The sequence below is a fragment of the Brachybacterium ginsengisoli genome, assembly GCF_002407065.1.
GTDB lineage: Bacteria > Actinomycetota > Actinomycetes > Actinomycetales > Dermabacteraceae > Brachybacterium > Brachybacterium ginsengisoli.
On sequence record NZ_CP023564.1, the window covers coordinates 1881017 to 2108757 of the forward strand.

Annotated in this window: 206 protein-coding genes, 6 tRNA genes, 1 other RNA gene, 1 pseudogene and 1 riboswitch (2 of these 215 running past the window's edge); of the genes and pseudogenes, 111 read left to right on the top strand and 103 right to left on the bottom strand. The window is 71.2% G+C overall.

The window, feature by feature from the left end; genetic code table 11:
- A protein-coding gene (locus CFK41_RS08335) for a response regulator transcription factor (RefSeq protein WP_096799240.1) crosses the window boundary here: on the top strand, positions 1-316 show its 3' end. It extends 341 nt beyond the left edge of the window; 316 of the gene's 657 nt are visible here — the last part of the coding sequence; the start codon falls outside the window, past its left edge; it ends in the stop codon at positions 314-316.
- 129 nt (positions 317-445) lie between these two features.
- Here CFK41_RS08335 and CFK41_RS08340 read toward each other — a convergent pair.
- Both CFK41_RS08340 and CFK41_RS08345 read right to left on the bottom strand, forming a co-directional pair.
- Positions 446-519 (bottom strand) — tRNA-Ile (locus CFK41_RS08340).
- A gap of 94 nt (positions 520-613) precedes the next feature.
- Positions 614-1882 (bottom strand): glycoside hydrolase 5 family protein, encoded by a 1269-nt coding sequence (locus CFK41_RS08345; RefSeq protein WP_096799241.1) that lies wholly within the window; start codon positions 1880-1882, stop codon positions 614-616.
- A gap of 199 nt (positions 1883-2081) precedes the next feature.
- On the opposite strand from CFK41_RS08345, the gene CFK41_RS08350 reads away from it, so the two are divergent.
- The 5 genes from CFK41_RS08350 (at position 2082) to CFK41_RS08370 (ending at position 4975) form a co-directional block, all read left to right on the top strand.
- The gene (locus tag CFK41_RS08350; protein ID WP_096799242.1) at positions 2082-3203 is read left to right on the top strand and encodes a LacI family DNA-binding transcriptional regulator; all 1122 of its coding nucleotides are present in this window, start codon (positions 2082-2084) and stop codon (positions 3201-3203) included.
- Positions 3204-3282: 79 nt separating this feature from the next.
- A tRNA-Asn gene (locus tag CFK41_RS08355) sits at positions 3283-3354 on the top strand.
- 75 nt (positions 3355-3429) lie between these two features.
- The gene (locus CFK41_RS08360; RefSeq protein WP_096799243.1) at positions 3430-3906 is read left to right on the top strand and encodes an OsmC family protein; all 477 of its coding nucleotides are present in this window, start codon (positions 3430-3432) and stop codon (positions 3904-3906) included.
- Positions 3903-4394: a peptide deformylase gene (locus CFK41_RS08365; RefSeq protein WP_096799244.1), complete on the top strand. Its 492-nt coding sequence runs from the start codon at positions 3903-3905 to the stop codon at positions 4392-4394. The genes CFK41_RS08360 and CFK41_RS08365 overlap by 4 nt, the downstream gene beginning before the upstream one ends.
- Before the next feature lie 89 nt (positions 4395-4483).
- The gene (locus tag CFK41_RS08370) at positions 4484-4975 is read left to right on the top strand and encodes a DUF3145 domain-containing protein (protein WP_096799245.1); all 492 of its coding nucleotides are present in this window, start codon (positions 4484-4486) and stop codon (positions 4973-4975) included.
- Between the two features lie 114 nt (positions 4976-5089).
- Here CFK41_RS08370 and CFK41_RS08375 read toward each other — a convergent pair whose 3' ends face one another.
- From CFK41_RS08375 to aceE, 5 genes are all read right to left on the bottom strand, one after another.
- Positions 5090-6331, bottom strand: coding sequence for a beta-ketoacyl-[acyl-carrier-protein] synthase family protein (locus CFK41_RS08375; RefSeq protein ID WP_096799246.1), 1242 nt, complete (start codon positions 6329-6331; stop codon positions 5090-5092).
- A 74-nt stretch (positions 6332-6405) separates the two neighbouring features.
- Positions 6406-6654, bottom strand: coding sequence for an acyl carrier protein (locus CFK41_RS08380; RefSeq protein WP_096799247.1), 249 nt, complete (start codon positions 6652-6654; stop codon positions 6406-6408).
- A 157-nt stretch (positions 6655-6811) separates the two neighbouring features.
- A complete protein-coding gene (locus CFK41_RS08385) occupies positions 6812-7813 on the bottom strand; it encodes a beta-ketoacyl-ACP synthase III (protein ID WP_096799248.1) in 1002 nt (333 codons plus the stop codon).
- Between the two features lies 1 nt (position 7814).
- The gene (locus CFK41_RS08390) at positions 7815-8762 is read right to left on the bottom strand and encodes an ACP S-malonyltransferase (protein ID WP_096799249.1); all 948 of its coding nucleotides are present in this window, start codon (positions 8760-8762) and stop codon (positions 7815-7817) included.
- A 117-nt stretch (positions 8763-8879) separates the two neighbouring features.
- Positions 8880-11624, bottom strand: a complete 2745-nt coding sequence (aceE, locus tag CFK41_RS08395) for a pyruvate dehydrogenase (acetyl-transferring), homodimeric type (RefSeq protein ID WP_096799250.1) — start codon at positions 11622-11624, stop codon at positions 8880-8882.
- A gap of 308 nt (positions 11625-11932) precedes the next feature.
- Here aceE and CFK41_RS08400 point away from each other — a divergent pair, with 308 nt between their 5' ends.
- From CFK41_RS08400 to CFK41_RS08410, 3 genes are all read left to right on the top strand, one after another.
- Positions 11933-12352 carry a DUF3052 domain-containing protein gene (locus CFK41_RS08400; RefSeq protein ID WP_096799251.1) on the top strand — a complete coding sequence of 140 codons (420 nt, stop codon included), beginning with the start codon at positions 11933-11935 and terminating at the stop codon, positions 12350-12352.
- A gap of 37 nt (positions 12353-12389) precedes the next feature.
- A tRNA-Val gene (locus CFK41_RS08405) sits at positions 12390-12463 on the top strand.
- Positions 12464-12733: 270 nt separating this feature from the next.
- The gene (locus CFK41_RS08410) at positions 12734-13852 is read left to right on the top strand and encodes an acyltransferase family protein (RefSeq protein ID WP_169928804.1); all 1119 of its coding nucleotides are present in this window, start codon (positions 12734-12736) and stop codon (positions 13850-13852) included.
- 7 nt (positions 13853-13859) lie between these two features.
- Here the strand turns inward: CFK41_RS08410 and CFK41_RS08415 are convergent, their stop codons facing one another.
- Complete coding sequence (locus CFK41_RS08415; RefSeq protein WP_227873264.1) at positions 13860-14180, bottom strand: hypothetical protein; 321 nt, start codon at positions 14178-14180, stop codon at positions 13860-13862.
- Between the two features lie 120 nt (positions 14181-14300).
- Between CFK41_RS08415 and CFK41_RS08420 the strand changes: the two are divergent.
- The 3 genes and pseudogenes from CFK41_RS08420 (at position 14301) to CFK41_RS08430 (ending at position 16918) form a co-directional block, all read left to right on the top strand.
- Positions 14301-15579: pseudogene (locus tag CFK41_RS08420) on the top strand (aminotransferase class V-fold PLP-dependent enzyme).
- Positions 15576-16034: a Fe-S cluster assembly sulfur transfer protein SufU gene (sufU, locus tag CFK41_RS08425; protein ID WP_096799253.1), complete on the top strand. Its 459-nt coding sequence runs from the start codon at positions 15576-15578 to the stop codon at positions 16032-16034. The pseudogene CFK41_RS08420 and the gene sufU overlap by 4 nt, the downstream one beginning before the upstream one ends.
- A gap of 2 nt (positions 16035-16036) precedes the next feature.
- Positions 16037-16918, top strand: coding sequence for a Nif3-like dinuclear metal center hexameric protein (locus CFK41_RS08430; protein ID WP_096799254.1), 882 nt, complete (start codon positions 16037-16039; stop codon positions 16916-16918).
- A gap of 49 nt (positions 16919-16967) precedes the next feature.
- On the opposite strand, the gene CFK41_RS08435 is transcribed toward CFK41_RS08430, so the two are convergent.
- Positions 16968-17747 (bottom strand): YaaA family protein, encoded by a 780-nt coding sequence (locus CFK41_RS08435; RefSeq protein ID WP_096799255.1) that lies wholly within the window; start codon positions 17745-17747, stop codon positions 16968-16970.
- A 126-nt stretch (positions 17748-17873) separates the two neighbouring features.
- Between CFK41_RS08435 and rnpB the strand changes: the two genes are divergently transcribed.
- Positions 17874-18236, top strand: an RNA gene (gene rnpB / locus CFK41_RS08440) — RNase P RNA component class A.
- A gap of 42 nt (positions 18237-18278) precedes the next feature.
- On the opposite strand, the gene ppgK is transcribed toward rnpB, so the two are convergent.
- Both ppgK and map read right to left on the bottom strand, forming a co-directional pair.
- Positions 18279-19118 carry a polyphosphate--glucose phosphotransferase gene (gene ppgK / locus CFK41_RS08445; protein WP_096799256.1) on the bottom strand — a complete coding sequence of 280 codons (840 nt, stop codon included), beginning with the start codon at positions 19116-19118 and terminating at the stop codon, positions 18279-18281.
- A 127-nt stretch (positions 19119-19245) separates the two neighbouring features.
- Positions 19246-20133 (bottom strand): type I methionyl aminopeptidase, encoded by an 888-nt coding sequence (gene map / locus CFK41_RS08450; protein ID WP_096799257.1) that lies wholly within the window; start codon positions 20131-20133, stop codon positions 19246-19248.
- A 37-nt stretch (positions 20134-20170) separates the two neighbouring features.
- On the opposite strand from map, the gene CFK41_RS08455 reads away from it, so the two are divergent.
- Positions 20171-20380, top strand: coding sequence for a hypothetical protein (locus CFK41_RS08455; RefSeq protein ID WP_096799258.1), 210 nt, complete (start codon positions 20171-20173; stop codon positions 20378-20380).
- Between the two features lie 30 nt (positions 20381-20410).
- Here the strand turns inward: CFK41_RS08455 and panB are convergent, their stop codons facing one another.
- Positions 20411-21238 (bottom strand): 3-methyl-2-oxobutanoate hydroxymethyltransferase, encoded by an 828-nt coding sequence (panB, locus tag CFK41_RS08460; protein ID WP_227873265.1) that lies wholly within the window; start codon positions 21236-21238, stop codon positions 20411-20413.
- 157 nt (positions 21239-21395) lie between these two features.
- Here panB and CFK41_RS08465 point away from each other — a divergent pair, with 157 nt between their 5' ends.
- From CFK41_RS08465 to CFK41_RS08490, 6 genes are all read left to right on the top strand, one after another.
- Entirely contained in the window at positions 21396-21944 is a 549-nt protein-coding gene (locus CFK41_RS08465; protein ID WP_151904713.1) for a hypothetical protein, read from the top strand.
- A gap of 126 nt (positions 21945-22070) precedes the next feature.
- Entirely contained in the window at positions 22071-22754 is a 684-nt protein-coding gene (locus CFK41_RS08470; protein ID WP_096799259.1) for a hypothetical protein, read from the top strand.
- Between the two features lie 120 nt (positions 22755-22874).
- Complete coding sequence (locus tag CFK41_RS08475) at positions 22875-24212, top strand: glutamine synthetase family protein (protein WP_096799260.1); 1338 nt, start codon at positions 22875-22877, stop codon at positions 24210-24212.
- An 11-nt stretch (positions 24213-24223) separates the two neighbouring features.
- Positions 24224-27349 (top strand): bifunctional [glutamine synthetase] adenylyltransferase/[glutamine synthetase]-adenylyl-L-tyrosine phosphorylase, encoded by a 3126-nt coding sequence (locus CFK41_RS08480; protein ID WP_096799261.1) that lies wholly within the window; start codon positions 24224-24226, stop codon positions 27347-27349.
- A 169-nt stretch (positions 27350-27518) separates the two neighbouring features.
- Positions 27519-28436, top strand: a complete 918-nt coding sequence (locus CFK41_RS08485) for a PD-(D/E)XK nuclease family protein (RefSeq protein ID WP_096799262.1) — start codon at positions 27519-27521, stop codon at positions 28434-28436.
- 154 nt (positions 28437-28590) lie between these two features.
- The gene (locus CFK41_RS08490) at positions 28591-28932 is read left to right on the top strand and encodes a YciI family protein (RefSeq protein ID WP_096799263.1); all 342 of its coding nucleotides are present in this window, start codon (positions 28591-28593) and stop codon (positions 28930-28932) included.
- Between the two features lie 89 nt (positions 28933-29021).
- On the opposite strand, the gene glnA is transcribed toward CFK41_RS08490, so the two are convergent.
- On the bottom strand, positions 29022-30452 hold the full coding sequence (gene glnA / locus CFK41_RS08495; RefSeq protein WP_096799264.1) for a type I glutamate--ammonia ligase: 1431 nt from the start codon (positions 30450-30452) through the stop codon (positions 29022-29024).
- A 180-nt stretch (positions 30453-30632) separates the two neighbouring features.
- On the opposite strand from glnA, the gene CFK41_RS08500 reads away from it, so the two are divergent.
- Complete coding sequence (locus tag CFK41_RS08500; protein WP_096799265.1) at positions 30633-31067, top strand: RDD family protein; 435 nt, start codon at positions 30633-30635, stop codon at positions 31065-31067.
- A gap of 232 nt (positions 31068-31299) precedes the next feature.
- Here the strand turns inward: CFK41_RS08500 and CFK41_RS08505 are convergent, their stop codons facing one another.
- The 3 genes from CFK41_RS08505 to lipB form a co-directional block, all read right to left on the bottom strand.
- Complete coding sequence (locus CFK41_RS08505; RefSeq protein WP_096799266.1) at positions 31300-32043, bottom strand: DUF4191 domain-containing protein; 744 nt, start codon at positions 32041-32043, stop codon at positions 31300-31302.
- Positions 32044-32075: 32 nt separating this feature from the next.
- Entirely contained in the window at positions 32076-33098 is a 1023-nt protein-coding gene (lipA, locus tag CFK41_RS08510) for a lipoyl synthase (protein ID WP_096799267.1), read from the bottom strand.
- Positions 33099-33161: 63 nt separating this feature from the next.
- Positions 33162-33860 carry a lipoyl(octanoyl) transferase LipB gene (gene lipB, locus CFK41_RS08515; protein WP_096799268.1) on the bottom strand — a complete coding sequence of 233 codons (699 nt, stop codon included), beginning with the start codon at positions 33858-33860 and terminating at the stop codon, positions 33162-33164.
- Between the two features lie 80 nt (positions 33861-33940).
- Between lipB and CFK41_RS08520 the strand changes: the two genes are divergently transcribed.
- Positions 33941-35419: a hypothetical protein gene (locus tag CFK41_RS08520; RefSeq protein ID WP_151904714.1), complete on the top strand. Its 1479-nt coding sequence runs from the start codon at positions 33941-33943 to the stop codon at positions 35417-35419.
- A 158-nt stretch (positions 35420-35577) separates the two neighbouring features.
- Here CFK41_RS08520 and sucB read toward each other — a convergent pair whose 3' ends face one another.
- From sucB to CFK41_RS08535, 3 genes are all read right to left on the bottom strand, one after another.
- Positions 35578-37401 (bottom strand): 2-oxoglutarate dehydrogenase, E2 component, dihydrolipoamide succinyltransferase, encoded by a 1824-nt coding sequence (gene sucB / locus CFK41_RS08525; RefSeq protein ID WP_096799270.1) that lies wholly within the window; start codon positions 37399-37401, stop codon positions 35578-35580.
- Between the two features lie 29 nt (positions 37402-37430).
- Positions 37431-38834, bottom strand: coding sequence for a dihydrolipoyl dehydrogenase (gene lpdA, locus CFK41_RS08530; protein WP_096799271.1), 1404 nt, complete (start codon positions 38832-38834; stop codon positions 37431-37433).
- Positions 38835-38980: 146 nt separating this feature from the next.
- A complete protein-coding gene (locus CFK41_RS08535; RefSeq protein WP_096799272.1) occupies positions 38981-40459 on the bottom strand; it encodes a leucyl aminopeptidase in 1479 nt (492 codons plus the stop codon).
- 61 nt (positions 40460-40520) lie between these two features.
- Here CFK41_RS08535 and CFK41_RS08540 point away from each other — a divergent pair, with 61 nt between their 5' ends.
- From CFK41_RS08540 to CFK41_RS08600, 13 genes are all read left to right on the top strand, one after another.
- Positions 40521-40883, top strand: a complete 363-nt coding sequence (locus CFK41_RS08540; RefSeq protein WP_096799273.1) for a hypothetical protein — start codon at positions 40521-40523, stop codon at positions 40881-40883.
- Complete coding sequence (locus tag CFK41_RS08545) at positions 40880-41317, top strand: hypothetical protein (protein ID WP_096799274.1); 438 nt, start codon at positions 40880-40882, stop codon at positions 41315-41317. Before CFK41_RS08540 ends, CFK41_RS08545 begins: the two co-directional genes overlap by 4 nt.
- A gap of 33 nt (positions 41318-41350) precedes the next feature.
- Complete coding sequence (locus tag CFK41_RS08550; RefSeq protein ID WP_227873266.1) at positions 41351-42466, top strand: quinone-dependent dihydroorotate dehydrogenase; 1116 nt, start codon at positions 41351-41353, stop codon at positions 42464-42466.
- A 106-nt stretch (positions 42467-42572) separates the two neighbouring features.
- Positions 42573-43976, top strand: coding sequence for a replication-associated recombination protein A (locus CFK41_RS08555; protein ID WP_096799275.1), 1404 nt, complete (start codon positions 42573-42575; stop codon positions 43974-43976).
- 158 nt (positions 43977-44134) lie between these two features.
- Complete coding sequence (gene rpsD / locus CFK41_RS08560) at positions 44135-44761, top strand: 30S ribosomal protein S4 (RefSeq protein WP_096799276.1); 627 nt, start codon at positions 44135-44137, stop codon at positions 44759-44761.
- Between the two features lie 156 nt (positions 44762-44917).
- Positions 44918-47626 carry an alanine--tRNA ligase gene (gene alaS / locus CFK41_RS08565; protein ID WP_096799277.1) on the top strand — a complete coding sequence of 903 codons (2709 nt, stop codon included), beginning with the start codon at positions 44918-44920 and terminating at the stop codon, positions 47624-47626.
- Positions 47623-48174: a Holliday junction resolvase RuvX gene (gene ruvX / locus CFK41_RS08570; protein WP_096799278.1), complete on the top strand. Its 552-nt coding sequence runs from the start codon at positions 47623-47625 to the stop codon at positions 48172-48174. The genes alaS and ruvX overlap by 4 nt, the downstream gene beginning before the upstream one ends.
- Positions 48174-49331 (top strand): endolytic transglycosylase MltG, encoded by a 1158-nt coding sequence (mltG, locus tag CFK41_RS08575; RefSeq protein WP_096799279.1) that lies wholly within the window; start codon positions 48174-48176, stop codon positions 49329-49331. The genes ruvX and mltG overlap by 1 nt, the downstream gene beginning before the upstream one ends.
- On the top strand, positions 49331-50239 hold the full coding sequence (locus tag CFK41_RS08580; protein WP_096799280.1) for a shikimate dehydrogenase: 909 nt from the start codon (positions 49331-49333) through the stop codon (positions 50237-50239). Before mltG ends, CFK41_RS08580 begins: the two co-directional genes overlap by 1 nt.
- A 69-nt stretch (positions 50240-50308) precedes the next feature.
- Positions 50309-50752 carry a hypothetical protein gene (locus tag CFK41_RS08585; protein WP_096799281.1) on the top strand — a complete coding sequence of 148 codons (444 nt, stop codon included), beginning with the start codon at positions 50309-50311 and terminating at the stop codon, positions 50750-50752.
- A 93-nt stretch (positions 50753-50845) separates the two neighbouring features.
- A tRNA-Leu gene (locus tag CFK41_RS08590) sits at positions 50846-50931 on the top strand.
- 126 nt (positions 50932-51057) lie between these two features.
- On the top strand, positions 51058-51525 hold the full coding sequence (locus CFK41_RS08595) for a tRNA (cytidine(34)-2'-O)-methyltransferase (RefSeq protein ID WP_096801010.1): 468 nt from the start codon (positions 51058-51060) through the stop codon (positions 51523-51525).
- Positions 51522-52397 carry a TrmH family RNA methyltransferase gene (locus CFK41_RS08600; protein ID WP_096799282.1) on the top strand — a complete coding sequence of 292 codons (876 nt, stop codon included), beginning with the start codon at positions 51522-51524 and terminating at the stop codon, positions 52395-52397. Before CFK41_RS08595 ends, CFK41_RS08600 begins: the two co-directional genes overlap by 4 nt.
- Before the next feature lie 20 nt (positions 52398-52417).
- Here the strand turns inward: CFK41_RS08600 and CFK41_RS08605 are convergent, their stop codons facing one another.
- On the bottom strand, positions 52418-52921 hold the full coding sequence (locus CFK41_RS08605; protein WP_096801011.1) for a hypothetical protein: 504 nt from the start codon (positions 52919-52921) through the stop codon (positions 52418-52420).
- Between the two features lie 84 nt (positions 52922-53005).
- Positions 53006-53302, bottom strand: coding sequence for a DUF5703 family protein (locus CFK41_RS08610; RefSeq protein ID WP_096799283.1), 297 nt, complete (start codon positions 53300-53302; stop codon positions 53006-53008).
- A 166-nt stretch (positions 53303-53468) separates the two neighbouring features.
- Here CFK41_RS08610 and CFK41_RS18050 point away from each other — a divergent pair, with 166 nt between their 5' ends.
- From CFK41_RS18050 to mshC, 3 genes are all read left to right on the top strand, one after another.
- A complete protein-coding gene (locus CFK41_RS18050) occupies positions 53469-53780 on the top strand; it encodes a DNA primase (RefSeq protein ID WP_096799284.1) in 312 nt (103 codons plus the stop codon).
- A gap of 148 nt (positions 53781-53928) precedes the next feature.
- Positions 53929-54801 (top strand): undecaprenyl-diphosphate phosphatase, encoded by an 873-nt coding sequence (locus tag CFK41_RS08620; protein WP_096799285.1) that lies wholly within the window; start codon positions 53929-53931, stop codon positions 54799-54801.
- Positions 54802-54835: 34 nt separating this feature from the next.
- Positions 54836-56080, top strand: coding sequence for a cysteine--1-D-myo-inosityl 2-amino-2-deoxy-alpha-D-glucopyranoside ligase (gene mshC, locus CFK41_RS08625; RefSeq protein ID WP_096799286.1), 1245 nt, complete (start codon positions 54836-54838; stop codon positions 56078-56080).
- Between the two features lie 48 nt (positions 56081-56128).
- Here mshC and CFK41_RS08630 read toward each other — a convergent pair whose 3' ends face one another.
- The gene (locus CFK41_RS08630) at positions 56129-56938 is read right to left on the bottom strand and encodes a PAC2 family protein (RefSeq protein ID WP_096799287.1); all 810 of its coding nucleotides are present in this window, start codon (positions 56936-56938) and stop codon (positions 56129-56131) included.
- Between the two features lie 80 nt (positions 56939-57018).
- Between CFK41_RS08630 and CFK41_RS08635 the strand changes: the two genes are divergently transcribed.
- The 17 genes from CFK41_RS08635 (at position 57019) to CFK41_RS08715 (ending at position 75858) form a co-directional block, all read left to right on the top strand.
- A complete protein-coding gene (locus CFK41_RS08635) occupies positions 57019-58134 on the top strand; it encodes a site-2 protease family protein (RefSeq protein WP_169928805.1) in 1116 nt (371 codons plus the stop codon).
- A gap of 43 nt (positions 58135-58177) precedes the next feature.
- A complete protein-coding gene (locus CFK41_RS08640; protein ID WP_227873267.1) occupies positions 58178-59245 on the top strand; it encodes a tRNA (adenine-N1)-methyltransferase in 1068 nt (355 codons plus the stop codon).
- Positions 59246-59273: 28 nt separating this feature from the next.
- Positions 59274-60851: a proteasome ATPase gene (arc, locus tag CFK41_RS08645; protein WP_096799290.1), complete on the top strand. Its 1578-nt coding sequence runs from the start codon at positions 59274-59276 to the stop codon at positions 60849-60851.
- Positions 60848-62536 (top strand): depupylase/deamidase Dop, encoded by a 1689-nt coding sequence (gene dop, locus CFK41_RS08650; protein WP_096799291.1) that lies wholly within the window; start codon positions 60848-60850, stop codon positions 62534-62536. The genes arc and dop overlap by 4 nt, the downstream gene beginning before the upstream one ends.
- A gap of 65 nt (positions 62537-62601) precedes the next feature.
- Entirely contained in the window at positions 62602-62790 is a 189-nt protein-coding gene (locus CFK41_RS08655) for a ubiquitin-like protein Pup (protein ID WP_096799292.1), read from the top strand.
- 4 nt (positions 62791-62794) lie between these two features.
- Complete coding sequence (gene pafA / locus CFK41_RS08660; protein WP_096799293.1) at positions 62795-64252, top strand: Pup--protein ligase; 1458 nt, start codon at positions 62795-62797, stop codon at positions 64250-64252.
- 91 nt (positions 64253-64343) lie between these two features.
- Positions 64344-65312 carry an FKBP-type peptidyl-prolyl cis-trans isomerase gene (locus tag CFK41_RS08665; protein WP_151904715.1) on the top strand — a complete coding sequence of 323 codons (969 nt, stop codon included), beginning with the start codon at positions 64344-64346 and terminating at the stop codon, positions 65310-65312.
- Between the two features lie 39 nt (positions 65313-65351).
- Positions 65352-65735, top strand: a complete 384-nt coding sequence (locus CFK41_RS08670; protein WP_096799295.1) for an FKBP-type peptidyl-prolyl cis-trans isomerase — start codon at positions 65352-65354, stop codon at positions 65733-65735.
- A gap of 56 nt (positions 65736-65791) precedes the next feature.
- Positions 65792-67987 carry a primosomal protein N' family DNA-binding protein gene (locus tag CFK41_RS08675; RefSeq protein WP_227873268.1) on the top strand — a complete coding sequence of 732 codons (2196 nt, stop codon included), beginning with the start codon at positions 65792-65794 and terminating at the stop codon, positions 67985-67987.
- 77 nt (positions 67988-68064) lie between these two features.
- Positions 68065-69690, top strand: coding sequence for an SLC13 family permease (locus CFK41_RS08680; protein WP_096799296.1), 1626 nt, complete (start codon positions 68065-68067; stop codon positions 69688-69690).
- A gap of 78 nt (positions 69691-69768) precedes the next feature.
- On the top strand, positions 69769-70734 hold the full coding sequence (gene fmt, locus CFK41_RS08685; protein WP_096799297.1) for a methionyl-tRNA formyltransferase: 966 nt from the start codon (positions 69769-69771) through the stop codon (positions 70732-70734).
- Complete coding sequence (locus CFK41_RS08690) at positions 70731-72380, top strand: RsmB/NOP family class I SAM-dependent RNA methyltransferase (RefSeq protein ID WP_096799298.1); 1650 nt, start codon at positions 70731-70733, stop codon at positions 72378-72380. Before fmt ends, CFK41_RS08690 begins: the two co-directional genes overlap by 4 nt.
- Positions 72377-73063: a ribulose-phosphate 3-epimerase gene (rpe, locus tag CFK41_RS08695; RefSeq protein ID WP_096799299.1), complete on the top strand. Its 687-nt coding sequence runs from the start codon at positions 72377-72379 to the stop codon at positions 73061-73063. Before CFK41_RS08690 ends, rpe begins: the two co-directional genes overlap by 4 nt.
- A gap of 36 nt (positions 73064-73099) precedes the next feature.
- A riboswitch (FMN riboswitch) is annotated at positions 73100-73217 on the top strand.
- Positions 73218-73308: 91 nt separating this feature from the next.
- Positions 73309-74016: a nicotinamide riboside transporter PnuC gene (pnuC, locus tag CFK41_RS08700; protein ID WP_096799300.1), complete on the top strand. Its 708-nt coding sequence runs from the start codon at positions 73309-73311 to the stop codon at positions 74014-74016.
- 108 nt (positions 74017-74124) lie between these two features.
- Positions 74125-74388, top strand: a complete 264-nt coding sequence (locus CFK41_RS08705) for a phosphoribosyl-ATP diphosphatase (RefSeq protein WP_151904716.1) — start codon at positions 74125-74127, stop codon at positions 74386-74388.
- A gap of 106 nt (positions 74389-74494) precedes the next feature.
- The gene (gene hisG, locus CFK41_RS08710) at positions 74495-75352 is read left to right on the top strand and encodes an ATP phosphoribosyltransferase (protein ID WP_096799301.1); all 858 of its coding nucleotides are present in this window, start codon (positions 74495-74497) and stop codon (positions 75350-75352) included.
- A gap of 41 nt (positions 75353-75393) precedes the next feature.
- Complete coding sequence (locus CFK41_RS08715) at positions 75394-75858, top strand: PH domain-containing protein (RefSeq protein WP_096799302.1); 465 nt, start codon at positions 75394-75396, stop codon at positions 75856-75858.
- 26 nt (positions 75859-75884) lie between these two features.
- Here the strand turns inward: CFK41_RS08715 and CFK41_RS08720 are convergent, their stop codons facing one another.
- The gene (locus CFK41_RS08720) at positions 75885-77000 is read right to left on the bottom strand and encodes a DUF3866 family protein (protein WP_096799303.1); all 1116 of its coding nucleotides are present in this window, start codon (positions 76998-77000) and stop codon (positions 75885-75887) included.
- A 79-nt stretch (positions 77001-77079) separates the two neighbouring features.
- Between CFK41_RS08720 and CFK41_RS08725 the strand changes: the two genes are divergently transcribed.
- From CFK41_RS08725 to CFK41_RS08765, 9 genes are all read left to right on the top strand, one after another.
- The gene (locus CFK41_RS08725) at positions 77080-79092 is read left to right on the top strand and encodes a WYL domain-containing transcriptional regulator (RefSeq protein WP_227873269.1); all 2013 of its coding nucleotides are present in this window, start codon (positions 77080-77082) and stop codon (positions 79090-79092) included.
- A 133-nt stretch (positions 79093-79225) separates the two neighbouring features.
- The gene (gene tatA, locus CFK41_RS08730; protein ID WP_096799305.1) at positions 79226-79552 is read left to right on the top strand and encodes a Sec-independent protein translocase subunit TatA; all 327 of its coding nucleotides are present in this window, start codon (positions 79226-79228) and stop codon (positions 79550-79552) included.
- Between the two features lie 83 nt (positions 79553-79635).
- Complete coding sequence (gene tatC / locus CFK41_RS08735; protein WP_227873270.1) at positions 79636-80547, top strand: twin-arginine translocase subunit TatC; 912 nt, start codon at positions 79636-79638, stop codon at positions 80545-80547.
- Positions 80544-81497 (top strand): diacylglycerol/lipid kinase family protein, encoded by a 954-nt coding sequence (locus CFK41_RS08740; RefSeq protein ID WP_096799307.1) that lies wholly within the window; start codon positions 80544-80546, stop codon positions 81495-81497. Before tatC ends, CFK41_RS08740 begins: the two co-directional genes overlap by 4 nt.
- Positions 81494-84406, top strand: a complete 2913-nt coding sequence (locus CFK41_RS08745; protein WP_096799308.1) for a DEAD/DEAH box helicase — start codon at positions 81494-81496, stop codon at positions 84404-84406. Before CFK41_RS08740 ends, CFK41_RS08745 begins: the two co-directional genes overlap by 4 nt.
- Entirely contained in the window at positions 84403-85245 is an 843-nt protein-coding gene (locus CFK41_RS08750; protein WP_227873271.1) for a hypothetical protein, read from the top strand. The genes CFK41_RS08745 and CFK41_RS08750 overlap by 4 nt, the downstream gene beginning before the upstream one ends.
- Positions 85242-86888: an apolipoprotein N-acyltransferase gene (gene lnt / locus CFK41_RS08755; RefSeq protein ID WP_096799309.1), complete on the top strand. Its 1647-nt coding sequence runs from the start codon at positions 85242-85244 to the stop codon at positions 86886-86888. The genes CFK41_RS08750 and lnt overlap by 4 nt, the downstream gene beginning before the upstream one ends.
- A gap of 1 nt (position 86889) precedes the next feature.
- Entirely contained in the window at positions 86890-87645 is a 756-nt protein-coding gene (locus tag CFK41_RS08760) for a polyprenol monophosphomannose synthase (RefSeq protein WP_096799310.1), read from the top strand.
- 105 nt (positions 87646-87750) lie between these two features.
- A complete protein-coding gene (locus CFK41_RS08765) occupies positions 87751-88227 on the top strand; it encodes an FxsA family protein (RefSeq protein WP_227873272.1) in 477 nt (158 codons plus the stop codon).
- Between the two features lie 84 nt (positions 88228-88311).
- Here CFK41_RS08765 and CFK41_RS08770 read toward each other — a convergent pair whose 3' ends face one another.
- The 5 genes from CFK41_RS08770 to CFK41_RS18055 all read right to left on the bottom strand — a co-directional run bounded on the left by CFK41_RS08770 (position 88312) and on the right by CFK41_RS18055 (position 93257).
- Complete coding sequence (locus CFK41_RS08770) at positions 88312-88662, bottom strand: RNA polymerase-binding protein RbpA (RefSeq protein WP_096799312.1); 351 nt, start codon at positions 88660-88662, stop codon at positions 88312-88314.
- Positions 88663-88809: 147 nt separating this feature from the next.
- Positions 88810-89622 carry a glycerophosphodiester phosphodiesterase family protein gene (locus CFK41_RS08775; protein ID WP_096799313.1) on the bottom strand — a complete coding sequence of 271 codons (813 nt, stop codon included), beginning with the start codon at positions 89620-89622 and terminating at the stop codon, positions 88810-88812.
- Positions 89594-90565, bottom strand: a complete 972-nt coding sequence (locus tag CFK41_RS08780; protein ID WP_096799314.1) for an SURF1 family cytochrome oxidase biogenesis protein — start codon at positions 90563-90565, stop codon at positions 89594-89596. The genes CFK41_RS08775 and CFK41_RS08780 overlap by 29 nt, the downstream gene beginning before the upstream one ends.
- Complete coding sequence (locus tag CFK41_RS08785; RefSeq protein WP_096799315.1) at positions 90562-91080, bottom strand: hypothetical protein; 519 nt, start codon at positions 91078-91080, stop codon at positions 90562-90564. The genes CFK41_RS08780 and CFK41_RS08785 overlap by 4 nt, the downstream gene beginning before the upstream one ends.
- Positions 91077-93257 (bottom strand): hypothetical protein, encoded by a 2181-nt coding sequence (locus tag CFK41_RS18055; protein ID WP_174705965.1) that lies wholly within the window; start codon positions 93255-93257, stop codon positions 91077-91079. Before CFK41_RS18055 ends, CFK41_RS08785 begins: the two co-directional genes overlap by 4 nt.
- Before the next feature lie 170 nt (positions 93258-93427).
- On the opposite strand from CFK41_RS18055, the gene CFK41_RS08795 reads away from it, so the two are divergent.
- Together CFK41_RS08795 and CFK41_RS08800 are read left to right on the top strand one after the other, a co-directional pair.
- Positions 93428-94153, top strand: coding sequence for a beta-ketoacyl-ACP reductase (locus CFK41_RS08795; RefSeq protein ID WP_096799316.1), 726 nt, complete (start codon positions 93428-93430; stop codon positions 94151-94153).
- An 81-nt stretch (positions 94154-94234) separates the two neighbouring features.
- Positions 94235-94723, top strand: coding sequence for a SixA phosphatase family protein (locus tag CFK41_RS08800; RefSeq protein ID WP_227873290.1), 489 nt, complete (start codon positions 94235-94237; stop codon positions 94721-94723).
- Positions 94724-94784: 61 nt separating this feature from the next.
- Here CFK41_RS08800 and serB read toward each other — a convergent pair whose 3' ends face one another.
- Both serB and glgC read right to left on the bottom strand, forming a co-directional pair.
- Complete coding sequence (gene serB, locus CFK41_RS08805; RefSeq protein ID WP_096799318.1) at positions 94785-95462, bottom strand: phosphoserine phosphatase SerB; 678 nt, start codon at positions 95460-95462, stop codon at positions 94785-94787.
- Complete coding sequence (gene glgC / locus CFK41_RS08810; RefSeq protein ID WP_096799319.1) at positions 95459-96700, bottom strand: glucose-1-phosphate adenylyltransferase; 1242 nt, start codon at positions 96698-96700, stop codon at positions 95459-95461. Before glgC ends, serB begins: the two co-directional genes overlap by 4 nt.
- A gap of 114 nt (positions 96701-96814) precedes the next feature.
- On the opposite strand from glgC, the gene glgA reads away from it, so the two are divergent.
- Entirely contained in the window at positions 96815-98008 is a 1194-nt protein-coding gene (gene glgA, locus CFK41_RS08815; RefSeq protein ID WP_096799320.1) for a glycogen synthase, read from the top strand.
- An 18-nt stretch (positions 98009-98026) separates the two neighbouring features.
- Here the strand turns inward: glgA and CFK41_RS08820 are convergent, their stop codons facing one another.
- Positions 98027-98812 (bottom strand): hypothetical protein, encoded by a 786-nt coding sequence (locus CFK41_RS08820; RefSeq protein ID WP_096799321.1) that lies wholly within the window; start codon positions 98810-98812, stop codon positions 98027-98029.
- Positions 98809-100305, bottom strand: coding sequence for an RNB domain-containing ribonuclease (locus tag CFK41_RS08825; protein ID WP_096799322.1), 1497 nt, complete (start codon positions 100303-100305; stop codon positions 98809-98811). Before CFK41_RS08825 ends, CFK41_RS08820 begins: the two co-directional genes overlap by 4 nt.
- A gap of 101 nt (positions 100306-100406) precedes the next feature.
- Between CFK41_RS08825 and CFK41_RS08830 the strand changes: the two genes are divergently transcribed.
- The 4 genes from CFK41_RS08830 to CFK41_RS08850 all read left to right on the top strand — a co-directional run bounded on the left by CFK41_RS08830 (position 100407) and on the right by CFK41_RS08850 (position 104249).
- Entirely contained in the window at positions 100407-101201 is a 795-nt protein-coding gene (locus CFK41_RS08830; protein ID WP_096799323.1) for an ABC transporter ATP-binding protein, read from the top strand.
- Positions 101202-101289: 88 nt separating this feature from the next.
- Positions 101290-102048 (top strand): TrmH family RNA methyltransferase, encoded by a 759-nt coding sequence (locus tag CFK41_RS08835; RefSeq protein ID WP_227873291.1) that lies wholly within the window; start codon positions 101290-101292, stop codon positions 102046-102048.
- Positions 102049-102106: 58 nt separating this feature from the next.
- Positions 102107-102484, top strand: coding sequence for a hypothetical protein (locus tag CFK41_RS08840; RefSeq protein ID WP_096799324.1), 378 nt, complete (start codon positions 102107-102109; stop codon positions 102482-102484).
- 187 nt (positions 102485-102671) lie between these two features.
- Positions 102672-104249, top strand: a complete 1578-nt coding sequence (locus CFK41_RS08850) for an ankyrin repeat domain-containing protein (protein WP_151904717.1) — start codon at positions 102672-102674, stop codon at positions 104247-104249.
- Here the strand turns inward: CFK41_RS08850 and CFK41_RS08855 are convergent.
- A complete protein-coding gene (locus CFK41_RS08855) occupies positions 104224-104967 on the bottom strand; it encodes a class I SAM-dependent methyltransferase (protein WP_096799327.1) in 744 nt (247 codons plus the stop codon). The two genes, CFK41_RS08850 and CFK41_RS08855, sit on opposite strands and share 26 nt — an antisense overlap.
- Before the next feature lie 137 nt (positions 104968-105104).
- On the opposite strand from CFK41_RS08855, the gene CFK41_RS08860 reads away from it, so the two are divergent.
- Positions 105105-105575 carry a hemerythrin domain-containing protein gene (locus CFK41_RS08860; protein WP_174705966.1) on the top strand — a complete coding sequence of 157 codons (471 nt, stop codon included), beginning with the start codon at positions 105105-105107 and terminating at the stop codon, positions 105573-105575.
- A gap of 22 nt (positions 105576-105597) precedes the next feature.
- Here the strand turns inward: CFK41_RS08860 and CFK41_RS08865 are convergent, their stop codons facing one another.
- Positions 105598-106629: an NAD(P)-dependent alcohol dehydrogenase gene (locus CFK41_RS08865; protein ID WP_096799328.1), complete on the bottom strand. Its 1032-nt coding sequence runs from the start codon at positions 106627-106629 to the stop codon at positions 105598-105600.
- Between the two features lie 558 nt (positions 106630-107187).
- Between CFK41_RS08865 and CFK41_RS17740 the strand changes: the two genes are divergently transcribed.
- The 4 genes from CFK41_RS17740 (at position 107188) to CFK41_RS08890 (ending at position 114795) form a co-directional block, all read left to right on the top strand.
- Complete coding sequence (locus CFK41_RS17740; RefSeq protein WP_151904718.1) at positions 107188-108669, top strand: HNH endonuclease signature motif containing protein; 1482 nt, start codon at positions 107188-107190, stop codon at positions 108667-108669.
- Positions 108670-108832: 163 nt separating this feature from the next.
- Positions 108833-109636, top strand: a complete 804-nt coding sequence (locus CFK41_RS08880) for a hypothetical protein (RefSeq protein ID WP_096799329.1) — start codon at positions 108833-108835, stop codon at positions 109634-109636.
- A complete protein-coding gene (locus CFK41_RS08885; RefSeq protein WP_096799330.1) occupies positions 109636-111357 on the top strand; it encodes a DNA polymerase Y family protein in 1722 nt (573 codons plus the stop codon). The genes CFK41_RS08880 and CFK41_RS08885 overlap by 1 nt, the downstream gene beginning before the upstream one ends.
- Before the next feature lie 12 nt (positions 111358-111369).
- Complete coding sequence (locus CFK41_RS08890; protein WP_096799331.1) at positions 111370-114795, top strand: error-prone DNA polymerase; 3426 nt, start codon at positions 111370-111372, stop codon at positions 114793-114795.
- Between the two features lie 19 nt (positions 114796-114814).
- On the opposite strand, the gene CFK41_RS08895 is transcribed toward CFK41_RS08890, so the two are convergent.
- On the bottom strand, positions 114815-117526 hold the full coding sequence (locus CFK41_RS08895; protein WP_096799332.1) for a YhgE/Pip domain-containing protein: 2712 nt from the start codon (positions 117524-117526) through the stop codon (positions 114815-114817).
- Positions 117523-120285: an MMPL family transporter gene (locus tag CFK41_RS08900; RefSeq protein ID WP_096799333.1), complete on the bottom strand. Its 2763-nt coding sequence runs from the start codon at positions 120283-120285 to the stop codon at positions 117523-117525. The genes CFK41_RS08895 and CFK41_RS08900 overlap by 4 nt, the downstream gene beginning before the upstream one ends.
- 148 nt (positions 120286-120433) lie before the next feature.
- On the opposite strand from CFK41_RS08900, the gene CFK41_RS08905 reads away from it, so the two are divergent.
- The 4 genes from CFK41_RS08905 (at position 120434) to CFK41_RS08920 (ending at position 124426) form a co-directional block, all read left to right on the top strand.
- Positions 120434-121102, top strand: a complete 669-nt coding sequence (locus CFK41_RS08905) for a TetR/AcrR family transcriptional regulator (protein WP_096799334.1) — start codon at positions 120434-120436, stop codon at positions 121100-121102.
- Between the two features lie 164 nt (positions 121103-121266).
- A complete protein-coding gene (locus CFK41_RS08910) occupies positions 121267-122067 on the top strand; it encodes a GH25 family lysozyme (protein WP_096799335.1) in 801 nt (266 codons plus the stop codon).
- A 78-nt stretch (positions 122068-122145) separates the two neighbouring features.
- Positions 122146-122916: a queuosine precursor transporter gene (locus tag CFK41_RS08915; RefSeq protein WP_096799336.1), complete on the top strand. Its 771-nt coding sequence runs from the start codon at positions 122146-122148 to the stop codon at positions 122914-122916.
- Positions 122917-123019: 103 nt separating this feature from the next.
- Positions 123020-124426, top strand: a complete 1407-nt coding sequence (locus CFK41_RS08920; protein WP_227873015.1) for a multidrug effflux MFS transporter — start codon at positions 123020-123022, stop codon at positions 124424-124426.
- Positions 124427-124435: 9 nt separating this feature from the next.
- Here CFK41_RS08920 and CFK41_RS08925 read toward each other — a convergent pair whose 3' ends face one another.
- From CFK41_RS08925 to CFK41_RS08935, 3 genes are all read right to left on the bottom strand, one after another.
- Positions 124436-125200, bottom strand: a complete 765-nt coding sequence (locus CFK41_RS08925) for a DinB family protein (protein ID WP_096801018.1) — start codon at positions 125198-125200, stop codon at positions 124436-124438.
- A gap of 131 nt (positions 125201-125331) precedes the next feature.
- Complete coding sequence (locus CFK41_RS08930) at positions 125332-125907, bottom strand: maltokinase N-terminal cap-like domain-containing protein (protein WP_096799337.1); 576 nt, start codon at positions 125905-125907, stop codon at positions 125332-125334.
- Positions 125908-125947: 40 nt separating this feature from the next.
- Positions 125948-126862 (bottom strand): transglutaminase domain-containing protein, encoded by a 915-nt coding sequence (locus tag CFK41_RS08935; RefSeq protein ID WP_227873016.1) that lies wholly within the window; start codon positions 126860-126862, stop codon positions 125948-125950.
- Between the two features lie 85 nt (positions 126863-126947).
- Here CFK41_RS08935 and CFK41_RS08940 point away from each other — a divergent pair, with 85 nt between their 5' ends.
- Both CFK41_RS08940 and CFK41_RS08945 read left to right on the top strand, forming a co-directional pair.
- A complete protein-coding gene (locus tag CFK41_RS08940; protein WP_096799338.1) occupies positions 126948-127751 on the top strand; it encodes a TSUP family transporter in 804 nt (267 codons plus the stop codon).
- 98 nt (positions 127752-127849) lie between these two features.
- Positions 127850-128752: a PAC2 family protein gene (locus CFK41_RS08945; RefSeq protein WP_096799339.1), complete on the top strand. Its 903-nt coding sequence runs from the start codon at positions 127850-127852 to the stop codon at positions 128750-128752.
- Between the two features lie 12 nt (positions 128753-128764).
- Here CFK41_RS08945 and CFK41_RS08950 read toward each other — a convergent pair whose 3' ends face one another.
- On the bottom strand, positions 128765-129562 hold the full coding sequence (locus CFK41_RS08950) for a transglutaminase-like domain-containing protein (RefSeq protein WP_227873017.1): 798 nt from the start codon (positions 129560-129562) through the stop codon (positions 128765-128767).
- A 163-nt stretch (positions 129563-129725) separates the two neighbouring features.
- On the opposite strand from CFK41_RS08950, the gene CFK41_RS08955 reads away from it, so the two are divergent.
- Genes CFK41_RS08955 through CFK41_RS08965 form a run of 3 tightly spaced genes read left to right on the top strand, consistent with a single transcriptional unit; the run spans position 129726 to position 132514 of the window.
- Positions 129726-130829 carry a Gfo/Idh/MocA family protein gene (locus CFK41_RS08955; RefSeq protein ID WP_169928886.1) on the top strand — a complete coding sequence of 368 codons (1104 nt, stop codon included), beginning with the start codon at positions 129726-129728 and terminating at the stop codon, positions 130827-130829.
- Positions 130830-130875: 46 nt separating this feature from the next.
- Positions 130876-131877 (top strand): sugar phosphate isomerase/epimerase family protein, encoded by a 1002-nt coding sequence (locus tag CFK41_RS08960; RefSeq protein WP_096799342.1) that lies wholly within the window; start codon positions 130876-130878, stop codon positions 131875-131877.
- A 4-nt stretch (positions 131878-131881) separates the two neighbouring features.
- Positions 131882-132514, top strand: a complete 633-nt coding sequence (locus tag CFK41_RS08965; RefSeq protein WP_096799343.1) for a TIGR03085 family metal-binding protein — start codon at positions 131882-131884, stop codon at positions 132512-132514.
- A gap of 6 nt (positions 132515-132520) precedes the next feature.
- Here CFK41_RS08965 and CFK41_RS08970 read toward each other — a convergent pair whose 3' ends face one another.
- A complete protein-coding gene (locus CFK41_RS08970) occupies positions 132521-133540 on the bottom strand; it encodes a methyltransferase (RefSeq protein WP_096799344.1) in 1020 nt (339 codons plus the stop codon).
- 95 nt (positions 133541-133635) lie between these two features.
- Here CFK41_RS08970 and CFK41_RS08975 point away from each other — a divergent pair, with 95 nt between their 5' ends.
- The gene (locus CFK41_RS08975) at positions 133636-134427 is read left to right on the top strand and encodes a ParA family protein (protein ID WP_096799345.1); all 792 of its coding nucleotides are present in this window, start codon (positions 133636-133638) and stop codon (positions 134425-134427) included.
- Between the two features lie 101 nt (positions 134428-134528).
- Here the strand turns inward: CFK41_RS08975 and CFK41_RS08980 are convergent, their stop codons facing one another.
- From CFK41_RS08980 to CFK41_RS09005, 6 genes are all read right to left on the bottom strand, one after another.
- The gene (locus CFK41_RS08980; RefSeq protein ID WP_096799346.1) at positions 134529-135113 is read right to left on the bottom strand and encodes a MerR family transcriptional regulator; all 585 of its coding nucleotides are present in this window, start codon (positions 135111-135113) and stop codon (positions 134529-134531) included.
- A gap of 129 nt (positions 135114-135242) precedes the next feature.
- Complete coding sequence (gene ftsR / locus CFK41_RS08985) at positions 135243-135935, bottom strand: transcriptional regulator FtsR (protein WP_096799347.1); 693 nt, start codon at positions 135933-135935, stop codon at positions 135243-135245.
- Between the two features lie 4 nt (positions 135936-135939).
- A complete protein-coding gene (locus tag CFK41_RS08990) occupies positions 135940-136383 on the bottom strand; it encodes an FHA domain-containing protein (RefSeq protein WP_096801020.1) in 444 nt (147 codons plus the stop codon).
- 126 nt (positions 136384-136509) lie between these two features.
- Entirely contained in the window at positions 136510-137262 is a 753-nt protein-coding gene (locus CFK41_RS08995; RefSeq protein WP_096799348.1) for a DUF881 domain-containing protein, read from the bottom strand.
- A complete protein-coding gene (locus CFK41_RS09000) occupies positions 137259-137591 on the bottom strand; it encodes a small basic family protein (RefSeq protein WP_096799349.1) in 333 nt (110 codons plus the stop codon). Before CFK41_RS09000 ends, CFK41_RS08995 begins: the two co-directional genes overlap by 4 nt.
- Complete coding sequence (locus CFK41_RS09005; protein ID WP_096799350.1) at positions 137588-138535, bottom strand: DUF881 domain-containing protein; 948 nt, start codon at positions 138533-138535, stop codon at positions 137588-137590. The genes CFK41_RS09000 and CFK41_RS09005 overlap by 4 nt, the downstream gene beginning before the upstream one ends.
- A 219-nt stretch (positions 138536-138754) precedes the next feature.
- Between CFK41_RS09005 and CFK41_RS09010 the strand changes: the two genes are divergently transcribed.
- Positions 138755-138828, top strand: a tRNA-Pro gene (locus CFK41_RS09010).
- A gap of 376 nt (positions 138829-139204) precedes the next feature.
- On the opposite strand, the gene CFK41_RS09015 is transcribed toward CFK41_RS09010, so the two are convergent.
- Entirely contained in the window at positions 139205-140164 is a 960-nt protein-coding gene (locus CFK41_RS09015) for a DMT family transporter (RefSeq protein ID WP_096799351.1), read from the bottom strand.
- Between CFK41_RS09015 and CFK41_RS09020 the strand changes: the two genes are divergently transcribed.
- The gene (locus CFK41_RS09020; protein ID WP_096799352.1) at positions 140163-141572 is read left to right on the top strand and encodes an aminotransferase-like domain-containing protein; all 1410 of its coding nucleotides are present in this window, start codon (positions 140163-140165) and stop codon (positions 141570-141572) included. The two genes, CFK41_RS09015 and CFK41_RS09020, sit on opposite strands and share 2 nt — an antisense overlap.
- A 58-nt stretch (positions 141573-141630) precedes the next feature.
- On the opposite strand, the gene CFK41_RS09025 is transcribed toward CFK41_RS09020, so the two are convergent.
- Entirely contained in the window at positions 141631-142557 is a 927-nt protein-coding gene (locus CFK41_RS09025) for an EamA family transporter (RefSeq protein ID WP_096799353.1), read from the bottom strand.
- A 79-nt stretch (positions 142558-142636) separates the two neighbouring features.
- On the opposite strand from CFK41_RS09025, the gene CFK41_RS09030 reads away from it, so the two are divergent.
- Complete coding sequence (locus CFK41_RS09030) at positions 142637-143527, top strand: LysR family transcriptional regulator (RefSeq protein ID WP_096799354.1); 891 nt, start codon at positions 142637-142639, stop codon at positions 143525-143527.
- A 43-nt stretch (positions 143528-143570) separates the two neighbouring features.
- Here the strand turns inward: CFK41_RS09030 and CFK41_RS09035 are convergent, their stop codons facing one another.
- Positions 143571-144629, bottom strand: coding sequence for a bifunctional NAD(P)H-dependent oxidoreductase/GNAT family N-acetyltransferase (locus CFK41_RS09035; RefSeq protein ID WP_096801021.1), 1059 nt, complete (start codon positions 144627-144629; stop codon positions 143571-143573).
- A 30-nt stretch (positions 144630-144659) separates the two neighbouring features.
- On the opposite strand from CFK41_RS09035, the gene CFK41_RS09040 reads away from it, so the two are divergent.
- Positions 144660-145154: a MarR family winged helix-turn-helix transcriptional regulator gene (locus CFK41_RS09040; RefSeq protein ID WP_096799355.1), complete on the top strand. Its 495-nt coding sequence runs from the start codon at positions 144660-144662 to the stop codon at positions 145152-145154.
- Here CFK41_RS09040 and CFK41_RS09045 read toward each other — a convergent pair.
- Positions 145131-145709: a TetR/AcrR family transcriptional regulator gene (locus CFK41_RS09045; RefSeq protein ID WP_096799356.1), complete on the bottom strand. Its 579-nt coding sequence runs from the start codon at positions 145707-145709 to the stop codon at positions 145131-145133. The two genes, CFK41_RS09040 and CFK41_RS09045, sit on opposite strands and share 24 nt — an antisense overlap.
- 73 nt (positions 145710-145782) lie before the next feature.
- Between CFK41_RS09045 and CFK41_RS09050 the strand changes: the two genes are divergently transcribed.
- Positions 145783-146190: a VOC family protein gene (locus CFK41_RS09050; protein WP_096799357.1), complete on the top strand. Its 408-nt coding sequence runs from the start codon at positions 145783-145785 to the stop codon at positions 146188-146190.
- Between the two features lie 31 nt (positions 146191-146221).
- On the opposite strand, the gene CFK41_RS09055 is transcribed toward CFK41_RS09050, so the two are convergent.
- From CFK41_RS09055 to CFK41_RS09065, 3 genes are read right to left on the bottom strand one after another with little or no spacing between them, the layout of a single operon-like run.
- Positions 146222-147016 (bottom strand): ABC transporter permease, encoded by a 795-nt coding sequence (locus tag CFK41_RS09055; RefSeq protein ID WP_096799358.1) that lies wholly within the window; start codon positions 147014-147016, stop codon positions 146222-146224.
- A complete protein-coding gene (locus CFK41_RS09060; RefSeq protein WP_096799359.1) occupies positions 147013-147729 on the bottom strand; it encodes an ABC transporter ATP-binding protein in 717 nt (238 codons plus the stop codon). Before CFK41_RS09060 ends, CFK41_RS09055 begins: the two co-directional genes overlap by 4 nt.
- Positions 147726-148085, bottom strand: a complete 360-nt coding sequence (locus tag CFK41_RS09065) for a hypothetical protein (RefSeq protein WP_096799360.1) — start codon at positions 148083-148085, stop codon at positions 147726-147728. Before CFK41_RS09065 ends, CFK41_RS09060 begins: the two co-directional genes overlap by 4 nt.
- 72 nt (positions 148086-148157) lie before the next feature.
- Here CFK41_RS09065 and CFK41_RS09070 point away from each other — a divergent pair, with 72 nt between their 5' ends.
- The 3 genes from CFK41_RS09070 (at position 148158) to CFK41_RS09080 (ending at position 150056) form a co-directional block, all read left to right on the top strand.
- Positions 148158-148685 (top strand): helix-turn-helix domain-containing protein, encoded by a 528-nt coding sequence (locus CFK41_RS09070; RefSeq protein ID WP_096799361.1) that lies wholly within the window; start codon positions 148158-148160, stop codon positions 148683-148685.
- A 38-nt stretch (positions 148686-148723) separates the two neighbouring features.
- Positions 148724-149389, top strand: coding sequence for an SGNH/GDSL hydrolase family protein (locus tag CFK41_RS09075; protein WP_096799362.1), 666 nt, complete (start codon positions 148724-148726; stop codon positions 149387-149389).
- A gap of 190 nt (positions 149390-149579) precedes the next feature.
- A complete protein-coding gene (locus CFK41_RS09080; protein ID WP_227873018.1) occupies positions 149580-150056 on the top strand; it encodes an ATP-binding protein in 477 nt (158 codons plus the stop codon).
- Between the two features lie 249 nt (positions 150057-150305).
- Here CFK41_RS09080 and CFK41_RS09085 read toward each other — a convergent pair whose 3' ends face one another.
- From CFK41_RS09085 to CFK41_RS09100, 4 genes are all read right to left on the bottom strand, one after another.
- Positions 150306-151682 carry an NAD-dependent succinate-semialdehyde dehydrogenase gene (locus CFK41_RS09085; protein WP_096799363.1) on the bottom strand — a complete coding sequence of 459 codons (1377 nt, stop codon included), beginning with the start codon at positions 151680-151682 and terminating at the stop codon, positions 150306-150308.
- A gap of 28 nt (positions 151683-151710) precedes the next feature.
- Positions 151711-152919 (bottom strand): ectoine hydrolase, encoded by a 1209-nt coding sequence (doeA, locus tag CFK41_RS09090; protein ID WP_096799364.1) that lies wholly within the window; start codon positions 152917-152919, stop codon positions 151711-151713.
- Positions 152919-154178 carry an aspartate aminotransferase family protein gene (locus CFK41_RS09095; RefSeq protein ID WP_096799365.1) on the bottom strand — a complete coding sequence of 420 codons (1260 nt, stop codon included), beginning with the start codon at positions 154176-154178 and terminating at the stop codon, positions 152919-152921. Before CFK41_RS09095 ends, doeA begins: the two co-directional genes overlap by 1 nt.
- Positions 154179-154398: 220 nt before the next feature.
- Entirely contained in the window at positions 154399-155001 is a 603-nt protein-coding gene (locus CFK41_RS09100; RefSeq protein ID WP_096799366.1) for a MarR family winged helix-turn-helix transcriptional regulator, read from the bottom strand.
- Between the two features lie 100 nt (positions 155002-155101).
- On the opposite strand from CFK41_RS09100, the gene CFK41_RS09105 reads away from it, so the two are divergent.
- Positions 155102-157315, top strand: coding sequence for an MMPL family transporter (locus CFK41_RS09105; RefSeq protein ID WP_096799367.1), 2214 nt, complete (start codon positions 155102-155104; stop codon positions 157313-157315).
- A 56-nt stretch (positions 157316-157371) separates the two neighbouring features.
- A complete protein-coding gene (locus tag CFK41_RS09110) occupies positions 157372-158268 on the top strand; it encodes a formyltetrahydrofolate deformylase (protein ID WP_096799368.1) in 897 nt (298 codons plus the stop codon).
- Between the two features lie 9 nt (positions 158269-158277).
- Here CFK41_RS09110 and CFK41_RS09115 read toward each other — a convergent pair whose 3' ends face one another.
- A complete protein-coding gene (locus CFK41_RS09115; RefSeq protein ID WP_096799369.1) occupies positions 158278-158898 on the bottom strand; it encodes a response regulator in 621 nt (206 codons plus the stop codon).
- A complete protein-coding gene (locus tag CFK41_RS17920) occupies positions 158895-160148 on the bottom strand; it encodes a sensor histidine kinase (RefSeq protein ID WP_169928806.1) in 1254 nt (417 codons plus the stop codon). Before CFK41_RS17920 ends, CFK41_RS09115 begins: the two co-directional genes overlap by 4 nt.
- Before the next feature lie 120 nt (positions 160149-160268).
- On the opposite strand from CFK41_RS17920, the gene CFK41_RS17925 reads away from it, so the two are divergent.
- A complete protein-coding gene (locus CFK41_RS17925; protein WP_169928807.1) occupies positions 160269-161531 on the top strand; it encodes an acyltransferase family protein in 1263 nt (420 codons plus the stop codon).
- Here the strand turns inward: CFK41_RS17925 and CFK41_RS09125 are convergent.
- The 13 genes from CFK41_RS09125 to CFK41_RS09185 form a co-directional block, all read right to left on the bottom strand.
- Positions 161521-162414 (bottom strand): carbohydrate ABC transporter permease, encoded by an 894-nt coding sequence (locus CFK41_RS09125; RefSeq protein WP_096799371.1) that lies wholly within the window; start codon positions 162412-162414, stop codon positions 161521-161523. The genes CFK41_RS17925 and CFK41_RS09125 overlap by 11 nt on opposite strands.
- Complete coding sequence (locus CFK41_RS09130; RefSeq protein WP_096799372.1) at positions 162411-163349, bottom strand: carbohydrate ABC transporter permease; 939 nt, start codon at positions 163347-163349, stop codon at positions 162411-162413. The genes CFK41_RS09125 and CFK41_RS09130 overlap by 4 nt, the downstream gene beginning before the upstream one ends.
- Complete coding sequence (locus CFK41_RS09135) at positions 163346-164737, bottom strand: substrate-binding domain-containing protein (RefSeq protein ID WP_227873019.1); 1392 nt, start codon at positions 164735-164737, stop codon at positions 163346-163348. Before CFK41_RS09135 ends, CFK41_RS09130 begins: the two co-directional genes overlap by 4 nt.
- A 134-nt stretch (positions 164738-164871) precedes the next feature.
- Complete coding sequence (locus tag CFK41_RS09140; RefSeq protein ID WP_096799374.1) at positions 164872-165489, bottom strand: hypothetical protein; 618 nt, start codon at positions 165487-165489, stop codon at positions 164872-164874.
- Positions 165486-165992, bottom strand: coding sequence for an NUDIX hydrolase (locus CFK41_RS09145; protein ID WP_096799375.1), 507 nt, complete (start codon positions 165990-165992; stop codon positions 165486-165488). The genes CFK41_RS09140 and CFK41_RS09145 overlap by 4 nt, the downstream gene beginning before the upstream one ends.
- Positions 165989-166279: a hypothetical protein gene (locus tag CFK41_RS09150; RefSeq protein ID WP_096799376.1), complete on the bottom strand. Its 291-nt coding sequence runs from the start codon at positions 166277-166279 to the stop codon at positions 165989-165991. The genes CFK41_RS09145 and CFK41_RS09150 overlap by 4 nt, the downstream gene beginning before the upstream one ends.
- Positions 166280-166306: 27 nt before the next feature.
- Positions 166307-167089 carry a TM2 domain-containing protein gene (locus CFK41_RS09155; protein WP_096799377.1) on the bottom strand — a complete coding sequence of 261 codons (783 nt, stop codon included), beginning with the start codon at positions 167087-167089 and terminating at the stop codon, positions 166307-166309.
- 65 nt (positions 167090-167154) lie between these two features.
- A complete protein-coding gene (gene der, locus CFK41_RS09160) occupies positions 167155-169383 on the bottom strand; it encodes a bifunctional cytidylate kinase/GTPase Der (protein ID WP_096799378.1) in 2229 nt (742 codons plus the stop codon).
- Positions 169384-169403: 20 nt separating this feature from the next.
- Positions 169404-170513 (bottom strand): prephenate dehydrogenase, encoded by a 1110-nt coding sequence (locus tag CFK41_RS09165; RefSeq protein ID WP_096799379.1) that lies wholly within the window; start codon positions 170511-170513, stop codon positions 169404-169406.
- Positions 170510-171412: a pseudouridine synthase gene (locus CFK41_RS09170; RefSeq protein ID WP_096799380.1), complete on the bottom strand. Its 903-nt coding sequence runs from the start codon at positions 171410-171412 to the stop codon at positions 170510-170512. Before CFK41_RS09170 ends, CFK41_RS09165 begins: the two co-directional genes overlap by 4 nt.
- The gene (locus CFK41_RS09175) at positions 171412-172284 is read right to left on the bottom strand and encodes a ParA family protein (RefSeq protein WP_096799381.1); all 873 of its coding nucleotides are present in this window, start codon (positions 172282-172284) and stop codon (positions 171412-171414) included. Before CFK41_RS09175 ends, CFK41_RS09170 begins: the two co-directional genes overlap by 1 nt.
- 167 nt (positions 172285-172451) lie before the next feature.
- Positions 172452-173450: a site-specific tyrosine recombinase XerD gene (locus CFK41_RS09180; RefSeq protein WP_096799382.1), complete on the bottom strand. Its 999-nt coding sequence runs from the start codon at positions 173448-173450 to the stop codon at positions 172452-172454.
- Entirely contained in the window at positions 173447-174397 is a 951-nt protein-coding gene (locus CFK41_RS09185) for a heme o synthase (protein ID WP_096799383.1), read from the bottom strand. Before CFK41_RS09185 ends, CFK41_RS09180 begins: the two co-directional genes overlap by 4 nt.
- Positions 174398-174725: 328 nt before the next feature.
- Here CFK41_RS09185 and tkt point away from each other — a divergent pair, with 328 nt between their 5' ends.
- The 4 genes from tkt (at position 174726) to pgl (ending at position 181447) form a co-directional block, all read left to right on the top strand.
- Positions 174726-176822 (top strand): transketolase, encoded by a 2097-nt coding sequence (gene tkt, locus CFK41_RS09190; protein ID WP_096799384.1) that lies wholly within the window; start codon positions 174726-174728, stop codon positions 176820-176822.
- Positions 176823-176996: 174 nt separating this feature from the next.
- Entirely contained in the window at positions 176997-178112 is a 1116-nt protein-coding gene (gene tal / locus CFK41_RS09195) for a transaldolase (RefSeq protein ID WP_096799385.1), read from the top strand.
- A 69-nt stretch (positions 178113-178181) separates the two neighbouring features.
- Positions 178182-179735 carry a glucose-6-phosphate dehydrogenase gene (gene zwf / locus CFK41_RS09200; protein ID WP_096799386.1) on the top strand — a complete coding sequence of 518 codons (1554 nt, stop codon included), beginning with the start codon at positions 178182-178184 and terminating at the stop codon, positions 179733-179735.
- Complete coding sequence (gene pgl, locus CFK41_RS09205) at positions 179732-181447, top strand: 6-phosphogluconolactonase (RefSeq protein WP_096799387.1); 1716 nt, start codon at positions 179732-179734, stop codon at positions 181445-181447. The genes zwf and pgl overlap by 4 nt, the downstream gene beginning before the upstream one ends.
- Positions 181448-181523: 76 nt before the next feature.
- On the opposite strand, the gene secG is transcribed toward pgl, so the two are convergent.
- The 9 genes from secG to uvrA form a co-directional block, all read right to left on the bottom strand.
- A complete protein-coding gene (gene secG / locus CFK41_RS09210) occupies positions 181524-181766 on the bottom strand; it encodes a preprotein translocase subunit SecG (protein ID WP_096801022.1) in 243 nt (80 codons plus the stop codon).
- A 113-nt stretch (positions 181767-181879) separates the two neighbouring features.
- Entirely contained in the window at positions 181880-182656 is a 777-nt protein-coding gene (gene tpiA / locus CFK41_RS09215; protein ID WP_096799388.1) for a triose-phosphate isomerase, read from the bottom strand.
- A complete protein-coding gene (locus tag CFK41_RS09220; RefSeq protein WP_096799389.1) occupies positions 182653-183855 on the bottom strand; it encodes a phosphoglycerate kinase in 1203 nt (400 codons plus the stop codon). Before CFK41_RS09220 ends, tpiA begins: the two co-directional genes overlap by 4 nt.
- Before the next feature lie 147 nt (positions 183856-184002).
- Complete coding sequence (gene gap / locus CFK41_RS09225) at positions 184003-185007, bottom strand: type I glyceraldehyde-3-phosphate dehydrogenase (protein ID WP_096799390.1); 1005 nt, start codon at positions 185005-185007, stop codon at positions 184003-184005.
- Positions 185008-185120: 113 nt separating this feature from the next.
- Positions 185121-186119 (bottom strand): DNA-binding protein WhiA, encoded by a 999-nt coding sequence (gene whiA, locus CFK41_RS09230; protein WP_096799391.1) that lies wholly within the window; start codon positions 186117-186119, stop codon positions 185121-185123.
- Positions 186103-187218, bottom strand: a complete 1116-nt coding sequence (locus CFK41_RS09235) for a gluconeogenesis factor YvcK family protein (protein WP_096799392.1) — start codon at positions 187216-187218, stop codon at positions 186103-186105. The genes whiA and CFK41_RS09235 overlap by 17 nt, the downstream gene beginning before the upstream one ends.
- Positions 187215-188111 carry an RNase adapter RapZ gene (gene rapZ / locus CFK41_RS09240; RefSeq protein WP_096799393.1) on the bottom strand — a complete coding sequence of 299 codons (897 nt, stop codon included), beginning with the start codon at positions 188109-188111 and terminating at the stop codon, positions 187215-187217. The genes CFK41_RS09235 and rapZ overlap by 4 nt, the downstream gene beginning before the upstream one ends.
- 68 nt (positions 188112-188179) lie before the next feature.
- Positions 188180-190141, bottom strand: coding sequence for an excinuclease ABC subunit UvrC (gene uvrC, locus CFK41_RS09245; RefSeq protein WP_096799394.1), 1962 nt, complete (start codon positions 190139-190141; stop codon positions 188180-188182).
- A 12-nt stretch (positions 190142-190153) separates the two neighbouring features.
- Complete coding sequence (gene uvrA / locus CFK41_RS09250) at positions 190154-193030, bottom strand: excinuclease ABC subunit UvrA (RefSeq protein WP_096799395.1); 2877 nt, start codon at positions 193028-193030, stop codon at positions 190154-190156.
- A gap of 73 nt (positions 193031-193103) precedes the next feature.
- On the opposite strand from uvrA, the gene CFK41_RS09255 reads away from it, so the two are divergent.
- Together CFK41_RS09255 and CFK41_RS09260 are read left to right on the top strand one after the other, a co-directional pair.
- Positions 193104-193781, top strand: coding sequence for an MBL fold metallo-hydrolase (locus CFK41_RS09255; RefSeq protein WP_096799396.1), 678 nt, complete (start codon positions 193104-193106; stop codon positions 193779-193781).
- Positions 193778-195520 (top strand): bifunctional 3'-5' exonuclease/DNA polymerase, encoded by a 1743-nt coding sequence (locus tag CFK41_RS09260; protein ID WP_227873020.1) that lies wholly within the window; start codon positions 193778-193780, stop codon positions 195518-195520. The genes CFK41_RS09255 and CFK41_RS09260 overlap by 4 nt, the downstream gene beginning before the upstream one ends.
- On the opposite strand, the gene CFK41_RS09265 is transcribed toward CFK41_RS09260, so the two are convergent.
- Positions 195495-195998, bottom strand: coding sequence for a hypothetical protein (locus CFK41_RS09265; RefSeq protein WP_096799398.1), 504 nt, complete (start codon positions 195996-195998; stop codon positions 195495-195497). The two genes, CFK41_RS09260 and CFK41_RS09265, sit on opposite strands and share 26 nt — an antisense overlap.
- 165 nt (positions 195999-196163) lie before the next feature.
- Between CFK41_RS09265 and CFK41_RS09270 the strand changes: the two genes are divergently transcribed.
- Entirely contained in the window at positions 196164-196610 is a 447-nt protein-coding gene (locus CFK41_RS09270) for a pyrimidine dimer DNA glycosylase/endonuclease V (protein WP_096799399.1), read from the top strand.
- A 7-nt stretch (positions 196611-196617) separates the two neighbouring features.
- Here CFK41_RS09270 and CFK41_RS09275 read toward each other — a convergent pair whose 3' ends face one another.
- From CFK41_RS09275 to coaE, 5 genes are all read right to left on the bottom strand, one after another.
- Positions 196618-197172 (bottom strand): AAA family ATPase, encoded by a 555-nt coding sequence (locus CFK41_RS09275; protein ID WP_096799400.1) that lies wholly within the window; start codon positions 197170-197172, stop codon positions 196618-196620.
- Between the two features lie 46 nt (positions 197173-197218).
- Complete coding sequence (locus CFK41_RS09280; protein WP_227873021.1) at positions 197219-197695, bottom strand: NUDIX domain-containing protein; 477 nt, start codon at positions 197693-197695, stop codon at positions 197219-197221.
- A 31-nt stretch (positions 197696-197726) separates the two neighbouring features.
- Positions 197727-198962: a VOC family protein gene (locus CFK41_RS09285; RefSeq protein ID WP_096799401.1), complete on the bottom strand. Its 1236-nt coding sequence runs from the start codon at positions 198960-198962 to the stop codon at positions 197727-197729.
- A gap of 91 nt (positions 198963-199053) precedes the next feature.
- Positions 199054-201159, bottom strand: coding sequence for an excinuclease ABC subunit UvrB (uvrB, locus tag CFK41_RS09290; protein ID WP_096799402.1), 2106 nt, complete (start codon positions 201157-201159; stop codon positions 199054-199056).
- 51 nt (positions 201160-201210) lie between these two features.
- A complete protein-coding gene (gene coaE, locus CFK41_RS09295; RefSeq protein ID WP_096799403.1) occupies positions 201211-201855 on the bottom strand; it encodes a dephospho-CoA kinase in 645 nt (214 codons plus the stop codon).
- A 74-nt stretch (positions 201856-201929) separates the two neighbouring features.
- Between coaE and CFK41_RS09300 the strand changes: the two genes are divergently transcribed.
- On the top strand, positions 201930-202820 hold the full coding sequence (locus CFK41_RS09300) for a trimeric intracellular cation channel family protein (protein WP_151904721.1): 891 nt from the start codon (positions 201930-201932) through the stop codon (positions 202818-202820).
- A 22-nt stretch (positions 202821-202842) separates the two neighbouring features.
- Here the strand turns inward: CFK41_RS09300 and aroD are convergent, their stop codons facing one another.
- The 5 genes from aroD to CFK41_RS17745 all read right to left on the bottom strand — a co-directional run bounded on the left by aroD (position 202843) and on the right by CFK41_RS17745 (position 208448).
- A complete protein-coding gene (gene aroD / locus CFK41_RS09305; protein WP_227873022.1) occupies positions 202843-203745 on the bottom strand; it encodes a type I 3-dehydroquinate dehydratase in 903 nt (300 codons plus the stop codon).
- 7 nt (positions 203746-203752) lie between these two features.
- Positions 203753-204835, bottom strand: coding sequence for a 3-dehydroquinate synthase (aroB, locus tag CFK41_RS09310; RefSeq protein WP_096799405.1), 1083 nt, complete (start codon positions 204833-204835; stop codon positions 203753-203755).
- Positions 204832-205374 carry a shikimate kinase gene (locus tag CFK41_RS09315; protein WP_096799406.1) on the bottom strand — a complete coding sequence of 181 codons (543 nt, stop codon included), beginning with the start codon at positions 205372-205374 and terminating at the stop codon, positions 204832-204834. The genes aroB and CFK41_RS09315 overlap by 4 nt, the downstream gene beginning before the upstream one ends.
- Positions 205371-206627: a chorismate synthase gene (aroC, locus tag CFK41_RS09320; RefSeq protein WP_096799407.1), complete on the bottom strand. Its 1257-nt coding sequence runs from the start codon at positions 206625-206627 to the stop codon at positions 205371-205373. The genes CFK41_RS09315 and aroC overlap by 4 nt, the downstream gene beginning before the upstream one ends.
- Before the next feature lie 69 nt (positions 206628-206696).
- Complete coding sequence (locus CFK41_RS17745; RefSeq protein WP_151904722.1) at positions 206697-208448, bottom strand: type 2 periplasmic-binding domain-containing protein; 1752 nt, start codon at positions 208446-208448, stop codon at positions 206697-206699.
- A gap of 410 nt (positions 208449-208858) precedes the next feature.
- On the opposite strand from CFK41_RS17745, the gene CFK41_RS09330 reads away from it, so the two are divergent.
- Positions 208859-210181: an alpha-L-fucosidase gene (locus tag CFK41_RS09330; protein ID WP_096799408.1), complete on the top strand. Its 1323-nt coding sequence runs from the start codon at positions 208859-208861 to the stop codon at positions 210179-210181.
- Positions 210182-210192: 11 nt separating this feature from the next.
- On the opposite strand, the gene CFK41_RS09335 is transcribed toward CFK41_RS09330, so the two are convergent.
- The 3 genes from CFK41_RS09335 to polA all read right to left on the bottom strand — a co-directional run bounded on the left by CFK41_RS09335 (position 210193) and on the right by polA (position 215587).
- Positions 210193-211023, bottom strand: a complete 831-nt coding sequence (locus CFK41_RS09335; RefSeq protein ID WP_096799409.1) for an HAD-IIA family hydrolase — start codon at positions 211021-211023, stop codon at positions 210193-210195.
- A 127-nt stretch (positions 211024-211150) separates the two neighbouring features.
- Complete coding sequence (gene rpsA, locus CFK41_RS09340; protein WP_096799410.1) at positions 211151-212647, bottom strand: 30S ribosomal protein S1; 1497 nt, start codon at positions 212645-212647, stop codon at positions 211151-211153.
- Positions 212648-212869: 222 nt separating this feature from the next.
- Entirely contained in the window at positions 212870-215587 is a 2718-nt protein-coding gene (gene polA / locus CFK41_RS09345) for a DNA polymerase I (protein WP_096799411.1), read from the bottom strand.
- Positions 215588-215650: 63 nt separating this feature from the next.
- Here polA and CFK41_RS09350 point away from each other — a divergent pair, with 63 nt between their 5' ends.
- A complete protein-coding gene (locus tag CFK41_RS09350) occupies positions 215651-216142 on the top strand; it encodes a hotdog fold thioesterase (RefSeq protein ID WP_096799412.1) in 492 nt (163 codons plus the stop codon).
- 42 nt (positions 216143-216184) lie between these two features.
- On the opposite strand, the gene CFK41_RS09355 is transcribed toward CFK41_RS09350, so the two are convergent.
- Entirely contained in the window at positions 216185-217549 is a 1365-nt protein-coding gene (locus tag CFK41_RS09355) for an ABC transporter substrate-binding protein (protein WP_096799413.1), read from the bottom strand.
- A 70-nt stretch (positions 217550-217619) separates the two neighbouring features.
- Positions 217620-218267 (bottom strand): ANTAR domain-containing response regulator, encoded by a 648-nt coding sequence (locus CFK41_RS09360; protein ID WP_096799414.1) that lies wholly within the window; start codon positions 218265-218267, stop codon positions 217620-217622.
- A gap of 110 nt (positions 218268-218377) precedes the next feature.
- Here CFK41_RS09360 and CFK41_RS09365 point away from each other — a divergent pair.
- Positions 218378-218460: transfer RNA gene (locus CFK41_RS09365), tRNA-Leu, on the top strand.
- 486 nt (positions 218461-218946) lie between these two features.
- Here CFK41_RS09365 and CFK41_RS09370 read toward each other — a convergent pair.
- Both CFK41_RS09370 and CFK41_RS09375 read right to left on the bottom strand, forming a co-directional pair.
- On the bottom strand, positions 218947-219951 hold the full coding sequence (locus CFK41_RS09370) for a cation transporter (RefSeq protein ID WP_096799415.1): 1005 nt from the start codon (positions 219949-219951) through the stop codon (positions 218947-218949).
- Positions 219948-220310, bottom strand: a complete 363-nt coding sequence (locus CFK41_RS09375; RefSeq protein ID WP_227873023.1) for a transporter substrate-binding domain-containing protein — start codon at positions 220308-220310, stop codon at positions 219948-219950. The genes CFK41_RS09370 and CFK41_RS09375 overlap by 4 nt, the downstream gene beginning before the upstream one ends.
- 835 nt (positions 220311-221145) lie before the next feature.
- Between CFK41_RS09375 and CFK41_RS18060 the strand changes: the two genes are divergently transcribed.
- The 3 genes from CFK41_RS18060 to CFK41_RS09390 all read left to right on the top strand — a co-directional run bounded on the left by CFK41_RS18060 (position 221146) and on the right by CFK41_RS09390 (position 224865).
- Positions 221146-221718 (top strand): hypothetical protein, encoded by a 573-nt coding sequence (locus CFK41_RS18060; RefSeq protein WP_174705967.1) that lies wholly within the window; start codon positions 221146-221148, stop codon positions 221716-221718.
- A 157-nt stretch (positions 221719-221875) separates the two neighbouring features.
- Positions 221876-223507, top strand: a complete 1632-nt coding sequence (locus tag CFK41_RS09385) for an NAD-dependent epimerase/dehydratase family protein (RefSeq protein ID WP_096799417.1) — start codon at positions 221876-221878, stop codon at positions 223505-223507.
- Positions 223504-224865 carry an APC family permease gene (locus tag CFK41_RS09390; RefSeq protein WP_096799418.1) on the top strand — a complete coding sequence of 454 codons (1362 nt, stop codon included), beginning with the start codon at positions 223504-223506 and terminating at the stop codon, positions 224863-224865. Before CFK41_RS09385 ends, CFK41_RS09390 begins: the two co-directional genes overlap by 4 nt.
- Positions 224866-225030: 165 nt before the next feature.
- Here CFK41_RS09390 and CFK41_RS09395 read toward each other — a convergent pair whose 3' ends face one another.
- From CFK41_RS09395 to CFK41_RS09405, 3 genes are all read right to left on the bottom strand, one after another.
- On the bottom strand, positions 225031-225927 hold the full coding sequence (locus CFK41_RS09395; protein WP_096799419.1) for an SDR family oxidoreductase: 897 nt from the start codon (positions 225925-225927) through the stop codon (positions 225031-225033).
- Positions 225928-225956: 29 nt separating this feature from the next.
- A complete protein-coding gene (locus CFK41_RS09400; protein ID WP_096799420.1) occupies positions 225957-227141 on the bottom strand; it encodes a zinc-dependent alcohol dehydrogenase in 1185 nt (394 codons plus the stop codon).
- 120 nt (positions 227142-227261) lie between these two features.
- Positions 227262-227741, bottom strand: the final stretch of a protein-coding gene (locus CFK41_RS09405; protein ID WP_227873024.1) for a catalase. Its footprint extends 1740 nt past the window's final position; 480 of the gene's 2220 nt are visible here — the last part of the coding sequence; its start codon lies off the right edge, out of view; the stop codon is at positions 227262-227264.

Consider the following 227741-nt stretch of genomic DNA (forward strand, 5'->3'; position numbering starts at 1 on the left):
GGCACGGGGATTCCTGGTCAAGGACGACCCGGTCGAGGACCTGGCCTCCGCGATCCGGACAGCGGCCTCCGGCGGCACCGTCGTGGATCCAGGACTGGCCGCCCAGGCGCTCGCGGCCGGTCCGAGCCCGCTGACCCCGCGGGAGCGGGAGGTGCTCTCCGCCTCCGACGGCGGGGTGCCGATCTCGGAGATGTCCGCAGCGCTCCACCTCTCCTCGAGCACGGTGCGCAACTACCTCTCCAGCGCGATCGGGAAGACCGGGGCCCGCAACCGGGCGGAGGCGCTGCGCTGCGCGCGCGATCAGGGGTGGCTGTGAGCACCGGACTCCACGCGGCGAGAGCATCTCCCCCTGGCGTCTCCGCACGCGATCATGGTCGCCATGGGCGCTCTTCCCCCACGCTTCCCGTACGGACACGTTCCGAAGAGGGTGGAGATGCAGTCCGGGTAGGCCAGGCGGGGCTTGAACCCGCGACCGACGGATTATGAGTCCGCTGCTCTGACCGGCTGAGCTACTGGCCCGTGCCCTGCGTGCAGGGCGGTCTGAAATCTATCACGGAGAGGGACGCTGACCTGCCCGGACGCAGAACCTCAGGGGAGTGCGCCGGCGATCGTCTCAGCCCGCGACGCGGGTCGCGGCGGCGCCGCCGGTGCGGGTGTCCCCGGCCGTTCCCGAAGCCGTCTCGCGCACCACACGGATGCTGGGTCGGTCCCCGGCGCGGGAGGCCGCCATCCACTGCTCGAAGACCGAGCCGCCCGGTGCCGCCGCGCTGCGCTGGAGCAGCGGCTCCGAGCCCACGGCCAGCTCGATCGCCGGACCGCGCGGAGCGGGAGCCGTCGTCTCGCGGGCGGCGGCGATGGCGTCGCGGAAGGCGGCGCCGGAGCTCTTGAGGCGTCCGCCCTCGTCGAACAGCCCGAGGGTGTGCTCGAGCGGCGGGAAATCGGCGAGCGACCGGGAGACGTCGTGCGAGCACCACCAGGTGATGCCCCACAGCTCGGGGCACTGCAGCGAGTTCTCCACCGTGCTGCGCACGAACCAGGGGACGTCGTCCTCCTCGAGGATGCTGCGGGGCGCGCCCACCTCCTGGAGCCAGAGCGGTCGCTCGGGAGCAGGGGAGAAGGCCCGCGCCAGCTCGAGGTAGTACTCGGTGCGGTGGGCGACCTCGTAGGAGCGGGCGCCGTAGCGCTGGCCGGTGCCGTCGAAGATCCAGGAGTGGACCACCGTCGCGTCCCCCAGCTGCGCGGACTGGTCGGGGGTGAAGGCGTGGTCGTCCATGAACCAGGCGGCGTCGTAGTTCGCGACGGTGTGCATGCCCTGCGGCGCTCCGTCCCGCGCCGCCTGCAGGAGGGTCCGTGTCCAGGTGGCGGCCTGCTCGACGCTCAGCGGGTCGGGATCGGGATGGTTCGAGGCCGAGAACTGGTTGACCTCGTTGCCGAGCGTGAGCCCCAGGAGGTTCGGGGAATCGGCCAGACGGCTCGAGAGCGAGCGGACCAGATCCGCGGCCGCGGCGATCACCTCGGGATCGGTGAACATGTTGCGGCGATGCCAGGTGGCGAGCCAGCTGGGGATGAAGTCGAAGCTCGAGAGGTGGCCCTGCAGCGCATCGACCACGACGTCCAGGCCGAGCTCGGCGGCGACGTCCACCACGGCGCGCACGTCATCCAGAGCCCGCGGGCGGATGAAGGTGCGATTGGGCTGGAGCAGGGGCCACAGCGGGAAGATCCGGATATGGTCGACCCCGAGCGAGGCGACGGCGGCGAGGTCCTCGCCGACGGCGTCGAGGTCCAGGTCGAGCCAGGAGTGGAACCATCCCTGCCGCGGCGTGTAGTTCACGCCGAATCGCGGTCGAGCGTCACCGGCCGGGAGGCGGGGGGAGACTGACATCGTGTCCTTCCATCGGACGGTGGTCGAGGGCGGTGCTCGAAGGCGGTGCTCGAAGGTGGTGTTCGCTGCGGGATGCGGGCGGAGCAGGGGGTCGGAACCTCTCCGTCCAGACCTGCCGGCTCACCCGCTGAAATGTTACTGTAGCGCTTTAGTCATGGCCCGGGGCAGGGCATCTGCCGGCGGCCGGAGAGAGTGGACGATGACCACCAGCAAGCAGGGCCGCCAGCCTGGCAGCGGCCGGGGCCAGCGTGTGACGATCGCGGACATCGCCCGTCGTGCCGGCGTGACTCCGGCGGCCGTCTCCCTCGCCGTCAACGGGCGCCCCGGCGTCTCGGACGCGACCCGGGAGCGGATCATGACGATCGCCGAGGAGCTCCGGTGGGAGCCCTCGCCCTCCGCGCGCGCTCTCGCGGGGGCGCCGGTGCTCACCGTCGGGATGGTGCTGGCGCGTCCGGCGGAGGTGCTGGGCACCGAGGCCTTCTTCGGCGCCTTCGTGGCCGGACTGCAGGAGGTCCTCAGCCGCCGCGACTACTCGCTGCAGATGAAGATCGTCGAGTCCACGGATGCCGAGATCGACACCTTCCGGCGCTGGTTCGCCCAGCGACGGGTCGACGGCGTGGTCGTGGTGGACCTCCGTCAGGACGATCCGCGCATCCCTGCGCTCGAGGACCTCAGGCTTCCCGCCCTCGTCGTCGGCGGGCCGGGGCATCACGGCGCCCTCCCGGCCGTCTACGTCGACGACGCCCATGCCACCCGGCTCCTGGTGGACCACCTGGCCGAGCAGGGCCATCGGCGCCTCGCGCGCGTGGCGGGCGACGGGGAGCTCCTGCACACCCTGCAGCGCGACCGGGCCTTCGAGGAGCGCTGCGCCGAGCTCGGCCTCGCCGGGGTCTCGCAGGTCGCCGGATTCGGGACGCGCGGCGCCGAGATCGCCGCCGCAGAGCTCCTGGCCCGCCCGGAGCCGCCCACCGCGATCATCTTCGACAGCGACGAGATGGCCCTGGCCGGAGCGCATGTCCTCGAGCAGTCCGGGTCCCGCATCCCGCAGGATGTCGCGGTCGCGAGCTTCGAGGACTCAGCGCTCACCCGCACGCACCGTCCTCCGATCACCGCGATCGGCCGTTCGGCGATCGAGTACGGACGGGTCGCGGCGACCCGTCTGCTCGAGGTGATCGAGACGGCAGGGACCCGCCCCAGCACGCCGGAGGCGGCCGCGGAGGAGGCTCGCGCCATCGAGCCCGTCCTCGTGGTGCGAGAGTCCACCCGGGCCGATGCGGTTCGGCCGCCGGCCTCGGGCGATGCCCCTGCGGCGGCAGGGTAACCTTCGTCATAGTGCCCGGTCGAGGCGGGGTTCCGAGATGCGAAGGCCCCCGTATCCCTGCTACTCTCGTCCAGGTCGATCCCGCATAGCTCAACGGCAGAGCACTCGACTGTTAATCGAGCGGTTCTTGGTTCGAATCCAAGTGCGGGAGCCCTTGCAGGAGCACAGCCCCGGATCATTCCGGGGCTGTTGCATTTCCGCCCGGTTCTCCAGAAGGAGCAGGTCGATGACCTCCGTCCCCGATGAGCGTTTCCCGCTGCCGGAAGGCTTCGGTCCCGGCAGCGTCTGGGCTGATCGCACCGGCCACCGCACGCTCGTGGGCCGCACCCAGCGCGGGGTCGAGATCCCGATCGGCCACGGCGAGGGCGAGGTCAACCCCGGCGAGCTGCTGAAGCTTGCGCTGATCGGCTGCGCCGGAATGAGCAGCGACGTGAACCTCTCCCGCCGTCTCGGGGACGACTTCGCCATGCGGCTGTGGGCGCACGGCACCTCCGACGAGGCCGACAACCGCTACCTCTCGATCGCCGAGGAGGTGCAGCTGCCGCTCGAGGGGCTCACCGAGAAGGAGATCGCGACCGTGGTGAAGGTGTTCGGCCGCGCCGTGGCCGCAGGATGCACTGTCGAGCGCAGCGTGGTGCCCGGCATCGAGGTCACCCACCGCGTGCTCGGCGCGGAGACGGATGCCCCGGAGGAGCAGGCATGACCATCCGACCCATCCGCATCGTCGGCGATCCCGTGCTGCGCACGCCCTGCGACCCGATCCGGACCATCACGGACGGCACCCGCACGCTCGTGCAGGACCTCATCGACTCGGTCGACGACGAGGGTCGCGCCGGGGTGGCCGCCAACCAGATCGGCGTGAGCCTGCGCGCCTTCTCGTGGAACCTCGGAGAGGAGGGCGGCCTGGGCTGCATCCTGAACCCGGTCATCGTCGAGCTCTCGGAGGACCTCCAGCACGACGACGAGGGCTGCCTCTCCGTGCCGGGCCTCTTCTTCCCGCGCACCCGCTCCGCCTACGCGCGCTGTGTGGGCACGGACGTCGAGGGCCAGGAGATCGAGCTGGCGGGGGAGGGTCTCGTCGCCCGCCTCATCCAGCACGAGGTGGGCCACCTCGACGGAGCGCTCTACATCGACGGCCTCGAGCGCTCCGTGAAGAAGCGGGCGTTGCGCCAGATCAGGGAGACCCTCTAAGCTCTGCAGTGACAGGCACGCACTGATCACAGAACCCTCCGCAGTACCGATTCGTTGGGGAAGACGCATCGGACACCGGAAGGAACGAGATGACCCAGGGCGTTCTGTACATCCACTCCGCTCCGCGGGCCCTCACGCCGCATATCGACTGGGCCGCCAGCGGAGTTCTCGGCGTACCCGCACGCATCCGCTGGGAGGACCAGCCGGTGGGCCGCGGGCTGCAGCGCGCGGAGATGACCTGGCGCGGCCGGGAGGACACGGGCGCACGCCTGGTGAGCGCCCTGCGCGGCATGCACGAGGTGCGCTTCGAGGTCACCCAGGAGTCCACCGCCACCGTGGACGGCGCCCGCTGGAGCTGCACCCCCGAGCTCGGCATCCATCATGCCGCGACCGATCACGCCGGAAACATCGTCCTGACCGAGGACCATGTGCGCGGCTGCATGGAGCGGGCGGGCGACGATCCCCTCGCGCTGCGCCGTGAGCTCGGCATCGCGCTCGGCGGCCCGTGGGACGAGGATCTGGAGATCTACCGGCACGCCGGCGAGGGCGTGCCGATGCGCTGGCTGCACCGCGTGAGCTGAGGCGTCTCGGGACCTGCTGACCCGCAACAGGACGAGGTCCGGCACATCCTCCATCGGGGAGGGTGTGCCGGACCTCGTCATGGGTGGCGGTGCTGCGCCGTGCGGCGCTGCCGCTCAGGCGCTGGTGAACACCACGGTGACGTCGTGGCCGCCGAAGCCGAAGGCGTTGTTCAGCACGGCGATGTCACCCGCGGGCAGCTCTGCCGTGCGGCCCTGGGCGATGGCCATGGGCGTGGCCGGATCGAGGTTCTCGATGTTGATCGTCGGCGGGACCGTGCGGTGGTACGAGGCGAGCGTCGAGAAGACGGACTCGAGCGCGCCGGCGCCGCCGAGCAGGTGCCCGGTCATCGACTTGGTCGAGGTGACGACGATCTGATCGGTCTCGCCGTCCAGTGCATCGGAGACGGCGTTGAGCTCGCCGATGTCCCCGAGCGGGGTCGAGGTGCCATGGGCGTTGACGTGGACGATGTCCTTGGCGGTCAGATCCGCGTCCTCCACGGCCTCGCGCACCGCGCGGGCCTGGCCCTCGGCCGAGGGCGCGGAGATGTGGTGCGCATCCGAGGCCATGCCGCGGCCTGCGGCGTAGGCGTACACGCGGGCGCCGCGAGCGGCGGCGTGCTCCTCGCTCTCGAGGACCAGGATCGCCGCGCCCTCACCGAGCACGAAGCCGTCGCGGTCCACGTCGTAGGGCCGCGAGGCGTGCTCCGGGTCATCGGTGCGGCTCGAGAGCGCGCGGATGTTCGCGAAGGCGGCGAGCGTCATCGGGTGGATGGACGCCTCGGTGCCGCCCACCACGACCACGTCGGCCCGGCCGTCCCGGATCATGCCCATGCCCAGCGCCACGGCCTCGGAGCCCGACGCGCAGGCGGAGACGGGGGTGTGGGCGCCGGCGCGGGCGCCGAGCTCCATGGAGATCTGGGCGCTCGAGGAGTTCGCCATCAGCATCGGCACGGTGAAGGGGTTCACGCGACGGGCGCCGCGCTCGCGCACGACGTCCCACTGGTCCAGCGTGGTCCAGATGCCGCCGATCCCGGAGCCGACGACGACGCCGAGACGGGTCGGATCGACCTCGGGGGTGCCGGCGTCGGCCCAGGCCTCGCGCGCGGCCACGATCGCGTACTGGCCCGAGGGATCCAGCTTGCGCGTCTCGGGGCGGCTGAGGGAGTCGACCGCACCGGGGACGATCTGGCAGCCGAAGTTCACGGACAGGCCGTAGGTCTCCGTCCAGTCGTTGTCGAAGGTGCGCGCGGCGGAGGTCCCGGCCAGGGCTGCCTCCCAGGTGGAGGTCACGTCACCGCCGAGCGGGTTGACGGTGCCGAGGCCGGTCACGGCGACACGGGAACGGGGAGCGGACATACGGACCTCCGGGTCGGGGCGGCAGACGAAACGGCGACGCCCGGGACGGGATCGTCCCGGGCGTCAGGCGGGGCTCAGTTCTGAGCGCCCTCGATGAACTTGACGGCGTCGCCGACGGTGGCCAGGTTCTTGACCTCTTCGTCGGGGATGCGGACGTCGAACTTCTCCTCGGCGTTGACCACGATGGTCATCATCGAGATGGAGTCGATGTCGAGGTCGTCGGTGAAGGACTTGTCGAGCTTGACGTCCTCGGTGGCGACACCGGTCTCCTCGTTGACGATCTCGGCGAGGCCCGCGAGGATCTCGTTCTCCGTGTGTGCCATGGGTGCTCCTTCAGGTGTGCGGATGAGTGGCGGTCACAGACTACTAGTGCTACTGCACGGTAATCGGTCACCGGGGATTGTGTCCGAGCCGCGGCGTGACGCGGTTGACAATCATGTCGGGATGATCGGGACGACCGGCAGGCGGATCGTGCCCCGGTCAGGGCAGGATCAGCACCTGCCCGGCGTAGGCGAGGCCCGCTCCGAAGCCGAACTGCACGAGCACGTCGCCGCTCGTGGCGGCGCCCTCCTCGATCAGGCGGTGCGTGGCCAGCGGGATCGAGGCGGCAGAGGTGTTGCCGGTCTCGGCGATGTCGCGGGCGATGACGACGCGCTCGGGGAGCTTCAGCTGCTTGGCGAGCTCGTCGACGATGCGCATGTTGGCCTGATGGGGCACGAACACGTCGACGTCGTCGATGGTCAGCCCGGACTTCTCGAGCATCTCCCGGATCTTCTCCGCGGTGTGCCACACGGCCCAGCGGAACACGGTGCGGCCGTCCTGCTCGAGGGTGGGCCACCCGGCCTTCCCGTCGCGGAAGTCGATCAGGGAGTTCGTCATCCGGATGGTGCTCCAGCTGTCGCCGTCGCTGCCCCACACGGTGGGTCCGATCCTCGGCGTGTCGCTGGGGCCGACGACCGCGGCGCCCGCGCCGTCGCCCAGCAGGAAGGAGATCGAGCGATCGGTGGGGGAGACGACGTCGGAGAGCTTCTCCGCCCCGATCACCAGCACGTTGCGGGCGGAGCCGGAACGGATCAGGGAGTCGGCCTGGCCGATCCCGTAGGCGAAGCCGGCGCAGGCTGCGGAGATGTCGTACGCGATGACGTCCGGCCGGCCCAGCTCGCCGGCGAGCAGGGTGGCCAGGGAGGGGGTCTGGTAGGGGAAGGTGATAGTGGAGACGATGATCGCGTCGAGCGTCCCCAGATCGATGCCGGAGCGCTCGACGGCTTCCTTCGCCGCGGTGAGCGCGAGGTCCTTCACGCCCACCTCGGCGCTCGCCCGGGTGCGGGTGACGATCCCGGTGCGCTGCTGGATCCACTCGTCGGAGGAGTCGATCGGCCCGACCAGGTCGTCGTTGGGGACGACGAGGTCGCCGCGCGCCGCGCCGTAGGCGAGGACCTGCGACCCGGCGACGGTGGGCCAGGTGGCGAGGGAGAGGGACATGTCAGTTCTCCTGGTCCGGGGCGGCGGAGCCGGCGTGCTCGCGCACCAGCGCGCGAGCCGCCTCGAGATCGTCGGGCGTGTTGAGGTTCGCCAGCGCGATGCCCTTGAGCTCGCGCTTGGCGAGGCCGGTGAGGGTCCCGGCCGGGGCCACCTCGATCATCGCGGTGACGCCGCGGTCGCGGAGGGCACCCATGCAGGCCTCCCAGTCCACCGGGGACGCGACCTGGGTGACGATCAGGTCGAGGTAGCGGGCACCGGAGGCGACGACCTCGCCGCCCGCGTTCGAGATCAGCGGGACGCTCGGGTCCGCAGGCTGGAGGCCGGGCGCGAAGGCCGCCAGCTCCTCGCGGGCACCGGCCATGTACGGAGTGTGGAAGGCACCGGCGACCTGCAGCGGGATGACCCGCGCCTTGGCGGGGCCGTCCTCGGCCAGGGCCTCGATCTGCTCGCTCGACCCGGCGGCGACCACCTGGGCCGCGGAGTTGATGTTCGCGGCGTGCAGTCCGTGGCGCTCGATGGTCGCGATGACGTCCTCGCGGGAACCGCCGACGACGGCCGCCATCGAGGTCGGCTCGGCGGCCGCGGCACGGGCCATGGCCTGCGAGCGGACGGCGACCAGGCGCATCGCGTCCTCGTCGCCGAGCACCCCGCTCAGCGCCGCGGCGGTGAGCTCGCCGACGCTGTGCCCGGCGATCGCATCGGCCGGAGCCAGGTCCTGACCCTGGTACAGCGAGGAGGCGGCGATGATGCCGGCGGCGACCAGCAGGGGCTGGGCAACCGCCGTGTCACGGATCGTGTCCGCATCGGACTCGGTGCCGTGGCGCAGCAGATCCACGCCACCGGCCTCGGACAGCGACGCCAGGGACTCCTCGACGCCGGGCAGCTCGCGCCACGGGCTCAGGAAACCGGGCTTCTGCGCCCCTTGTCCGGGACAGACGATCGCGAGCACGGGGACCTCCAAAGGGTGGGGACGGGGACGGCCCGCTCGGGTCACGAGTCGGGCCGGTTCAGGGGTGGAGCGCCGCCGGGCCGCCCGTCCCGGAGGAGGGGCGGCCCGACGGGGTGATCAGGACTCGCCGCCGAAGGAGCCGGACTGGCCGGCGTTCACGTTCGTCAGGTCGTACTTGTCGATGGCCTGGCGGACCACCGAGGGATCCACCGTGCCCTCCTTGGCGAGCAGCTGGAGGGTCTTGACGACCATCGAGTGCGCGTCGATCTTCAGGTGGCGGCGGGCGGCCGGACGGGTGTCCGAGAAGCCCCAGCCGTCGGCTCCGAGCACGCCGTAGCGGCCCGGGATCCACTCGCGGATCATGTCCGGGACCATGAAGTCGTAGTCGGAGGTCGCGACGAACGGGCCCTCGACGCCGTCCAGGCGCTGGGTGATCCACGGGGTCCGCTGATCCTCGGGGTTCAGGAGGTTGTGCTTCTCGGCCTCCTGGGCCTCCTTGCGCAGCTCCGTCCACGAGGTCACCGACCACACGTTGGCCTTCACGCCCCAGTCCTCGGCCAGCAGCTCCTGGGCGTGCTTCGCCCACGGGACGCCCACGCCGGAGGCCAGCAGCTGGGCCTCGGGGCCCTCGCCCTCGGGCTTGGGCTCCAGCAGGTACATGCCCTTGAGCAGGCCCTCGACGTCCAGGTCCTCGGGCTCCGCCGGCTGCACCATCGGCTCGTTGTAGACCGTGATGTAGTAGAAGACCTCCTGCAGGCGGTCGTCCTCGCCGTACATGCGCTGGAGACCGTCGCGGATGATGTGGCCCAGCTCGTACCCGTAGGTGGGGTCGTAGATGACCGTCCCGGGGTTCGTGGAGGCCAGGATCGGCGAGTGGCCGTCCATGTGCTGCAGGCCCTCGCCGGCGAGGGTGGTCTTGCCGGCGGTGGCGCCGATGACGAAGCCCTTGGCCATCTGGTCGCCGGCGGCCCAGAAGAAGTCGCCGGTGCGCTGGAACCCGAACATCGAGTAGAAGATGTAGAACGGGATCATCGGGAAGTCATGGGTGGCGTACGAGGTACCGGCCGCGGTGAACGCCGCGGTGGAGGAGATCTCGTTGATGCCCATGTGCTTGATCTGGCCGGAGGTGGACTCCTTGTAGGCCAGCAGCAGATCGCGGTCCACCGACAGGTAGTTCTGACCGTCGGGGTTGTAGATCTTCGCCGTCGGGAACAGCGAGTCCATGCCGAAGGTGCGGGCCTCGTCGGGAACGATCGGCACCCAGCGCTTGCCGGTCTCCTTGTCCCGCATGAGGTCCTTCAGCAGGCGCACCAGCGCCATGGTGGAGGCGATCTCCTGCTTGCCGGAGCCCCGGCGGACGACCTCGTAGGCCTTGTCGCCCGGCAGCTCGAGCGGAGCGTGCTCGGTGCGGCGCGAGGGGACCGGACCGCCGAGGGCCGCGCGGTGCTCCTTGAGGTACGTCATGACCGGCGAATCGGCCTCGGGCAGGTAGAACGGGGCGTCGTAGACGCTGCCGGACTCGAGCTGCTCGTCGCTGACCGGGATGCGCAGGGTGTCGCGCAGCGCCTTGAGGTCCTCGAGGGTGAACTTCTTCATCTGGTGGGTCGCGTTGCGGCCCGCGAAGTTCTTGCCCAGACGGTAGCCCTTGACGGTGTGGGCGAGGATCACGGTGGGCTTGCCGTTGCGCTCGGTGGCCTGCTTGAACGCTGCGTAGATCTTCTTGGTGTCGTGGCCGCCGCGGTTGAGCTTCCACCAGATGTCCTCGTCGGACATGTCCTCGACGAGGGCCTTGGTGCGCGGGTCGCGCCCGAAGAAGTTGTCGCGGATGAAGCCGCCGTTCTCCGCGCGGTAGGTCTGGTAGTCGCCGTCCGGGGTGGCGTTCATCAGGTCGATGAGCGCGCCGTCGGTGGACTGCTCGAGCAGCGGATCCCAGCCCGCGCCCCAGATCACCTTGATGACGTTCCAGCCGGCGCCGCGGAACTGGCTCTCCAGCTCCTGGATGATCTTGCCGTTGCCGCGGACGGGGCCGTCGAGGCGCTGCAGGTTGCAGTTGACGACGAAGGTGAGGTTGTCCAGGTGCTCCTTGGCGGCGATGTGCAGCGCGCCGCGGGACTCGACCTCGTCCATCTCGCCGTCTCCGAGGAACGCCCAGGTGTGCTGCTGGCTGGTGTCCTTGAGGCCGCGGTTGTCGAGGTAGCGGTCGAAGGATGCCTGCTCGATCGCGGCGACCGGGCCGATGCCCATCGAGACCGTCGGGAACTCCCAGAAGTCCTGCATCGCCCGCGGGTGCGGGTACGAGGGCATGCCGTGCTCGCTGGAGACCTCCTGGCGGAAGCCGTCGAGGTCCTCCTGGCCGAGGCGGCCCATCATGAAGGCGCGCGAGTAGATGCCGGGGGAGGCGTGGCCCTGGAAGAAGACGTGGTCACCGCCGCCGGGGTGGTTGCGACCGCGGAAGAAGTGGTTGAAGCCCACCTCGTACATGGTGGCGATCGAGGCGTAGCTCGAGAGGTGGCCGCCGACGGAGACGCCGGGGCGCTGGGAGCGGTGCACGACCATCGCCGCGTTCCAGCGGTTGATGTTGCGCAGCTCCTTCTCGAGCTCGAGGTCGCCGGGGTACTCCGGCTGCTGCTCCGCGGAGATCGTGTTCACGTAATCCGTGGTGAGCGAGTCCGGGAGGTGCAGATCCTCCTCGCGCGCATGCTGGATGAGGCTCTGGACGATCTCGGAGGCGCGGTCGGCGCCGCGCTGCTCGACGAGGCCGTCGAACGAATCCAGCCATTCCCGGGTCTCTTCAGGATCCGGGTCCTGGGCGTGGCTCGGCAGATTGATGCCGATGGGACGAGGAGTCTCGTGCGAAGTCACACTGTCCTTCTCTCTACGGGAGGCGACGGACCGGCCGTGGGAGCTGTGGAACGCCGGTGGGCCCGGCTCCTCGGCCTCGGTGCAGCAAAGCCTACCGTCGCCGTGGCCACGCGGGACCTTCACACTCCCTCCGCATCTGTGACACGCAGGACACTCGCGCCCCCGGCTCCGGCGCCCGGGGCACCCCTCCCGTGATGCACACGAGTGTTGCGTGACATAGACTCATGCGCGCGCCGCCAGGCACCGGACCTCATGTCCTCGTGCTCGCGGCGCGCACTGCAACACCCCCGTTCGTAAGGAGTCCTTTCTTGTCACCGTCGGCCGACGCCCCTTCGTCCAGCTCCCTGTCCGAGGTGCTGAACCTCACCTCGGGTCAGATCGTGCAGGAGATCGGCTACGACGACGACGTCGATCTCGATCTCCGTGAAGCCATCGAGGACCTCATCGACGGCGAGCTCGAGGACGAGGACACCCAGGAGATCGTGGATGCCGTCGTGCTGTGGTGGCGCGAGGGCGACGGTGACCTCACCGACGCCATGGTGGACACCCTGCGCAACATCGACGCCGGAGCCCCGGTGTGGGTGATGACCCCCAAGGCGGGTCGTGACGGCCACGTCATGCCCGGTGAGATCCAGGAGAGCGCCGGCATCGCCGGTCTCCGGGTCATGAGCTCCGTGAGCCTGGCACCGGACTGGACGGGCACCCGCCTGGCCAGCCGCACCAGCTGACCACGGTCACCACGGTCGTGGGGGCGGATCGCCGCCCGGGTCGTTAGCTCAGCTGGTCAGAGCGTCTGGTTTACACCCAGAAGGTCGGGGGTTCGAGCCCCTCACGACCCACCTCGACGAAGGTCCCCGGTCCTCCCGCAGGAGGTCGGGGACCTTCTCGGCTCTGTCCGCAGGGCGCGGCCACGGAGGCGACGCACCGCTGCGCCGACAGACTCTGCATGACCTGCCCCAGCCATGACCTGCCCCTGCATCGTTCCGACGGGGAGCACCCTCAGCGGGCGAAGCTCCTCCTCGTCAGCCGGTGGGGCGGCGCGCGCCCTGTGCCAGCGCGCCGCTCCCGGCTCCCGCGATGCCGCCCGGCTGCGTGCGAAGATGCTCCCCATGTCCGAGACCGGAGCGCCCACCGTCCCCCGTGCAGCCTCGCGCGCACGGGTGGAGATCATCGACTATCTGCGGCTGCTCGCCGCGATCTCGGTGATGGGCTTCCACTACCTCTACAACGGGATCAACAACGGCAAGGTCGGCAGCATCTCGCATGAGCCGATCGCGCGGATCGCCGAGCACGCGCATCTGGGCGTGAACCTCTTCTTCATGATCAGCGGCTTCGTGATCACCGCCTCGGTGCGGGGCAAGACCGCCCGGCAGTTCGCGGTGGGCAGGGCCCTGCGCCTCTACCCGGCGTTCTGGGTGGCCGTGGGGATCACCACCTTCTTCGCCCTGGTCCTCGGCGGGGAGCGGATGGGGGTGACGCCTCAGCAGGTGCTCGTGAACCTCACCATGATCCCCTCGCTGCTCGGTCAGCCCTATGTCGACGGCGTCTACTGGACGCTGCTGTACGAGCTGCAGTTCTACGTCATGGTGTTCGCGCTGGTGCTGTTCGGCCAGGGGAACCGGGTGGCCGCGCTGATGCCCGCCTGGGCGATGCTGATGCTCTACGTGACGATGATGTCCCCGCGCCTGGCGGATGACGTCCCCTACCTCGGCGGCTACTTCGTCTGGTTCGCGGCGGGCGCGATCATCTGCTCCATCGCCGAGAGCGGCTGGAGCGCCTACCGGGCGGCCGGCCTGCTGGCCGCGTACATCCCGATCTCCGATCTCGAGATCACCACCGACTCTTTGCTGAAGACCCTGGTCTTCCTCCTGATGATGACGACGCTGAGCCCGAAGGTGAGGTCCCTGCGACTGCCCGGCTCGGCGACCGCCGGCGGGCTCACCTATCCCATCTACCTGCTGCACGCCCACATCGGCTACATGCTGCTGGACACCTTCGCGACCGAGTCGAACAAGTGGGTGGCGTACGCCGCGGTGGTCGGATTCGTGCTGATCCTCGCCTACGCGCTGCACCGTCTCGTCGAGCGGCACCCGGCCTCCCGCCGGTTCTGGGCGTGGCTGCTCGGCGCGACCCTGGGACGCGCGGTGGATCTGCTGCAGAGCCTGGTGGACCGGATGAGAGCTCTGGAGGCCCGGCGCGACGCCGGGAAGGTCCCCTCGAAGCCCTGACCCGCCCTCAGCGGGTGACGGTGTAGAGCAGGATGAGCACGACGGGCACGGCGATCACTAGACAGCCCCACGTGATCGCGATGCGTCGGTCGCGCTCCTTCTCCTCGGCCGTGCGCGGCACCGGCTCGGGGCGACCGTTCGCCTCCCATTCCTCGCGCTGGGCGCGACGGCGCACGAGCAGGCGGCCGATGAGGACGACCACGGAGATCAGGATCGCTGTGAAGAGGGCGAACAGGATGAGCGTGTCGATGGCGCTGCCTCCGGAGGGTCGGGTGGTCGCCGACGAGCGGGACCGGCGGCCCGCGGGCTGATCCGCGGTGGTGTTCACAGAGTCTCATGCCCGCGTCACGCCGCCTGGACGGTTCCTATACTGGCAGGGCCGTCATGACCGGCCCGCTCCGCATCTCGCGCAGCCGGTCCCGGCCCGAGCGTAGGAGGAATCGCCCTGGTGAGTGCACCCCGCAGAGAGTTCGACGTCGAGGCGATCCGGGCGGACTTCCCGATCCTGTCCCGGATGCTCGATCCGGAGACCCCGATGATCTATCTCGACGGGGGTGCCACCTCGCAGCGTCCGCGTCAGGTCATCGACGCCGAGGTGGACTTCCTGACCCACGCCAACGCCGCCGTGAAGCGCGGCGCCCACCGCATGGCGGGGGAGGCGACCGACGCCTACGAGGGAGCCCGGGAACGCATCGCCGACTTCCTCGGCGCGCCCTCGCCGGACGAGGTGGTCTTCACCCGCAACGCGACCGAGGCGCTGAACCTCGTGGTCCACTCGCTGGGCAGCGGCGACTCCTCGACCCCGGAGCGCCTGCGGGTGCGCGAGGGCGACGAGATCCTCGTGACCGAGATGGAGCACCACGCGAACCTCGTGCCCTGGCAGGAGCTGGCTCGCCGCACCGGGGCCACCCTGCGCTGGATCCCGCTCGCGGAGGATTTCACCCTCGACCTCAGCGGGCTCGACGATCTCATCACGAGCCGCACAAAGGGTCGTCGCCTTCACGCATCAGTCCAACGTGCTCGGCACGATCAATCCCGTGACGACGCTGGTCGAGGCGGCCCGGGCCGTCGGCGCCCTGACCGTCCTGGACGCCGCGCAGTCCGCCCCGCACATGCCCTTCGACGTCGCCGCGCTCGGGGTCGACCTGGTGGCGCTGTCCGGGCACAAGATGCTCGGCCCCACCGGCATCGGAGTGCTGTGGGGCCGCTACGAGCTGCTCGCCGAGATGCCGCCCTTCCTCACCGGCGGCTCCATGATCGAGGTCGTCCACATGGACCACAGCACCTACGCCGAGCCGCCCGCCCGCTTCGAGGCCGGCACCCCGCCGATCTCCCAGGCCGTCGGGCTCGCCGCCGCCTGCGACTACCTCGACACGCTCGGCATGGAGCAGGTCGCCGCGCATGAACAGGCGCTCACCCAGCGCGCCCTGACCGGTCTCGCGGCCCTCAACGGCGTGCGCATCATCGGGCCCGCCGCCGGCCCGGAGCGTGCCGGAGCGGTGGCCTTCGACGTCGCCGGTCGCCACCCGCACGATGTCGGCCAGGTACTGGACTCGCTCGGCCTCGAGGTGCGCGTGGGCCACCACTGCGCCTGGCCCCTGCACCGCCGCTACGGGCTGCACGGCACCACCCGCGCCAGCTTCTCCGTCCACACCACCGCCGACGAGGTCGACGCCCTCGTCGCCGGCGTCGCCCACACCGTCGAGTTCTTCAGGTCCTTCTCATGAGCAGCCCTCTCTCCTCCCTGTACACCGAGCTGGTCATCGAGCATGACAAGCGCCCCCTCCACGCAGGGCTGCGCGAGCCCTTCGGCGCCGAGGTCCATCACGTGAACCCGACCTGCGGTGACGAGATCACCCTGCGTCTCCAGCTCTCCCAGGACGGCACGGAGCGGATCGAGGACGTCTCCTACGACGCGATCGGCTGCGCCATGAGCCGCGCCTCCGCCTCGATCATGGCGGACCTGCTGATCGGGCGGTCCGTCGCCGAGATCGAGCCGGTCCAGTCCCATGTGGACGAGGTGATGCGCTCCCGCGGTCGCCTCGAGGGCGACGAGGAGATCATCGGCGACGGGGTCGCGCTCGTGGGAGCGGCGAAGTTCCCGGCACGCGTGAAGTGCGTGCTGATGCCGTGGAAGGCCTACCAGGCCGCGCTGATCGAGACCCGCGCCCTGGGGGCATGACCATGGCCGACGTACACAGGAGTCCTCAGGATCCCTCCGCCGCCGGGGCGAGCGTCGACTCGGTCCTGGGCGTCCTCGAGGCGGCCTATCCGCTGGACTGGGCCGAGTCCTGGGACCGGGTGGGGCTGGTGCTGGGGGAGCGCGCGGCCGCGGTGAGCCGGGTCCTGCTCGCGGTGGATCCGACCGTGGCCGTGGCCCGTGAGGCGGTCGAGCTCGGGGCGGATCTGCTGATCACCCACCACCCGCTGCTGCTGCGCGGAGCGAACTTCCTGCCCGCCGATGACGGCAAGGGGGCCGTGGTCACCCACCTCCTCCGCCACGGCACCGCGCTGTGGTGCGGCCATACCAATGTGGACCGCTCCACCCGCGGAACCGTCGGCGCGTGGCTCTCGCTGCTGGATCTGCAGGACGCCCGCCCGCTGCTGCCGGGCGAGCCATCGGCCGCGGCCGCCCACGGCTCGGAGCGTTTCGGCCTCGGCGCGGTCGGAACGCTGCCGGAGCCGACGACCGTGGGCGCGCTGACCGCGGCGATCGCCGCGGAGGTGCCCGCCACGGCCCAGGGGATCCTGCACACCGGCGACGCGGCCCGCGAGGTGCGCACGGTGGCCGTCTGTCCCGGAGCCGGGGACTCGTTCCTCGACGCCGCCGTCGACACCGGGGCGGATGTCTACATCACCTCGGACCTGCGCCATCATCCGGCGCTCGAACATCTCGAATCCGCGGCCGATCCGGCGGCCGTGCCGGCGCTGATCGACGTCCCGCACGCCGCGAGCGAGGCGCTCTGGCTCCCGCTCGCGCGGGAGCTGCTCACCTCGGCCGTGCCCGGTCTCGAGGTGCACCTCAGCGCGCACACGACGGACCCCTGGGGCGGCCGGGCGGGCTGAGCTCCGCGTCGGTCGACTCCTGGGTCGTCAGGCGGCTCCGCCGGAGCGTTCAGCCCACGCGGTCGACCACGACCAGGCGATCGCCGTCGAGCTCGACCTGCAGGCCGTCTCCGAGCCCGTCACCGACGATCTCTCTCGCCTCCTGCGCCGTCGCCGGGGACTGGTCCGCCTCCAGCAGCACCTGCGTGACGAGGCCGCGATAGCGCTTGGCGTCGTGGGAGATCACCTTGCGCACCCCGGAGCGCTCCTGCACCGGCGCCACCTCGAGCACGCGCACCCCGTCACCGCTCCGCAGCGACATCATCGAGCGGTACCCGCCGGAGCGGCAGTCGATGACCAGAGGAGAGGCGCCCCGGGCCTGCTCGGCGAGCAGCCCCGGCGCGAGGGGGCGGAGCTGGCGACCCCACCACGATCCCGCCTTCCCCAGACGCGAGAGCGTGGAGCCGGAGGAGAGCCGATACGCGGGGATGCGGTCGTGGAAGGCGTCGACCAGCCCGAACAGCGCGCTCTGGATCCGTACCTGACGGTCCTCGGCTGGGGCGAGATCGCTCGTGAGCTGGTCGTAGAGGACCCCGGAGTACACCGCCAGCGGTGCGGCGGTCGGCTCCTGGTCGAGGTGCAGCATGCGCCCCACCAGCTCCGGAGCGGAGGTGGGGACGCCGAGTCGGTCGGCCGCCTCCGGCCCGGCGGCCGTGCGCTGGGCGGCACGCAGCACGGTGCGACGTGCCTCGCCGAGCTGCGGCAGGGACATCGTCTCCAGATCCAGGGGCGCGCCGTCGACCTCCGTGGGGCGGGTCTTCGTCTCCGAGGGCGGCAGCAGGATGAGCATCCGTCCATTCTGGGCGTTCGGGCCGCACGGGCCGGGATCGGTCCGGGGAGACCTTGCGCACGTCGTCGCTAAGGAGCGGAGGACCGGGGGAGCGCGCACCGCGCGGCGACGTAGGATGCTCCCGGACCAGTCGGCCGGGCAGCCGCGTCCTCGGAGCTCCGGCTCCGGGGCCGAGGAAAGTCCGGGCTCCATCCGGCACGGTGGTGGGTAACGCCCACCCGGAGTGATCCGCGGGACAGTGCCACAGAGAGCAGACCGCCGCCGCACCCCTCGGGGCGCGGCGGTAAGGGTGAAAGGGTGGTGTAAGAGACCACCGCGGCCTCGGTGACGAGGTCGGCACGGTAAACCCCACCGGGAGCAAGGTCAGACAGGGAACGTTCGAGGGCGCCGGCCCGAGTTCCCGGGTGGACCGCTGGAGGTCGTCGGCAACGGCGACCCGAGAAGGATGGCTGCCGATCACAGAACCCGGCTTACAGGCCGGCTGGTCCGCCCCCGCACCCTCCAGGGTGCGGGAGGCGGCGCGCCGACGCCCTACTTCGCGGCGCCGCGCTCGGCCTGCTCCTTCTTGGACGCCTTCTTCTCCGCCTTCTCGGCGGACTTCCTCTCGGCCTTCTGGAGCGCCTTCTCCTCACGATGGGCCATCACGGCAGCGCCCACGATCCCGGCCTCGTTGCGCAGCTTCGCCGGCACGATCTCGGTGTTCAGATCCAGCAGCGGCAGGAACTTCTGATGCTTCTTGGAGACCCCGCCGCCCACGATGATGCGGGTGGGGCTGAAGAGGAAGTCCACGTGGGCGAAGTACTCCTGGAGACGGCCGGCCCAGGTCTCCCAGTCCAGGTCCTCCTTCTCCCGCACGGAGCTGGCCATGTAGTGCTCGGCGTCGTCCCCGTGCAGCAGCAGGTGCCCCAGCTCGGTGTTGGGCACGAGGGTGCCGTCGACGAAGGTCGCGCTGCCCACGCCCGTGCCGAGGGTGATCACCATGACCACGCCGGAGGTGCCGCGGCCGGCGCCGAACTTCATCTCGGCGATCCCGGCGGCGTCGGCGTCGTTGACCACGAAGACGTCGTGCCCGGTGCGCTCGGTGAGCAGCGCGTCCACGTCGGTGCCGATCCAGGACTTGTCGACGTTCGCGGCGGTCAGCGCCACGCCGGCCTGGATCACGGCCGGGAAGGTGACGCCCACGGGAGTGTCCGCGTCGAGGTCGAAGGAGCGGATCAGCTCGGCGACGGTGTCCGCGACCGCGTCGGGGGTGGAGGGCTGGGGGGTGGCGATCCGCACCCGGTCCGCGGCGAGCTCGCCGGTGGACAGATCCACCGGGGCGCCCTTGATGCCGCTCCCGCCGATGTCGATCCCGAAGGCCTTCTTGCTCATCGCATCTCCTGTGTGCCGTGGCGGGCGAGGGATCGCCCTGCAGGTGGGGCACCGACAGCGACGGTGCTCACGGCGGCCCAGGATACCCGCGCCCTCTCGGTCGCGACGCGGTGTTCAGCCTGCGGGCTCAGACCACCGTGAGCAGCTCGGGCCCGTCGGCGGTCATCAGCATGGTGTGCTCGAACTGGGCGGAGAAGGAGCGGTCCTTCGTCACGACGGTCCAGCCGTCGTCCCACTGCTCCCAGGCCTGCGATCCCAGCGTCACCATCGGCTCGATCGTGAAGGTCATGCCCTCCTCGATCATGTCGTCGAACATCGGCGCCGAGTCGTAGTGGGGGATGATCAGGCCGTTGTGGAAGCCCTCGGCGACGCCGTGGCCGGTGTAGTCCTGCACCGACTCCATCCCGTGGCGGGCCACGAACTTCTCGATGACCCGTCCGATCACGTTCACCTCGCGGCCCGGGCGGGCCACCTTCACGCCGCGCATCATCGCGTCGTATGCCTTCTCGACGAGGTCCTGGGCGCGCGGGTGGACGTCGCCCACCAGGAAGGTCGCGTTGCAGTCCCCGTGGACCCCGTGCAGGTATGCGGTGACGTCGACGTTGAGGATGTCGCCGGACTCCATGACGGTGGAGTCGGGGATGCCGTGGCAGATGACCTCGTTCAGGCTCGTGCAGCAGGACTTCTCGAAGCCCAGGTAGCCGAGCGTGGACGGGTAGGCGCCGTTCTGCAGGAGGACGTCGTGGACGACCGCATCGATGTGATCGGTGGTCACGCCGGGCTGCGCGGCCTCGCCGGCGGCCTGGAGCGCCAGCGCGGCGATGCGGGAGGCCTCGCGCACGCGGGCGATGACATCCGCGCTCTGGACGTACGGCCCGGTGTCCGAGACGGCCTCGTCCCTGCCCACGTACTCGGGGCGCTCGATCGCGGCGGGCACGCTGCGTCGGGGGCCGATCGTGCCGGGCACGAGCTCCGCGCGTCCTTCAGGACGGATCCATTCCTGCTCTACAGTCATGCTCACCAGTCTCTCACCGACTACGAAGGAGACCGACGTGACCGAGGGCACGCAGTTCTACTACAACGTCAGCACCGGCGCCGTGGAGGAGGGGCAGCAGTCCTCCGGCACGGAGCTGATGGGTCCGTACGCGACCCGCGAGGAGGCCTCCCGTGCGCTGAGCACCGCGGCCGAGCGCAACAAGTCCTGGGACGAGGAGAACCAGGACTGGGAGGACTACGGCTCCGGCACGACGCCCACGAGCTGAGCGCGCGAGGGCCTGCTCGGACGTGAGTCCTCAGTCGAAGGAGTGCTCGGGTCCGGGGTAGGCGCGCTCGCCCACCTCGGCCCGGTACTCCCGGGCGGCCTGCTCGAGCTGTCCGCGCAGATCCGCGAAGGCCTTGACGAACTTCCCACGGAAGCCGGAGAGGCCCGCCATGTCCTGCCACACCAGCACCTGGCCGTCGCACCGCGGGCCGGCGCCGATGCCGATCGTGGGGACGTCCAGCGCGGCGGTCACCTCGGCGGCGACGGCCGCCGGCACGAGCTCGAGGACGATCGCCGATGCCCCGGCGGCCTGCAGCGCGAGCGCGTCCTCGCGCAGCTTCCGCGCCGAGGCCTCGTCCCGCCCCTGGATCCGGTGACCCGAGAGGGAGTTGACGGACTGCGGCGTGAAGCCCAGATGCCCGAGCACCGGGATCCCGGCATCCACCAGAGCGCGGACCTGTGCGGTGATCTCCGCGCCGCCTTCGAGCTTGACCGCCTCCGCGCCCGCGCGCACGAGCTCCACGCCGTGCCGCAGCGCCTCGGCCGGGCCGCTCTCGTAGGTCCCGAACGCGAGATCTGCGACCACCAGCGGACGGGTCACGCTGCGCGCGACGGCGCCCGTGAAGGTGAGCATGTCCTGATGGGTGGTGGAGGTGGTGGAGGTGTGCCCCAGCACCGTGGTTCCCACCGAGTCGCCCACCAGGAGCACCTCCACGCCGGCGGCCTCGAAGGCCTGCGCGGAGAACTGGTCGTAGGCGGTGAGCATCGAGAACGGGCGCCCCTGCTGCTTCGCCAGCTGCAGGTGACGAAGCCGGATCTTCGCCGGTCCGGCGGTGCCGGGGGTGGACTCAGTGCTCACAGGATGCTCCTGGCGGTGAACGGGACGACGGGGATGCCGACCCAGCCTATCGTCGCCCGCCGACCGGTCGTGGCGCGGGCAGGATGGCCGCCACCAGCGGCGCGGATATGCCACTCTGGTGCCCTGCATCGCACGGCGACCTGTGAGGAGGGCGGTCATGACCACGACGCGCATGGTCCTGCGAGGTGCCGCTTCCGCCCTGGCGGCCGCAGCGCTGCTGGTCGGCGCGACGGCCTGCACCGACGACGAGGGGGACGAGCCGTCGGAGACCGGCACCGCGCAGGAGGCCGATCCGTCGGACAGCGGGAGCACCGACCCGGAGGAGAGCGGCACGGCGAGCGACGGCGGCGGCGACAGCCCCTTCAGCCGCGACGAGCTCGATGCGGCCTCCGCTCGATTCGTGGACATCCTCCAGGTGCTCGACGACGGTGACTGGGAGGCCGCCTGCGGCATGGTCCTGGACCCCACCACCGGAGCCGCCCCGGAGGGTGATCGGCTCCAGGAGTGCGTGGACGGCGTGGAGTCCGAGCTCGGAGGACGCTCCGACCTCGTCGATCCCGGCGCCTTCGACTCGATGGACGCCTCGATGGTCGAGGCCGAGGACACCGGGGACGGAACCGTCGCCCTCAGCGTGCTCGGCAACGACCTGGACATCCCGATGGCACCCGGCGACGACGGCCGGTGGTACCTCGTCATCCCGTTCTGATCCACGGACCTCCAGCTCATGGGGAGAACTCCCCAGTGACGCGGGGCGCGACCTGTGAAAAGGTAAGGACCATCGACAGAGGGTGCGTGTCGATCCGACACCATGACATCAGAGGGAGAACACACGATGACTTCGATCATGCGCAGGACCGTCCGGGGAGCCGCTACGGGGCTGGGGGCCCTGGCGCTCGTCGCCGGCACCGCCGCATGCGGCGGCCTGATCCCCGGCGGCGACGATGAGCAGGACACCGGCGGGACCAGCTCCGAAGAGGACGACAAGGGTGGTGACGACACCGAGTCCGGGAAGGACGAGGAGAGCACCGAGGAGACCGACGCGGAGGAGAGCGAAGCCGAGGACGCCGGCGAGGGCGCCCAGGAGGAGGCCGCGGACGGCGCCGAGGACGAGGGCTCCGCAGCTGGCGAGGGTGCCTCCGACGAGGGCGCCGACGAGGCGGCGTCCTCGGAGCCTCTCTCCGAGGAGGACCTCACCGCCGTGGGCGATGTGTACTACGAGTTCATGCAGGCCGCCGTCGCGAAGGACGGCGAGGCCGCCTGCAGCCTCATCACCAACCCGATGACCAACGAGCCGCTCTCCGGCGCGGCGCTCTCCGGATGCGCCGAGGGCTTCGAAGGCGAGGCCGAGAACGGCGAGATCGATCCCGAGATGGCCGAGATGCTCGACCGCTCGATGATCGAGGGCGTGGACAACGGTGACGGCACCGCCGGCGCGACCCTGATGGGGTCGGACGCCGGGGTCACCATGATCAAGGCCAGCGACGGCAAGTGGTACATCGACGGCAGCAAGGTCTGATCCGACCAGCTCCCGATCCGAGGCCGCCCCGGCATCCACCACGCGGTGGGCACCGGGGCGGCCTCGTGTCCGGGTGCTCGGCGACCCCGGCGGCGCGCTGACCTGAGGCAGACTGTGTCCATGGGACATCTCCACGACGACGTCATCCGCACCGTCTCCGACCGGGACGTGCGGTTCATCCGGCTGTGGTTCAGCGACATCGCGGGCACTCTGAAGTCCATCGCGATCTCCCCCTCGGACCTCGAGGAGGCCTTCACCGAGGGCATCGGCATCGACGGCTCCACGATCGAGGGGCTCACCCGCAGCTTCGAGTCCGACATGCTGCTGCGGCCGGATCCCGCCACCTTCGAGCTGCTGGCCTGGCGCGGGGAGACCAATGCGACCGGCCGCATGATGTGCGACGTGCTGTCGCCGGACGGCGAGCCCGCGGCCGCGGATCCCCGACGCGTGCTGCGCGAGGCGCTGGGCCGTGCGGAGGAGAAGGGGCTGGAGTTCTACACCCATCCCGAGATCGAGTTCTACCTCTTCGAGAAGCCCTATCGACAGGGCGAGCCGCTGGTGCCGATCGACAACGCCGGGTACTTCGACCATGTCCATCGCGGGCAGGGCCAGGACTTCCGGCGCGCCGCGATCCAGCACCTCGAGGCCATGAACATCCAGGTCGAGTTCTCCCACCACGAGAACGGACCGGGGCAGAACGAGATCGACCTGCGCTACGCCGACGCCCTCACCACCGCGGACAACATCCTCACCCTCCGCACGGTGGTCAAGGAGGTCGCGCTGTCGATGGGGCAGGTCGCGAGCTTCATGCCGAAGCCGATGATCGACCAGCCGGGGTCGGGGATGCACACCCACCTCTCGCTCTTCCAGGGCGGCAAGAACGCCTTCCACGCCCCGGGCGCCGAGTACGGGCTCTCGAAGCTGGGGAGGCAGTTCATCGCCGGCCTGCTGCGCCACGCGCCCGAGTACAGCGCCGTGACCAATCAGTGGGTCAACTCCTACAAGCGGATCTGGGGCGCCCAGGAGGCCCCGAGCTACATCTGCTGGGGGCACAACAACCGCTCGGCCCTGGTCCGGGTCCCCTTCCACAAGCCCACCAAGGGCACCAGCTCGCGCGTCGAGTTCCGCGGTCTGGACTCCTCGGCGAACCCCTATCTCGCGTTCTCGGTGCTGCTGGCGGCCGGGATGGCCGGGATCGAGGGGGAGTACGAGCTGCCGGAGGGGTCGGAGGACGCGGTCTGGGACCTCACCGAGCGCGAGCGCCTCGCGATGGGCATCGAGCCGCTTCCCACCGACCTCTTCCGCGCGCTCGAGACCTTCGAGGGCTCGGAGCTGATGGCGAGCACCCTCGGCGAGCAGGTCTTCGAGTTCTTCCTGCGGGACAAGCGGCAGGAGTGGCAGCGCTATCGCGAGCAGGTGACCGATCACGAGCTGCGCTCCACCTTCAGCCGGGTCTGAGGGAGGCTGACGTGAGCACCGAACCGTCCACCTCCACCGGAGCCCTCGCGCGACTGGGCTTCAGCAGCACCGACAGGGTGCGGCGCTTCCTGTCCGAACCTGCCCTGGCCGGGCTCGGTGACGGCGCCGCCGCGGCGCTCGGCGGCACCGCCGACGGCGACGACGCCGTGCTGGGGCTTCTGCGCCTGGCGGAAGCCGCTCAGGAGGCGGGTCAGAGCGCCCTGATGAAGGAGTTCCTCCAGGGGATCGGCGCTCAGGGCACCGCCGGCCGACGACTGATCACGCTGCTGGGCACCTCGGTCGCCCTCGGCGACTTCCTCACCCGCCACCCGGAGCTGCTCTCCCTGCTGCGCGAGGGCGACGACGACCTCGCCCTCTCGGCGGCAGAGGTGCGGCGGGACCTGCTGAAGGCCGTCGGCGCCGATCCCGAGGCCGAGGTGCCCGTGGCCTCCGAGGGCGGCCGCGAGGTGCGGGATGCCCTGCGCGTCGCGTACCACGGGCGGCTGACGCAGATCGCCGCGGCCGATGTGTGCGCCGCGGACCCGACGGATCTCCAGCCCCGGGTCTCCCGCGCCATCAGCGACCTGGCCGATGCGGCGCTCGAGGCCGCCTCCGCGATCGCCCGGGCCTCTGTGGACGGCCATGAGTCGGTGCGCTGGGCGGTCATCGCCCTCGGCAAGACCGGTGCCCGGGAGCTCAACTACATCTCCGACGTCGACGTCATGCACGTCGTCGCTCCGGCCGAGCATCTCGTGGAGGAGGACGGCGAGGTCAGCTCGGAGGTCGAGGAGGAGGTGCTCACCGTCGGCGCCGCCCTCGCCCGGGAGCTCGCACGCGCCTGCTCCGAGCGCACAGGGGAGGGGTCGCTGTGGCAGGTCGATGCGAACCTGCGGCCCGAGGGCAAGGACGGCCCGCTCGTGCGCACGCTGGCCTCCTACCGCCGCTACTACACCGAGTGGGCGAAGTCCTGGGAGTTCCAGGCCCTGCTCAAGGCGCGGGCCGCGGCCGGTGACCGCGAGCTCGGCCCGGGCTTCGAGAGCATGGTCGAGCCGTGGGTGTGGCAGGCCTCCACCCGTGACGGCTTCGTCGAGGAGGCCCGGGCGATGCGCCGCCGCGTGGTCGCCCACATCCCTCGGGCGGAGGTGGAGCGCAACCTCAAGCTCGGCCCGGGCGGGCTGCGGGACGTCGAGTTCACCGTGCAGCTGCTGCAGATGGTCCACGGCCGTGCGGACGAGGGCCTGCAGGGCCGCTCCACCCTGGACTCCCTCGCGCGCCTCGGCGAGGGCGGGTACATCTCGCGCGATCACGTGGCCGAGATGGACGTGGCATACCGCTTCCTGCGCTGCGTCGAGCATCGTCTGCAGCTGCACCGCCTCCGCCGCACCCAGGTGCTGCCCACCGCGGCCTCCGATCTGCGCCGCCTGGCACGCAGCATGCGTCTCACGCCGGACGAGTTCGCGCGCCGCTACCAGGGCACCCGCCGCCGGGTGCGCCAGCTGCACGAGGAGATCTTCTACCGCCCGCTGCTGCTGACCCATTCCCAGCTCAGCGACGGCCAGATCCGCCTGAGCACGGAGGATGCCGCCGCCCGCCTGGCCGCGATCGGCTACCGCGATCCGTCCCGTGCGCTCGGCCACATCACCGCCCTCACCGAGGGCATCTCCCGGCGCGCCAAGATCCAGCGCCAGCTGCTGCCGGCCATGCTGGAATGGTTCGCGGACGGCGTCGATCCCGACCTCGGACTGCTCGCCTTCCGGCGGCTCTCGGACACCATCGGCTCGGCCCACTGGTACCTGGGCCTGTTGCGCGACTCGGGTCTCGCGGCCAAGCGCCTCACCCGAGTGCTCGCCTCCGGCCGTTACGTGGGCGAGCAGCTCGAGCAGATCCCCGAGGGAGTGCGCTGGCTCGCGCGCGACTCCCAGCTGCGCCCCCTCGAACGCGCCGAGCTGGGACGCGAGTTCCTCGCCGTGATCTCGCGGGTGGACGAGGTCGACGTGGCCCGCGATGTGCTGCGCCGCACCCGCAGCCGGGAGCTCCTGCGGATCGCCCTCGCCCATCTCACGGGCGTCGCGAACCCGGCCGAGGTGGCCCGCGCGCTCACCGACCTGGCCGAGGCCGTGCTCGAGGCGGGGCTGCTGGTGGCCTTCCACGTCGTGGCCCGCGAGCGCAAGGTGGTGGGGGAGGGCGCCGAGACCCTCGACAGCGAGCCCGAGGTGGACGTGGAGACGGCGCTGCGGCTGCGGGAGAAGCGCTCGGATCCGGCCCGCGCGCTCGGCATCGAGATGGCGATCATCGCGATGGGCAGCTTCGGCGCCCGTGAGATGGGCTACGCCTCCGACGCCGACGTCCAGTTCGTGGTCGTCGACCACGGCGCCGGGGTGGACTCGGTCGAGATCGCCGGAGCGGTCGCCGCCCAGGTCCAGAAGATCCTCAACGCCCCCACCGCACGGGCCGACATGCGGGTCAGCGCGGATCTGCGCCCCGAGGGCAAGGTCGGTCCGCTCGCACGCAGCCTCGACTCCTGGACCGACTACTACCGACGGGACGCGGAGACCTGGGAGAAGCAGGCCCTCCTGCGAGCCCGCACGGTGGTCGCCTCCGAGGCGCTCTCCGAGACCCTGCGCGCCGAGATGGATCGCCATCGTTATCCCGCCGGCGGTCTCTCGACCGCGGCGCGACGGGAGATCACGCGGATGAAGGCCCGGGTCGAGTCCGAGCGCCTGCCCCGCAACGCGGATCCCTCCCGTCACGTCAAGCTCGGTCGCGGAGGCATGACCGACGTGGAGTGGACCGCCCAGATCCTCGCCCTCGAGAACGGTCACGAGATCGAGGATCTCCGCACGCCGCGCACCCTGGAGCAGCTCGAGGCGGCCGGGCAGGCCGAGCTGCTGCCGGCCCGGGAGGTCCAGGAGCTCGTCGAGGCCTGGACGCTGGCCTGGCAGGTGCGACGCGGACTGTTCCTGTGGAAGGGCAGGGAGGGCGATGTGCTGCCCACCGACCGCTACGACCTGCGGGCGCTGGCCCTGCTCATCGACGGCGACGATGGGTCCGCCTCGGACCTCGAGGAGCGATATCTGCGCGTGACCCGTCGGGCGCGGAGCATCGCCGAGGAGGTCATCTTCGGACCTGCCGACTGAGACGTCCCGGTGCCCGCACCGCGGTGCCCGCCGCCCGTCGGCCGATGTGATCCGCAGGGACGTCCCGGCGCGTCCCGTCGGGTGCCGCCCCGTGAGCCCGCGGTGCGGCGTACCGTGTTCGTCGATCGTCCCGACGCCGACCCGGCGTCGCCAGCCACCGTGAGGACCCATGACCACGCCCTCCCTCAGCGCCGACACACCGCGCGGCCGCATGTACCGTCTCGAGCCGGACGGCCCGCTGATGTATCCCTCGATCACCACCGTGTCCGGGATGCGCGCCAAGGACTTCCTGCAGGGCTGGTACGCCACCATGGCCTCCAAGAGGGCCCTGGAGATGTACTCGTGGCTGGACCGCAACCCGCAGCGCGCCGCCGCCGAGATCTCCCGCGTGACCCGGGACCGCTGGGGCACGCAGAAGCGCATCGCGGCCGCCGCCCCGGAGTACACCCGCTCCGCCGCGGACTTCGGCACCCTGGTGCATGCGGCGTGTGAGGACTGGGGGACCAGCGGCACCCGCCCCGACGCCGAGGCGATCGGCGCGATCGTCGAGCAGATGCGCGCCGAGCAGGGAGCCTTCGCCGAGGAGAAGGACCCCGCGGCGCTCCTGGCGCGCGCGGCGGTGCGCCTGGATGGCTACGCCCGCTTCCTGGACGACTACCAGCCCGAGTTCCTCGAGGTCGAGCAGACGGTCGTGAACCACACCGTCGGCTATGCCGGCACCACCGACGCGATCGTGAAGATCGGCAACACGGTGCTCAGCGCCGACATCAAGACCTCGAAGAAGGTCCGCGGCGACTACGCGCTGCAGGGCGTGGCCGTGTGCCGGGCCGAGCTGCTGCTGGACAACGACGGCACCACCCGCGAGATGCCGGACCTGACCGGGGCGTTCATCATCCACCTGCCCGAGGCGGGCGGCTACCAGGCGGTGCCGCTGCGCACGGGTGATGCCGAGTTCGAGGTGTTCCGCTCGCTGCGGGCCAGCTGGTCCTTCGAGCCCGACGAGTGCGCGCTCGAGCCCGCCGCCGGGCCCAAGGACCTGCTGCTGTCGCTTCTGAAGGCCAAGGGCGGGATGGACGCCCTGGGCTGAGCCGGGTGCGGGGCGCTCCGTCCGGGACGACGGCGGCGACCTGGGCTGGCGGCGGCGACCTGGGCTGGCGGCGGCGACGCTGCGGGAGGAGACTTCGCACCACCACACTGGGCCCCGCGCCGGCACGGCTGCGGGCCGACGAGAGGCGGACCCGATGGCGAAGTACCTGATCTCCTTCCCCAGCAGCGCGATGACCCTGACCGACGCGGACCTCCAGACGGCCTCCGAGGAGTCCCACGCCGTGGTGCGTGAGGCGAAGGCCGCCGGGGTGTGGGTGTTCGGCGGCGGGATCGACGAGAGCATCCCGCCGGTGATGGTGGACGGCGCCGGGACCGTCCTGGAGAGCACCTATGCCCAGACGCGCCGCATCGAGGGCGGCTACTCGGTGCTCGACGTCGCCACGCGCGAGGAGGCGCTGGAGTGGGCCCGACGGTTCGCCGTCGCCTGCCGCTGTGCGCAGGAGGTGCGCGTGTTCATGGAGGACCCGGAGAGCTGACCCGTCGGCCCCGGGACGACGACCGACGGGGACGGCCCCCGACCTGCGGGTGCAGGTCGGGGGCCGTCGTCGACTCGAGCGCTGGTGGCTCAGATGTCGTAGTACAGCTCGAACTCGTGGGGGTGCGGGCGGAAGCGGAACGGATCGATCTCCGTGGTGCGCTTGAGCTCGATCCAGGTCGAGATCAGGTCCTCGGGGAACACGTCGCCCTCGGTGAGGTAGTCGTGGTCGGCCTCGAGGGCGTCCAGAGCGGCTCCGAGCGAGTCGGGCAGCTGCTTGATCTGCTTGTGCTCCTCGGGGGGCAGCTCGTAGAGATCCTTGTCGATCGGCTCGGGCGGCTCGATGCGGTTGCGGATGCCGTCGATGCCGGCCATGAGCTGCGCGGCGAAGGCCAGGTACGGGTTCGCCGAGGGATCGGGTGCGCGGAACTCGATGCGCTTGGCCTTGGGCGAGGAGCCGGTGACCGGGATGCGGATCGCGGCGGAGCGGTTGCGCGCCGAGTAGACCATGTTCACCGGGGCTTCGAAGCCGGGCACGAGGCGCTTGAACGAGTTCACCGTGGGGTTGGTGAACGCGGTCAGCGAGGGGGAGTGCTCGATGATGCCGCCGATGTACCAGCGGGCGATGTCCGAGAGGCCGCCGTAGCCGCGCTCGTCGAAGAACAGCGGCTCGCCGTCCTTCCACAGCGACTGGTGGGTGTGCATGCCCGAGCCGTTATCCCCGAAGAGGGGCTTGGGCATGAAGGTCGCGGTCTTGCCCGCGTCCCACACGGTGTTCTTCACGACGTACTTGAACTTCATGACGTCGTCCGCTGCCTGCTGCAGCGTGTTGAAGCGGTAGTTGATCTCCTGCTGGCCGGCGGTGCCCACCTCGTGGTGAGCGCGCTCGATCTGCAGGCCCGTGTCCTCGAGGACGGAGCAGATCTCGTCGCGGAGGTCAGCCATCTGATCGTTCGGCGGGACGGGGAAGTAGCCGCCCTTGAGACGGGTCTTGTAGCCCTGGTTGCCACCGAACTCGGACTCGTCGCGGTCGGTGTTCCACACGGCCTCGTCGGAGTCGATGCTGTAGAAGCCGGAGTTGACGGTCGTCTTGAAGCGCACGTCGTCGAAGATGTAGAACTCGGCCTCGGCGGCGAACAGCGCGGTGTCCGCGATGCCGGTGCTCTTGAGGTACTCCTCCGCCTTGGACGCCACGGTGCGCGGGTCCCGGGAGTAGGGCTCGTCCGTGAACGGATCCACGATCGAGAAGTTCATGATGAGCGTCTTGCGCTCACGGAACGGGTCCAGGTAGGCGGTCTCCAGATCCGGGACCAGCTTCATGTCCGACTCGTGGATCGCCTGGAACCCGCGGATCGAGGAGCCGTCGAAGAGCTGCCCGGTCGCGATGGCCTCTTCGTCGAAGGTGCCCGCGGGAATGTTGAAGTGCTGCATGACGCCGGGAAGATCGCAGAACCGGATGTCGATGAACTCGACGTCCTCTTCCTCGATGTACTTGACGACCTCGCTGGGACTGTTGAACACGTCTCCTCCATCCGCGCCCTGCGGCGCGTGTAGTGCTGTCTGACCCCGAGGGGCGATCACCTGGCGAGCTCCGTCGACCTGATTCAGGCCCGAACTCGGGTGGGTCCAGCTTAGGCGCTGTGTCGCGCGGCACCCCCAGGAACAGGCAGACGTCCAGGCGCGGGAACTAAGGTTCAGGACGTGATCGATCGCAAGGACCTCGGCTCCTGGATGGAGGGCGCCCCCGCCGCCGAGGGATACGTCAAGGGCTCCTCTCTCGGCCTGCCTCCGGAGGGACCGGGCTCCGTCGCGCCGTTCTGGCGCCGACCCCTCGCGCTGGTCGTCGACTGGGGGCTGTGCCTGGCCATCTCCGCCCTCGTGCTCTCCGGGGACGCACTGGCCAACCTGGTGCTGTTCGCCGTGGTGAACGTGCTGTTCCTGAGCCTTTTCGGGGCGACCCCGGGGCAGTACGTGCTGAGGACGAGGGTGCTGCCGGTCTCCGGTCGCTCGCCGATGGTGCTGCGCGCTGCGGTGCGCACCGTCCTGATGCTCCTGCTGCTGCCGGCCGTGGTCTGGAACCGCGACGCGCAGCCGCTGCACGACGTCGTCGCCGGCACCGCCGTCGTCCGAGCCTGACCCGCTCCCGCGCGGCCCCTCGAGGCCCTCTGCAGGCCCCTCGCGGCGGCACGTCCATGCCACCGGACTTCTCTGATGAACGCCTCTGACCTGCAGTTCCGCATAATGTCACGAAACGGTAACGTAGATAACGGAATGGTAACGACGATGGGCGGCGGCGGCTCCTGCCCACGATGAACGAGGCCCCCTGCCGCCGGAGCGGAAGGGGGCCTCGTGCAGGATCAGGGCCGGATCAGCGGCCGCGCATCGCCTTGCGATTGGGGCGGGCGCGCATCGGGTCGACGCCCTTGGGCACCGACTGCCGCAGCGACCGGCGCAGGGCGCTCAGACGCTTGGTGACCTGAGCGGACTCGTCCTTGGTCAGCTGCTTCTTCATCCGCTGCATGTAGGTGGGGAGCTTGTGCAGCGGGACCTCGCCGTCACCGTCGCCGACCACGATCTGGTGGACCGGGACGTTGTCGTGCTGGAGCACGCGGCGGATGCTGCGGCGCTCCTTCTCCAGGAGCTTCATGGAGACCGCCGAGGAGTCCTCAGCCACCACCGCGATGCCCGCCCGGCCCGAGGCGCGGAAGAGCATCTTCTGGCTGCGGGGATCGATCTGCACCGGCTCCTCGTCGACGTTCCAGCCGCGGCGGATCGACTGCATCGCGGCGAGCGCCGCGCCGGGCTGACCCTTGATGCGGCCGAACGCCGCGCGCTCGGCCTTGCGAGCCAGGATCATCATCGCGATCAGCACACCGATCGCGAGACCCATGAAGACGCCGTACCAGGGGCTGCTGAAGATCAGCAGCGTGAGCAGGACGGCGACGATCACGGAGCCGACCACAGCCGCCAGCATGAGCGGCAGCGTGCTGCTGTCGACCTCCTGGGTGTACTTGTACACCTCGATGATCTGCTTGATGCGGCCAGGCTTCTTGGTGCCGTCGGCGTTCTTCTTCGTGCCCTTCTCGGGCGTGGTCTCGGACTTGCGAGCCATGTGCGGTGGGTCCTCTCGGGGCCGGGCGGGCGTCAGCTCGCGACGGCCTGCTGGGTGCGGGCGACGACGCTCGCAGCTTCCTGACGGGCGGGCTGGTTCGAATCGAGGTGGAGGAGGTTCTCCGGGATCTCCCGGTCGAGCTTCCGCATCGCCTGCGCCCAGAGCTTCCCGGCGCGGTAGGAGGAGCGGACCATCGGACCGGCCATGACCGCGAGGAAGCCCATCTCCTCGGCGGCGCGGGACAGGGCGACGAACTGCTGGGGCTTGACCCAGCGGTCGATCGGGTGATGGAGCTTGGAGGGGCGCATGTACTGCGTGATCGTGATGATGTCGCAGCCGGCGTCGTGCAGGCGCTCGAGCGAATCCAGGATCTCGTCGTCGGTCTCGCCCATGCCCAGGATGAGGTTCGACTTCGTGATCATGCCGGCGGCCTTGCCCATCGAGATCACCTCCAGCGAGCGCTCGTAGCGGAACGCCGGGCGGATCTGCTTGAAGATCCGCGGCACCGTCTCGAGGTTGTGCGCGAACACCTCGGGCTTCGCCTCGAACACCTGCTGGAGGTGGTGGCCGTTGCCCTTGATGTCGTCGATCAGCAGCTCGACCCCGGTGCCGGGGTTCATCGCATGGATCTGCTCGCAGGTGCGGGCGAAGAGCCCGGCCGCGCCGTCCTCGAGATCGTCACGGGCCACGCCCGTGATGGTCGAGTAGCGCAGGCCCATCTCCTTGACGGACTGAGCCACCTTGAAGGGCTCCATCGGGTCCACGGCCATCGGCTTGCCGGTCGCGATGTTGCAGAAGTCGCAGCGCCGGGTGCAGGTGTCCCCACCGATGAGGAAGGTCGCCTCGCGATCCTCCCAGCACTCGAAGATGTTGGGGCAGCCTGCTTCCTCGCAGACCGTGTGCAGGCCCTGGCCGTGCACGCGCTTCTTCATCGCGGTGTATTCGGGACCCATCACGGCGCGGGTCTTGATCCATTCGGGCTTGCGCTCGATCGGGACCTCGGCATTGCGAGCCTCGACGCGCAGCATGCGCCGGCCTTCGGGGGCGAGTGTCACCCTGATGCCTCCTCATCTCGACGTTCCATGGAGTCTATCGACCCAGCCCGGTCGACGGTCGCCTCAGACCGGTCGGGCCGAGGTGCGGTGCGCCACGAGCTCGGTCATCGCCTCGGCGGCGAGGTCGACCACGTCGGCGACCGCGATGCGGCGCCCGGCCTCCTGGCTGAGGCTCGTCACCCCGGCGTCGTCGATGCCGCAGGGGATGACGTTGTGGGCCCAGGACAGGTCGTTCGCGCAGTTCAGGGCGAAGCCGTGCATCGTGGCGCGCTTGGAGACGCGCATCCCGATGGCGCACACCTTGCGCGCCTCCTCGCCCTCCGGGGTCACCCAGACCCCGCTGCGTCCCTCGACGGTCACGGTGGGGACGCCGACGGCATCGCAGACGCCCATGATCGTGCGCTCGAGATCCCTCACGAAGCCGACGACGTCGATCGGGATCGGCAGCTTCACCAGCGGATAGCCGACCAGCTGCTGCGGTCCGTGCCAGGTGATCTTGCCGCCGCGGTCGATGTCGATGACCTCGGCGCCGTCGCGCGGGCGCTCGTGATCGCGCGTGAGCTTCCCGGCCGTGTAGACGCTCCGGTGCTCCAGCAGCAGCAGCGTGTCGGGGCGGTCCCCGGCCACGACCTCGGCATGGAGCTCACGCTGCAGCGCCCAGGCGGCGCGATAGTCGACGGGCCCAGGGGGCAGGCCGAACTCCTCGTGCCGGTCTCCTCCGGGCACGGGTTCGCTGAATCCGAGGCGTATCACGTCGAGCACCGCCCCAGGCTACTCCGCTCTCACCAGGTCGTTGTGGATGACCGCGGGGGTGGGATGCACCGATGGGGTTCACTGCTGCCATGGACGAGGTCGATGACGCGAAGTTCTCCGGGCAGCCGCTGCCCTCGAGCGCTCGGGCGCGCCGCGTGCGCAGGTCCGCGCCGGGCCCCGCCACGGCTCAGGAGCCGACGCGCGAGGGCGACCGCGAGGAGGTGCGCTACGACTCCGCCGACGGTCCCCGCGCGGTGCGCCTGCGCGGACTCACCGACGAGGCGCGGGCAGAGGTCCAGGCGGAGGCGCAGCTCCTGGCGTCGCTCGAGGTCGCGGGGATCACCGCCGCTCCTGCGGTCCTCGAGCTCGAGGAGGAGGGATACCAGCGCGAATCGGTGCCCCTGCTGAAGGTCGGCAGCGGGCGCCGCGCCGCAGGAGTCGACGCGCCGCCGACGGGGGAGCGGCACGCCCTGGCTCGTGCACGGGAGGCGCTCGATGCGCTCGTGGACGCGCTGCACGAACGAGGGTGGGTGCTCGGGGCGAGATCCGGGCAGGGACTCGGAATCCGCCCGGACGGATCCGTCCTGGTGCTCGATCTGCAGGGGCTGCGACGGGGTGACGACGTCACGGCCCGCCAGGACGACCGTGCATGGGTGGACTCCGTCCTCCGGGATCAGGACCGAACGCTGCGTCGGCGCGTGCACCGGACCGAGTCCGGGGTCGAGGACCCGTCCTGGACCCTGGGAGACCTCCCTGCGGCTGGTTCCGCCGAGCGCGCGGAGCAGGCACCCGATCCCGGCCCCGGCGTCCGTCCCCGGCCTCGCCGGGCTCCGGCCACGTCGCCATTGCGGTCCGTGGCCTCTGCGTCGCGACGCTCCGCCGACGGGGGAGCGACGGACCGGACCAGAGCCCGGGGCCGCACCTCCTCTGGCCGGCGCGGCGCGGCGCGACGGGTGGCGCTCCCTATCCGAGAGGTTCTGCATCAGCCTCGTCTGCGCCGTATCGCCCTGCTCAGCGGTGCGTTCGTGCTGCTGTGCGGGAGCGTGGCGGGTCTCGGAGCCTGGTGGGGTCAGGACCGATCGGAACCCGGCCCTGTGGTGGGATCGCCGACAGCCGGCTCGACCATGGAGCCCGCTCCTCTGCCGGCGCCGCAGATCGAGGATCCGCAGATGCTGGTGGCGGAGCTCGCCGGAGCACGGCACGCGTACGTCACCGGTCTGTCCGACGAACCGTCCTCGGCCCCGGGGAGCATCGCACTCGAGGAGGACCGGCGCCTTCGTGACGCCTATGAGGGGACCACGGTGAGCGGAAGCGGACCGGTCGTGCACTCGGCGGAGGTCATCGAACAGGCGGAGGACGGCGAGACTGCGGTGGTGCACGCGGAGACCTCGATGGAGGAGGTCCAGGTGATGCGCTCCGGAGGGGAGGCCACGACCGTGCCGGGCACCGAGGCGGCGGCGGTCGAGCTCGTGCTGCGCTGGGACGGCAGGCGGTGGCTCATCCTCAGCGCGGAGCCGCCGGACGTCGGTGGCCGGGGGGACACCACGGAGGAGGACGTCACCGGCTGAGCTCCTCGACCGCGCGCCCGGTGACTCGGCGCAGAGGAGCATCGCGGGGAGCCCCCGCTGACGGAGAAGGGCCCCGACACCGGTGCAGGTGTCGGGGCCCTTCTCCGTGCATCGCCGCCAGCGCGACGGGCGCGGACCTCGGTCAGGAGGTCACTGGCTCACAGGCCCAGCTCGCCCTCGAAGGCGCCCTCCTCGAGTCGCTTCTTCATGAAGGTGAGGAAGCGGGCGGCGTCGCCGCCGTCGACCATGCGGTGGTCGTAGGAGAGGAACAGGTACATCATCGAACGGATGGCGATGGTGTCATCGCCCTCGGCGTTCTGGATGACGACCGGACGCTTCGTGATCGTGCCGGTGCCGAGGATGCCGACCTGCGGAGCAGGCACGATGGGGGTGTCCCACAGGGCGCCGCCGGAGCCGGTGTTGGTGATGGTGAAGGTCGCACCGGCCAGATCGTCGGGGACGAGCTTGTTGGACTTCGCGCGGCCGCCCAGGTCGCCGATCTGACGGGCGAGGCCCGCCAGGTTCAGGTCGCCGGCGTTCTTGATCACGGGGACCACCAGACCGCGCTCGGTGTCCGCGGCCATGCCGATGTTCTCGGAGCCGTGGTAGACGATCTTGTCGCCGTCGATGGTCGAGTTCAGCTGCGGGTAGGTCTTCAGACCCTCCACCGCGGCCTGCATCAGGAACGGCAGGAAGGTGAGCTTCGCGCCCTCACGAGCGGCGAAGTCGTCCTTGGTCCGGGCGCGCAGCTTGGCGATGCGGGTCAGATCGACCTCGACCGCCGTGGTCAGCTGCGCCATTCCCTGCAGGGACTCCATCATCCGCTGGCCGATGACCTTGCGGATGCGCGGCATCTTCTCCTCGGTGCCGCGCTTCGAGGAGACCTCGACCTTCGGTGCGGCCGGAGCCGCGGCCGGGGAAGCGGCGGCGGCCGGGGCGGCCGCCGCGGACTTCTGCGCCTCGATGGCCTGCTGCACGTCCTGCTTGCGGATCCGACCGCCCAGGCCGGAGCCCTTCACGGAGGACAGGTCCACACCCGCATCGGCGGCCATCTTGCGGACCAGCGGGGTGACGTAGCCGGAGGACTCCGCACCGGAGACGGAGTCGGCCGCCTTCGGAGCAGGTGCTGCCGGTGCCGCGGGGGCCTCGGCCGACTCGGCCTTCTCCGCCTTCGCAGCCTCCGGAGCGGGCTCCGCGGCCGGGGCCTCCTCGACCTTCGGCTCCTCCTTCGCCGGAGCCTCCTCGGCCTTCGGCGCCGGAGCGGCGGGCTCCTCGGACGGAGCCGCAGCGGCATCGCCGGAGCCGACGACGGCAAGCACTGCGCCGACCTCGGCGTCCTCGTCCTCCTGGACCTTGATCTCGAGCAGGGTGCCCGCGACGGGGGAGGGGATCTCGGTGTCGACCTTGTCGGTCGAGACCTCGAGCAACGGCTCGTCGACCTCGACGGTGTCGCCGACGGCCTTGAGCCAGCGGGTGACGGTGCCCTCGGTGACGGACTCGCCGAGCGCCGGCATGGTGACGTCCTCACCGGAGGCGGCGCCGCCGGAGGTGCCGGAATCGGCATCGCCGGAGGCCGCTGCGGGCTTCTCGGACTCGCCGGCCGGGGCCTCTTCGTCGGTGGACGGTGCGACGGTCTCGTCGGAGGCGAGATCCTCGCTCTCGGAGGGAGCCTCCTCGGACGCGGCGGTGGCCTTTTCCTCGGCCTCGGCGCCGGAGCCATCCGACCCGGCAGCGTCGGAGCCGGAACCATCGCCGATGACGACGAGATCGGCGCCGACCTCGGCGTCCTCGTCCTCCTCGACCAGGATCTTCTCGATGGTCCCCGCGACCGGGGAGGGGATCTCGGTGTCGACCTTGTCGGTCGAGACCTCGAGCAGCGGCTCGTCGACCTCGACGGTGTCGCCGACGGCCTTGAGCCAGCGGGTGACGGTGCCCTCGGTGACGGACTCACCGAGCGCCGGCATCTTCACGGTTTCAGACATGGGGGTTCTCTCCTCCTGGGAAGGCGGGCTCAGGCGTGGGCGTGCAGCGGCTTGCCGGCGAGGGCCAGGGCGGCCTCGCCCATCGCCTCGTGCTGCGAGGGGTGGCCGTGGATGAGGGAGGCGACGTCCTCGGGGTAGGCCTCCCAGTTGACGATGAGCAGCGCCTCGCCCATCAGCTCCGAGGTGCGCGAACCGATCATGTGGACGCCGATGATCGGGCCGTTCTTCTCGCGGACCAGCTTGATGAAGCCGGTGGTGCCGAGGATCTGGGACTTGCCGTTGCCGCCGAGGTTGTACTCGTAGGCCTCGACCGCGTCCGCGCCGAGCTGCTCCTTGGCCTGCTTCTCGGTGAGGCCGACGGAGCCGAGCTCGGGCTCGCAGTAGGTGATGCGCTCGATGCCGGACTCGACGATCGGCGCCGGGTTCAGGCCGCCGATGCGCTCGGCGACGTAGATGCCCTGGGCGAAGCCGCGGTGTGCGAGCTGCAGGCCGGGGACGATGTCGCCGACGGCGAAGACGCCGGGGACGTTGGTCTCGAGGGTCTCCTTGTTCGCGAGCACGAAGCCGCGATCCATCTCGATGCCCTGCTCCTCGTAGCCCATGCCGGAGGTGTTCGGGCCACGGCCGACGGCCACCAGCAGGTAGTCGCCCTCGAAGACCTTGCCGTCCACGAGGGTGACCTTCACGCCGGTCTCGGTCTGCTCGGCCTTCTCGGTGAAGACGCCCAGGGAGAAGGTGATGCCGCGCTTCTTGTAGGCGCGCTCGAGCGCCTTGGACAGCGCCTCGTCCTCGTTGGCGACCAGGTGGGGGAGGCCCTCGACGATGGTCACGGACTCGGCGCCCAGCGACTTCCAGATCGAGGCGAACTCGACGCCGATGACGCCGCCGCCCAGGATGATCGGGTTCTTCGGGATCTCGTGCAGCTGGAGGGCGGCCTCGGAGTCCAGGAAGCGGCCGCCCAGATCGATGCCGGGGAGGGTCTTCGAATAGGAGCCGGAGGCGAGGATGATGTTCTTGCCCGTGAGGGTGCGGGTGCCGGACTCGGTCTCCACCGTGACGGTGTTGGGACCGGAGAGCGTGCCGAAGCCCTCGACGTAGTCGATCTTGCGCGACTTCACCAGGCCCTGCAGGCCCTTGTAGAGCCGCCCGATGATCTTGTCCTTGAAGCCCAGCACCTTCGTGGCGTCGATGCCGTTGAGGGTGAGGTCCACGCCGGCCTCGGCGGCCTCGGACGGGGCGTCGGCGAGCTCGCCGACGTGCAGCAGCGCCTTCGTCGGGACGCAGCCGCGGTGCAGGCAGGTGCCTCCGAGCTTGTCCTTCTCCACGAGCGCGATCTTCTGGCCGAGCTGGGCTCCGCGCAGCGCGGCCGCATAGCCGCCGCTGCCACCGCCCAGGATCACGACGTCGAACTGGTCAGTGCTTGTCTCCGCCACCTGTGTGCTCCTCGGTGTCTTCGTTGTCTGCGCGACCCGCTCGGACCCGGATGGCCGACGGCGCCGCCTGCGTACCCATGCTAGGGCACCAGGCGGCGCCGGGAAGACCGCTCCGCCTGTTCAGTGGGCGGTGAACGCGGCGAGCATCACGCCGCGGGGCCGCCGGCGAGGTCCTCGAGGACCTGCAGGACGGTGCGGACGCTCATCCCGGTCGCGCCCTTGCCCATGTAGCCCAGCGGTGCGGAGGCGAATCCGGGGCCCGCGATGTCCAGGTGCGCCCACGGGGTGTCGCCCACGAACTCCGCGAGGAAGATCCCCGCCGAGAGCGCGCCGCCCGGCCGCTCGCCGATGTTGCGCAGATCCGCCACGCGGCCCGTGAGATCCGCGCGCAGCTCGGCGGGGAAGGGCAGCGGCCAGAACGGCTCGCCGGCCGTGGCGGAGGCCGCCATGACGAGCTCGCGGGCGTCCTCGGTGCCCATCACGCCGGCGGTGCGCTTGCCGAGCGCGACCACGGCGGCACCGGTGAGGGTGGCCACATCCATGACCAGATCGGGCTCGTCGGCGACGGCATCGACCAGGGCATCGGCCATGACCATGCGCCCCTCGGCGTCGGTGTTGAGGACCTCGACGGTCTTCCCGTTGCGCATCGTGACCACGTCGCCGGGGCGCTGGGCGCCGCCGCCGGGCATGTTCTCCGCCAGGGCCAGGTAGGTGGTGACCTTCACGTCCAGGCCCAGCGTGGCGGCGCCGACCGTGGCGCCGAGGACCGTCGCGGCACCGGTCATGTCCGAGGTCATGTCGTCCATGCCGGCCGCCGGCTTCAGCGAGATGCCGCCGGTGTCGAAGGTGATGCCCTTGCCGACGAGCGCGACGGAGCGCTTCGCGCCGGCGGGGGCGTACTCGAGGCGGACCAGTCGGGGCGGGCGGGTCGAGCCCTGACCGACGCCGACGATGCCGCCGTAGCCGCCCTCGGCGAGCTGCTTCTCGTCGAGCACGGTGACGGAGATGGGCAGGTCCGCCACGAGCTCCTGGGCGCGCTCCGCGAAGGAGACGGGGTGGAGCAGGTTCGGCGGGGTGTTGACCAGGTCGCGGACCAGGTCGACCACCTCGGAGAGCATCGCGGCGCGGGTCACCGCGGCCTCGGCGACCTCCTCGCCCTTCTCGACGACCAGGCTGACCGAGCCCAGGGCCGCCCGGGGTGCGGAGGGGCCGGTGCCGGACTTGTGGGCGACGAAGGCGTAGGCGCCGAGCGCCGCACCCTCGAGGGCGGCGGCGCGCTGGTCGGCGGTGGCCGTCGGCAGGGCGATGGCGGCGGTGGCGATGCCGCTGAGCGATCGGGTCGCCGCGCCGAAGGCGAGGCGGAGGTCCTCGGCGGAGACCTCGGCGAGATCCTCGTCACCGACACCGACCAGGAGGAGCGAGGTCGCAGAGGCGAGCGAGAAGGACGGGATCCGGTGCAGGTCGCCGCGGGAGGCCGAGGGGGCGAGACCGGCGATGGCCTCGGAGATCTCGGGGAATCCGGGGACGGTGGAGGGGGCGTCGCCGGAGCCGGCGAGGAGGGGGAGGACGAGCACGTCGACCTCGACGGCGCGCGCGGATGCTTCGGTGATGGTGATGGTGGGCATGGCTCTATCGTAGGGGCGGGCCGGACACGGTGTCCCCGCCCCGGAGGAGGATCGAGGACCCATGTCGGTGCTGAGCATCGTGGTGGCCGTGCTGTGCGGCGTGACCGCTCTGCTGGGTCTGTACTACGCGCTGCGTGAGCTCAACGCGGACCTCGTGCTGCTGGGCGCGAGCGCCCTCCTCGCCGTGGCCTGGTTCGTGCTCGGGAGCGCTCTGGCCCTGCGCGATCTCGCCGGCGGTGATCCGCCGGACCGGATCACCCTCTACGGATATCTGCTCACCGCCCTCGTGCTGGTGGTGGGCGGCGGCTGGATGGGCCTGTTCGAGCGCAGCCGCTGGGGCAGCCTGGTCGCCGGACTCGGAGCGCTGGTCAGCGCCGTGCTCCTGATGAGACTCCATCAGATTTGGCCAGGAGGCTTCGCATGAGCGCATCGCGCCCCCGATCCGACCGATCCTCCTCGAGCCGTGGCTTCGAGATCGTGCTGATCGCCGTGTACGGGATCTTCGCGATCTCGGCGACGGCCCGCAGCCTGGTCCAGATGCTGCGGGACTTCTCCTTCGCCCCGGTGGCCTACGGGCTGTCGTTCCTGGCGGCCGTCACCTACATCGCCGTGACCGTCGCACTGGTGCGGTGGGGGCGGCGCTCGACGATCGCCCGGGTGCTGTGCATGATCGAGCTGGCCGGCGTGCTGATCGTCGGCACGCTGACCCTGCTGGATCCCGCCCTGTTCCCCGATGCGACGGTGTGGGGCCACTTCGGCCAGGACTACGGCTTCGTCCCGCTGCTGCTGCCCGTGGTCGCGCTGCTCTACATGCTTCGCGGCAGGGCACAGGGCGTCCAGCCGGGACGCACGGCCTGAGGCGAGCCCCGCCGACCGCGTACCGTAGTGCCCGTGACCCCTGACGTGACCTCCGACGACATTCCGCGCCGCGGCCCGTACGGCCTCCTCTTCCGGCACGTTCTCAGCCGCCTGGATCCCGAGCGGGCGCACCGGCTGACGGTGCGGGCGCTGCAGGTCGCTCACTCCGTGCCCTGCGGCCCGACGCTGCTGCGCACCGCCTTCGGCATCCCCGACCCGATGCGCGATGGTCGCCCCGCCCGGACCGTGCTCGGCGTCGAGCACCGCAGCCCGCTGGGCCTGGCCGCAGGGTTCGACAAGGACGGCGAGGTGCCTCTCGCGCTGCTGGACCTCGGCTTCGGCCACGTCGAGGTGGGCACGGTGACGGCGAAGGCCCAGCCGGGCAATCCGCGGCCGCGCTCCTTCCGGCTGGTCGCCGATCGCTCGCTGATCAACCGCATGGGCTTCAACAACCACGGGGCCCAGGCCCTCGCCAAGCGGCTCGCCCGAGCTCGCCGCACCGAGCGGGGCCAGCGCGCGGTGATCGGGGTCAACATCGGCAAGTCCAAGGTCACCGCTCTCGAGGACGCCGCAGAGGACTACCGCTTCTCGGCCCGGCTGCTCGCCCCCTACGCGGACTACCTCGCCATCAACGTCTCCAGCCCCAACACCCCCGGCCTCCGGGATCTGCAGAGCGTGGAGATGCTGCGCCCGATCCTCGAGGCCGTGGTGCAGGAGGCGGAGCGCACCCGTACCCGCCTGCGCCGCGAGGTGCCGGTGCTGGTGAAGATCGCCCCCGACCTGCACGACGAGGACGTCGAGGCGGTGGCGCGCCTGGCCGCCGAGGTGGGTCTGGCCGGTGTGATCGCGACGAACACCACCATCGCGCGTCCCGAGTCGCTGCGGACCGACCGGGCCCGCATCGAGCGGATCGGCGCGGGCGGGCTCTCCGGGCCCGTGCTCGACGTCCGCTCGCGGGAGGTGCTGCACCTGCTGCGCGCCGTCCTCCCCGAGGACGCCGTGATCATCAGCTGCGGCGGAGTGAGCTCCGCCGAGGACGTGCAGGAACGTCTCGAGGCCGGGGCGGACCTGGTCCAGGGATACACCGCGATGATCTACGAGGGCCCGTCCTGGCCCGGCACGATCGCGCGGGAGCTGCTCGCGGACTGACCGCGGTCCGACGTCGGGCCGGTTCCGGACCGGATCCGGACCTCCCGCCGCACCCGGCCGGACCTCGACGGCGCGACCCGTCACCGTTCCGGCCTACCCTGGAGGGATGGACGAGGACCTCTTCTCCCTCAGCGGGGACGCGCCGGCACCGCGCACCCTCTCGGATCGCAACCGGGATCACCGCGCCCCGCTCGCGGTGCGGATGCGGCCGCGCTCCCTCGACGAGGTCGTGGGCCAGCACGCCGCCCTGGAGCAGGGCAGCCCGCTGCGCCGACTGGTCTCCTCCGACGACACCCGCACCGCCCCCGCCTCGGTGATCCTGTGGGGGCCTCCCGGCACCGGGAAGACCACTCTCGCCTACGTCGTCGCGCAGTCCGGCGACCGTGAGTTCGTCGAGGTCTCGGCCGTGCTGGCGGGGGTCAAGGACATCCGCGAGGTCGTCGACCAGGCCCGTTCGCGGCTGCGGACCGTCGGCCGCGAGACCGTCCTCTTCGTCGACGAGGTGCACCGCTTCTCGAAGTCCCAGCAGGACGCCCTGCTGCCGAGCGTCGAGAACCGCTGGGTCACGCTGATCGCCGCCACCACGGAGAACCCCTACTTCTCGGTGATCTCCCCGCTGCTGTCGCGATCGATCGTGCTGACCCTCGAGTCGCTGGAGCGGGAGGACCTCGACCACCTCGTGGATCGGGCGCTGAAGGACGAGCGCGGCCTCGCCGGGTCCGTCACCCTCACCGACGACGCACGGGAGGCGCTGCTGCGGCTCGGCGGCGGGGACGCGCGCAAGATCCTCACCTCGCTCGAGGCCGCCGCCGCGGCGGCGCTGATGAAGGAGTCCGCGGAGATCGACGCGGCCACGCTCTCCCAGGCCGTCAACCGCGCCGCGGTGCGCTACGACCGCGCCGGTGATCAGCACTATGACGTCACCAGCGCCTTCATCAAGTCGATGCGTGGCAGCGATGTCGACGCCGCCCTGCACTACCTGGCCCGGATGATCGAGGCGGGGGAGGACCCGCGCTTCATCGCGCGGCGGGTGGTGATCGCGGCCGGCGAGGAGGTCGGCATGGCCGACCCCTCCGCGCTCCAGGTCGCGGTCGCGGCGATGCAGGCCGTGCAGATGCTCGGCATGCCGGAGGGTCGCATCCCGCTCGCGCAGGCCGTGGTGCACATCGCCACCGCCCCGAAGTCCAACGCCTCCTACACGGCGCTGGACGCGGCGATCGCCGACGTCCGGGCGGGGCGGGGCCAGGGCGTGCCCGCCCATCTCCGCGATGCTCACTACTCGGGGGCGAAGAAGCTCGGCCACGGCACCGAGTACCTCTACGCGCACGATGCGCCGCACGGCGTGGTCGCCCAGCAGTACGCGCCCGATGATCTGGTGGGCGTGGACTACTACCGGCCCACCGGGCACGGCCATGAGGAGCGCACGGGCAGACGGGTCGAGGCGCTGCGGCGGATCCTGCGGCCGGGCCGCGGCGCAGGGGGCACGGGCGACGGCGGTGCCGGGCGCTGAGGCGCCCGCATCGACCTCCCGCGTGAGCGACCCCACAGGAGGTTCCGTGTGACCAGCGCCGTCGGTCGTGGACCGCGCGGGTCGGCTGCGGTAAAGTGAGCGGCTGAATCCGCGGCTGCAAGACTGGATTCACCACACGCGAACAAGAGGTATACCTCGTGACCAACGTCACCCGTGCGCGCCGCCAGGCGCGTCTCTCCCGAGCCCTCGGGCTCCCGCTGACCCCGAAGTCCGTCAAGTACTTCGAGAAGCGCCCCTACCCCCCGGGCGAGCACGGCCGCGCCCGTCGCCGCACCGAGTCCGACTACGCCGTGCGTCTCAAGGAGAAGCAGCGTCTTCGTGCCCAGTACGGCCTGCGCGAGAAGCAGATGCACCGCGCCTACCTGGACGCCAAGAAGGAGCCGGGTCTGACCGGTGAGAGCATGGTCGAGCTGCTGGAGATGCGCCTGGATGCGCTCGTCCTCCGCTCCGGCTTCGCCCGCACCACCCTGCAGGCTCGTCAGGCCGTCGTGCACCGTCACGTCCTGGTCGACGGCAAGCTGGTGGACCGTCCCTCCTTCCGCGTGAAGCCGGGTCAGACCATCCAGATCAAGCCCAAGTCGCAGGCGATGGAGCCCTTCCAGATCGCCGCCGAGGGTGGCAACTCGGACGTCCTCGCGGCCGTCCCCTCGTACCTCTCGGTCGAGCTCTCCGAGCTGAAGGCCCAGCTCGTCGCTCGCCCGAAGCGCGCTGAGGTCCCCGTGACCGTCGACGTCCAGATGGTCGTCGAGTACTACGCGCGCTGACCTCGTAGAAACGCGGCGCTGAAGGCCCCGGCGGGTGTACTCCGGTACCCTGACCGGGGCCTTCGTGTCCGCACTGACGGCTCCCCAGATCCCCGTCCCTCTCGCACTCCGCCGCTGCCGCCCCTGAGGGCAGCCCCAGGAAGGACACCTCTCCCCATGCGCACCTCCGAGATCCATCGCCGCTGGCTCGACTTCTTCGCGAAGAAGGACCACGAGATCGTGCCCAGCGCCTCGCTGGTGTCCTCCGATCCCTCGATCCTGTTCACGATCGCCGGGATGGTGCCCTTCATCCCGTACATCGTCGGCACCGAGGCGGCCCCGTACCCGCGGGCGGCGAGCGTGCAGAAGTGCATCCGCACCAACGACATCGAGAACGTCGGCCGCACCACGCGCCACGGCACCTTCTTCCAGATGGCCGGGAACTTCTCCTTCGGGGACTACTTCAAGACCGGTGCGATCGACTACTCCTGGGAGTTCCTCACCACCTCGCAGGACGAGGGGGGCCTGGGCTTCGAGCCGGATCGCCTCTGGTTCACCGTGTGGGAGGAGGACGAGGAGTCCTACCGCCACGTCATCGACGTCATCGGTCTGGACCCCCTGCACGTGGTTCGCCTGCCCCGCGAGGAGATCTTCTGGGACACCGGCCAGCCCGGCCCGGCGGGCCCCTGCGGCGAGTGGCACTACGACCGCGGCCCGGAGCACGGCCCCGATGCCGTGACCGGAACCGTCCCCGAGTGGCCCGGGGACGAGAAGGGCGAGGACCGCTACATCGAGATCTGGAACCTGGTCTTCGACCAGTACCTGCGCGGTGAGGGCTCGGGCAAGGACTACCCGCTGCTCGGCGAGCTCGACCAGAAGTCGATCGACACCGGCCTCGGGGTGGAGCGCGTCGCGTACCTGCTCCAGGGCAAGCAGAACATGTACGAGATCGATCAGATCTTCCCGGTCATCGAGAAGGCCCAGGAGCTCACCGGGCGCGTCTACGGCGCCGACGGCGAGGACGACGTCCACCTGCGCATCATCGGCGACCATGTGCGCAGCGCGCTCATGCTGGTCTCCGACGGGGTGCGCCCCGGCAACGAGGGCCGCGGCTACGTGCTGCGGCGGCTGATCCGCCGCGCCGTGCGGTCGATGCGCCTGCTGGGCTACACCGAGCGCTCCATGCCCGAGCTGCTGCCGGTCTCGATGTCGCTCATGGCCGAGTCCTACCCCGAGCTGGAGACGGACTTCGCGCGCATCAGCGACGTGGTCCTCTCCGAGGAGGACGCCTTCCGTCGCACCCTCGAGACCGGCACCACCATCTTCGACGGCTTCGTCGGCGCCGTGAAGAAGGAGGGCGGCCGCGTGCTGCCCGGCCAGGACGCCTTCCGCCTCCACGACACCTACGGCTTCCCGATCGACCTCACCATGGAGATGGCGGGCGAGGTCGGGCTCCAGGTGGACGCCGACGCGTTCCGCACCGCCATGCAGGAGCAGCGCGAGCGAGCCCGGGCGGATGCCGCCTCGAAGAAGGCCGGCCACACCGACACCGCGATCTACAACCGACTGCTCAGCCAGCGCGGCGGCGAGGTCCCCTTCCTCGGCTACACCGAGGACACCGTCGCCACCACCGTCGAGTCGGTGCTGGTGGACGGGAAGCTGGTCGACTCCGTCCAGGCCCCGGCGCAGGTGGAGGTCGTCCTCGCCTCGACCCCGTTCTACGCGGAGTCCGGCGGCCAGCTCGCCGACCAGGGCCAGATCTCGCTCACCGGCGGCGGCCTGCTCGAGGTCGACGACGTCCAGAAGCCCGTGCGCGGGCTGATCGTGCACCGCGGCCGGCTCGTCGAGGGCGAGCTCGCCCAGGGCGCGTCCGCCATCGCGTCGATCGACACGGCGCGCCGCGGCGCGATCGCGCGCGCCCACACCGCGACGCACATGGTCCACGAGTCGCTGCGCGAGGAGCTCGGCGAGGGCGCCACCCAGGCGGGCTCGGAGAACTCGCCCGGTCGGATGCGCTTCGACTTCCGCTACGGCCAGGCGATCCCGAAGTCGGTCCTCGAGCAGATCGAGGGCCGGGTGAACACCCTCCTGCAGGACGAGCTGACCGTCACCGACCAGCAGATGTCGCTCGACGAGGCGAAGGCGCTCGGCGCCCAGGCCCTGTTCGGCGAGAAGTACGGCGAGGTCGTCCGTGTGGTCTCGATCGGCGGGGACTGGTCGCGCGAGCTGTGCGGCGGCACCCATGTGGCCAGCACCGGTGCGATCGGCACCGTGCAGCTGATGGGCGAGGCGTCCATCGGCAGCGGGGTGCGTCGCGTGGACGCGCTGGTGGGCCTGTCCGCCTACCGGCACCAGGCCACCTCCCACGCCCTGGTCTCCCAGCTGACCGAGATGCTGAAGGTCGGAGCCGCCGAGGAGCTCCCCGAGCGGATCCGATCCCTCACCCAGCGCATGAAGGACATGGAGAAGCAGCTCGCCGCCCTGCGCGGCCAGCAGCTCCAGGCCGAGGCCGGCAAGCTCGTGGAGACCGCGGCCGAGGTCTCCGGGGTGCGCCTGCTCGCGCATGACGCCGGAGAGGGCGTCGCCGCCGGCGACCTGCGCAGCCTCGCCCTCGATCTCCGCACCCGCCTCGGCGAGGACGCGCCGGTCGCCGTCGCGGTCGCCGGTCACGAGGACGGCCGCGCCGCGCTGGTGATCGCCACCAACGCCGCGGCCCGCGAGAAGGGGCTGTCCGCCGGCTCGCTCCTGCGCGTCGCAGCGGAGGCGATGGGCGGTCGCGGCGGCGGCAAGCCGGACATGGCGCAGGGCGGCGGCGGCGAGCCCGCATGCATCCCCGCCGCGCTCACCGCGGTGCGCGAGGCGATCCAGGCGGCAGTGGCTGCATGACCCTGCACCACGGGGACCCTGCCGAGGGCGATGAGCGCCTTCCCCGGGGCGTCCGGCTGGGTGTTGACGTGGGCGACGTCCGCGTCGGCCTCGCGCGCAGCGATCTGGACGGGATGATCGCGACCCCGGTCGAGACGCTCGAGCGCGACACGGCCGTGGCTCGTGTCGTCGCCGAGGCGCGGGAGGCGGAGGCGCGTGTCATCATGGTCGGGCTCCCGCGGTCCCTGAGCGGAGCGGAGGGCCCCGCCGCCCAGAAGGCGCGGGACTTCTCCGCAGAGCTCGCAGGGGCACTGCGCGAGGACACCCCGACCACCCAGGTCAGGCTCATCGATGAACGACTGACCACCGTCTCCGCGCACAAGGCGCTGCACAGCTCCGGCCGCAAGGGTCGCAAGCACCGCCAGGTCGTGGATCAGGTCGCCGCGGTGATGATCCTCCAGCAGGCGCTGGACACCGAGCGCACCACCGGTGCCCGCGCCGGAGAGCAGGTCGAGGCTCCGCAGACCGGATCCGCGACCGCCCAGGACCCGACCCAGGAGGACGCCTGATGAACGACGAGGACCTCTCCTTCGACGAGCTCGCGGAGTCGCAGCCCGCCCGACGCGACCACCACGGGCGTCGACGCGCCGGCAAGCCCCGCGGCGGCTTCCTGCGCCGGACCCTGCCGTTCCTGCTGGTCCTGCTGGTCGTGGGAGGCATCGCCTTCGGCGGCTTCCAGGGCTATCGATGGATCACCTCGAACGTCAGCGTCGAGAAGGAGGCCCCCGACTTCGCGGGCCCGGGCCACGGCGAGACCACGGTCCAGGTCTCCGAGGGCGACACCGGGACGGACATCGCGTACTCCTTGGTGAAGCAGGGAGTCATCAAGACGAGCGGTCCGTTCGTGAGCCTCTTCAGCAACACCCCGGAGGCCTCGAAGATCGAGCCCGGGATCTATGCGGTCAAGCTCGAGATGACCTCGGTGGACGCCCTGAACGCGCTCCTGGACCCCTCGAACCTCACCGGGCATCGGGTGATCATCCCCGAGGGCAAGCGGCTCAGCGAGGTCTGGAAGATCCTCTCCGCCGAGACGGACATCCCCGTGAAGGACTTCGAGGCCGCCGCGAAGGACTACACCTCCTACGGGATCCCCGAGAACGCCGCCGGCACCATGGAGGGGTACCTCTGGCCCGGCCGCTACGACATCTACGAGGACCAGGACGCCGAGGACATCATCGCGATGATGTGGGGCCAGATGGAGGACCAGCTCACCGCGCGCAAGATCCCCCAGGAGAAGTGGCACGAGACCCTCACCATCGCCTCCCTCGCGGAGATGGAGGTGCGCCGCCCCGAGGACTACGGCAAGGTCGCGCGCACGATCCACAACCGGCTCGAGGGGACCGGCGAGGCGAAGGGGAAGCCGATGAAGCTCCAGTTCGACTCCACCGTGCACTACGCGGCCGGCAAGTCGGGCAGCGTCGCGACGACCGACGAGGAGCGCGCCTCGGACAACCCGTACAACACCTACCGCTTCGAGGGACTGCCGCCGGGCCCCATCGCGGCGCCCGGTGCGGGCGCCCTCGACGCCGCGGTGGACCCGCCCGAAGGGGACTGGCTCTACTTCGTGAGCGTCAACGGCGACACCGGCGAGACGAAGTTCACCGCCAACTGGTCAGAGCACGAGAAGAACGTCAAGGAGTGGCAGGCCTGGGAGGACTCCCACTGATGGCACCACGTCGCTTCGCGGTGGTCGGCTCTCCCGTCGGCCATTCCCTCTCTCCCGTGCTGCACCGCGCCGCCTATGCCGCGCTCGGCGTGGCGGATGCTGAGTACGCGCGGCATGACGTGTCCGCCGGCGCCCTCGGGAGCTTCCTGACCGACGGGCCCGGCCGCGAGCTCGCCGGCCTCAGCGTGACCATGCCCTGCAAGCCCGAGGCGTTCGCGCTGGCCGCCGAGGTCGATGACACCTCGCGGATGCTCGGCATCTCCAACACCCTGCTGCGACGGGAGGACGGGACCTGGCGCGCGGAGAACCACGACGTCCACGGCATCGTCGCGACCCTGCGCGATCACGGAGCGGAGGCTCCGCGCACCGGCGGGGTGCTCGGATCCGGGGCGACCGCCCTCAGCGCGGTCGCCGCACTGCTCGAGCTCGGCGCCTCGATGATCCTGCTCTCGGCGCGCTCGGCGGAGAAGCTGGTCCCGCTCGAGGAGCTCGCCGCACGTCAGGGTGCGCGTACCCGGCGCATCCCGTGGGAGGACCAGCACGAGGTGCTCGCCGCCGATGCGGTCGTGAGCGCCCTCGCGGTCGAAGGAGCACGGTCCGTGGCCGCCCGCTGGGCGAGTCATGCGGAGCTCCCACTGCCCGGCGTGCTGCTCGACGTCCTCTACGACCCCTGGCCCGCACCGCTGGCCGCCGTGGTCGCGGATGCCGGGGGAGCGGTTGCCGACGGGCTCGAGATGCTCGCCCACCAGGCCGACATGCAGCTGCGTTCCATGCTGGGGATCGCAGAGGCCCCGGTGCCGCTGATGCTCGCGGCCGCTCGGCGCGAGCTGGGCCACGCGAACCCGGAGGAGCCGACGGTCCGAGACGTCGGCGATCGCCCACGTCGGGGACCTTGTTCCTCACGGTAAAGACCAGGTAAAGTGATCTGAGTCTCCCGGGCTCCGGGGGAGCTCGATCACGAACACTGGAGGTCACCGATGGAGCTGGCGCGCGGGGAGCAGCAAGCATCCGTGGCACCGCTGCTCGCGGGGACCGGCTCCGGGGACGAGCGGACCGTCGACGTCGACCGGTCGGTCGTCGACCCTCGCGATCCGGACGACGTCACCCTGGCCCTCCGTCGCTGCACGGCTCTGGCCGCGCGGGCTCGCGTCGATCTGCTCTCGCCGAGCCGGCCCGGTGCCGCCTCCGAGCTGGCCGCGCTGCTCGCGGGGATGCAGGAGTGGGAGGTCGACGCCGTCACGGTGCCCGACCCGATCATGACGGTGCTCGCGGCCGCTGCGCTGCAGGACCTGGCCGAGCGGCTGCGCGCCGCCGACCAGACCCTCCCGGCGGGCTCCGCCGCACTCGCCACCAGCGCCGATGCGGTGCTCGAGGTGCTGCGCGCGCTCATGGCGGAGGGTCGCGTCAACGTCCTGGCGTGATTGTCTTCACGTTTCCGCTGGCAGGGGCTCTTTCGGTGTCAGAGCACCCTCAGGACCGTGCTAATCTTCTTCTCGTCGCTCCGGCGATCACCCGTCCGGGTGGCGGAATTGGTAGACGCGCTAGCTTGAGGTGCTAGTGCCCGTATTAGGGCGTGGGGGTTCAAGTCCCCCCTCGGACACCGTGCAGAGAACCCCGATCCAGTCCTGGATCGGGGTTCTCTTCGTTCCCCGTGCCGTCGACCTCCGCTGCGGGGGCCGAGGAGGACCGGCCTCGGATGCCGGAGGGCGCATGGGAGAATCGCGGCATGGTCCACGTCTTCCTCCATGAGCCGGCGATCGCCGGGAACACCGGCAATGCGATCCGGCTCTCCGCCGTCACCGGGGCGCGCCTCCACCTCATCGAGCCGCTCGGCTTCGACCTCGAGGATGCGAAGCTGCGCCGGGCCGGTCTGGACTACCACGACCTCGCCGACGTCAGCATCCATCCGGACATCGAGCAGGCCTTCGCCGCCGTCCCGGACGCACGCGTCTTCGCCTTCTCCGCTCGCACCGACGTGTCCCTCGGCGACATCGAGTACACCCGCGATGACGTGCTCCTCTTCGGCACCGAGCCCACGGGACTTCCCGAGGAGGTGATGGCGCACCCCCGCATCACCTCCCGTGTGCGGATCCCGATGCTGCCGGCACGACGCTCCCTCAACCTCGCCAACGCCGTCTCGATCGCGGTCTACGAGGCCTGGCGCCAGCTGGGCTACGACGGGGCAGGGGCATGAGCCGGCGACGCCCGCCGGAGCGGGAGCGCCGGGCAGGAGCTCCCGGTCTGCCGGCGCGCCTGGAGCGCCGCAACGCCCTGTTCCAGCAGTGGCAGTCCCTGCTCACGAACCGCACCAAGCGCACCCGCACCGGGGAGATGCTCATCCAGGGGGTCCGCCCGATCACGCAGGCGATCGCCCGGGGCGTCGAGATCCGGGCACTGCTGAGCGACGGACGTCCGGAGCCCTCCCGGTGGGCGCGCGAGCTCCTGGACGCGCCTCCGGCCCCCGTGGTGGAGCTCGCTCCGGAGCTGATGGCAGAGCTGGGGGAGCGGGAGGACGGAGCGCCCGAGCTGCTCGCCCTGGCCGCGGTGCCCTCCGACGACCTCGCGCGGCTCGAGCCCACCTCCACCGCGGTCGTCGTGGTCTTCGACCGGCCCTCGGGCCCCGGCAACATCGGCTCCCTGGCCCGATCCGTCGACGCCCTCGGCGCGGAGGCGCTGCTGATCACCGGACGCAGCGCGGATCCCTGGGACCCCGCGGCGCTCCGAGCCAGCACCGGTTCGCTCTTCGCCGTGCCCGTCCTGCGCCAGCCCTCCCACCGGGAGGTGCTGGAGTGGCTCGAGGGCCGCCGAGCGCAGGGTGAGCCGTGGCGGATCGTCGGGCTCGACGAGGCGGGGGGCCACGAGCTCTCCGCCGAGGACCTCAGCGGCCCGACCCTGGTGGTCGTGGGGAACGAGACGATCGGGATGAGCGCCGGATGGCGCGAGGCCTGCGACGTGGTCGCGGAGATCCCGATGGGCGGCACCGCCTCATCGCTGAACGCCTCGGTGGCCGGTTCGATCGCGCTCTACGAGATCCAGCGCCAGCGGCGCGGCGCCCTGCGCGGCTGAGCGCTCCAGGACACCTCGGCTCAAGCTCCGCCGAGCGCCGCCCGGACCAGCGGAGCCCCGAGCAGACCCAGGAACGGCCCGGACAGCAGGACCGGGCCGAGGGCGAAGCGCGCCCCGGCCCGCCGGGACACGGCCATCACGACCATCCCCAGCCCACCGCCGAGCAGGGCGATCCCCAGCAGCGCGGCGATCAGCACCTCACCGCCGAGCGCCGTCGACATCAGCACCACCACCGGCACCGTCTTCGCATCGCCCATCCCGAGCAGCGACGGCGCGGCAAGCGCCACCACGATCGCCCCCAGGCCCAGCACCAGGGCGAGGATCGCCGCAATGCGCAGGTCCGCGCGCAGCGACGGAGCCAGCAGAGCGGACAGGAGCATCCCTGCGGACACCGCGCCCGTCAGCACCGCCACCCACCGGTTCGGCAGCCGGTGCTCGGAGGCGTCGATCCACGACAGCACGGCCGCGGGCGGCAGATAGACCACCAGCAGCACGGCGATCAGGGCGGGCGAGACGTCAGGCACCACGCCATTGCACCAGAGTCGGCGCGACGGCGGGGCCGTCGGCGGCGGACTGTGGACGAACGGGACCGCGATCGCGGGGGAGGACTACTCCTGATCCTCGGGCTGGAGGGTGGAGCGCACGCGGATGATCCGTCGGCGCATCCACACCTTCCTGCCCCCGCCGATGTATAGGCGGGTGCGGGCGTGCTCCCAGCGGCCGTACTCCGCCTGCTCGGCGAGCTCCGCCCGGACCTGGCCGATCGAGGTCCCGCGGGGCACCGTGAGGATCTGGAACTCGTAGTCCTCCGCGCGGCGACCTCGCTCGACGGGGAGGTCGCGCCAGCGGCGCGGATCGCTGATGTGCTGGACACCGGCGACGAGTGCTGTGCGGGGTCGGATCAACCTGTCCTCCTGTGCTCGATGACCTGCTGTGTCGGCCGACGACGGCGGAGCGTCCGCTGCCGGGACGCGCCGTCGACGGGACGACTCCGTCACGGCGAGCGTATTCCCGGATCCGGGTGCCCGCAGCCACTGTCCATTGTGCCGTCCGACGATGTACGGTCCAAGCATGAACTCGGATCCTCGCTCCGCTCTTGCTGCGCTGATCGCTGCCTTCGAACGTCACTACGAGGCGGCCGCCGCCTCGCGCGGTGACGACGACCCCGCCCTCGATGCCGCCACCGAGCAGCTCGCCACGGCGTTCGACGCCTACGACGACGCCCTCTTCGACGCCTACGAGATCGCCACCCCGCTGATCGTCTTCGACGACGACGATGAGGACGATGACGAGGACGACGACTTCGAGGATCTCGACGACTTCGACGAGGACGACGAGGACGGCGACTTCGAGGACGACGACGACGACGACTCCGGCCGCTGAGCCCCGCTTCTCGGACCTCCACGTACTCTTCACCACTGCTCCATCACGCGGTGCCGGGACCTGCTCCCGGCACCGCGTACTGTGTGCGGGGTCCGACGTCTCCGCACGGTGACGCGGGCGCCGCCGCTGCGTCGATCGAGGAGTGTCCATGTCGTTCATCGAGGCTGTCATCCTGGGCCTCGTCCAGGGGCTGACCGAGTTCCTCCCGATCTCCTCGAGCGCGCACGTGCGCGTGATCGGCGAGCTGATGAATCCCGGGCAGGACCCCGGCGCGGCGTTCACCGCCATCATCCAGCTCGGCACGGAGACGGCGGTGCTGATCTACTTCTGGAACGACATCAGCCGCATCATCGGTAAGTGGTTCCGCGCCCTGGCCGGGAAGGTCCCGCACTCCGATCCGGACGTGCGGATGGGCTGGCTCGTGATCCTCGGTTCGCTCCCGATCGGCGTGCTCGGACTGCTCTTCGAGGACCAGATCGATCACAGCCTCCGGAACCTCTACATCACCTCGGCGATGCTGATCCTCTTCGGCCTCCTGCTGGGTCTCGCCGACCGGATCGCCCCCCAGCGCAAGGAGCTCGAGCAGCTCTCCGTGCGCGATGGCATCCTCTTCGGCCTCGCCCAGGCCCTGGCGCTGATCCCCGGTGTCTCCCGCTCCGGCGGCACCATCACCGCGGGACTCCTCATGGGCTACAAGCGCGAGGCCGCCGCCCGCTACGCCTTCCTCCTGGCCGTCCCGGCGGTCTTCGCCTCCGGTCTCTACAAGGCCGCCAAGGAGGTTCCCGTCCTCCTGACGGCGGACGGCCGCGCCGCGGCGGCGGCGACGGGGGAGCCCTCGCTGATGGCGATCGTCGTCGCGACCGTGGTCGCCTTCGGCGTCGGCTATGCCGTCATCGTCTGGTTCATGCGGCTGATCGAGAACCACTCGTACCTGATGTTCGTCATCTACCGCATCGCGGCGGGCCTGGCGCTGCTGGGTCTGCTCTGGTTCGGTGTGGTGGATCCCCTGGGCGGCGCGTGAGCCCTGGCCTCGCCCCGGCTCGTATGATCGACGGGTGCACTCCTGGACCTCCCCTGCTCTTGACCCGCTTCCCGCCTCCAGCCGTCCGCTGAGGCTGTTCGACACCCGGACCGGGAGGATCGCGCCGATCACGCCGCTGACACCCGGCACGGCCCGCCTGTACGTCTGCGGGATCACCCCGTACGACTCCACGCATCTCGGCCACGCCGCGACCTATCACGCCGCGGATCTCATGCGGCGCGCCCTGCACGACACCGGCCTGGACGTCGAGATGGCGCAGAACGTCACCGACGTCGACGACCCGCTGCTCGAGCGGGCCGATCGGGACGGGGTGGACTGGCGCGAGCTCGCCGCCTCCCAGGTCGAGCTGTTCTCCGAGGACATGCAGGCGCTGCGGATCATCGCCCCGGAGACCTACCGCTCCGTGAGCGAGGCGATGGACTCGATCATCGCCGTGGTCCTCGCGCTCCATGAGCGCGGCCGGGCCTACACGGTGGAGGCGGAGGACGCCTCCGGCCCCGACTGGTACCTCGACCTCTCGGTCGACGGCGCGCTCGGGGACGTCTCGGGCTGGTCCGAGGAGCAGATGCTCGAGGTCTTCGCAGAGCGCGGCGGGGATCCCGACCGCCCGGGCAAGAGGGGCCGCTTCGACCCCCTGCTGTGGCGCGCCGAGCGCGAGGGCGAGCCCGCCTGGGAGGCGGGGCTCCTCGGCCGCGGCCGTCCCGGATGGCACGTCGAGTGCGTGTGCATCGCGGAGGACGGCATCGGCCTGCCCTTCGACGTGCAGGCCGGCGGCAGCGACCTGATCTTCCCCCACCACGATCTCAGCGCCGCGCACTCGGTTGCTCTCGGCCGCCCCTTCGCCGCCGCCTACGCGCACAGCGGCATGGTGGCCCATGAGGGCGAGAAGATGAGCAAGTCGCTGGGCAACCTGGTGTTCGTGCACCGGCTCGTGCGCGACGGGGTCGATCCGATGGCCATCCGCCTGGTCCTCATGGCCCACCACTACCGCAGCGACTGGGAGTGGTCCGAGCAGGAGCTCGAGCTGGCCACCTCCCGCCTGGCGAGCTACCGCCGGGCCGCCCGTCGCGGAGGCCACCATCCGCAGACGGTCGAGGAGGTCCGCTCCGCCCTGCGCGATGATCTCGACACCGCCCGCGCCCTGGCCGCCCTGGATGCCTGGGCGGGAGACGCCCCGTCCGAGGACGAGCAGACGTCCGGGCCCGGCGACGTCCCCGCCGCGGTCGACGCCCTGTTCGGGATCTCCCTCGAGGGCTGACCCCCGACTCTGCGGAGGCGGCCGCAGCCCGGCCGCCCCGCCGGGGGATCACTCGGTGTCGCGGCGTCGGCGCAGGAAGCGCTCGAACTCCTTCGCGATCGCGTCACCGCTGGCCTCCGGGAGCCCGGCCGCGTCCTGGGCGCGCTCCAGGCGCCGCACGTAGTCGGCCACGTCCTCATCGGTGCGGGCGAGCTCGTCGACCCCTCGCTCCCACGCCTCGGCGTCCTCGACCAGCTCCTCGATCGGGATCGGGGCGCTGACGAGATCCTGCACCTCGCGCATCAGCCCCAGCACCGCCTTCGGCGACGAGTTCTGGGAGACGTAATGGGGGACCTGCACCCAGATGCTCGTGGTGCGCAGCCCGGCCGCCGCGGTGCGGCGCGCGAGGATCGTGGGCACGCCGACGGGCCCTGTGTACAGCTCGGAGCCGGTCACCGGCTGCGCCGGCACGGGTTCCACCTGAGCAGAGACCGGCAGCGGCCGGGAGTGCGGCGAGTCTGCGAGCAGAGCGCCCAGGGAGATCACGACGCTGACATCGAGGGCCTGCAGCTGCTCGAGCACCTCGTCGCAGAAGCGCTTCCAGCGCAGCGAGGGCTCAGGGCCCATGACGGTCACGATCTCGGGACCGCGCGGCGGGGTCACCAGGTCCAGGCGGGTGTCGGGCCAGTCGATGACCCGCAGCCCCTCCTCGGTGGTGCCGATCTCGGGGCGGTTGACCTGGAAGTCGATGTACTCCTCGGCATCGACCGCACCCACCGGGCGAGCGGGCCAGACCTCGTGCAGATGCTCGATCACCCCGGTGGCCGCCTCGCCGGCATCGTTCCATCCGCTGAAAGCCGTGATGGCGATTCGACTCATCACCCCATCATAGGCTCAGGTTCCGCGGCTATCCTCGCCGTGCTGCGGGGACCCCGGCCCGCCGGCGGAGGAGACCGATCATGACGACCCCCACGGTGCGCCTCGGGCCCCTGCCGCCGCTGCGCGTCAGCCCCGGCACGCTGATCACCGTGCTGCTGTTCGCAGTGCTGATGTACCCCGGCCTCTCCCGCGGGGGCGTCGCCCCGAGCACCGCCGTGCTGCTGGCGGTCGGCATCGGCCTGTTCATGATCGTCTCGGTGCTCGTGCACGAGGCGGCGCACGCCCTGGTGGCCCGGGCCTTCGGCGCCGACGTCGATCACATCGCCCTGACCCTCTGGGGAGGGCACACCCAGTACCGCTCGCGCCGGATGTCCACCCTCGGCTCCCTCCTGGTCTCGCTCTCCGGGCCGCTGGCGAACCTCCTGCTCGCCGCGCTGTCCCACGGAGTCGTCCAGCTCACCGAGGTCGGGTCCGCCGGGGCCGTCTTCTTCTCGGTCAGCTCCTGGCTGAACCTCGTCCTGGCCCTCTTCAACCTCCTGCCCGGTCTGCCGATGGACGGAGGCCGCGCGCTGGAGACCCTGCTCGGAGCGGCGCTGCGGAATCCGGGCCTCGGCACCCGGATCACGGCCTGGCTGGGCCGCGCGATCGCCGTGGCCGTGGTCGCCTACCCCCTGTGGAGGATCTTGCGGGACGGCGGTGCGGGCGGGTTCTCCCTGCTGAGCCTCGTCTGGGCGATGCTGATCGCCGGGATGCTCTGGCAGGGCGCCTCGCAGGCGCTGCGCGGTGCGACCCTGCAGGACCGCGTCACCACCCTGGATGCCTCCGCTCTGGCCTCTCCCGTGCGGGTCGTCCCCCTGGGCACGCCGCTGGGACACCTCGATCCCGCCGAGGACCTCTCGCAGGTCCTGGTCCTGGACCGCACGACGGCCCGGCAGGGAACCGTCGGCCGCGTGCTGAGGATCGACCCCGCCGCCGCGGGATCGGTCCCCGCCGATCAGCGCGCGAGCACCCCGGTCGAGGCCGTCTCCGGGGCGATGGGCGATCTCGGTGCGCTGCCGGCCGCTCTGCGGGGCGACGACCTCCTCCAGGCGATGCTCGAGCATCCGGCCCCCGCCTACCTCGTCCTGGCCGAGGACGGCACGGCCAGCGGTGTGATCATGAGCGCGGACGTCAACGCCCTCCTGCGCGGACGGTGAACAGCGTGGTGGGCGGCGCTGTGCGGGCCATATGCTGGAAGGCATGACTGATCAGCCGCAGCCCACCGCCCATGACGGGGCGCAGGGACCCGCGCCCCGCGCGCCCCGACGCGGTCTGGATCGCACCGGGCCCTTCGACCTCGGCGACAAGGTGCAGCTCGCCGACGCCAAGAACCGCCTGCACACCATCACCCTCAAGCCCGGGGGCGAGTTCCACTCGCACCGCGGAGTGCTCCGGCACGATCAGCTGATCGGCGCCGAGGACGGCGTGGTGGTCGAGAACAGCCACGGCACCCGGTACCAGGCGCTGCGACCGCTGTACGCCGACTACATGCTCTCGATGCCGCGCGGCGCCGCGATCATCTACCCCAAGGACTCCGCCCAGATCCTCATGTGGGGCGACATCTTCCCCGGGGCCCGCGTGCTCGAGGCCGGCGTCGGCTCCGGCGGGCTGACCACCGCGCTGCTGCGCGCCGTCGGCCCCGAGGGCTCCGTGCACTCGATCGAGCGTCGTGAGGACTTCGCCGAGGTGGCCCGCGAGAACGTCGAGACCTTCTTCGGCGGGCCGCATCCCGCGTGGGAGCTGTCCGTCGGCGACTTCCAGGACCTCGCCCCGACCCTCTCGCCGGGCGAGCCGGCCGTGGACCGCGTGGTCCTGGACATGCTCGCCCCGTGGGAGTGCGTGGACGCGGCCGCCGAGGTGCTGGTCTCCGGCGGCGTGTACCTGGCGTACGTCGCGACCGTCACGCAGCTCTCGCGCACCGCGGAGGCGCTGCGCGAACATGGCGAGTTCACCGAGCCCTACGCCTGGGAGTCCTTCGTGCGCCCCTGGCACCTCGAGGGGCTCGCGGTGCGTCCCGAGCACCGCATGAACGCGCACACCGGGTTCCTGCTCACCGCACGGCGCACGGCGCACGGCACCGAGGCGCTGCGGCGCACCACCCGCCCCGCGCCGGGATCCCGCCTCGAGGAGGAGCTGAACCACCCCGACAACGAGGGCTTCGGCGGGTCCGAGGGCGAGTGGACCCCTCAGGACGTGGGCGAGCGCGGCGTCGCGCCGCGCAAGCTCAAGCGCGCTCTGCGCGATCTGCGGCAGGGCCGCGACCGCTGACCGACACCGGGAAGGAGAGGGCACGAGCATGAAGACCTATGCCGAGATGACCGCCGAGCTCGAGAAGCTCGCGGACCACAACGGTCGCCTCACCGCAGGGCTGCGCGCCGCGCGCGAGCAGATCGTCGAGCTCAAGAACGATCTCGAGCGGGTGGGCGACCCGCCGAACTCGTACGCGACCTTCCTGCGCCGCTGCGAGGGCACCACCATCGACGTCCTGCACAACGGTCGTCGCCTGCGGGTCTCGACCTCCGCCGCGCTGGACCTCGACGCGCTCAGCCCGGGCGCCGAGCTGCGGCTGAACGAGGCCCTGGCCGCCGTGGAGGCCGTCGCCCCCAGCGACTCGGGCAACGTGGTGCCGGTGGTCGAGGCCCTGGCCGATTCCCGCCTGCTGGTGGCCGTCGCGCCCGACGACACCCGCGTGCTGCGTCGCGCCGGCACCCTCACCGAGGAGCAGCTGCATCCCGGGGACCACGTGCTGGTGGACCTCAAGTCGCAGCTGGTGCTCGAGCGCATCGACCGCGCGGAGATCACGGACCTCGTGCTCGAGCAGGTCCCGGAGGTCTCCTTCCACCAGATCGGCGGCCTCGGGGAGCAGATCGAGGCGATCCGCGACGCGGTCGAGCTGCCCTTCCTGCAGCAGGACCTCTACCGGACCTACGGCCTGCGCCCGCCGCAGGGCGTGCTGCTCTACGGTCCCCCCGGCTGCGGCAAGACGATGATCGCCAAGGCGGTCGCCCACGAGCTGGTGCTGCGCAGCGCCGAGGTGCGCGGTGTCAGCGTCGCCGAGGCGCTCGAGAACTCCGCGTTCCTCAACGTCAAGGGCCCCGAGCTGCTGAACAAGTACGTCGGCGAGACCGAGCGGTCGATCCGCCTGGTCTTCGAGCGCGCCCGCGAGAAGGCCGCCGCCGATCACCCCGTCGTCATCTTCTTCGACGAGATGGAGGCGCTGTTCCGCACCCGCGGAACCGGCATGTCCAGCGACGTCGAGACCACGATCGTGCCGCAGCTGCTCGCCGAGATCGACGGCGTCGAGGGGCTGGACAACGTGATCGTCATCGGCGCCTCCAACCGGGAGGACATGATCGATCCCGCGATCCTGCGCCCGGGGCGGCTCGACGTGAAGATCCGGGTGCGCCGCCCCAACGAGCGCTCCGGCCGGGAGATCCTCGCGCTGTACCTCGACGACTCCGTGCCCGTGCGCGAGGACCGCGAGGCGCTGCTGGATCTCGCCGCCCGCGAGATCTACGACGACGGTCCGGCGTCCGCCTTCGTGCGGATCGAGTACTCCGACGGCGGGGAGGACACCCTCCACTTCCGCGACTTCGTCTCGGGAGCCACCCTGCGCAACATCGTGGACCGTGCGAAGAAGATGGCCGTCAAGGACCAGCTCGCCACCGGAGAGGTCGGTCTGACCTCCCAGCACCTGCACGAGGCGATCACCGCCGAGTTCGTGGAGAACGAGGACATGCCCTCGGCCGCCCATCCCGAGGACTGGGCGCGCGTCTCCGGGCTGCCCGGGGGAGGGCGTCGGCGCGTCGAGGCGATCGTGCCGCTCCAGGGCCGCACCCGCAGCGTCGCCGGCGACGAGGAGTCCACGGCATGACCGCCCCGGTCCCCGGCGTCTCCGGCCACGGCCTCACCACCGAGCGGGTGATGGGCATCGAGACCGAGTTCGGCGTGGTGCATGCCGATCTCGAGGACCGTGCCCGCTCCGGTGCGGGCAGTTCGATCCTGCTCTCCCACCTCGTGGTGGGCGCGTACGCGCTGCTCGACCCGGCGGAGGGCGAGCGCGGCCGACGCGTGCGCTGGGACTACGGCGACGAGACGCCGCTGCGCGATGCCCGCGGCTTCGAGCTGCAGCGTGCCGCCGCGCATCCGAGCCAGCTCACCGACGAGGTGCGCGACGCCCATGTGCCGAGCGTGGAGCTGGACGCACCGCTGGCCGGGCCGGAGGTCGCCCCCGACGGGGACGACGCGGAGGTGCTCGCCTGGTCGACCCAGCGGTCGATCGGCAACGCGGTGCTCCGCAACGGCGCGCGGTGGTACGTCGACCACGCGCACCCGGAGTACTCCGCCCCCGAGGTGATGCGCGCCCGGGAGGCGGTGGTCAGCGATCGCGCCGGGGAGGAGATCGCCCGCCGTGCGATGGCGATCCTCGCCGCCGCCGACGGCATCCCCGAGGTCGCCCTGTACAAGAACAACACCGACGGCAAGGGTGCGTCCTACGGGACCCACGAGAACTACCTCGTGGACCGTGAGGTGCCCTTCGAGCGCCTGGTCGCGGCGCTGCTGCCGTTCCTCGCCACCCGCCAGGCCCTGGTGGGCGCCGGTCGGGTGGGCCTCGGGACGCGCGGGGAGCGACCCGGCTTCCAGCTCTCCTCCCGCGCGGACTTCATGGAGGCCGAGGTGGGCCTCGAGACCACCCTGAACCGGCCGATCGTGAACACCCGCGACGAACCCCATGCGGACCCGGCCCGCTTCCGCCGGCTGCACGTGATCATCGGCGACGCCAACCTGCTCGAGGAGTCCACCTTCCTCAAGCTCGGCACCACCTCGCTGCTGCTCGCCGCGCTCGAGGCCGAGCACCGCACCGGCACCGCGATCCTCCCGGACCTGCGCCTGGTCGATCCGGTCGCCGCCGTCCGCACCATCAGCCATGACCCGAGCCTGCGCGCCACCGTGCCGCTGGAGGACGGCCGCGAGCTCACGGCGCTCGAGATCCAGCGCGCCCTGCTCGACGCGCTCCACGCCGCGGCCGACGCCGAGGACGAGGAGACGGGCGAGGTGCTGCGGCGCTGGCGGGAGATCCTGGACCTGCTCGAGCAGGATCCGATGCTCGCCGCCGACCGTGTGGAGTGGGTCGCCAAGCTGCGCCTCCTCGAGCGGTACCGCGGCCGCCACGGCCTCCAGTGGGGCGATCCGCGACTGCAGATGGTCGATCTCCAGTACTCCGACCTGCGACCCGGTCGCGGCCTGTTCGCCAAGCTGCGCGCCGCCGGCGCGGTGCCCGCCCTGGTGGACCAGGCCGAGGTCGACGACGCCGTCCTCACCGCCCCCACCAGCACCCGCGCGCACCTGCGCGGCGGGCTGATCGCCGCCCATCGCGGACGCGTCCCCTCCGCCGGATGGGACGCGATCACCCTCGCCGGTCCTGCCGGCGGCCACCGGCTGCGGCTCGCCGATCCTCGCTTGGGCTCCGCGGACTGGTGCGCCCGGCACGGCGTCGACCCCGCAGCGGACCCCGAGACGATCCTGGACGCGTTGCGCCGAGCCGTCGAGCAGAGCTGACCAAGACCGCACCGACCAGCAGATCATCACCGCTCGCAGAGAATCACCGATCGAGGAGGAACCCCATGTCCCAGCAGTCACTGAACGCCCCCGGCTCCGGACCCGACGAGGAGCAGGGCGCCGACGCCGTCACCGGCGGGCAGACCTTCGCCTCGGCCCAGGCGGCCGACGACCTGCTCGACGAGATCGACTCGGTGCTCGAGTCCAACGCCGAGACCTTCGTGCGCTCCTTCGTGCAGAAGGGCGGCCAGTGACCTCATGAAGCGTCGCGTGGGAGGTCTGGAGACCGAGTACGGGCTGGTGTGCGTGCGGGCCGACGGCTCGCGGGCCCTCGAGCCGGAGGCCGCCGCCCGGGAGCTGTTCCGCCCGGTGGTCGCGATGGGCCGTTCCTCGAACGTGTTCCTGCGCAACGCCGCGCGGCTCTACCTCGACGTCGGCTCCCACCCGGAGTACGCCACCGCAGAGTGCGACGACTGGTGGGAGCTGGTCGCGCAGGACCGCGCCGGGGACCGGATCTTCGCCGACCTCGCGGCGCAGGCCAACGCCTGCCTCGCCGAGGACGGCCAGGACGCGCGCATCCATCTGCTGAAGAACAACGTCGACTCCGCCGGCAACGCCTTCGGATCCCACGAGAACTACCTCGTGGATCGACGCGGTGAGTTCACCCGCCTGCCCCGCTATCTGCTGCCCTTCCTGGTCACCCGGCAGATCATCACCGGCGCCGGGGGAGTGGTGCGCTCCGCACCGGAGGACGGCACCGCGTCCCACCGCGCCGCCGCCGCGACTGCCGACGGGACCGCCCGAGAGGCCGATGGCGCCCGGTTCGTGTTCTCCCGTCGCAGCGACCACATGTGGGAGGCGGTCTCCTCGGCGACCACCCGCACCCGGCCGATCATCAACACCCGCGACGAGCCCCACGGCGACCCGACCCGGTTCCGCCGCCTGCACGTCATCGTCGGCGACTCGACCATGAGCGCGGTCTCCACCCACCTCCGCTTCGCCACCACCGATCTGGTGCTTCGGGCGATCGAGTCCGGCCGGGCCCTGCCCGAGCTCGCCCTGCACGACGACATCGCGGCGATCCGGGCCGTCTCGCGCGACCTCGCCGGGACCACGCCGATCCCGCTGGCCGACGGCGGCACCACCACGGCGGTCGAGGTGCAGCAGCGCTGGCTCGACCATGTCTCCGATCTCGCCGACGAGTCCGAGCAGCAGACCCTCCAGGACTGGCAGCGCGCGATCGACGCGGTCCGCACGGGTGATCGCTCCTGGGCCGCCGAGAACCTCGACTGGGCCATCAAGGAGCGCCTGTTCGCCCAGGTGGCCGAGCGCCGCGGCGTGGGGCTCGAGGACCCGGCGATCGAGCGCCTGGACCTCGCCTACCACGACATCGAGCCGGCTCAGGGCGTCTTCCACGCGCTGCGCCGCCGGGGACTGGCCCCGCAGGGCCCCGCCGACGAGCGGATCGAGGCGGCACGGACCACCGCGCCCACCACCACCCGGGCCCACCTGCGCGGCCAGGTCGTCACGGCCGCCCAGGAGCACGGGGTGGATCACGTGGTGGACTGGACCACGCTGCGCCTGACCCGGCCCGGAGCCATGCCGGTGCAGGTCCTGGACCCCTTCACCACCGAGCTGCCGGCGGTCGACGCGCTGCTCGAGGAGATCCGCTCCCACGGGTCCGGCAGCCCACGATCCTCGATGCCCTTCGCCTGAGCTCTCGACCGCGCTCGGGGAACCCCCACCCTCCGCCCCGTACTCTGGTGCCGTGCCCTGCCCCGGGCCCACTGATCCGAAAGGTCCTCCCTTGATCCGCCGTCGCAAGCTGCTGACCACCGCCCTCGCCGCCACCGCCGCCATCGGCCTCGCCGCCTGCTCCGATGACGAGAACGGCGCCGCGTCCGACGCCGGCGGCGCCTCGGACGCGGGCGGCGCCTCCGATGGCGGCGGCGACGTGCTCGCCGCGGTCACCGTCAGCGAGGATCTCGGCGCGGAGCCGACGCTCGAGTTCACCTCCCCGCTCGAGGTCACCGCGGCCGACGCGGAGGTGGTGGTGCCCGGAGACGGCGCCACCATCAAGGACGGCGACGTCCTCATCTGGCGCCACGTCTACGTCGACGCCTCGACGGGGGAGACCCTGCAGTCCTGGTGGAAGGGCGGGCCCGCCGGCGGTGTGCAGGTGACCGTGGACACCATCGGCCAGGCGGCCTTCGACGTCTTCACCACCATGACCGTCGGCTCGCGCTTCGTGATGGCCGGCTGGCAGCAGGGCAGCGACGGCCAGGCCTACTCCCTGCTCCAGGTCGGAGACGTGGACCGAGTGGTCTCGCCGCTGCGGGCGAAGGGCGAGCCGGGGAGCCCCTCCGGGGACTACCCGGAGGTCACGCTCGGCGACGACGGCGCCCCGGCACTGGCCGGCCCCCTCGAGGGCGAGGGCCCCTCGAAGACCGAGCGGGAGCTCCTCATCGAGGGCGGCGGCGACACCACCCGCGCCGGCGACTACCTCACCATGCAGTACACCGGCTGGAAGGCCTCCGACGGCTCCGAGTTCGACTCCTCCTGGAAGCGCGGCGCACCCTTCTCCTTCGTGCAGGGCGGCGGCAGCGTGATCACGGGCTGGGAGGAGAACCTCCTGGACCTCAAGGTCGGCTCCCAGGTGATGCTGGTGATCCCGCCCGCCGAGGCATATGGCGAGGATCCGAAGGCGCACGAGCTCGGCGGGGAGACACTGATCTTCGTCGTCGACGTCCTCGACGCCGCGCACACCCAGTCGTGACACCCTGATCCCACCCCCATCCATCCATAGGAGGACCGCATGACCGATCGCACCAAGCCCGAGGTCGACTTCCCCGAGGGCGACGCCCCCACCGAGCTGCTGAGCACCGATGAGATCCTCGGCGACGGCGAGGAGGCAGGTCGCGGCGACGTCGTCGACGTGCACTACGTAGGCGTCTCCCACTCCACCGGCGAGCAGTTCGACGCCTCGTGGGACCGCGGCGAGCCGCTGCGCTTCCAGCTCGGCGTGGGCCAGGTCATCGCCGGCTGGGACCAGGGCGTCCAGGGCATGAAGGTCGGCGGCCGCCGTCGCCTCGACATCCCCGCCTCGCTCGGCTACGGCGCCCAGGGCGCCCCGCCGGTGATCGCGCCGAACGAGTCGCTCATCTTCGTGTGCGACCTGGTGGCGGTGCACAAGCGCTGAGCAGGTCCGCCGAGGGGACGGCGGGGGAGCACGCGGGAGGACCGGCCGACGGCCAGGTGCCCCTCTTCGCGGCCCCCGCCGTTCCTGTTCCCGATCCCTCCCCGTCGGCCGCCGCGCCGAGAGACCCGGGGCGCCCCGCGGCGTCCCGGGATTCCGGCCTGCGCACCACCGCGGGCTTCGAGGTGGTCGAGGAGCTGCCGGTCGCGAGCGTGCGCCTGGTGGGCGTGCTCCCGCACCTGGACCGCCCCTTCGAATATGCGGTCACGCCCGAGACGGCCGCCGCCGAGGCGGGCATGCGCGTGCGGGTGCGGTTCTCCGGCAAGGACACCGAGGGGATCGTGCTGGGCCGGCACGCGGAGCCGACGACGGATCGCGCGCTCGCCCCGCTGCACCGACTCGTTTCCGAGGACGTGGTGGTCCCGCCGGCGATGATGCGCGTGTGCGAAGAGGTCGCCGCTCGCAGCGCCGGCACCGTCGGCGACGTGCTCCGTCTCGCCCTCCCCCCGCGCCACGCCCGCGCCGAGAAGGCGGACCGCGCCGCCGTCGAGAAGGCGGCGCAGGAGGCGGAGGAGCAGAGCGTGAGCCCGGAGGAGAAGGGCGAGGGCTCCGAGGATCAGACGGTCGAGCAGCCGTCGGAGGAGCACGCGGCCGTCGAGGAGACCTCCGACTCCGACCTGCCGGATGCCGCCCCCGCCCCGCGGCCCGGTGACCGGTACCCCGGGCTGGCCGCCCTGCTCTCCCGCGCCGGCAGCGCGGAGGGACCGGTCCCGCGCGCGAGCCTGACGCTCGACGCCGCCGACACCTGGACCGACGTCGCCGCGGACGCGATCGCGGATCTGGACCCCGCCCGTGGCGCCCTCGTGATCGCCCCGGACCAGAGGGATGTCGCCCGCCTCTCGAGGGTGCTGGACGAGCGGGGCATCGAGCACGAGATCTTCGCCGGCACCGAGGGACCCGAGAAGCGCTATCGCACCTTCCGGCGCATCCTGCGCGGCGCCACCCGCGTGGTGCTCGGCAACCGCTCGGCGGCCTTCGCCCCGGTGCAGGACCTGGCCCTGGTGATCTGCTGGGACGAGGCCGACGACCTCCTCGAGGAGCCCCGGGCTCCGTACCCCCACACCCGCACCGTGCTGCAGTGCCGTTCCGCCGAGGAGCGCTGTGCGCTGCTGTTCCTGTCCGCGAGCGACTCGGTCACCCTGCGGGCGCTGGCCGACCGCGGCTACCTGGCTCGCCTCGAGCCCGTCCCCGCCCCGGTCACCGCGGTGCGCCCCCGGATCGTGGCGATGGACGAGTACCTGCGCGAGAGGGAGGGTCCCTCCGGGCGCTCCCGCCTCCCGCAGGAGGCCATGCGGGTGATCCGGCGCGGACTCGAGCGCGGCCCCGTGCTGGTGCAGGTGCCGCGCTCCGGGTACGTCCCCGCGATCGCCTGCACCTTCTGCCGCACACGGGCGCTGTGCCCGCACTGCTCGGCCCCGCTGTCGCTGAGCGGGCGCCACGGGCCGCTGCGCTGCCGCGTCTGCGGCCGTCGGGAGGACGGCTACCGCTGTCCCGAATGCGATCGCACCGAGGTGCGGGCGATGGTCGTCGGCTCCGCCCGGACCGCCGAGGAGCTGCACCGGGCCTTCCCGGATGCTCCGCTGAAGGTCGCCGGCGGCGCGCACGGTCCGCTCGAGGACGACGCCGTGCCGGAGACGGCGATCATCGTCGCCACTCCGGGCGCCGAGCCCGCGCCGAGGGAGCGCTATGCCGCCTGCCTGCTCCTGGACGCCGACGCGCTGCTGGGGCGGGCCGCCTTCGACGCGGACGTCGAGGCGGTGCGGCGCTGGCGGGGAGCGATCTCCCTGGTGCGCAGCGCCCAGGACGGAGGAGAGGTGCTCGTCGTGGGCACCTCCACCCTGCCGGCGATCCGCGATCTGGTGGCCCATCGCTCGTCCTTCTTCCTGGACCGGGTGCTCGACGACCGGCACGAGCTGGACCTGCCGCCGTTCTCCCGGGTCGCCGAGATCGTCGGGGACCGGGAGGCCTGTCGAGCCTTCCTCGATGCCGTCGAGCTTCCGGACGGCACGGACGTCTTCGGCCCTGTGGATCTCGAGGGCCCGGACTCCGCGGGACGTGCCCGCGCCGTGGTCCGCCTCGAACCGGCCCGCTCCCGCCAGCTCGCCGACGCCCTGCGCGCCGGCATCGCCGCGCGCAGCGCCCGCAAGGCGAAGGGCTCGCTGAGGGTGCGCCTGGATCCGCCGGACGTCTTCTGAGCAGTTCACCCGAGGGCCGGCGCCCGCTCCCGTAGGGTGAGAGGAGTCACCGCAACGCCGCGAGGGAAGGACTCCCCATGACCTCCGACGCCGATGGGCGCACCACCACCACCGCTGTCGAGGAGGAGCGTCCCGACCTCTCCGAGGGGGAGCGCGCCCCCGGCGAGAGCCGTCGCAGCGTGCGCGTGCGACGCATCGGACTGGCGGCCGGTCTCGCCGTCGCCCTCCTGCTCTACCTCGTCATGCCGGCCGAGGTGCCCCACGCCGCGAAGCTCACCGCGGCCACCGCCGTGCTCATGGCGGTGTGGTGGATGACCGAGGCGCTGCCCATCCCCGCCACCGCCCTGGTGCCGCTGGTGGTGTTCCCCGTGCTGAACGCCGAGGTCGGGTTCGACGACGTCGGCGCCTCCTACGGGAACAACGTGATCTTCCTGTTCATGGGCGGCTTCATGCTCGCGCTCGCGATGCAGAGATGGAACCTGCACAAGCGCATCGCACTGGCGATCGTCGGCGCGGTCGGCACCAGCCCGTCGATGCTGGTGCTCGGGTTCATGGTCGCCACCGGCTTCCTCTCGATGTGGGTCTCCAACACCGCGACCGCGGTGATGATGCTGCCGATCGGGCTGTCCGTGCTCCTGCTGGTCAACAGGCTCCGCCTCGAGGACGCGGCGGCCGCGGGCGAGGACTCCGGCGACGGGGTGGACCCCGACCCGGAGCGCACCGCCCGCGAGGGCGGCGCGCCGGTGAGCTCGAAGTTCGGCACGGCGATGATGCTCGGCATCGCCTACGCCGCCTCCATCGGGTCCCTCGCGACCCTCATCGGCACGCCCCCGAACGCCCTCCTCGCCGCCCACATGAGCCAGGAGTTCGGGGTGACGATCGGCTTCGGCCGCTGGATGCTGGTGGGCGGACCGATCGCCGTGGTCTTCCTGCTCATCGCCTGGCTGCTGCTGACGAAGGTCCTGTACAAGCCGGGGATCAGAGAGATCCCGGGAGGTGCGGAGCTGATCCGCACCGAGCGGGCGAAGCTCGGGTCCATCTCCTCCGGGGAGACTCGGGTGCTGGCGATCTTCGTGCTCGCGGCGCTGTCCTGGGTCGCGATCCCGCTGGTCTCGGACGCCCTCGGGCGCGAGTCCCCGTGGATCTCGGACGCGGGCATCGCGATGGTGGTGGGGCTGCTCCTGTTCCTGCTGCCCGCCGGTGCGGCGCGCGGCGTGCGGCTGCTGGACTGGGACGCCGCCGTCAAGCTCCCGTGGGGCGTGCTGCTGCTGTTCGGCGGCGGGCTGGCGCTGTCCGCACAGTTCAGCTCCTCGGGGCTGACCGACTGGATCGGAGAGGTCACCGTGGGAATCGGCGGACTGCCGGTGGTGCTGATCGTCGCGATCGTCGCCGCGGGCATCCTCTTCCTCACCGAGCTGACCTCGAACACGGCCACCGCCGCGACCTTCCTTCCTGTGGCGACCGCGGTGGCCGTGGGCATCGGCATCGATCCGATGCTGCTCGCGATCCCCGTCGCGATCGCCGCCACCTGCGCCTTCATGCTCCCCGTCGCGACGCCTCCCAACGCGATCGCCTACGGCTCGGGCTTCGTCACGATCCCGCAGATGGCCAAGGCCGGCCTGTGGCTGAACCTGATCGGCATCGTGCTGGTCACCGCCACGACGATGACGCTGGCCGTGGGAGTGTTCCGCCTCGTCCACTGAGGTCCGACGATGCCTCTGGTCACGGGAAGGGCCTGGCGGCGGCGGGTGGATGGTGAGCGCCCGTAGACTCGGGGCATCATGCGACTGCTCTTCGCCGGCACCCCCGAGGCCGCCCTGCCCTCCCTGCGCACGCTGCTCGACTCGCACCACGACGTCGTCGGTGTGCTCACCCGCGCCGACGCCCCGTCCGGGCGCGGCCGGAAGCTCCGCCCGAGCCCTGTCAGAGCGCTCGCCCTCGACGCCGGGCTGCCGGTGCTGACCCCCGCCACGCTGCGCGACGAGGCCGTGCAGCAGGAGCTGCGCGAGCTCGCCCCCGATGCGGCGCCGGTCGTGGCCTACGGGAACCTCGTCCCTCCGGCCGCGCTGGCGATCCCGCAGCACGGCTGGCTGAACCTGCACTTCTCCCTCCTCCCCGCGTGGCGCGGGGCGGCCCCTGCCCAGCGCGCGGTGCTCGCCGGGCAGCGCGAGAGCGGCCTGAGCGTGTTCCGGCTCGAGAAGGGCCTGGACACCGGGGATCTCCTCGCGACCGCCCGCACCGAGATCGGGGAGTTCGAGACCTCGGGGCAGCTGCTCGAGAAGATGGCTGTCCAGGGCGCATCGGTGCTGCTCGAGGCGCTCGACACCCTCGAGGCGGGCACGGCCGTGCTCACGCCCCAGGACCACTCGCAGGCGACCCACGCCGCGAAGCTCTCCACCGCTGAGGCGCAGATCGACTGGACCCTCCCGGCCGACCGGGTCAGCGCGCACATCCGCGGGATGAGCCCCCAGCCGGGCGCCTGGACGCTGCTGGACGGGGCGCGCACCAAGATCCTCGGCCTCGAGGCGGCGCCCGAGCACGAGCCGCTGCCGCCGGGGCGGATCGAGGCGGGCAGGCACCAGGTGCTCGTGGGCACGGGCACCGAGGTGCTCGCGATCGCGGAGCTCGCCCCGGCGGGCAAGCGCCCCATGCGGGCGGCGGACTGGGCCCGCGGAGCAGGACTGCCGGAGGACGCCGCCTTCGACGCCGCCGACCACGACGACCAGCAGGACGGAGAGCACGCATGAGCGGGGACCGACGGGACGACCGGGGACGCGACAGCCGACGCGGCGGGCGCGATGATCGGCGCGACGACCGACGGGATGACCGACGGGGCGAGCGCCAGGACGGCCCTCGCGACGGCCGCTCCCGTGACGAGCGCGGTCGCACCCGCTCCGGCTCCCGCGGACAGGGAGGACCTCGCCGCGGCTACTCCGAGTCCCGCCCCTCGGAGCGTTCGCGCCGTTCGACGCCGTCCCGGCAGGTCGCCCTCGAGGGCCTGCGCCTGGTGCGCGAGGAGGACTCCTACGCGAACCTGGTCCTGCCCCGACTGCTGCGCAGCCATCGCGTCTCCGGCCGGGACGCCGCGTTCACCACCGAGCTGTTCTACGGCTCCCTGCGGGCCCAGGGTCGCCTCGACGCGATCCTCGCCGCCTGCATCGACCGGCCGCTCGACCAGGTCGACCCCGCGCTGCTGGACGTGCTTCGGCTCGGGGCCTACCAGCTGCTGGACATGACCGTCGCCCCGCACGCCGCGACCTCCGAGACCGTGGCGCTGGCCCGGTCCCAGGTGGGCGCCGGTGCGGCGAGCTTCGCCAACGCGATCCTGCGCCGCGTGGGGGAGAAGGACCTCGAGACCTGGATCGACGAGGTCGCCCCGGACCGCGAGAAGGATCCCACCGGTCATCTCGCCGTGGTGCACTCCCACCCGCGCTGGGTGGTGCGCGCCCTCGGCGACGCCCTGGCGGGCCATGGTCGCTCCCGCGACGAGATCGACGAGCTCCTGGCCGCGCAGAACGCCGCCCCGGCGGTCTCGCTCGTGATGCGTCCCGGGCTCACCGACCTCGACGAGCTCATCGACAACGGCGCGAGCCAGGGTCGTCTCTCCGTCTTCGCCGCCTCCTGGCCCTCCGGTGATCCCGGCGGCATGGACCCGGTCAAGGAGGGCCGCGTCGCCGTGCAGGACGAGGGCAGCCAGCTCGCCGCCCTCGCGCTCGCCCTCGGCGCCGACGACCTGGTCCTCGCCGAGGACCACCACTGGCTCGACCTCTGCGCCGGTCCCGGCGGCAAGGCCGCGCTGCTCGGCGGGCTCACCGTCGACCACGACGCGGATCTCCTCGCCGTCGAGATGCAGGAGCACCGCACCGAGCTGGTGGACCGCGCCGTCGCCACCCTGCGCGAGGCCGGCTGCGAGATCACGACCCGCACGGCGGACGGCACCACCATCGGCGCCGAGCTCCCGAACCGCTTCTCGCGCGTGCTCGCCGACGTGCCCTGCTCCGGGCTCGGCGCGCTGCGTCGACGCCCCGAGGCACGCTGGCGCCGCACCCCGGCGGACATCGGCCGGCTGGGCACCATCCAGCGCGCGCTGCTGACCTCCGCCCTGGACGCCGCCGCGCCCGGGGGAGTGGTGGCCTACGTGACCTGCTCCCCGCACCTGGCGGAGACCCGGCTGATCGTCGCGGACGTCCTCCAGACGCGGACCGACGTCGAGCAGCTCGACGCCCGCGAGGCCGTGCGCGCAGGGGTCCTGCCCTCCGCCCGCGGCGACATCGAGCTGGGCGAGGGGCCCGCCGTGCAGCTGTGGCCCCACGTCCACGGCACCGATGCCATGTACATCAGCCTGCTGCGCAGGCTGCCCGAACCCACCGACGAAGGGACCGAGGCGGCATGAACACCCCGTACTCCACCGACGGCCACTACATCCACCCCAGCATCCTCAACGCCGACTTCATGAGCATCGGCAGCGAGCTGGACAAGATCTCGACCGCGGACAGCGTGCACGTGGACGTGATGGACAACCACTTCGTGCCGAACCTGACCTTCGGCCCGTCGATGGTCGAGCAGATCGTGGAGCGCAGCGCGATCCCGGTCGACGCCCACCTGATGATCGATGACGCGGACACCCAGGCCCCGGCCTTCGCCGAGGCAGGCGCCGCCTCGGTGACCTTCCATCTCGAGGCCGCACGGGCCCCCGTGAAGCTCGCCCGCGACCTGCGGCGCAAGAACGCCCAGGCCGGGGTCGCGCTCCGCCCGGCCACCGCCGTCGAGCCGCTCCTGGACATCATCGGCGAGTTCGACATGCTCCTGATCATGACCGTCGAGCCCGGCTTCGGCGGCCAGAGCTTCCTCGAGACGATGCTCCCCAAGATCCGTCGCGCGCGCTCGGCGATCAGCGCGTCGAACCTGGAGGTCTCCATCCAGGTCGACGGCGGGGTCAGCCGGGAGACCATCGAGCGCTGCGCGGAGGCGGGTGCGAACGTCTTCGTCGCAGGCTCTGCGATCTATCGCGCCCAGGACGCCGCCGAGGAGATCTCCGCCCTGCGCGAACTGGCCCGGACGCACGGCTCCCACTGATCCCGGCGGGAGTATCCTGACGCGGTCACGACCAGTGACGTGCTCCGGGGTCGGTGAAATTCCGAGCCGGCGGTGACAGTCCGCGACCCGCTCCGGCGGTGGAGCCGGTGGAATTCCGGCGCCGACAGTACAGCCTGGATGAGAGGCGCACGTCCCGCAGGTCCTCGGCGTGCTCTCCGCGCGTCCTGGACCCGCAGGATCCCGTCCTCCCCGGAACTGCTGCTTCCGGTGGAAAGAGGACCGAGATGGACCTGCTGCAGTGGCTCTTCGACGCGAAGATCGAGTTCGCGGGCGGCCAGTTCCTGCTCCTGCGAGAGGTGCTGGGCAACGTCTTCGGACTGCTGAGCGCGCTCGGCGGCATGCGCCGGAAGGTGTGGGCCTGGCCCATCGGCATCGTCGGCAACCTGCTGCTGCTGACCGTCTTCCTCGGCACCGTGTTCGGCAGCCCGAACTCCGTGGACCTCTACGGCCAGGCCGGCCGCCAGGTGATGTTCATCGCCACCGCCGTCTACGGCTGGGTCCGCTGGCGCCGGGCCCGGGACGAGGACGGCACCGCGATCGAGCCCCGCTGGGCCTCGTGGGGCACCCGGGCGCTGCTGCTCGTCGCCCTCGTCGGCGGCACCGCCGCCCTGACCCCGGTGTTCCGGGCGCTGGGCTCCTACGAGCCGGTGTGGGCCGACGCCTGGATCTTCATGGGCAGCCTGCTGGCCACCTTCGGCATGGCCAAGGGCTGGGTCGAGTTCTGGCTGATCTGGGTGGCCGTGGACATCGTAGGGGTCCCGCTGCTGCTCAGCGCCGGCTATTACGCCAGCGCCTTCATGTATCTCTTCTACGGCGCGTTCACCCTGGTGGGCTTCTTCGTCTGGTGGGGAGTGCGCAACCGCACCGACGTCGAGCAGGAGAGGGTCAGGGTGGAGACCGCCCACCTCGACCCCACCGTCCGGCGGGACTGAGCTGACCGGACCGACCTGGCGGGGTCGATCGGGCGCGTGCCGATCGCGCGGGTGTCCGCCGGGCGGGCGGCGGCGCGGGCCCCGGCCCCGGACGCGTACCCTGGGGGCGTGAAGGATTTCGAGGCGCTGTTCGCCGAACTGACCGACAAGGCCCGCACCCGACCCGAGGGGTCGGGCACCGTCCGCGAGCTCGACGGCGGTGTCCATCAGATCGGCAAGAAGATCGTCGAGGAGGCCGCCGAGGTGTGGATGGCCTGCGAGCACGAGTCCAAGGACGATGCCGCGATGGAGATCAGCCAGCTGCTGTACCACCTGCAGGTGATGATGATCGCCAAGGACATCTCCCTCGAGGACGTCTACCGACAGCTCTGAGCCGTCGGGCGCCCTGAGGCGCCGACCGCCGGGGCGGTGCTCCGCCCCACCCCGCACCTCTCGAACCGAACCGTCTGATGGCCGCCGCGTCGGCCGAGGAGGACCTGTGCTCCGCATCGCCGTACCCAACAAGGGCGCTCTTTCCGAGCCCGCCGCCGACCTGCTGCACGAGGCCGGGTACCGGCGTCGCGGCTCGGCGAAGGAGCTCGTCGTGGTCGACGAGGACAACGGGGTCGAGCTGTTCCATCTGCGCCCACGGGACATCGCGGTGTACGTCGGATCGGGCACGGTGGACGTCGGCATCACCGGCCAGGACATGCTGCTGGACTCCCGCACCCCGGCGGACGAGATCCTGCCGCTCGGCTTCGCGGGCTCGACCTTCCGCTTCGCCGCCCCGGCCGGCACCCGCAGCGATGTCTCCGAGCTCCAGGGCGCCCGCATCGCCACCAGCTACGAGAATCTCGTCGAGGACTACCTCTCCGAGCGCGGCATCACGGCCGAGGTCGTCCACCTCGACGGGGCGGTCGAGTCCTCGATCCGGCTCGGGGTCGCCGATGTGATCGCCGATGTCGTCGAGACCGGGACCACGCTGCGCCAGGCCGGGCTCGAGCCCTTCGGCGAGGCGATCATGACCAGCCAGGCCGTGCTCTTCTCCCGCCCGGGCATGGAGCTCGAGGCAGAGGCTGCCCACGCGCTCGAGGTGCTCGAGCGCCGCATCCGCGGCGTGCTCGTGGCCCGCGAGTACGTGATGCTGGACTACGACATCCCCACCGAGCTGCTCGAGCGGGCCGTGGAGATCACCCCCGGGCTGCAGTCCCCGACGGTGTCCCCGCTGCACGGCGGCGAGTGGTCCGCGGTGCGCGCGATGGTCGACAGCCGCTCCGCCCACCGCATGATGGACGAGCTCTACGACGCCGGGGCGCGGGCCATCCTCGTCACGGCGATCCAGGCCTGCCGCATCTGAGCCTGCGCTTCTGAGCCTGCCGTGTCCCGCCCGAGGTCGTCATGAGCGCCTCCGCCCCTGATCCCGGGAGCGAGGGGCGGGAGGCCTCGATCGTGATCCGTCCCCGTGCGGTGCGGGTCGCCGCCTACGTCAGCGCGGCCATCGTGATGGCCGGGATGATCGGCGGCGCGGTGATGATCACGAGCTTCCACTGGGGCGGCAGCATCGGCCTGCTCATGGTGGGAGTGCTGGTGGCGCTGTTCTGTCACCTCGAGGCCTCGGTGACGGTGACCGCCCGTCCCGATGCGCTGGAGGTGCGCAACCTGATGCGCACCCGCTCCCTGGAGTGGCCCGAGGTGCTCGGCATCAGCTTCCCCATGGGGGACCCCTGGGCGCATCTGGACCTGGCCGACGGCACCACCCACCCGCTGCACGCCCTCCAGCGCTACGACGGACAGCGGGCCATCGCCGCCGCGCATCAGCTGCAGGCCCTGATCCGGGAGCGGGGAGAGGCCCACCTCGACTGACCCCGGTCCCGCGCGGAGCTCGGAGCTCAGTCCCGGGGTGCGAGCTTCGCGGCGCAGCGGCCCGCGAGCGCCGCGTACAGGAAGGGGGAGGGGTCCTCGGCCAGGGTCCGGCCCATCGTGGTCATCCGCACCGGCATGTCCTCGAGCGCGTCGCGCAGGCCCTTGCCGTCGATCTCGGTGAGCTGGTGCAGCACACCCCGCTTCTTCGCCGGTTTCAATATCGACGTTTTCACCTGTTTGCGCACTGACTCATGGAATCCGTTGTATCGCGAGTCGTGACGGGCGAGCACGGGGAGCTGGACCTCGGTGAGCAGCGCGCGGCCGTAGACGGTCGCGGAGTGGTGGGACAGCCCGCGATGGCGCTCCCGCTCGTCGGCGTCGGAGACCCGCAGCGTGGCGATCCCCTGACCGTCGAGCACCGAGGCGGCATGCAGGGCCTCGGCCGCCTGGACCCCCGAGAAGCCCCAGCCGGTCCCGGTGCCGAGGTTGCCCGGCCCCTGGATCACGATGGCGACATCGGCCCCCACCACGTGCTTCGCCCCCAGGAGCGCCGAGTGCACGGTGACCGCCTCGAGGTCGCCGCCGAAGGACTGCCCCGCGCTGATCACCGCGGAGAGGAGATCCGCCTCCCGCAGCCGCGCCGCGCTGCGGGAATAGGCCGCGGGCAGCGCGGCGGCGTCGGAGTGGACGTAGGCGATGCGCAGGGAGCGGCGCTGGGCACGGATCCCGGCGATGATCGCGGGCAGCGAGGAGTGCAGGTCCGCGACGATCACCGGCATGCCCTCGATGCTCCGGGCGTCGCGGAGGGTCTCGTAGTGCTCTCCGGCAGGATCGTCGATCGCGTCGACCATGGTCTGCATGGGCGTGTAGCGGGCCTTGACCATGTGTCCGACGATCTCGTCCGCGGCCTGCAGCGAGTCGGGCCGTGCGACCACCATCGCGTCGCCGCCCGTGCCCAGATCCCGACGCACGGCGTTCGTGTTCAGCAGCACGGTCTCGCCGGTCCGCGGGGTGCCGGTCAGCTCGCGGTAGGCGATCGCGGTGAGCGTCTCCTCGCCGCCCTCGAGCTCGATCTCGAGCCGATCCACCCCGGGCCAGGACCCCAGAGCGCTCTTCACGGTTCCCCGTTCCCATCGCAGCATGCCCCCCAGCCTAGGGCCGCCCGCGCAGAGGTTCGTGCCAACGTGCGCCCGGACCCCGCCGGGGCGATACTCTGGCCAGGTGGCATCGAAGAGTGTGGAGAGACTGCTCAACGTCATCATGACGATCGGCTCGCGCCGTCGGATAGACCGCGCGAAGCTGTTCGCCGTCATCCCCGATTACGCCGAGGCGGTCTCCGCCCAGGCCGCGGAGCGGATGTTCGAGCGTGACAAGGCCTCGATCATCGAGCTCGGCCTCCCGCTGGTGACCGAGCGCGACGTGCTGGACGAGAACACCGTCCACTACCGCCTCGACACCGCGCGCTCCGGAGCGGTGCTCGATCTCACCACCGAGGAGTACACGGTCCTGCTCGCGGCGAGCCGCGCCTGGGACACCGCCGCGGCCGGGGGAGCGGCGCGCCGTGTCCGCGCGAAGCTGCTGAGCCTCGGCCACGACGCGGATCCCGATCTGCTCCGTCGCACGCCGCGCGGCGCCGTGGAGTCGCTGCCGGTCCTGACCCCGCTGCTCCAGGCCGTGGTCACCGGGCATGCGGTCCGTTTCTCGTACCGCGGCGCCCAGGGGGTCCCGGCCGAGCGCCAGGTCGAGCCCTGGGTGGTCGGCGTCCACGACGGGCACTGGTACGTCCACGGCTGGGACCGGGACCGGTCCGCGCCCCGCGTGTTCCGCGCCTCCCGCATCGAATCCTTCCCCGCCGAGGCGGGCCTCGCCGCGGAGCCCCGACCGGAGCACATGGATCTCGCCGACGTGCTCGATCGGATGCTCGACAGCGACGACCGGGAGTCGGCCGTGCTCCGCGCCGCGCCGTACAAGGCCCTCTCCCTGCGTGACCGAGCCGGGGCATCGATGGAGGCGGAGAGCCTCCGCCTGCCCGTCCTTCCCCGCCCCGCCGCCCGCCGCCTGCTCCTCTCGGACATCCGCTGGGTCCAGCTCGAGGAGCCGGCCTCATGGCGCGAGGAGCTCGCCGAGGTGCTCACCACCATCGCCGAGCAGCACGAGGGCGAGGCGGACCTCGAGGCTCCCGCGCGGGCGACCACCCGTCCCGCGGCGCGGATCCGCGTCTCGCCACAGAGCGGGGACCACCTCTCGCGCCTGATCTCCGTCGCCTCCTACGTGATGTCCCGCGAGGAGGTGCAGCTCGCCGAGCTCGCCGACGCCCTGGGGATCACCGAGAAGCAGCTCGTCACCGACCTGCAGGTGCTCTTCGTGTGCGGGGACATGGGCGCCGGCTGGGAGGATCTCATCGAGGCGGAGTGGGAGCACGGCACCGTGCGCGTGCGCAACGCGGAGCCCCTGCGTCGCGCCCTGGATCTCAGCGCCGTCGAGGCCACGGCTCTGCTCGCCGGCCTCGCGGCGCTCGAACCCGCCGCCGGCCAGACCGCTGAGGTCGTCGAGTCCGCCCGCGAGAAGCTGCAGGCGGTGGTCGCCGGGTCCGCGGCGCAGGCCGCGACGCCCGTCGTCCCCACCCGCACCGAGATCTCCGAGGCGACCACGGCGGACGAGATCGCCGCGCGCACGGCCGACCGCGCCGACCAGGTGCTCTCCGCCGTCCACGCCGCGCTGCGCGCCGACCCGGAGGCGGAGGAGTCGCACCTGACCATCCGCTACTCGTCGGCGGATCGTCCGGGCACCAGCGTCCGCAGGATCCGGCCGCTGCGCATCGAGACCGTCGGGGCCCGCTCGTACCTGCTCGCGCACTGCGACCTGGCAGAGGGGGAGCGCCGCTTCCGCTTGGACCGGATCGTCGAGCTCCTGCCGCCCGGCACCTCGATGAGCCGTCCCGAGCCCGGGGTCGAGCCGGTGCTCGCCGGCCGGGTCGACGGGGAGGTCTGGCTGCGTCTGGCACCGGCCGGGCACTGGATCGCCGAGTCCTTCGACGCCGTCGAGCTGCGCGATGCGGCCGAGGACGGCGACGGGGCCGGAGCCACCTACGCACGCCTGGAGGAACCGCTGCTGGCCCCGCTGGTGGACGCGGTCCTGGAGTCCGCCGGCGCCGCCGAGGTGCTCAGCCCCTCGGAGCTGAGAGACACGATCGTGACCGTGGCGCGCGGCGGGGCTGTCCGTCACTCCCAGTGACTGCCGTTACCCTTGGACCCACCCGCCGTGCGGTGGGCCGAGTCGCCACCCGGGCGACCCGTTCGGCGCCCTGTCCGCTGTGGGATAATAGGTGTGCCCGCGCTGTGTCAAAGCGCTGTTGAAAGGTACTTTCATGAACTTCTTCCGCAATCCCTGGGCGATCGTCCTGCTGATCGTGCTCGTCATCCTGCTGTTCGGGGCCAACAAGCTCCCGGGGCTCGCTCGCAACATGGGCAAGTCGATGCGCATCTTCAAGAGCGAGGTCGAGGAGCTCCGCGGCGACGAGCGGCGCGATCAGGGCGAGGACGACGAGGACGACGACCGTCCGGCGCGCTCCACCCGTCCCCGCGAGGACCGTCCGGCCCGCAGCGAGCGCGAGTACGACCCCCGCTCCGACGCCGATTCCGAGCGCGAGCCCGTCCGCGCCCGTGACGAGGACGACTCCTACCGTCGCGACTGAGCATCCCGACGCGTCGCGCGTCGTCGACATCGGGTCCGGGCGAGTGATCGCCCGGACCCGGAACGCTGGGAGGAAGCAGATCCGTGGCGAGTGATACGCAGGGCCGCAGGCCCGCCGAGGCGAAGAGCAGCAAGAGGTCGCGCCGCGACCCCGAGGGACGCATGTCCCTCGGCGAGCACCTGGTGGAGCTCCGCAACAGGCTGCTGATCAGCGCGATCACGGTGCTGCTGCTCTCGATCGTCGGCTGGTTCCTGTTCCCCTGGGTCTTCGATGCCGTCAAGGCGCCGATCGAGGCGGCCAGCGAGGGCAACGACCTCCAGACGATGATCAACTTCCAGGGCGTGGGCCAGGGCCTGAACGTCAAGCTGCAGATGGCCGCATACATCGGACTGATCCTGTCCTCGCCGATGCTGATCCTGCAGATCTGGCTGTTCGTCATGCCCGGGCTGCACCGCAACGAGCGCAAGTACGCCATCGGGTTCTTCGGGTCCGCGATCCCGCTGTTCTTCGTCGGCTGCATCGCCGGGTACTGGGCCGTGAGCCAGCTGGTCCCGGTGCTGATGAGCTTCACCCCGACCGAGGGATCGGTCTCCCAGATCCTCCCGTACGACCAGTACCTCGCCCTGCTGATCAAGACCATGCTCGCCTTCGGCATCGCCTTCGTCATCCCGGTGGTGATGGTGCTGATGAACTTCATGGGGCTGATCAGCGGCCGGACGATGCTCAAGGGATGGCGCTGGATCATCTTCCTCAGCTTCGGCTTCACGGCGGTGATGGTGCCGACCCCCGAGCCGATCACGCTGATCGCGATGTCCGCAGCGATCGCGAGCCTCTTCTTCGGGGCGATCGTCATCTCCCTGATCCACGACCGTCGGGCCGGCAGGCGCTCGGAGGACGACGACCTCGCCGACGACGAGGCCAGCCGCATCGACGACGATGTGGAGTCCATCGACCGTCCCTCGCGTCTGGACGACGCCGACGAGGACGGGCGGTGAGCAGGCTCCGCGTGGGCCTGCTCGCGAATCCGTCGGCCGCTCAGGGCACCGCCCACCGCATCGGCCGGCAGGTGGGGCAGCTGCTCCGCCTGGCCGGCATCTCGGTGGTCGATCTCTCGGGCCCGTCGGCCTCGGTGGCCAGGGCCCGTGCGGAGGAGATCCGTGACTCGCTGACGGCCCTGGTGGTGGTGGGCGGGGACGGCACCGTCTCGCTCGGCGCCGAGATCGTGGCGGGCAGCCCGGTGCGGCTCGGCATCGTCCCGGCCGGCAGCGGGAACGACTTCGCCCGCGCCCTCGGCCTCGCGGTCAACGATCCCGAGGCCTCCACCCGGGCCCTCCTGCACGCGCTGTCCCGTCCCGTGGTGACGGTGGACGCCATCGAGATCACCTCGGCCGGCGAGAGCACACCCCGGCATCGCTCGATCGCGCTGGGCAACGTGAACCTCGGCTTCGACGCCCTGGTCAACGCCCGCGCCAACCGCGCCCGCAACGGGGGAGCGGTGCGGTACACCGCGGCCATGCTGCGCGAGCTGCGCTCCTTCAAGGAGCTGCCGTTCTGGCTCGAGATCGACGGCGGCGAGCGTCTCGAGGTCGATGCCGCCGTGCTGACGCTGTGCAGCTCGGGCGTCTTCGGCCGGGGCATGCGGATCGCTCCCGACGCGCGCGTCGACGACGGGATGCTCGAGCTCGTGACCGTCTCCGGCCTCTCCCGTCCCCAGCTGCTGCGCCTGTTCCCGCGCGTCTTCGCCGGGACCCACACCTCCCTCGACGCCGTGGACATCCGCCCCGTCGAGCGGGTCACCGTGGGCCTGCGCGACGGGCGCGCGCTGAGGGCCTACGCCGATGGCGAGTCCAGCTCCCTGCTCCCGCTGAGCGCCCGCGTGCTCCCCGGCGCCGTCCGGCTGCTCGCCGAGCCCTCGTCCGCGATCGGCAGCGAGGTCGCGCAGTGACCTCTCCCTCCGAGCGCTACGCCGAGTGGGCCCGTTCCTCCCGTGCGGAGAGGACTCCCTCGGAGCTGACAGCCTTCACCGGCCGCTACCCCTTCGCGCTGGACGACTTCCAGCTCGCCGCCGCCCGGGCCCTCGAGGGCGGCAGCTCGGTGCTGGTCGCGGCACCCACCGGAGCCGGCAAGACCGTGGTGGGCGAGTTCGCCGTGCACCTGGCCCTGGCCCGCGGCCACAAGGTCTTCTACACCGCGCCGATCAAGGCGCTGTCGAACCAGAAGTTCGGCGAGCTGGTCGACTGGCTCGGCGCGGAGCGAGTGGGCCTGCTGACCGGCGACACCTCCATCCGGCCCGACGCCGAGGTGGTCGTGATGACCACCGAGGTGCTGCGCAACATGCTGTACGCGGAGTCCGATCTGCTGGACGGCCTGGGCTTCGTGGTGATGGACGAGGTGCACTATCTCGCCGACCGGCTGCGCGGTCCGGTCTGGGAGGAGGTCATCCTCCATCTCCATGACTCGGTGCGGCTGGTCTCGCTCTCCGCGACCGTCTCGAACGCCGAGGAGTTCGGCGCCTGGCTGCAGGAGGTGCGCGGCAGCACGGAGATCATCGTCTCCGAGACCCGGCCGGTCCCGCTGTGGCAGCACGTGGTGGTCGGGGACGAGCTGCTGGACCTCTTCGTCGACGCCGAGGGCGAGGCGGTGGTCTCCCATGGCCCCGGCGCCCGCAGCGACCGCCTCGTCAATCCCGAGATCGAGCGCATCACGTCCTTCTCCCTGCCGGTCGACGAGCGCAGCGGCGGGCCCCGGGGGAAGGGCTATCGCGGGCGCAAGGGCACCAGCGGCCGGCATCGCCCGCGCGGCTCCGGCCAGCATCGACCGCCGCACCTGCGCAAGGGCCGCGGTCCCGGTGGGGACGGCGGATCCCGACGCCCGGAGGACCACCGGTCCTCGTCCCTGCGCCCGCCGCGCCGACCGGAGGTCGTCGCGCTGCTGGACGACGCCGCGCTCCTGCCGGCGATCATGTTCATCTTCTCGCGCGCGGGCTGCGACGGGGCCGTCCAGCAGTGCGCCCGTGCGCGGCTGCGCCTGACCGACGACCAGGAGCGCCGGGAGATCCGGGCCCTGCTCGACGAGCAGCTGGCGGAGATCGGCGTCGAGGACGAGGAGGTGCTCTCCCTGGACGCCTTCCGTCGAGCGGCCCTCGACGGATTCGCCGCGCACCACGCCGGGATGATCCCGCTCCTCAAGAGCGTGGTCGAGCAGCTTTTCGCCCGTGGGCTCATCAAGGTCGTCTTCGCGACCGAGACCCTCGCGCTCGGCATCAACATGCCGGCCCGCTCGGTGGTGCTCGAGAAGCTCGTGAAGTTCAACGGCGTCGAGCACGCGGACCTGACGCCGGGGGAGTTCACGCAGCTCACCGGGCGCGCGGGACGTCGCGGCATCGACACCGAGGGCCATGCGGTGGTGCTCGCGGGTCCCCGCTTCGACGCCCCGGCCGTCGCCTCCCTCGCCTCGAGGCGGACCTACCCGCTGCGCTCCGCCTTCCGCCCCACGCCGAACATGACGGTGAACTTGCTGGACCGCTTCGACCTCTCCCGCGCCCGTGAGACCCTCGAGACCAGCTTCGCGCAGTTCCAGGCGGATCGCTCCGTGGTGGGCCTGGCCCGGCGGGCCCGCGAGCTGGAGGACACGGTCGCCGACTACCGCGAGGCGATCACCTGCGATCGCGGAGATCTGCTGGCCTACGCGGAGATCCAGGCGGCGATCTCCGAACGCGAGAAGACCCTGTCCCGGGCACGGGCCGAAGCGGACCGCGATCGGACCCGCAGCGTGCTCGGCGACCTGCGCCGCGGCGAGGTGATCGCCCTTCCCGGCGGCAGGCGCCGCGGGTACGCGGTGGTGCTGGGCGTGGACAGCGCCGTGCTCGGCGGCCCGCAGGTGGACCTGCTGGACACCGAGGGACGCCGGCGCAGCCTCCGCCCGGGCGACGTGCCCTCGCCGCCCGCAGTGATCGACACGCTGCGCCTCCCGCGCCAGGAGTCCCTGGGCAGCGGCAAGGTGCGCAAGGACACCGCCGCCGCCCTGCGTCAGCGCCTGGCAGGACAGGACGACGATGCCCGTCGGGAGGTCCGCAGCCGCGCCGGCCGCACCCCGTCGACCGCCGCGACCGACGAGCGCCTGCTCGCCCTGCGCGCCGAGCTCGGCGAGCATCCCTGCGCCGCCTGCCCCGACCTCGACTCGCACCTGCGCTGGGTGGGCCGCTGGCGGAAGTCCCGCGGGGAGCTCGACGGCGTCCAGCGGCGGATCCGCAGCCGCACCAGCTCCCTCGCCCGACAGTTCGACCACCTCACGGACCTGCTCCTCGAGCTCGGCTATCTCGAGCACGTCGACGCCGGCACCGAGGGGGAGGAGCTCCGCCCCACCCCCAGCGGGCTCCGGCTGCGCCGCCTGTTCAGCGATCGTGACCTGCTCATCGCGCAGTGCCTCGAGCACGGCGCCTGGTCCGGGCTCGACCCCGCCGGACTCGCCGCCGTGGTCTCCGCCGCGGTCCACGAGAGCCGTCGGGACGACCGCGCCCCGGAGCAGATCCCCGATGCCGCGGTCGACGCGGCCCTCGCGGCATCGACCCGGCTGGCCGCCGCGCTGCAGGCCGCCGAGACCCGCCACTCCATCGCCCCCACGACGCCTCCGGACCCGGCTGTCGCCGCGATCGTGCACCGCTGGGCGCGCGGCGCCTCGCTCTCGGCGGCGCTGGAGGGCAATGACATGCCGCCCGGCGACTTCGTGCGCCATTGCCGACAGGTGGTCGACCTGCTCGACCAGCTCACGGCCGACGAGGAGCTCGGCCAGGTGGCACGGGCGTCCATCCGCGGCGTGCGCCGCGGACTGGTCGCCCAGGAGATCGATCGATGAGCGTTCTCCCAGGAGGACGCGAGAGGCTGGAGACCGTGAGCCCGAACGCTGCTTCCGAGACCCCCGACGCGACCGCCGATGCGGCCGCTCCCGCACCTGCGACGCTCTACACGGGCATCGTTCTCTACAGCGCCAAGGACCCCGAGGCGTCCGCGATGCTCGTCGCCGACGGGCTGATCGCCTGGACCGGCCGCGAGGACACCGGACGCCTGCTGCACGGTGACGCCGAGATCGTGGACGCCACCGGCTGCCTGGTCACCCCAGGGTTCGTCGACGCCGCCGCCACCGCGGACGGCTCCGAACCGGCCACCGACGACGAGGCGGCCGCCGCGGCCCGCGGCATCGTGCTGCGCCTGCCCGGCCCGACGGGGGAGCGCGAGGGCGTGCGGATCGTCGCCCCCGTCACCGAGAGCGCCGAGTATCTCGACCTAGTCTCCGCCGGGACGCCGCTCGCGTTCGGCTCCGGCGGGGCGTCCGAGGCCGCGGACCCCTGGGACTGGGTGCGCGGTGCCGCCCGCACCAGCCCGGCGGATCAGCGGATCAGCGATCGCGCCGCCTTCCTCGCCGCCACCCGGGGCGGTCAGCGCGTGGCCGGCAGCCGTCATCCCGGCAGCCTGCAGACCGGTCTGCCGGCGACCTTCGTCGTCTGGGAGCCCTGGGACCTCACGGTGCAGTCCCGCGCCGAGCGCGTGGACAGCTGGTCGACCGACCCGCGCTCGCGCACCCCGCTGCTGCCGGACCTCGACCAGGGGACCCCTCGCGTGCTGCGCACCGTCGTCGACGGCAGGATCCTGCACGACCAGCTCGGTGACGAGCCCCGCGGGCAGGCCGGCACGTGACCGCGACCGCTGCGGCGGCCGGGAGCCGTCGCCGCGCTCCCCGGCCCCGGGACGAGTTCGATCCCACCCCGTGGCCGCTCGCCCTGCTCTGCGGCGCGGCCGGCGGCGGCTGCGCGCTGCTCGCCTTCCCGCCGTATGACCTGTGGATGCTGCTCCCGGTGGGGATCGCCCTGCTCGGCGCCGGCCTGCTGGTGCGCTCCGCGCTGCTGGCGATGCTGGTCTCGCTGCTGTGGGGACTGGCCCTGTTCATCCCTCTGACGCAGTGGGCCAGCACCTACGCCGGCGCCGCGCCGTGGATCGCGCTGGGCGTCTTCGAGGCGCTGTACATCGTGGTCTTCGGGCTGCTGGCCCGCACGGTCATGGTCCGCCGCGGGCTGTGCCTCTCCAGCGCGATCGTCGTGTCCGCACTGTGGGTGGGGATCGAGACCCTGCGCAGCAGCATCCCCTGGGGCGGGCTGCCCTGGGGGGCGAGCGCCTTCGCGCTCGCGGAGTCCCCGCTGCTGAACCTGGGTCCCTGGATCGGACTGGCCGGGCTCGCCTTCGTCGTCGCGCTGCTGGGACAGCTGCTCCTGTTCGGGGCCCTGGCCCTGCTGGGTCGGCGTCGCCGAGGCTTCACCGGTTTCTCCGGCGTGTGGCCGTTCGCGATCGCCGTCGCCGCGGTGCTGGCCACCGTCGTGGCGCCCCACCCCATGAACCGAGCTCCGTCGGACCGCCCCTCGATGACGATCGCGGCGATCCAGGGATCGATGGGCGCGATCGACCCCGTCTCGTACACGATGCCGGAGGACGTCTTCCCCAACCACCTGGAGGTCACCGAGGATGCCATCACCCGGGCTCAGCAGGACGGCACCGCGCTGGACCTGATCGTGTGGCCCGAGGACTCCACGGGCTGGGATCCCCGCCAGGATCCGCAGCTGGCCCAGCAGCTGACGTCCGCCGCCCAGGAGGCCCACGCACCGCTGCTGATCGGCACCCAGGTGCGGGTGGGGGAGAACGAACGGCTGAACCAGTCGGTCCTGTTCACCCCCGAGCAGACCACGCCGTACGCCTACTCCAAGCGGCACCCGGTCCCCTTCGGCGAGTACATCCCGCTGCGGGGCTTCTTCAGCCAGCTCACCGACAAGGTCGACCTCGTCTCCGTGGACATGGTGCCCGGGCAGGAGCCCGGGGTGATGGATCTCGGTGCTCTCGGCCAGGGCCAGGGCAAGGTGGGCATCCTCATCTGCTTCGAGGTCGCCTATGAACCGCTCGTCCATGACGTGGTCGACGGGGGCGCCGAGGTGATCGTGGTCCAGTCCAACAACGCGCTGTTCGGCGACTCGGACGAGGCCATCCAGCAGCTCGCCCAGGCGAAGGTCATGGCCGTGACCTCCGGCCGCAGCGTCGTCCACATCTCCACCGTCGGCCAGTCCGCGATCTTCAGCCCCGAGGGCCGCCAGATCGACTTCGTGGGCCACTGGGAGCAGGGTGCGCTCGTGGCCGACGTCCCGCTGCGCGCCGGCATCACGCCTGCGGTCGCCGCAGGCCCCTGGGTCGCGATCGGCCTCGGCGCCGTCGGTGCCGTCGGCTGGATCGCCGCGCTGACGGGGGACCGCAGAGCCCTCGCCCGCCCCACCCCACGTCGTCGACGTCGAGGAGACTGACATGCACCCGTCGAACGCCCCGCTGCCGCCGACCCTCGTCGTGATCCCCACGTACGACGAGCGCGAGACCCTGCCCGGCACGCTCGCACGCCTGCGCACCGCCGTGCCGGAGGTCGACGTGCTCGTGGTCGACGACTCCTCGCCGGACGGCACCGGGGACTGGGCGGAGACCGTCGCCGCGGAGGACCCGGCCGTGCACGTGCTGCACCGCGCCGGCAAGCAGGGGCTGGGTCCCGCCTATCTCGCCGGCTTCGCCTGGGGCCTGGAGCACGGATACCAGCAGCTGGTCGAGATGGACGCCGATGCCTCGCACCGGCCGGAGCAGCTGCCCGGGCTGTTGGAGGCGGTGCGGCGGGGCGCCGATCTCGCGATCGGCTCCCGCTGGATCCCGCGCGGCGCGGTCCACGACTGGCCCGTGCACCGTCTGCTCCTCTCCCGCGGCGCGAACCTGTACGTGCAGCTGCTGCTGGGCCTCGGCGTCGCCGATGCGACCGCCGGGTACCGCGTCTTCCGCGCCGAGCTGCTCGAGGACCTGATCGCGACCGACATCGCGTCCCAGGGCTACTGCTTCCAGATCGACATGACCCGTCGGGCACGTGACCTCGGCGCCGTGATCACGGAGGTGCCGATCGACTTCGACGAGCGCACGGCGGGCGCGTCCAAGATGTCCTCGAGCATCGTGCGCGAGGCGCTGCTGAAGGTGACGTCCTGGGGTCTCTCACGGCGCACCCAGGGCCTTCGCAAGGCTCTGGGCTAGTCTGATCGGACCCGACGCCGAAGGAAGGGAGCCCTCGTGGACGCACAGCATCCCCGCAGTCAGGGTGCCTCCGCACGCCCCCGCAGCTCGCGATGGGGATCCCTGGTGCCCGTCCTGATCGTGGTGCTGGGGCTGCTCGAGCTGACCATCCTCGTGCTCATCGGCATCAACTCGAGCCTGTGGTGGGCCGTGCTGATCGTCGCGATCGGCTGGGTGATCGGCATCGCGCTGCTGGTCGCCGCGGGCCAGCAGTCGTTCGTGCGCCTTCGCTCGCTGCTGCGTGCCGTGCGGGGGAGCGGCGACGTCCAGGACCACCTCTCGCGGCCCGGGTTCACGCTGCTGTCCGCCCTGTTCTTCTTCTTCCCGGGCGTCCTCACCGACCTCATCGGCCTGGTGCTGCTGCTGACCCCCGTCCAGCGCCGTTCGGTGCGGGCTATGGGTCTGGGCAGCGGCGCCGAGAGCGCCCGCACCGTGCTCTACCGGCGCTCCGGCACCGGCGTGATCGACGGAGAGATCATCCTCGAGAACCGCTCCCGGGACCGGGGCGCGGACGGCACCCCGCCCACGCTGATCCAGGACTGACCGCCCGGCCCGTCGGCCGAAGACAGCGCCCCCGCCCCGCCGAGATGGCGGGAACGGGGGCGATGTCGTGCTGGGGGCGTGCGATCAGAGGTTGCGACGCTGATGCAGCTTGCCGGCGCGCAGGAGCGCGAGGCGCTGGTCGAGGAGCACCTGGAGCTCCTCCTCGCTGCGACGCTCGAGCAGCATGTCCCAGTGCGTGCGCACGGGCTTGCCCGGCTTCTCCTCGGGACGCTCGTGGTCGCGCAGCAGCGCGGAGGCGCCGCAGCGGCACTCCCACACGGCGGGGACGTCGGCCTCGACCGAGAACGGGAGGACGATGGTGTGGCCGTTGGGGCAGTCGTAGACGGCCTCCTGGCGCGGTGCGGCGAGGACGCCCTCGTCGGTCTCCATGGAGAGGGAGCCCAGTCGGGTGCCTCGCAGGCTGCGGCTGCTCATGCGGTTCTCGCTTCCTGCCGGGGATGGGGTCGGACGGCGGACCGCCCGGTGAGGTCTGTGGGTCGTGACGCGCGTGATGGCGACGCCCGGTGATGCCAACGCCCGCGGGGCCGGGTCTGTTCCCGGGGTCAGCCGGGCCCTCGCTGTTCAGGCGCTGTCGAGCAGCTCGGAGAGCAGATCGACACGATTGCTGATGATACCATCCACGCCCTTGACCAGCAGATCCCGCATGGTCGTCGGATCGTCGACGGTCCACACATGCACCTCGCATCCCGCCCGATGAGCGGCGGCGATGTTGGCCTCCGTGACGATCGCCACCCCTCGGTGGTGCTCGGGGACCTGGAGCGCGCCGTAGGGGGCGAGGATCCGCGAGATCACGGCGTCCGGGGCCTCCACGGCGCGAGCGGCGAGGAAGCGGCCGATCGTCCCCCGGGCCGGGCTGCGCACGGCGGTGATGCCGGTGGCCGCGTGGAGAGTCGCGAGGGTCTTCCTCACCACCGCGCCGTCGAACCCGGCCAGGCACACCCGGTCCGCGCTGCGGGTGCGGCTGATCGCCGCGACCGCAGGACCGATCGCCGAGGGCGACTTGATGTCGATGTTGATCGGCACGTCCCGGAAGGTCCCCAGCACGTCCTCGAGCATGGCGAGCGGCTCGTCGCCGGCCAGGCGCACGGCACCGGCCTCGTGGGCGCCGAGCTCGTCGATGCGGCGGGGATCTCCGGCGATGCGCAGCAGGTCCTCGTCGTGCACGGCCAGCGCGAGTGCGTCGCGGGTGGCGCGGGTGTCGGTCTCGAGCATGTCGGCGCCGGCCCGCAGCGCCGTCTCGAAGGCGCGCAGGGTGTTCTCCGCGCCGTCCAGCGCGAGTCCCCGGTGGGCGATGCGCCGCGGGCGGGGGCCGGGCAGGAACCGCGAGACCGGACGTGCGGGGTGGTCAGGGCGTCCGATGGTCGATGAGTGCATCCTCTTCCTCCTCGTCCTGTCCTCGACGGCGGGCGCGGACCGCGCGGCGGGGACGATGGTGGTCTGCGGGGCGCTGCGCCGGTCGGCTCGCGGCGGCGGGTGCGCCCTGGTCATGCGGTGCGGGTGCGTCCGCCGGAGTGGACGGCGCCTCGCCGGCCTCCTGCTCCTCCGCGGCGGCGTCCTGGAGCAGACGGCGGGTGCGGTGGACGAGCGCTGCGGGGAAGAACAGCGCGAAGATCCACCACTGGAAGGAGTAGGACAGGTGCGGGCCGAGCGAGGTGTCGGGGGAGGGGAGCGCAGCGGGTCGCTCCGGCGCCGCACCGCCGTCGCGCGGCGTCTCCGCGACCAGTTCGCCGTAGGCCCGGGTGACGAGATCGGGGGAGTCCTGCCCCATGAGCTCCGCCGACTGCGGGGGGTTCACCGAGTGGGTCTGACCCGGCGGCGTTTCGCGGTCGAGCACCACCTCGGCGGGACGCAGGCGGGCGGTGACGGTCATCTCGCCCTCCGGAACCGCCGGGGGATCGTGCGGCTGGGAGTCGGACGCGTCGGTGGGCACCCAGCCGCGCACCACCAGCAGGGTCGTGCCGTCATCGGCATGGAAGGGCACCAGCTGCCAGAAGCCCACGGTGCTCGAGAGCTGCCTGTTGCGCACGTAGAGCACGCAGTCCTCGGTGGTGCAGTAGCTGCCCTGTACAGAGACCGGGGTCCAGTCGTCCGCCGCAGGCAGAGCCGCCTCCGGGTCGTTCAGCACCTGGTCGAGCGCGACGGGGGCGGCGTCGTAGTTGGAGTGGACCACGGCCGCCTGGTCACGACGGTTCTCGTAGCGGCCGTACTGCCACATGCCGAGGGCGATGCAGACTGCGGAGAGCACCAGCACGGCGACCAGTCCCAGCAGGGTGTCGCGGCTGAGCAGGATCCGACGACGGGTGGAGCGAGATGTCATCCGTGAACCGGCGTGCTCGCTGTGTCCTCGGCGCCGAGGTCGGCCTGCCCGAGGCTGCCCGCCGCCTCTGAGAGCACACGGGTGAGGTCGTTGATCCCGAAGTCGACGAGCTGGACGAACAGGATCGCGGTGGCCGCGGCCACAATGAAGCCCAGCGCCGTGACGCCGATGGTCATGCCGAGGCGAAGGCGGGGGCGGTCCGTGCGCGCGGGAGCGGGCGGAAAGCCGTAGTCCTCGCCCTGCAGGTGGTTCTCGGCCCACATGCCGGGGTTCAGGACCGCGACGGGGTACTGCTCGACGCGCCGACGGGGGCGGGCTCCGCTGGCAGGGACGTCCTCGGACGCCTGCAGCGGAGCCGTGCCCCGGTCGGTGCTGCCTCCGGGGAGCCAGAGCCTCCACCCGGCCGGGACCGGGCCCCAGGCATGCCCGGGGCTGAAGTCCGCCGGCGGGGTCCACCCGTCATGCGGGGGCTCCGGCCAGTTCGGCGGCGGGTTGAAGCGCTGGCCCTGTGTCACGCAGGGACGTCCCAGTTGTAGGTGTCCTGGTAGGTGTCGAACTCGAGGACGTTGCCGCCCGCGCGCTTCACATCGAACAGGATCTGCACGGTGTACTCATCCCCGGCCTTGAACTGGTAGGGCGCTCCGCCGCCCACGCCGGAGCCGACGAGGCTGTAGGTCTTGTCGGACGGCTCGACCGCGCCGCCGTAGGGCGTCTTCACAGAGAACTGGAAGGGGTTGAACTCGTAGGTCCCCTCGGTGACCGTGAACTTGGCGGTGACCACGAGGTATTCGCCCTGCTCGGCGTCGTCGACGGTGCCGCCGTATGAGTTCTTGAGATCCGCGCCCTTGGCGTACTTCATGTCCACGGCCATGGTGCCGGTGCCATCCGTGCCCACGAAGTTGATGGCCTTCGCCGCGGGATCGATCGTGGCGAGATCCGTCGGGGTGACGGCTTCCTCGGTCTCCTCCTCGGTGGTCGCCTCCTCCGTCGGGTCCTCCTCGGTGGTCTCCTCGCCGTCGGTGGTCTGCTCCTCGGTGGCGGTGGTCCCGCCGCCGCCGCCGGCCTCCTCATCACCGCCGCGGTTGAACAGCCAGATGCCGCCCGCGATGAGGACGATCAGTGCCAGGAGCAGGATGAGGAGGCAGCCCAGCCACCAGAAGCGTGCCAGGAAGCCCTTCTTGGGCGGCTCGCCCGCCCCGGTGGAGGCGGTCCAGCCGGAGCCGGTGTCCATCCCCGGGGATCCCTGGCCGAAGCCCTGCGCCGGGTAGTCCGAGGCGGATCCCTGACCGGGGTACTCCGGTGCGGAACCCTGGCCATAGCCCTGATTCGGGGACGCCTGGCCGTAGCCCGGGGTCGGGGAGGCCTGGCCGTAGCCCGGGGCCGGGGAGGCCTGGCCGTAGCCCTGCCCCGCGGGCTCCTGGCCGTAGCCCTGCGCGGGCGAACCCTGGCCATAGCCCTGATTCGGGGACGCCTGGCCGTAGCCCGGGGTCGGGGAGGCCTGGCCGTAGCCCGGGGCCGAGGAGGCCTGGCCGTAGCCCTGACCTGCCGCCTCCTGGCCGTAGCCCTGCCCCGCCGACTCCTGGCCATGGACCGGCGCGGAGGACGCCTGCGCGGGATCACCGGCTGCCGAGGAGTCCCCGGTGCCGTGAGCCGCTGCAGCACCTGCGGCGACGCCTCCGACAGCGGCCCCGCCGGCGACCGCTGCAGCACCGTGACCGGCGCCGTCCTGGGTCTGATCCGCCTGCGAGCCTGCAGTCTCAGCACCCTCGGCCGGGACAGCGGACTCGTACGGAGCCGGCTGGGCGAGCCCGGCCTCGAGATCCGGTCCCTGGTACTCGGCCGTGTCCGGCGCGCTCGACGAGTTGTCGGGAGCCTCCGACGGAGCGTCGTCGGCAGGGGCGCTCTCGGCAGGGGCGCCTGCGGCAGGAGCGGTCTCAGCCGCCGGGTCGTCCGACGCGCTCGCGCCAGCAGCACCGGCTGCCGCGCCACCGGCCACAGCACCACCGGCCACCGCACCACCGGCCGCTGCCGGGGCGATGCCCTGCTGGGGCGACTCCTCGACGGCGGATCGCCGACCGGAGCCCGCGACATGGGTGGCCACGTCGTCCGAGGACTCGGACGCCGGGGCGGGCGCCGAGGCCGGTGCGCCCTCATCCGTGGGAGCTCCGGCGTGACGGCCGTGGCCGGCACCTGTTGCCGCGGAGTCGTCCTGAGATGCCGGGGAGCCGTAGGGGTTCATCGAGCCGTACTGCCCGACCGGCTGAGGAGCGGAGGTCGACGCCTGATCCTGCGCGACGTCCTCCTGACCGGAGATCTCCTGACCGTTCGGCTGGTCCGCCGTCACAGGCTGCCCACCCTGCGCGTCACCGCGCGGGCCGGTGGAGACCAGACGGGTTGCGTCGTCCTCGGCGGGCTCGGAGGCCGGAGCCTGCTCACCGGTCGAGGCGACATGCGTCGCGTCCGCGTCCGCGTCGGCGGCGGGCATCTGATCCGCGGTCGAGGCGACATGGGTGGCGTCGTCGGCGGGAGCCGAGGCCGCGGCCGGAGCGGCGGGGGCCTGGTCGTCGGCGACCCAGAAGTTCCAGCCGTCCGGGGCAGGGCCCCACGACGGATCCGGCTGCCAGCCGGGAGGCGGGCTCCAGGTGGTGTCCTCGATGGGCCAGTTCGGCGGCGGGTTGAAGCGGTAAGCCATCGGGCAGCACCTTCCGGAGCGATCGGATGGTCGGGCTCCCCCTCGGATCCCGACACTCTCTGGACACGTATCGTAGAGCACAGGGATGCGCACAGGCGTCAGCCGCCCGCGGCACGCAGGTCGCCCGTCCAGCCAGAACGACCATCCAGACCATTCACCCAGGAGTTCGCATGACCGACGCCACCACCGACCCCCGCAGCGTCCTGATCACCGGAGGGAACCGGGGCATCGGGCGCTCGATCGCCGAGGAGTTCCTCCGCCGCGGGGACAAGGTGGCGGTCACCAGCCGATCCGGCGAGGGCGGCCCCGAGGGCGCGCTCACCGTCGCGGCGGACGTCACCGACGGCACCAGCCTCGATGCGGCCATCAAGACCGTCGAGGAGGCGCACGGCCCGGTCGAGGTGCTGGTCGCCAACGCCGGCATCACCGACGACCAGCTGCTGCTGCGCATGGGCGACGACTCCTTCGAGAAGGTGCTCGACACCAACCTCACCGGCTCGTTCCGCACGGTCAAGCGGGTCATCAAGTCGATGATGCGCAAGAAGAAGGGCCGCATCGTGCTGATCAGCTCCGTGGTGGGCCTCTACGGCTCGCCCGGCCAGGTCAACTACGCCGCCTCGAAGTCCGGACTGATCGGGATCGCCCGCGCGCTCACCCGCGAGCTCGGCTCCCGCGGCATCACCGCCAACGTGGTCGCCCCGGGCTACATCGACACCGAGATGACCCAGTCCCTCGGCGAGGATCTGCAGGAGTCGTACCGCAAGGCGATCCCCGCCGGCCGCTTTGCCGATCCCGCCGAGGTCGCCAAGGTCGTCGCCTTCCTCGCGAGCGACGACGCGGCCTACATCTCCGGTGCGGTGATCCCCGTCGACGGCGGTCTCGGCATGGGACACTGAACCCGTCCTTCCACCACCGACGTAAGGCGTGAAAGCACCCCCATGTCATCCTCCGACCCCGACAGTCGTCTGCTGCTCCTCATGCGTCATGGCAAGGCGGAGAGCGGGTCCGGCCGTCCGGACCACGACCGTGCACTGGCAGACCGAGGGGTGACACAGGCACAGCTGGTCGGGGAGTACCTCGCCGCGCAGAACGTGCAGGTCTCCCGGGTGCTGGTCTCGGACTCCGCCCGCACCGTCCAGACCTGGGAGGCCACGGCCTCGTCGATGCCGGACTTCGACGGCACGGTCACCTTCCACGAGGAGATCTACACCGGCGGCGCGGCGGAGGTGCTGTCCCTCCTGCACGACGTGGATGCGAGCCATCCGGTGGTGATGGTGGTGGGCCATGAGCCGACGATCTCCACCCTCACGTCGCTGCTCGCCGACGACGACTCGGAGGCCGCCGCGGCCGCCCAGGCCCGGATCGGGATGCCGACGGGGGCCATGGCGGTCCTCTCCGGATCCGCGGACGGGTGGGGGAGGCTCGAGGAGGAGTCGCTGACGCTGCACACCATCGTGCGCCCCTGACCCCTGTGACATGAGGACGGCCCGGGCATCTGGTGCCCGGGCCGTCCGTCGTCCGGATCGCTCAGCGCGACGCGGCGCTCTCGAGGTGCTGCCACGCCTCCAGCAGCGATTCGCCGTCGATCGTGACGTCCGCGACCTCCCGCAGGGCGGGCTTGGCGCGGAAGGCGATCCCGGTGCCTGCGGCGAGGAGCATCTCGCGGTCGTTGGCCCCGTCGCCCATGGCCACGATCCGCTGCGCCGGGACGCCATGGCGCTCGGCGAGCTCCTCGAGGGTCCGACGCTTCGCGGTCCCGTCGATGATCGGTCCCCGGACCGCTCCGGTGAAGCGGCCGTCGACGATCTCGAAGCGGTTGGCGCGGACATGATCGATCCCCGCCTCGGCGGCGAGATCATCGATCACCTCGTGGAAGCCTCCGGAGACGAGCGCGACCACCCAGCCGGCGTCCTTCGCCCGACGCACCAGCTCCAGGGCGCCCGGAGTGGGCACCAGCGCGGCCCTCACCTCGGCGAGGACCGACTCCTCCAGACCCTCGAGCAGCGCCACCCGGGCACGGAGCGACTGGGAGAAGTCCAGCTCCCCGCGCATCGCCGCGGTGGTGATCTCCTCGACCCGGTCGCGCACGCCGGCGTGCTCGGCGACGAGCTCGATGACCTCCTGGGTGAGGAAGGTCGAGTCGACGTCCGAGACCAGCAGCCCGGTGGCGACGGCCGAGGCGTTCGGTGCAGTCCCCGCCGTCACGGGGTGATGACCGTGCCCTTGCCGATCACGGTGATGCCGGACTCCGTGACCACCCAGCCGCGGGCGCGGTCCTTGTCCGCGTCCAGTCCGATCTGGGTGCGCGGCGGCACCACCACCGACTTGTCGATGATCGCGCGGTGGATCTGGCAGTGACGTCCCACGATCACATCGTCCATCAGCACCGAGTCCGAGACGCTCGACCAGGAGTTGATGCGGACGCCCGGAGAGAGCACCGAGCTGGAGACCTGAGCGCCGGAGACCACCACACCGGGGGAGATGACCGAGTCCACCGCGGAGCCGACACGTCCGGGGCCGGCGTGGACGAACTTCGCCGGGGGAGTGTTGCGGTGCCCGGTGAAGGTGGGCCACTCGTCGTTGTACAGGTTGAAGACGGGGTGGATCGAGATGAGATCCATGTGCGCGTCGTAGAACGCGTCCAGGGTGCCGACGTCCCGCCAGTAGTCCCGATCGCGGTCGGTCGACCCGGGCACGTCGTTGCGGATGAAGTCGTAGACCGCCGCGTCGCCCTCCGCGACGAAGGAGGGCACGATGTCCCCGCCCATGTCGTGCTTGGAGGAGTCGTCCTCCGCATCGCGGGTGACGGCCTCGACCAGGGCGTCGGCGTTGAAGATGTAGTTGCCCATCGAGGCGAGGATGGAGCCGGGGTCGTCGGCCAGTCCCTCGGTCGTGGTCGGCTTCTCGACGAAGGCCTTGATGGTGGTGGGGTCCGAGGGGTCCGTCTCGATGACACCGAACTGATCGGACATCTCGATCGGCTGGCGGATCGCCGCGACGGTGCAGGACTTCCCCGACTCGACATGGGCGGCCAGCATCTGCGAGAAGTCCATGCGGTAGATGTTGTCCGCACCGACCACGACGACGTGGTCGGGCTTCTCGTCGGCGATCAGGTTCAGCGACTGCGCGATCGCATCGGCGCTGCCGCGGAACCAGTGCTTGCCCATGCGCTGCTGCGCGGGGACCGGTGCGACGTAGTTGCCCAGGAGCGAGCTCATGCGCCACGTCTGGGCGATGTGCTTGTCCAGCGAGTGCGACTTGTACTGGGTCAGGACGACCACCCGGAGGTAGCCGGAGTTCACGATGTTCGACAGCGCGAAATCGATGAGGCGGTAGATGCCGCCGAACGGCACTGCGGGCTTTGCCCGATCGAGGGTCAGCGGCATCAGCCGCTTTCCCTCGCCGCCGGCGAGGACGATGGCGAGGACCTTTTTGGACGACATGGTGCGAGGATAGTGCAGACGTGGCACTCGTCACGCACCATCGCTCCCGAGTGGGACGATGTGAGGATCAGGGACGCTGGGACACAGCCGCTGCAGAAGGAGGAGGAGCCGGACATGCGTGTCGATCTGCTCACCAAGGAGTACCCGCCGGAGATCTACGGCGGTGCCGGGGTCCATGTCGCCGAGCTGACCAAGGTGCTGCGACCGCACGCGGAGGTGCGGGTGCGCGCCTTCGGAGCGGACCGCGAGGAGGAGGGGACCTTCTCCTACTCCACGCCCGTCGAGCTCGAGGGCGCCAACGCGGCGCTGTCCACCCTGGGCACGGACCTGCTGATCGCCGCCGACTGCGCCGGCGCGGACCTGATCCACTCCCACACCTGGTACGCGAACTTCGCCGGGCACATGGCCTCGCTGCTGCACGGAGCGCCCCACGTGCTCTCGGCCCACTCGCTGGAGCCGCTGCGTCCGTGGAAGGCGGAGCAGCTCGGCGGCGGCTACGCGGTCAGCTCCTTCGCCGAGCGCACCGCCTACGAGGGCGCCGCAGGCATCATCGCGGTCTCCGCCGGGATGCGCGAGGACATCCTGCGGGCCTACCCCTCGGTCGATCCGGCGAAGGTCCACGTGGTGCACAACGGCATCGACATCGAGCAGTGGTCGCCGAACCCGGAGACCTCGGCCCTGACCTCCCGGGGCATCGATCCCGAGGCACCCACGATCGCGTTCGTCGGCCGCATCACCCGCCAGAAGGGGCTGCCGTACTTCCTGCGCGCGGTGCGCGACCTGCCCGCCGACATCCAAGTGGTGCTGTGCGCCGGCGCCCCCGACACCCCGGAGATCGCCCAGGAGGTGAACTCGCTGGTCGAGGAACTCGCCACGACCCGCGGCAACGTGCACCTGATCACCGAGATGCTGCCGCGCCATGAGCTCACCCAGATCCTCACCCACGCCACCGCGTTCGCCTGCCCCAGCATCTACGAGCCGCTCGGCATCGTAAACCTCGAGGCGATGGCCTGCGGCACCCCCGTGGTCGCTTCGGCCACCGGTGGGATCCCGGAGGTCGTGGCCGACGGGGAGACCGGCTACCTGGTCCCCCTCGAGCAGCTCACCGACGGCACCGGCACCCCGGTGGACCCGGAGAAGTTCATCGCCGACACCCGCGACGCGCTGGTGCGGATGGTCTCGGACCCGGAGCGGGCACGGCAGATGGGGGAGGCCTCCCGACGCCGTGCGGCGGAGCACTTCTCCTGGACCTCCATCGCCGAGCGCACCCTCGAGGTCTACCGCACGGTGATCGCCCAGCACTCCTGAGCGGGCACCGCGCGGGCCTCAGCCGGCCTCGTCCGCGACGATCCGCTCGATCGTCTCGACCAGAGCGCTGCGGGCCGCGTCGTGCAGCTCGTCGAGCAGACCCCGGCGCGTCAGCGCCTCGGACAGATGCACGGTGTGGCCGTGGCCCTCGGCGATCTCGGCCCGGGTGAGCAGCAGGGTGCGCGAGGCGAGCACCAGGAGGTGGGCCTCCGAGGCCTCCAGATGGCGGGGCAGCGCGGTCGAGATCCAGGAGTCCGGGATGCGCGCCGGTTCGACGGGCTCCTCCGGCACCAGATCGAGGTCGACGCTGCCCCCGGCCGTGCGGCGCAGGGCGTGCAGCAGCTCCTCCCGGGCGCTGCCCGAGCTCGCCGCCGGCGGGACCTGCGCCCCGACCGGGGCGGGGACCTTCAGCCAGGTGACCGCGCTGACCGGACGCTGCTCATGCTGGACCGGCGTGATCAAGGGGATCAGGGTGTGGTCCGCGAGCCCGGCGGCGGTGACCACGATCGCCTGCTCCGCCTCGAGCGCCGGACCGATCGCCGCGGGCGGACCCACGAGGCCGGCGAGTCGCCCGGGCACGGGGAGCACCAGGCGCAGCTGGGCGAGGGGGAGGCGCCGCAGCCCGGTCATCCAGGTGAACAGGTCCTCGCCCTCGCCGCTCGGCCCGGTGCGGCCCACCCCGTAGCTCATCTGCGCGGCGTCGTCGGGTCCGAGGTCCCCACGCTGGTAGGCGGCGGTCCACAGCATCAGCACCGCAGCGCGGGGGAGCGCGACGAGATCGCGACCGGAGGCGGCTTCGGTCATGCCCCGTCCTCGTCGGCCGCGACGAACTCCACCCGTCGGGCGGCGGGATCGACCGAGGCCAGCCGCACGCGCACCATCTCACCGACGGCTGCGTCCAACGGCACCCAGGCGGTGACCGGCGGATCGGTGAGCTGCACCTCGACACGGGTGGGGGCGCCGTCCCCGTTCTCCGAGCGGCTCGCCTCCCGCCGTTCGATGACAGAGGCCTCGAAGACCTGGCCCTCCCAGGCGCTGAGCGCCATGGCCTCCACCAGCTCGAGGGCGGCCCGCTCGAGGTTCCCGGAGCGTGCGCCGGCGGCCTGCATCGCCTCCGGGATCTCCGTGAGCACCGCCAGCAGCTCGGGGGCCGGGGCCTCGCCCCTGGTGTGCGCGTGGCAGACGAGCAGCACGAAGCGGTCCACCAGGCGGCGCAGAGGCGCCGTGGTGTGGGCGTAGGGCGCGGCGATCGCGGACTGCGCGTGCTCGGCGGGGACCTCCGCCTCGCTCGTGAACGCGGCATAGGACGCGCCGCGGAAGAGCGAGGTGGCCTGGTTCAGCAGCGCCAGGTGCACCGGGTCGTGCCAGTCCAAGGAGCGCAGGAAGTCGCCGTAGCTCTGCTCAGCCGGCCAGGGATTGCCCAGCGCCTCGGTCTGGCGGCGGAAGCGGTCCACCGCGGACTGCTCCGCCGGCGGCATCGTGCGCAGGATCCCGGCGCCGTGCTCGAGCATCAGGCGCGCGGCGGCCATCCCGGTCATCAGGGAGATCTGGGCGTTGGCGTCCTCGATCGGATGGGGCCGGCGCCACTGCAGGTGCACGAGGCCGTCCTCCGCCACCACCTCCTGCTCGGGGACGTTCAGGCTCGCCCCGCCGCGCTCCGCCTCGAGAGCGGTGCGCAGCTCCCCGATCTCCTGGAGCAGCACCATCATGGGGTGCCCCTGGCCCCTGTCGAGGTCCTCCTGGACCTGGTCGTAGGCGAGCTTGCTGACCGACCGGATCCGTGTCCGCTCCAGGTCGATGCCCTGCACCTCTCCGGTCGCGTCGAGCTCGAGCACCCACACGAAGGCTGGGGTGGTCTGCTCCGGCAGCAGGGAGGCGACGCCCTCCGAGAGCACCTCGGGGTGCAGCGGGATCCGCCGGTCGGGCAGGTAGAGGGTCTCGCCGCGACGACGCGCCTCGTGGTCGATCGGCCCGTCGAGGTCGACGAAGAGCGGCACGTCCGCGATCGCGTACAGCACCCGGTACCCGCCGTCGGTGCGCTCGAGGTGCATCGCCTGGTCGAGGTCGGTGGAGCTCGCGGGGTCCAGCGTGACGAAGGGGACCTCGGTGCGATCCGCACCTTCCGGCGACGTGCTCGCCCGGGAGACGGCGCTCTCCGCGGCGGCGAGGACCTCGGGCGGGAACTCCAGCGGCTCCTCCCCGGCCTGGTCCGCGAGCAGGGCGTCGATGCCCGCGCGGAGCTCGTCGGCCGCGACCGAGCCTCGCGGGGCATGCAGGGAGACGGGACGATGCGGCACGGGGACCTCCTGGAGGCGGTGGTTCGGGCCCGGTCAGTCTATGGGCGAGGCCATGGGCGAGTGGGCCTGATCGGGGCACCGGAACCGATAGGCTCGGGGCCATGTCCGTCGCAGCAGCAGCCCTGAACGATGTCACCGTCCGCCGCAGCGGGACCCCGATCCTCGATGCGGTGTCGCTCGAGGTGGGGGAGGGGGAGCGCTGGGCGGTCCTCGGCCCCAACGGCGCCGGCAAGTCCACCCTGGTGCGCCTCCTCTCGGCCCGCCTGCACCCCACGGCGGGCACCGTCCACATCCTCGGCGAGCAGCTCGGCAAGGTCGACATCTTCGAGCTGCGGCCCCTGATCGGCCTGGCCAGCCAGGAGCTCGCCGACACCATCCCGGTCGAGGAGACCGCGGAGAACGTTGTGGTCACCGCCGGGTACGGCGTCGTCGGCCGCTGGCGCGAGGAGTACGACGACCTCGACCTCGACCGCGCCCGCACCCTGCTGGCCGCCTTCGGCGTGGGAGATCTCGCCCAGCGCATGTTCGGCACCCTCTCCACCGGCGAGCGCAAGCGCGTCCTCGCCGCCCGCGCCCTGATGACCGATCCCGAGCTGCTGCTGCTCGACGAGCCGGCCGCCGGCCTGGACCTGGGCGGGCGCGAGTCCCTCGTGCGCACCCTGGGCCGGCTCGCGAAGGATCCCGCGACCCCCGTGACCGTTCTGGTCACCCACCACGTCGAGGAGATCCCGCCGGGCTACACCCACGTGGCGCTGCTGCGCGATGGGCACGTGATGGCCGCCGGGCCGATCGGCGAGACCCTCACCTCCCAGAACCTCACCCGCACCTTCGGGCTGCCGCTGGTGGTCGAGCAGCGCGGGGAGCGCTTCACCGCCCGCTCGCTCTCGCTGAGCTGACCGCGCGGTGAGCACGGACGCCGCGAGCGGCTCCCAGCTGCAGCGGATCACCGACCTCGCCGATCCGGCGCTGGACGACTACCTGCGGATGACCGACGTGAAGCTGCGCTCGCGCGTCGAGGTGGAGCGCGGCCTGTTCATGGCCGAGAGCTACGAGGTGATCTCCCGCGCGATGGATGCCGGGATGGCACCGCGCTCCTTCCTCATGAGCGAGAAGTGGCTGGCGAAGTTCGCGCCGCTGTACGAGCGGTTCCCCGAGGTGCCGGTCTTCGTCGGCGCCGAGGCGCTGATCGAGCAGCTCACCGGCTTCCACCTGCATCGCGGCGCACTCGCGGCGATGCAGCGCCCGGAGCTGCCCGCAGTCGCCGATCTGCTGGGCGGGGCGCGCACCGTTGCGGTGCTCGAGGACATCGTGGACCACACCAACGTGGGCGCCATGTTCCGCTCCGCGGCGGCGCTGGGCGTCGACGCGGTGCTGGTGACCCCGCAGTGCGCGGATCCGCTGTACCGCCGCTCCATCCGGGTCTCGATGGGCACCGTCTTCCAGGTGCCGTGGACGAGGATCCCGGCCTGGCCCGGCGAGGGCATCGAGCTGCTGCACGAGGCGGGCTTCGACGTGCTCGCGCTCGCGCTCTCCGACGGCGCCTCGCCGCTGGACCAGGTGGACCTCGGCCCCGAGCGCAAGGTCGCGCTCGTCCTCGGCGCCGAAGGTCATGGGCTGAAGCCGGCGACCCTGCGCACCGTCGACGAGCACGTGGTGATCCCGATGGCCGGGGGAGTGGACTCCCTCAACGTCGCCGCCGCGAGCGCCGTCGTGTTCTGGCAGCGCCGCGCGATGCTCGGCTGACCCGTCGTCCTCGAGCCGGATATCCTCATCCCGACCCTGTCCCCGTCGGAGAGCTCTCATGCGACGCACCCTGATCCCCGTCCTCGGCGCGACCGCCGCGCTGCTCGCCCTCACCTCCTGCAGCGGAGGTGCGGACGCGTACTGCACCACGCTCACCGATGACTCCGCCACTGCCGCGGTCGTCTACACCACCCTCATCCCCGGGATGAACACCGTCGAGGAGGCGCAGGCCCGCCTCGACCTGGTCATCGCCGCGGAGGAGGACGTCCCCGAGGAGCTCGCCGAGGACCTCTCCACCTGGAAGGGCTACCTCGAGGGTGCTGTCCAGGACCTGGATGCCGACCCGAATGCCGTGTTCGAGGAGGGGAACTCCGACGACGTCTCCTCCGCGGGCGATGCCCTCTTCCAGCACTACACCGGCACCTGCATGAGCTGATCGGCGACCGCCCCGGATCAGCGTCCCTTGCCCGTCCGCGCTCCCGGCGCTAGCGTCGGGGGTGCTGGTCAGGCAGCACCCGGTCCGCGGGAAGGGCTCAGCCCACCTGGAACGGACCCGGAGCGTGCCATGACCGCCTCCTTTCGCCCGTCGCTGCGGACATCGGGCTCCTCGAGAGGAGGTCGGCATGCCGACCCGTGAACTGCCCGATCGCCCCCACCGCGACCATCTCAGGCGCCAGGCCCGCGCTCTCCAGCGTGAGGTGCGCGCAGGGCTCCCCGAGGCCGCCGTTCGTGTGAGTGAGCATCACCCCGGCCGCCCCGACGCCGATCCGTCGGATCTCCCGCTCCATGAGGCGCAGCTCGTGATCGCTCGCGAGCACGGCTTCCCCAGCTGGCCGCGCCTGATGCATCACCTCGCCGACCGCGAGGAGCACCTGTGGGATCCCGCGCGACCGCCCCAGGGCCGCGTCGAGGAGTTCTGCCGTCTCGCCTGTCTCACCTACTCGGCCGACGACGATCCCTCGCGCCGCGCCCGCGCCCGGCAGATGCTCGCCGCAGAGCCAGGACTGGTCACAGGGAGCATCACCGCCGCCGCGGCCGCCGCCGATCTCACCGAGGTGAGCCGGCTGCTGCAGGAGGATCCCGCACGGGCCACGGAGCGCTCCGGATCGTCGGCCTGGGGCCCGCTGTTCGTGCTCGCCTACTCCCGGCTCGATCCCGACGTCGCCGAAGCACCTGTGCTGGGCATCGCCGAGGCGCTGCTCGAAGCCGGCGCCGATCCGGACGAGGGCTACCTCTGGAACGGCGGGCCCTCTGTCTTCACGGTGCTCACCGGAGTGTTCGGCGGCGGTGAGCTGGGGCCCCGACGACAGCCGGCGCACCCGCACTCCACCGCCCTGGCACGCCTGCTGCTGGAGGCGGGCGCCGACCCCGTGGACCACCAGGCGCTCTACAACCGCCAGTTCCTCCCGGCCGACGACCACCTCGAGGTGCTGCTCGAGCACGGCCTGGCCACCGGTGCGCGTCCGGGCCCGTGGCGACAGCGCCGGAGCCCGGGGCACCCGGACCACGTCAGGGCGCTGCGCATCCAGCTGCGCTGGGCGATCGAGCACGGCTTCGCGCACCGGGTCGGTCTGCTCGCCGCTCACGGGGCCGACGTGGAGTCTCCGTTCGAGGACGGCCGCACACCGGCGGAGATCGCCCGGATGTACGGCGAGGACGACGTCACCGCGGTCCTCCAGGAGGTCGGCACGCGGCACCGCCCTGCGACCGTGGCCGCTCCATCGGTCGACGATCTCGTCGCCGCGATCTTCCGCGCCGACCGCGACGCCGTCGACGCCCTGGTCCAGGAGCACCCTCGGCTCCTGGAGATGCTGCGGGAGCAGGGGGCGAACCTCGTCCCGTGGGCCGCAGCCCGGGAGGGCCGCAGGGACAGCGTGCGCCTGCTGGTCGAGCTCGGCCTGACCGTCGACGCGCTGGGCCGCTCCGACGTCCCGGTCGACGGGGGATGGGTCCAGGAGGCCGGCTGGGGGAGGAGCGACGGGGAGCTCCGGGGGCACTCCGCCCTGCACGTCGCCGCACATCGCGGCGATGCGGACCTGGTGCGGACCCTGCTCGATCTGGGAGCCGACCCCGAGCTGCTGGACACCGACCACCACGCGACGGCGCGGGGATGGGCCGAGCATGCCGCGGCCGACGGGGAGGACCGCAGTGCGGTCCTGGAGCTGCTGGGAGGGTTCAGCGCCGACGAGCCAGCAGGCTGAGCGCGTTCGGGAGCCGGCCGTCCCAGGCCGCCGCGGGCGCCTCCCCGTCCGGCTGCCAGAACGGATCGGGATGCTCCGCCAGGTGGAGCAGCTCGAATCCGGCTCCCTGGACGGTCATCACCAGCTCGGCCAGGGTGCGCTGGTGCTCGGCCGCGCCGCTCGCGGGGAAGGTGTCGTTGATGTGGCCGGCGGCGAAGTAGCTGCGGTCCTCGCGCACCCGGGCCTCGTCGGCGTCCCACGCCCACAGCGGCACCAGCGGATGTGCCTCGTAGACGAAGAGGTGCCCTCCCGGGCAGAGCAGGCGGTGCATCTCCTCCGCCCAGGCCGCGAGGTCCTCGATCCAGATCAGCGCTCCCTTGCCGGTGTAGACGAGGTCCGTCATGCCCGAGGGGAGGTCGGTGCGGGGGAGTTCGGCGACCTGGTAGCGGCAGGGGACGGCGAGCTCGTCGGCACGGCGCTGCGCGGCCTCCGCCGCCGTCGGGCTGTAGTCGATGCCCAGCACGCTGCGGGCTCCGAGCCGCACCAGCGCGTGGTCGTCGAGTCCGTGGCCGCTCTGCGGATGCAGCACCTCCGCGCCCCGCAGCAGCGGCCCCAGCAGCTGCTCCTCGATCGGCAGCAGCCGTGCGGTGCGCGCCAGCTCGAGATGCTCGGCGTACTCCCGCACATGCTTCTGCGAGGCGTCCTCCCAGGCGCGGCGGGTGTGCTCGTGGGTGCTCATCGCGTGAGGCTAACCGGCGTCGTCCTCTCTCCGATACTCTTTTCCCAGCGTCGCGTGCCGGTGGCAGACCGTGTCAGGCATGGAGGCGCCGAACCGAAGGAGACCGACGATGAGCTCGTCGCACCCTTCGTCCGCGCGTGACTGAGCGCGAGACGACCAGGCTCATCGCCTGGAGCCACGAGATGCGCCGTGTGCACGGCCGGCTGCGCGAGGCCCTGACCATCACCCGTGACGCCGTGGAGCGCGGCGATCCCGCCGAGGATCCGGCCCGGGAGCTGCTGCTGTTCTGCCATGGGTTCTGCAGCGCGCTGGACGCCCATCACCGCGGTGAGGACCGCACCCTGTTCCCGGCGATAGCGGCCGCCCACCCCGATCTCGCCCCGGTGCTGAGGGCGCTCGAGCAGGACCATTCGATGATCGGGCACCTGCTGGGCGGACTGCAGGCAGCGGTGGAGTCCCGCTCCGGACCGGAGGTCCTCGCCCGACACCTCGAGGGGGTCGCCGCGATCATGGAGAGCCACTTCCGCTACGAGGAGCGGCAGCTCCTGACGGTCCTCGACGGGCTGGAGCTGTCCGCCGATCCGGGGGAGGCGCTGGGGTCGCTGTGACACGCGACCTCAGCGCCCGCCCTCACAGCGCGATCTGGATCTTCACGTCCGTCGGCCGACCCTCGAGGAAGCGCTCGAAGGCCTGCACCGAGTCGTCGAAGGCGAAGGTCTCGGAGACGAAGCGGGAGAGGTCCACGGCGTCGCTCGCGGCGAGGTCGATCGCCTTCTGGTGCACGTTCGCGTAGCGGAACACCGTCTCCAGCGAGACGCCGCGGCTCTGCGCGGTGGCGATGTCGAAGGGCACCGGATCCACCGGCATGCCCACCAGCACGATCCGGCCGCCGGGAGCGGGCAGGGACCACAGGTTCTTGTACGCCGGGGCGGCGCCGGTGGCCTCGAACACCACCTGCGGGCCCCAGCCGCCGGTCTCGGCGCGCACCCGCTCGCCGAGGTCCTCCGTCGTGGCGTCCACGGTGACGATGCCCTCGAGCCCGTCGAGCAGGGCGAGCTTCTCGGTCAGCACGTCGGAGATGTAGACGGTGCTGGCGCCGCCGGCGCGGGCGGCGAGCGCGGTCATGATCCCGATGGTGCCGGCGCCCACCACGGCGGCGACGTCGCCGGGGGAGATCTCCGCCTTGGTGGCGGCGTACATGCCCACGGAGAACGGCTCGATGAGCGCGCCCTCGGCGAAGCTCATGCTGTCCGGCAGCTTGTAGGTGTACGCGGCGGAGTGGATCACCTCGTCGGCGAGGCAGCCGTGCACGGGCGGGGTGGCCCAGAACTGCACGCCGGGATCCACGTTGTAGTTGCCCTCCTTGACGGCGCGGGAGGTGGGGTCGGGGACCCCGGGCTCCATCGCGACGCGGTCGCCGACGGCCAGGTGCGTCACCCCCTCGCCGACCTCGACGACGGTGCCGGCGCCCTCGTGCCCGAGGATCATCGGCGCCTCGACCACGAAGGGGCCGATCTTGCCGTCGGTCCAGTAGTGCACGTCCGAGGCGCAGATGCCGACGGTGTGCATCGTGATCCGCACCTGGCCGGGGCCGGGGGAGCCGACGGGCTCGACCTCCTCGATGGACATCCGGTTCTTCTCGTGCAGCATCAGCGCCCGCATGGGTCTCCTTCGATCGGCGAGGACGGACAGGTGTCATGACCGTTCCGCCGACTCTGCCACATCGCCGCGCGTCGGTCTCCGTCTGGTCACCTGTCGGCGGGATCGGCCCCGCGGACTGACGGTCTGGGCTCTCGCTCTGCGGTGGTGGCGCGAGGAGCCCACAGCATTCTGCGGAATTGTCCGGAAGAGCCATCCAGCACGCATCGGGGTATTCCGCTCGGCGATTCCCGGCGACCGCACGACCTGCGAATATCTGATTCTTTGCGTATGCCGGATGAAACGGCTATGCAACGGCAGCCCCGCGATCCCTCCCGCCCCTCGACGACGCTCCACGCTTGACCTTTCCTCCACAGAACCCCCTTGTCCACACTCTGCGGAGCGACCGTTCCTCCCCACTCCTCACTTATCCACATTTTCCACAGATTCACCGTCGCCCCTTGTGCCTCGATCCGGCGACGATAAACTGGTGGGACGATCGTTCGACGGAATGCCCAGAATTCATGAGCACTCCTTCGCGCGCAGTGCAGGGGTATGGGATCACGAGGGGGCGAGGCGGCGATGGGCGATCTTCGTGGGAGCACGGGGGCACCGTTCGGCGAGGAGGGACCCGGGCGGGGTCCGGCCCGCCGGAACCCGCCCGAGCCCGGCTCGGCCGCGTCCGCATCGCCCACCCCTGCCGCTCCCCGCCTGCCCGCGCACCTGCGAGCGGTCCATGCCGCCTCCCTCGAGGAGAGCCGTCGCCTCGCCGCGCACTTCACCGCCCTCGCCCCGTCCTTCCACGACACGGAGGGTCCGGACTTCGACGAGGACGCCGCCGAGGCCGAGCTGCTCTCGGTGGCGCTCGCGCTGCGCTGCACCCGCGCCGTCGCCCGCCGCATCCTCCACGACGCCCACGTGGCCGTCACCCAGCTCCCGCTCACACTGCTCCGGCTGCACAGTGGAGAGTTCCCCGCCGGGTGGTTCGACCGCATCCTGCGCCGCACCCGCCACCTCACCCCGCGCCAGCTGTCCGCGGTGGATGCCGCCGCCTCGCGCTGGCCCACCACCGTGACCACGGAGCAGTTCCATCACCGGCTCTCCCGGCTGCTGGGCCGCCTGGAGTCCCAGCAGGAGATCCCGGCACACCTGACCCCCGAGGGCCGGCGGCGGGTGGAGGTGCTGCCCGCACGGGACGACGGCATCGGCTGCCTGCGCGTGATCGGCCCGGTCCCGGAGATCCTGGCCCTCGCGCAGCGGCTCGACGCCGCCGCCCGTGCCGTCCAGGCGGCCCAGCGCCGCGCCTTCGAGACGGGGGAGGTGCCGCCGGTGGATCCGCGCGGGACCGTCGCCGAGACGGGGATCCCGGCCTCCCTCGCACTCATCCAGTACGACCTGCTCGGCGGCGCAGCCCTGGACACCGACGGGGTGCGGGTGCCGCAGCCCCGCTTCCGCCTGAACATCACCGTCCCCGTCATGACCCTGCTCGGCGGCTCCCAGGAGCCCGGCACGCTCGAGGGGACGATCCCGATCCCGGCCTCGATGGCCCGTGAGCTCGCCGGGCAGAGCGAGACCTGGCACCGCGTGCTCACCGACCCGTGCAGCGGCGCCTTCCTGCCCCTGCCCGCGACGACCTACGCCCCGACCCGCGCCATGCTCGAGCACCTGCGCCTGCGCAACTCCACCTGCGCGGTGCCCGACTGCACCCGCTCCACCTCCTGGGCCTCCGAGGCCGACCACATCGAGGAATACCAGCACGGGGACCCGGAGCACGGCGGCCTCACCGAGATCGAGAACCTGCACCTGCTGTGCTGGCAGCACCACCGGGCGAAGACCCACGGACTGCTGGACCCCGCCCGCCTGCCGAGCACCCCCGGCCTGCCGGGCCGGACCACCTGGTCGATCGGGGACCGGGTGAGCGTGATCGTCCGGGACAACGAGGATCTCGCCACCCCGCACACGACCGCGGCGCTGATGGACTCCTGGGCCCGCCACCAGGCACGGCTCGAGGCGCGACGACGCGCGCTCGAGCGGCGGAGGAACCCACCGCCACCCCCGTTCTGATCGCCCGCCGACCCGTCTGTCACACCCCTCCCCGAAGCTTCGTATGTACGTTCGAAGTCACGACCTGACCACCTTGAGGGCGCCCCGTCCGAGGCGTACAGTTCGAACACCTATTCGAACGCATGTGCGAAGAGCGCTGCGCGGGCCGGGAGGAGGAAGCACGATGGGCACAGCCCTGCAGATCGAGGACCGCGAGCAGCGCCTGTCCCGTGCCCGCGCCGCGCTGGGCGCGGCCGAGCGCTCCGCCGCCCGCTGGGGAGGGCGGATCGACCGCACCGCGCTGCGGTCCTCGCCGCAGTCCGTCGACGAGTCCGCCGACGACGGGCTCGGCACCCGCCTGCCGGTGCCGGGACCGCTCTCGAGCCTGTTCCCGCGCGGCAGCCTGCGCGCCGGCAGCTCCGTGGCGATCGAGGGCGCCGCGACCACCTCGCTGCTGCTGTCCCTCGCGGTCGCCGCGGCGGGGGAGGACTCCTGGTGCGCGATCGCCGGGATGCCGGATCTCGGACTGCGCTCCGCGATGGACGCCGGCCTGGACCCCTGCCGTCTCGCCCTCACCCCGGCCGAGGGGGACCAGCGGCCCCAGGTGCTCTCCGCCCTGGCCGACGGGGTGGGAGTGCTCGTGCTCGGCCCCGACCTGGAGCTGGCGCCCGCGCTCTGGCGCAGCCTGCTGGGACGGGCTCGCACCGCCGACACCCTGATCCTCGCCGCGGTCCCGCCCGGCCGCGCCGACCTCACCCTGCGCGCCGCCACCCAGGGCTGGACCGGGCTCGGGAAGGGCTCCGGGCGCCTGCGTCGGCGCCGCCTCGAGATCACCGCCGCGGGGCGGGGGATCGCCGGGCATCGCACCACCGAGGTCGTGCTCCCGCAGGTCAGCGGCATGATCGCGGACGTTCCTCAGAGCGTCGCAGCACCTCGCCCCGAGGAACGACCGATGCGCCTGCTGCAGCCGGTGCGGAGGGCGAGCTGATGAGCACGATCGCCGCCGCGCCCCGCACCGCCACCCGCACCGTCGCCGTCACCGTCCCGGACTGGCCGCTGCTCGCGGCGCTGGACCGCCACCAGCGCCGCGAGGAGAAGGAGAACGGTGAACCGGCACCCGCCCTCGACCTCGCCGCCGACCCCGTGGTCCTGCTCGAGCAGCACCGCGTCACCCACGCCGGGGTCGCGGCCCGCGAGGCCGGGGTCCTGCCCGGGATGAAGCGGCGCGCCGCCCGCGCCGCCTGCCCCGAGGCGCTCGTGCTGGAGGCGGACCGCGAGCACGAGTCCGCGCTGTTCGAGCTGGTCGCCGCCGCGGTGGACACGATCGCCGCCGGGGTCGACGTGCTGCGCCCCGGGGTGCTGCTGATGTCGGCCCGCGGGCCGGCCCGCCACCAGGGCGGAGAGGGGCCCCTCGCCGAGCGGATCCTCGATGCGGTCGCCGAGCTCACCGGCTGGGACTGCGCCGTCGGCATCGCCGACGGTCCCTTCGCCGCGCTGCTCGCCTCCCCGCCGGGACGGATCGTGCGCGAGGGCCGCAGCGCCGAGTACCTCGCCCCGCACCCGATCGACGCACTGCGCCACGCGCCCGTCGGCCCTGGCTGGGGGCACCGCGGGCAGCCCTCGGCCACCCGCCCCGAGCGGAGGCTGGACCTGGGGGAGACCGTCGACCTGCTGCAGCGCCTGGGCATCACCACCCTCGGGGACCTCGCCGCCCTGCCGTCGGCCGCGGTCGCCGACCGCTTCGGGCCGGATGTGGCGACCCTGCACCTGCTGGCCTGCGGCCAGGAGCCCACGCCGCCCGCAGCCCACCATCCCACCCAGCCGATCCTCGCCGAGACCACGCTGGAGACCCCGCTGGTGCGCACCGACCAGGCGGCCTTCATCGCCCGACCGCTGGCCGAGCAGCTGCACGACCGGCTCGTCGAGCACGGTCTGGTCTGCACCCGGCTGCGGATCGTGGCCCGCACCGAGGGCGGCGAGGAGATGGAGCGCACCTGGCGGCACGACGGGGCGCTGACCGTCGCCGACGTCGTGGACCGCATCCGCTGGCAATGCGACGGCTGGATCACCCGAGCCCGCCTCGGCGGCCCCGCGACCGGTGCGATCACCCGGATCGGCCTGCACCCGCTGCAGCTCGCCCCGGCGGGGGAGAACGCCCCCGCCCTGTGGGGCAGCGCGGGGGAGGCGGCCCAGCGCGCGGCCCGCGCCCTCGCCCGTGCCCAGGGCCTGGCGGGAGAGGACGCCGTGCAGGTGCCGATCCTCGCCGGCGGGCGGCTGCTGGCCGAGGAGGTGACCGCGGTGCCCTGGCGCAGCGAGAAGCCTGCGCGTCGAGAGGGGCCCTGGCCGGGATCCCTGCCGCGTCCGGTGCCGGCCACCGTGTTCCGCCGGCCGCCCGAGGTGCGGCTCGAGGACGCCGAGGGACAGCCCGTGGTGGTCACCGCTCGGGGCCTGCTGAGCGCTCCGCCCGCGCGTCTGCTCATCGCCGCGCCGGGACTCCCTGCCCTGCAGCGGGCGGGGCTCCGCGCCGGCTCCGGTTACCCGGTGATCGGCCACGGCGCCCCCGTCGTGATCGACGAGCGCTGGTGGGCCCGGGACGGCCACCGCGCCGCGCGCCTGCAGCTGGTGGTGCGCGGCGCGAGCGCCGAGGAGACCGCGGTGCTCGCCCTGTCCCGCACGGGGGAGTGGTCGCTGGAGGGGCTCTATGACTGAGGTGGACGTCTGATGCCCCGCTGGTTCCTGGGCCCGCCCGCGTGGAAGGACCTCGAGGCGATCCTCTCGGACCGTCCCGCCGAGCTGGTCGTCCCGCCGATCGTCGTCGAGCACACCGGCAGGAGCACCGAGGACGCCTACCGGCCCGCGAGCGCCGTCGACTACGCCGAGCTGCACGCCCACTCGCACTTCAGCTTCCTCGACGGCGCCTCGAGCCCCGAGGACATGGCCGTGCAGGCCTCCCGGCTGGGGCTCGGCGCGATCACCCTGATCGACCACGACGGGCTGCCCGGCGCCGTGCGCTTCGCGAAGGCCGCGGGGGAGGCGGGGATCGCGACCGTGTTCGGGGCGGAGCTGACCCTCGGGCTCGAGCCCGGGGCGGCCCTCGCCAGCAGCACCCCCGTCATCTCCGCGCCCCGCACCGGCGTGCCGGACCCGGACGGCGAGCACCTGCTGGTGCTGGTCCGCGACACGCACGGCTACCGGCAGCTCTCGGCCGCGATCGCCCGCGCCCATCTCGACAGCGGGCAGAAGGCGGCGCCGCGGTACCGCCTGGCGGAGCTGGGGCGCCTGGCGAGGGAGGGACGCTGGCTGATCCTCACCGGCTGCCGCAAGGGCGCGGTCACCCGTGCTGCGGCCGAGCATCTGGCGGTCGGGGACCTCGAGGCGGCCGCGCACGCCGCCGCCGGAGCGATCGCGCGCCTGGTGGAGCTGTTCGGGCCCGGCAACGTCGCGGTGGAGCTGGTCGCGGGCGGCGGGGGAGAGGCGGATGAGCTCCACGACGCGCTCGCCCAGGGCGCTCGCCTGGTGCGCGAGGAGTCCGGGCTCGATGAGATCTCGCTGCCGCTGGTGGCGACCACCAACGCCCACTACGCGCGGCCCGCGGACAAGCGCCTCGCCGACACCCATGCCGCCCTGCGCGCCGGGGTCTCGCTCGCCCAGGCCGATCCCCACCTCTCCTCCCGCCCCGCGCATCTGCGCAGCGGGGAGGAGATGGCCCAGCTGCTGCCCCGCTATCCCGGGGCGATCGCGCAGGCGGCGCGGCTGGGCCGGGACTGCGCCATGGACCTGCGCCTGCTCGCCCCGGACCTGCCGCCCTTCCCCGTCCCCTCCGGGCACGACGAGGCGAGCTGGCTGGTGGAGCTGGTGGAGATCGAGGGGCGCGAGCGCTACGGGCCGCGGCCCGCGCCGGGCCGACCCGAGCGGATCCCCGGGGCGTGGGCGCAGATCGACCACGAGCTGGAGGTCATCATCGACCTGCACTTCCCCGGCTACTTCCTCATCGTCCACGAGATCGTGGACTTCTGCGCCGGGGAGGGGATCCTCGCCCAGGGCCGCGGCTCGGCGGCGAACAGCGCCGTCTGCTACGCGCTGGGGATCACGGCGGTCGAGCCCGTCGGCCACCATCTGCTGTTCGAGCGCTTCCTCGCCCCGGAGCGGGACGGCCCGCCGGACATCGACATCGACATCGCCTCGGACCGCCGCGAGGAGGTGATCCAGCACGTCTACGAGCGCTACGGCCGGGAGAACGCCGCCCAGGTCGCCAACGTCATCACCTACCGGGCGAAGCTCGCGGTGCGCGACGCCGCGCGGGCGCTCGGCTACGACCCCGGTGCGCAGGACGCCTTCTCGAAGCGGATCGAGCGCTCCTTCTCCTCGCTCGCGGACGCCGACGTGCCGGAGGACGTCATCGCCCTCGCCCAGCAGCTGCGCGACGCCCCGCGGCACCTCGGCATCCACTCCGGCGGGATGGTGCTGTGCGACCGGCCCGTGATCGAGGTGTGCCCGGTGCAGTGGGCGGCGATGGCGGACCGCTCCGTGCTGCAGTGGGACAAGGAGGACTGCGCCGATGCGGGCCTGGTGAAGTTCGACCTGCTGGGGCTCGGGATGCTCACCGCGCTCGACCACGCGCTGAGGATCATCGCCGAGCACCACGGCCAGCACTTCGAGCTGCGCACCCTGCCGCAGGAGGACCCGGCCGTCTACGACATGCTCTGCACCGGCGACAGCGTGGGCGTGTTCCAGGTCGAGTCCCGCGCCCAGATCTCCACCCTGCCCCGGCTGAAGCCGCGCGAGTTCTACGACCTGGTGGTGGAGGTGGCGCTGATCCGGCCCGGCCCCATCCAGGGCGGCTCCGTGCACCCCTACATCCGCCGCCGCAACAAGGAGGAGGCGGTCACCTTCCTGCACCCGAAGCTCGAGAAGTCGCTGGGCCGCACGCTCGGGATCCCGCTGTTCCAGGAGCAGCTGATGCAGATGGTGGTGGACGTCGCGGACTTCACGCCCGCCCAGGCCGACCAGCTGCGCCGGGCGATGGGCTCCAAGCGCTCCACCCAGAAGATGCTCGAGCTCTCCGACGCCCTGTTCGAGGGGATGGCGAAGCACGGCATCGTGGGGGAGGACGCCGACGGGATCCACCGCAAGCTGCTCGCCTTCGCCAACTACGGCTTCCCCGAATCCCACGCCTACTCCTTCGCCTACCTGGTGTACGCGAGCTCGTACCTGAAGTGCCACTACCCGGCCGCGTTCACCGCCGCGCTGCTGCGCTCCCAGCCGATGGGCTTCTACTCCCCGCAGTCCCTGGTCGCCGATGCGCGCCGCCACGGCGTGCTCACCCTCGGCCCCGATGTGCTCGCCAGCCGCGCCCGCACCGACCTGGAGACCGATGGCGAGCATCTGGGCTACCGGATCGACCCGCCGCGGGAGCAGGTCCAGGGGGAGCGCGCGGCACAGGGTCCGGCGATCCGGCTGGGGCTGGACCAGGTGCGCGGGATCAGCACCGAGACCGCCGAGCAGATCGTCGCCGAGCGGGAGCGGGGCGGGGACTTCGCCTCGGTGCCGGATCTGGCGCGGCGGGTGCGGCTGACCGCGCGGCAGCTCGAGGCGCTGGCGACCGCCGGGGCGCTGGATGCCCTGGCGAGCTCCCGTCGGCAGGCGCTGTGGGCCGCAGGAGCCGCCGCCCAGGAGTCCCCGGGCACCCTCCCGCACCTCGCCGTCGGTGCGCAGGCGCCGATGCTGCCGGGGATGAGCGACGTCGAGCTCGCCACCGCCGACGCCTGGGCCACCGGCATCACCCTGGCCGACCACCCCATGGCGCTGGTCCGCGAGGAGCTCACGGCCGACGGCGTGCTCTCGATCGCGGGGACGAGGGACGCGGAGGACTCCTCCCGGATCCGGGTGGCCGGGGTGATCACCCACCGTCAGCGCCCGGCGACCGCCGGGAACGTCACCTTCCTCAGCCTCGAGGACGAGACCGGGATCCTCAACGTGATCTGCTCCCAGGGGTTCTGGGTGCGCCACCGGGCCCTGCTGCGAACCGCCCGGGCGGTGGTGCTGCGCGGCATCGTCGAGAACCGCACCGGGGTCGTGAACCTGGCCGCCGACGACGTGGCGCCCCTGGGCCTGGCCGCGGCCGGGAGGTCCAGGGACTTCCAGTGAGCCCCGAGGAGGGGAGCGCTCAGGCCATCGCCGGGACCGGCCGGGCGCCCACGTGCTCGGAGCGGCCCACCAGCCGTGCCCGGCGCGAGGCCACCAGGGTCAGCAGCAGCGAGAGCAGCGCCCAGGCCAGGATCGCCAGCAGCGTGCTGCCGGTGCTGACCAGCGTGCCGCCGAGCGCGGCGTGCACGAGGCCCTGGGTGAGGATCGACAGCGGCATCAGGGAGCTCACGGACTGCAGCAGTCCGGGGGCGGTCTCCACCGGCAGGATCCCCACCAGCGTCACCACCTGCAGCACCATCAGGACCACCGAGGCGATCCGCCCGATCCGGGCTCCGAGCACGGTGAGCAGCCCCTGGTGCAGGGCCGCGAACATGAGCGCGCCGGCGAGGGTCACCACCCCCACCGTGAGCGGCGAGACCGGGGCGATGCCGATGCCCGTGAGCACCGCCAGCACCGCGACGGACTGCACCACCGCGATCAGCAGCGCCGGGGCGAGGGAGCGCACCACCACCTGCCACATCGGCAGCGCCCGGTCCAGCAGCCGCCGCCGCAGCGCCGGCAGCAGCAGGAAGGTGCCGAAGGCGCCCAGCCACAGCGCGAGCGCGGTGATGAACGGGAAGGTGGCGGTGTCCGCGCCGTCGGCCTCGTTCCACCGCTGGGCATCGGTGCCGACGGGGGCGGCGGCCATCTCGCCCATCCGGTCGCGCTCGGCCTCGGTGTAGGTGGGCACGCCATCGGCACCCTCGCGCAGACCCTCGGCCAGCTCGTCGCTGCCCTCGGAGAGCTGACCCGTGCCCTCGGCCAGCTCCCCGGTCCCGTCGGCCAGGTCCGAGGTGCCCTCGGCGAGCTCCTCGCTGCCGTCGGCCAGCTGGTCCGCGCCGGTGCCGAGCTGGTCGGCGCCCGCGGCGAGCTCCCCGGTGCCGTCGGCGAGGTCCCCGGCGCCCTCCGCGCTCGCGCGGGCGCCCGTGGCGAGCTGATCGGCGCCCTCGGCGAGCTGGTCCACGCCGTCGGCATAGAGCACCAGGCCGTCGCGCAGGCCCGTCACCCCGGTCACGAGCTGTCCGGCGCCGTCGGCGCTGCTGCGGGCACCGGTGGCGAGCTGCTCGGCGGAGGCGGTCAGGCCCGGGTTCTGTGCGGTGCCGTCGCCGGTGAAGGCGCCCTCGATGCCCTGGGAGTAGGTGACCAGGCCCTGGGTGCCCTGCACGAGGCCGGGCTGGGAGTCGGTGCCGTTGATCCCGTCGGCGATCTGCTGGACGCCGTCCGAGGCCGTGCGTGCGCCCTCGCCGAGCCCCTGCGCGGTGGCGGTCAGGCCCGGGTTCTGCGCCGTGCCGTCACCGCTGACGATCGTGTCCAGGCCCGAGGCGTAGCCGTCCACCCCGGCGACGTACTCGGTCATCCCGCCGGCCTGCGCGCACAGCGCCTGCGCCTGCTGGTCATCGGGGTAGCGCTCGGCGAGCGCGCACGCGGACTCCTGCATCGAGCCGGACATCGCGCTCATGCCGGGGTTCTCGGCGGTCCCGTCGCCGTCCACGAGGCCGTCCAGGCCGGAGGCGACCTCGCCGGCGGAGGTGCTGTAGGCGATCACGCCGTCCGCGCCCTGGGCGAGGCCGGGCTGATCAGGCGTGCCGGCCAGTCCGTCGGCCGCCTCCTGGGCGCCCTGGCCGAGCGCGGCGGTGCCCTCGGCGACGCTCTGCGCGGTGGGGACGAGGCCGGGGTTGTCGGCGGTGCCGTCCCCGGAGATCGCGGTGCCGGTCTGCGAGACGCCGCCGGAGAACTGCTCCAGGCCGGTGGCGAGCTGGTCGGCCCCGGCGGCCAGGCCCGGGTTCGCGGCGGTGCCGTCGCCCTCGACCCCGGCGGCGAGCTGCTGGGCGCCGTCGACCAGGCCGGGCTCGGCGGAGGTGCCGTTCATGCCCTGCTGGAGCCCGGTCGCTCCGTCGGCGAGGTCCTGGGTGCCGGTGGCCAGGTCGTCGAGCCCGTCGGCGAGGGTGCGGGAGCCGTCGGCGAGCTGCCAGGTGCCGTCGGCGAAGGTCCACACGCCGCCGGAGAACTGGCGGGCGCCCTCGGCGGCCTGGCCGGTGCCCTCGGCGAGGGTGTCGGTGCCGTCGGCGAGCTCCTGCGCGCCGTCGTCGAGATCGGAGGTGCCCTCGGCCAGTTCATCGGCGCCGTCCGCGGCGTCGGAGAAGCCGTCGTGGAGATCGTTGAAGCCGAGGTAGATGCCGTCGAGGTACTGCTCGGCCATCTGGCCGCCGGTGGTCGCCGCGGAGGCGTCGGCGACCGCGGTGCCCACCAGGGCGTTGATCTGCCCGCTGGCGTCGTTGGTGGTGACCTCGAGGACCGCCTGCGATGCCTCGGGGGTGCCGATGCTGGCGAGGTGGTCGGAGAAGTCCTTCGGGATCACCACGATGGCGGAGTAGGAGCCGTCCTGCAGACCCTGCTCGGCGTCCTCGAGGGTGGTGAGGTTCCAGTCGAATCCGGTGGTCGACGGGGCGTCCTGGCCCTCGACGGTGCCGGGCTGGGTGAGGGCTCCGGCGAGCATCCGACCGAAGGGCACCTGCTGCACCTCGCCGTCGGCGTCGGTGATCTCGGCTCCCTGGTCGAGGTTGACGACGGCGGCGGGCACGGTGTCGAGCCGGTCCACGCGACCGCTGAGGGCCCACATGCCCAGTCCCACCACCAGCAGCGGCAGCACCAGGACCACGATCAGGGTGCGGGGATGCGTCAGGCGGTTCATGCGTGGGCTCCTTCGAGGATCGAGGCGGGGGAGCGGTGGACGGCCAGGGCGAGCAGCCGATCGGGGGAGCGCAGGTGCGCGTGGAGATGCCGCTCGGCATCCACGGGCTGCTCGCTGCGGGAGCCGACGATCACCGTGGTCCCGGCGGCGAGCAGGGCGTCGAGCCGCTCGACGAGGGTGTCGTCGAGCGCGGCCGCATGCGCGAGGTCGCCGATCTGCTCGATCACCACCACGGCGCGGTCCAGGCCGCGGTCGCCGATCCGTGCGAGGCGGTCGGCGACCTGCTCGCCGGCGCCGATCCAGTGGGCCCGGCCCTGGATCGCCGCGAGGTCGTCCGGGGCGAGGCGGTCGTGGACGGCGAGGATCCCGGAGCTCGGGCGATGACGACCGGCGGCGAGCGCGAGGAAGGTGCTGCGCGCGGCGTCGTCCGGGGCCCGCACCACCAGGAGGGTGCCGGGGACGACGGAGCCGGTGAGCGGTCCCAGGGTGCCGCGGGCGTCGAGCAGGGGAGCGACGACCTCCTCGAGGCGGAGCGCGTGCTCCCCGTGCTCCTCGGTCCAGCGGCGGTGCTCGAGCACCGCGGCCAGGCCCTCGCCCTCGACGTCGACCGTGGGCAGGGCGCGGGACAGCCAGCCCGGCAGCCACCAGGCGTGCCGTCCCAGCAGGGCGAGCACGGCGGGCACGAAGGTCATCCGCACCACGAAGGCGTCCACCAGCACGCCGACGGCGAGGGCGACGGCGATCGGCTGCAGCATGAACCAGCCGGAGGTCACGAAGCCGGCGAACACGGCGACCATGATCAGCGCGGCCGCGGTGACCACCGGGGCGTTCGCGGCGAAGCCCCGCTCGATGGCGCCGCGGGCGTCGCCGGAGTGCACGAACTCCTCGCGCATCCGCGAGACGAGGAACACCTCGTAGTCCATGGCCAGCCCGAAGAGCACGCCCATCACCATGATCGGCATGAAGGAGACGACAGGGCCGTTGACGTGGACGAACAGCAGGTCGTTGAACCAGCCGTACTCGAACACCATCGCGGTCACGCCGAAGGCCGCGGCGACGGAGAAGAGATAGCCGACCGAGGCCTTCAACGGCACCCAGATCGAACGGAACACGAGGGCCAGCAGGATCAGCGAGAGCCCGACGACGAACAGCGCGAAGGGCAGCAGCGCGGAGGAGAGCTTGTCGGTGACGTCGATGCCGACGGCGGTGGCGCCGGTGACGGTGACGTCGGAGATCGACAGGTCGCGCTCCCAGCCGGCGGCGTCGCCGCGCAGGGCGGTGACGAGATCCTTGGTGGACTGGTCGGTGGGGCCGCCCTCGGGGATCACGACCACCACGGCCATGTCCGCGCCGCGGTTCGGGGTCGCGATCTGGATCTCCTTGACGTGGTCGAGATCGGCGATGTCCGCCTCGAGCTCGTCGACCACACCGAGCGGATCGGTGGTGTTGATGATGTCCGCGGTGACCAGGAGCGGCCCGTTGTAGCCGGGGCCGAACTCCTCGGCCACCACGTCATAGGTGTCGCGGGCGTCGGTTCCCTGCGGCTCCGTGCCGAGGTCGGGCAGCGCGAGCTCGAGGTCCTTGATCGGCAGGGCGAGCGCTCCGACGCCGAGGATCACCACGAGGATGGTCAGCGCAGGCACGCGGGTCACCAGGCGCACCCAGGTGCGGCCGAGGCTGCGGCGGGGCCGGGCGTGCGGATCGGGCTCGGGGAGCACGCCGCCGTGCTCCGCCATGAGGCGCCGGATGCGGCGGGGGCGCAGCCGTTCACCGAGGATGCCCATGATCGCCGGGAGCATCGTCAGCGCGACGACCACGGACAGCGCCACGGTCGCGGCGGCGGCGACGCCCATGACGGTCAGGAAGGGGATGCCGGTGATGAACAGGCCCACCAGGGCCACGATCACCGTCATGCCGGCGAAGATGACCGCGCTGCCGGAGGTGGCCAGCGACTTGCCGATGGACTCGTGGACGTCGTCCCCATTGCTGAGCTGGTCGCGATGGCGCGAGAGGATGAACAGCGCGTAGTCGATGCCGACGGCGAGGCCGAGCATCGCTCCGAGCGCGGTGGTCACCGAGGGGATGTCGATCCCGGCGGAGAGGGCGACCAGGGCGAGCATCGAGACCCCCACGCCGACGACGGCGGTGATGATCGGGATGACCGCGGGCAGCAGCGAGCGGAAGACGATCGCGAGGATCAGCAGGGCGACGACCACCCCCACGATCTCGCCGGCGCCGAAGGGCACCTCGGAGCTCTGCAGGACCTGGCCGCCGAGGTGCGCCTCGAGCGCATCGGTGTCCGCCCCGTCGACGAGACGGCCGATCTCCTCGACGGAGTCGGCGGGGTAGACGCCGGTGGGGAAGTCCATCTGGAACTGGGCGATGACGGCGGTGCCGTCCTCGGAGCGGGTGCCGGGGGAGAGGTCGTCGAAGGGGGAGGGCGCGACCGAGACGTTCTCGACGTCGCCGATCTCGCGCATCAGCGCGTCGATCTCCTCCTGATGCTGGTCCACGGTGGAGCCGTCCGTGGTCACGAGCACCACCTGGCCGGAGGTGCCGCCCATCTCCGGGAAGCGGGTGGCCAGGGCGTCGATGCCCCGCTGGCCCTCCGTGCCGGGGATCTCGATGTCTGAGGCGAAGGTGCCGCCGAGGCCCACGGCCAGGCCGCCGATGATCACGAGCAGGGCGATCCATCCGCCGACGATCCGCCAGCGCAACGAGGCCATCAGACGGCCGAGTCGATACAGGGACGAGGACACGAGACCTCCAGGACGGAACGAGCGGGGGAGACGTCGGATCGTCCGCTCGAGACGCCCACGAATTCGATACACGGATGTATCGGTGCGATACTATCGGGTCATCTGCCTGGCGACAATGCGCGCCCGACCTGCACCACCTCGAGGAGCCATGACCGAACTGTTCGAGCCGCTGCCCGAGTCCTCGGGCACCCGGCGCCGGGAGAACACCCGCACCAAGCTCGTGCGCGCCTCGCTCGAGGTCTTCGTCGAGAAGGGCATCGACGGGGTGACGGTCGACGACCTCGTGAGCGCGGCCGGCTTCACCCGCGGCGCCTTCTACTCGAACTTCTCGAGCAAGGAGGAGGTCTTCACCGAGCTCTTCGACGAGGTGACCGCCGAGCTCATCGCGATCGCGAACAGCTCGGTGGAGAGCGCCGTGACCGCCGCCGAGGCCTCGGGGAGCGGCCGCATCACAGACATCGACGACGCGGCCACGATGCTCGCGGTGTTCGAGGGCATCCGCCCCTTCGGACGGCAGTGGTACCTGCTGTACACGGACGCGATCGCCCGCTCGCTGCGTGACGAGCAGATGCGCGCCGCGCTCGCGGTGCAGCGTGAGCGGCTGCGCGACGAGATCGGCACGCTGCTCACCATCCGTCTCGAGGCCTCCGGCGCACGGTCGCTGCTCGCCCCGGAGGACCTGGCCCAGCTGCTGATGGGCATCTTCATCGACCTGATGCTGCGCGAGCAGATGGAGGACCGGGACGTGACGGAGCTGGCGGCGACGACGATCCTGGGCACGCTGCAGGCCTTCATAGCGCCCAGCGAGGACCGCTAGACGGCCGACTGTCCGATTCGTCGCGACACGCCGCGTTCGATCCCTGGAATGGGCGCGGGGGAGCGCCGGCACGTACGGTGAACGCGGTGTGATGACCGTCGCACCGTGTGTCCCCGCATGATCATCGTCCGTTTCCCGTTCCCCTGCTTCCCCCAGGAGACGCCATGTCGTCGTATCGTCCCCGCCATCTCACCCCTCCTCCCACCGCACCCGAGGCCGCCGGCACCTCACGCCGTTCCCTGCTCCGAGGAGGCGTGCTCGGCGCGGCCGCCCTCGGCACCGGCACCGCCGCCCTCGGAGTCCCCGCCGCCCAGGCCGCCGGCATCTACGGCCAGGACGTCTCCGGCTGGCAGGGCGAGGTCGACTGGTCCGCCCAGGCCGCCCTCGGCTCCCGCTTCGCCTACGTCAAGGCCACCGAGGGCCGCTCGTACCGCAGCCCCGCCTTCGACCATCAGTACCGGGGTGCCGGGAACGCGGGCCTCGCCCGCGGCGGCTATCACTTCGCCCGGCCGGACTCCGGAGGCCCGGAGGAGCAGCTGGAGTTCTTCCTGAACAACGGGGGAGGCTGGAGCTCGGACGGCATCACGCTGCCGGGCATGGTCGACTTCGAGGCCTACTCCGGCCTCCCGATCGACTACGGCCTCTCCCAGCAGGAGATGCGCGAGTGGATCATCGGCTTCTCGAACGGCTACCGCGAGCAGACCGGGCGCCGTCCCGTGATCTACACGAACCTGCACTGGTGGAACGACGTGGTGGGCGACTGGACCCCGGTCAACTCGCCGCTGTTCCTGGCGGCCTACCGCTCCGACCGTCCCACCACCCTGCCGGGACGCTGGTGGGGCTGGGAGCTGTGGCAGTACTCGGACTCCGGCCCCTTCGCCGGGGACTCGAACCTCTGGTACGGCGGCGAGTCGGACTTCGAGCGCTTCGTCGGCGAGGTCGACTACGGCGCCGCAGGCATCTGAGCGCGACCTCCGGCACAGCGCGCCGAGCCACGACCTCTCCGTCGCGGTCCGGCGCGCTGCGCTGTGTAGCCTTCCCCGGTGACCACTGAGAAACGCACCAGTCCCACCGTCCCGCACTCTGGAAGCCCCGCCGGCGCCGTCTACGCCGACCGGGGCAGTTCGCACTTCGACATCCTCCTCGCCGCCATGGTCACCGTGGTCGTGCTCTCCGGGATCGGCGCCGCCAAGGGCGTCAGCTTCGGCACCCTCCCGGGGACCGGATTCGAGATCATCACCGACGGCGGCTTCTTCCTCTTCCCGCTCGCCTATGTGCTGGGCGACATCATCACCGAGCTCTACGGCCCGCGCAGCGCCCGGCGCGCCATCCTCGTCTCCTTCGCCGTGAGCATCCTCGCCTCGGTCAGCTACCAGGTGATCATCGCGCTGCCGCCGTTCCCCGACGAGTACGGGCTGGCCAAGCAGGAGGCCCTCGAGATCGCGCTCGGTCCCGTCTGGATCGTGGTGCTCGCCGGCCTCGCCGGGTTCCTCGCCGGTCAGAGCCTGAACTCCTTCGTCGTCTCCCGCATGAAGCGCCGCACCGGGGAACGGGGGCTCATCGCCCGCCTGTTCACCTCGAGCGGCCTCGGCGAGCTCGTGGACACGATCATCTTCTGCTCGATCGCCTCCGTCGCGATCGGCATCACCACCTTCCAGCAGTGGGCCGAGTACACGATCCTCGGTGTGCTCTACAAGGTGATCGTCCAGTACGCCATGATCCCGGTGACCTCAGCCGTCATCCGGTGGATGAAGCGGACCGATCCGAGCTACCAGGAGCGCCTGGCCGCTGCGACCGGCAAGTCCTCCTCCTGATCGGTTGAACAGGGCGCAAGCGCTTGCCTAGGATGGACGGATCGAGCCGGGCGGGATCCCAGTGATCCTCCCGGCTCGATGTCTGCACCCTGAAAGGACCCCTGTGGCACCCGCCGCCGACGACTTCCCCCGCGAGGACCCTCGCGACCATTCCTCCGACGAACCGCTCACCTCCACCGGCTCCGTCCCCGCCATCACCGGTGCGATCCCCACGATCACCGGGGCGATCCCCGTCCTCGAGGATCCGGCGGACCACGAGCTCGCCCATCTGCCCGACCAGGACGAGCTGCGTCGCTCGCGCGGAAAGGTGACCGCGATGGTGATCATCGTGCTCACCACGCTCAGCGCGATCGGCCCGCTGGCGACCGACATGTACATCCCGGCGTTCCCCGACGTCGCCGCGGAGCTCGGCACCACCGCCTCCCGCATGCAGCTGACGATCACCGCGTTCTTCCTGGGGACGGCGAGCGGCCAGGTCGTCGCCGGTCCGCTCTCGGACCGGATGGGCCGACGGGTGCCGCTGCTGATCGGCATCACGCTGTGCCTGCTGGCCTCGATCGGCTGCGCGGTCGCGCCGAACGTCGACGCGCTGCTCGTGCTGCGTGTGCTGCAGGGGATCGGCGGCGGGTTCGGCATGGTGCTGGGCCGTGCCGTGCTCATCGACATGACCGACGGCCCCGAGCTGTTCCGCATCATGAACATCATGCAGGGCGTGGGCGGAGTCGCCCCGATCGTCGCCCCGCTGATGGGCGGGATCATCCTGCTCTTCGGCCAGTGGCGGGAGGTCTTCGTGGTGATCTCGGTGATGTCGCTGGTCTCGCTGCTGGGCGTGCTGTTCCTGATCCCGGAGTCCCTGCCCGTCTCACGGCGTCACTCCGGCGGGTTCCGCACCTTCCTGCGCAACTGCCGCACACTGCTGCGTCGGCGGATCTTCGTCGCGTACATGCTGGTCAACGCCTTCTCCGCCTTCGCGCTGATGGCCTACGTCTCCGCCTCGTCGTTCGTGGTCCAGGAGATGCTCGGCTTCACGTCCACGGAGTACTCGGTGAGCTTCGCGATCAACTCGATGGGCATGATGGCGCTGTCGCTGCTCTCGGCTCGGCTGACCCGCACCATCCACCCGCGCAAGCTCATCCGGGTGGGCCTGATCGTGGTGTCGCTGGCGAGCTTCTCGCTGCTGATCGGGAGCCTGTTCCTGGACACCCCGGCGTGGATCGTGCTGCCGGCGTTCTTCTTCACCGTCGCGCCGCAGGGCATGATCTTCGGCAACGGCGGAGCGCTCGCCTCGGATCAGGCGCGCGAGTTCGCCGGCACCGGCTCGGCGATGCTCGGGCTGGGCTTCTCGTTCTCCGCCTCGATCGCCGCACCGCTGGTGGGCATCGCGGGCACGCACTCCTCGCTGCCGATGGCGATCACGATGGTGGTGGGCTGCCTCATCTCGGCGACCTTCTTCGTGCTCGCGGGCCGGGGGAGCGGCGGCGACACCTCGCGCCTGCCCGGCGCGGCCTGACCTGTCCCCTCAGACCGCGGCGAGGTCGCGCAGGGTGTAGCGCAGGTGCTCGGCCTCCTCGGTGAGCAGCACCCGCAGGCAGCGGCGCACCCGATACTCCCGGACCGGATATCCCGGCCCGGGGGTTCCGGCGCATCGGCGGTCGAGCTCCTGCTCGTCGAGGCCCTGGAGGAGCTCCTCGACGGCGGCTCGGCGCTCGTCGCGCATCTCGAGCACCTGGTCGAGGTCCGGCGTCGCGTCGAGGTCGAGGCCCAGGGCGCTCACCACCTCCTCGGTGGTGCCGTCGGCCGGCAGCCCCCAGGGATGGTGCGGTGCGGACTCCTCGAGCACGGCCGTGCCGATCCAGGCGTCGGCGGCGAACCGCAGGTGACGGAGCGTCTGGACGACCGACCATTCGCCTCTGACCTGCAGGTTCGCAATATCTGTGGGGGAGTCGCGCACCGCGGTGAGCACGCTGTCCCAGCGATCCTGGAGAGCCGCCCAGGTGGCTCGGATCTCGTCCGGCGTCGAGGCCTCACGGGCCATCCGTCGTTCCGGCAGTCGCTCGTCGAGCACGGCACGCACATGGTCGGTGACGTCGACGTCGTCGACGATCACGCGGCCCAGCGCGCCGCTGACGGAGACCTCGTCGCCGATACTGTCGGCGATGCGCAGTCCGTCGACCTGGCTGTCACGGATCTCCAGGCCGCGCAGATCGCGGCCGCGCAGCAGCGCGCCGCGCAGGTCGATCGCGGCGAGATCGACGTCCGGGCGGGAGTTCTCATCAGGTTCCATGAGCGCAGTGTGCCGCACGGTGCCGACGGATCAGCGTCGAACGCCGCTCTCCAGGCACGTCACGCACCGCCGATAATGCACGTTATGTAAAGTGACGTGAGCGGGGCGCTGACCGACCGCTTCCCCGGCGATCAGAGCGCCGCGACCACTCCCTCGCCGCCGTCCCAGCTCGCCACGAGACGCACCGCGCCGTCGAGATCACCGAGCGTCCGCGCCACGATGAACGTGACGTCCTCGTCGGCGCTGTCGAGCGCATCCTCGACCTCGGACGCCTCGACGTCGACCTCACGTCGCAGGATCACGCTCTGCGGACGGATCTCCACCACGGCGCCCTCCGCGTCGACGATCTGGAGCTCCGCCTGCTCCTGCTCGCCCTCGAGCGCCCGGCGGAAGCAGTCCAGCGCGAGCTCGTCACCGAGACCGTCATAGATGTGGCGCTCCCCCAGCACCGAATGCTGCATCGTGCCCACCAGCGACTCCTCGGCCCCTTCGAGCGGCGTGCCGCGGTAGGTCAGCGGCAGGTGGTAGATCGTCTCGCCCACGCGCACCACGTGGCACTCGATGCCGACCTCGCCCTCGGGGTCGTCGAAGCGGTACGCGCCGATGACCTCGAGCTCACCGGATTCTCCCCAGGACCGCGAGGACAGCAGCTCCTGCAGGATCTCGGGCTTGGACGGGCTGAGCTCGGCACGGTGGATGATCGCCATGGCTCCACGGTAGTCCCCCGCGGCGTCCCGCGGCGCGGGCTCACCGGCGCAGATCCACCTCGGCCATGCCGTCCCCGACGGGCGAGAAGCTCCGCACCGTCTCTCCCGGGTGCAGCCGGTCATCGGAGGTGTAGAGGGAGTGCAGCCTCGTCTCGGCGTCGGTGTCCCCCGCGTCGGCCGCGATCAGGAGTGCGGCGACCTCGTCGAGAAGCGCGAGCAGCGCGGCGTCCATCTCCTCCTCGGGCCCGGGGATCGCGCCCCAGTCGTCCCACAGCAGCAGCTCGTCCCCATAGCGGTGGGCGAGCTCCCAGAAGAGCTCGGCGAGCACGAACCCCTCGCCGTGCAGGGGATGGCCCGGCGCGACGCCGAAGCTCTCGGGGTCCAGCTCCCCCGCCCGCACCGCCCGGAAGGCCTCGGCCGCGGTGAGGAACGGCGAATCCGGGCCCGCCGGGATGTCCAGGGGATCCGGGAGCATCCCGCTGTCGGGGGCGACCTCGGGGTCGACGCGCCGCCACCGGTCCCCGTCGTGCAGCTCGACGATCACATGGTCGTGGTGCCAGCCCGGGACGAAATAGCTCGCGAAGCCGACCCGGCTGCGCGCCGGAAAACCGTGCTGGCGCAGGATCGAGACGGCCAGCAGGGTGTGGTCGCGGCAGCATCCCTGCAGGCGGGAGGCGAGCGGGCGAGGGTCCGTCAGAGCCGCGGCGCCGTGCCGGTCCTGGTCGCGGCCCAGCATCTCCGCGACCCAGCGCAGGTTCACCTCGTCCTGGGTCTGCGGCGAGAGCTGATCCGCTTCGGCCCGGTAGTGGCCGATGAGGTTGCGCACCACGGCGCCGGTCCCCCGGTCCGTCGGCTCCAGCACGTCCAGCAGCGCTGCCTGCGATCCGGGATCGCTGTACGGGGTGTGCCGCGCCCAGTCGGCAGGGACGGGCGGCATCGAGAGCATCATCGCCATGGGCTCAGTGTGCCCCTGTGTCCTCCGGCCCAACAGAGGGCGGACGGATTTCCTGCCCGTGCGCGGCGGGGTGTTGACTGCAGGTGTGCCCCTGTTCGACGAGCTCCTGCAGCTCTCCGCCCTCACCCTCGTGCTGCTCATCGGCGCGGCCTTCCTCGCGGGGTGGGTGGATGCCGTGGTGGGCGGCGGCGGTCTGATCCAGCTGCCGGCGCTGCTGACGGCCCTGCCCTCGGACGCCCCCACCGGCACGGTGCTCGGGACCAACAAGCTCGCCTCCGTGGCGGGGACGGCGGTCTCCTCCTGGACCTACCTGCGCAGGATCCTGCCGGTGGGCGCGACGGTGGTGCCGCTCGTGGTGTGCGCCCTGATCGGCAGCGCCCTCGGCGCCGCCCTGGCCGGCTCCGTGCCCAAGGCCTGGCTCTCCCCCATCGTGCTGGTGGCGCTGCTCGCCGTGGGGACGTACACCCTCCTGAAGCCCTCGATGGGCCTCGAGCACGCGCCGCGGCACAGCGGCCGCGCCCAGGTGCTGCGCGCGGGGGCGATCGGCGGCGCGATCGGTGTGTACGACGGACTCCTCGGCCCCGGCACCGGCAGCTTCTTCATCATCGCCATGGTGGCCGTGCTGGGGTACGGGTTCCTCGAGGCGAGCGTGCATGCCAAGCTCGCGAACCTCACCACCAACATCGGTGCGCTGCTGGTGTTCGGGATGCAGGGCGACGTGTGGTGGGTCCTCGGGGCGCTGATGGCGGTGGCGAACGTGATCGGCGGCTACCTCGGGGCGCGGCTCGCCCTGAGGTTCGGCTCGAGATTCGTCCGCGTGGTCTTCCTCGTCGTCACCGGCGCGCTCGCGGTGCGCCTCGCCATCGACTCGGTGGCGCTGCTCACGTGAACGACGCCTCCGCGCGGGGAATACCCCCGCTCGACCGCTCGTTGCACCGGAGGTCACCCCATCCGCCGTGACGGCGGACTGTCGCCCTGGAGGTCAGCATGGATCCGACGACCCTGTTCAGCTACGAGCGCCATGTCGACTCGCGCTCCCTGCAGGGCCGGACCCTGCTCGTCACCCTCGGCGCGTACAGCGACGCGGGCGAGTCCCAGCAGCTCATCGACGACCAGCTCCTGAACTCGCTCTCGAGCCGCGTCGTCGGCCGCCTGGACATGGACCAGGTCTATGACTACGCCGGGCACCGCCCCGAGGTCACCCTCCAGCTCGACCACTTCTCCGACTACGAGCGTCCCGAGATCCTCCTGCACGAGGTCACGGCGCTGGACGGCGAGACCTTCTTCCTGCTCAGCGGTCCTGAGCCCTCCTTCCAGTGGGAGCGGGTCGCCGGCGCCCTCCAGATCGTGGTCGAGCAGCTCGGGATCGAGCGGACCCTGCTGCTGCAGAGCTTCCCGGCGCCGGTCCCCCACACTCGCGAGCTGCCCGTGACCCGCTTCGCCGGGGACCCGGAGTCGATCGTCGTGCGCCGCACGATGCCGGGGACGTTCCGCCTGCGTGCACCGTTCACGGCGCTGCTCACCCTGCGGCTCGCCGAGGCCGGGCACGACGTCGTGGGCCTGACCGTGCACGTCCCCCAGTACCTGCACGAGATGTCCTACCCCGATGCCGCGATCGCCCTGCTCGGCGCGATCACCGAGGAACAGGGCCCGCAGCTGCCCACCGACTCGCTCGAGGCCCAGGCAGGGCCCGTGCGCGAGGCGGTCGCCGCCCAGATCGACGCCCAGCCGGCGCTCCAGGAGATGGTCAGCGGGCTCGAGACGCGCTTCGACCGCATGATCACCTCCGGGGCCGGGGCCGAGGTGCCCACCGCCGAGGCGATCGCCGCCGAGGTCGAGCAGTACCTCGCGAGCTTCGACCAGGAGGATGGAGAGGGCCCGGCCGCCTGACCGCTGCCCGACTCAGCGCAGCGCGATGCGCTCGCGGTGCACCTCGCGCGGCAGCACCGGGTTCACCACGGCGGTGACCTGGATGCCGGTGAGGGTCACATTCCCGGCGAGCGTGGTCATGAAGGCGGTGTCGGCCGCATCCTGTCCGGTCGCGATCCGCATCATCGAGGCGCGCGGCGCGAGGTGGGTCGCATCGACCGCCAGCCAGCTGCCGTCGATCAGCGCCTCCACCACCAGGTGGAAGTCCATCGGGCTGAGCCCCGGGGCGTAGACCGAGGAGCAGCGCGCCGGGATCCCGCCGGCGCGCAGGAGCGTCGCCGTGAGATGGGCGTAATCCCGGCACACCCCCTGACGCGAGACGTAGGTGGAGCGCGCCGAGTCGGTGATCGTGCTCGAGCCCGGCACGTACTCGAGGTGCTCGTGCACCCAGTCGACGACGGCGTCGAGCGCCGCGGTGCCCTCTCGCCCGCAGATCACCTCGGCGGCGATCCTCTCGAACTCGTCGACCTCGCAGTAGCGCGAGGGTCGCAGGTGCAGCACCGCATCGGCCTCATCGCTCACGAGCACCGGCGCGGCGGTCGCACCGCGCGCCTCGTAGGCGATCTCGACCGTTCCCTCGGGCAGGCCCTGCAGCAGGTGCAGGCGGCTGCCGAACCGATCCCGGGTCTCCGTGACGGGATGCTCGGCGCCGTCGGCCCGGACCACCAGGTGCTCCTCGGCGATCGGTGCGTCGGAGGCGGCGATGAGCAGAGCCACGTCGGTCCCTGCCGTCACCTCTGCCTTGATCCAGGCGTGCGCATGTCTGTCCACCTGTCCAGTGTCCAGCATCCGCGCCCCCTCGCGAGACCCCCGTGGGCTCGTTGCCGCCTCGTGATCGTTCACATAGGGTTGTGACGCAGTCAACGTCGATCGTCCGTCCCGCCAGGAGGAGCCCTCCGTGCCCCAGCCGTCCCGCCGCCCGCTCGGAGTCGCCATGATCGGCTACTCCTTCATGGGCCGAGCCCACTCCCAGGCCTGGCGCACCGTCAGCAGCGCCTTCGACGTCCCCGCCGTGGCTCGCCGCGTGATCGTCGGTCGGGACGAGACCGCGGTCGCCGAGGCCTCCGGCCGCCTGGGGTGGGAGGAGCATGCCACCGACTGGCGCGCCGTCCTCGACCGCGACGACATCGACATCATCGACATCTGCACCCCGGGCTCGCTCCATGCGGAGATCGCCATCGCCGCGCTCGAGGCCGGCAAGCACGTGCTGTGCGAGAAGCCGCTCGCCAACGACACCGCCGAGGCCGAGGCGATGACCGAGGCCGCCACCGCTGCGGCCGCCCGCGGCCAGATCGCCGCCCTCGGCTTCACCTATCGGCGGGTGCCGGCGCTGGCGCTCGCCCGCCAGCTGGTCGAGTCCGGCCGGCTCGGCACGATCCGCCAGGCGAAGGCGGCGTACCTCCAGGACTGGCTCGCCGATCCGGAGTCCCCGATGAGCTGGCGGCTGCGGAAGGAGACGGCCGGGTCCGGCGCACTCGGCGACATCGCCTCGCACGCCATCGACCAGATCCAGCATCTCACCGGGCAGCGGGCCACCGCGGTGCGGGGGCGCCTGGCGACATTGGTGCCGCAGCGCCCCGGGCCCGACGGCCCCGAGGCGGTCACCGTCGACGACGCCGCCTGGGCCACGCTCGAGCTCGACGGCGGCGCGATCGCCTCGGTCGAGGTCTCGCGGATGGCCACCGGGGCGAAGAACCGACTCACCGTGGAGCTCTACGGGACCGACGGCGCCCTGCGCTTCGACCTCGAGAACCCCAATGAGCTCTGGTTCCTGGACGCGACGCTCCCCATCGCCGAGCAGGGGTTCTCACGCGTGCTGGTCACCGAGCCCGAGCACCCCTACCTCGAGGCCTGGTGGCCGCAGGGCCATGTCCTGGGCTGGGAGAACGCCTTCAGCAATCAGGCACGGGACCTCCTGCTCGCGATCGACGGCACCGCCGAGTACTCCCCCGGCTTCGCCGACGGCCTCGCGCTGCAGAAGGTGCTCGACGCGATCATCGCCTCCGACGCCGCCGATGGCAGAACCATCACCCTCTGACCCGACCCACCGCACGCCGCACCACATCGCGAAGGAGCATGTCCCCATGGCACATCCGCACACCCTGTTCACCGGTCAGTGGGCCGACCTCACCCTGGACGAGGTCGCCGAGCTCGCGGCCGGCTGGGGCTACGACGGCCTCGAGATCGCCGTCGCCGGCGAGCACCTGGACGCCTCGCGGTGGGACGACGAGGAGTACATCGCCGAACGCCTGAGCATCCTGGAGAAGCACGGCCTGAAGTGCTGGGCCATCTCCAACCACCTCAAGGGACAGGCCATCTGCGACGACCCGATCGACTTCCGCCACGAGGCGATCGTCGGCCCGGCCGTCTGGGGCGACGGCGACGCCGAGGGAGTGCGCCGGCGCGCCGCGGAGGACATGAAGAACACCGCCCGTCTCGCCCAGAAGCTGGGCGTCGAGACGGTCATCGGCTTCACCGGATCGAAGATCTGGAAGTACGTGGCGATGTTCCCGCCGGTGCCCCAGGAGGTCATCGACGAGGGATACCAGGATTTCGCCGACCGCTGGAACCCGATCCTCGACGTCTTCGACGAGTGCGGCGTGCGCTTCGCCCACGAGGTCCACCCCTCGGAGATCGCCTACGACTACTGGACCACCGAGCGCACCCTCGAGGCGATCGGTCACCGCGAGTCCTTCGGCCTGAACTGGGACCCCTCGCACTTCATGTGGCAGGAGATCGACCCGGTCTCCTTCATCACCGACTTCGCCGACCGGATCTACCACGTGGACTGCAAGGACATCCGGGTGCGGATCACCGGCCGCAACACGCGCCTGGGCTCGCACCTGGCCTGGGGCGACCCGCGCCGCGGCTGGGACTTCGTCTCCTTCGGCCGTGGGGACGTGCCGTGGGACGCCGCCTTCCGCGCGCTGCGCTCGATCGGCTACGAGGGGCCCATCTCCATCGAGTGGGAGGACGCCGGGATGGACCGGCTCCACGGGGCGAAGGAGGCCATCGAGCTGCTGCGCACCCTGGACTACCCGGCCTCCGAGGTCTCCTTCGACGCCGCGTTCAGCAACCAGGGCTGAGACGGTGGCACCGAGCACCGGGCACGACGAGCGAGCCGAGCTCGCCGACACCTTCCTCGCCCTCGGGCCGCAGGCCGAGACGATCCTGCCGGGCTGGGACGCGGCGGACCTGCTGGACCACCTGCTGGTCCGCGAGGGACATCCCCATCTGGTGGCGGGGTCCTCGCTGCCGGGCCCGATCGGGCGGCGCGCCGCCCGGGCACGCCAGGCCCTGCGGGACCGGCCCTGGGAGCAGCAGGTGGACGCGCTCCGGGCCGGGCCGGGCCGCCTCTCCCCCGCCGGGACCGCGGACCGCCTGAGCGGCCAGGGCGAGCTGCTGATCCACCACGAGGATCTGCGGCGCGCTCAGGACGGCTGGGAGCCGCGCCGTCTGAGCGTGGAGGCGACGGCCGACGCGTGGAGGTCGCTCGGCCTCATGGCGCCCCTGGTGGTGCGTGTGCAAGCCGACGTCACGCTGATCTCCCCGCTCGGCGGCCGACGCCTCCGCTCCCGCCGCGGCGCCGGCAGCCTGCGGATCCATGGTGAGCCGCTCGAGCTGCTGCTGTGGGCGAGCGGCCGGGATCGCGTGGCGCGCGTACGGGTGCACGGCGACGAGGGCGGGATGCGGGCGCTCGGGGAGAGCCGACGGGGGCTCTGAGCGTCCTCAGTCCCGCGCGAGCAGGAACAGGCGGGGGTGGTGGCCCTTCTGGAAGAAGCGATGCTCCCCCGTCGGCCGCCAGCCGGAGGGAGCGGTCTCGAGCACCCGCTGCATGCGGGTGATCTCATGGGTGAGGACACCGAGACGAGCCCCGGGCGCCGCCAGCTCGGCCGCACGGGCCAGCAGATCCGCGAGCAGCTCCTCGTTGGTCTCGTGCTCGCCGAGGAGAGTGCCCCAGGGCGGATTGGTCACGATCCTCGAGAAGCCGGGCTCGAGCTCCGCCGTACGGACATCTCCCTCGAGCCAGTCGATGCGTCCCTTGCGCCGTGCCGCGCGCTGATGCGCGCGGGCCGCGTCCAGCGCGGACGGATCGAGGTCCACGCCGACGGCGCGGGCGGGGACCGCGCTGTGCAGCTGCTCGACCAGGAAGGTTCCCGAGCCGCAGGTCATGTCCAGCAGCGAGTCCTCCTCCCCCACCTGCAGCAGGTCCAGCACCGTCGCGGCGATGGTGGCGTTGACCGCTCCGGGATAGTTCACGGTGCGCCAGGCCCGGGTGGCCAGCGGGCGCGGTGTGGTGCGCAGCAGCACCTGCCAGGTCACCGGTGCGGCGCCCCGGCGCACCCGCACCACCAGGTCGCCCTCCTCGGAGACCGGCAGGTCCGCGAGCTCGCCGAGGGCCTCGGCGAGACGGCGCATGTCCGGGGTGTCGGAGCCGGCGGCCTCGAGGCGCAGCCCGTGGAAGCGCTGACGGGGCCGCTGGCGTCGGATCTCCTCGAGCAGCTCCGCGAGCCGCTGCTGGACCGAGGTCTCCAGCAGCTCCCGGGGTCGACGGGCCGGGACCGTCAGGGCCGTCGAGGCCGCGACCACGCGACGCAGCGAGCGCACCCCGTCGAGGTCACCGCTGCGCAGAGCGAGCTCGGTGGGGCCGATCCGGCGCACGGCACCGAGCTCCCGGGCCTCCTCCAGAGCGCTCTGCCCGCAGCCGTCGAGCACCTCGAGCACGAGATCATGCGTGATCTGCGACATCCGACCTCCCCGGTCATCGTATTCCTGACGATCCACGCAGGCTACCCGCACGTCGCGGTGCCGGGGCGCGGGCTGGGGTCGGTAGACTGCGAAGCGTGTTCATCGTCAGTGTGTGTTCCCTCAAGGGCGGCGTCGGCAAGACGTCCGTGACCCTCGGCCTGGCCTCCGCGGCCCTGCACCAGGGGGTGAACACGCTCGTGATCGACTTCGATCCTCAGGGCGACTCCACCCTCGGGCTGCTCGGCGAACCGGCCAGCTCCCTGGACATCGCCGAGGTGATCACCTCCCCCCGGACCGAGACCATCGACCGCGCGATCATCCCGACCCCGTGGGCCGCCGATGCGGCCTCGCATCTGGACATCATCCCGGGATCGAACCGCTCCGCCGTGATGGACGCCCCCGCGCAGAGCCCCAAGGACGTGCGCCGGCTGCATCTGGCCCTGGAGAAGCGCAGCCATCAGTACGACCTCGTGCTCATCGACTGTCCGCCCTCGCTGAACGGGCTCACCCAGATGGCGCTGGCCGCCTCGGACCGCGCCCTGGTGGTCGCCGAGCCCGGCTTCTTCGCCGTCACCGCGGCGGACCGCGCGCTCAAGCTCGCCGCCGAGATGCACGAGGACGGCATCGCCCCGCGCCTGCAGCCCCTGGGCCTGGCCGTGAACCGCTACCGGCCCCGTTCCGTCGAGCACCAGTACCGCCTGGCCGAGCTGCGGGAGCTCTTCGGCGATGCGGTGCTCGAGCCCGTCATCGAGGAGCGCGTGGGTCTGCAGCAGGCCCAGGGCGGCGCCGTGCCGCTGCACAAGTACGAGGGCGCCTCCGGAAAGAGGCTCACCGAGGACTTCGATGCGCTGCTGCGCACCGTGATGGATTCGCGCCAGAACTCCTGACCTCTCCCCCGCGCCCCGGCGCGACGAGAACGGCGAGCCCCTTCCCGGGGCTCGCCGTTCTGCTGTGCGAGGGACCGCCTGCGCGGTCGTGGAGCGGTGGCTCAGCCCGCCTGGCGTGAACGACGGCGCTCGGCCAGCTCGTCCTGCAGGGCGAGGGCGGCATCGTCGGCCGGGTTGACGCCGGGCAGGACGGCGAGATCGTTCTCGACCTCGCGCCAGACGCGGCCCACGGCGATGCCGAACACGCCCTGGCCGCCCTGGACCAGGTCGAAGACGTCCTCGGCGGAGGTGCACTCGTACACCGAGGCGCCGTCGCTCATGAGGGTGATGCCGGCGAGGTCGTCGATGCCGCGCTCGCGGAGCGCGCTGACGGCCACACGGATCTGCTGGAGAGAGACCCCGGTGTCCAGGAGGCGCTTGACGACCTTCAGCACGAGGATGTCGCGGAAGCCGTAGAGGCGCTGGCTGCCGGAGCCGTGCGCGGCGCGGACGCCGGGCTCGACGAGGCCGGTGCGCGCCCAGTAGTCGAGCTGGCGATAGGTGATCCCGGCGGCCTTGCAGGCGGCCGGGCCTCGGTAGCCGAGCTCGCCCGGGGTGTCCACCACGTCGTCGAACAGCACGCCCTGCGCGGGCTCTGCGGGGACGGTGGACTGTTCAGTGCGATCATCGCCTCGAGTGGCGTTCACGGCTACCTCCGGGTTCCGGCTCTCCGAGGGGGAAGGGTGAGAGCACCTGATCAGGGTAGCGCGAAGAACCCGTCGACCGACAGCAACTCGCCGGTCGAAGGTCACGGACGGGTGACGGCCGCTGGGGCCTCAGCCCTCCCGGAGCTTGGTCCGCAACATGGCCCCGTGCAGGGAGATCATGGATTCCCCCAGGTCACGGGCGAAGTCTTCCGCCTCACCACGGGCTGCCGAGTCCCCGGAGCGGGACCGGGGCCGGGCCACGGAGCGGATCATGTGCGCCTCCCGCTCGGCAGCCGTGCGGAGCATCACCAGGTGGCGGGGATGCAGACCTTCGTCGGCGAGGTCACGGGCGGCGGTGACGATCTCGAGCTCGGTGGCCCCGTAGAAGAGGTCCCCCTCGGGCAGCATCCCGAACTGCTCCAGCTCGGCGAGGAACTCCTCCTCGACGCCGGCCTCCCGGGCCAGCCCCCGACGGTCCAGCCGGACGGCCTGCAGCGTCGCCGAGGGTCCGGGACGCGAGGCGATCGAGGTGACCTCGGAGTCGACGCCGTGCTCGAGCAGGTGCTCCTTGATGACCTTGAGCGGCCAGAAGCGGTCGCGCTGGGCGCGCAGCACGAAGCGGAGCCGATCCACATCGTCCCGGCTGTACTTGCGATAGCCCGACGGCGTCCGCTCCGGCGTGATCAGCCCCTCGGACTCGAGGTAGTGCAGCTTGGAGTGCGCGAGATCCGGGAACTCGTCCCGCAGGATCTCGAGCACCTGGCCGATGCTCAGCCGGGAGGTCGCGGGAGAGCTCGGTCTGCGCGAGGCAGAAGCCGGCATCGAGTCAGGCCGTCCCGTCGACGACGTAGTACGTCAGGCGGTACTTCCCGATCTGCACGTCCTGTCCGGACTGCAGGCGCGCCTCGTCCACGCGGTCCTTGCCGACATAGGTGCCGTTGAGCGACCCCAGGTCGCGCACCAGGAAGCCCTCGCCGTCGCGGACGAAGGCCGCGTGCTGGCGGGAGACGGTCACGTCGTCGAGGAAGATCTCGCTCTTGGGATGACGGCCCGCGACCGTGGTCTCGGAGTCCAGCAGGAATCGCGCACCGAGGTTGGGGCCCTTGCGCACGATGAGCAGCGCGCTGCTCGGGGGCAGGTTCTCGATCGCCCGACGATCCTGGGACGAGAGACCGGGGTCGGCGTCGTCCACGGGGTCATTGGGCGAGATCGCGCTCAACTTCGACGTGTGATCGAGATTGTCGTCGTTCCACTCGGTGTTCGCTGACACCACGCACCCCTTCCTGGCCTGCTGCGGATCCGGTGCGATGAGCGCACGGGATTCCGCACGCTCATCCTCGCATGCCGCGAGAGGTGGGCGGGGCCTTCTCGACCACGTCAGGGCAAGACTTGACGATCATTTGACCACTCGGGAATGCTCCGGTGCGCTCAGCTGCACCGTCGCATCGATCCGCACGTCGTCGTCCGCGATCGCCGCGAGGCTCCCGCCGTCGCCGGCGACGGAGTCCGCCGCGCCGCCCGGGATCCGCAGCGCCGGCTCCATCACGGCGGGGTCCCCGATCGCCCGGATCTCGTACGGCGACCCGATCGCGGTGCCGTCGACCAGCAGTCCCCCGCCGGGGGCGGTGGTGATCGAGGTCGACGCCACCACGCGCACGTCGCCGATCTGGATCACCTCGGCCCCGGCGTTGCGGAGCTCCTGGACCACACCCAGCAGCGTCGAGGCGCGCACGCCCTGCTCGGGATCCGCGATCGTGATGACCGCGCCCCGGCCCGTCGCCGGCACCGTCCCGGCGAGGATCTCCAGGTCGGACAGCCGCTCCTCGGCGGCGTTCTGGGCCGCGACGTCGTCCTCCCGGCCGGAGCGCAAGGTCTCCAGGGTCCGCTCGAGCTCGGCGTTCTCGACCTCGAGATCGGAGGAGTGACGACCGGACTCGTCCAGCAGGCGCACCAGCTCCTGCTGGCTGGCGCCCTCGAGAGAGTCCTCCCCCTGGCGCACCTGGGCGGCGATCGAGAGGCCCAGCAGCAGGCACAGCAGGCCGACGATCACCTGGGCGGTCGTGGCCTGCGGGCGCAGCGAGTCGCCCAGGCGCCGCCAGACCAGCCGCTGCTGGTCCGGCGACTCCGGGGTGCGGGTGCCGTCGGTCATGACCGGAAGAGCAGGCGCCGGATGGCGGCCGCGTTGGAGAAGATGCGGATCCCGAGGACCACGATGACCGCGGTAGAGAGCTGGGAGCCCACCCCGAGCTGATCACCGAGGAACACCAGGAAGGCCGCGATCCCGACGTTGAACAGGAACGAGGTGATGAAGACATGGGAGTCGAAGGCGCCGTCGAGGCTGGCTCGCAGGCCTCCGGCCAGGGTGTCCAGCGCGGCGACCACGGCGATGGGCAGATAGGGCTGGAGCAGGACGGGAACGTCCGGCTGCACGACCAGGCCCAGCACGATGCCGAGCACCAGTCCGACGATGGCGATCACGGGGAATCCTCCTCGGTGCCGCCCTCGGCGGCGGTCGATGCGGTGCCCGGCTCCTCGGCCGGGAGCGTCTCGGACGCGGGCTCGGAGTCCTCCTCGAGGACCGAGGCCTCACGGAGGGTCCCGCTGGGGAGGGCAGGGACCGAGAGCTCCTCGGACTCCTCCCAGGAGCGACGGATCCCGAAACGGGAGGAGACCCCCTGGAGGTACTCCCCCGTCTCCGACTCGTCGACCGTGGTGCGCAGCTGCTCGGCGTCGCCGAGCGCCGTGATGCGGTACGGCGGCGACAGGGGGTGGAAGTCGACGAGCACGGCGGAGCCGGCCGTGCGGATCGCCGTGGAGGGCCCGACCCGCTGTCCGTTGACCGAGATCGCCTCCGCGCCCGCGGCCCACAGCCCGTTGACGGCGATCTGCAGGTCTCCGTCGGTCACACGGTTGACGGTCCCGGCCCCCGCCCCCGGGCTGGAGGGGAGCGGGGCGGAGTCGTCCAGCTCCAGCACGACGCCCGGTCCGCTCAGGACCGTGCCCGTGCCCGCCGTCTCGAAGGCGCCGAGACGCTCCGCGGCGCCGGCCTCGCCCTGCTCGAGCACCTCGGCCTGGGCGTCGGCGACCTGGGACTCGAGGTCTGCCCGGCGCTCCTCGAGCTGCGACGCCTCGGTGCGGGTCTCCCGCACCTCCGCCTCGAGCAGGGCGCGGGGGCTGTCCTCCGCGGCGGCCTCATGCCGGAGGTCGAGGACGGAGACGGCGACCGCGAAGCCGAGCACGAGCGCGAGGAGCAGCGTGATGGTGCGCGTGTACCGGTTGTCCGGCGGCGCGGCCTCCGCGGCCGGGTGCTCGTGCGGACGCAGCGGGGCGACGCTGTACGGGTTCGCGGTCAGGGCGCGCAGCAGCGAGGTCGGCGAGTACGGGGTCTCACCGTGGGGAGTCTCGTGCTCGGCCGGGCGCATGCCTGCAGTGTAGGAGCGGGCCGCAGGCGGATCCCGCAGACCCGCTGGGCGAGCCGCCGAGCGAGCTCCCGGCACCGCTCCCCCACTACCCCACGGCGCGCCCTCCGACTCGCCACGGCACAGGTGCCGCAGGTCACGCCCTTCCCGATTCGCTCTTCCGGGCAGTGTCGGGGTACTGTATTCCTCGGTCCTCCGGTGACGGAGAACCACGAAGGATCTCGGGCTGTGGCGCAGCTTGGTAGCGCACCTGACTGGGGGTCAGGGGGTCGCAGGTTCAAATCCTGTCAGCCCGACAAAAAAGCCCAGGTGAGAGCATGTTTCTCACCTGGGCTTCGTCGTTTTCCTGGGTGGTCACTTGCTGGTCCACTCGCTAGATCTGCTCGATCCGGGCACCGTCGAAGTGGACCAGTCCCGTTAGGCGTCGTAGCCCGCGGAGTGCACCAGAAGGTGCCCGTGAAGTTCAGTCCGGAGTTGCGATACCGCACCGTGCGCATGGTTCACGACAGTCAGGCCCGAGAGGGTGGCCCCGCTCGCAGTCGATTCGTGAGCTCACCCCGCGGTTCGGGGTCGGCGATGATGAGACGCTGCGGATCTGGTGCACTCCCTGCGGGCACCACCGAGCCTGCGGGTTGCCACGGATCAGCCGCTTAACCTCTGCGAGATCGGTCATCAGTTAGCGCGGAGTGTGTTTCGTACGCCTGCCTGCTTCCCTCGGTTGCGGGCGCGAACTGCGAGCAGTGCGCAGCCGATCACGGCGATGCCGCCGGTCACGGTCTGCCAGCCGATGTGCTCGCCCAACAGCATGGCCGCCCAGAGGATGTTCATCACGGGTTGAGTGAGCTGCACCTGGCTGACCTGCGACATTGGGCCGATGGCGAGGCCGCGATACCAGGCGAAGAACCCGAGGAACATGCTCACCGCCGCGAGGTACGCGAACGCGCCCCACTCCACGACGGTGCCCAGGGGAGGCTGCTGCACCACGGCGATGCTGGTCAGCAGAATCATCAGCGGCGAGGCGAGCACGAGCGCCCACGAGATCGTCTGCCACGACCCCATGCTGCGGGAGAGCAATCCGCCTTCCGCGTAGCCGACCGCGCAGACGACGACGGCGGCGAACAGCAGCAGGTCGGAGACATGCAGCCCGCCGAAACCGCCACCCTGGATCACGGCGAATACCACCGCAGCGACCGCGCCGAACGCGGCGGCGACCCAGAACGAGCGTGCGGGTCGTTCCCCCGTGCGCAGGACGGCGATCACCGCGGTCGCTGCGGGCAGCAGCGCGATCACTACGGCCCCGTGGCTCGCGGACGCGGTCGTGAGGGCGAACGAGGTCAGCAGCGGGAACCCGACCACCGCGCCGCCAGCGACCACCGAGACCTGTATCCATTGCCTCCGGCGCGGGAGTCTCTGCCGCGTCAACCCGAGGGCGAGCGCGGCGAGCGCGGCCGCGATCACCGCGCGGCCCGACCCGACGAACAGAGCCGACATGTGCCCGTTCTCTACCGCGACCCTGGTAAAGGGCACGGTGAAAGAGAACGCGGTCACGCCGAGCAGCCCCCACCACAGGCCGGCATGAGATACCGGTAGCAGTTTCGCAGAAGATAGAGTAGCGGTATCCTTGTTTCTCATGACCTATAGTAGCAGTGACCGCATTGTGTCCGCTCTCGGTGAGTGGATTGCGGCCGCTCCTGCGGGTGCACAGCTTCCGACGACGCGGCAGCTCGTCGCACGGTTCGAGGCCAGCCCGGTCACGGTGCAGAAGGCACTACGCACCCTCGTCGGCCAGGGTGTAATCGAGTCGCGCCCGGGCATCGGCACGTTCGTGCGCGGGATCCGGGCGGTCCGTCCGAACGACTACGGCTGGCAGACGGCAGCGCTCGGCTCCCCGCAGCATCGCGTTCCGGCCTCGTCGGCGGCGCTGCGTACCACGCCGAACGATGTGATCGCCCTGCACTCTGGCTACCCCGACAGGGAGCTGCTGCCCGAACGTCTGGTGCGGGCCGCGTTCGCTCGCGCTGCACGGAGCGAGGCGGCGGTGAGTCGCTCGCCCGCTACAGGCCTGCCCGAGCTGCAATCCTGGTTCGCCGCTGAACTCGGCGCGATCACTCCCACGGGCCTGACTGCCCCGGCCGCAAGGGATGTGGTGATCCTGCCGGGTAGTCAGAGTGGCCTCGGCACTCTCTTCCGCGCTCTTGTCGGAGCGGGGCGACCTCTGCTGATCGAGTCACCGAGCTATTGGGGGGCGATGCTCGCCGCCGCGCAGGTCGGCGTGCAACTCGTCCCTATCCCGTCCGGGCCGCGCGGCCCGAATCCCGACGACCTCGACCGCGCCTTCGCGCAGACCGGGGCACGCGCGTTCTACGCGCAACCGAACTTCGCCAACCCCACCGGCGGCCAGTGGTCGGCGGAACTGGGGGACGCCGTACTCGGGATCGTGCGCGAGCACGGCGCGTTCCTCATCGAGGACGACTGGGCGCACGACTTCGGCATCACCTCCGATTCCGTCCCCGTCGCCGCCCGTGACGACAGCGGCCATGTCGTCTACATCCGCTCACTCACCAAGAGCGTCTCCCCGTCCGTCCGGGTCGCGGGCGTGATCGCGCGCGGCCCTGCCCGTGATCGTATCCTCGCGGACACGCAGGCTCAGGAGATGTACGTCAGCTCCGCGCTACAAGCCGTCGCGGTCGATGTGGTCACGCAACCGGCCTGGCGCACGCACCTGCGCTCGCTCAGACAACAGCTCACGAGCCGCCGCGATCTCCTCGTCGACGCGCTCCGCGAGCACGCTCCGACGGCGCGCCTGGATGCTGTGCCGTGCGGCGGTCTGAACCTCTGGCTGCGGCTGCCCGACGACACGAACCTGCTCCAGCTCGCCCGAGAATGCGAAGCTCGCGGGGTCATCATCGCAGCAGGTGACGATTGGTTCCCCGCCGAGCCAACCGGCCGCTATCTCCGTCTGAACTACTCCGGCCCCAACCCCAGCGCGTTCTCCGAAGCTGCGCGGATCATCGGACAAGCTCTCACGAACAGACAGTGAACGGCTTCGGTGTCGATAGCGCTCCTGACCATGCCGATCGCGCCGAATGCAGCGGCTCTCATGATCGGACATGGTCTTTGTTTCTCGGTGGCGGGAGTTGACCGGCGACCATCGCGATGAGTGCTGCGGCGAAGCCGAGAAGTTGGAGTGGGGCCAGGGCTTCACCTGCGATCGCGGCGCCGAGCACCGCCGCCACGAGCGGAGAGAGCAGGCCGAGCAGGGCGGTTGCCGTCACAGGCAGACGCCGAATGCCGGCGAACCAGATGGTGTAGGTCAGCAATGCCCCGATCAGCCCCAGCCAGGCGTACCCCAGCACGGCCTTGCCGTCGATACCGGGCGGAATGCCGTCGATGAGCAGAGCCGGTAGCAGCAGGACAAGACCGGCCGCGGTGAGTTGCCACCCGGCCAGACCGACTGCTGATACCCCTTCGGGGCGCCCCCACTTCTTCGTCAGCACCACGCCGATGCCCATCGACACGGCACCGCCCAAGCCCGCGAGGATACCAAGAGGCGACATCGCAGCGTTCGGGCCGAGGACGACGAGCGCAACGCCGATCATGCCGAGCACGCCCCAGGTGACTCGCCAGAGCGAGAGCTTCTCGTGCAGGATCGCCACGGCGAGGAACGCGATAACGATGGGCTGTGCCGCACCCAGCGTGGCTGCTACTCCGCCTGGCAGCTGCTGGGCTGCGAGGAAGAGCAACGGGAAGAATGCGGCCATGTTCAAGGTGCCGAGCACGAGGCTCTTCCACCACCACGAACCGTGCGGCAACTGCCTCGCGATCAGGAGCGCGATCAGACCTGCGGGAAGCGAGCGCATCATCGCTGCGAAGAGAGGATGCCCCTCGGGCAGCAGGTGCGTTGTCACGATGTAGGTGGTGCCCCAGGCCATCGGGGTCAGCGCAGTCAGTATCGTCCAACCCACTCGGCGCGTGGATCTTGCGTGCACGCTTCGAGGCGTGCGCGGTGAGGTCGTGATGCTCATGGTTACATCGTCGGGTCCGACATGCTGATGAGTCCAGAACATTGTTGTCATATCAGTAATGAACAGGAATAATTGAAGTGTGGAGTTTCAGCAGATGCGGTATGTGGTCGCGGTGGCCGAGGAACGCAGTTTCACTCGCGCGGCGGAGCGGTGTCTCGTGGTGCAGTCCGCTCTGAGCCACCAGATCAAGGCGCTCGAACGCGAACTCGGGGTGAGGTTATTCGCGCGCACCAGCCGTAGGGTTGAGATCACCGCCGCCGGAGAGGCATTCCTGGCACGAGCACGAGAGAGTCTCGATGCGGCTGAACGGGCGGTCTCCGAGGCGGCGGAGGCGGACGGGCAGATTCGAGGCAGTCTCATCATTGGTGTGATTCCGACGGTGACCGCCATCGATATACCCGCTGCGCTCGGGCACTTCCATCGCGCCCACCCTGCGGTGCGGATCAAGCTCCGAGGCGGCGGTAGCGATGAGTTCGTCACCGCGATCAGCGAGGGCCGTATGGACGTGGCAGTGCTCGGGCTGCCCGACAGTGCACCCCCGAAAGGCGTGAACGCGCGCGTTCTTGCCAGGGAACGGCTCATCGTCGTCGTCTCCGCCGAGCATTCACTGGCTCGGCGTCGCAGACTGCGGTTGCAAGACTTGGCCGATGAAGTGTTCGTGGACTTTCCCGAAGGAACACCCGGACGGCTTCCCTCCGACCTCGCGTTCCAGGCCGCCGGCATCCATCGTGAGGTCGCCTTCGAAGCGATGAGCGCCGACCTCATCCTCGACCTGGTCAGGCAGGGCCTCGTGATCGCCCTGCTCTCACCAGCTGTCATTCCCGCCGGCAGCAACGGTCTTCGAATGATCCCGGTGACCGCTGGCCCCACCCGTATCGAGTACCTCGCGTGGAGCAGCTTCAATCCCGCCCCCGCGGCAAGAGCATTCCTCGAAAGCGTGCCGATTCCTCAATCGGGCGACGACAAGTAGGTGCACGGGCAGGGGACCGGATGTCAGTCCGTCGGGCCTCGCTTCAAGAACGCTTGACGAGTTCGACTGTTCCTTCGGGGTTCTCGGTGTGCTGGACGAATCCTTCGCTCGTGTACAGATGGATGTTCTTCGTGCTCTGCGATCCGGTGCTGAGCTCTATCCGGTCGCAGGAGCTGGCGAGAGCATCCGTCGCGTGCCGGAGGAGCCAGCGCCCGATTCCCCGCCCGTAGAGATCGGGAACGACGGCGAGTCTGCCGATGTGCCCTGTTCGCGATGCGCGTCGAGCGCGAACCATTCCGATGAGACGACCGTGGAGCCAGAGTCCGACGCTCTCCCAGTCGGTGAGCCAGGCCTGCACGTCTTCGAGGGTCTCGGTGAACGGAGCGAGGTCCAGCGTTTCGTTGCTCAACGCCTCGTCGACCCAGCAGCATCGCTGCAGAACCAGTACATGAGGGGCGTCGTTGGGAATCAATGGGCGTGTATAGCTACCGGGCAACGGCCCGACTTCGATACCGGGTCGTGCAGCCTCCCGCATGGGCTTGAGTGCGTGAGCTAGTCTGACCAGCTCCTCCAGCAAGCCGTTCGCCGACGCGGTCAGCTGTACGCTCGGACGCACCCCGGTCGAATCGATCGTGTCCTTCAGGCGCAGGGCGACGGTCGAGCCGAGGGGGACGAGACGAAGCGTCGTGATCACCTGCTTCGCGTGCTGCACGGATCGGGTGCCCGCCGACGTGTTGCCGTAGCTCACGAACCCCATGGGCTTCCATGCCCATTCATGGCTCAGGTAGTCGAGGGCGTTCTTGAGCGTTGCGGGCATGCCGTAGTTGTATTCAGGCGTGACCGCGATGAAGCCATCCGCCTCGTCGACGATCTTGCTCCACGCTTTGGTGTGCGGGTTTCGATAGGCGCCGAGCGCCGGATGTTCCTCCTCGTCGAAGAACGGGAGATCGAGATCGCGCAACGACACATGCTGAAGCTCGACGTCGAGTGCGTCAGCGTGGAGGGTGAGAGTGTGCAGGAGCCAGTCTGCAACCGCCGGGCCTATCGCTCCGGGTCTGGTGCTGCACGTGAGGATCACGACTCTAGGAGATTTCGTTGACATGTAAACGAGCATAGATCGTAGAATGATTACATGTCAACGAAAAGGGTGGGGTCGGCGGCGCCTTGGTTGAGCGAGGATGAGGAAGTCGCCTGGCGCGCGTTCCGTCGCATGATGGTCGCCGTGCAGGCCGGTGTGGTGCACGACCTTGCAGCATCGGGCCTCTCGGAGCCCGACTACGAAGTGCTCAGCACCCTTGTTGAAGCGCCGGAGATGATGAGCACACTGCATGCCCAGGCGCAGAAGATGGGGTGGTCGCGGAGCAGGCTGTCGCGTCACGCCGGCAGGATGGAAGCGCGAGAGCTGATTCGCCGTGACCCCGACCCGGCAGATGGCCGCGGATGTCTGCTCGTGCTCGCCCCCCTCGGGCTCGACGCCCTTCGCGAAGCGACTGCCGTGCACCTGGAATCCGTGCGCCGTCGCTTCGCCGATCGGCTCGACGCGCGCGACCTCCTCGACATCGTGCGAATCTCTGGAAAGCTCGCCCACGCCCCAGAACCGGGTCTACGAGACGGAGGCCGTGAGTAGTCTGTCGAGAACCCTGTGGGACTGCCGGCGAGCCAGATCGGTGTCATCGTGTTGGGCCGTCCAGAGGGCTGCCTCGTTCATCGCGCCGGAGAGCTGCGCGGTCGATGCATCGAGGATCTCTTCTGCAACTCCTGCCTCACGTAGTGCCTCTCGCAGATGCGTCGCCGAATTCTCCGCGTCGAGTCGGCGCCACTCCTGCCAGCCGGTCACCGCAGGTGCATCGATGAGCAGGATGCGCATGGCGGCCCCGTTCGTGATCGCATCGAGGAACGCGTGCGACCCGGCCCTGAGCTGTTCGAGAGGCTGCGGGTCTGCATTCTCTGCTGCCGCGACGACGGCTCGTGCGACGTCGGCTTGAAGGCGGGCGACGACGTCGGCGAACAATGCGACCTTGTTCCGGTAGTGGTGATAGACCGCTCCTCGCGTGACCCCGGCGTCCCGGGCGACGTCGTCGACGGAGACTTCACTGAAGCCTCGTACCGAGAAGAGCTCCTTCGCCGAATCGAGGATGCGTTGGGCTGTCTGGGCGGCGTCGGCTGCGGAGGCGCGGGGCATGGTCCTCTTCCTTTACGTACAGTCTGTATGTATGCTGGCTTCGTTACATTCATATCGTACGTAAAGGAGTGCAATGTCCGTCACCAGCCTCTATCCCGTGCTCATGTCTCGCGATGTCGACGCCGCTGCGTCCTTCTACCGCGACGTCATCGGTTTCGAGACGACCTTTGAATCGGACTGGTATGTCAGCTTGCGCTTAGGCGCGTTCGAGCTGGCGATCTTGGCTTACGATCACTCCACGGTGCCGGCCGGATACCGTGAGCTCCCCCGAGGAGTGATCGTCAACCTCGAAGTCGGCGACGTCGATGCCGTCCACAAGCAGTTGGCCGGCAGAACAGGGATGAACGTGGTGTTGCCGCTTCGCGATGAGGACTTCGGCCAGCGGCACTTCATCGTTGCTGCCCCCGACGGTGTCCTGCTCGATATCATCCAGCCCGTGGCCCCCAGTGAGGACTACGCGAGCGCGTATGCGCAGCCATAGCGGCTCCCGTTCGGCGAGACCCTGGGTCCGGTCACCTCAGGTCTCGCCGAAGGGGAACGAAGACGGCGAGAATCGCCGCGATGACCGCGTATGCCACGAGAATCGCAGCGCCGAGCACAGGTGAGACCATCGTCGCAGGCGTCAGCGCTGTCTGGCTCGCGATCGCGCCGGTGAGGAAGTCGAAACTCGTCAGCGATGCCGTCGCGCCGCCCGGTAGGAACGGGTAGATCGCGTTGACGCCGGGAACCAGCATCAGGATGTACTCGACGAACAGGAAGTAGCCGAGCACGACGCCGATCGCGACGAAGGGTGAACGCGCCAACGCGCCGATCCCTACTCCAAGCAGCATGTAGGCCGCAGCGGCCAGGCTGAGCTGTATGAGTGCCGGTACCAGATCCACCACATCGACGCCCAGCGGTACACCGCGCATCCATGTTGCGACGATCAGGGCGAGCAAGGCCGACAGAGATGCGACCATTCCGTAGACGATGCCCAGCACCGTGTACACGGCGAGCTTGGCTGTGAGTACTCGACCTCGTCTAGGAACGACGAGGAACGTCGTGCCGATCGTGCGGTGTCGATACTCGCTTGTGATCGCGATGGTCCCGATCAGCGCGGGGACGAACAGAAGCACGGTTCCGATGCCGAGCACGAATCCCACGCCTTCGGGGGTGTCGATGTCCGGCATGGGAGGCTGGGCGTTCTGCGGCCCGGTGAGCGCAAGGAGAAGCGTCAATCCGCCACCACACGCGAGCGCAACCACTGCCGACCACAGTGCTACTCCGGTGGCGCGCAGTCGCACGACCTCTCCGTAGACGGCATTCATGAGAGAGGTCCTTTCTGCGTGAGGCGCAGGAATGCTTCCTCGAGAGGAGCATCTTGCGCCACGAGTCGTTCGAGTGCGCCCGTCCAGACGGTGCGGCCCTGGTCGATGAGGAAGACGTCGTCGATCGTGTGCTCGATCTCATGAAGCACATGGCTGGAGAGCAGTACGGCGCCGCCAGCATCGGCGAACTCGCGCAGGAATGTGCGGAGCCAGGCGATTCCGCTTGGGTCCAGACCGTTCGACGGCTCATCGAGCACGAGGATGTCCGGGTCGCCGAGCATCGCGGTGGCCAGCGCGAGGCGCTGCCGCATCCCGGTGGAGAAGGTGCCGATCCGACGATCGGCGTACGACTGCGCTCCCACGAGGGATAACACGGTGTCGACCCGCGACCGGTCCATTCCTCCGAGTGCCGCGCACGTGTGAAGGTGAGCGCGTGCCGTCACGCGCGGATGCGCCGACGCAATGTCCAGGACCGCGCCCACGGCCATTGCGGGCGCAGGCAGGTGGGCATAGGGCAGCCCGGCGATGTACGCCTCACCACTGTCTGAGCGGACCAGGCCGAGTAGCGCGCGCATCAGCGTCGATTTCCCCGCCCCATTGGGCCCGAGGAAACCGACGACGCGCCCGTACTCGACCTTCAAGCTCACGTCTTCGAGCGCAACGACTGTCCCGAACCGTTTTGAGAGCGCCTGTACCTCGATCGCAGCGTTCAAGAGTGCACATCCGATCGAAGGTCTGCCGCGATCGACTCCGCAGCATCGGTGCTCAGGAGGATCTCGTCGAACCCGACGGCGGCCCGGTCGACGGTGATCCGCAGCAGCGGGTGTCCGCGCTTCATCGAGACCAGGCGCCGCACTCCCGAAGGGTGCCTGAACGTGCCCAGTTTGCGGTAGCCAGAGATGACAAGACCGGACTTCATCCCGAGGATTTCGGAAGTCCATCCCTGCTCGCTCGCGACGCCACGGATCGCCGACCTTGGAATCAACAGCTTCGGCAGGCCCGTCATCGTCGCCTCCCAACCGGGAAACTGCACGTGCACTCCGGTTCGGTCGTATGTGATGTTCGTCATCGTGCTCTCCTCGATAGCTAGGATGGAATCGTATTGAGAACATTATCATCGTGATAACAGTGAGGAGTCAAGGTGCCGGACAAGACTGCTCTGGCAGAAGTCGTGCTGCACCCGGTGCGATTACGGATCATCCAGCAGCTGGGCGGTCGCAACCGCACGACGGCCCAGTTGCGCGAGGCGCTCCCGGATATCCCGCAGGCCACGCTCTACCGACACGTGGCTGCCCTCCTCGATGCCAAGGTTGTCGCCGTGGTCGATGAGCGCAGATCTCGTGGCGCGATCGAGCGAACCTTGGCGCTGGGCGACCGGATGGCAGCCATTGACCACGCTGAGCTTTCTGCGATGAGCAGCGCGCAGCTGAGCACTGCCTTCCTGGCTTTCCTGGGAGACGTCACGGGTGACTTCGACCGCTTCCTCAGCGCGGATTCTCCCGAAGCCCGTGAGTTGGTCGGATTCGCCCGAACGCCCTTGTACGTGAGCAGGGAGGATCTCGCCACGATTCAGGCAAGCCTCGCTGAGCTACTGACTCCTTACCTGGCGGAACGGGAGGACGGTCAGCAACGCGTCAACCTCGCCACGATCCTCCTTCCGGACCCGTGAACGCATAAAGAGAACGACGGCAACGCAAAGGAGCCAAGATGCCAACGACGAAGCACATCCTTGTGTACTCGGACTCGCTGACCTGGGGCATAGTCCCGACGACTCGGCAGCGACTTCCCTTCGAAGAGCGCTGGCCCGGAGTCCTGCACGCCGCGCTCAACGCGGGAAGGGACGGTCGCATCCGGCTGACGGAGGACTGTCTCAACGGGCGTCGCACCGCCTTCGACGACCCATACAAACCTGGGCGGAACGCCCTCAGCGGCATCCAACAGGTCATAGAAGCGCAATCCCCGCTCGACCTCGTGATTCTCCTACTCGGCACGAACGACTTCCAATCCATGCACCAGCACAAACCCTGGCACTCCTCGATGGGCATCGCCGCGCTCATCAACGCGATCAGGACAGCGCCGATCGAGCCCGGGATGCCTACCCCGCCGATTCTCGTCATCGCGCCCCCGCAGCTTGACAACCCTCGAGGAGCGATCGGCCCGAAGTTCGCGGGCGGGGATATCGCCGCACAGGGTCTCGCGCAGGCGATTCGACAGATCAGCGAAGACACCGGCTGCGTCTTTTTCGACTCGAACACGATCACCACCAGCAGCAAGCACGACGGCGTGCATCTCGACGCCGACCAGCACCACGCCCTGGGTGTCGCACTCGCACCGGTCGTCGCGCACCTGATGGCAGACCGCGATGCTGGCTGAAGCTCCACTGTCCAGCAACGAGGGTCTTCCGGCCCCTTATGGGACGGTCAGAGCGTGGTTCCATTCGTGGTCACAGGCGGGGTCCGTTGCTGATGCCCTTCCTCGTGGGGGTCTTGGCGAGGAACTGGTTGGCCTGCCTCGCGGCTTCTACGAGATCCACTTCTGGACCGATGAGTACGTACGAACCCCTGTGACCTTCGTCTGCGACGAGGCACACCTCTACCTCCCCGCGTCGGTCGCAGACCCGGCGGAACAGAGGGCGCTCGAATCCTTCGAACGAATCGCGAAAGAAGGACGCAAGCACGGAATCTCCCTCCTCGTCGTGAGCCAACGCCCATCTGACGTCAGCCGGACAGTTCTGTCGCAGTGCAACAACTTTGTTGTGCTTCGTCTTACTAACGATCAAGATCAAGCTGTAGTGAAACGCCTGATGCCAGACAGCATGGACGGAATCGCCGCTGCGTTGCCGCTTCTCGATGTTGGTGAAGCCTTGCTTCTGGGAGACGCGATCATTCTCCCGACCAGAATCCGCCTTGACCCACCCAAGGTGAAGCCGGCCAGTGCAACTCGCAACTTCTGGACGGAGTGGAACGAGACGAGCGTCGAGGACTCAGATCTTGTTGCCGCCGTCGAGGCGATGAGGGCACAAACGCGAACCAAGGCATAGCGCGTGCGATGAAGTGGACCAATTAGGTGACCAACAGCCTGCAAACCCTGCAAAACGTGACGCGCTTAGAGCAGGCTCCTGAAACACAAAACCCCTGGTCAGGTGGGTTATGAGGCTTGTTCCTGCCACCTGGGGGTCAGGGGGTCGCAGGTTCAAATCCTGTCAGCCCGACCGAGAGAGAACACCCTCCCACCTGCTGGTGGGAGGGTGTTCTGCTGTCCGGGCCCAGCTCGTCACGACCCGGCGGCGTCAGTCCTTGACGGGTCCGACCCACACCTGCTGGGCGTTGGTGAACTCGCGGATGCCGTGCGGGCCGAGCTCACGGCCGTAGCCGGACCGCTTGATGCCGCCCGAGGGAAGGCGCGGATCCGACTTCACGATCCCGTTCACCGAGACCTGCCCCGCCTCGATCCGTCGGGCCATCGCGACCCCCCGCTCGGTCTCGGTCCAGATCGCGGCGCCGAGCCCGTAGGGGGTGTCGTTCGCCAGGGCGAGGGCGTGCTCGGCGTCATCGGCGGCGATCACCACCGCGATCGGGCCGAAGGTCTCCTCGGTGCAGGCGCTCATGCCGGGCTCCACATCAGTCAGCAGAGTCACCGGGTAGAAGAACCCGTCGCCGTCGGGCATCTCCCCGCCCATCACGAGCGTGGCTCCTGCGTCGACGCTGGCGGTGACCTGGCGATGGAGGTTCTCCCGCAGCTCGGCCCGGGCGATCGGACCCACCTTCGTGGACTCCTCCCGAGGATCGCCCACCTCGAGGTCCCGCAGCTGCGCGGCGAGCAGCTCGACGAACTCGTCGTGCACCGAGCGCTCCACGATCACCCGCTTCGCGGCGATGCAGGACTGGCCGGCGTTGATGATCCGCGAGAGGGCGGAGACCTGCGCCGCCTTCTCGAGGTCCGCGTCGGCGAGCACGATGCAGGGGTCCGAGCCGCCGAGCTCCAGCACCGCCGGCTTGATCTCGCTCGCGGCGATCGAGGCGACCTTCGCCCCGGCCCGGTCCGAGCCGGTGAACGAGACGGCGGTGATGCGGGGATCGCGGATCGCCTGCTCGACGTCCTCCGTCGCCGCCAGCAGGGACTGGAAGACTCCCTCGGGCGCCCCTGCGTCGCGGAACACCTGCTCGAGCGCGGCCGCACAGCCCGGCACGTGCGGGTCGTGCTTCATCACGCAGGTGTTCCCGGCCATCAGCGCCGGGGCGCAGAAGCGGAAGGCCACCCAGAACGGGGCGTTCCAGGGCAGGATCCCGAGGACGGGGCCGAGTGGCAGATGCTGGACATAGGAGCTGGTCGCGTCGGAGTCGAGGTGCTCGTCGGCGAGGTAGCGCGCCCCGTGCTCGGCGTAGTGCTCGGCGGCCCAGGCCGATTTGACGACCTCCCCGCGAGCCTCCCCGATCGGCTTGCCCATCTCCTCGGTCATCACCGGGGCGAGCTCCTCGGCGTGCTCGCGCAGGTGGGCGGCGACCCGGCGCAGCACCTCTGCGCGCTCCTCGAACGATGTCTCCTTCCAGGTGGTGTAGGCCGTGTTCGCGCGGTCGATGATCTCGGTGATCTGCGCCGGTGTCGCAGCGGGCACCTCGCGCGCGACGGCACCGGTGGTGGGGTCGATGGCGGTCAGCGTGGTCATGGGCTGCTCCTCTCAGTAGCTCGATGGCTCAGTAGCGCGGCGCGAGGGCGGCACCGGCCGACAGGGACCGGGCGGAGCTCTCGTGGACCGTGAAGTCCTCGGGAAGGGTGAAGAACGACTCGCAGCCGTCCTCGGTGATGCGGACCGTGTCCGAGATGCCGACGGTCTTGTCCCCGTCCACGCCCCACATCCACGGCAGCAGGTGGAAGGTCATGCCCTCCTCGAGCTGTCGCTCGTCCCCCTCCAGCAGGGAGACGATGTAGCCCTCGTCCCAGGAGGGCGGGAAGGCGATGCCGATCGAGTAGCCGGCGCGGGTGACCAGCTGGGCACCCACCTCGTTGCTCTCGATCCGCTCCCGGGTGAGCCGGGCGACCTCCGAGACGCTCACCCCCGGCTTCATGAGCGCGCGGAGGTCCGCGAGGGTCTGCTTCATGAGCTCCTGCGCGGCATGCATGGAGTTCGAGAGCGCACCGTTGACCACCGTGCGCATCATGGCGGTGTGGTAGCGCCGGTAGCACCCGCCCACCTCGAGGAAGACATGCTCCCCCGGCCTGATCATGCGGCCCTCCCAGGTGGAGTGGCCGATCATCGAGCGTGGCCCGGAGGCGACGTAGGGCACCACCGCCGGGAACTCGCCGCCCGCGCGGAACATCGAGGACGTGATGGCGGCGGCCACCTCGTTCTCCGTGGCTCCGGACATCGCCGCGTGCAGCCCGGCCGCCATCCCGGACTCGCCGGCGTAGGCGGCCAGCTGCATCACCGCGATCTCGGCCGGGGACTTGCGGACCCGGCCCTCCTCGACGATCCCGAAGCAATCCACCAGCCCCTCTCCGAAGGCGTCGTGGAAGCGGTCCTGCTGGTAGGCGGGGAAGTAGTAGCTGTTGCGCTCGTATCCCACCGTGGCGTCGCCCAGCCGCAGATCGCGCAGGGTGCTGACCAGCTCGAGAATCGCGTCGCCGCCGTCCGGATAGGGCCGGGAGTGCTCCAGCCAGGTCCGCGCGACCACGTTGGACTCCTCGAGCGCACGGGTGATCATCACCGAGTCCGCCTCCAGCGGCACCACCAGCGCCTGGAAGAAGGAGTATCCGGTGGTCTGGTAGTCCGTCAGGTACATGAGGTTCTCGGGATCGGTGATGATCACCGCGTCCAGCTCCCGCTCCGCCATCCGCTCCCGCAGCTCCGAGAGACGTCGCTCGTACTCCTCGGGGGCGAAGGTCATGTCCGACCGGCGACGCATCAAAGGGCCTTCGCCGCGGCGTCGATCGCCTGGGCCAGCAGGTCCAGGCCCTCGGTGAGGTCCTCTGCAGGGATGGTCAGGGGCGGGATCAGCTTGATCACACGGCCTCCGCTGCCGCAGGGGCCGATCAGCAGACCGCGCTCGAAGCACTCCTGCTGGACCTGCTTGGCGAAGGCTCCGTCCCCGGTGTCCAGGGCCTGCATCATGCCCTTGCCGCGCACCTCCCAGTCCCGGTCCGGATGGGCCGCCGCGATGGCCTCGAGCGCTTCGCGCATCTGCTCCCCGTGGGAGAGCACGCTCGCGAGGAAGGCCTCGTCGGTGAAGTGGTCCAGCGCCACGGTGCCTGCGACGAAGGACAGCCCCTGCCCGCGGAAGGTCCCGGTGTGCGCGCCCGGCGACCAGTGAGCGTCGACCTCGGGCTTGTTGAGGTTCATCGCGATCGGGGTGCCGAAGCCGCCGAGCCCCTTGGCCAGGGTGATGATGTCCGGATCCAGGTCCATGCCGTCGAAGGAGAAGTAGCCTCCGGTGCGGCCCACGCCGGCCTGGATGTCGTCGATGATGAACAGGGCGCCGACCTCGCGGGCGAGGTCCTGGATCTCGTGGAGCCACTCGCGGCTCGCGACGTTGACGCCGCCCTCGGCCTGCACCGGCTCCACCAGGAAGGCCGCCGGAGGGGTCACGCCGCTGGAGGGGTCACGCAGCGCGGCGGCGAAGTCCGCGATGCCGGTGCGCCCGCCCGGTGCGGTCTCGAAGGGGAGGCGTACCACATCGGTCAGCGGCACCCCCGCCCACTGCCGGAAGGCGTGGTTCGCCGTCGCGGCGAGGGAGCCGAGGGTCATCCCGTGGAAGCCGTGGCTGAAGGCGACGATCTCCCGACGCCCGGTCGCGAGGCGGGCGAGCTTCAGGGCGGCCTCCACCGCATTGGACCCGGTCGGCCCCATGAACTGCATCTTGTGGTCCATGCCGCGGGGCGCCAGGACCACCTCGTGGAAGCGGGCGATGAAGTCCCGCTTGGTGGTGGTGTAGGTGTCCAGGCTGTGGGCGACCCCGTCGGCCTGGAGGAAGTCGATCATCGCCTCCTTCATGCGGGGGTTGTTGTGCCCGAAGTTGAGCACTCCCGCCCCGGCGAAGAAGTCGATGTAGCTGGTGCCCTCCTCGTCGACCTGGCGGGCGTTCGAGGCGGACGCGAACACGGTCGGGTAGGCGCGGCAGTACCCGCGGATCTCGGACTCGTGCTGTTCGAAGGTGGTGGTGTCCATGGAAACCTCCCGTCGAGGTGCGGAGCGACGCTGCTCATCACGACCGGCAGCCCGCGACGCCGCTCCGTCCGGTTGGGTCCTGCCGGTGAGCAGACCCTCACCCGGGGGTGATCACCCCGTCAAGCCACCACGACAGCTCTCGGCACAGGCGTGCGCCCTCGCAGGTCCTGGCCCCGACCACGCGGTCGGCCGGGAGTCTTCGCGAGGGCGGTCGGGAGGATCAGCCGCGCGATCCGGCGGGCGGCGGTCCCCAGTCCAGACCGTCGAGGGAGAGCTGCGCGGTCATGTCCTCGAGGAAGCCGATCACGACCTCCCGCTCCTCGGTGTCCAGGTGACGGGCGGCGCGGACCCGGCCTGCCTGTTGCCTTCCGACGGTGCGCACCGCGGCCTCCCGGGTGGCCGGATCGATCGCGACGACGAGCGCACGTCGGTCCGTGGGATGCGGGGTCCGACGGATGTGACCTGCTCTCTCGAGGCGGTCCAGGAGGGTGGTCGTGGAGGCGCTCGAGATGCCGAGCCCGTGGGCGATCGCTCCGGCGGTGGCGAGGGTCCCGGTGTTCTCGCAGACGATCAGGAGATGCAGGGCGCGCATGTCCGTCTCCCCCAGGCGCATGAAACGCCGGGAGGCCTCGGAGAGCGACCGCTCGGCGGCACGCAGCGCCGAGATCGCGGCCATGAGGCGGTCTATCTGCACGACGTCCTCCTCGTCGAGGCCCTCACGATCCACGAGCTCGCCGCGCGCATCGCTCGAGGCGAGGCTGAACAGACGGGATGGGGACGTTCCCGAGGAGGGATCATCGCCGTGCGGACGGTTCGAGCTCATGTCCGCATCGTAATCGAGCACTCTTCGACACATAGGTATCTAGGCTAACGAGATATATGCGAGACTGAACGCGCTCTGCCGCTCCCTTCGAAGGAACACCATGGTCTCTCGGACTCCCGCACCCGTAGACGGCGGTCGCCCCCGGGGCGGCGACGCCCCGCGTGCATCCCGCACCCCGCGCGTCCTGCGCATCGTGATCCCCGCGCTGCTGATCCTCGGATGGCTCGTGGCAGCCGGGATCGGCGGTCCCTACTTCGGGCGCGTGGACGAGGTCTCCTCCAACGACCGCACCGCGTATCTGCCGGACTCCGCCGACGCCACCGAGGTCGCCCATCGCGCCGAGGACTTCACCGGCTCCGAGGCGATCCCCGCGATCCTCGTGATCACCGCGCCCGAGACGCTCGACGAGCAGGAGCTGGCCGCCATCTCGGATGCCGCCGGAGCGCTCGATGGCCTCGACGCGGTCACCGGAGAGGTCTCCCCGCCCCTGACCTCCGAGGACGGGAAGGCCGTCCAGATCTTCGTGCCGCTGGATCCCGACGCGGACCTCGGCGCCGCGACCGAGCAGATCGATGTCGAGCTCGCCGCCGACCTCCCGGCGGGTCTCACCGCACATGTCACCGGCCCGGCCGGGTTCTCCGCCGATCTCGGCGCGGCCTTCGCAGGCATCGACGGCCTGCTCCTCGGTGTGGCGCTCGCCGCCGTGCTGGTGATCCTGCTGATCGTCTACCGTTCCCTGCTGCTGCCTCTGATCGTCCTCGCCACGAGCATGTTCGCGCTGTGCACGGCGCTGCTGACCATCTGGCACCTGGCCGCGGCGGATGTCCTGCTGCTGTCGGGCCAGACCCAGGGGATCCTGTTCATCCTGGTCATCGGCGCCGCAACCGACTATTCGCTGCTGTACGTGGCCCGCTACCGCGACGAGCTGCGGCACACCCGGGACCGCTGGCCCGCCACCGTGAAGGCGCTGCGCGGCACCCTCGAGCCGGTGCTCGCCTCGGGCGGCACCGTCATCGCCGGGCTGCTGTGCCTGCTGCTGTCGGACCTGAAGTCCAACAGCACGCTGGGTCCGGTCGCCGCGATCGGCATCCTCTTCGCGATGGCCGCGGCGCTGACCTTCCTCCCCGCCGTCCTGCTGCTCACCGGGCGCTCGGCCTTCTGGCCCCGTCGGCCGCGATTCGCTCCCGACGCCGAGGACGCCGGATCCGCGCCCTCGGCGCACGGGATCTGGGGACGCATCGCGCTGGCGGTGCGACGCCGCCCCCGACCGATCTGGATCCTCACCGCCGTGGTGCTCGCGCTCGGCTGCCTCGGTGCGCTCCGGCTCGACGCCAGCGGTGTGCCGCAGTCCGACCTCGTGCTCACCGAGTCCTCGGCCCGGGACGGTCAGGTCGCGCTCGGCGAGCACTTCCCCGGCGGCTCCGGCTCCCCGGCACAGGTGATCGTGGCCGAGGGCTCACTCCAGGACACCGCCGACCTCCTGCTGGCGCAGGACGGCATCGATGCGGTGACGGTCAGCGCCGAGGACTCCCCCAGCGGGGCCGCGCCGGTGACCGCCGACGGCCTGCAGGCCCAGGGTCCTCCGGGGACCCCCGTCCCCCAGCCGACGGTGGTGGACGGAGACGTGCTGCTGCAGGCCACGCTCTCTGACGCCCCGGACTCCGCCGCCGCCGAGCGGACCGTGCGCGAGGTCCGCGCCCGGATCGCCTCTGAGGGGCTAGACGCCCAGGTGGGCGGGGTCACCGCGACCTCTGTCGACACCAACGACGCCTCCGCCCATGACCGGGCGCTGATCATCCCGGTGGTGCTCGCGGTGATCCTGCTGATCCTCATGCTGCTGCTACGCTCGGTGCTCGCCCCGGTGCTGCTGATCCTCACCACGGTCCTCTCCTTCGGGACCGCGATGGGCGTCTCCGCCCTGGTGTTCGAGCACATCCTGCGCTTCCCTGGCGCCGACCCGGCCGTGCCGCTGTTCGGGTTCGTCTTCCTCGTCGCGCTCGGCATCGACTACAACATCTTCCTCATGACCCGGGTGCGCGAGGAGTCGCTCGCCCACGGCACCCGGGAGGGAGTGGTGCGGGGACTCTCCGTCACCGGCGGCGTGATCACCTCGGCCGGGCTCGTGCTCGCCGCGACCTTCGCGGCGCTCGGGGTGATCCCGATCCTGTTCCTGGCGCAGATCGCGTTCATCGTCGCCTTCGGGGTGCTCCTGGACACCTTCGTGGTGCGCACCCTGCTGGTGCCCGCACTCGCCCTGGACCTCGGGCGGGTGATCTGGTGGCCATCGGCCCTGTGGCGCCGCGACCACCGGTGACGCACATCGCCGCGGACGATCCCCTGGCCCGCGGCGAGTGTTCCTAGACTGGCCGCATGAGCAGTGCGACCCCTCTCCCCCAGGCCACCTCCGACTCCGCGGCGGCACAGACCGAGTACGTCCTCACGGTGGTCTGCGCCGACGCGCCCGGCATCGTCCACGCGGTCACCGGTGCGATCGTCGAGATCGGGGGCAACATCACCGAGTCCCGTCAGTTCGAGAGCGGCACCACCCGCCGCTTCTACCTGCGGCTGCAGGTGCTCACGGCGGCCTCTCGGGAGGAGTTCGAGCAGGTGCTGGCCCCTGTGGTGGAGCGCTTCTCGCTCGAGCATCGCCTCGACGTCGTGGGCCGCCCGGTGCGCACCCTGATCCTCGGCTCGACGGCCAAGCACTGCGTGAACGATCTGCTGTTCCAGATGGACTCCGGGCATCTCCCCATCGAGGTCCCCCTGATCCTGGCGAACCACCCCACCCTCGAGCGTCTGGCCACCTTCTACGAGGTGCCCTTCGAGCACCTCCCCACCTCCGAGGAGGGCGGCAAGGCCGCCTTCGAGGACCGGGTGCGCGCGGCGATCGAGGAGCACGACATCGAGCTGGTCGTCCTCGCCCGCTACATGCAGATCCTCTCCCCCGAGCTGTGCGCCGAGCTCGCGGGCCGCTGCATCAACATCCACCACTCGTTCCTGCCCGGCTTCAAGGGCGCGAACCCCTACCGCCAGGCGCATGCCCGCGGTGTGAAGCAGATCGGCGCCACCGCCCACTTCGTCACGAGCGATCTCGACGAGGGGCCGATCATCGAGCAGGAGGTGCTGCGCGTGGACCACACCCGCACGCCCAAGGAGCTCATGGCCATCGGGCAGGACGGCGAGGCGCGCACCCTGCGCCAGGCGGTCACTTGGTTCGCGCAGTCGCGCGTGCTGCTGGACGGGACCCGCACGGTCATCTTCCGCTGAGCGGAGGGCTCAGACGAGCCCCAGCTCCCAGGCGGTGCGCACCGCCGAGGCCCGATCCCCCACGCCCAGCTTCTCGTAGACGTGCATCAGGTGCGTCTTCACCGTCGCCTCGCCGATCCCGAGCCGGGAGGCGACCGCCCGGTTGGTGCATCCCTCGGCGACGAGGCGCAGCACCTGCGCCTCCCGGGTGCTGAGCGCCGGCCGCCCGCCTCCCGACCCGGCCAGCGCCGCCAGAGCGGCCGGGGCGAGCACCGCACGCCCGGCGGCGAGGTCATACACCGCGCGGATCACGTCCTCCCGTCGGGCGTCCTTCAGCAGGAACCCATCGGCGCCCGCTTCGAGAGCACCGCGGATGTCCCTGTCGGTGTCATAGGTGGTCAGCACCAGGATCCGAGGCGCGCTGCGGCCACCGGCCCGGAGCGCACGGATCGCCTCGACCCCGCTGGTGCCCGGCATCCGCAGGTCCATCAGCACCACCTCGGGCTCGGACCGGGCGATGACCTCCAGCGCCTCGGCGCCGTCGCCCGCGGTCCCGACCACCTCGAGGCCGTCGGCCCCCGCGAGCATCGCGACCAGGCCGTCGCGCACCACCGGGTGGTCGTCGACGACCACGGTCCGCACCGGGCTCATCGCAGCACGCTCGCTGCGACCGTGGTCCCCCGGCCGGGGGCGGACGTCACCTCGAGGTGGCCGCCCACCTCTCCCAGGCGCTCCCGCATGATCTCCAGCCCGTGCCCCGCGGCCACGTCCGTCCGGTCGAATCCGCGGCCGTCGTCGGTGATGCGGAGCCGCTGCTGCTCGTCGTCGCCCTCGAGAGCGACGATCACCGAGCGCGCCTCGGCATGGCGAGCGGTGTTCGCGAGCGCCTCCTGAGCGATCCGCAGCAGCACGTCCCCGTGACGACCGTCCGGCGGCGCGTCGTCGGCGTCGAGGGTGGCCACCACGCGGTGCGTGCGCGTCCACCGCGCAACGAGCCCGGAGAGCGCCTCGGTGAGGTCGTGGTCATGGAGCTGGTGCGGGCCGAGCGCCTCGACCGCCCGACGCGCCTCGAGCAGGCAGTCCCGCGCGGCCTCCTCGGCGACGGCGACCCGATGCCGCACCGCCGGATCGAGATCCGTCCCGATCGCCTCGAGCTGACGGATCACCCCCACCAGCCCCTGGGCCACGGTGTCGTGGATCTCCCGGGAGAGCCGCGTGCGCTCCTCCTCGATCCCGGTGCGGCGGGCGCCGGCGAGCAGCTGCTCGTGCAGTCGGTCGTTCTCCCGCTGGACGCGGAGGGTCTCTGCGAGCGCCTCCTCCCGAGCGACCAGCACCCGCTCGCGCTCCTCCGCCAGGCGCATCATCCCGAGGGCGATGAGCAGGTTCACCGCGGCGAGTCCGAGGAAGAACCAGGGCTCGGTCCGCAGCGACTGGACGCCTCCCACCTGGCCGACGGCGCACAGCAGCGCCGTGGACACCACGACTGCGCGGCCGCGGGCGCCGCGCAGGAAGCGCGCGGAGTCGATATAACCGCAGAAGGCATAGATGCAGGTCATGGGGTTCAGGACCAGGGCCACGGCGGTCAGGCCGATGTGCACGACGTACAGAACCCTGAGCGCCGTCGAGTCCGGCCCGGTGCGGGACAGGGTGCGTTCGAGGAGGGCGCGCAGCACCAGCAGCGCCGCAGTGGGGACGAGGGCCCAGAGGATCAGCCCTCCGGTCATCCAGGTGATCGACGCGATCCGTCCCACGGCCCAGGAGACCACCAGCAGCAGCGGCGGCAGCCACCGCTCGAAGGTCTCGCCGAGAGCTCCCGGAGATGTGCTGTGCGAGCCGCCGGTCGCCTCACGGCCCCGAGGCGGGGCGGTCTGCGCGAGCGCAGGAATGGAGAAGGGCGCCATGGTCCCAGTCTTCCGCGGGCGGAGCCGCAGCACCAGGGCATCGCCCTCCCCCGATCGGTGGAGGGGGTGCTCACCGATCAGGGGAAGCGCCCGCCGCAGGCGATCCCTAGCGTCGACCTCATGAGATCCTCCACCCTGCCCGACCGCTCCTCCGACGTCCCTCCCTCCGCGGTCCCTCCTGCCGCGCGGGGCACCTCGCCGCGTGTGCACCACCTCGATGCGCTGCGCGGCGGCGCCCTGCTGCTGGGGGTCCTGCTGCACGCGCTGATGCCCTACATGCCCGGCAGCCTGTGGCTGGTCAGCGACACCTCCGACTCCTGGGGCGCCGTCGCCGCGGTGGGCGTGATCCATCTGTTCCGCATGATGCTGTTCATGATGCTCGCGGGGTATCTCGGGCATCTGGTGATCCACCGCCGCGGCGCGAAGGCATACCTGCGCGACCGTCTGCTGCGGGTCGGTCTGCCGATCGTGACGCTCGGGCCCGTGCTGTTCGCGATGATGATCGCGGCGATCGTGGCGAACACGATGGTCGGCGCGATGCCGATGCCGGAGCAGGGACCGGAGCAGGCAGCGGCCGGGTCCTTCGGCCCGCTGGCCGTGCCGACGATGCACCTGTGGTTCCTGCTGCTGCTCCTGGAGATCGTGGTGGTCGTCGTGGTGGCGCGCGCGATCCTGCGGCGCGTCCTCGGCGCGGATCGCAGCGCGCGCCTGGCAGGACGGATCGGCGATGTGCTGGCGAGCCCCTGGGGGCTGCCGCTGATCGCCGCTCCCTATGCCCTCGGCCTGCTGGCCCAGCCCGGGAACGTCACCGGGCTGACCGAGCCGTACACGCTCCAGCCCGTGGCGGGGGCGAGCATCGGATACGGCGCAGCGTTCCTGACCGGATGGTTCCTGCGGGCGCGGGACGGCGGCATGGCACGCGTCGAGGCGCGCTGGGCGATCCATCTGGGCCTCGCCGTCGTGCTCAGCCCGCTCGCCCTGACCTCGCCGATGTTCGCGCCGCCGCTGCTCGGCGCCGCGTTCACCGCGCTCGCCGGGTGGGCCTGGGTGCTGGGTCTGACCGGGCTGTGCGCGCGGCTCGTGCGGCGCGAGATCGGCTGGATCCGCTATCTCGCAGACGCCTCCTACTGGGTCTACCTGATGCACTTCCCGCTGCTGCTCGTCGTGGCAGTGCCGCTGTCCCTGGTGGAGCTCCCGATCGTGGTGGAGCTCGCGCTCGGCCTCGCGGTGACGCTGGGGCTGCTCCTGCTGAGCTATGACCTGTGCGTGCGCTCCACCTGGATCGGCGCGTGGCTGAACGGGCACCGCAGGCCCCGGGCCCTGCGGCCCGGGAACCTGCGGCGTCGTCGCACCGTGACGCCCGGGGCCGGTCTCAGCCCTTGACGCCGCCCGCGGCGGCGAAGCCCTGGCCGAGGGTGCGGCCCAGGAACAGGTACAGCACCACCACCGGCAGCGAGTAGAAGATGCTGAAGGCCGCGAGCTGGCCGTAGGCGACCTGTCCGTACTGGGAGGAGAAGGTGTACAGGGTCACCGCGGCCGGCAGGTTCTCCGGGCTGAGCAGCAGCATGAAGGGGACGAAGAAGTTTCCCCACATGCTCACGAAGGTGAAGATCGTGGCGACCGCGAGGCCGGAGCGCATCAGCGGCAGCACCACCGAGAACAGGGCCCGCAGCACGCCGGCGCCCTCGGTCCACGCGGACTCCTCGATCTCCACCGGCACCCCGTCCATGAACCCCTTGGTGAGGAAGATGGCGTAGGGCAGGGAGCTGGCGCCGAGGAACAGGATCGCCCCGAACATCGAGTCGATCAGGTTCACCTGCACGAAGAGCGAGTACACCGGGATCATGATCGCGGTGATCGGCAGGCCGGTGGAGAAGATGATCGTCAGCAGCAGCGGTCGCTTGGCCTTGAAGCGGTAGCGGGACATCGGATAGGCGCACAGCACCGCGGCGACCATCGTCACGACGGTCGCGCCCCCGCACAGGATCAGCGAGTTGGCCAGGGGCCGGAAGGTGGTCTCCATGGTCCAGATCGCCTGGAAGTTGCCCAGGCTCCAGCTCGAGGGCCAGGCCACCGAGAGCGACGCGCCGGTGTCGAAGGACGCCAGCACCACCCACAGCAGGGGAACCAGGAATGCCAGGCCGATCACGAGCATCACGGTGCTGCTGGCGAACGACGCCCGACGGGCCCTGCCGCCCCGGGAGCCGGCGACCGCGGGGCTCGAGGCGGGGGACGTGGTGGAGGGGGTGTTCGTGGTCGTGCTCATCGCTTGTCCTCCTCGGGCAGCAGGCGCAGGTACGCCAGCGAGGCTGCGGCACCGATCAGGAGCAGCAGGAGCGCCACGGCGGTGCCGTAGCCGAGCTGACCGTAGGAGAAGGCCTGCTCGTACATGTACAGGGGAAGGGTCTGGCTCTGCCGGGCGGGTCCGCCGCCGGTCATGATGAAGATCAGGCCGAAGACCGACAGGGTCTGCAGCGTGGTGAGCATTAGGTTGGTCGCGATCGCGGGCCGCAGCAGCGGCAGCGTGATCGAGCGGAAGCGGCGCACCGGCCCCGCGCCGTCCAGCGCGGCCGATTCGTAGACGTCGCCCGGCACGGAGCTGAGCGCCGCGGAGTACACCAGCATCGAGAAGGCGGTGCCGCGCCAGATGTTCGCGAAGGAGACCGCGATGATCGGGGCCGAGAACAGCAGGTCCTGCGTGGGCAGTCCGAGCCCGGCGAGGATGGTGTTCAGGCTGCCCTCGTCGGCGAAGAAGGTGTACAGCAGGTAGCCGGCCACCACCTCCGGCAGGATCCATGCCGCGATCACCAGCGAGGTCACCGCGAAGCTGAGCACGCGATGGGCGCGCTCCATGAGCAGGGCCAGCAGCATGCCCATCACGTTCTGCCCGATCACCGCGGAGATGATCGTGAAGACCAGGGTGAGGACCACCGAGTTCCAGAAGTCGCCGTCGGTGAAGGCGTCGGTGAAGTTGCTCAGGCCCACGAAGCTGGTGTCGGACGCCCCGGAGCCGCGGATCGCACTGTCGGTGAATCCGAGGTACAGCGAATAGATGATCGGCCCCAGCATGAAGGCGAGCAGGAGCAGGCCCGCCGGGAGCATCGGGAGCGCTCGGGCCGGCGTCAGCCGGTCCCCGAGCCGGGTCCGGCGGGTGCCGGAGGGCGCCCGTCGCGGCGCCTCGGTGCGGACGTCGGTGCTCATGCGGTCGCCTCCTGCACGTTCTCGGGGCCGACGATGTCGGTGACGTCGGCGTCATAGGCCGCGGCCGCATCCTTCGGCGAGGTGCCGGTCATGACCGCCTCCATCGCCTCCTGCAGCGCGGAGGACACCTCCGGGTAGGCGGGCAGCGCCGGCCGGTAGTAGGAGGTCTCCAGCAGATCGGTGAAGTACTCGACCGCCGGCGAGTAGGAGAGGTACTCCTCCTTCTCGGCCACGTCGGCGCGGACGGTGATGTGGTTGTCGGAGATCGCGTACTTCACGAGCGTCTGGGTGGAGACGAGCTTCTCGAGGAAGCGGAAGGCCACCTCGCGGTCGCTGACGTGCTTCGGGATCGACAGGCCCCAGCCACCGGCCAGGGTGATGGTGCCGTCGCCCCCGCCGTCCTGGGTGGGCATGTCCGCGAGGCCCACCACGTCCGGCCACTCCGGCCAGTGCCGGGCCGCGGTCTCGGTCCAGTTCTGCGAGATCCAGGATCCGTCGATGAGGATCCCGAGCTTCGCGTCCGGCAGCAGCGAGGTGTAGATGGTCTCGGAGATGTTGGGGTCCAGATGCTGGCCCAGCGACGCGGTGAGATCCTCGTCGAACAGGGTCTTGAGGAAGGTCAGGGCATCGATGAACCCCTGGCTCCCCAGCACCCATTTCTCGGCGTCGCGGTCGTAGAGCCCGGTGCCGTCGCCGGTGCCGTAGAGCAGCATCTCGAAGCCCTGCATCGAGGCCTTCTCACCCTGCGGGGTGCCGGCGAACATGAAGAAGGGGATCGCCTCGCTGTCCGAGTCGCGGATCGCCCGCGCGGCGTCGAGGATGTCCTCCCAGCTGCCGGGCTGCCAGTCCTTCGGCAGCCCCGCCTCGGCGAAGACCTCGCGCTGGAACCAGAGCGCACGGGTGTCAGTGGTGATCGGGATCCCGTACACCTCGCCGTCCTCGCCGGTGACCGCCTCCTTGGAGGCCTCGGCGATGTCGTCCCAGTGCTCGAAGCCCTCCACCAGATCGGTGATCGGCTGCAGGTATCCCGCACCCACGTCCGAGAGCAGGATGAACGAGTCCTCGTAGACGAGGTCGGGGCTGGTGCGCGGCGAGCTCATGATGAGCTCGTTCTTGGTGAAGTAGTCGTTCTCGGAGGCGACGATCGGGACCAGCTCGACCGTGAGCTCGGGATTCTCCTGCGAGAACTCCTTCGCCGCGGCGGAGATCCATTCCTGCTTGATCGTCCCCGAGCCGAACTGCTGGAACGCGATCCGGATGGTGCTGGGATCGCGCGACCCGCCGGCGGCGCAGCCGGCGAGAGCGCTGAGCGGGAGCACGGCGGCCGCCCCGGCGGTGAACCGCAGGAAGCTGCGCCGCTCGAGCTGACCGGACATACGTGGGGGCACGTCGACCTCCTCGTCGAGAAACAGGGGCCACCGACCCTAGTACGCGGAATGCGATGTCCGTGGCATGCGCCACTCCTCGGCACGGCGTCCCGGGCCGCGACGGCGCGTGAGCGTCCGCTGCGACGTTCCCGTCGTCAGGCGCGCTGGCGGGCGCGGCCCACTCCCTGCAGCCGTTCGGCATCGGCGTAGCGCAGGCCCGACGGGACCTGTGCCAGCTCGAACCAGGACGCGGCGCGCGGCATCATCCGCACGTCCTGCCAGGGGATCTCGAACGTCGGATCACGCCACAGGGTCAGCGCGATCTCGTCGCGACGACCGGCCGCCACCAGCGCCAGTCGCCGCAGCCGGGACAGCGGATGCGGGCCCGCCCGGCCGCTGTCCGGGATCGCGACCACTCCTCCGAGGTCGAGCGGCCACACCGTCTCGCCCCAGCACAGCACCGCGTCCTCGGGAGTGCCCACGATGACCGCGGGCGGGCGCAGATCGGCCGCGGTCACCGGCGTGGGGGCGACGGGGGTCCCCCGCTCGAGCACCTCCCGCTCGACCCAGGCGCCGGGCAGCAGCATCCGGTTCCCGAGCGAGACATCCACCAGCAGGGCATCCGCGAAGGGCGCGAGGGCCGGGCTCAGGCGGCCTCCGCGCGCCATGTCCCGGCGCGGAGCGGCGATCACCCGCACCACGGCCTGGTCGCCCGGACGATCGGTCAGGGCGATCCGGACCCGGGTGCCGGGGAGCGGTTCCTGCCCGCTCATCGTCGGAACCTGGTCTCGGCGTCGTCCTCGAGCGCCATCGCGAGCTGGCGCATGAAGCGCTCGTTCATCGGCGGCGGTTCGTCGACGGGGAACCAGCGGGCCTCGGAGTTCTCCCCGTCGGCCGGGAACGGGACGGCGTCCTCGTCGGCCTCGCAGAGGAAGCAGAGGTCCAGGTACTGTGCCCGGTCGCCGTTGGGATAGGTGATCGGGGGCAGCGTGCGCACGTCGAGCAGTCGCAGCGCCCGACAGGCGATCCCGGCCTCCTCGGCGACCTCGCGCACACCCGCGACCGCCGGCTCCTCCCCCGGGTCGATGATCCCCGTGACGGGGGTCCAGGCACCGTCGTCGGTACGGCGGACGGCGAGCATGCGGGTACGGGATCGATCGAGCACGAGCGCGGTGACGCCCGGCATCCACAGCAGCTCGTGTCCGATGTGCTCGCGCAGGGCGAGGACGAACTCCGGGGTGGCGATGGTGCTTCCTCCTGGTCCTGCGGCGGTCATCCGCCCATCAGGGGGATGAACATGGCGAGCCCGACGAAGAGTCCGGTGAAGACCAGATAGGCGACGATCGACAGGACGATGATGCCCAGCATCACCCAGAACAGGATCCAGCCCACCTTGTTCATCTTCTGAGCGGTGTAGGGATCGGTGTCCATCTGCACGAGGGCGATGATGCCGAAGATCGCCGGGATCGTGCCGCCGCAGACGAATCCGAGCACGATGAGGATGATCGCGCTGTTCTGGAGCGCGCTGCGATCCGGGAGCGGGCGCTGGGGCGGATAGGTCATCGCGGAGCCGTCCTGGTCGTCGTGGGGTCAGTCGGTCAGCGGGCGCCCGTGGGCGTCGCGCTCGAAGGACGGCGACTTCGCGAGCACCATGATGCCCTCGACGAGGCCCCACAAGGAGCCGAAGCCGCAGGTGACGACGGTGACGACGATCTGGATGATGCCGATCGTGGTGTACCCCATGAGGAAGCGGTGCACACCGAAGCCGCCGAGGAAGATGCCGAGCAGACCCACCAGGAGACGGCTCTGCGCCTGGCCGTAGGGATCGGAGGCCGACGCGCCCGGTCCCGCCGCCGACCAGCTCTGCTGGCCCTGGCCCGCGCCGGGCTGGCCGTAGGGGTCCGAGGCCGAGGCGCCGGAGGCATGGCCGTAGGGGTCCGACGCCGACGCGCCGGAGGGCTGGCCGTAGGGGTTCTGACCGGCGCCGGGCTGGCCGTAGGGGTCCGAGGCCGAGGCACCGGAGGCCTGGCCATAGGGATCCGCCGCGGAGCCCCCGGACGGCTGGCCGTAGGGATCCTGACCGGCGGGCGGCTGCGCCCACGGATCCAGACCGGGCTGCGCGGACGCATCCTGCGCGAACGGGTCCTGGCCCGTGCCCTGCTGGCCGTAGGGGTCCGACGCCGACGCGCCGGAGGCCTGACCGTAGGGATCCGCCGCGGAGCCCGCGGAGGGCTGGGCGTAGGGGTCCTGACCGGCGGGCGGCTGCGCCCACGGATCCTGCGCGGGCTGCGCGGAGGCGTCGTGGCCGCCGTTCTGGGCGTTGAAGTCGTTCCCCTGAGGAGTCCAGGAGCCGTTGTCACCGGTGTTGCTCATGGTGCCCACGATACGTGGTCACGGCGCCGGGGCGCACCTCCGGCTCCCGGCGCCGGACCGCGGCCTCAGCGGCGTCGCTTCTCGCGGATCCGCACGCCGATGACGATCGGGGAGCCGGGGAACGAGAAGTCCTCGCGCAGACGGCGCTCGATGAAGCGGCGGTAGCCGTGCTCCAGGAAGCCGCTGGCGAAGATGACGAAGCGCGGCGGCCGGGTGCGTGCCTGGGTCGCGAACAGGATGCGGGACTGCTTGCCGCCGCGCAGCGGGTGCGGATGCGCCGCGACCAGCTGCCCGAGGAAGGCGTTGAGCCGTCCGGTCGGGATGCGGCGGTCCCAGGACTCCAGCGCGGTCTCGATCGCGGGGACGAGCTTCTCCGCGTGGCGACCGGTCTGGGCGGAGATGTTCACGCGCGGCGCCCACGCCACATGGGCCAGGTCCCGCTCGATCTCGCGCTCGAGCGCCTTGTGGCGCTCCTCGTCCAGCAGGTCCCACTTGTTGAAGGCCAGGACCAGGGCGCGGCCGGACTCGAGGACCATGTCGATGATCTTCAGATCCTGGGTGGAGACCGGCTCGGACGCCTCGAGCAGCACCACGGCCACCTCGGCGCGGTCCAGGGCGGCCCGGGTGCGCAGCGAGGCGTAGTAGTCGGCCCCCTGGGACTGCAGGACCCGCCGCCGGATGCCGGCGGTGTCCACGAAGGTCCACTCCTTGCCGCCGAGGGTGATCTTCTCGTCGACCGGATCCCGGGTGGTGCCGGCGATCTCGTCGACCACCACGCGCTGCTCCTTGGCGAGGCGGTTCAGCAGCGAGGACTTGCCGACGTTCGGGCGGCCCACGAGCGCGACACGCCGGGGACCGTGGTCCGCGGGTGCGCCGCGGCCCTCCTCGGGCATGGCCGCCACGACGGCGTCGAGCAGATCGCCGGAGCCGCGCCCGTGCAGCGCGGAGACCGCGTACGGCTCCCCCAGCCCGAGGTTCCACAGCGCCGCGGCCTCGAGCTCGCCGCGCTGGTCGTCGACCTTGTTGGCGACCAGCACGATCGGCACCTTCGCCTTGCGCAGCACCTTGAGCAGCTGCTCGTCGGTGCTCGTGATGCCCACGTTGGCGTCGACGATGAACATCACCACGTCCGCGAGGGACACGGCGACCTCTGCCTGCTCGGCGACGCGGTAGGCGATGCCCTGGACCCTGTCCTCCCAGCCGCCGGTGTCCACCAGCCAGAAGTCCGTCCCGGTCCACTCCGCCTCGTAGAACACGCGGTCACGGGTCACCCCGGGACGGTCCTCGACGACCGCCTCGCGGCGGCCGAGGATGCGGTTGACGAGTGTGGACTTGCCGACGTTGGGGCGGCCGACGACGGCCACGACGGGAAGGTTCCGCTGGACCGAGGGCCGCGGGCCCTCGTCCTCTCCCCCGGTGAGCAGGGCCAGGTCCTCGTCGTCGAGCTCGTACTCGGACAGGCCGGCGCGCAGGGCGGACTCGATCTCGGCGTCGGTGGGTCCGCCGGTGCGGACCTCGTCGCCCGTGGCGGCCGCGCGGGGTGCGGGAAACGGCTCGGCGGCGCCGTGGAGCGCCTCCTCCTGCTCGGACTCCGCCGCGGCGACCAGCATCAGGATCTTCTCGACGACGTCCTCGATGCCGAGGCCGGTGGTGTCCACGGTCTCGACGCCGTCGGCGGCGGTGTGGAAGTCGGAGACGGTGGCGTCATCGCGGTCGCGGCGCAGCACCTGGTCGGCCATCCGCGCGCGGGTGTCCTCGGAGTCCTCGAGATCGAGCTCGGCGGCGCGGCGGCGCATGCGCTCCTCGTCGGAGGCGGTCAGCAGCACCCGCACGTGAGCATCGGGGGCGACCACGGTGGTGATGTCGCGGCCCTCGGCGACGCAGAAGCCGCGCTCGGCGGCCGCGGAGAAGAACAGCTCGCGCTGGCGGCGCTGCAGGATCGCGCGCACCAGGGTGTTGGTGGCGACGGTGCTGACCTGCTGGGAGATGCGCTCGGTGCGGATCTCGGAGGTGATGTCGGTGCCGGCGACCTCGACGGTCGCACCGGCTGGGTCCGTGCCCTGCACGAGGTCGATCTCCTCGGCGGCGCGGGCCACGGCCTCGCGGTCGCCCAGGTCGATGCCCTGGTCCAGGCACCACCAGGTGACGGAGCGGTACATCGCCCCGGTGTCGAGGATGCCGCCGTCGAGGGCGTCGGCCACCAGTCGGGAGACGGTGGACTTGCCGGAGCCGGCCGGTCCGTCGATCGCGATGGTGATGCCCTCGGAGGGGTCGTGCGGCGCGCTGGTGTGCATCCCGCAAGGATACGGGGCGCTCAGGCGTCCGCGACCCTCCACCCACGATCGGTGAGCTCTCGCGTGAGCAGGTCCTCACGGGCGGCGTCGATCGCGATGTGCGCGAGGCCCACCTCACGGCCCAGCTCGTGCTCCAGACGGAGGTCCTCGAGGTTCACGCCGATCTGGCCGACCTCGGTGAGGAGCCGGGCGAGCTCGCCGGGCCGGTCCGGGACCAGCACCACGACGGTGGCGAAGGCGTCGGTGGCGCCGCCGTGCTTGCCGGGGATGCGCCGCACCCCGCGGTTGCCGGCGGCGACGAGATCCGCGAGGGCCCGACGGGAGCCCGTGCCGGGATCCGGGTCGCCGCGCAGGGTCTCCAGGGCCGTCATCACCTCGTCGAGATGCCGGCGGACCCCGCCGAGCACCTCGCCGACGGCCCCGGCGTTCGCGCCGAGGATCTCGACCCACAGCCGCGGGTCGGAGTCGGCGATGCGGGTGGTGTCGCGCAGCCCCTGACCGGCCAGTCCCAGCGCAGCCTCGCCGGGCGCGAGCAGCGTGGCGGCCAGCAGGCTCGACATGACCTGCGGGACGTGGGACACGTGGGCAACGGCGGTGTCGTGCGCGGCGGCGTCCATCGTGGTCGGCACCGAGCCGATCTCGGTCGCCAGGGCGCGCAGCAGGGTCACCGCTCGCGGCTCGGTGCGCTCGTGCGGGACGATCACGAACGGTCGCCCGAGGAACAGGTCGGCCCGTGCCGCGATCACGCCCGAGACCTCGCGTCCGGCCATGGGGTGAGCGCCGATGTAGCGCGGGAGGTCCTCGGCGCGGCCGCGGGAGCGCAGTCCCTCCAGCACGGTGGTCTTCACACTGGCGACGTCGGCGACGATCGCCTGCGGCCAGGTGCGCAGCGCACGGTCCACGAGCGCCGAGGCGACGTCCGGCGGCGCGGCGACCAGGACCAGCACCGGATCGGGGGCGTCCGCGGCAGGCAGCTCCCCCACCCCGAGCTCGACCGCCAGCGCCGCGGTGCCCGGCGAGGCGTCCTCGACCTGCACCTCGACCCCGGCGCGGCGCAGGGCCAGTCCGAGCGAGCCGCCGATCAGCCCCGTGCCGACGATCCGGACCGGTGAGGGCACCAGGGCCGTCACAGCCCCACCTCGGCCATCAGGGTGCCGAGCTCGCGCCCGGTGAGCTCGCGGGTGGCGCCGGTGGGGAGGTCCCCGAGCAGCACCGGCCCGATGCGGGTGCGCATCAGGGCGGTCAGCTCGAAGCCCTGGGAGGCGAACATGCGTCGGACGATCCGGTTGCGGCCCTCGTGGAGCGTCACCTCGACCACGGCCTCCCGGCCGTCCTGGGCCAGCACCCGGGCACGATCGGCGCGGGCGAGGCCGTCCTCGAGCTCCACGCCCTCGCGCAGAGCCTTGACCAGGCCGCGCGGCGCGCCGCCGGGTGCGTCGAAGCGGCACACGTAGGTCTTGTCGACCTCGAAGCTGGGGTGGGTGAGCCGGTGGGCGAGCTCACCGTCGTTGGTCAGCAGCAGCAGGCCCTCGGTCTCGTAGTCCAGCCGTCCCACGTGGTAGAGCCGCTGGGAGTGCTCCGCGGTGAACTCGCTGAGGTCGCGACGTCCCTCGGGATCGCTCATCGCGGAGACGACGCCGCGGGGCTTGTTCAGCACCAGGGTCAGCTTGGTCTCGTCCAGCTGGAGACGGCGCCCGTCGACGTGGATCACCTGCGAGGCCGGATCGACCCGGACTCCCTGCTCGTGCACGATCTCGCCGTCGACCCGCACGCGGCCGCCGGAGATCAGCGCCTCGCAGGCCCGCCGGGAGCCGAAGCCGGCACGGGCCAGCACCTTCTGCAGGCGCTCCCCGTCCTCACGATGCGGCTCGGCGGCCTCGCCCGAGGTGGAGGCAGGGGCCAGCGGCGTGCCCTCCCCGTCGCGGAGCCGGACCTTCTTCGGCGGGGTGAAGGCGCTGCGTCGGCGGGGCGGACGGCCGCCGGAGCGACCGCCGCCGTCACGAGGGGCGCCGGAGCGGGGCGCGGCCATCAGGCCGCGGCGCCGCGGGAGATGAGCTCCCGGGCGAGCTGGCGATAGGCCGCGGCGCCCTTGTTCGAGGTCGCGAAGGAGATGATCGGCTCCGCGGCCACGGAGGCGTCGGGGAACTTCACCGTGCGGTTGATGGTCGTGTGGAAGACCTGGTCCGGGAACGCCTCCACCACTCGCTGGCACACCTCGCGGGCGTGCAGAGTGCGCGGGTCGAACATCGTGATGAGGATGCCGTCGAGCTCGAGACGCGGGTTGATCCGGTCCTGCACCTTCTCGATGGTCTCCACCAGCAGCGCCACGCCGCGCAGCGCGAAGTACTCGGCCTCCAGCGGGATGATCACGCCGTGGCTGGCGGCCAGGGCGTTGACGGTCAGCAGGCCCAGGGACGGCTGGCAGTCGATGATGATGACGTCGTAGTCGTCCGCGACCGGGCGCAGCACCCGGGCCAGCGCCATCTCGCGCGCGACCTCGTTGACCAGGGTCACCTCGGCGGCGGAGAGGTCGATGTTGGCCGGGAGCACGTCGAGGTTCTCGGTCTCGGTCTCCTGGATCACGGACTTCACGTCATGGCCGCGCTCCATGAGCAGGTTGTAGACGGTGATGTCCAGCTCGTAGGGGTTCACGCCGGTGCCGGCGCTGAGGGCACCCTGCGGATCGAGGTCCACCAGGAGCACCTTGCGGCCGAGCTCGGCCAGGGCCGCGCCGAGGTTGATGACGCTGGTCGTCTTCCCGACCCCGCCCTTCTGGTTGACCATCGAGATGATCCGGGCCGGGCCATGGCCCTCGAGCGGGGCCGGCTCCGGGAGCTCCGGCATCGGCCGACCGGTCGGGCCGAGGTCGATGTCGAGCTGCTGGGAGGAGGTCGGGCTCACGTCGGTGTCCTGTCGTCGGCGTCGTGGTCTGGAGAGGTCGCGCGGCGCTCCGCGATGGGGCCGGAGGATGTCCGGTCCCAGTCCGGGAAGCGGGAGCTGCCTGTCGTCGTCTCGTGCAGGGCGCCCGTGGTCGGCGGGGCCGGGCCGGGGCGCCGTGCCGCACAAGTCTAAGCCCCCCGCCGGGCGCGGGGGTGGGCACCGGCATGGGTCTCCCGCAGCGAGTCCACCGTGACCTGGGTGTACAGCTGCGTCGTGGTGACCGATGCGTGGCCCAGCAGCTCCTGGACGGACCGCACATCCGCCCCGCCGTGCAGCAGATGCGTGGCATAGGAATGGCGCAGCGTGTGGGGGCTGATCGGCTCGGGCAGGTCGTCCAGCCCGGCGGCCTCCGCTGCGCGCTGGACCACCTGCCAGGCGGCCTGGCGGGTCAGGCGGGTCCCGCGGGATCCGAGGAACACCGCAGGAGTGCCGCGCCCCCGTGCCGCCAGGGCGGGCCGGCCGCGGGTGAGATAGGCCTCCAGCGCCTCCAGCGCGAAGCGGCCGACCGGCACCACGCGGTGCTTGTCCCCCTTGCCGCGCAGCACCGCCGAGCGCTCCCGCACGGCGACGTCGTCGACGTCCAGGCCGGTCGCCTCCGAGATCCGCGCGCCGAGTCCGTAGAGCACCTCGAGCAGGGCCCGGTCCCTCAGCGCACGCTCCGTGGAGTCCCGGCCCGTGCCCGGGCGGCCGGCGGCCTCGATCAGCGCCTCGACCTGGTCGATGCCCAGCGGGTGCGGGAGGCGCCGCGGCAGCGCCGGTGCGGGCACGAGGCGGGACGGGTCACCGGTGGTGGAGACCCGTTCGGCGTCGAGGAAGGAGTGCAGTCCGCGCACGGCGGCCAGGGAGCGGGCGGCGGAGGCGGCGGAGAGGACGCTGCCGCCGTCGGCCCCGGTGCGCAGGGACTGCAGCCAGGCGCCCAGCTGCTGGGGATCGACCGACGCGGGATCGGCGCCCTGCCGGGCCAGGTCGGTGAGATACCGGCGCAGGTCGCGCTCGTAGGCCGCGAGCGTGTTGGCGGAGAGGCCACGCTCGATGCGCAGGTGGCTCAGGTACTGCTCGAGGATCCGGCGGTCGGCGGGGCGCAGCGCTCCCTCGGCGGGCAGCTCCTCCGCGCCGGCCGGGGTCACAGGGTGACGAAGGGATCGATCGCGAGGGCGACGAACAGGACGGTGAGGTAGGTGATCGACCCGTGGAAGACCACCATGGGGCCGAGGGCCTTGCCGGTCATGCCGCGGCGGACCCGCAGCGCGTAGCGGATCACCAGGAAGCCGAACCAGACGCCGGCCAGGACGGCGCCGACGCCGTACACCCAGCCCGTCGCGCCCAGCGGGATGATCGCGAGGCTCGCACCGATCATGAGCGCGGTGTGCATGATCATCTGGCGCGCCACGCTCATCCGCGAGGCGACCACCGGGAGCATCGGCACCCCGGCCTCGGCGTAGTCCTTGGAGAACTTCTCGGCCAGCGGCCAGTAGTGCGGGGGCGTCCAGAAGAAGATCACCAGGAACAGCAGCACGGCGGTCCAGGAGACGGTCCCGGTCACGGCGGACCAGCCGATCAGCACCGGCATGCAGCCGGCGACCCCGCCCCAGACGATGTTCTGGCTGGTGCGGCGCTTGAGGATCATCGTGTAGAAGACGACGTAGAGCAGGATCGCGCCGACGGCGAGGGCGGCGGAGGCCCAGTTCACCAGCAGTCCCAGCCACAGCGCCGAGACTATCGACAGCGCGATGCCGAAGATCAGGCCGGCCCGCGGGGAGATCTCGCCGGTGACCAGCGGGCGGTTCCGGGTGCGCTTCATCTTCGCGTCGATGTCGCGATCGAGGTACATGTTCAGCGCGTTCGCGCCGCCGGCGGCGAGGTAGCCGCCGATCATCGTGGCCAGGATCAGCCACAGGGAGGGGAACCCTCCCGCGGCGAGGAACATGGTGGGGATGGTGGTGATCAGCAGCAGCTCGATGATGCGGGGCTTGGTCAGCGCCACATAGCCGCGGAGCACCGAGCGCGCGGAGTGCGGAGCCCGATCACCGTCCTGGCCCGAGTTCCGTACCGACGCTCCCTGGGTGGCGGTCACCGCCCACCGTCCTTCCTCCTGAGCACGACACAGACGTCGTGAGATCCCCGCCAGTCTAGGGGGCCAGCGCCCGCGGCGGGACCCGGACACGGGGTGACTCCCCGCACCGTGCTGCGCCTGCAGTGTCTGTCTGCACACGGCGCACGCCTCCGCCAGGCGGCAACCGGCTGGACCGGCGCGCAGTTCCCCCGACGCGCCGACTAAGGTGGTGCCCGTCGCCTCGCGCAGGATCCCGCGCGCCGAACAGTCGTGCCTGGGATCCGTCGGCCGAGGCCTGTCGAACCGAGCGGCCGCAGCGGCCGCGTCCCGGCGAAAGGAAGCACCCGACATGACGGAGAACTTCAAGGCCCCCGAGGGCTGGACCGAGCTCGACAAGCGTGCGGTGGACACCGTGCGCGTGCTGGCCGCCGACGCGGTCGAGAAGGTCGGCAACGGCCACCCGGGCACCGCGGTGAGCCTCGCTCCCGCCGCCTACCTCCTGTACCAGGACGTGATGCGCCACGATCCGACCGATCCCACCTGGATCGGCCGCGACCGCTTCGTGCTCTCCGCCGGTCACTCGAGCCTCACCCAGTACATCCAGCTCTTCCTCGGCGGCTTCGGCCTCGAGAAGAAGGACATCGAGGAGCTGCGCACCTGGGGCTCCCAGACCCCGGGCCACCCCGAGAACTTCCTGACCAAGGGCGTGGAGATCACCACCGGCCCGCTCGGCCAGGGCATCTCCTCGGCGGTCGGCTTCGCCATGGCCCAGCGCCGCGAGCGCGGTCTGCTCGACCCCTCCGCGGCGGCCGGCACCAGCCCCTTCGACCACTTCACCTACGTGATCGCCTCCGACGGCGACCTCCAGGAGGGTGTCAGCAGCGAGGCGAGCTCGATCGCCGGCACGCAGGAGCTGGGCAACCTCATCGTCCTGTGGGACGACAACCAGATCTCCATCGAGGGCGACACCTCCATCGCCTTCACCGAGGACACCGCCGCGCGCTACGAGGCCTACGGCTGGGACGTGCGCACCGTGGACTGGACCCAGGGCGGGACCGAGTACGTCGAGGACGTCGCCGCGCTGAAGCAGGCCATCGTCGAGGGCCAGAAGGTCACCGACAAGCCCACCTTCATCCGCCTGCGCACCGTCATCGGCTGGCCGATCCCCGAGCTGGCCGGCAGCCACTCCGTGCACGGCGCGAAGCTCGGCACCGAGGGCGTCGCCGGTCTGAAGAAGGCCGTCGGCTTCGATCCGGAGCAGCAGTTCCAGGTCGACGAGGACGTGCTGGCGCACACCCGTGGCCTCGCCGAGCGCGCCGCCGCCGAGAAGGCGGAGTGGGACAAGGGCTACCAGGCATGGCGCTCCGCCAACGCCGACGCCGCCACCCTGCTCGACCGGCTCCAGGCCCGCGAGCTCCCCGAGGGCTTCGCCGAGGCGTTCCCGACCTTCGAGGCCGACGAGAAGGGCGTCGCCACCCGCGCCGCCTCCGGCACCGTGCTCAACGCCCTCGCCCCCGTCATGCCGGAACTGTGGGGCGGCTCCGCCGACCTCGCCGGCTCGAACAACACCACCATGAAGGGCGAGCCCTCCTTCCTCCCCAAGGACCGTAGCTCCTCCGAGTTCTCCGGTGACGAGTTCGGCCGCACGCTGCACTTCGGCATCCGCGAGCACGGCATGGGCTCGATCCTCTCGGGCATCTCCCTGCACGGGCTCACCCGCCCCTACGGCGGCACCTTCTTCCAGTTCGCCGACTACATGCGCGGTGCGGTGCGCCTCGCCTCGCTGATGAAGGTCCCGGCCACCTACGTGTGGACCCATGACTCCATCGGACTGGGCGAGGACGGCCCCACGCACCAGCCGGTCGAGCACCTGGCCGCCTACCGTGCGATCCCCAACCTGTCGGTCGTCCGCCCCGCGGATGCCAACGAGACCGCCCAGGCGTGGAAGGTCCTGCTGGAGCGCGACAACGGCCCCGTCGGCCTGATCCTCTCCCGCCAGGCGCTGCCCACCTTCGACCGCACCGAGTACGCGGGTGCCGAGAACCTGGCCAAGGGCGGCTACATCATGAAGGAGGCCTCGGCGGAGCCGAAGGTCATCCTCATCGCCACCGGTTCTGAGGTGCAGTACGCCGCCGAGGCGCAGAAGCAGCTCGAGGCCGAGGGCACCCCGACCCGTCTGGTCTCGATGCCGTCCGTCGAGTGGTTCGACGAGCAGGACGAGGCGTACCGCGAGTCCGTCCTCCCCGCCGGGGTCACCGCGCGCGTGAGCGTCGAGGCCGGGATCGCGATGCCGTGGCACCGCTTCCTGGGAACCCACGGCCGGGCCGTCTCGCTCGAGCACTACGGCGCCTCCGCCGATGCGAAGACCCTCTTCCGCGAGTTCGGCTTCACCGCCGAGTCCGTGGTCGAGGCCGCGAAGGCATCGCTCGCCGCAGCGGGCGCCTGAGCGCACGGGCGGGGCAGGGCCTTCGGGCCCTGCCCCGCCCGCTCTCCCGCCGCTCCTGCCTCCGACTGCGGAGAGGTTCCGCAGGCCACACAGTGGAAGCATCGGGAATTCCTCGACGTTGACCAGACGACACCAGTTCGATGCAGGGCGCTCCCGGCGCCCGGAAGGAACGACATGGCTCAGAACACCAACACCCAGGCCCTCTCCGACGCAGGAGTCTCGATCTGGCTCGACGACCTCTCGCGCGAGCGGATGGACTCCGGCAGCCTCCAGGAGCTCATCGACACCCGCAACGTCGTCGGCGTGACCACGAACCCCTCGATCTTCCAGGCCGCGATCTCGGGCCGCTCCGAGTACGACGCGGACATCGCGCGCCTCGCCGGCGAGGGCAAGGACGTCGACGGCATCGTCGAAGTCCTCACCACGGACGACGTGCGCCGTGCCTCCGATCTCTTCTCCGGCGTCCACGCCGCCTCGCACGGCTTCGACGGCCGCGTCAGCATCGAGGTCGATCCCCGCCTCGCGCACGAGACCGAGAAGACCATCGAGCAGGCCGAGCACCTCTACGAGGTCGTGGGTCGCGACAACGTCATGATCAAGATCCCCGCGACGGAGGCCGGTCTCCCGGCCATCACCGCGGTGATCGGCGCGGGCATCAGCGTCAACGTCACGCTGATCTTCTCCGTCGAGCGCTACCAGGCGGTCATCGACGCCTACCTCGCCGGTCTCGAACAGGCCGCGAAGGCCGGCCGCGACCTCTCCACCATCCACTCGGTGGCCTCGTTCTTCGTCTCCCGCGTGGACTCCGAGATCGACGCCCGTCTGGAGGCGCTGGGCACCGAGGAGGCGACCGCTCTGCGCGGCCAGGCCGGCGTGGCCAACGCCCAGGCGGCCTTCGGCGAGTACCTCGACGCCTTCGGCGGCTCGCGCTTCGAGGCCCTCAAGGCCCAGGGCGCCAACGTCCAGCGGGCGCTGTGGGCCTCGACCGGCGTGAAGAACACCGAGTACTCCGACACCATGTACGTGGACAACCTGGTCGCCGATCCGACGGTCAACACCATGCCGGAGAAGACCCTCGAGGCCGCCGCCGACCACGGCCGCGCCGCCGAGGCGCTCAACGCGGAGATCGCGGCCTCCGCCGTGGCGCTCCTCGAGCGAGTCGCCGCCGTCGGCGTGGACCTCGCCGACGTCTTCGCCGTCCTCGAGAGCGAGGGCGTGGAGAAGTTCGAGAAGGCCTGGAACGAGCTGCTCGAGACCGTCTCCTCCTCCGTCGAGTCCACCCGCGCCTGACCCCGCGCCGAGCACGGCCCCGCCCCGCGGCGGGCCGTGCTCGGCGACCCTGTCCGAGAAAGGACGATCGTGACCGACTCCCCCAGCCTCCCTACCGGGGCGGACGCGCCGAACCCGCTGCGCGACCCCCGGGATCGCCGGCTCCCCCTCATCGCGGGCCCCGGCTCGATGGTGATGTTCGGTGTCACCGGTGACCTGGCGCGCAAGAAGCTCCTGCCCGCCATCTACGACCTGACCCACCGCGGTCTGCTCCCGCCCAGCTTCGGCCTCGTGGGCTACGGCCGACGCGACTGGTCCGACGACGACTTCGCCGACTACGTGCGCAAGAGCGTCTCGGAGCACTCCCGCACCGGCTTCGACGAGAGCGTCTTCGAGCAGCTGCGCGGCGGCCTCCGCTTCGTCACCGGCACCTTCGACGACACCGCCGCCTTCGAGCGCCTCACCGAGGTGGTCGGCGAGCTGGACCGCACCCGCGGCACCGGCGGCAACCACGCCTTCTACCTCTCCATCCCGCCGGACGCCTTCCCGCAGGTGCTCACCCAGCTGGCCAACTCCGGGCTGAACACCCCCCGGGACGGCTCCTGGCGGCGTGCGGTGATCGAGAAGCCCTTCGGGCACGACCTCGCCTCCGCCCGCGAGCTCAACGATGTCGTCGAGAAGGCGTTCCGCCCCGAGGACGTCTTCCGCATCGACCACTACCTGGGCAAGGAGACGGTGCAGAACATCCTGGCGCTGCGCTTCTCCAACCAGCTGTTCGAGCCGATCTGGAACGCGAGCTTCGTCGACCACGTCCAGATCACCATGGCCGAGGACATCGGCATCGGCTCCCGCGCGGGCTACTACGACGGCATCGGCACCGCCCGTGACGTCATCCAGAACCACCTGCTGCAGCTCGTCGCCCTCACCGCGATGGAGGAGCCCGTCAGCTTCCGCGCCTCGGACCTGCGCGCCGAGAAGGAGAAGGTGCTCTCCGCCGTCGAGCTGCCCGAGGACCTCGCGCTCCACACCGCGCGCGGCCAGTACGTGGGCGGCTGGCAGGGCGGCGAGGAGGTGCGTCCCTACCTCGAGGAGGACGGCATCCCCGCCGACTCCACCACCGAGACCTTCGCCGCGATGCGGCTCGACATCGCCACCCGGCGCTGGGCCGGCGTGCCCTTCTACCTGCGCGCCGGCAAGCGTCTGGGACGACGGGTCACCGAGATCGCGGTCGTCTTCAAGCGCGCCCCGTTCCTGCCCTTCCGGTCCACGGACACCGCGGACCTCGGCCAGAACGCGATCGTCATCCGCGTCCAGCCCGACGAGGGCGTGACCATGCGCTTCGGCTCCAAGGTCCCCGGCACCCAGATGGAGGTGCGCGATGTGACCATGGACTTCGCCTACGGCATGAACTTCACCGAGGAGTCGCCCGAGGCCTACGAGCGCCTGATCCTCGACATGCTGCTCGGGGACCCGCCGCTGTTCCCCCGCCAGAAGGAGGTCGAGCTCTCCTGGAAGATCCTCGACCCCATCACCGAGTTCTGGGCCAAGCACCTGGACCCGGCCCCGTACCGCCCCGGCACCTGGGGCCCCGACACCGCTCACGAGATGCTCGCCCGTGACGGCCGTTCCTGGAGGCGACCGTGATCACCACCCTGACCGACACCACCGCATCGGCGATCGACAAGCAGATGATCGAGATGCGGGAGACCTTCGGCGAGAACACCATCGGCCGGGTCCTGACCCTCATCATCATCGCCACCGGCGACATCGAGGAGCCCCTCGAGGCGGCCGTCGCCGCCAGCCACGAGCATCCCGCTCGCGTGATCGTGGTCGACGCGGAGCCCGAGGCGGAGAACTCCGGGCTGGACGCCGAGATCCGCGTGGGCCGTGACGCCGGCGCCGGCGAGATCGTGATACTCCGCGCCCGCGGCGACGTGCTGTGGTCACTGGACACGCTCGTGATGGCGCTGCTGCTGCCGGACGCACCGATCGTGACCTGGTGGCCGGAGAACGCGCCGTCCTCCCCCGTCCACGATGTGCTGGGCTCCATGTCCCAGCGCCGCATCACGGACTCCGCCGCCTGCTCGGACCCGCTGGGAACGCTCAAGCGGCTGCGTCGCGGCTACGCCAGCGGTGACTCCGACTTCGCCTGGGCCCGTCTGACCCGGTGGCGCGGGCTGGTCGCGAGCGCCTACGAGGTGCCGCCGATCTCGACCCCGACCAAGGTGCAGGTCAGCGGCAGCGCCGAGAACCCCTCGGTCGCGCTGATGGCCGGATGGCTCGAGCATTCGCTCGGCGTCGAGGCCGAGGTGCTGCCGCCGCTGGAGCACGATGCCGACTTCGCCGGGGTGCACAGCGTGCGCCTGGTGCGCGAGGACGGCACCATCGAGCTCACCCGCGTCGACGACGACTCGATCGTCATGAAGCTTCCCGGTGACGACACCGGCCAGCACGTGACGATGCCGCGTCGCACGCTGCCTGAGCTGATCACCGAGGAGCTGCGCCGTCTGGATCCGGACGAGGTGTACGGCGAGGTCCTCGCCAGCACCTACAGCAGCATCGAGGATGCGGCGACCTTCGCGACCGGCAAGCCGGAGCCGCGCGACGTGGTGGAGCCCGACGCGGAGGCCGTCGCGGCCGCCGCGGCCTCCGCCACCGCTGCTCAGCTCGCCGCCGCGCAGTCCGAGCGCACGCTGGCCCACCTGGTGCTCACCGGGGGGACCGTCGGCACCCTGACTGCGGCAGCCCTGCCCGAGGCGCTGGTCGCCGCGGGCGTGGACTGCAGCCGTCTGCACCTGTGGTGGGGCGATGAGCGCTACGTGGACGCCGACTCCTCCGATCGCAACGAGGTGGGCGTGCGCGACGCGCTGCTCGCCCCGCTGCGGGAGACCGCGGACCTGCCGGCGCGCAACATCCACGTGATGCCCTCCCCCGCCGACGGGATGTCGCTGGACGACGCCGCCGCCTGGTACGGGCAGCAGCTGGATCAGATGGGCGGGGACGAGCCGTTCCGCACCCGGGGCCGCGCGTTCTTCGACGTGGTGCTGCTGGGCGTGGGTCCCGACGGCCATGTCGCCTCGCTCTTCCCGGAGCATCCCGGACAGCGTCTGGTCAGCACCAGCGCGATCGGCGTCACGGAGTCGCCCAAGCCGCCGGCCGAGCGCATCTCCCTGACCTGGCCGGTGCTGAACTCCTCGCGCCACGTGGCCCTGCTGGTCGCGGGCGCCGAGAAGGCCGACGCCGTCCGCGCCGGCCACGGTGAGATCGACCCCTGGGCCGTCCCGGCCTCGGCCGTCCGCGGCCTGGAGTCGACCACCTGGTACCTCGACGAGACGGCGGCGCAGCCGAAGGGCTGAGTCACCCGCCCATGCAGGAAGGGCCGGTCACCGTGAGGTGACCGGCCCTTCCGCGATTCTCGGGAGGCTCAGCGCGTCAGAGCAGCTTCTCGATGATGCCGAGGCCGACGGCGCAGAGGCCCCAGGCCACCGCGATCGTCACCGTCAGGCGGTTCAGGTTCCGCTCGGCGACGCCGGAGGCGCTCGCGGAGGAGGAGACGCCGCCGCCGAACATGTCGGAGAGTCCACCGCCGCGGCCCTTGTGCAGCAGGACCAGCATGATGGTCAGCAGGCCGAAGACGGCGAGCAGGATCTGAAGGATGAGCTTCAGCAGGGGCAGATCCACGAGGACGGGCACCTTCCAGGAAGACGACGGACCGATCCAGCATACGCCACGGGCCGGGCCCTCGAAGGACCCGGCCCGTGTGCCACGGCTTACGCCAGGGGCTGGTCTCAGCCCTGATACCCGGCGATCTTGGCGAACTCGTCCGCCTTCAGGGAGGCGCCGCCGACGAGGGCGCCGTCGACGTCGGCCTTGCCCATCAGCTCGACCACGTTGGAGGACTTCACGCTGCCGCCGTACAGGACGCGGACCGCGTCGGCGACGACGTCCCCGTGCTGCTCGCGCAGCGACTCGCGGATGGCCTGGCAGACCTCCTGCGCGTCGTCGGCGCTGGCGACCTCACCGGTGCCGATGGCCCAGACGGGCTCGTAGGCGATGACGATCTGCGCCGCCTGCTCGGCGGTGATGCCCTCGATGCCGCCGGTGAGCTGGGCGAGGGTGAAGGGGACGTGGTTGCCCGCCTGGCGCTCCTCGAGCGGCTCGCCGACGCACAGGATCGGGGTCAGGCCCGCCGCGAAGGCCGCACGGACCTTCGCGCTGGTGACCTTCTCGTCCTCGCCGTGGTACTGGCGACGCTCGGAGTGGCCCACGGCCACGTAGGTCGCGCCCAGAGCCGTCAGCATCGAGCCCGAGACCTCGCCGGTGTACGCACCGGACTCGTGCTCGGAGATGTCCTGGGCGCCGTAGGCGATCGGCAGCTTGTTCGCGTCGACGGCGACCTGGACGGTGCGGAGGTCGACGAACGGCGGCAGGACCACGGTCTCGACCTTGTCGGTGTCGAACCCCTTGAGCTGGTCGCCCAGCTCCTCGACGAGGGCCAGGCCCTGCTTCCAGTCGAGGTTCATCTTCCAGTTGCCCGCCATGAGCGGGGTACGGGTGGTGGTCATGCGTTGTCCTCCTCGAGGATGGAGATGCCCGGCAGGTCCTTGCCCTCGATGAGCTCGAGGCTCGCGCCGCCGCCGGTGGAGATGTGTGAGAAGAGGGATTCGTCGAATCCGAGGGTGCGCACCGCAGCGGCGGAGTCGCCGCCGCCGACCACGGTGTAGCCCGACGCCTTCGAGAGCGTCTCGGCGACGGAGATCGTGCCCTTGGCGAAGTTCTCGAACTCGAACACGCCCATGGGGCCGTTCCAGAACACGGTGGCCGCGTCGGAGATCTTCTGCCCGAACAGCTCGGCCGTCTTCGGGCCGATGTCCATGCCCTCCTGATCGGCGGGGATCTCTTCGACGGAGACCACGGTGGGGGTCGCGTCGGCGGAGAACTCCGCGGCGACGACGGTGTCGACGGGGAGCACCAGCTCGACGCCGTCGCGCTCGGCGCGCTCCATGTACTCGCGGACCACGTCGATCTTGCTCTCGTCGAGCAGCGACTGGCCGACCTCGTAGCCCTTCGCCTTCTGGAAGGTGTAGGCCATGCCGCCGCCGATGAGGATGCGGTCGGCCTTGCCCAGGAGGCTGTCGATCACACCGAGCTTGTCGGCGATCTTCGCGCCGCCGAGCACCACCACGAAGGGACGCTCGGGCTCGTCGGTGACCTTGCGCAGCGACTCGACCTCGCTGACCACCAGCTCGCCCGCCGCGGCGGGGAGCAGGGTGGCGAGCTCATAGACCGAGGCCTGCTTACGGTGGACGACGCCGAAGCCGTCGGAGACGAAGGCGTCGCCGAGGGCGGCGAGCTCGGTCGCGAAGGCCAGACGCTCGGCGTCGTCCTTCGCGGTCTCGCCCGCGTTGAAGCGCAGGTTCTCCAGGACGGCGACGCGGCCGTCCTCCAGAGCGGACACGACGTCCTGGGCGGAGGCGCCGACGGTGTCGGTCGCGAAGGCGACGTCCTGGCCGAGCAGCTCGCCGAGGCGGCCGACGACCGGCTGCAGGGAGTACTTCTCCTCCGGGGCGCCCTGGGGCCGGCCCAGGTGGGAGATCACGACGACGCGCGCACCGGCCTCGACCAGACGGGTCAGCGTGGGCAGCGCGGCGCGGATGCGGCCGTCGTCGGTGATGGTGGTCCCGTCCAGCGGGACGTTGAGATCGGCACGGACGAGCACGCGCTTGCCGCGCAGCTCTCCGAGCGAGTCGATGGTCTTCAGCACGAAGGTGCTCCTTCAGGGTCTCGCCGTCGCGTCGCGCGACGGCACGAGGGCTCGTGGGACGAGCGGAGCCCGCCGGACACCGACCCTGCGGGGCGGCGACCGGCGGGCTCCGGGATGATCCACGTCGTCAGTGCGACGACGCTCGGATCAGAGGGACTTGCCGACGAGCTGCGAGAGCTCGACGAGGCGGTTGGAGAAGCCCCACTCGTTGTCGTACCAGGAGAAGATCTTGACCTGGTTGCCGATCACCTTGGTGAGCTGCGCGTCGAAGATCGAGGAGTGCGAGTCGCCCTCGATGTCCTTCGAGACGATGGGATCCTCGGTGTAGCGCAGGACGCCCTTGAGCGGACCCTCGGCGGCCTTTTTGATCGCCGCGTTGATCTCCTCGGCGGTGACCTCGCGGGACGCCTCGAAGGTGAGGTCCGTGATCGAGCCGGTGGGGACCGGCACGCGCAGCGAGTAGCCGTCCAGCTTGCCCTTGAGCTCCGGGAGCACCAGCGCCACGGCCTTGGCCGCACCGGTGGTGGTCGGGATGATGTTCAGCGCGGCGGCGCGGGCACGACGCGGGTCCTTGTGCGGGCCGTCCTGGAGGGACTGGTCCGAGGTGTACGCGTGGATCGTCGTCATCAGGCCCTTGACGATGCCGAACTCCTCGTTCAGCACCTTCGCCACCGGCGCGAGGCTGTTGGTGGTGCAGGAGGCGTTGGAGACGATGTGGTGCTTCGCGGGGTCGTAGTCGCCCTCGTTGACACCGATCACGAACGTCGCATCCTCGTTGCTCGCGGGAGCGGAGATGATGACCTTCTTGGCGCCGGCCTCGATGTGGGCCTTGGCCTTCTCGGCGTCGGTGAAGATACCGGTGGACTCGATGACGACGTCCGCGCCGATCTCGCCCCAGGGGATGTTCTTCGGATCGCGCTCGGCGAACGCCTTGAAGGTGTTCTCGCCGACGGTGATCGAGGTCTCATCGAAGGTGACCTCGTAGGGCAGGACTCCGCCGATGGAGTCGTACTTGATGAGGTTCGCGAGCGTGGCGTTGTCGGTGAGGTCGTTCACACCGACGATCTGGATGTCTGCCTTCTGCTCGAGAGCGGCGCGCAGGAAGTTACGGCCGATGCGGCCGAATCCGTTGATTCCAACCTTGATGGTCAAGGGTTCCTCCTAGATTCGCAGTGGACCTGCGAAATACGGGTACTGATCATGGCGCGCACGCCGTCGTACGCTCGGACGGGCGCCGGATCGCACCGACGGCCGTGACGATCTTATCAACGACCGGCTTCGGGTGACGCAGGCAACCGCTCCTCGTCCACTCCGTGGTCGGTCCCGGGCATCCCGAGCTCCTCCGCGCGCTTGTCGGCGGTGGCCAGGAGACGACGGATCCGACCGGCGACCGCATCCTTCGTGAGCGGCGGATCCGCGAGGCGGCCCAGCTCCTCGAGGCTCGCCTGACGATGCTCGAGACGGAGCTGGCCTGCGGCCTGGAGGTGCTCGGGCACCTCGTCGCCGAGGATCTCCAGAGCGCGCTGGACGCGCTGGCCGGCGGCGACCGCGGCCCGTGCGGAGCGGCGCAGGTTCGCGTCGTCGAAGTTGGCCAGCCGGTGCGCGGTGGCCTTGACCTCGCGCTTGGTGCGGCGCTCCTCCCAGACCTTCACGGTCTCCGGAGCGCCCATGCGGGACAGCAGCAGCGAGATCGCCTCGCCGTCACGCAGCACCACCCGGTCGGAGCCGCGGGCCTCGCGGGCCTTGGAGGAGACGCCGAGGCGGCGAGCCGCCCCCACCATCGCCAGCGCGACCTCGGGTCCCGGGCAGGACAGCTCGAGCGCCGAGGAGCGGCCGGGCTCGGTGAGCGTGCCGCGGGCGAGGAAGGCTCCCCGCCAGGCGGCCTCGGCGTCCACGGCCGCACCGCCGACGACGAACGGGGGCATCCCCCGCACGGGTCGGCCGCGTGCGTCGAGCAGTCCGGTCTGACGGGCGAGCATCCCGCCCTCCCGCTCGACCCGGACGATGTAGCGCGTGGTGCGTCGGATCCCGGACGGCGCGAGGACCGCGAGATCGGCGCGATGGCCGTACATGTCGGCGATGATCTCGTGCAGCCGGCGGGCGACGGCGGCGGAGTCCAGCTCCGCCTCGACCACCACGCGTCCCGCGACCAGATGCAGACCGCCGGCGAAGCGGAGCATCGCCGCCGCCTCGGCCTTGCGCGCCGAGGGGCGGCTCACCTCGAGTCGGCTCAGCTCCTCCTTCGCCTCACCCGTCAGAGCCATGTGCGTCCTCCTCGATGGTCGGCGATGCGGTGCCCGCGATGCGGGGCGCGTCGTCGTCGTGCTCGGGCTCGACGTCGCCGTAGGCGTCGTCGAAGAGATCACGGTACGCGGCGGCGAGGCGCACCGGGTCGTGGTGGGGCGTGCCATCCCCCACGCTCACCTGGCGCAGGAGCGTGCGGATCCCGCGGGAACGGGCGTCCTCGGCGAGCTCGAGGGCGTCCTCGAGCGTGGTCGGATCGGCCAGCAGCGCGTCGAAGTGGCATCCCTCGGCGGTCCGCATCAGCACCGCGAGCATGTCCCGGCTGGTCATCCCCTCGGCCTCCTGCGAGCCCACGGAGAGGTTGGTGGTGATGCAGCGTCGAGCGGGGCTGGTGCGGATCGCCTCGGCGATCTCGGGGATCATCAGGTGCGGGAGCACGGAGGTGTACCAGGAGCCGGGACCGACGATGATCCAGTCGGCGCGCCCCAGGGCGTCCAGGACCTCCTGGGAGACCCGCGGCCGCTCGGGGATCAGCCGCACGTCCTCCACCTGTCCTTCGGCGGTCGCGACCTGCCACTGCCCGGAGACCGTGCGCAGCGTGCCGTCCGCGGCGCGGACCCGGGCCTCGATGTCCAGCGGATCCAGCGCCATGGGCAGCACGCGACCCCGGGCGCCGAGCAGCTCGGCCATCTGGTCGAGGCCCTCGATGGGGTCGTCGAGGATCTGCCACAAGGCGACGATCAGCAGGTTCCCGAGGGCGTGGCCGTCCAGCTCGCCCTCGGTCGAGAAGCGGTGCTGGATGACGTCGCCCCAGATGGATCCCCAGTCGGAGTCCTCGCAGAGGGCGGCCAGCGCCATCCGCAGGTCGCCGGGCGGGAGCACCGGCATCTCGGTGCGGATGCGGCCGGAGGAGCCGCCGTTGTCCGCGACGGTCACCACGGCCGTGATGTCATCGGCCAGCAGGCGCAGGGCCCGGAGGTTCGCCGCGAGGCCGTGGCCGCCGCCGAGGGCGACCACGCGCAGCGGACGCTGGGGATCGCTGCGTCGGCCGCGGCGGGCGCTCGTGGAGCGATCCGCGCTGCGCAGGCGGTGGCCGCGGGAGCGGGGTGCGATGCTCATTCGCGCCCCAGGTCTCGGTGGCGGATGCGCACGGGGTGACCGGCGCCGCGCAGCTGGTCCCCGATCCTCTCGGCGACGGCCACGCTGCGGTGCTTGCCGCCGGTGCAGCCGATCGCGAGAGTCGTGAAGTGCTTGTTCTCGACGCTGTAACCGCGCAGCACGGGGGTGATCATCTCCAGGTAGCGCTCGACGAACTCGGCGCCGTTCGCATCCCCCAGCACGAAGTCCGCGACCTCGGGATCGGTGCCCCGCTTGGGCCGCAGCTCGGGGACCCAGTACGGGTTCGGGATGAAGCGCACGTCGCTGACGTGGTCGGCCTCGAGCGGGATGCCGTACTTGAACCCGAAGGAGAGCATGGTCACCGTGAGCTGCTGCTCGGCGCTCGTGCCGAAGGTGGCGCGCATCTTCATCGTCAGCTGATGCACGTTCAGCGGCGCGGTGTCGATGACGAGGTCCGCCATGCGTCGGTACGGGGCGAGCATCTCCCGCTCGCGCCGGATCCCCTCCAGCACCCCCTCCTCGCCCTGCAGCGGATGCGGGCGGCGCACGGAGTCGAAGCGGCGCACCAGCGTCGACTCGTCCGCGGTGAGGAAGAGCAGGCGCAGGCGCAGATCCGCCTTGCGCAGATCGGCGACGACGTCGGAGAGCTCGTTGAAGAACGGACCGGAGCGGGGATCGACCACCACTGCGAAGCGGTTCTCCCGGCCGACGGCCGAGGCGCGCAGCTCGTACAGCTGACCGATCAGCTGCGGGGCGATGTTGTAGACGACGTACCAGCCCATGTCCTCCAGAGCATGGGCGGCCGTCTCCCGGCCGGCACCGGCGAGGCCGGTGATGATCACGACGTCGCCGCGGGTGTCGGTGCTCGGTCCGGGCGCGTGGTCCTCGCTCACAGGGCTCCTTCCAGGACGGGTCAGCGGGCTCGGGGGCGGTCTGCGATCGGCGGATCGGCGATCGCCGGTCAGCGCTCGATGATCTCGCCGGTCGCCGTGTCCACGGCGACGCCGAGCGCCGCGTCCTCGATGACGGTGTCCGCTTCCGCGTCCTCGTCCGGCTCCGCCGCGCTCCCCTCCTCGGATCGTAGCGCGAGCGCGATCTGCGCGGCCAACGCGGGCCCGATCCCGTCGACCTCGACCAGCTCCTCCTCGCTCGCCGCCCGGATCGCGGAGACCGTCACGAAGCGGTCCAGCAGGGCGCGCCGACGGGCCGGGCCGAGGCCCGCGATGCCGTCGAGGGCGCTGGCCTGCATCGCCCGACCGCGCTTGGAGCGGTGGTAGGTGATCGCGAAGCGGTGGGCCTCGTCCCGCAGCCGCTGGACGAGGAACAGCGCCTCGCTGGTGCGGGGCAGGATCACGGGGTACTCGTCGCCGGGCAGCCAGATCTCCTCGAGCCGCTTGGCGATCCCCGCCAGGGCGATGTCCGTGATGCCGAGGTCGTCGAAGGCCTGCTGCGCGGCCGCGACCTGCGGCGGGCCGCCGTCGACGAGGATGAGGGAGGGCGGGTAGGCGAAGCGCCGGTAGCGGCCCTGCTCCTCCTCGGCGGGCTCGGACGGGTCGAGGTGGTGCTTCAGGCGCCGGCTGATCACGTCGTACATCGAGGCGGTGTCGTCCCGGGCCGCTGCTCCGGTCACGGCGTAGCGGCGGTACTCGCTCTTCTTGGGCAGGCCGTCCTCGAAGACCACCTGCGAGCCCACCACGTTGGTGCCGTGGGAGTGGGAGATGTCGAAGCATTCGATGCGCAGCGGCGGCTCGGACAGCTCGAGCGCCTCCCCCAGGTCCTCGAGGGCCTTGGTGCGGGCGGTGATGTCGCCGGTGCGCTTGAGGCGGTGCAGGCGCAGCGCCTCGGTCGCGTTCTCGCCGACGGTGAGCAGCAGGTCCTTCTTCTCGCCCCGCTGCGGGACCCGCAGATCCACCCGCGACCCCATCATCTCGAGCACCTGCTCGCGGTTGCGGGGCATGATCGGGACCAGCACCTCCTTAGGCGCCGGGCTCTCGGCGTACAGGGTGGTCAGCGCGCGCTCGATGAGGTCGGGACCGGTGGATTCGTCGAGGATCTCCGCGGTCCAGCCGCGCTGGCCGCGGATGCGCCCGCCCCGCACGTGGAAGACCTGCACCGAGGCCTCGAGCTGGTCCTGCGCGAGGGCGACCAGATCCGCATCGGTGGCGTCGGAGAGGACCACGGAGTTCTTCTCCATGACCTTCTCGAGTGCCTTGAGGTCATCGCGCAGGCTCGCGGCGGTCTCGTAGTCCATCGCCGCGGCGGCGCCCTTCATCTGCTGCTCGATGCGGCGGGTGTACTTCGAGGTGTTGCCGGCCATGAAGTCCGCGAACTGCTCGGCCAGCTTCCGGTGCTCGTCCTCGGAGATGTCGCCGACGCACGGCGCGGAGCACTTGCCGATGAAGCCGAGCAGGCAGGGCCGTCCCGAGCGCTCGGCCCGTCGGTACACCCCCGAGGTGCAGGAGCGGATCGGGAACACGCGCAGCATCAGGTCGAGGGTCTCGCGGATCGCACCCACCTGCGGGTAGGGGCCGAAGATCCGGTCGCCCTTCGCCCGCGGCCGACGGGTGATGTGCACCCGAGGCACCTTCTCCCCCATCGTGATCGCGAGGTACGGATAGGACTTGTCGTCGCGGAACTTGACGTTGAACCGCGGGTCGAACTCCTTGATCCACGTGTACTCGAGCGTGAGCGCCTCGACCTCCGTGCCCACCACGGTCCACTCCACGCTCGCGGCGGTGGTGACCATGCGCCGCGTGCGCTCGTGGAGCACCGAGAGGTCCTGGAAGTAGTTGACCAGGCGCTGTCGGAGGTTCTTCGCCTTGCCGACGTAGATGACACGCCCGTGCTCGTCCCGGAAGCGGTAGACCCCCGGCCGGGTGGGGATCGTGCCCGTGGCAGGACGGTAGGTCGCCGGATCGGCCACTACGAGGTCACCTCACCTCTCCGTGCTTCTCGGCGGCAGGCCGGAGCGTCCGGTGCTCAGCATCGGGGCGAGGAAGTGCCCGGTGTAGGAGCCGGGGGTCTTCGCCACCTGCTCAGGGGTGCCGGTCGCGACGATCCGCCCGCCGCCCGAGCCGCCCTCGGGGCCGAGGTCGATGACGTGGTCGGCGGTCTTGATGACATCGAGGTTGTGCTCGATGACGATCACCGAGTTCCCCTTGTCGACCAGATCGCTGAGCACCTCGAGCAGCTTGCGGACATCCTCGAAGTGCAGGCCCGTGGTGGGCTCGTCGAGCACGTAGATGGTGCGGCCGTTGGAGCGCTTGTGCAGCTCGGAGGAGAGCTTCACGCGCTGCGCCTCGCCGCCGGAGAGCGTGGTGGCGGACTGACCGAGCTTGACGTATCCGAGCCCCACGTCGACCAGGGTCTGCATCTGGCGGCGGATCGCCGGGACCGCGTCGAAGAACTCCAGCGCCTCCGAGATGGACATGCCGAGCACCTCGGCGACGTTCTTGTCCTTGAACTTCACCTCGAGGGTCTCGCGGTTGTAGCGCTGCCCGTGGCAGACCTCGCACTGGACGTACACGTCCGGCAGGAAGTTCATCTCGATCTTCAGCGTGCCGTCGCCGGAGCACGCCTCGCAGCGCCCGCCCTTGACGTTGAAGGAGAAGCGCCCGGCGGTGTAGCCGCGGATCTTCGCCTCGTTGGTCTGCGCGAACAGGGTGCGCACCCGGTCCCACACCCCGGTGTAGGTGGCGGGGTTCGAGCGCGGGGTGCGGCCGATGGGTGACTGGTCCACGTGCACCACCTTGTCGAGGTGCTCGAGACCGGTGACGCGCTTATGCCGCCCGGGCACGATGCGTGCGCGGTTGAGCTCCTTGGCCAGCACCGAGTACAGGATGTCGTTGACCAGGGAGGACTTCCCCGAGCCGGAGACGCCGGTGACGGCGGTCAGCACGCCGAGCGGGAAGGAGGCGTCCTGCCCGACGAGGTTGTTCGCGCGGGGCGCGACCACCTTGAGCATCCGCTCCTTGTCGATCTTCCGGCGCTTCTCGGGCAGCGGGATCTCCAGCTCGCCGGAGAGGTAGCGGCCGGTGAGGCTCTCGGGGTTGCGCTTGAGCTCCTCGACGCTCCCGGAGTGGACCACGCGGCCGCCGTGCTCGCCGGCCAGCGGACCGATGTCCACGACCCAGTCCGCGGCGTTGAGGGTGTCCTCGTCGTGCTCGACCACGATGAGGGTGTTGCCGAGGTCGCGCAGCCGCTCGAGGGTGACGATGAGCCGCTCGTTGTCCCGCTGGTGCAGGCCGATGGAGGGCTCGTCGAGCACGTAGAGCACGCCCACCAGGCCGGAGCCGATCTGGGTGGCCAGGCGGATGCGCTGGGCCTCGCCGCCGGAGAGCGTGCCGGCGGCGCGGGCGAGGGTCAGGTAGTCCAGGCCCACGTCGAGCAGGAACCCGAGCCGGGAGCGGATCTCGCGCAGCACCTCGTCGGCGATCGCGGCCTCGCGCACCCCGAGCTCGAGGTTCTCGTGGAAGTCGTGCGCCTCCCGGATGGACATGTCGGTGACCTCGGCGATGGAGCGGCCGCCCACGGTCACGGCGAGCACCTCGGGGCGCAGCCGCGCGCCCTTGCAGGTGGGGCACGGGACCTCGCGCATGAACTGCTCGTAGCGGTCCTTGGCCCAGTCCGACTCGGTGTCCGAGTGGCGGCGCTCGAGGAAGTGCATGACGCCCTCGAAGCCGGTCGAGTAGGTGCGCTCGCGACCGAAGCGGTTGCGGTACTTCACGTGCACCTTGTGGTCCTTGCCGTGCAGCAGCGCCTCCTTGGCGCGCTCGGGCAGGGCGCGCCAGGGGGTGTCCATGGAGAAGCTGAGGTCCTCGGCGAGGCCGGCCATCACCTCGACGTGGCGGTCCGAGGAGCCCATGGTCCAGGGCGCGATCGCCCCGTCGGCGAGGGAGAGGTCCTCGTCGGGGACCACCAGCTCCGGATCCACCTCGAGGCGCTGGCCGAGGCCGGTGCACTCGGGGCAGGCGCCGTAGGGGGCGTTGAAGGAGAAGGTGCGCGGCTCGATGTCGTCGATCGCGAGGGGGTGGTCGTTGGGGCAGGCGCGCTTCTCGGAGAAACGTCGGGTGCGCTCCGGATCGTCCTCGGGGAGGTCCACGAGGTCCACCACCAGGATGCCCTCGGCGAGGCGCAGCGCGGTCTCGACGGAGTCGGTGAGGCGGCGGCGGGAGTCCGGCTTCGCGGCGAGACGGTCGACGACCACCTCGATGGTGTGCTTGAACTTCTTGTCGAGGGCGATCTCCTCGTCGAGCCGACGGTTCTCCCCGTCGACCCGGGCGCGGGCGTAGCCCTGGGAGCGCAGCGAGCTCAGCAGGTCCGCGTGCTCGCCCTTGCGGCCCTGGACCACCGGGGCGAGGAGCTGGAAGCGGGTGCCGGGCTCCTGGGCGAGCAGGGTGTCGACGATCTGCTCCGCCGAGGAGGAGCTGACCTTCTCCCCGCAGATCGGGCAGTGCTGCTCGCCGGTGCGGGAGAACAGCAGGCGCAGGTAGTCGTAGATCTCGGTGATCGTGCCGACGGTCGAGCGCGGGTTGCGGTTGGTCGACTTCTGATCGATGGACACCGCCGGCGAGAGACCCTCGATGAGATCCACGGAGGGCTTGTCCATCTGGCCCAGGAACTGCCGGGCATAGGCCGAGAGCGACTCGACATAGCGGCGCTGCCCTTCGGCGAAGATGGTGTCGAAGGCCAGGGAGCTCTTGCCCGAGCCGGACAGCCCGGAGAACACCACCAGCCTGTCGCGGGGGATGTCGATGTCGATGTTCTTGAGGTTGTGCTCGCGCGCACCACGGACGACCAGAGATTCAGTCACGCCGACATACTAGGCGCGTTCCCCGACCTTCGAACAGTTGTTCGGAGGGAGAGGAAGGCGACATACTGTCCCCATGGCTGATCACGACTACACCGGACACGTCGACCCCGGGGGCGAGCCGATGGTGCGCGACCTCCGCCACCTGCAGATCCGCAAGCTCTCCGTGGGGCCCATGGACAACAACGCCTACCTGCTGACCTGTCGGTCGACCGGTGCCCAGCTGCTGATCGATGCCGCCGCGGACACCGACGCGCTGCGCCGCATGGTCGCCGCGGGCGGCGAGCACAACGCGCTGGACCTGATCGTCACCACCCACTCCCATCACGATCACGTGGGCTCGCTCGCGGACATGATGGCCGCGACCGGCGCCCGCACCGCCGCCGGGGAGGCCGATGCGAAGGAGATCGTCGAGCGCATCGATCTGCCCCTCGCGCACGGCGACGTGCTCGAGTTCGGGGAGCAGAGCGTGGAGATCATCCAGCTGCGCGGGCACACGCCCGGCTCCGTCGCGGTGCTGTGGCGCGGCGGCGACGAGGGCGATCACCTCTTCACCGGGGACTCGCTCTTCCCGGGCGGGGTCGGGAACACGAATCATGACCCCGAGCGGTTCGCACAGCTGCTGGACGATGTCCAGGAGCGGATCTTCGATCGTCTCGGCGACGACACCTGGGTGTACCCGGGCCACGGGGACGACACCACGCTCGGGGTCGAGCGGCCGTCCCTGCCGCAGTGGCGCGAGCGGGGCTGGTGACCTCTCCCCCGTCGCCGGCGTGGTGCGTGCTCGGCCGCGGAGGCGGCGGTCGCACCGTGCTGGTCCTGCTGCCCGCCGAGGGCGAGGAGCTCTCGCACCGCGACTGCGCCCCGGAGGAGCTGGCCGAGGCTGTGGCGCGGATCGAGGCGGAGCACTCCCCGCGCTGGGTGTGGAGCGACGCCGCGGCCTGGTATCCGCGGCTGCTGGCGGCGGGGGTGACCCTCGAACGGTGCCACGACCTGCGACTCGTGCATCGGATCCTCCGGCACTCGGAGCTGGTCCGGGAGGCCGACGGGCTCCGGGCCGCCGACGAGTGGGACACCCCGCTGGACCCGTACGAGCCGCCCCGCGAGACGGGGGCGACGCTCTTCGACATCGACGCCGGCTCCTCCCGCTCCGGCGCTGTGCCGGGGGAGATCGAGGAGACCCTCGCCGAGCTCACCCGCCAGCGCGAGGCGATCGACGGCTCCCGCGAGGCGCCTCGGCTGCGGCTGCTGATCGCTGCTGAGTCGGCAGGGGCGCTGATCGCCGCGGAGCTGCAGGCGGCGGGAATCCCGTGGGACGTGGTCGAGCACGACCGGATCCTCACCGAGGCGCTCGGGCCGCGGCCCTCTCCCGGGGCCGCCCCGGAGCGCATGGTCTCGGCCGCCGCCGAGGTACGCACCGCCCTCGGCGATCCGCTCGTCTCCCTGGACTCCCCGCCGAAGCTGCTGCGCGCCCTGCACCGCGCCGGGATCGACGTCTCCTCCACCTCCCAGTGGGAGCTGCAGGGGCACGAGCACCCGGCCGTCGAGCCTCTGCTGCGGTACAAGAAGATGTCCCGTCTTCTCACCGCGAACGGCTGGGCCTGGCTGGACGAGTGGGTCCATGAGGACCGCTACCGGCCCGTGTACGTCCCCGGCGGCGTGGTCACCGGGCGCTGGGCCTCGAGCGGCGGCGGGGCGCTGCAGATCCCGCGACGGCTGCGGCCCGCGCTGTGCGCCGCCCCGGGCTGGCTCCTGGTCAGCGCCGACGTCTCCCAGCTGGAGCCGCGCGTGCTGGCAGCGATGTCGGCGGACCGCCAGATGATCGCTGCCGGCGCCGGGAAGGACCTCTACTCCGGGATCGTCGAGGCGGGGATCGTCACCACCCGCCAGGAGGCCAAGGTCGGCGTGCTCGGGGCGCTGTACGGCGGCACCACCGGGGACAGCGGACGGGTGGTGCCCCGGCTGCGCCGCACCTTCCCCGAGGCGATGGCCCTGGTGGACGGCGCCGCCGCGACCGGTGAGCGCGGGGGCACGGTGACCACCTGGCTGGGCCGCTCCTCCCCTGCTCCCGAGGAGTCCTGGACCCTGGCTCAGCGCACCGCGAACCAGCCCGATGCTCCCGCCGGCGAGCAGGAGCGGTCGCGCCGTTCGGAGCGGGACCGGGGGCGCTTCACCCGGAACTTCGTGGTGCAGGGCACCGCTGCCGAATGGGCGCTGTCCTGGATGGCGGCGCTGCGGCTCCGCCTGGCCCGGTTCCCGGAGGTCGCCGAGGACGAGCGCGCGAGCGCCTCGGGCCCGGTGTTCTCCCGCCGCGCGCATCTGGCGTTCTTCCTCCACGACGAGGTGATCGTGCACGCCCCGGCCGAGCAGGCCGAGGCCGCGGCGACGGCGATCCGCGAGTCCGCCGATGCGGCGGGCAGGCTCCTGTTCCCGGGCAGCCCGATCGACTTCCCGCTGGATCTGCAGATCACGGAGCGATCGGCGGAGAAGTAGGCTCCACCCCCTCCTCGGCGGGGGCGTCGTCCTCGCTGTGCTGGGTCAGCAGATCGACCCCGAGCGACAGCGCGCCGGAGACCAGGCCCATCATCAGCCGAGGGGCGGGGATGTCGCGGCGGCGGAGCGCGTTCTCGACGGCGCGGTCCACCACGATGCTCCCGGCGCCGGCACCCGCGGTCAGCCCGCCGACCACGAGCGGGAGCGCCGCTGTCGCGATCCGGCGGCGCACGGCCCGCCGGGAGGCGTCGGGCCCCGCCTCCGCCTGCGGCTCCGTGCGCGCCTCCGTCTGAGTCGTGCCGGACGAGATCCTGTGCAGCGCGGCGAGCACGACCCCGCCGGCGACCGCGGCGGGCAGCACGACGTAGGCGGCCCGCACCGGCTGCGGCAGGCGGTGGAGCGGGATCATCCCGACCGCCATCGAGACGGCGGCGCTTCCGACGAGCGGGATCATCCGGGACTGCGGAGTGCGGGCCACGTGGTTCCTCCAGGGGGGGCTGGTGCGGGACGGTCCGGTGCGGGCGTCGTCCGTGGCCGACGCTATCGAGCAGGGCCACCCTCGGTGCACCGACGATGGTCGTGCGCGGGGGTGACCTTCGCCGGGAGAGCGCCGAGGACTGCTCCGCGGTGCGACCATGGGCGGATGCGCCTGTGGTCACTGCATCCCCGCCACCTCGATCGCCAGGGCCTCACCGGCTGCTGGCGGGAGTCCCTGCTGGCTCAGGCCGTGCTCGCCGGGCGCACGCAGGGCTACCGGGCACATCCCCAGCTCGAGCGCTTCCGCGCGCAGGACGCTCCGCTGGCAGCCGTCGGCGCCTACCTCGAAGCCCTCGCCGAGGAGGCCACGGCGCGCGGTTACCGTTTCGATCGCACTCGGATCGACGAGGCGCCGGGCCACGGGCCGAGACCGGCCCTGATCCCCGTCCCTGACGGCCAGCTCGCGCTGGAATGGGAGCACCTGCTCGCGAAGCTCGAGCAGCGTGATCCGGAGCGCTGGCAGCGTGAGCGCCTCCTCGCAGCGCCCGAGCCCCATCCCCTGTTCACCGTGGTGCCCGGGCCCGTCGCCTCGTGGGAGCGCGCGACCCGCTGAGCCCGCCTCAGATCTCGGTCGCGGCCGTCTGCTGGGCGCCCGCGCCGAGCGCGGCCAGGTCGCCGAGCACCTGAGCGACCATCTCGTCGGCGGAGAGCTCCTCCCCCAGCACCTGTTCCCCGGGGGCCCCGAGCACGTCGTGCACCCGGTACCAGGAGCTGACCTCCTCCGCCGGGACCTCGTCGGCGATGGACTTGCCCGCATGGCGCCTCAGGGTCTCCGGGAGGCTCACGTCGAGGTAGTAGACGAGGGCGGGGCCGGGTGCCTCGCGCAGGAGCCGGTCGAACATGGCGTGGTAGCGCTCGGAGCCGAAGATCCCCTCGAGGATCGTGATCCGCCCGATCCCGAGGCAGTGCCGCACCATCGACTCGAGCAGGCCCACGGTGTCACCCTGGCCGGTGTCGTGCTCCCAGAGCAGCTCGCGCCGCACGTGGTCCTGGCCGATGACGGCGACGCGTCCTCGGGGCAGGGCGCGCTGGACGCAGCGGGCGACGGTGGACTTCCCGGAGGCGGAGTTGCCGCGCAGCACGAGGAAGGGTGCGGGGTCTCGCTGGGGCTCCATGGGGTCATCCTGCCAGGGGATGCACGCAGGTTCCGGGAGGCCCGGCTCAGTCGGTCCGGTGCGCGAGGGCCAGGCGGAGCCATCGCGAGACGGGGTCCCCCTCGGGCAGGTCGCTCAGGTCGTCCCGGACCCACCGCGCCTCACGCAGCTCGATCGAGGTCCTCATCTCGGCGGTCGCCGAGGTGCCGGTGAGCAGGGTGAGCTCATCGCGCTTGCCCTCGCTCCGTGTCTCGACCGTGGTGAGGAGGTCCAGGTCCCCGGAGATGGGCAGGGCGAGCTCCTCGTGGACCTCGCGCCGGGCCGCGGCGGCGGCGCCCTCGCGGTGCGGGTGGTACCTGCCGCCGGGCAGGGCCCACCGCTGCTGGTCCACGTAGGAGTGGCGCACGGCGAGGACCAGATGCGGCTGCTCGGGATGACGCAGGAGCACCTTCACCCCGTAGGTGCGCGGCCGGCGCACCCGCCACCAGAGCCTGCGGGCCCGGTGCCCGGCCGTGAGCAGGGCACCGATCGGTGATCGCGTCACCGCGGGTCACCGGCTCTGCAGCTCGTGTCCGTCATCCGAGGGCGGCCTCGTCCGAGGAGACGGGAGCGAGACGGCGAAGCTCGAGCTGGTTCCCCTCCGGGTCCTCGAGGATCCGGACGCCCGGTTCCGCCTCGCGGACCGCTGCCCCCTGGAGGCCCGGCGCCTCGAGGATCTTGTCGAGGACCGTCGGCGGGGCGTCGAGGAGCAGATGGAACGGGTCCCCGGCCAGCGGGGCGAGCGGCTCGTCGACGTCCTGGAAGCCGAGGACGGGTCCGAGGCGGAGCGGATCCACGAGGTCCAGCACCCCGTCCCGGGAGTCCTCCTCGTAGCCGAGCGCCGCAGCCCAGAACCCGCGGATCCGCTCGGCGGAATCGGCGGAGAGGAACGCCTGGACGACGCCGAGCCCGGTGCCGTCCTCGGTCAGCCCGGCGGAATGTGCTTGAGCCTGCACGGCAGCGGCCAGGTCGGCGAAGCCCGGATGGGTCTCCCACAAGTCCTTGCCGGAGTCGGCCACCACCAGGGCCCTTCGGCGGTCGATCGCGAGCGGGCAGGACGCACCATCCGCGAGCTCCGCGATCGACTCGGCGAAGGCTGCGGCCGCCGGGACGGAGGGTGCATGCCACGCCGCCTGGGCGGAGAACCCTCCGTGCCAGGCGGAGACCGCGGGGTCCTCGGCGCTCGGTCCCCACGGGAGGAGGTCCGCGATGGTGCCCTCCGGATCGGCGGCGCGGACGCCGTACGGACCGCCGGGGAAGGCACCTCCGAGAGCCGGAGCGCCGTCGGCCTCCGGTCCGTCGGGACGGGTGGAGTCCAGGTGCAGACGCCCTCGCGGGGCGGGCGCGCCGCTGACCGTCCGCAGGATCAGGGCAGGACGCCGCCCCAGCGGGTCCACCAGGGCATCCTGCTCGCGCCGGTACCCGAGGACGGCCTGCCAGAAGGACGCGGCCGCCCCCGGGACGGCGGTCTCCAGGACGACGGACAGCAGGCGGACGGACTGCGGGGATGACGGGGCTCCGGCCTCCCGCGCCAGAGCATCGATCGCCTCGGTGCGCTGCAGCGGCTCGGCGCCACCGAGCACTCGGACCCGCACCGTGCACTCACGGACGTCGACGTGCGCGTCGGGGTCCAGCTCCGCGATCCGGCTCCCCAGGCGGGCGCCCTGGAGATGGTCGGTCGTGGCGAAGGCCGCGACGAGATCTCCTCGGTGCCGGAACCAGGCGCCGGGCCCGGAGGATGCCGTGCCGTCGGCCGGTGCGATGGGGGTCATGGACCTCTCCTCGTCGAGCGGTGGGACGGTCGGACGGCCGCACCTCGCCGGTTCCTCGACCCTATCCCCGTCCCGCCCGACACGCACGGGGTCAGCTCGAGCGCTGCACCGCCTTCAGCTCCTTCTTCAGCTCCTGCACCTCGTCGCGGATCCGGGCGGCGACCTCGAAGTTCAGCGACTCGGCCGCCTGGTGCATCTGGGCGGTCATCTCGTCGATCATGCCGGTGAGCGCGCCCACCGGATCCTCGCCGAGATCCACCTTGCGGCCCTGGACGGAGTCGACCGCATTGGCCCGCGCCCGGTCCCTGGCCACCCGCTCCTTGCCCGAGCGGTACTCGGTGGCCATCAGGGTGTCGGTGTCGATGTCCTCGCGGGCCAGCATGTCCGTGACATCCGCGATGCGCTTGCGCAGCGGGGTCGGGTCGATGCCGTTCTCGGTGTTGTAGGCGATCTGCTTCTCGCGGCGACGGTTGGTCTCGTCGATCGCGGACTGCATCGAGTCGGTGATCCGGTCGGCGTACATGTGCACCTGGCCGGAGACGTTGCGCGCCGCACGGCCGATGGTCTGGATCAGCGAGGTGCGCGAGCGCAGGAAGCCCTCCTTGTCCGCATCGAGGATCGCCACCAGCGACACCTCGGGGAGGTCCAGTCCCTCGCGCAGGAGGTTGATGCCCACCAGCACGTCGAACTCCCCCATCCGCAGCGAGCGCAGCAGCTCGATGCGGCGCAGGGTGTCGACGTCCGAGTGCAGGTACTGCACCCGCACGCCGTTCTCGAGCAGGAAGTCCGTGAGGTCCTCCGCCATGCGCTTCGTGAGCGTGGTGACCAGGACCCGCTCGTCGCGCTGGACGCGCTTCTCGATCTCCTCGCGCAGATCGTCGATCTGCCCCTTGATGGGCTTGACCACGACCTCCGGATCCACGAGGCCGGTGGGGCGGATGATCTGCTCGACGTGGCCGTCGGACCGGCCCAGCTCGTACTCCGCCGGGGTGGCCGAGAGGTAGACCGTCTGGCCCGTGCGCTCGGTGAACTCCGAGAAGGTCAGGGGTCGGTTGTCGAGCGCGGAGGGAAGGCGGAACCCGAAGTCCACCAGGGTGCGCTTGCGGGAGCGGTCCCCCTCGTACATCGCGCCGATCTGCGGGACGGTCACATGGGACTCGTCGATGACCAGCAGGAAGTCCTCGGGGAAGTAGTCCATGAGGGTGTTCGGCGCGGTGCCGGGAGCGCGCCCGTCGAGATGGCGGGAGTAGTTCTCCACGCCGTTGGTGGAGCCCATCTGGCGCAGCATCTCGAGGTCGTGGGTGGTGCGCATGCGCAGTCGCTGCGCCTCGAGCAGCTTGTTCTGGGACTCGAGCTCCTCGAGCCGCTCGGCGAGCTCGACCTCGATGGTGCCGATCGCCCGGGTGAGCCGCTCGGGACCGGCGACGTAGTGCGAGGCGGGGAAGATGTGGATGTGCTCCTCCTGACGGATCACCTCCCCCGTCAGCGGGTGCAGGGTGTAGAGCGCGTCGATCTCGTCGCCGAAGAACTCGATGCGGATCGCGAGCTCCTCGTACATCGGGATGATCTCGACGGTGTCGCCGCGCACCCGGAAGGTGCCGCGCTCGAAGGAGACGTCGTTGCGGTCGTACTGCATGTCCACGAAGCGGGTCAGCAGCTCGTCCCGGTCCAGGTCCTGGCCGACGCTGAGCTGGACCATCCGGTCCACGTACTCCTGCGGGGTGCCCAGGCCGTAGATGCAGGAGACCGAGGAGACGACCACCACGTCGCGCCGGGTGAGCAGCGAGTTGGTGGCGCTGTGCCGCAGCCGCTCCACCTCGGCGTTGATCGAGGAGTCCTTCTCGATGTAGGTGTCCGACTGCGGGACGTACGCCTCGGGCTGGTAGTAGTCGTAATAGGAGACGAAGTACTCCACCGCGTTGTGCGGCAGCAGGTCCCGGAACTCGCTCGCGAGCTGGGCCGCGAGGGTCTTGTTGTGCGCCATGATCAGCGTGGGACGCTGCACCTGCTCGATGAGCCAGGCCGTGGTGGCGGACTTGCCGGTGCCCGTGGCGCCCAGCAGCACCACGTCCTGCTCGCCGTCGTTGATCCGCCGGGTGAGATCGGCGATCGCGGACGGCTGATCGCCCGAGGGCTTGTACTCGGAGACGACCTCGAAGGGATGCTCGGCGCGGACCAGATCGGTGACAGGACGCATGCGACGAGCCTACGGCCCGGGGCCGACGGACGAAACGGTCGCCGCCCTCCGTCAGCGCAGGGCGGAATCCTCCAGCGCCCCCAGCGCCCCCAGCGCCGCCGCGAGGGCGTGGAGCGATCGGCGCTCGAGGGCGTCGCGGCCAGCGGTGTTCAGGATCAGTCGGTCGGCGCGGCGGATCCGCTCGAGATCGGTCACCTGCGCGGCCATGATCGACTCGACGTAGCCACGGTCCCTGCCACGGTCGCGCACCACCCGCTCGATGCGGTCCTCGCGTCGGGCGAGCACGACGACGACCGCCGCGTACTCCGCCTCCCGACCCTTCTCGAGCAGCAGGGGGCTGTCGTGGACCACGAGGGGCTCCCCCGCCGATGCCGCGGCGACCTCCTCCTCCGCGACCGCCGTGTCGACGCGGGTCAGGACGATCCTCTCGAGGTCCCCCCGGGCGGCGGGGTCGGCGAAGACGAGCCGGGCCATGGCCGCCCGGTCGATGGTCCCGCCCGACCCGCGGAACTCCTCGCCGAAGCGGGCGACGGCCGCCTCGACGCCGTCGCCGGGCACGTCCAGCACCCGCCGCGAATGGGCGTCCAGATCGATCACCCGGTGCCCGGCACGGCGCCAGATCTCGGCCACGGTGGACTTGCCGGAGCCGATCCCGCCGGTGAGGCCCAGGCGCAGCGGTGAGGTGGAGGGAGGCATGGCCCGATCGTACGGGCGTCATGGCCGTCACGTGACGGTTCCCGCAGGTGGTGCTGTGGCCGTACGGTTCTGGGGTGGACCCACTCGAGCTGCTGATCACCAACGACGTGCTGCGCGTCATGGATCTGCTGGGCGTGTTCGTGATGGGCGTCGCCGCCGGGGCGCTCGCCTCGCGGCTGAACTTCGACGCGGTCGGTTTCGCGGTCATCGGCATCACCGCCGCCCTCGGCGGCGGCATCGTGCGCGACCTCGTGCTCGACTACGGCGTCCCCGCCGCGTTCGCCGGTCCCTGGTACCTGACCTGCGCCCTGGCCGGGGCCGGGTTCTCCTACGTCGTCGCCGCGGAGGGCGCCTGGTGGCGTCACGTGGTCTCCGTCCTGGACATCACCGCGATGAGCCTGTGGGCCGCGACCGGCACCGCGAAGTCCCTCGCCTACGGTCTGGACGTCCTCCCCGCGATCCTGCTGGGCATCACCAGCGCGGTCGGAGGCGGCGTGATCCGCGACGTGCTCGTCGGCCGGATCCCCGCCATCTTCGGAGGCAGCCCGCTCTACGCGACCGGTGCCCTGCTCACCGCGGTGCTCACCTGGGTGGTGGTGGCCCTGGGCCTGCCCTCTCCCCTGGTGCTGATCGCGGTCGCCGTCGGATCGCTCCTCGCGGGCATCGCGGCATGGCGCCGTTGGACGCTGCCCGGCCACAACGAGTGGCAGGTGACGATGTCCGCCGCGCAGCTGAAGCGTCTGGTGCGCCGCACCCGCAAGGACGAGCGCGAGCGGGTGGCGCGCGCGACCGGCACGATCCCGGTGGTCGATGCGAGCGCCGACGAGCTCGCCGCCGATGCCGCCGCCGACGACGTCGACGCGGCCGGCTACGAGGGGCGCATCTTCCCCGGGCCCCCTGCTGAGGAGCTCCCCGGCACCGTCGAGCACGAGCGGCGGGACGAGAGCGGCCCGCGACAGGCCTGAGCCGGGCCGGGCGAGCGCCGGATCAGGGCCGCAGCAGCTCCAGCATTCCCGCAACGTCCTCCGCGCGGAGCTGACCGGGGGCGGAGCCCTCCCCGACCGACGCGAAGGTCGCGGCGCTGCCGAAGGTCTCGGCGGCGACCCGGCTGCTCGCCCCCAGGGGCCCCATGCTGATCGCGATGTGCGGCCCCGAGAGATCCTCCGCCGCGGTGAGGCTCGCCGAGAGCAGGGTGAGCACGTCGCGCGGGCTGCGCGGGGTCACCGCGATCTTGGGGACGTCCGCGCCGAGCAGCCGCTGGGAGCGCAGGATCTCGACCAGCTCCGACTCGGGCGGCGTCGTATCCATGTCGTGGAAGGAGCCCACCACCACGGTGCCGTGACGATGCGCGGCGGCGATCACGCGAGCGACCACCCGCTCGTCGCGGGAGGTCTCGATGTCGATCAGGTCGACGGCGGACTGGGTGCCGGCGCGGCGCCCCGTGATCAGAGCCTCCAGCAGGCTCCCCAGGTCGCGGTCGGCGATCGGACGGGCGCCGCCCTCGGCCGCAGTGCGGAAGGTGGCCAGCAGCGCCCGGTCCGGTCCCAGCTGCCCACGCAGTGCCGGGAGGGCCGCGAGCACCGCCTCCCGGTGCTCGCCGACGTCCTCGAGATCCGGCCGGAACCGGTCCAGTCGCCACTCCAGGATCCTGGCCCGGGTGCCGCCGGCCGCCTCGGCCTGGGCGAGGAGGTCCTCCTCGTCAGCGCCCACCAGCGGGACGATCACCTCAGGGCGGGCCCGTCCCAGCTCGATGCCGCGCACGGTCGCCGTGCGCCGGCGCACGTCCGTCTCCGGCACCGTCTCGTCGGGGACGCTCGCATCAGGGACGCTCGCGTCAGGGGCGGTCGTGTCAGGGGAGGTCGTGTCGTGGACGGGATGCTCGTCGGTCATGGCTGGCTCACTCCTCGGTGATCGCGGCGTAGGCGGACAGCAGCAGGGCAGGATCGGGACCCTCGATCCGGGTCACCTTCCCGACCCGGTCCAGGACCACGAAGCGCAGCAGCCCGGCACGGGTCTTCTTGTCCCGCTTCATGGCGTCCTCGAGCTTCGGCCACTGGCGGTCGCGGTAGGTGGTGGGCAGCCCCAGCGAGGTGAGGACTGCACGGTGGCGGTCCACGTCGGCCTCCGAGAGCTTGCCGGCGAGGTGCGAGAGCTCGGCGGCGAACATCATGCCGACGCTCACGGCCGCGCCGTGGCGCCACTGGAAGCGCTCGTTGCGCTCGATGGCGTGGGCGAGGGTGTGCCCGTAGTTGAGGATCTCGCGCCGTCCCTGCTCGGTGAGGTCCTCGGAGACGACCTCGGCCTTGACGCGGATCTTCCGCTCGACGACCTCGCGGAACGCCTCGCTGGTCACGTCGAGCACTGCGGAGGGGTCCTCCTCGATGATCTCGAGGATGCGCTCATCGGCGATGAAGCCGCCCTTGACGACCTCGGCGAGGCCGGCCGCGACGTCGTTCTTCCCGAGACCCCCGAGCACGTCGAGATCGGCGACCACGGCGATCGGCGGATGGAAGGCACCGACGAGGTTCTTGCCCTCGGAGGTGTTGATGCCGGTCTTCCCGCCGACGGCGGCGTCGACCATGGCGGCGACCGTGGTGGGCACCTGCAGGACGTCGATGCCGCGCAGCCAGGACGCGGCGACGAAGCCGGCCAGATCGGTCGCGGCGCCGCCGCCGAGGCCGATCACCAGGTCGTTCCGTCCGATCTCCGCCTGTCCGCACACTCCCCAGAGGAAGCCCGCGACCTGGGCGGTCTTCGCCTCCTCGCCGTCCGGGATCTCGGCGACGAAGGCCTGCCGGCCGGCGTCGGAGAGTGCGGCGCGCACCGTCTCCGCCACCTCGCGCAGGCTGGGCTGGTGCACGATGACGACCCGGCGCACGCGCTCGGGCACGAGGGCCGGCAGGTCGCCGAGCAGCCCGCGGCCCACGTGCACCTCGTAGCCGCCGGTCGGGGTGGTCACGGGGATGACCGTGGTGCTCATGGGGTCTCCTTCTGAAGCGGGGTGGTGAGTTCGCCCTGCAGGGCGGTGACGATCGCGCGGGCGACCCGCGACGGGGAGCCGTGGCCGGAGTCGATCCGCAGTGCTGCGAGCTCGCGGTAGACGGGACCGCGCTCGACGGTGAGCTCGCGCCAGCGGGCCATCGGATCCTGGCCCTGCAGCATGGGGCGGCCTGTGCCGTGCGAGATCCGCCGCGCCGCGACTCTCTCGTCGACGTCCAGGAAGATCACCGGCGCACCGCGCAGCCGCTCGCGGGAGGCGGGATGCAGCGGGGCCCCGCCGCCCAGGGACAGCACACCGGGATGCTCCGCGAGGGCGCGGGCGAGGGCCTCGGCCTCGATCTCGCGGAAGCGGGCCTCGCCCTCGGCGGCGAAGATGGCCGGGATGCTGCGCCCCTCGGCCTCGACGATCAGCGCGTCGAGATCCGCGAAGGGCACCTCGAGCCGGGAGGCGAGGGCGCGCCCCACGCTGGTCTTGCCCGCCGCCATCGGGCCGATGAGGATCGCGAGCGGACCCGTCACGGGGCGGTGTCCGGACGGCGGTCGGTCAGCGCCGACTGCAGATCCCTGGTCCCCTCCAGGTGGGCACGGATCTCGGCCACGGAGTCGCCTCCGGTCTTCTCCAGCAGCGCATCGGCCAGGGTGAGAGCCACCACGGCCTCGGCGATGACGGCGGCCGGGGCGACGGCGCAGGTGTCGGAGCGCTGGTGGTTGGCGGTGGTCTGCTCGCCGGTGGAGACGTCGACGGTGCGCAGCGCGCGCGGGACCGTGGAGATCGGCTTCAGGGCGCCGCGCACGCGGATGACCTGTCCGTTGGTCATGCCGCCCTCGACGCCGCCGGCGCGGTTGGTCACGCGCGGGTAGGTTCCCGAGCCGTCGGCCCCGGCTCCCTGGGCGGCGAGGATCTCGTCATGCGCCGCGGAGCCGCGGCGGGCGGCCGTCGCGAAGCCGTCGCCGATCTCCACGCCCTTCATGGCCTGGATGGACATGATCGCCTGGGCGAGCCGGCCGTCGAGCCGACGGTCCCACTGGATGTGGGAGCCGAGGCCCACGGGGGACCCGTAGGCGAGCACCTCGACCACTCCGCCGAGGGTGTCGCCGTCGGACTTGGCGGCGTCGACCTCGGCGACCATCGCGGCGGAGGTCGCCGGGTGGAAGCAGCGCAGCGGATCGGCGTCGAGCGCCGCGGAGTCCTCCGGCGTGGGCAGCGCGGCGTCCTCGGGCACGCGCACCGTGCCGACCTGCAGGGTGTGGGAGACGAGGCGGATGCCGGCGGCCTGCTCGAGCAGCGCCGCGGCCACCTGGCCGGCCACCACACGGGCGGCCGTCTCCCGGGCGCTCGCACGCTCGAGGATCGGCCGGGCCTCGTCGAAGCCGTACTTCAGCATCCCCGAGAGGTCCGCGTGACCGGGACGGGGGCGCGACAGCGGGCGGTTGCGGGCGATCTCGCGCTCGTCGCCGGTGCCGGCGTCGACCAGCAGGTCCTCGCGCGGCACGGGGTCCGCGCTCATGACCTTCTCCCATTTGGGCCACTCCGAGTTCGCGACCTCGATCGCGAGCGGCGAGCCGAGGGTGCGGCCGTGGCGGAGGCCGCCGTGGACGGTCAGCACGTCCTGCTCGAACTTCTGCCGGCTGCCGCGGCCGTGGCCCAGGCGTCGACGCGCGAGCGCCGCCTTCAGATCGTCACTGGTCAGCTCGATGCCGGCCGGGACGCCGTCGAGCAGGGAGATGAGGGAGGGGCCGTGGGATTCCCCGGCCGTGAGCCAGCGCAACATGCCGTCGATTCTCTCATGCGGGGCCTGGGCGGGATCGCGGCGTCCACCGCTCCCCCGCCCGCCTCACGCTCACCCGTTCTGGGCGTCGTACGCGGCCTGCTTGAGCTGGACAAAGGTCTCCACGCCGATCGCCTTCGCCCCGGCGAGGTACTCCTCCCAGTCGGCGTCGTCGCTCGCGTCCTTGGCGCCGGTGCCGAACGCCGCCATGGCCTGGGTGAAGTGGTTCTCGAGATTGGTCTCGAGCTCACCCAGCTGCGCCGACTGCTCCATGTCGTACACGAGCGGCGGGACGCCGGTCTCCTTCGTCGTGGCGAAGGGCTCGTAGAGCTTCCCCGCCGCGTAGAGGATCGGCTCGACCGACGGGTTGGAGTCCTGGAGCGCCTCGGCGTGGCGCTGATCCATCGACTGGTAGAGCGGGCCCCACTCCCGCCAGGTCTGGTTCTTCAGCTCCTCCGGTGCGGGCAGGACCTGGTAGATCGCCTGCCGTCCGTCGATCCCCTTCTGCTCCGAGGTGGCCCAGTCCCAGCCCACCCCCTTCTCGCCGCGCTTCATCGAGGTGGTCAGCTGGAGCTCGAACTGGTAGTCGGCCCAGCGGATGAGCTGCTCGGGATCGGGGCAGTCCGGGGTGATGACGAAGTTCGGGTAGCCGTAGGAGAAGTGGTCCCACTGCGCGGTGCGCACGCCGCCGGGTCCCTCCATCGGCGCCAACGGCACCATGATGCGGGCGACGTTGTCCGGGTCCGTGAAGTCGTTGTCGGCGGCGAAGTGGAAGGTCGAGTACCCGTAGGCGATCCCGAACTTCGGGCCGCCGGTCGCGTCCCCGAGCTTCTGGTACTGCTCCGGCGTGCTGGAGAACATGCCCGTGTCGAAGGTCCCGTTCGCGAACTGCTCCTGGAGCCAGATGATGCCCTCGCGGAAGGCGGGTTCCTCATGGCTCCACTCGATGGTGTCCCCCGAGCGCCGCACCCACAGCTCGGGCATCTCCAGGAACGAGCCCAGGAAGAACTGGACCAGGAAGGGCATCGTCTCGGCGGAGGCGGTGACCAGGACGGAGCCCTCGGGCCTGTCGGCGTAGGCGCGGAACTCCTCCATCAGCACGGTGAAGTCCTCGAGGGTCTCGGGCGCCTCGGCCCCGACCCCTTCCAGCCAGCGCGAGTTGATCCAGGTGCGCACGTTCGCGCTCTTGCAGTGGAAGCAGTCGTTCATCGACGGCAGCCCGTACATCCTCCCGTCCGGCGAGGTGTACTGCGCGCGCATGTCCGGGAAGGCCTCGAACATGTCCAGGACGTGCGGTGCGTACTCGTCGATCAGCTTGTCCAGCGGCAGGAACATCCCCTGGGAGCCGTAGATGCTGACCTCGGAGGGGGAGAAGATGTCCTGTCCCACCATCATCGCGTGCGGGAGGTCGCCGCCGGCCATGATGGCGTTGACCTTCGTCTTGCCGTCCTCTCCGGCCGGGACGGTGACGTAGGAGAGGTTCACGCCCGTCGTCTCGGCGAGGTGGGTGGAGTAGTAGTTGGTCGCCATGTCCATCTCGGGATCGACCTGGCTGAGCATCGTGAACTCGGTCGATCCGTCGCCGAAGGGGGTGAGGTCCCGGGCGCGGGGGCCGACGTACCCCTCCGGGTAGGGCACCCCGTCGATCTCAGGGGCGATCTCGACCTTCAGCGCCGCGCTGCCGGGGATGTAGTCATTCCCCGCAGCCTGCTCCTCCGAGTCCGAGCCACCGCAGGCGGTGAGCGCGAGGGGACCGCCGAGAGCCGCCGCCCCCAGCATCGCGGAACGCCCCAGGAACGAACGGCGACGCACGCCGTCGGGCACGCGGGGCAGCGGATCGCCCGCATCGCACGAGGGACAGTCGGGGCCGGTGGAACGATCCGAGGCGGACGGTGCGGAAGGCGGGCGATGCATGGGAGACCTCTTCGTCTGTGATGTCCGATGTGTCGGACCGATCGCGGGTGGTTCCGGACTATTGCATAGACCCGATCACTGGGGCAAGCATTCGGAGAAAGTGACTGGCGGCGAAGCGCGGAAGCGTCGAGATCACCGACCTTCACGACGGGTACGCCTCCGAGCTGCGGCAGGTGGAAGCGGTCAAGTCGAGTCGGCGACCCTCTACCTGTTGCCTGGTGGTCGTTGCTCCCGTACTGTCCTGAAACATCCGAGGACTACGGGGTCGCGGCAACGACTCTCCAGCCCTTCCGTCCCCTCGCGCCAAAGGAGCCCTCCCGATGAGCACCCCCGACCCCCTCACAGATCCCGCTCCTGCGGGCAGCACCGATCCTCACGCCTGGTTCGATCATGCGCGCTTCGGACTCTTCGTCCACTTCGGGGCCTACGCGATCCCGGCCCGGCACGAATGGGTCATGTCCCGCGAGAAGATCGCCCCGGAGGAGTACGAGAAGTACGTCGAGCTCTTCGACCCGGATCGCTTCGACGCCCGCCTCATCGCCCGCACCGCCCGCGAGGCCGGCATGCGCTACGCCGTGCTGACCACGAAGCACCACGAGGGCTTCTGCCTGTGGGACAGCGCCCTGACCGACTACTCCGCCGCAACCTCCTGCGGCCGCGATCTCGTGGCCGAGTTCGTCGACGCGCTGCGCGAAGAGGGCCTGCGGGTCGGTTTCTACCACTCGCTCATCGACTGGCACCACCCCGACTTCACCATCGACTCCCTCCATCCCCTGCGCGATGCTCCCGACCGCGAGGAGCGCAACGCGGGCCGGGACATGGCCCGCTACCGGACCTACCTCCATGGCCAGGTGCGCGAGCTGCTGACCGGCTACGGGACGATCGACTACCTGTTCTTCGACTTCACCTACCCCGGCGAGGACGGCAAGGGCCCGGAGGACTGGGACAGCGAGGGCCTGCTCGCGATGGTCCGCGAGCTCCAGCCCGGGATCCTCGTGAACGACCGGCTCGGCCTGCCCGGGGATCTGCGGACCCCGGAGCAGCATCAGCCCGTCGCCCCCATGGTCGACGAGGACGGGAACGAGGTGCGCTGGGAGTCCTGCCAGACCACCAACGGATCCTGGGGCTACCACCGGGACAACCACGACACCAAGAGCGCGGACCTGCTCCTGCGCATGGTGGTGGACTCCGTCGGCAAGAACGGGAACCTGCTGCTGAACATCGGTCCCGACGGGCGCGGCGGACTGCGCCGCACGGACACCGCCCTGCTCGCGGAGATCGGCGAGTGGATGGACCTGCACGGCGACTCCGTGCACGGCGCCGGCCCCGCCCGCGGGATGACGGCGCCGCAGGGCACGATCCTCACGCGGCGCGGCGACCGCGTGTACGTGCATCTGACGGCATGGCCGATGCAGAGCCTGCACCTCACCGATCTGCCGCGTCCCGTGCGCTTCGCACGGCTGCTGCACGACGGCTCGGAGATCCGCCACCACCGGGTGGAGAGGGCGGAGGCGGACCTGCACGCGCACATGAGCGTCAACGGCCTCGCGCCCGGAACGGTGACCTTCACCCTGCCGATCCGTCGGCCGGAGGCCCTCCTGCCGGTGCTGGAGATCCTCCTCGAGCCGGCACCGGCGGGCTGACCCGCCCGGGATCAGTCCTCGTCGAGCTCCACGGACTCGGTCGGCGTGAGCATCTCGACCAGCGGGACCACGTCCGCGATGCCGTCGAGCACGGCGGTGGGCCGGTACGGGTACTGCGTGATCTCCTCCTCGCGGGTGGAGCCGGTCAGCACCAGCACCGAGCGCATGCCCGCCTCGAGGCCGGACTTCACGTCGGTGTCCATGCGGTCCCCGATCATGATCGAGGTCTCCGAGTGCGCACCGATCCGGTTCAGGGCCGTGCGCATCATGAGCGGGTTGGGCTTGCCGACGTAGTACGGCCGGATCCCGGTGGCGGCCGTGATCATCGCGGCCACGGCGCCGGTGGCCGGCAGCGGCCCCTCCGCGCTGGGCCCGGTGACGTCCGGGTTCGTGGCGATGAACTTCGCGCCCCGGCTGATCAGGCGGATCGCGCGGGTGATCGCCTCGAAGGAGTAGGTGCGGGTCTCCCCCAGCACCACGAACTCGACATCGGAGTCGGCGAGGATGAACCCCTCGTCGTGCATGGCGCTGGTCAGGCCGGCCTCGCCGATCACGTAGGCCGCCGCCCCGGGCTGCTGCTCCGCGAGGAACCGCGCCGTGGCCAGGGCGCTGGTCCAGATGGAGGCCTCGGGGATGTCGATGCCGCTGCGGGACAGCCGCGCCCGCAGATCACGCGGGGTGAAGATCGAGTTGTTCGTCAGCACCAGGAACGGGCGACCGAACCTCTGGAGCGCGGCGATGAAGTCCGCGGCCCCGGGCAGGGCGGCCTCCTCGTGGACGAGCACGCCGTCCATGTCGGTCAGCCAGGAATGGATCGGATGGTCATCGAGCGTGGCGGTCATGGCACCAGTGTGCCGTCTCCGGCGCGCAGATGCCTCCTCGTCCGGCCTGTCACTGTCCAGGATGCCGGAACGGCCCGGCCCCCGCGCGATGCGGGGGCCGGGCCGTTCCGAGGGAACGATCCGAGGATCAGTTGCCGGTGAGCTTGGCACGCAGTGCGGCCAGCGCCTCGTCGGAGGCGAGGGTGCCCTCGTCCGAGGAGCTCGACTGGTAGGAGGTCTGAGCAGACGCACCCGAGTCGGAGCTGGAGGACGAGGTCGAGGACGACGCGGCCGGAGCCGGAGCGTTCGCGGACTCCTCGTCGGCCTTGATGGCCTCGGCGACCTGGGTCTTGTGAGCGGTCCAGCGCTCGTAGGCGGCCGCGTACTGGCCCTCCCACTCCTCGCGCTGGGAGTCGTAGCCCTCGAGCCACTCGTTGGTCTCCGGGTCGAAGCCCTCGGGGTACTTGTACTCGCCGTTGGCGTCGTACTCCGCAGCCATGCCGTAGAGCGCGGGATCGAAGGTGGTGTCGTCACCCTCGGGGTCGACGCCCTCGTTGGCCTGCTTGAGCGACAGCGAGATCCGGCGACGCTCGAGGTCGATGTCGATGACCTTGACGAAGACGTCCTGGTCGACGGTGACGACCTGCTCGGGCAGATCCACGTGGCGCTGGGCCAGCTCGGAGATGTGCACGAGGCCCTCGATGCCGTCCTCGACGCGCACGAACGCACCGAAGGGAACCAGCTTGGTGACCTTGCCCGGCACGACCTCGCCGATGGCGTGGGTGCGGGCGAAGAGCTGCCACGGGTCCTCCTGGGTCGCCTTCAGCGACAGGGAGACGCGCTCGCGGTCCATGTCGACGTCCAGGACCTCGACCTTGACCTTCTGACCCACCTCGACGACCTCGGAGGGGTGGTCGATGTGCTTCCAGGACAGCTCGGAGACGTGCACCAGGCCGTCGACACCGCCGAGATCGACGAACGCGCCGAAGTTGACGATGGAGGACACGGCGCCCTCGCGGATCTGGCCCTTCTGCAGGGTCTGCAGGAAGTCCGAGCGGACCGCGGACTGGGTCTCCTCGAGGTAGGCGCGACGCGACAGGACCACGTTGTTGCGGTTCTTGTCGAGCTCGATGATCTTCGCCTCGATCTCCTGGCCGACGTAGGGCTGGAGGTCGCGGACGCGGCGCATCTCGACGAGGGAGGCGGGGAGGAAGCCGCGCAGGCCGATGTCGACGATGAGGCCGCCCTTGACGACCTCGATGACGCGGCCGGTGACGACGCCCTCGTCTTCCTTGATCTGCTCGATGGTGCCCCAGGCGCGCTCGTACTGAGCACGCTTCTTGGACAGGATCAGACGGCCTTCCTTGTCCTCCTTCTGGAGGACCAGGGCCTCGATCTCATCGCCGACCTCGACGACCTCACCGGGGTCGACGTCGTGCTTGATGGACAGCTCGCGCGAGGGGATGACGCCCTCGGTCTTGTAGCCGATGTCCAGGAGGACCTCGTCGTGATCGACCTTCACCACAGTGCCCTCGACGATGTCGCCATCGTTGAAGTACTTGATGGTGGCATCGATGGCGGCCATGAGCTCGTCGGCGTCACCGATGTCGTTGATGGCGATCTGGGGGGTCGTGGTGTCGGTCATGTAGGTAAGGACTCCGTCGGGACAGGAATTGAGTAGGGTCGGTGGACGTGCAGGCCCTCCGAGGAGGACCGGTCCGAGCCCGCGCGGCGCACGTCGTGAGGACACGATGGCGACAGCTCGCGCACAGACCTCCGAAAGCCTAACAGCCCGGCCGCAGAAGTGCGAGGTCCCGGCGGCGGGCCGGCGCAGCGGCCGATGTGACTTCCGTCCTGGTCCGGACGCTCAGTGCGCGGCCTCGCGCCAGGTGCGACCGACACCCATGCCGACCTCGAGCGGGACCGAGAGCTCGTAGGCCGAGTCCATGCCCTCCTCGACGATCGTGCGCACCCGGTCGAGCTCGCCCGGGGCGACCTCGACGACGAGCTCGTCATGGACCTGGAGCAGCATCCGCGAGTCCAGCTCCGCCTCGCGCATCCGGCGCTCGACCGCCAGCATCGCGAGCTTGATGATGTCCGCCGCGCTGCCCTGGATGGGCGAGTTCAGCGCTACCCGCTCCGCGTTCTCTCGGCGCTGGCGGTTGTCGGACGTGAGGTCCGGGAGATAGCGGCGGCGGCCCAGCAGAGTCTCGGTGTAGCCGGTGCTGCGGGCAGTCTCGACGCTGTGGTGGAGGTAGTCGCGCACCCCGCCGAAGCGCTCGAAGTAGCCGTCGCGCAGCGCGGTCGCCTCGGCGCGGGAGATCCGCAGCTGGCGGGAGAGGCCGAAGGCGGAGAGGCCGTAGGCCAGGCCGTAGCTGACCGCCTTGGTCTTGGAGCGCATCGCGGGGTCCACTGCGTCGGGGCTGACCCCGAAGACGCGGGAGGCGACGAAGTTGTGCAGGTCCTCGCCCGAGCGGAAGGCCTCGATGAGCCCGGCGTCCTCCGACAGATGCGCCATGATGCGCATCTCGATCTGCGAGTAGTCCGCGGTCAGGAGCGACTCGAAGCCCTCGCCGGCGACGAACACGTCCCGGATCCGCTGACCCTCGGAGGTGCGCACGGGGATGTTCTGCAGGTTCGGCTCGGTGGAGGCCAGACGGCCGGTGGCCGCGGCGGTCTGCTGGAAGGTGGTGTGCACGCGGGAGCCCGCGTCCACGACCTTGTCCAGGCCCACGAGGTAGCCGGTCAGCTTGCTCACCTCGCGGAAGCGCAGCAGCCAGGACAGGAAGCGGTGGCCCGCGGAGTCGGGATCGAGCGACTCCAGCAGGTCGGTGAGGGACTCGGCGTCCGTCGAGTGCCCGGAGGAGATCTTCCGCGTGGTGGGCAGCCCGAGGGTCTCGAAGAGCACCACTTGGAGCTGCTTGGGCGAGGCGAGGTTGACCTCCTCCCCCACGATCTGGCCGGCCTCGCGCTTGGCCTGCGCGACGAAGCCCTCGAACTCGTCGCGCAGGGTGGCCAGAGCGCCCTGGTCGATCGCGATGCCGCGGGAGTGCATCGTCTCGAGCACCTCCTGGAGGGGCTGCTCGAGGTCGCCGAGGATGCTGCGGGCCCACGGCTCCTTCTCCGTGCGGGCGCTGAGCTCCTCGGCGGCGGGGTGCAGCGCCGCAGCGGCGGCCGCGAGGCGGGCGCCGGCACGGGCCACGTGCTCGGCGCGCACTTCGGGGCTCTCCTTGGCGAGGCTCGACTCGGCGGGCTTGCGGGGGCGCGGCTCGAAGCTCGCGCCGCCCAGCTCGCTCGCGAGGGCCTCGGCGTCGTAGCTGCGCGCACCGGGACGCAGCACGAAGGACTCCAGCGAGAGGTCGCGAGTGCTCTCCCCCAGCCGGTATCCGTTCAGCTCCATCCACGAGCGCACCGCCGGTGCGTCCGCAACGCGGATCTCGTCGGCCGCCTCGAGCGCGGCGGCCAGGACCTCCGTGGCCCCGGAGTCCAGCCGCCCCAGCTGGACTGCTCCGGCGGCGGTCGTCGTGGCCAGGCCGATCAGCGCCCCGCCACGCACGTCCTCGACGGCGTCGAGGGCGAGCACGGAGGCGTCACCGGCGAGCAGCTCGCGCAGCGACGCGGCGTCCTGGACCTGGAGCACCTCGGCCTCCTGGGCCGCCTCCTCGGCGGCGACCTCGTCCCCCGCCTCGCCGAGCAGCGCGGCCGGCAGATCACGGCGGATGGTGTCGCCGAAGGCGAGGTCGTCGAACACCTCGAGCACGCGGGTGCGGTCGCCCCGGCCCAGCAGGTAATGGTCGGGATCCGTGGGGAGGTCCAGGGTCGTGAACGCGGCGTTCATCAGCCGGTTGCGCTCCACGGCCTCGACGTTGTCGCGCAGCGACTGCCCGGCCTTGCCCTTGATCTCCTCGGCATGGGCGAGGACGCCCGGCAGATCGCCGTACTGGACGATCCACTTCGCGGCGGTCTTCGGGCCGACGCCGGGAACGCCCGGGAGGTTGTCCGCCGCCTCGCCCACGAGCGCGGCGAGGTCCGGGTAGCGCTCCGGCGGGATGCCGTACTTCTCCTCGACCGCGGCGGGGGTCATGCGACGCATCTCGGTGACGCCCTTGACCGGCTGGAGCAGGGTGACGTGCTCGCCGACCAGCTGGATCGAGTCGCGATCGCTCGTGACGATGAGCGCCTCGTCCCCGGACTCCGCGGCCCGGGTGGCGAGGGTCGCGATGATGTCGTCGGCCTCGTAGTCCTCATAGGTCAGCCACGGCACCCCGAGGGCGTCGAGCATCTGCATGATCAGGCCGATCTGACCGTGGAAGGCCGGCGGGGTCTCGTCGCGGCCGCCCTTGTACTGGTCGTAGATGCGGTCGCGGAAGGTGCCGCCGGGCAGGTCGAAGGCGACCGCCATGTGGGTGGGCCGCTCCGAGGCGACCACGTTGATGATCATGCGTGCGAAGCCGTACACCGCGTTGGTGGCCTGCCCGCGGCCGTCGGTGAACCCCTCCGGCGGCAGGGCGAAGAAGGCGCGGAACGCCATCGCGTGCCCGTCGATGAGAAGGATGCGCTGCTCGTCGGTGTCACTCGCACTCATGGGGAGCAGTCTCCCACGTCGTCACGACGCTCGCCGCCCACCCGGCTGTGGCACGCTTCAGACATGGACGACTCGCAGCGACCCGCGACCCCCTCGACCGACGTGCCCGCTCTCGGCGGCGCCTCCGCCCCGCCCGTCAGCGACGAGCTCCGCACGCACTTCGACCCGCTGCTGCGCGGGACGCTGCTGGAGCGGTGCGGCATCGAGGTGCTCACCCTGGACGCCGGCGGCGGCACGGCATCGATGCCGGTCCAGGGCAACACCCAGCCGGCCGGTCTGCTGCACGGCGGGGCCACGATCGCCCTGGCCGAGTCCATCGCCTCCTTCGCCGCGATCCTGCGGGCCCGCGAGGTCCATGGCGAGGGGGCCCAGGCGGTCGGGACCTCGGTCTCGACGCTGCACCATCGCTCGGCGCGCAGCGGGAGCGTCATCGCGACCTGCTCGCCGCTGCATCTCGGGCGCCAGGTGGCCAACTACCTCGTGGACGTCCACGATGAGCAGGGCCGGCTGCTAAGCACGGTCACGGTCGCAACGCAGCTGCTGCCCCCGCGCTGAGCCGTGCCCGCACGGTGAGCGCGGGCTGACGGCGCCACCACCTCACTCGGGCGCTTCGAAGCCCGAGGCGGAGACCTTCCCGAGCGCGTTGGCCTCGCTCCAGGAGTACTCGCGCAGATCGCCGAGCCGGGCGTCCGACTGCGGGCCGAGCTCGAGCGCACCCATCCGCCCGGCGTAGGCCACCGTCTCCCGCTGGTTCGCCTCGAGCGCCGTCGTCATCGCCCCGCGGCAGGCACCATAGTCCTCGCAGGCCGTGGCGCCGGTGAGGATCTTCGGGAGCGAGGCGGCGATGGCCGTGCCCGTCAGCGAGAGCGCGTCCTGCGCCGCCAGGCACGCCATCGTGAATGCGTCGTAGCCGTGCTGGGAGTAGGCGTATCCGGTGCGCAGGAAGTCGCTGCTGCGGTTGAGCATCATCGCCTCGTGGGCGGCCGTGATCTCCCCACCGGGCTGGTACCCGGTCGCCGTGGTCAGGCACTCGGCCAGCAGATCCTTGCCGAGGGACTGCTGCGAGTAGTCGAGCGTGGCCGCCGGGGCGAGCTGAGAGGGGATCTGGAGCTCCGCGCGTCCGTCCTCGTCGAGGGTCGCGCGGTGCAGCGCGGACAGGAAGCGCGCGGACTCCTGACCGCCGTTGAGCACCACGAGAGCCGGCCGCTCCTTCAGCACGGCCTTCACACGCGCCGGGATGTCGCCGATGTCGCCGACCGCGTAGAACTGCTCGGAGTTGATCCGTCCGCCCCGCGGGTTGAGGTACTGCTCGAGCTCGTGGTGCAGGCTGCGGCCCTGCGCGGTGTCCTCCGAGAGGAAGGCCACCGTGCCCGGCGTCCCGCCGCCCTCCGAGGTGGCGCCCAGGGCGGTCTCGGCGTAGCGGGCCGCGAGGATCTGGTCGTTCGGGGCGAGCCGCACGAGCAGGTTCGCGGTCTGCACGTCCGAGGAGCGCACGCTCATCCCGGAGGTGAAGACGTCGATCACCGCCAGGCCGCCCTCCACGATGGCAGGCATCGCCGCGACCAGGGACTCCTCGTCGATCGAGGTGATCAGGCAGGTCGCCCCCTCCTCGACCAGCGCCGCGATGACCGGGGCGAGGTCCTCGCCGGGCTCCTGCATGACGTGCCGCTCCAGGAGGACGACCTCCTGGTCGAACAGTCCCTCCCAGCGGGCGTTCACGTCGATCCGCGCCTCGTCGATCGAGACGGCGATCGCCTCCTCGAACGCGGCCATCCGCCCGTAGGCCGCCCCGATCTGCCCGATCACCAGTGGCTCGTCGGGGGCGTCGACGGGCTTCGCCGTCGGGGGCGGGGTCGTGTTCCTGGTGCGGCCGCCGCGCCCACGGGTGCAGGCGGAGAGGGCGCCGGCCCCGAGGATCCCTGCCCCGAGTCCGCGCACCAGGTCCCGTCGCGTGATCGCCATGGTCGTGCCGCTCCCCTCCGCGCCCGTGCGGGCACGCCCCTGCCGGGCCCACCCCGGGCCCGGGCTGCGATCAGTCCTTCGGGCCGCCCAGCTGGTCCACGACCGCGTCGGCGACCTCGCGCATCGTCAGGCGACGATCCATCGAGGTCTTCTGGATCCAGCGGAAGGCCTCGGGCTCGCTGAGCCCCATGTTGGTCTGCAGCAGGCCCTTGGCGCGGTCCACGCGCTTGCGGGTCTCGAAGCGCTCCCCCAGGTCCGCGATCTCGGACTCGAGCTGGGCGATCTGCTGGTGGCGCGAGATGGCGATCTCGACCGCCGGCAGCAGATCCGCCGGGGTGAAGGGCTTGACGACGTACGCCATCGCACCGGCGTCACGGGCCCGCTCGACGAGCTCGGCCTGCGAGAAGGCGGTCAGCATCACCACGGGGGCGAGGTTGTCCTCCCCGATCCGCTCGGCCGCGGTGACGCCGTCCATCTGCGGCATCTTCACGTCCATCACGACCACGTCGGGACGCAGCTCGCGGGCCTTGGCGACCGCGCTCTCGCCGTCGCCCACGGCGGCGATCACGTCGAAGCCGGCCTCGGTGAGGGTCTCGACGATGTCCATCCGGATGAGGCTCTCGTCCTCGGCGACCACGGCGGTGCGACGCGGGGCGTCCTCCGCCGGCAGTGCATCGTCCTGGGCGTCGTCGGGAAGGGAAGTGGTGTCGTCAGTCATGTCGCCCTGTGTCTCGAGTGGGGACCCGTCCGCGGGCGGTCAGCCGGCGCGGGGTCGGGTCCGGTGGTCATCAGCGGTATCCTAATCCAGCCCTTCTGCACGGGGGGCGAGCCGGGTTGGCGGAATGGTAGACGCGGCGCACTCAAAATGCGCTGTCCGCGAGGGCGTGCGGGTTCGAGTCCCGCACCCGGCACCCCCTGAAGCGGGCTATCACCAGCGATGATGGTCGTGGATCGAAACGGGACGGGTCGAGCTGGACCCGGCGCGAGCACATCCGTCCTCCGAGCACCCACGACCTGACTCCGCTGAGTCACCCCTGGTCACGGCACCGACGGGCGGTGGCCCCCGGGTGACCGGACCGCAGGGGACGCACCATGCCCACAAGGGTCGAAGCGGTCGTCGGCACGGTCCGGAACCGCGAGTCCGCGACGCCCGTCGACCTCCCACGTTGTGAGGCGTCCCATCAGGACCCGGCCCCGCCCACTCGCCCGATCACCGACGGGCCGGGGCAGCGCGAGAGATCGATCATGTCCGAGCTCGTACGGCGCACCGATCCGCAGCAGCCGGAAGCCGCCGGCAGCGACCTGAAGTCCGCCGAGCCGGCGGGTGCGAGCGCGAGCCGAGGGCGACCATGAGCCGGCGGCGGGGCACTCTCTGCCGTCGATCCGTCCCGGAGCCGTCAATCGCGACGGAAAGCCTGTTCCTCCGGGATCTCGGCGACCGGGGCGATGACGATGTCGTGGATCTTCCAGTCGACCTCCGACAGCGCGGTGCGGAGATCCTCGCACTTCTGACCGGTCACCACGGCGCTCTTGACGGGGACCACGAACATCTCGACGTGGAAGACGTGCCCCTCGTCGCGGACCCTGCCCACCGCGTCAGCCACCCACGCCGCCTCTCGGGCGACTCGCTCGATCTCTCCGAGCAGCGGATGGGGCTCCTTGCCATCGAAGGTCCGGGCACGGCCGTCGGTGAGCCCTCCGATCGCCGCACGCAGATTCTTCACCCCGTCATGAAGGATCGAGATCGAGACCGCGATCGCGGCGGCGGAGTCCGCCCACCACAGTCCGGCGCCGATCCCGAGCACACCGATGATCGTCGCCAGGGCGGACGACCAGTTCGCTCTGTTCATGTCCGCGTCGGCGTAGAGCACCTTGTCGTGCAGCGGTTCCGCGAGCTCCATCTTGCGCCGACCGATGAGGACCGGCGGAATGCTGGTCACGACCATCACGGCGATCATCAGCCAGCCGGCCCAGATCCCGTGGCCGAACAGCACGATCAATCCGACGGGTGGCCGCTCGACCTTCACCAGCGTCATTGCCGAGTCGATCACCAGGAAGGCGCCCATGGCCAGCAACGACGCAGCCGCGACAACGTGGGCGACTCCGATGGATCGGTGGTGGCCGTAGGGGAACTCCCTGCTGGACGGTCTGCGGATCCGGCGGGAGGCGACGAGGAAGGCGAGAGGTGGCAGCAAGGACATGGTGTCCTCCAACCACGCGACCTTCATCGCCTGCGAGGATCCGGACACCACGGCGACAGCCGCGATCGACACGACGAGGACGACGATGGAGAGCCATTGGAGCCGGATCGTCACCGCCAGCAGCTTCTGCTGCTCCCCGGGCAGGGCGTCACGCCCGGAGGAGGAGCTGCCCTCCGGAGCCGGCTCTCCGCGCTCGTTCACAGCTCTCCGGCGTCCTCGGCGAGGAACCGTTCCAGGGAGACCTGCAGGGCGTTCTCCCCGGGCCTCACGCCGATGACCATCTTCTTCATCGAACCGTCGAGGTCGGGAGCCTCCTGGTACGGGCGGGTCGGCGAAATTCTGTCCGACCAGGGTGTGTCGTCGGTGAGGCCGCCGATGACCAGATCCAGCTCGTTGTTCTTCATCATGGTCACCAGGTCGCTCATCGCTGCGGCCTCCCACCGGATGGTCGCGTCGATGCTCGCCGCGAACTTCTGGATGAGGCCTGCCTCGGTGCCGCGGACGCTGCCGTCCGCACCGATCGCGGTCCAGGGCTCGTTCTCGCAGGCGCCGACGAACAACGTCCCACCTGTGGCTCTCTCGAGCGTCCCCTGCGCATCCCGGGGAAGCCCCGAACAGCCTGCGAGCACTGCGACACAGGAGCCGGCCAGGAGCAGGAACCTCCGGCGCGACCGAGCGGTGGCCATGACGTGCCCTCCACGATCTCCTCGACAGTGATCCTTCGACCCTACGCCTCCGCGCCTCGCACGCCGCCGGCTCCGCGTCGCACCTTCCGGACCGATCCCGACTCTCTGCGGTGTCGAGCGTCGGGGCTACGATGCGGAGAATGCCCCTCATCCGGCCGCCGACGACGTCGAAGGGCGGTTCATGACTGCCGAGACGGACCACGCAACCCGGATCATCGCGATCACAGACCCTGGCCTGCCGCTACGCCGGTTCACCGCTGTCCAGGGTCAGTTCGAGGCCCGTCTGGAGCAGAGACTCGGTTCCCCGGTCCGCGTGGACGTGCACGCAGCGCTGGTCGAGACTCGACCGGACGATTCACTCCGACTGGATTCCGCCGCAGCTCTTCGGAAGCAGTTCGAGTCCGTCGACGGTGTCCTCGTCCTCACGGAGATGCCCCGCTACTCCGACGGCCGACTGCTGGTGGCGGAGGCGTACCGGACCGATGACGTCGCTGCAGTCTTCTGGCCGACCCTCGGCATCCTCGCCTCGCGACGACGGATCGTCGACGTCCTGACCGACTGCACGCTCCGCCTCATCACCGACACCGCACCGACAGCGACGGCGCCACGGTCCGTGGGGCGTCGACCCCGATGGACGGCCAAGTCCCCGTCCGAAGTGCTGGAACTCCAAGCACGGCCCGTGTCCGGGACGGTCCGGACGGTCATCAGCATGGTCGTGACGAACACGCCCTGGCGCACCGCACGCAAGCTCTCCGGCGCGCTCGCGGCAGCATCGGCCGTCGGTGCATTCGGCATCTTCTACAACTCGATCTGGCAGATGTCGGCGGACCTGCCGACGGTCAGGCTGCTCGCCATCGGGCTGCTCGCGATCTCGGCGATGACCGGCTGGCTCATCCTCAGCAACGGGCTGTGGGACGGCCCCATCCACGGCCCGACGTCCGGGCCGACGTTCATCTACAACCTGTCGACGGTCGTCACTCTCTTCCTGTGCGTGCTCGCTCTCTACACCGTCCTCGTCGGGATGATCCTGCTGGGGAGCCTCGTGGTCATCACTCCGAGGTTCATGTCCGCGATCATCCAGGAGCCGGCGGACTTCTCCCATTACATGAGCATCGCGTGGCTCAGCGCCGCGATGGGAGTCGTCGCGGGCGGACTCGGCGCCACCTTCGACTCCAGCACGGATCTGCGCCAGCTGACGCATGGGAACCGCGAGCGCACCCGCGAGCGCGACGACGAGGGCCATGCAGGCGATGGGCCGCGCCCGGACGACCAGGACGGATGAGTGCTCTCCAAGTGCCAGGGCCGGGTCCCTCGGCGAACCGACCGGTCGGGGAATCTCCCGTGCGCCCCTGGGAATCTTCGATCCTGCGTAGTTTGGAGGTCGACCGGCAGGACTCGCCGGCCGCCGCGCTGCGGCGGCCACCGTGAGGGAGTGATCCATGAGAGTCGTCGTCGTCGGAGCCACGGGGAATGTCGGCACCGCAGTGCTCGCGGCCCTGGATCGGCGGCCCGAGGTCACGTCGATCGTGGGCGTTGCGCGACGGATGCCCGCACGATCCGCAGAGCCGTACTCGCGCGCGCAATGGGTTTCCCTCGACATCGCGGCGGCCACCGACCCGGACGAGGCCGTCGCCGCGCTCACGGAGGCATTCCACGGCGCTGACGCCGTGATCCATCTGGCCTGGCTGATCCAGCCCGACAGCCATAGGGACCTTCTGCGGCGGGTCAACGTCGAGGGCACTCGCCACGTCGTCCGGGCCGTCGCGGACGCCGGGGTCCGCACGGTGGTGGTGGCATCGTCGGTCGGTGCGTACGCCCCCTCCCCGGAGAGCGGGGCCCGTCCGGAGAGCTGGCCGACGACCGGCATCCGCACATCGCACTACAGCGTGGACAAGGTCGCTCAGGAGAGGGTGCTCGACGAGTTCGAGTCCGCCGTTCCCCACGTCTGCGTGACCCGGCTGCGCCCTGCACTGATCTTCCAGGGAGATGCAGGCGCGGAGATCCACCGGTACTTCCTGGGTCGATGGGCACCGGTGCACCGGCTGGGCGCCCGCCGCCCCCCGGTGCTCCCTCTCCCCCGCGGCCTCCGGTTGCAGGTCGTCCACGCCGATGATGTGGCGGCCGCCTTCGCGGCGGCGGCCGTCCTCGGCCGTCGCGGGGCGTTCAACATCTGCGTGGACGAGGTGCTCGGTGCCGCGGAGCTCGCTGGCATCGTCGACCACGGTCGGTTCGTCCAGCTGCCCGTGGCCTGGGTGAGGGCGGCTGTCGCTGCCGGACATCGCGCCGGGGTGATCGCGGCCGATGCCGGGTGGCTGGACATGGCGATGAAGGCTCCCGTGATGGACACCTCCCGCGCCCGGGCCGAGCTCGACTGGCGGCCGCGCCGCAGCGCCGGGGACACGGTCCGGGAGCTCCTGGACGGCATGGCCGCGGGCGACGGCGCGAGGTCGGTGCCGATGCGCGCGAACGACCGCCGGAGGATCCACCTCCCGATCGACCGACCCGCCGATTCCGCCTCGGCGGGCGACGGGGAACCGCAGGCCTCGGAGCGCATCGAGCACCGTCTGCTGAACCTCTACCTCTCCGACCACCTCACCGGGGCATCCGCAGGCGCCGCCCGGATCAGCAGGATGGCGTCTGATTTCGTGGACACCCCGGTGTTCGCCGCCCTCTCGTCGATCGAGGCGGAGATCCGCGCCGAGCGCAGCTTCCTGGCGCAGCTCCTCGACGACCTCGGGATGCGGCAGATGCGGCACCGGCAGGCCATCGCCGTCGTCGGGGAACGTCTCGGCCGGTTGAAGGGCAATGGTCGGGTGCTCGCACGTTCTCCGATGACCCTGCTGCTCGAGGCCGAGCTCATGCGCAGCGCGGTCCTCGGAAAGAGAGGAGTCTGGCAGACGCTCGCGGAGAACGCCGAGGACCTGGGTCTGGACCCCTCGGTGTTCCACGAGCTCTCCGCCCGGGCGCTGCATCAGCACGAGAGGCTCGATGAGGTGCATGCATATGCCCGTCGCACGGCCTTCCGGGAGGACCGGGCGGGATCTCGTGCGGAAGGTGACCTGCGCTCATGACGAACGCTCGCGGTTCCTCCTCGCCGACTCTGCGCCGCACCGTCACCACCACGGGATTGTTCCTGTTCATCCTCGGTGACGTGCTCGGCGCGGGGGTCTATGTCCTGGCCGGTGAGATCGCCGGGATCGCCGGCGGCGCACTCTGGGTCCCGCTCGTCGTCGCCCTCGTCCTGGCGCTGCTGACCGCAGGCTCCTACGCGGAACTCGCGACCAAGTACCCCCGGGCCGGTGGCTCCTCCCACTATGCGACCCGGGCTTTCGGGCCCTTCGTGGGGTCGCTGGTCGGTGTCTGCATGCTCTCGGCCGGGATCGTCTCGGTGGGAGCCCTGGCGCTGGGCTTCGCCGGGGACTACCTCAGCGCCTTCGTGTCTTTGCCGACGGTGCTGGTGGTGCTCGTGTTCCTCGGCCTGCTGGCCGCCCTCAACGCCCGTGGCATCTCCGAGTCGATGGGCGTCAATCGGGTGGCGACGCTGATCGAGGTGAGCGGCCTGGTGATGGTGATCGTCCTCGGCGGGATCGTGATCGGACGCGGCGACGGGGATCTGGGCCGGCTCACCGAGCTCGGAACACCCGAGAACGGCCCGGTCGCGGCGGTGCTCGCGGGGACCGTCCTGGCGTTCTACTCCTATGTGGGGTTCGAGACGAGCGTGAACATCGCCGAGGAGACCAAGGATCCGGCGCGGTCCTATCCTCGCGCCCTGTTCGGCGCCCTGACCGTCACCGGAGTCGTGTACGCCCTGATCGGTGCGGTCGCCTCGGCTGTGGTCCCCACCGCCGAGCTCTCCGGTTCCACCGCTCCGCTCGCGCTGGTGATCGAGGCCGCAGGAATCGTGCCACCGGTGGTGTTCAGCGTGATCGCGCTGGTCGCGGTCGCCAACGGTGCGCTGCTGACCGGGATCATGACCTCGCGGCTGGCGTACGGCATGTCCGGCGACGGATTGCTGCCGAGCGTGCTGACGCGGTTGCTGCCCCGTCGCCGCACCCCGTGGGTGGCGATCATCGCCACCACCGCGCTGTCGATCGCGCTCGCGCTGACCGGATCGATCACCGTCCTGGCAGGCGCCATGGTGCTGCTCCTCCTGGTGGTCTTCATCGCCGTCAACGCGGCGGTCCTGGTCCTCCGTCGCGACCCGGTCGGGCACCACCACTATCGCGTGCCGGTCGTGCTCCCCATCGCGGGTCTCGTCTCGTGCCTTCTGCTCATGACGCAGGTCGAAGGCCAGGTCTGGCGATTGGGTCTGCCGTTCCTGCTCGTCGCCTCCGCGATCGCCGGTCTCGCAGCATGGAGGCGGGGCCGGTCCGGTCACCGGTCCCACGGCGGGGCCGCCCCCGCGCCCGGTCCCGGCGCCGAGGACTGACGGCGCGGGCCTCGAGCAGGGCCGTCCTGCGTCCGGTCCGTGCGACCGCTGCCGCGAGCCGGGTGGGGCCGTCTCCCGGGACCGCGGCGTCAGATGCCTTTGCCAGCAGGCTGGGCACGGGTATGCGCGGGGTCATGATTCAGAGCCGGAGCGGGGTCATGAGGCTCAGGGGCTCGGGGTGCCACCGTTGACGTTCAGGGTCTCGCCGATCACGTAGCTGGACTCCGCGGACGTGAGGAACACGTAGGCGGGAGCCAGTTCCGTGGGTTGCCCGGCACGGCCCAGCGGGGTGCTCTTGCCGAACTCGGGGAGGGCATCCTTGGGTTGACCGTCGGAGACCTGCAGAGGCGTCCAGATGGGGCCTGGCGCGACCGCGTTCACGCGGATCCCGCGGGGCGCGAGCTGCTGGCCGAGGCCTTTGGTGAAGTTGTTGATCGCGGCCTTCGTCGAGGCGTAGTCGAGGAGATGGGCGGAGGGGTTGTAGGCCTGGATCGACGTCGTGTTCACGATGGTCGACCCCGGCGCCAGATGCCGCAGCGCGGCCCGGGAGATGCGGTAGATCGCGCGGATGTTCACGTCGTAGGTGTGCGCCCACTGGTCGTCCTCGAGGTCCTCGATGCGTTCGATCGCGATCTGACGACCCGCATTGTTGACGACGGCGTCGAGCCCGCCCAGCCCGGAGGCGGCGTCCTCGACCACCTGCGTGCAGTGACCGGGGTCGGAGAGGTCTCCCGGGAGCAGCAGCGCCGTACGCCCGGACTCTTCGATCACACGACGGATGTGCTGTGCGTCCTCCTCCTCCGCGGGGAGGTAGGACAGGGCGACATCTGCTCCTTCGCGGGCGAAGGCGATGGCCACCGCAGCACCGATGCCGGAATCCGCGCCGGTGATCAGGGCACGACGGCCCTCGAGCCGTCCGGTGCCGCGGTAGGAGTCCTCGCCACGATCGGTCTGCGGGACGAGGTCCGCGTCCAGCCCCGGTTCGGGCTGGTCCTGCTCCGGCGGGGTGATGTCGGGGAATCGGGTGACGGGGTCCTGGAAGGTCAGCTGGTCATCGGACATGGACTTTCCTCTCTTCTCAGCAGTGCGGGTCAGCTCTGTGCCGGGTCGAGCACGACTTTGATGCAGCCGTCGTGCTTCTTCTGGAACAGCGAGTAGGCGGGTGCCGCTTCGGCCAGGGGCAGGCGATGGGTGACGAGATCGGTGACGCCCAGCGGATCACGGGGATCCTCCACGAGCGGAAGCAGGTCGTCGGTCCAGTGCCGGACGTTGCACTGGCCCATACGGAGCTGGATCTGCTTGTCGAACATCGTCAGCAGCGGCATCGGGCTCGCAGCACCGCCGTAGACGCCGCTCAGCGAGACGGTGCCGCCGCGACGGACCAGGTCGAGGGAGGTGTGGAGGGCGGCGAGCCGGTCGACGCCGGCGGTCTCCATGACCTTCTGCCCGACCGCGTCCGGGAGGTGCCCGACGAGCTGGTGCGCAGCGCTTGCGACCGGGCTGCCATGAGCCTCCATGCCGACGGCGTCGACGACGGCATCCGGGCCTCGGCCGTCCGTCGCGTCTCGGATCGCCGCGATCCCGTCATCCCCCTGGTCGAAGACCTCGACACCGTGACGGGCGGCCATCGCGCGTCGCTCCGCGACCGGATCGATGGCGAGCACCCGGGCGCCGAGATGGCGGCCGATGCGCGCGGCGAGCTGGCCGACCGGCCCCAGGCCGAGAACGGCGAGGGTCCCCCCATCGGGCACATCGGCGTACTGCACGCCCTGCCACGCGGTGGGCAGGATGTCGCTGAGGAAGAGGTACCTGTCATCGGGCAGATCTCTGCCGACGGTGATCAGTCCGTAGTCGGCATGCGGGACGCGGAGGTACTCCGCCTGGCCTCCGGGAATCTGCCCGTACAGCTTCGAGAACCCGAAGAGGGACGCGCCGGACCCCTGTTCGGTGACCTGGGTAGTCTCGCACTGGGATTGGAGACCACGGGTGCACATCCAGCACCATCCGCAGGAGATGGTGAAGGGGACGACGACGCGATCACCGGGACGCACAGCGGTCACATCCGCTCCGACCTCCTCGACGATCCCCATCGATTCGTGCCCGAGCACATCGCCGGCGCTCATGTAGGGGCCGAGGACCTCGTAGAGGTGAAGATCGGATCCGCAGATCGCCGTCGACGTGATCCTGATGATCGCGTCGCCGGGTTCCTGGAGCTGAGGATCCGGAACCTCCTCGACGCTGATCGTGCGCTTGCCCTGCCATGTCACTGCTCTCACGGTGAGTCCTCCGTTCGGGGTCGGTTCGACATCGGTGGGGCCCCGGCGGTCGGGGCTCTGAGGGTGCGGAGCCCTCGCCGTCCTCCGGGCTGTCCGCGCGGCTCGAGCGCCAGCACCCTCTCAGGCATCGGCCGGGAACCGCTCCCAGACGCGATGGCTCTCCAGCAGGGTCCGGATCTCGGAGAGGACGGCCCGACCGTCCTCTCCGGCCACGAGCCCGGCGCCGCCGGGGGCCGTGCGTGCTGCCAGCGCCGTGCGCCCCTCGCCCCAGGCACCCATCGCCTTGGCATGACGCCAGCAGTCGTCGATCAGCGTGCCGACGCGGGGCTCGACCTCTCCGCTGCTGGGTGCTCCGGCCGTCGGATCGACCGAGGGCCGTGCATCCGGGGCGGTGAGCGGGTTGCCCGCGAGGAGCAGGGCGTCGAGCTCCGCGGACGCTGCGGTGCCGAAGGTCCGCCCAACGGGCACGCCCGCCACCTCTCCGCCGCGCGGGGCGATCACGATCGGTGTCATCGAGGCCGCCACGACGGCATCGTGCAGGGCGAGCAGGGCCGAGTTGTCGCCGTCGGGGTCCACGACGATGCCGATCGTCCGTCCGTC

What these genes read in the sequence shown, in the direction of transcription:
- CFK41_RS09235 (WP_096799392.1), bottom strand. Translation starts at nt 187,218, where the DNA reads ATGAGCATCGCACCCCGCTCCCGCGGCCACCGCCTGCGCAGCGCGGAT.
- CFK41_RS09335 (WP_096799409.1), bottom strand. Translation starts at nt 211,023, where the DNA reads ATGACCGCCACGCTCGATGACCATCCGATCCATTCCTGGCTGACCGAC.
- rpsA (WP_096799410.1), bottom strand. Translation starts at nt 212,647, where the DNA reads ATGACCGACACCACGACCCCCCAGATCGCCATCAACGACATCGGTGAC.
- CFK41_RS09085 (WP_096799363.1), bottom strand. Translation starts at nt 151,682, where the DNA reads ATGACCACGCTGACCGCCATCGACCCCACCACCGGTGCCGTCGCGCGC.
- CFK41_RS08775 (WP_096799313.1), bottom strand. Translation starts at nt 89,622, where the DNA reads ATGCACTCATCGACCATCGGACGCCCTGACCACCCCGCACGTCCGGTC.
- CFK41_RS08995 (WP_096799348.1), bottom strand. Translation starts at nt 137,262, where the DNA reads ATGACCGACGGCACCCGCACCCCGGAGTCGCCGGACCAGCAGCGGCTG.
- CFK41_RS08655 (WP_096799292.1), top strand. Translation starts at nt 62,602, where the DNA reads ATGTCCCAGCAGTCACTGAACGCCCCCGGCTCCGGACCCGACGAGGAG.
- CFK41_RS08835 (WP_227873291.1), top strand. Translation starts at nt 101,290, where the DNA reads ATGACCGACGTGAAGCTGCGCTCGCGCGTCGAGGTGGAGCGCGGCCTG.
- CFK41_RS08760 (WP_096799310.1), top strand. Translation starts at nt 86,890, where the DNA reads ATGCACCCGTCGAACGCCCCGCTGCCGCCGACCCTCGTCGTGATCCCC.
- whiA (WP_096799391.1), bottom strand. Translation starts at nt 186,119, where the DNA reads ATGGCTCTGACGGGTGAGGCGAAGGAGGAGCTGAGCCGACTCGAGGTG.
- CFK41_RS08350 (WP_096799242.1), top strand. Translation starts at nt 2,082, where the DNA reads ATGACCACCAGCAAGCAGGGCCGCCAGCCTGGCAGCGGCCGGGGCCAG.
- CFK41_RS09355 (WP_096799413.1), bottom strand. Translation starts at nt 217,549, where the DNA reads ATGGCGATCACGCGACGGGACCTGGTGCGCGGACTCGGGGCAGGGATC.
- aroD (WP_227873022.1), bottom strand. Translation starts at nt 203,745, where the DNA reads ATGACCGACGAGCATCCCGTCCACGACACGACCTCCCCTGACACGACC.
- CFK41_RS08930 (WP_096799337.1), bottom strand. Translation starts at nt 125,907, where the DNA reads ATGGCGATCATCCACCGTGCCGAGCTCAGCCCGTCCAAGCCCGAGATC.
- CFK41_RS08880 (WP_096799329.1), top strand. Translation starts at nt 108,833, where the DNA reads ATGGGCACAGCCCTGCAGATCGAGGACCGCGAGCAGCGCCTGTCCCGT.
- CFK41_RS08970 (WP_096799344.1), bottom strand. Translation starts at nt 133,540, where the DNA reads ATGTCGCAGATCACGCATGATCTCGTGCTCGAGGTGCTCGACGGCTGC.
- CFK41_RS08635 (WP_169928805.1), top strand. Translation starts at nt 57,019, where the DNA reads ATGACGACCCCCACGGTGCGCCTCGGGCCCCTGCCGCCGCTGCGCGTC.
- glgC (WP_096799319.1), bottom strand. Translation starts at nt 96,700, where the DNA reads ATGTCGTCCAAAAAGGTCCTCGCCATCGTCCTCGCCGGCGGCGAGGGA.
- CFK41_RS09075 (WP_096799362.1), top strand. Translation starts at nt 148,724, where the DNA reads ATGCCAACGACGAAGCACATCCTTGTGTACTCGGACTCGCTGACCTGG.
- CFK41_RS08475 (WP_096799260.1), top strand. Translation starts at nt 22,875, where the DNA reads ATGGGACATCTCCACGACGACGTCATCCGCACCGTCTCCGACCGGGAC.
- tatA (WP_096799305.1), top strand. Translation starts at nt 79,226, where the DNA reads ATGAACTTCTTCCGCAATCCCTGGGCGATCGTCCTGCTGATCGTGCTC.
- CFK41_RS09140 (WP_096799374.1), bottom strand. Translation starts at nt 165,489, where the DNA reads ATGAGCGGGCAGGAACCGCTCCCCGGCACCCGGGTCCGGATCGCCCTG.
- CFK41_RS08895 (WP_096799332.1), bottom strand. Translation starts at nt 117,526, where the DNA reads ATGAACCGCCTGACGCATCCCCGCACCCTGATCGTGGTCCTGGTGCTG.
- CFK41_RS08690 (WP_096799298.1), top strand. Translation starts at nt 70,731, where the DNA reads ATGAGCGGGGACCGACGGGACGACCGGGGACGCGACAGCCGACGCGGC.
- fmt (WP_096799297.1), top strand. Translation starts at nt 69,769, where the DNA reads ATGCGACTGCTCTTCGCCGGCACCCCCGAGGCCGCCCTGCCCTCCCTG.
- glgA (WP_096799320.1), top strand. Translation starts at nt 96,815, where the DNA reads ATGCGTGTCGATCTGCTCACCAAGGAGTACCCGCCGGAGATCTACGGC.
- CFK41_RS09005 (WP_096799350.1), bottom strand. Translation starts at nt 138,535, where the DNA reads ATGCGCCCGGCCGAGCACGAGACTCCCCACGGTGAGACCCCGTACTCG.
- CFK41_RS08465 (WP_151904713.1), top strand. Translation starts at nt 21,396, where the DNA reads ATGACCACGACGCGCATGGTCCTGCGAGGTGCCGCTTCCGCCCTGGCG.
- CFK41_RS18060 (WP_174705967.1), top strand. Translation starts at nt 221,146, where the DNA reads ATGGTCGTGACGAACACGCCCTGGCGCACCGCACGCAAGCTCTCCGGC.
- CFK41_RS09390 (WP_096799418.1), top strand. Translation starts at nt 223,504, where the DNA reads ATGACGAACGCTCGCGGTTCCTCCTCGCCGACTCTGCGCCGCACCGTC.
- ftsR (WP_096799347.1), bottom strand. Translation starts at nt 135,935, where the DNA reads ATGCCGGCTTCTGCCTCGCGCAGACCGAGCTCTCCCGCGACCTCCCGG.
- CFK41_RS09285 (WP_096799401.1), bottom strand. Translation starts at nt 198,962, where the DNA reads ATGACCCCCATCGCACCGGCCGACGGCACGGCATCCTCCGGGCCCGGC.
- CFK41_RS09095 (WP_096799365.1), bottom strand. Translation starts at nt 154,178, where the DNA reads ATGGACACCACCACCTTCGAACAGCACGAGTCCGAGATCCGCGGGTAC.
- CFK41_RS08670 (WP_096799295.1), top strand. Translation starts at nt 65,352, where the DNA reads ATGACCGATCGCACCAAGCCCGAGGTCGACTTCCCCGAGGGCGACGCC.
- CFK41_RS09015 (WP_096799351.1), bottom strand. Translation starts at nt 140,164, where the DNA reads ATGAGAAACAAGGATACCGCTACTCTATCTTCTGCGAAACTGCTACCG.
- doeA (WP_096799364.1), bottom strand. Translation starts at nt 152,919, where the DNA reads ATGCGTCGCCGGTCGGACATGACCTTCGCCCCCGAGGAGTACGAGCGA.
- uvrB (WP_096799402.1), bottom strand. Translation starts at nt 201,159, where the DNA reads ATGCGTCCTGTCACCGATCTGGTCCGCGCCGAGCATCCCTTCGAGGTC.
- CFK41_RS09270 (WP_096799399.1), top strand. Translation starts at nt 196,164, where the DNA reads ATGCGCCTGTGGTCACTGCATCCCCGCCACCTCGATCGCCAGGGCCTC.
- CFK41_RS08505 (WP_096799266.1), bottom strand. Translation starts at nt 32,043, where the DNA reads ATGGCTCGCAAGTCCGAGACCACGCCCGAGAAGGGCACGAAGAAGAAC.
- CFK41_RS17740 (WP_151904718.1), top strand. Translation starts at nt 107,188, where the DNA reads ATGGGCGATCTTCGTGGGAGCACGGGGGCACCGTTCGGCGAGGAGGGA.
- CFK41_RS08490 (WP_096799263.1), top strand. Translation starts at nt 28,591, where the DNA reads ATGGCGAAGTACCTGATCTCCTTCCCCAGCAGCGCGATGACCCTGACC.
- CFK41_RS09275 (WP_096799400.1), bottom strand. Translation starts at nt 197,172, where the DNA reads ATGGAGCCCCAGCGAGACCCCGCACCCTTCCTCGTGCTGCGCGGCAAC.
- CFK41_RS18055 (WP_174705965.1), bottom strand. Translation starts at nt 93,257, where the DNA reads ATGGCTTACCGCTTCAACCCGCCGCCGAACTGGCCCATCGAGGACACC.
- CFK41_RS08370 (WP_096799245.1), top strand. Translation starts at nt 4,484, where the DNA reads ATGACCCAGGGCGTTCTGTACATCCACTCCGCTCCGCGGGCCCTCACG.
- CFK41_RS17920 (WP_169928806.1), bottom strand. Translation starts at nt 160,148, where the DNA reads ATGGCGCCCTTCTCCATTCCTGCGCTCGCGCAGACCGCCCCGCCTCGG.
- CFK41_RS09110 (WP_096799368.1), top strand. Translation starts at nt 157,372, where the DNA reads ATGAGCAGTGCGACCCCTCTCCCCCAGGCCACCTCCGACTCCGCGGCG.
- CFK41_RS09040 (WP_096799355.1), top strand. Translation starts at nt 144,660, where the DNA reads ATGTCAACGAAAAGGGTGGGGTCGGCGGCGCCTTGGTTGAGCGAGGAT.
- CFK41_RS08410 (WP_169928804.1), top strand. Translation starts at nt 12,734, where the DNA reads ATGTCCGAGACCGGAGCGCCCACCGTCCCCCGTGCAGCCTCGCGCGCA.
- CFK41_RS09050 (WP_096799357.1), top strand. Translation starts at nt 145,783, where the DNA reads ATGTCCGTCACCAGCCTCTATCCCGTGCTCATGTCTCGCGATGTCGAC.
- CFK41_RS08865 (WP_096799328.1), bottom strand. Translation starts at nt 106,629, where the DNA reads ATGCGGGCGCTGATGCTGCACGAGAAGAACCGGATGTCCATCGAGGAG.
- CFK41_RS08960 (WP_096799342.1), top strand. Translation starts at nt 130,876, where the DNA reads ATGGCACATCCGCACACCCTGTTCACCGGTCAGTGGGCCGACCTCACC.
- polA (WP_096799411.1), bottom strand. Translation starts at nt 215,587, where the DNA reads ATGAGTGCGAGTGACACCGACGAGCAGCGCATCCTTCTCATCGACGGG.
- sufU (WP_096799253.1), top strand. Translation starts at nt 15,576, where the DNA reads ATGAGCAGCCCTCTCTCCTCCCTGTACACCGAGCTGGTCATCGAGCAT.
- CFK41_RS08630 (WP_096799287.1), bottom strand. Translation starts at nt 56,938, where the DNA reads ATGAGTCGAATCGCCATCACGGCTTTCAGCGGATGGAACGATGCCGGC.
- tkt (WP_096799384.1), top strand. Translation starts at nt 174,726, where the DNA reads ATGACGGAGAACTTCAAGGCCCCCGAGGGCTGGACCGAGCTCGACAAG.
- CFK41_RS08385 (WP_096799248.1), bottom strand. Translation starts at nt 7,813, where the DNA reads ATGTCCCTCTCCCTCGCCACCTGGCCCACCGTCGCCGGGTCGCAGGTC.
- CFK41_RS08890 (WP_096799331.1), top strand. Translation starts at nt 111,370, where the DNA reads ATGCCCCGCTGGTTCCTGGGCCCGCCCGCGTGGAAGGACCTCGAGGCG.
- CFK41_RS09130 (WP_096799372.1), bottom strand. Translation starts at nt 163,349, where the DNA reads ATGAGCACCGACGTCCGCACCGAGGCGCCGCGACGGGCGCCCTCCGGC.
- dop (WP_096799291.1), top strand. Translation starts at nt 60,848, where the DNA reads ATGACCGCCCCGGTCCCCGGCGTCTCCGGCCACGGCCTCACCACCGAG.
- CFK41_RS08840 (WP_096799324.1), top strand. Translation starts at nt 102,107, where the DNA reads ATGCGACGCACCCTGATCCCCGTCCTCGGCGCGACCGCCGCGCTGCTC.
- CFK41_RS08520 (WP_151904714.1), top strand. Translation starts at nt 33,941, where the DNA reads ATGGACGAGGTCGATGACGCGAAGTTCTCCGGGCAGCCGCTGCCCTCG.
- CFK41_RS09065 (WP_096799360.1), bottom strand. Translation starts at nt 148,085, where the DNA reads ATGACGAACATCACATACGACCGAACCGGAGTGCACGTGCAGTTTCCC.
- CFK41_RS08830 (WP_096799323.1), top strand. Translation starts at nt 100,407, where the DNA reads ATGTCCGTCGCAGCAGCAGCCCTGAACGATGTCACCGTCCGCCGCAGC.
- pnuC (WP_096799300.1), top strand. Translation starts at nt 73,309, where the DNA reads ATGGACCTGCTGCAGTGGCTCTTCGACGCGAAGATCGAGTTCGCGGGC.
- aroB (WP_096799405.1), bottom strand. Translation starts at nt 204,835, where the DNA reads ATGAGCACCACGGTCATCCCCGTGACCACCCCGACCGGCGGCTACGAG.
- CFK41_RS09145 (WP_096799375.1), bottom strand. Translation starts at nt 165,992, where the DNA reads ATGACCGCCGCAGGACCAGGAGGAAGCACCATCGCCACCCCGGAGTTC.
- pafA (WP_096799293.1), top strand. Translation starts at nt 62,795, where the DNA reads ATGAAGCGTCGCGTGGGAGGTCTGGAGACCGAGTACGGGCTGGTGTGC.
- CFK41_RS08910 (WP_096799335.1), top strand. Translation starts at nt 121,267, where the DNA reads ATGTCGTCGTATCGTCCCCGCCATCTCACCCCTCCTCCCACCGCACCC.
- CFK41_RS08580 (WP_096799280.1), top strand. Translation starts at nt 49,331, where the DNA reads ATGGCACCACGTCGCTTCGCGGTGGTCGGCTCTCCCGTCGGCCATTCC.
- CFK41_RS08800 (WP_227873290.1), top strand. Translation starts at nt 94,235, where the DNA reads ATGCGTCATGGCAAGGCGGAGAGCGGGTCCGGCCGTCCGGACCACGAC.
- CFK41_RS09255 (WP_096799396.1), top strand. Translation starts at nt 193,104, where the DNA reads ATGGCTGATCACGACTACACCGGACACGTCGACCCCGGGGGCGAGCCG.
- CFK41_RS08820 (WP_096799321.1), bottom strand. Translation starts at nt 98,812, where the DNA reads ATGACCGAAGCCGCCTCCGGTCGCGATCTCGTCGCGCTCCCCCGCGCT.
- CFK41_RS08850 (WP_151904717.1), top strand. Translation starts at nt 102,672, where the DNA reads ATGCCGACCCGTGAACTGCCCGATCGCCCCCACCGCGACCATCTCAGG.
- CFK41_RS08600 (WP_096799282.1), top strand. Translation starts at nt 51,522, where the DNA reads ATGAGCCGGCGACGCCCGCCGGAGCGGGAGCGCCGGGCAGGAGCTCCC.
- tal (WP_096799385.1), top strand. Translation starts at nt 176,997, where the DNA reads ATGGCTCAGAACACCAACACCCAGGCCCTCTCCGACGCAGGAGTCTCG.
- ruvX (WP_096799278.1), top strand. Translation starts at nt 47,623, where the DNA reads ATGACCCTGCACCACGGGGACCCTGCCGAGGGCGATGAGCGCCTTCCC.
- sucB (WP_096799270.1), bottom strand. Translation starts at nt 37,401, where the DNA reads ATGTCTGAAACCGTGAAGATGCCGGCGCTCGGTGAGTCCGTCACCGAG.
- CFK41_RS08555 (WP_096799275.1), top strand. Translation starts at nt 42,573, where the DNA reads ATGGACGAGGACCTCTTCTCCCTCAGCGGGGACGCGCCGGCACCGCGC.
- CFK41_RS08885 (WP_096799330.1), top strand. Translation starts at nt 109,636, where the DNA reads ATGAGCACGATCGCCGCCGCGCCCCGCACCGCCACCCGCACCGTCGCC.
- ppgK (WP_096799256.1), bottom strand. Translation starts at nt 19,118, where the DNA reads ATGAGCAAGAAGGCCTTCGGGATCGACATCGGCGGGAGCGGCATCAAG.
- CFK41_RS09105 (WP_096799367.1), top strand. Translation starts at nt 155,102, where the DNA reads ATGGTCTCTCGGACTCCCGCACCCGTAGACGGCGGTCGCCCCCGGGGC.
- CFK41_RS09170 (WP_096799380.1), bottom strand. Translation starts at nt 171,412, where the DNA reads ATGGCCGCGCCCCGCTCCGGCGCCCCTCGTGACGGCGGCGGTCGCTCC.
- arc (WP_096799290.1), top strand. Translation starts at nt 59,274, where the DNA reads ATGAAGACCTATGCCGAGATGACCGCCGAGCTCGAGAAGCTCGCGGAC.
- CFK41_RS09100 (WP_096799366.1), bottom strand. Translation starts at nt 155,001, where the DNA reads ATGAGCTCGAACCGTCCGCACGGCGATGATCCCTCCTCGGGAACGTCC.
- der (WP_096799378.1), bottom strand. Translation starts at nt 169,383, where the DNA reads ATGCACACCAGCGCGCCGCACGACCCCTCCGAGGGCATCACCATCGCG.
- CFK41_RS08545 (WP_096799274.1), top strand. Translation starts at nt 40,880, where the DNA reads ATGAGCGCATCGCGCCCCCGATCCGACCGATCCTCCTCGAGCCGTGGC.
- CFK41_RS08905 (WP_096799334.1), top strand. Translation starts at nt 120,434, where the DNA reads ATGACCGAACTGTTCGAGCCGCTGCCCGAGTCCTCGGGCACCCGGCGC.
- CFK41_RS08925 (WP_096801018.1), bottom strand. Translation starts at nt 125,200, where the DNA reads ATGGAACCTGATGAGAACTCCCGCCCGGACGTCGATCTCGCCGCGATC.
- tpiA (WP_096799388.1), bottom strand. Translation starts at nt 182,656, where the DNA reads ATGACCACCACCCGTACCCCGCTCATGGCGGGCAACTGGAAGATGAAC.
- aroC (WP_096799407.1), bottom strand. Translation starts at nt 206,627, where the DNA reads ATGTTGCGCTGGCTCACGGCCGGGGAATCCCACGGCCCCTCCCTCATC.
- map (WP_096799257.1), bottom strand. Translation starts at nt 20,133, where the DNA reads ATGACTGTAGAGCAGGAATGGATCCGTCCTGAAGGACGCGCGGAGCTC.
- CFK41_RS08435 (WP_096799255.1), bottom strand. Translation starts at nt 17,747, where the DNA reads ATGCTCATCCTGCTGCCGCCCTCGGAGACGAAGACCCGCCCCACGGAG.
- CFK41_RS08640 (WP_227873267.1), top strand. Translation starts at nt 58,178, where the DNA reads ATGACTGATCAGCCGCAGCCCACCGCCCATGACGGGGCGCAGGGACCC.
- CFK41_RS08380 (WP_096799247.1), bottom strand. Translation starts at nt 6,654, where the DNA reads ATGGCACACACGGAGAACGAGATCCTCGCGGGCCTCGCCGAGATCGTC.
- alaS (WP_096799277.1), top strand. Translation starts at nt 44,918, where the DNA reads ATGCGCACCTCCGAGATCCATCGCCGCTGGCTCGACTTCTTCGCGAAG.
- CFK41_RS08430 (WP_096799254.1), top strand. Translation starts at nt 16,037, where the DNA reads ATGGCCGACGTACACAGGAGTCCTCAGGATCCCTCCGCCGCCGGGGCG.
- CFK41_RS09045 (WP_096799356.1), bottom strand. Translation starts at nt 145,709, where the DNA reads ATGCCCCGCGCCTCCGCAGCCGACGCCGCCCAGACAGCCCAACGCATC.
- CFK41_RS08935 (WP_227873016.1), bottom strand. Translation starts at nt 126,862, where the DNA reads ATGGCGATGATGCTCTCGATGCCGCCCGTCCCTGCCGACTGGGCGCGG.
- CFK41_RS08955 (WP_169928886.1), top strand. Translation starts at nt 129,726, where the DNA reads ATGATCGGCTACTCCTTCATGGGCCGAGCCCACTCCCAGGCCTGGCGC.
- CFK41_RS09055 (WP_096799358.1), bottom strand. Translation starts at nt 147,016, where the DNA reads ATGAATGCCGTCTACGGAGAGGTCGTGCGACTGCGCGCCACCGGAGTA.
- CFK41_RS09395 (WP_096799419.1), bottom strand. Translation starts at nt 225,927, where the DNA reads ATGTCCGATGACCAGCTGACCTTCCAGGACCCCGTCACCCGATTCCCC.
- CFK41_RS09385 (WP_096799417.1), top strand. Translation starts at nt 221,876, where the DNA reads ATGAGAGTCGTCGTCGTCGGAGCCACGGGGAATGTCGGCACCGCAGTG.
- CFK41_RS09035 (WP_096801021.1), bottom strand. Translation starts at nt 144,629, where the DNA reads ATGTCAACGAAATCTCCTAGAGTCGTGATCCTCACGTGCAGCACCAGA.
- CFK41_RS18050 (WP_096799284.1), top strand. Translation starts at nt 53,469, where the DNA reads ATGAACTCGGATCCTCGCTCCGCTCTTGCTGCGCTGATCGCTGCCTTC.
- CFK41_RS09155 (WP_096799377.1), bottom strand. Translation starts at nt 167,089, where the DNA reads ATGAGCAACACCGGTGACAACGGCTCCTGGACTCCTCAGGGGAACGAC.
- CFK41_RS08535 (WP_096799272.1), bottom strand. Translation starts at nt 40,459, where the DNA reads ATGCCCACCATCACCATCACCGAAGCATCCGCGCGCGCCGTCGAGGTC.
- CFK41_RS08345 (WP_096799241.1), bottom strand. Translation starts at nt 1,882, where the DNA reads ATGTCAGTCTCCCCCCGCCTCCCGGCCGGTGACGCTCGACCGCGATTC.
- CFK41_RS09150 (WP_096799376.1), bottom strand. Translation starts at nt 166,279, where the DNA reads ATGACCTATCCGCCCCAGCGCCCGCTCCCGGATCGCAGCGCGCTCCAG.
- CFK41_RS08795 (WP_096799316.1), top strand. Translation starts at nt 93,428, where the DNA reads ATGACCGACGCCACCACCGACCCCCGCAGCGTCCTGATCACCGGAGGG.
- CFK41_RS09115 (WP_096799369.1), bottom strand. Translation starts at nt 158,898, where the DNA reads ATGAGCCCGGTGCGGACCGTGGTCGTCGACGACCACCCGGTGGTGCGC.
- CFK41_RS09360 (WP_096799414.1), bottom strand. Translation starts at nt 218,267, where the DNA reads ATGACTGACGACACCACTTCCCTTCCCGACGACGCCCAGGACGATGCA.
- CFK41_RS08945 (WP_096799339.1), top strand. Translation starts at nt 127,850, where the DNA reads ATGGATCCGACGACCCTGTTCAGCTACGAGCGCCATGTCGACTCGCGC.
- CFK41_RS09125 (WP_096799371.1), bottom strand. Translation starts at nt 162,414, where the DNA reads ATGAGCACGACCACGAACACCCCCTCCACCACGTCCCCCGCCTCGAGC.
- rpe (WP_096799299.1), top strand. Translation starts at nt 72,377, where the DNA reads ATGAACACCCCGTACTCCACCGACGGCCACTACATCCACCCCAGCATC.
- CFK41_RS08780 (WP_096799314.1), bottom strand. Translation starts at nt 90,565, where the DNA reads ATGACATCTCGCTCCACCCGTCGTCGGATCCTGCTCAGCCGCGACACC.
- CFK41_RS08750 (WP_227873271.1), top strand. Translation starts at nt 84,403, where the DNA reads ATGAGCGTTCTCCCAGGAGGACGCGAGAGGCTGGAGACCGTGAGCCCG.
- coaE (WP_096799403.1), bottom strand. Translation starts at nt 201,855, where the DNA reads ATGCCTCCCTCCACCTCACCGCTGCGCCTGGGCCTCACCGGCGGGATC.
- mltG (WP_096799279.1), top strand. Translation starts at nt 48,174, where the DNA reads ATGAACGACGAGGACCTCTCCTTCGACGAGCTCGCGGAGTCGCAGCCC.
- CFK41_RS08770 (WP_096799312.1), bottom strand. Translation starts at nt 88,662, where the DNA reads ATGAGCAGCCGCAGCCTGCGAGGCACCCGACTGGGCTCCCTCTCCATG.
- CFK41_RS09350 (WP_096799412.1), top strand. Translation starts at nt 215,651, where the DNA reads ATGGACGACTCGCAGCGACCCGCGACCCCCTCGACCGACGTGCCCGCT.
- CFK41_RS08715 (WP_096799302.1), top strand. Translation starts at nt 75,394, where the DNA reads ATGAGCGCCTCCGCCCCTGATCCCGGGAGCGAGGGGCGGGAGGCCTCG.
- CFK41_RS08470 (WP_096799259.1), top strand. Translation starts at nt 22,071, where the DNA reads ATGACTTCGATCATGCGCAGGACCGTCCGGGGAGCCGCTACGGGGCTG.
- CFK41_RS08485 (WP_096799262.1), top strand. Translation starts at nt 27,519, where the DNA reads ATGACCACGCCCTCCCTCAGCGCCGACACACCGCGCGGCCGCATGTAC.
- CFK41_RS08595 (WP_096801010.1), top strand. Translation starts at nt 51,058, where the DNA reads ATGGTCCACGTCTTCCTCCATGAGCCGGCGATCGCCGGGAACACCGGC.
- CFK41_RS08365 (WP_096799244.1), top strand. Translation starts at nt 3,903, where the DNA reads ATGACCATCCGACCCATCCGCATCGTCGGCGATCCCGTGCTGCGCACG.
- CFK41_RS08680 (WP_096799296.1), top strand. Translation starts at nt 68,065, where the DNA reads ATGACCTCCGACGCCGATGGGCGCACCACCACCACCGCTGTCGAGGAG.
- CFK41_RS09330 (WP_096799408.1), top strand. Translation starts at nt 208,859, where the DNA reads ATGAGCACCCCCGACCCCCTCACAGATCCCGCTCCTGCGGGCAGCACC.
- CFK41_RS17925 (WP_169928807.1), top strand. Translation starts at nt 160,269, where the DNA reads ATGAGATCCTCCACCCTGCCCGACCGCTCCTCCGACGTCCCTCCCTCC.
- CFK41_RS09025 (WP_096799353.1), bottom strand. Translation starts at nt 142,557, where the DNA reads ATGAGCATCACGACCTCACCGCGCACGCCTCGAAGCGTGCACGCAAGA.
- CFK41_RS08360 (WP_096799243.1), top strand. Translation starts at nt 3,430, where the DNA reads ATGACCTCCGTCCCCGATGAGCGTTTCCCGCTGCCGGAAGGCTTCGGT.
- CFK41_RS08540 (WP_096799273.1), top strand. Translation starts at nt 40,521, where the DNA reads ATGTCGGTGCTGAGCATCGTGGTGGCCGTGCTGTGCGGCGTGACCGCT.
- CFK41_RS08620 (WP_096799285.1), top strand. Translation starts at nt 53,929, where the DNA reads ATGTCGTTCATCGAGGCTGTCATCCTGGGCCTCGTCCAGGGGCTGACC.
- CFK41_RS08585 (WP_096799281.1), top strand. Translation starts at nt 50,309, where the DNA reads ATGGAGCTGGCGCGCGGGGAGCAGCAAGCATCCGTGGCACCGCTGCTC.
- CFK41_RS09020 (WP_096799352.1), top strand. Translation starts at nt 140,163, where the DNA reads ATGACCTATAGTAGCAGTGACCGCATTGTGTCCGCTCTCGGTGAGTGG.
- CFK41_RS08855 (WP_096799327.1), bottom strand. Translation starts at nt 104,967, where the DNA reads ATGAGCACCCACGAGCACACCCGCCGCGCCTGGGAGGACGCCTCGCAG.
- CFK41_RS08375 (WP_096799246.1), bottom strand. Translation starts at nt 6,331, where the DNA reads ATGTCCGCTCCCCGTTCCCGTGTCGCCGTGACCGGCCTCGGCACCGTC.
- CFK41_RS08720 (WP_096799303.1), bottom strand. Translation starts at nt 77,000, where the DNA reads ATGCTGCGATGGGAACGGGGAACCGTGAAGAGCGCTCTGGGGTCCTGG.